The sequence below is a fragment of the Marinobacter koreensis genome (genome assembly GCF_023156285.1).
GTDB lineage: Bacteria > Pseudomonadota > Gammaproteobacteria > Pseudomonadales > Oleiphilaceae > Marinobacter > Marinobacter koreensis.
Genome location: NZ_JAKZAJ010000001.1, coordinates 230687 through 455627, shown reverse-complemented (window position 1 = coordinate 455627; position 224941 = coordinate 230687). Strand labels below are relative to the sequence as shown.

236 protein-coding genes (1 of these 236 only partly in view) are annotated in these 224941 nt (G+C 58.7%); 115 read left to right on the top strand and 121 right to left on the bottom strand.

Features of this window, described 5'->3' with window-relative positions; translation table 11 throughout:
• Nucleotides 1-17: 17 nt before the first annotated feature.
• The 6 genes from MLD04_RS02230 to MLD04_RS02205 all read left to right on the top strand — a co-directional run bounded on the left by MLD04_RS02230 (nucleotide 18) and on the right by MLD04_RS02205 (nucleotide 8970).
• Nucleotides 18-884, top strand: a complete 867-nt coding sequence (locus MLD04_RS02230; protein WP_248154364.1) for an SDR family oxidoreductase — start codon at nucleotides 18-20, stop codon at nucleotides 882-884.
• An 8-nt stretch (nucleotides 885-892) separates the two neighbouring features.
• Nucleotides 893-2509, top strand: a complete 1617-nt coding sequence (locus MLD04_RS02225) for an acyl-CoA carboxylase subunit beta (protein WP_248154362.1) — start codon at nucleotides 893-895, stop codon at nucleotides 2507-2509.
• A 361-nt stretch (nucleotides 2510-2870) separates the two neighbouring features.
• Entirely contained in the window at nucleotides 2871-4031 is a 1161-nt protein-coding gene (atuD, locus tag MLD04_RS02220; protein ID WP_248154360.1) for an acyl-CoA dehydrogenase family protein, read from the top strand.
• Nucleotides 4032-4187: 156 nt separating this feature from the next.
• Nucleotides 4188-5009, top strand: coding sequence for an enoyl-CoA hydratase/isomerase family protein (locus MLD04_RS02215; protein WP_248154358.1), 822 nt, complete (start codon nucleotides 4188-4190; stop codon nucleotides 5007-5009).
• Nucleotides 5010-5160: 151 nt separating this feature from the next.
• Nucleotides 5161-7128, top strand: coding sequence for an acetyl/propionyl/methylcrotonyl-CoA carboxylase subunit alpha (locus MLD04_RS02210; protein WP_248154356.1), 1968 nt, complete (start codon nucleotides 5161-5163; stop codon nucleotides 7126-7128).
• A gap of 12 nt (nucleotides 7129-7140) precedes the next feature.
• Nucleotides 7141-8970: a long-chain-acyl-CoA synthetase gene (locus tag MLD04_RS02205; protein WP_248154354.1), complete on the top strand. Its 1830-nt coding sequence runs from the start codon at nucleotides 7141-7143 to the stop codon at nucleotides 8968-8970.
• An 8-nt stretch (nucleotides 8971-8978) separates the two neighbouring features.
• On the opposite strand, the gene MLD04_RS02200 is transcribed toward MLD04_RS02205, so the two are convergent.
• A complete protein-coding gene (locus tag MLD04_RS02200; protein ID WP_248154352.1) occupies nucleotides 8979-9959 on the bottom strand; it encodes an NADPH:quinone oxidoreductase family protein in 981 nt (326 codons plus the stop codon).
• A gap of 152 nt (nucleotides 9960-10111) precedes the next feature.
• Nucleotides 10112-10681 (bottom strand): BLUF domain-containing protein, encoded by a 570-nt coding sequence (locus tag MLD04_RS02195; protein ID WP_248154350.1) that lies wholly within the window; start codon nucleotides 10679-10681, stop codon nucleotides 10112-10114.
• A 189-nt stretch (nucleotides 10682-10870) separates the two neighbouring features.
• Between MLD04_RS02195 and MLD04_RS02190 the strand changes: the two genes are divergently transcribed.
• The 5 genes from MLD04_RS02190 to MLD04_RS02170 all read left to right on the top strand — a co-directional run bounded on the left by MLD04_RS02190 (nucleotide 10871) and on the right by MLD04_RS02170 (nucleotide 15561).
• Entirely contained in the window at nucleotides 10871-11488 is a 618-nt protein-coding gene (locus MLD04_RS02190) for a trimeric intracellular cation channel family protein (RefSeq protein ID WP_248154348.1), read from the top strand.
• Between the two features lie 151 nt (nucleotides 11489-11639).
• Complete coding sequence (locus MLD04_RS02185) at nucleotides 11640-12938, top strand: NCS2 family permease (RefSeq protein ID WP_248154346.1); 1299 nt, start codon at nucleotides 11640-11642, stop codon at nucleotides 12936-12938.
• Between the two features lie 30 nt (nucleotides 12939-12968).
• The gene (locus MLD04_RS02180) at nucleotides 12969-13511 is read left to right on the top strand and encodes an adenine phosphoribosyltransferase (RefSeq protein ID WP_248154343.1); all 543 of its coding nucleotides are present in this window, start codon (nucleotides 12969-12971) and stop codon (nucleotides 13509-13511) included.
• Between the two features lie 22 nt (nucleotides 13512-13533).
• Nucleotides 13534-14196, top strand: coding sequence for a fumarylacetoacetate hydrolase family protein (locus tag MLD04_RS02175; RefSeq protein WP_248154341.1), 663 nt, complete (start codon nucleotides 13534-13536; stop codon nucleotides 14194-14196).
• Nucleotides 14197-14256: 60 nt separating this feature from the next.
• Nucleotides 14257-15561, top strand: a complete 1305-nt coding sequence (locus tag MLD04_RS02170; protein WP_248154339.1) for an ABC1 kinase family protein — start codon at nucleotides 14257-14259, stop codon at nucleotides 15559-15561.
• A 133-nt stretch (nucleotides 15562-15694) separates the two neighbouring features.
• Here the strand turns inward: MLD04_RS02170 and MLD04_RS02165 are convergent, their stop codons facing one another.
• Together MLD04_RS02165 and MLD04_RS02160 are read right to left on the bottom strand one after the other, a co-directional pair.
• Nucleotides 15695-16372, bottom strand: coding sequence for an SIR2 family NAD-dependent protein deacylase (locus tag MLD04_RS02165; RefSeq protein ID WP_248154337.1), 678 nt, complete (start codon nucleotides 16370-16372; stop codon nucleotides 15695-15697).
• Entirely contained in the window at nucleotides 16372-17775 is a 1404-nt protein-coding gene (locus MLD04_RS02160; RefSeq protein WP_248154335.1) for an FAD-binding oxidoreductase, read from the bottom strand. The genes MLD04_RS02165 and MLD04_RS02160 overlap by 1 nt, the downstream gene beginning before the upstream one ends.
• Before the next feature lie 189 nt (nucleotides 17776-17964).
• Between MLD04_RS02160 and serA the strand changes: the two genes are divergently transcribed.
• Together serA and MLD04_RS02150 are read left to right on the top strand one after the other, a co-directional pair.
• A complete protein-coding gene (gene serA / locus MLD04_RS02155) occupies nucleotides 17965-19194 on the top strand; it encodes a phosphoglycerate dehydrogenase (protein ID WP_248154333.1) in 1230 nt (409 codons plus the stop codon).
• Nucleotides 19195-19330: 136 nt separating this feature from the next.
• A complete protein-coding gene (locus MLD04_RS02150) occupies nucleotides 19331-20089 on the top strand; it encodes a phosphatase PAP2 family protein (protein ID WP_248154331.1) in 759 nt (252 codons plus the stop codon).
• An 85-nt stretch (nucleotides 20090-20174) separates the two neighbouring features.
• On the opposite strand, the gene MLD04_RS02145 is transcribed toward MLD04_RS02150, so the two are convergent.
• The gene (locus MLD04_RS02145) at nucleotides 20175-20831 is read right to left on the bottom strand and encodes a YiaD family glycine zipper/OmpA-like lipoprotein (protein WP_008939049.1); all 657 of its coding nucleotides are present in this window, start codon (nucleotides 20829-20831) and stop codon (nucleotides 20175-20177) included.
• A gap of 16 nt (nucleotides 20832-20847) precedes the next feature.
• Nucleotides 20848-21894: an alpha/beta hydrolase gene (locus tag MLD04_RS02140; protein ID WP_248154329.1), complete on the bottom strand. Its 1047-nt coding sequence runs from the start codon at nucleotides 21892-21894 to the stop codon at nucleotides 20848-20850.
• 79 nt (nucleotides 21895-21973) lie between these two features.
• Between MLD04_RS02140 and MLD04_RS02135 the strand changes: the two genes are divergently transcribed.
• Entirely contained in the window at nucleotides 21974-22867 is an 894-nt protein-coding gene (locus MLD04_RS02135) for an alpha/beta hydrolase (protein WP_248154327.1), read from the top strand.
• Here MLD04_RS02135 and MLD04_RS02130 read toward each other — a convergent pair.
• Both MLD04_RS02130 and MLD04_RS02125 read right to left on the bottom strand, forming a co-directional pair.
• Nucleotides 22845-23123, bottom strand: a complete 279-nt coding sequence (locus MLD04_RS02130) for a GIY-YIG nuclease family protein (protein ID WP_248154324.1) — start codon at nucleotides 23121-23123, stop codon at nucleotides 22845-22847. The two genes, MLD04_RS02135 and MLD04_RS02130, sit on opposite strands and share 23 nt — an antisense overlap.
• The gene (locus MLD04_RS02125) at nucleotides 23113-24021 is read right to left on the bottom strand and encodes a DMT family transporter (RefSeq protein ID WP_248154322.1); all 909 of its coding nucleotides are present in this window, start codon (nucleotides 24019-24021) and stop codon (nucleotides 23113-23115) included. The genes MLD04_RS02130 and MLD04_RS02125 overlap by 11 nt, the downstream gene beginning before the upstream one ends.
• 95 nt (nucleotides 24022-24116) lie before the next feature.
• On the opposite strand from MLD04_RS02125, the gene dctP reads away from it, so the two are divergent.
• Nucleotides 24117-25217: a TRAP transporter substrate-binding protein DctP gene (gene dctP, locus MLD04_RS02120; RefSeq protein ID WP_248154320.1), complete on the top strand. Its 1101-nt coding sequence runs from the start codon at nucleotides 24117-24119 to the stop codon at nucleotides 25215-25217.
• Here dctP and MLD04_RS02115 read toward each other — a convergent pair.
• The 3 genes from MLD04_RS02115 to MLD04_RS02105 are packed head-to-tail and all read right to left on the bottom strand — an operon-like array spanning nucleotide 25185 to nucleotide 28130.
• Nucleotides 25185-26000, bottom strand: coding sequence for a mechanosensitive ion channel family protein (locus tag MLD04_RS02115; protein WP_248154318.1), 816 nt, complete (start codon nucleotides 25998-26000; stop codon nucleotides 25185-25187). The genes dctP and MLD04_RS02115 overlap by 33 nt on opposite strands.
• 9 nt (nucleotides 26001-26009) lie before the next feature.
• Nucleotides 26010-27266: a hypothetical protein gene (locus tag MLD04_RS02110; protein WP_248154316.1), complete on the bottom strand. Its 1257-nt coding sequence runs from the start codon at nucleotides 27264-27266 to the stop codon at nucleotides 26010-26012.
• 27 nt (nucleotides 27267-27293) lie between these two features.
• The gene (locus MLD04_RS02105; protein WP_248154314.1) at nucleotides 27294-28130 is read right to left on the bottom strand and encodes a 23S rRNA (adenine(2030)-N(6))-methyltransferase RlmJ; all 837 of its coding nucleotides are present in this window, start codon (nucleotides 28128-28130) and stop codon (nucleotides 27294-27296) included.
• 141 nt (nucleotides 28131-28271) lie between these two features.
• On the opposite strand from MLD04_RS02105, the gene MLD04_RS02100 reads away from it, so the two are divergent.
• Together MLD04_RS02100 and MLD04_RS02095 are read left to right on the top strand one after the other, a co-directional pair.
• Complete coding sequence (locus MLD04_RS02100) at nucleotides 28272-29591, top strand: MFS transporter (RefSeq protein WP_248154312.1); 1320 nt, start codon at nucleotides 28272-28274, stop codon at nucleotides 29589-29591.
• A 200-nt stretch (nucleotides 29592-29791) separates the two neighbouring features.
• Nucleotides 29792-30085: a DUF6316 family protein gene (locus tag MLD04_RS02095; RefSeq protein ID WP_282451706.1), complete on the top strand. Its 294-nt coding sequence runs from the start codon at nucleotides 29792-29794 to the stop codon at nucleotides 30083-30085.
• A gap of 219 nt (nucleotides 30086-30304) precedes the next feature.
• Here MLD04_RS02095 and MLD04_RS17790 read toward each other — a convergent pair whose 3' ends face one another.
• From MLD04_RS17790 to MLD04_RS02050, 9 genes are all read right to left on the bottom strand, one after another.
• Nucleotides 30305-31771 (bottom strand): thrombospondin type 3 repeat-containing protein, encoded by a 1467-nt coding sequence (locus tag MLD04_RS17790; RefSeq protein WP_248154308.1) that lies wholly within the window; start codon nucleotides 31769-31771, stop codon nucleotides 30305-30307.
• Entirely contained in the window at nucleotides 31768-32853 is a 1086-nt protein-coding gene (locus MLD04_RS02085; protein ID WP_248154306.1) for an OmpA family protein, read from the bottom strand. The genes MLD04_RS17790 and MLD04_RS02085 overlap by 4 nt, the downstream gene beginning before the upstream one ends.
• Before the next feature lie 306 nt (nucleotides 32854-33159).
• Nucleotides 33160-33522 carry a DUF4870 family protein gene (locus MLD04_RS02080; RefSeq protein WP_248154304.1) on the bottom strand — a complete coding sequence of 121 codons (363 nt, stop codon included), beginning with the start codon at nucleotides 33520-33522 and terminating at the stop codon, nucleotides 33160-33162.
• A gap of 62 nt (nucleotides 33523-33584) precedes the next feature.
• Nucleotides 33585-35225: a methyl-accepting chemotaxis protein gene (locus tag MLD04_RS02075; protein ID WP_248154303.1), complete on the bottom strand. Its 1641-nt coding sequence runs from the start codon at nucleotides 35223-35225 to the stop codon at nucleotides 33585-33587.
• 297 nt (nucleotides 35226-35522) lie between these two features.
• The gene (locus MLD04_RS02070; RefSeq protein ID WP_248154301.1) at nucleotides 35523-36233 is read right to left on the bottom strand and encodes a hypothetical protein; all 711 of its coding nucleotides are present in this window, start codon (nucleotides 36231-36233) and stop codon (nucleotides 35523-35525) included.
• 63 nt (nucleotides 36234-36296) lie between these two features.
• A complete protein-coding gene (locus tag MLD04_RS02065) occupies nucleotides 36297-37859 on the bottom strand; it encodes an alkaline phosphatase (RefSeq protein ID WP_248154299.1) in 1563 nt (520 codons plus the stop codon).
• 26 nt (nucleotides 37860-37885) lie between these two features.
• On the bottom strand, nucleotides 37886-39412 hold the full coding sequence (locus tag MLD04_RS02060; RefSeq protein ID WP_248154298.1) for an alkaline phosphatase: 1527 nt from the start codon (nucleotides 39410-39412) through the stop codon (nucleotides 37886-37888).
• Nucleotides 39413-39774: 362 nt separating this feature from the next.
• Nucleotides 39775-40068: a hypothetical protein gene (locus tag MLD04_RS02055; RefSeq protein WP_248154296.1), complete on the bottom strand. Its 294-nt coding sequence runs from the start codon at nucleotides 40066-40068 to the stop codon at nucleotides 39775-39777.
• Nucleotides 40069-40146: 78 nt separating this feature from the next.
• Nucleotides 40147-40416 carry a hypothetical protein gene (locus MLD04_RS02050; RefSeq protein WP_248154294.1) on the bottom strand — a complete coding sequence of 90 codons (270 nt, stop codon included), beginning with the start codon at nucleotides 40414-40416 and terminating at the stop codon, nucleotides 40147-40149.
• A gap of 198 nt (nucleotides 40417-40614) precedes the next feature.
• On the opposite strand from MLD04_RS02050, the gene MLD04_RS02045 reads away from it, so the two are divergent.
• Nucleotides 40615-41895 carry an alkane 1-monooxygenase gene (locus tag MLD04_RS02045; RefSeq protein ID WP_248154292.1) on the top strand — a complete coding sequence of 427 codons (1281 nt, stop codon included), beginning with the start codon at nucleotides 40615-40617 and terminating at the stop codon, nucleotides 41893-41895.
• A 142-nt stretch (nucleotides 41896-42037) separates the two neighbouring features.
• Here MLD04_RS02045 and MLD04_RS02040 read toward each other — a convergent pair whose 3' ends face one another.
• Together MLD04_RS02040 and MLD04_RS02035 are read right to left on the bottom strand one after the other, a co-directional pair.
• Nucleotides 42038-42817, bottom strand: coding sequence for a crotonase/enoyl-CoA hydratase family protein (locus MLD04_RS02040; RefSeq protein WP_248154290.1), 780 nt, complete (start codon nucleotides 42815-42817; stop codon nucleotides 42038-42040).
• 17 nt (nucleotides 42818-42834) lie between these two features.
• Nucleotides 42835-44640 (bottom strand): acyl-CoA dehydrogenase, encoded by a 1806-nt coding sequence (locus tag MLD04_RS02035; RefSeq protein ID WP_248154288.1) that lies wholly within the window; start codon nucleotides 44638-44640, stop codon nucleotides 42835-42837.
• A gap of 234 nt (nucleotides 44641-44874) precedes the next feature.
• Between MLD04_RS02035 and MLD04_RS02030 the strand changes: the two genes are divergently transcribed.
• Both MLD04_RS02030 and MLD04_RS02025 read left to right on the top strand, forming a co-directional pair.
• Nucleotides 44875-45864: a GlxA family transcriptional regulator gene (locus MLD04_RS02030; protein WP_248154286.1), complete on the top strand. Its 990-nt coding sequence runs from the start codon at nucleotides 44875-44877 to the stop codon at nucleotides 45862-45864.
• A gap of 109 nt (nucleotides 45865-45973) precedes the next feature.
• Complete coding sequence (locus MLD04_RS02025) at nucleotides 45974-46138, top strand: hypothetical protein (RefSeq protein WP_248154284.1); 165 nt, start codon at nucleotides 45974-45976, stop codon at nucleotides 46136-46138.
• Between the two features lie 85 nt (nucleotides 46139-46223).
• On the opposite strand, the gene MLD04_RS02020 is transcribed toward MLD04_RS02025, so the two are convergent.
• On the bottom strand, nucleotides 46224-48278 hold the full coding sequence (locus tag MLD04_RS02020; protein WP_248154282.1) for an NADPH-dependent 2,4-dienoyl-CoA reductase: 2055 nt from the start codon (nucleotides 48276-48278) through the stop codon (nucleotides 46224-46226).
• 351 nt (nucleotides 48279-48629) lie between these two features.
• On the opposite strand from MLD04_RS02020, the gene MLD04_RS02015 reads away from it, so the two are divergent.
• The 8 genes from MLD04_RS02015 (at nucleotide 48630) to MLD04_RS01980 (ending at nucleotide 56581) form a co-directional block, all read left to right on the top strand.
• Nucleotides 48630-51431, top strand: a complete 2802-nt coding sequence (locus MLD04_RS02015; RefSeq protein WP_248154280.1) for a monovalent cation/H+ antiporter subunit A — start codon at nucleotides 48630-48632, stop codon at nucleotides 51429-51431.
• Nucleotides 51431-51805, top strand: coding sequence for a Na+/H+ antiporter subunit C (locus MLD04_RS02010; RefSeq protein WP_248154277.1), 375 nt, complete (start codon nucleotides 51431-51433; stop codon nucleotides 51803-51805). The genes MLD04_RS02015 and MLD04_RS02010 overlap by 1 nt, the downstream gene beginning before the upstream one ends.
• Nucleotides 51802-53319, top strand: coding sequence for a monovalent cation/H+ antiporter subunit D (locus tag MLD04_RS02005; RefSeq protein WP_248154276.1), 1518 nt, complete (start codon nucleotides 51802-51804; stop codon nucleotides 53317-53319). Before MLD04_RS02010 ends, MLD04_RS02005 begins: the two co-directional genes overlap by 4 nt.
• Entirely contained in the window at nucleotides 53319-53807 is a 489-nt protein-coding gene (locus tag MLD04_RS02000) for a Na+/H+ antiporter subunit E (protein WP_248154274.1), read from the top strand. Before MLD04_RS02005 ends, MLD04_RS02000 begins: the two co-directional genes overlap by 1 nt.
• On the top strand, nucleotides 53804-54073 hold the full coding sequence (locus MLD04_RS01995) for a K+/H+ antiporter subunit F (protein WP_248154272.1): 270 nt from the start codon (nucleotides 53804-53806) through the stop codon (nucleotides 54071-54073). Before MLD04_RS02000 ends, MLD04_RS01995 begins: the two co-directional genes overlap by 4 nt.
• 11 nt (nucleotides 54074-54084) lie before the next feature.
• On the top strand, nucleotides 54085-54417 hold the full coding sequence (locus tag MLD04_RS01990) for a Na+/H+ antiporter subunit G (protein ID WP_248155367.1): 333 nt from the start codon (nucleotides 54085-54087) through the stop codon (nucleotides 54415-54417).
• Nucleotides 54418-54499: 82 nt separating this feature from the next.
• Nucleotides 54500-54781, top strand: coding sequence for a pyrimidine/purine nucleoside phosphorylase (ppnP, locus tag MLD04_RS01985; protein ID WP_008939077.1), 282 nt, complete (start codon nucleotides 54500-54502; stop codon nucleotides 54779-54781).
• Between the two features lie 153 nt (nucleotides 54782-54934).
• On the top strand, nucleotides 54935-56581 hold the full coding sequence (locus MLD04_RS01980) for a fatty acid--CoA ligase (RefSeq protein WP_248154270.1): 1647 nt from the start codon (nucleotides 54935-54937) through the stop codon (nucleotides 56579-56581).
• Nucleotides 56582-56630: 49 nt separating this feature from the next.
• Here the strand turns inward: MLD04_RS01980 and MLD04_RS01975 are convergent, their stop codons facing one another.
• From MLD04_RS01975 to MLD04_RS01950, 6 genes are all read right to left on the bottom strand, one after another.
• Nucleotides 56631-57884, bottom strand: coding sequence for a D-amino acid dehydrogenase (locus MLD04_RS01975; RefSeq protein WP_248154268.1), 1254 nt, complete (start codon nucleotides 57882-57884; stop codon nucleotides 56631-56633).
• A gap of 137 nt (nucleotides 57885-58021) precedes the next feature.
• Nucleotides 58022-58375: a translation initiation factor Sui1 gene (locus MLD04_RS01970; protein ID WP_248154266.1), complete on the bottom strand. Its 354-nt coding sequence runs from the start codon at nucleotides 58373-58375 to the stop codon at nucleotides 58022-58024.
• A gap of 20 nt (nucleotides 58376-58395) precedes the next feature.
• Nucleotides 58396-58923 carry a DUF4136 domain-containing protein gene (locus tag MLD04_RS01965; protein WP_248154264.1) on the bottom strand — a complete coding sequence of 176 codons (528 nt, stop codon included), beginning with the start codon at nucleotides 58921-58923 and terminating at the stop codon, nucleotides 58396-58398.
• A gap of 87 nt (nucleotides 58924-59010) precedes the next feature.
• Nucleotides 59011-59616 carry a YigZ family protein gene (locus MLD04_RS01960; protein ID WP_248154262.1) on the bottom strand — a complete coding sequence of 202 codons (606 nt, stop codon included), beginning with the start codon at nucleotides 59614-59616 and terminating at the stop codon, nucleotides 59011-59013.
• Nucleotides 59617-59796: 180 nt separating this feature from the next.
• Nucleotides 59797-61116 carry a sensor histidine kinase gene (locus MLD04_RS01955; protein ID WP_248154260.1) on the bottom strand — a complete coding sequence of 440 codons (1320 nt, stop codon included), beginning with the start codon at nucleotides 61114-61116 and terminating at the stop codon, nucleotides 59797-59799.
• On the bottom strand, nucleotides 61113-61799 hold the full coding sequence (locus MLD04_RS01950) for a response regulator transcription factor (RefSeq protein ID WP_248154259.1): 687 nt from the start codon (nucleotides 61797-61799) through the stop codon (nucleotides 61113-61115). The genes MLD04_RS01955 and MLD04_RS01950 overlap by 4 nt, the downstream gene beginning before the upstream one ends.
• A 177-nt stretch (nucleotides 61800-61976) precedes the next feature.
• Between MLD04_RS01950 and MLD04_RS01945 the strand changes: the two genes are divergently transcribed.
• From MLD04_RS01945 to MLD04_RS01935, 3 genes are all read left to right on the top strand, one after another.
• Entirely contained in the window at nucleotides 61977-62345 is a 369-nt protein-coding gene (locus MLD04_RS01945) for a hypothetical protein (protein WP_248154257.1), read from the top strand.
• Nucleotides 62346-62412: 67 nt separating this feature from the next.
• Nucleotides 62413-63573: a GNAT family N-acetyltransferase gene (locus tag MLD04_RS01940; protein ID WP_248154255.1), complete on the top strand. Its 1161-nt coding sequence runs from the start codon at nucleotides 62413-62415 to the stop codon at nucleotides 63571-63573.
• 54 nt (nucleotides 63574-63627) lie between these two features.
• Nucleotides 63628-64284 (top strand): hypothetical protein, encoded by a 657-nt coding sequence (locus tag MLD04_RS01935; RefSeq protein ID WP_248154253.1) that lies wholly within the window; start codon nucleotides 63628-63630, stop codon nucleotides 64282-64284.
• Here MLD04_RS01935 and MLD04_RS01930 read toward each other — a convergent pair.
• Both MLD04_RS01930 and MLD04_RS01925 read right to left on the bottom strand, forming a co-directional pair.
• The gene (locus tag MLD04_RS01930; RefSeq protein ID WP_248154251.1) at nucleotides 64281-65627 is read right to left on the bottom strand and encodes a nicotinate phosphoribosyltransferase; all 1347 of its coding nucleotides are present in this window, start codon (nucleotides 65625-65627) and stop codon (nucleotides 64281-64283) included. The genes MLD04_RS01935 and MLD04_RS01930 overlap by 4 nt on opposite strands.
• A gap of 44 nt (nucleotides 65628-65671) precedes the next feature.
• Nucleotides 65672-65887: a dodecin gene (locus tag MLD04_RS01925; protein ID WP_008939089.1), complete on the bottom strand. Its 216-nt coding sequence runs from the start codon at nucleotides 65885-65887 to the stop codon at nucleotides 65672-65674.
• Nucleotides 65888-65970: 83 nt separating this feature from the next.
• On the opposite strand from MLD04_RS01925, the gene MLD04_RS01920 reads away from it, so the two are divergent.
• Nucleotides 65971-66744: a DUF3750 domain-containing protein gene (locus tag MLD04_RS01920; protein ID WP_248154249.1), complete on the top strand. Its 774-nt coding sequence runs from the start codon at nucleotides 65971-65973 to the stop codon at nucleotides 66742-66744.
• On the opposite strand, the gene MLD04_RS01915 is transcribed toward MLD04_RS01920, so the two are convergent.
• Together MLD04_RS01915 and MLD04_RS01910 are read right to left on the bottom strand one after the other, a co-directional pair.
• Entirely contained in the window at nucleotides 66745-67059 is a 315-nt protein-coding gene (locus tag MLD04_RS01915) for an AzlD family protein (RefSeq protein ID WP_248154247.1), read from the bottom strand. It abuts the gene before it with no gap.
• A complete protein-coding gene (locus MLD04_RS01910; protein ID WP_248155365.1) occupies nucleotides 67056-67790 on the bottom strand; it encodes an AzlC family ABC transporter permease in 735 nt (244 codons plus the stop codon). Before MLD04_RS01910 ends, MLD04_RS01915 begins: the two co-directional genes overlap by 4 nt.
• 525 nt (nucleotides 67791-68315) lie before the next feature.
• Between MLD04_RS01910 and MLD04_RS01905 the strand changes: the two genes are divergently transcribed.
• The 3 genes from MLD04_RS01905 to MLD04_RS01895 all read left to right on the top strand — a co-directional run bounded on the left by MLD04_RS01905 (nucleotide 68316) and on the right by MLD04_RS01895 (nucleotide 71898).
• Nucleotides 68316-69416, top strand: a complete 1101-nt coding sequence (locus MLD04_RS01905) for a Leu/Phe/Val dehydrogenase (protein WP_248154245.1) — start codon at nucleotides 68316-68318, stop codon at nucleotides 69414-69416.
• A gap of 86 nt (nucleotides 69417-69502) precedes the next feature.
• Complete coding sequence (locus MLD04_RS01900; protein ID WP_248154243.1) at nucleotides 69503-70915, top strand: sodium-dependent transporter; 1413 nt, start codon at nucleotides 69503-69505, stop codon at nucleotides 70913-70915.
• Between the two features lie 155 nt (nucleotides 70916-71070).
• A complete protein-coding gene (locus tag MLD04_RS01895) occupies nucleotides 71071-71898 on the top strand; it encodes a metal-dependent hydrolase (protein WP_248154241.1) in 828 nt (275 codons plus the stop codon).
• A 6-nt stretch (nucleotides 71899-71904) separates the two neighbouring features.
• Here MLD04_RS01895 and MLD04_RS01890 read toward each other — a convergent pair whose 3' ends face one another.
• The 4 genes from MLD04_RS01890 to MLD04_RS01875 form a co-directional block, all read right to left on the bottom strand.
• A complete protein-coding gene (locus tag MLD04_RS01890) occupies nucleotides 71905-72750 on the bottom strand; it encodes a Sir2 family NAD-dependent protein deacetylase (RefSeq protein ID WP_248154239.1) in 846 nt (281 codons plus the stop codon).
• A 16-nt stretch (nucleotides 72751-72766) separates the two neighbouring features.
• Nucleotides 72767-73498: a polyamine aminopropyltransferase gene (locus MLD04_RS01885; RefSeq protein WP_248154237.1), complete on the bottom strand. Its 732-nt coding sequence runs from the start codon at nucleotides 73496-73498 to the stop codon at nucleotides 72767-72769.
• Between the two features lie 278 nt (nucleotides 73499-73776).
• Entirely contained in the window at nucleotides 73777-74340 is a 564-nt protein-coding gene (locus MLD04_RS01880; RefSeq protein WP_248154235.1) for a DUF1415 domain-containing protein, read from the bottom strand.
• 183 nt (nucleotides 74341-74523) lie between these two features.
• Nucleotides 74524-76110: an ABC-F family ATPase gene (locus tag MLD04_RS01875; RefSeq protein WP_248154232.1), complete on the bottom strand. Its 1587-nt coding sequence runs from the start codon at nucleotides 76108-76110 to the stop codon at nucleotides 74524-74526.
• A 184-nt stretch (nucleotides 76111-76294) separates the two neighbouring features.
• On the opposite strand from MLD04_RS01875, the gene MLD04_RS01870 reads away from it, so the two are divergent.
• On the top strand, nucleotides 76295-76573 hold the full coding sequence (locus MLD04_RS01870) for a peptidylprolyl isomerase (protein WP_248154230.1): 279 nt from the start codon (nucleotides 76295-76297) through the stop codon (nucleotides 76571-76573).
• A gap of 12 nt (nucleotides 76574-76585) precedes the next feature.
• Here the strand turns inward: MLD04_RS01870 and MLD04_RS01865 are convergent, their stop codons facing one another.
• A complete protein-coding gene (locus tag MLD04_RS01865; protein WP_248154228.1) occupies nucleotides 76586-77770 on the bottom strand; it encodes a M24 family metallopeptidase in 1185 nt (394 codons plus the stop codon).
• A gap of 87 nt (nucleotides 77771-77857) precedes the next feature.
• Between MLD04_RS01865 and MLD04_RS01860 the strand changes: the two genes are divergently transcribed.
• A complete protein-coding gene (locus MLD04_RS01860; protein WP_248154226.1) occupies nucleotides 77858-78937 on the top strand; it encodes an MBL fold metallo-hydrolase in 1080 nt (359 codons plus the stop codon).
• Here MLD04_RS01860 and MLD04_RS01855 read toward each other — a convergent pair.
• Entirely contained in the window at nucleotides 78909-79742 is an 834-nt protein-coding gene (locus tag MLD04_RS01855; protein ID WP_248154223.1) for a DUF2059 domain-containing protein, read from the bottom strand. The genes MLD04_RS01860 and MLD04_RS01855 overlap by 29 nt on opposite strands.
• 101 nt (nucleotides 79743-79843) lie before the next feature.
• Between MLD04_RS01855 and MLD04_RS01850 the strand changes: the two genes are divergently transcribed.
• Nucleotides 79844-80560 (top strand): transglycosylase SLT domain-containing protein, encoded by a 717-nt coding sequence (locus MLD04_RS01850; RefSeq protein WP_248154221.1) that lies wholly within the window; start codon nucleotides 79844-79846, stop codon nucleotides 80558-80560.
• Here MLD04_RS01850 and MLD04_RS01845 read toward each other — a convergent pair whose 3' ends face one another.
• On the bottom strand, nucleotides 80561-81460 hold the full coding sequence (locus MLD04_RS01845; protein WP_248154219.1) for a LysR family transcriptional regulator: 900 nt from the start codon (nucleotides 81458-81460) through the stop codon (nucleotides 80561-80563).
• 131 nt (nucleotides 81461-81591) lie between these two features.
• Between MLD04_RS01845 and MLD04_RS01840 the strand changes: the two genes are divergently transcribed.
• A complete protein-coding gene (locus MLD04_RS01840; protein WP_248154217.1) occupies nucleotides 81592-81786 on the top strand; it encodes a hypothetical protein in 195 nt (64 codons plus the stop codon).
• 83 nt (nucleotides 81787-81869) lie between these two features.
• Here the strand turns inward: MLD04_RS01840 and MLD04_RS01835 are convergent, their stop codons facing one another.
• Both MLD04_RS01835 and MLD04_RS01830 read right to left on the bottom strand, forming a co-directional pair.
• Nucleotides 81870-83552 carry an AMP-binding protein gene (locus MLD04_RS01835; RefSeq protein ID WP_248154215.1) on the bottom strand — a complete coding sequence of 561 codons (1683 nt, stop codon included), beginning with the start codon at nucleotides 83550-83552 and terminating at the stop codon, nucleotides 81870-81872.
• Between the two features lie 346 nt (nucleotides 83553-83898).
• Nucleotides 83899-84327, bottom strand: coding sequence for an Lrp/AsnC family transcriptional regulator (locus MLD04_RS01830; RefSeq protein WP_248154213.1), 429 nt, complete (start codon nucleotides 84325-84327; stop codon nucleotides 83899-83901).
• Between the two features lie 117 nt (nucleotides 84328-84444).
• Between MLD04_RS01830 and MLD04_RS01825 the strand changes: the two genes are divergently transcribed.
• Both MLD04_RS01825 and MLD04_RS01820 read left to right on the top strand, forming a co-directional pair.
• Nucleotides 84445-85566: an arginine N-succinyltransferase gene (locus MLD04_RS01825; RefSeq protein WP_248154211.1), complete on the top strand. Its 1122-nt coding sequence runs from the start codon at nucleotides 84445-84447 to the stop codon at nucleotides 85564-85566.
• Nucleotides 85556-86365 carry a DUF1338 domain-containing protein gene (locus MLD04_RS01820; RefSeq protein ID WP_248154210.1) on the top strand — a complete coding sequence of 270 codons (810 nt, stop codon included), beginning with the start codon at nucleotides 85556-85558 and terminating at the stop codon, nucleotides 86363-86365. Before MLD04_RS01825 ends, MLD04_RS01820 begins: the two co-directional genes overlap by 11 nt.
• Before the next feature lies 1 nt (nucleotide 86366).
• On the opposite strand, the gene MLD04_RS01815 is transcribed toward MLD04_RS01820, so the two are convergent.
• The gene (locus MLD04_RS01815) at nucleotides 86367-87023 is read right to left on the bottom strand and encodes a protein-L-isoaspartate(D-aspartate) O-methyltransferase (protein ID WP_248154207.1); all 657 of its coding nucleotides are present in this window, start codon (nucleotides 87021-87023) and stop codon (nucleotides 86367-86369) included.
• Between the two features lie 179 nt (nucleotides 87024-87202).
• Between MLD04_RS01815 and MLD04_RS01810 the strand changes: the two genes are divergently transcribed.
• Nucleotides 87203-87868, top strand: a complete 666-nt coding sequence (locus MLD04_RS01810; RefSeq protein ID WP_248154205.1) for an AbiTii domain-containing protein — start codon at nucleotides 87203-87205, stop codon at nucleotides 87866-87868.
• Between the two features lie 18 nt (nucleotides 87869-87886).
• Here MLD04_RS01810 and MLD04_RS01805 read toward each other — a convergent pair whose 3' ends face one another.
• Nucleotides 87887-88666 (bottom strand): sulfite exporter TauE/SafE family protein, encoded by a 780-nt coding sequence (locus MLD04_RS01805; RefSeq protein WP_248154203.1) that lies wholly within the window; start codon nucleotides 88664-88666, stop codon nucleotides 87887-87889.
• 100 nt (nucleotides 88667-88766) lie between these two features.
• Here MLD04_RS01805 and MLD04_RS01800 point away from each other — a divergent pair, with 100 nt between their 5' ends.
• The 8 genes from MLD04_RS01800 to MLD04_RS01765 all read left to right on the top strand — a co-directional run bounded on the left by MLD04_RS01800 (nucleotide 88767) and on the right by MLD04_RS01765 (nucleotide 96965).
• A complete protein-coding gene (locus MLD04_RS01800; RefSeq protein WP_248154201.1) occupies nucleotides 88767-90650 on the top strand; it encodes a methyl-accepting chemotaxis protein in 1884 nt (627 codons plus the stop codon).
• Between the two features lie 75 nt (nucleotides 90651-90725).
• Nucleotides 90726-91787 carry a PA0069 family radical SAM protein gene (locus MLD04_RS01795; RefSeq protein ID WP_248154200.1) on the top strand — a complete coding sequence of 354 codons (1062 nt, stop codon included), beginning with the start codon at nucleotides 90726-90728 and terminating at the stop codon, nucleotides 91785-91787.
• Nucleotides 91788-91839: 52 nt separating this feature from the next.
• Complete coding sequence (locus MLD04_RS01790) at nucleotides 91840-93543, top strand: L,D-transpeptidase family protein (RefSeq protein WP_248154198.1); 1704 nt, start codon at nucleotides 91840-91842, stop codon at nucleotides 93541-93543.
• Between the two features lie 60 nt (nucleotides 93544-93603).
• On the top strand, nucleotides 93604-94263 hold the full coding sequence (locus MLD04_RS01785) for a c-type cytochrome (protein ID WP_248154196.1): 660 nt from the start codon (nucleotides 93604-93606) through the stop codon (nucleotides 94261-94263).
• Between the two features lie 14 nt (nucleotides 94264-94277).
• Nucleotides 94278-95261, top strand: a complete 984-nt coding sequence (locus tag MLD04_RS01780) for a c-type cytochrome (RefSeq protein WP_248154194.1) — start codon at nucleotides 94278-94280, stop codon at nucleotides 95259-95261.
• Nucleotides 95262-95297: 36 nt separating this feature from the next.
• A complete protein-coding gene (locus tag MLD04_RS01775) occupies nucleotides 95298-95753 on the top strand; it encodes a hypothetical protein (RefSeq protein WP_248154192.1) in 456 nt (151 codons plus the stop codon).
• Between the two features lie 4 nt (nucleotides 95754-95757).
• The gene (locus MLD04_RS01770) at nucleotides 95758-96690 is read left to right on the top strand and encodes an alpha/beta fold hydrolase (protein WP_248154190.1); all 933 of its coding nucleotides are present in this window, start codon (nucleotides 95758-95760) and stop codon (nucleotides 96688-96690) included.
• Nucleotides 96687-96965: an Rdx family protein gene (locus tag MLD04_RS01765; RefSeq protein ID WP_248154188.1), complete on the top strand. Its 279-nt coding sequence runs from the start codon at nucleotides 96687-96689 to the stop codon at nucleotides 96963-96965. Before MLD04_RS01770 ends, MLD04_RS01765 begins: the two co-directional genes overlap by 4 nt.
• Before the next feature lie 34 nt (nucleotides 96966-96999).
• Here the strand turns inward: MLD04_RS01765 and MLD04_RS01760 are convergent, their stop codons facing one another.
• Nucleotides 97000-97899 carry an alpha/beta fold hydrolase gene (locus MLD04_RS01760; protein ID WP_248154186.1) on the bottom strand — a complete coding sequence of 300 codons (900 nt, stop codon included), beginning with the start codon at nucleotides 97897-97899 and terminating at the stop codon, nucleotides 97000-97002.
• Nucleotides 97900-98025: 126 nt separating this feature from the next.
• Here MLD04_RS01760 and MLD04_RS01755 point away from each other — a divergent pair, with 126 nt between their 5' ends.
• A complete protein-coding gene (locus MLD04_RS01755; protein ID WP_248154184.1) occupies nucleotides 98026-98811 on the top strand; it encodes a ZIP family metal transporter in 786 nt (261 codons plus the stop codon).
• Nucleotides 98812-98819: 8 nt separating this feature from the next.
• Here the strand turns inward: MLD04_RS01755 and MLD04_RS01750 are convergent, their stop codons facing one another.
• The gene (locus MLD04_RS01750) at nucleotides 98820-99731 is read right to left on the bottom strand and encodes a LysR family transcriptional regulator (protein ID WP_248154182.1); all 912 of its coding nucleotides are present in this window, start codon (nucleotides 99729-99731) and stop codon (nucleotides 98820-98822) included.
• A 190-nt stretch (nucleotides 99732-99921) separates the two neighbouring features.
• Between MLD04_RS01750 and MLD04_RS01745 the strand changes: the two genes are divergently transcribed.
• The 3 genes from MLD04_RS01745 to MLD04_RS01735 all read left to right on the top strand — a co-directional run bounded on the left by MLD04_RS01745 (nucleotide 99922) and on the right by MLD04_RS01735 (nucleotide 103839).
• Nucleotides 99922-101433, top strand: a complete 1512-nt coding sequence (locus MLD04_RS01745; RefSeq protein ID WP_248154180.1) for a CoA-acylating methylmalonate-semialdehyde dehydrogenase — start codon at nucleotides 99922-99924, stop codon at nucleotides 101431-101433.
• 21 nt (nucleotides 101434-101454) lie between these two features.
• A complete protein-coding gene (locus MLD04_RS01740) occupies nucleotides 101455-103128 on the top strand; it encodes a GMC family oxidoreductase (protein WP_248154178.1) in 1674 nt (557 codons plus the stop codon).
• Between the two features lie 90 nt (nucleotides 103129-103218).
• The gene (locus tag MLD04_RS01735) at nucleotides 103219-103839 is read left to right on the top strand and encodes a LysE family translocator (protein ID WP_248154176.1); all 621 of its coding nucleotides are present in this window, start codon (nucleotides 103219-103221) and stop codon (nucleotides 103837-103839) included.
• Between the two features lie 3 nt (nucleotides 103840-103842).
• Here the strand turns inward: MLD04_RS01735 and MLD04_RS01730 are convergent, their stop codons facing one another.
• Nucleotides 103843-104511, bottom strand: coding sequence for an oxidoreductase (locus tag MLD04_RS01730; RefSeq protein WP_248154173.1), 669 nt, complete (start codon nucleotides 104509-104511; stop codon nucleotides 103843-103845).
• 213 nt (nucleotides 104512-104724) lie between these two features.
• Here MLD04_RS01730 and MLD04_RS01725 point away from each other — a divergent pair, with 213 nt between their 5' ends.
• A complete protein-coding gene (locus MLD04_RS01725; protein WP_248154171.1) occupies nucleotides 104725-105237 on the top strand; it encodes a DUF2244 domain-containing protein in 513 nt (170 codons plus the stop codon).
• A 22-nt stretch (nucleotides 105238-105259) separates the two neighbouring features.
• Here the strand turns inward: MLD04_RS01725 and MLD04_RS01720 are convergent, their stop codons facing one another.
• Entirely contained in the window at nucleotides 105260-106042 is a 783-nt protein-coding gene (locus MLD04_RS01720; RefSeq protein ID WP_248154169.1) for a substrate-binding periplasmic protein, read from the bottom strand.
• A 271-nt stretch (nucleotides 106043-106313) separates the two neighbouring features.
• On the opposite strand from MLD04_RS01720, the gene MLD04_RS01715 reads away from it, so the two are divergent.
• Nucleotides 106314-107210, top strand: coding sequence for a haloalkane dehalogenase (locus tag MLD04_RS01715; RefSeq protein ID WP_248154167.1), 897 nt, complete (start codon nucleotides 106314-106316; stop codon nucleotides 107208-107210).
• On the opposite strand, the gene MLD04_RS01710 is transcribed toward MLD04_RS01715, so the two are convergent.
• From MLD04_RS01710 to MLD04_RS01695, 4 genes are all read right to left on the bottom strand, one after another.
• Nucleotides 107207-108103, bottom strand: a complete 897-nt coding sequence (locus tag MLD04_RS01710; RefSeq protein WP_248154164.1) for a DMT family transporter — start codon at nucleotides 108101-108103, stop codon at nucleotides 107207-107209. The genes MLD04_RS01715 and MLD04_RS01710 overlap by 4 nt on opposite strands.
• A 105-nt stretch (nucleotides 108104-108208) precedes the next feature.
• A complete protein-coding gene (locus MLD04_RS01705) occupies nucleotides 108209-110398 on the bottom strand; it encodes a hypothetical protein (protein WP_248154161.1) in 2190 nt (729 codons plus the stop codon).
• On the bottom strand, nucleotides 110395-111153 hold the full coding sequence (locus MLD04_RS01700; protein WP_248154159.1) for a TVP38/TMEM64 family protein: 759 nt from the start codon (nucleotides 111151-111153) through the stop codon (nucleotides 110395-110397). The genes MLD04_RS01705 and MLD04_RS01700 overlap by 4 nt, the downstream gene beginning before the upstream one ends.
• A 123-nt stretch (nucleotides 111154-111276) precedes the next feature.
• Complete coding sequence (locus tag MLD04_RS01695) at nucleotides 111277-111516, bottom strand: TIGR02647 family protein (protein ID WP_008939135.1); 240 nt, start codon at nucleotides 111514-111516, stop codon at nucleotides 111277-111279.
• 77 nt (nucleotides 111517-111593) lie between these two features.
• On the opposite strand from MLD04_RS01695, the gene MLD04_RS01690 reads away from it, so the two are divergent.
• Entirely contained in the window at nucleotides 111594-112943 is a 1350-nt protein-coding gene (locus MLD04_RS01690; protein WP_248154156.1) for a dicarboxylate/amino acid:cation symporter, read from the top strand.
• Between the two features lie 113 nt (nucleotides 112944-113056).
• Nucleotides 113057-113761: a transglycosylase SLT domain-containing protein gene (locus MLD04_RS01685; protein WP_379883306.1), complete on the top strand. Its 705-nt coding sequence runs from the start codon at nucleotides 113057-113059 to the stop codon at nucleotides 113759-113761.
• Nucleotides 113762-113837: 76 nt separating this feature from the next.
• On the opposite strand, the gene putA is transcribed toward MLD04_RS01685, so the two are convergent.
• Nucleotides 113838-117467: a bifunctional proline dehydrogenase/L-glutamate gamma-semialdehyde dehydrogenase PutA gene (putA, locus tag MLD04_RS01680; RefSeq protein WP_248154153.1), complete on the bottom strand. Its 3630-nt coding sequence runs from the start codon at nucleotides 117465-117467 to the stop codon at nucleotides 113838-113840.
• Nucleotides 117468-117669: 202 nt separating this feature from the next.
• On the opposite strand from putA, the gene MLD04_RS01675 reads away from it, so the two are divergent.
• Nucleotides 117670-118122: a winged helix-turn-helix transcriptional regulator gene (locus tag MLD04_RS01675; RefSeq protein WP_248154151.1), complete on the top strand. Its 453-nt coding sequence runs from the start codon at nucleotides 117670-117672 to the stop codon at nucleotides 118120-118122.
• Between the two features lie 29 nt (nucleotides 118123-118151).
• Here MLD04_RS01675 and MLD04_RS01670 read toward each other — a convergent pair whose 3' ends face one another.
• Nucleotides 118152-118925, bottom strand: coding sequence for a hypothetical protein (locus tag MLD04_RS01670; protein ID WP_248154149.1), 774 nt, complete (start codon nucleotides 118923-118925; stop codon nucleotides 118152-118154).
• 74 nt (nucleotides 118926-118999) lie between these two features.
• On the opposite strand from MLD04_RS01670, the gene MLD04_RS01665 reads away from it, so the two are divergent.
• On the top strand, nucleotides 119000-119755 hold the full coding sequence (locus MLD04_RS01665) for a spermidine synthase (protein WP_248154147.1): 756 nt from the start codon (nucleotides 119000-119002) through the stop codon (nucleotides 119753-119755).
• A gap of 15 nt (nucleotides 119756-119770) precedes the next feature.
• Here the strand turns inward: MLD04_RS01665 and mtgA are convergent, their stop codons facing one another.
• The gene (gene mtgA, locus MLD04_RS01660; RefSeq protein ID WP_248154145.1) at nucleotides 119771-120448 is read right to left on the bottom strand and encodes a monofunctional biosynthetic peptidoglycan transglycosylase; all 678 of its coding nucleotides are present in this window, start codon (nucleotides 120446-120448) and stop codon (nucleotides 119771-119773) included.
• Nucleotides 120449-120618: 170 nt separating this feature from the next.
• On the opposite strand from mtgA, the gene MLD04_RS01655 reads away from it, so the two are divergent.
• Nucleotides 120619-121077: a hypothetical protein gene (locus tag MLD04_RS01655; RefSeq protein ID WP_248154142.1), complete on the top strand. Its 459-nt coding sequence runs from the start codon at nucleotides 120619-120621 to the stop codon at nucleotides 121075-121077.
• Here MLD04_RS01655 and eutC read toward each other — a convergent pair.
• Both eutC and MLD04_RS01645 read right to left on the bottom strand, forming a co-directional pair.
• Nucleotides 121074-121901: an ethanolamine ammonia-lyase subunit EutC gene (gene eutC, locus MLD04_RS01650; RefSeq protein WP_248154140.1), complete on the bottom strand. Its 828-nt coding sequence runs from the start codon at nucleotides 121899-121901 to the stop codon at nucleotides 121074-121076. The two genes, MLD04_RS01655 and eutC, sit on opposite strands and share 4 nt — an antisense overlap.
• Nucleotides 121894-123312 carry an ethanolamine ammonia-lyase subunit EutB gene (locus MLD04_RS01645; protein WP_248154137.1) on the bottom strand — a complete coding sequence of 473 codons (1419 nt, stop codon included), beginning with the start codon at nucleotides 123310-123312 and terminating at the stop codon, nucleotides 121894-121896. The genes eutC and MLD04_RS01645 overlap by 8 nt, the downstream gene beginning before the upstream one ends.
• Nucleotides 123313-123380: 68 nt before the next feature.
• On the opposite strand from MLD04_RS01645, the gene MLD04_RS01640 reads away from it, so the two are divergent.
• Nucleotides 123381-124076, top strand: coding sequence for a pseudouridine synthase (locus MLD04_RS01640; RefSeq protein ID WP_248154135.1), 696 nt, complete (start codon nucleotides 123381-123383; stop codon nucleotides 124074-124076).
• A gap of 9 nt (nucleotides 124077-124085) precedes the next feature.
• Here the strand turns inward: MLD04_RS01640 and efpL are convergent, their stop codons facing one another.
• The gene (gene efpL / locus MLD04_RS01635) at nucleotides 124086-124652 is read right to left on the bottom strand and encodes an elongation factor P-like protein EfpL (protein ID WP_248154133.1); all 567 of its coding nucleotides are present in this window, start codon (nucleotides 124650-124652) and stop codon (nucleotides 124086-124088) included.
• 78 nt (nucleotides 124653-124730) lie between these two features.
• Here efpL and MLD04_RS01630 point away from each other — a divergent pair, with 78 nt between their 5' ends.
• A complete protein-coding gene (locus MLD04_RS01630; RefSeq protein WP_248154130.1) occupies nucleotides 124731-125378 on the top strand; it encodes a DsbA family oxidoreductase in 648 nt (215 codons plus the stop codon).
• A gap of 40 nt (nucleotides 125379-125418) precedes the next feature.
• Here MLD04_RS01630 and MLD04_RS01625 read toward each other — a convergent pair whose 3' ends face one another.
• Nucleotides 125419-126249: a DUF2182 domain-containing protein gene (locus MLD04_RS01625; RefSeq protein WP_248154128.1), complete on the bottom strand. Its 831-nt coding sequence runs from the start codon at nucleotides 126247-126249 to the stop codon at nucleotides 125419-125421.
• Nucleotides 126191-126826, bottom strand: coding sequence for a DUF1326 domain-containing protein (locus MLD04_RS01620; protein ID WP_248154126.1), 636 nt, complete (start codon nucleotides 126824-126826; stop codon nucleotides 126191-126193). Before MLD04_RS01620 ends, MLD04_RS01625 begins: the two co-directional genes overlap by 59 nt.
• 226 nt (nucleotides 126827-127052) lie before the next feature.
• On the opposite strand from MLD04_RS01620, the gene MLD04_RS01615 reads away from it, so the two are divergent.
• From MLD04_RS01615 to MLD04_RS01605, 3 genes are read left to right on the top strand one after another with little or no spacing between them, the layout of a single operon-like run.
• The gene (locus MLD04_RS01615; RefSeq protein ID WP_248154124.1) at nucleotides 127053-127922 is read left to right on the top strand and encodes an NAD(P)-dependent oxidoreductase; all 870 of its coding nucleotides are present in this window, start codon (nucleotides 127053-127055) and stop codon (nucleotides 127920-127922) included.
• Nucleotides 127923-127959: 37 nt separating this feature from the next.
• The gene (locus MLD04_RS01610) at nucleotides 127960-128757 is read left to right on the top strand and encodes an alpha/beta fold hydrolase (RefSeq protein ID WP_248154122.1); all 798 of its coding nucleotides are present in this window, start codon (nucleotides 127960-127962) and stop codon (nucleotides 128755-128757) included.
• Nucleotides 128754-130985, top strand: coding sequence for a LemA family protein (locus MLD04_RS01605; protein WP_248154120.1), 2232 nt, complete (start codon nucleotides 128754-128756; stop codon nucleotides 130983-130985). Before MLD04_RS01610 ends, MLD04_RS01605 begins: the two co-directional genes overlap by 4 nt.
• 18 nt (nucleotides 130986-131003) lie before the next feature.
• On the opposite strand, the gene MLD04_RS01600 is transcribed toward MLD04_RS01605, so the two are convergent.
• From MLD04_RS01600 to MLD04_RS01535, 14 genes are all read right to left on the bottom strand, one after another.
• Nucleotides 131004-131702 carry a crotonase/enoyl-CoA hydratase family protein gene (locus MLD04_RS01600; protein ID WP_248154118.1) on the bottom strand — a complete coding sequence of 233 codons (699 nt, stop codon included), beginning with the start codon at nucleotides 131700-131702 and terminating at the stop codon, nucleotides 131004-131006.
• 175 nt (nucleotides 131703-131877) lie between these two features.
• On the bottom strand, nucleotides 131878-132510 hold the full coding sequence (locus MLD04_RS01595; RefSeq protein WP_248154116.1) for a PEP-CTERM sorting domain-containing protein: 633 nt from the start codon (nucleotides 132508-132510) through the stop codon (nucleotides 131878-131880).
• A gap of 286 nt (nucleotides 132511-132796) precedes the next feature.
• Nucleotides 132797-133849, bottom strand: coding sequence for a mechanosensitive ion channel family protein (locus MLD04_RS01590; RefSeq protein WP_248154114.1), 1053 nt, complete (start codon nucleotides 133847-133849; stop codon nucleotides 132797-132799).
• Between the two features lie 192 nt (nucleotides 133850-134041).
• Nucleotides 134042-135079 carry a hydrogenase expression/formation protein HypE gene (gene hypE, locus MLD04_RS01585; protein ID WP_248154112.1) on the bottom strand — a complete coding sequence of 346 codons (1038 nt, stop codon included), beginning with the start codon at nucleotides 135077-135079 and terminating at the stop codon, nucleotides 134042-134044.
• Nucleotides 135072-136178 (bottom strand): hydrogenase formation protein HypD, encoded by a 1107-nt coding sequence (hypD, locus tag MLD04_RS01580; protein WP_248154110.1) that lies wholly within the window; start codon nucleotides 136176-136178, stop codon nucleotides 135072-135074. Before hypD ends, hypE begins: the two co-directional genes overlap by 8 nt.
• Nucleotides 136175-136402, bottom strand: coding sequence for a HypC/HybG/HupF family hydrogenase formation chaperone (locus MLD04_RS01575; RefSeq protein WP_248154108.1), 228 nt, complete (start codon nucleotides 136400-136402; stop codon nucleotides 136175-136177). Before MLD04_RS01575 ends, hypD begins: the two co-directional genes overlap by 4 nt.
• On the bottom strand, nucleotides 136375-138711 hold the full coding sequence (gene hypF, locus MLD04_RS01570) for a carbamoyltransferase HypF (protein ID WP_248154106.1): 2337 nt from the start codon (nucleotides 138709-138711) through the stop codon (nucleotides 136375-136377). Before hypF ends, MLD04_RS01575 begins: the two co-directional genes overlap by 28 nt.
• Nucleotides 138708-138989: a hydrogenase/urease maturation nickel metallochaperone HypA gene (locus MLD04_RS01565; RefSeq protein WP_248154104.1), complete on the bottom strand. Its 282-nt coding sequence runs from the start codon at nucleotides 138987-138989 to the stop codon at nucleotides 138708-138710. The genes hypF and MLD04_RS01565 overlap by 4 nt, the downstream gene beginning before the upstream one ends.
• Entirely contained in the window at nucleotides 138982-139461 is a 480-nt protein-coding gene (locus MLD04_RS01560) for a hydrogenase maturation protease (protein ID WP_248154102.1), read from the bottom strand. Before MLD04_RS01560 ends, MLD04_RS01565 begins: the two co-directional genes overlap by 8 nt.
• Entirely contained in the window at nucleotides 139454-140743 is a 1290-nt protein-coding gene (locus tag MLD04_RS01555) for a Ni/Fe hydrogenase subunit alpha (RefSeq protein WP_248154100.1), read from the bottom strand. The genes MLD04_RS01560 and MLD04_RS01555 overlap by 8 nt, the downstream gene beginning before the upstream one ends.
• Nucleotides 140733-141515 (bottom strand): NADH-quinone oxidoreductase subunit B family protein, encoded by a 783-nt coding sequence (locus MLD04_RS01550; protein WP_248154097.1) that lies wholly within the window; start codon nucleotides 141513-141515, stop codon nucleotides 140733-140735. Before MLD04_RS01550 ends, MLD04_RS01555 begins: the two co-directional genes overlap by 11 nt.
• A gap of 1 nt (nucleotide 141516) precedes the next feature.
• Complete coding sequence (locus MLD04_RS01545) at nucleotides 141517-142347, bottom strand: FAD/NAD(P)-binding protein (protein WP_248154095.1); 831 nt, start codon at nucleotides 142345-142347, stop codon at nucleotides 141517-141519.
• Complete coding sequence (locus MLD04_RS01540; protein ID WP_248154093.1) at nucleotides 142344-142814, bottom strand: cyclic nucleotide-binding domain-containing protein; 471 nt, start codon at nucleotides 142812-142814, stop codon at nucleotides 142344-142346. The genes MLD04_RS01545 and MLD04_RS01540 overlap by 4 nt, the downstream gene beginning before the upstream one ends.
• Entirely contained in the window at nucleotides 142811-143950 is a 1140-nt protein-coding gene (locus tag MLD04_RS01535) for a 4Fe-4S dicluster domain-containing protein (protein WP_248154090.1), read from the bottom strand. Before MLD04_RS01535 ends, MLD04_RS01540 begins: the two co-directional genes overlap by 4 nt.
• Nucleotides 143951-144154: 204 nt before the next feature.
• Between MLD04_RS01535 and MLD04_RS01530 the strand changes: the two genes are divergently transcribed.
• Entirely contained in the window at nucleotides 144155-144355 is a 201-nt protein-coding gene (locus tag MLD04_RS01530) for a DUF3185 family protein (RefSeq protein WP_248154088.1), read from the top strand.
• 6 nt (nucleotides 144356-144361) lie between these two features.
• Here the strand turns inward: MLD04_RS01530 and MLD04_RS01525 are convergent, their stop codons facing one another.
• Nucleotides 144362-145222: a LysR substrate-binding domain-containing protein gene (locus MLD04_RS01525; RefSeq protein ID WP_248154085.1), complete on the bottom strand. Its 861-nt coding sequence runs from the start codon at nucleotides 145220-145222 to the stop codon at nucleotides 144362-144364.
• A gap of 195 nt (nucleotides 145223-145417) precedes the next feature.
• On the opposite strand from MLD04_RS01525, the gene MLD04_RS01520 reads away from it, so the two are divergent.
• Both MLD04_RS01520 and MLD04_RS01515 read left to right on the top strand, forming a co-directional pair.
• Nucleotides 145418-145648 carry a hypothetical protein gene (locus tag MLD04_RS01520; protein WP_051067780.1) on the top strand — a complete coding sequence of 77 codons (231 nt, stop codon included), beginning with the start codon at nucleotides 145418-145420 and terminating at the stop codon, nucleotides 145646-145648.
• 104 nt (nucleotides 145649-145752) lie between these two features.
• The gene (locus MLD04_RS01515; RefSeq protein ID WP_248154082.1) at nucleotides 145753-146691 is read left to right on the top strand and encodes a GGDEF domain-containing protein; all 939 of its coding nucleotides are present in this window, start codon (nucleotides 145753-145755) and stop codon (nucleotides 146689-146691) included.
• Nucleotides 146692-146698: 7 nt separating this feature from the next.
• Here the strand turns inward: MLD04_RS01515 and MLD04_RS01510 are convergent, their stop codons facing one another.
• Nucleotides 146699-147022, bottom strand: coding sequence for a hypothetical protein (locus MLD04_RS01510; RefSeq protein ID WP_248154080.1), 324 nt, complete (start codon nucleotides 147020-147022; stop codon nucleotides 146699-146701).
• A gap of 93 nt (nucleotides 147023-147115) precedes the next feature.
• Between MLD04_RS01510 and arfB the strand changes: the two genes are divergently transcribed.
• Nucleotides 147116-147529: an alternative ribosome rescue aminoacyl-tRNA hydrolase ArfB gene (gene arfB / locus MLD04_RS01505; protein WP_248154078.1), complete on the top strand. Its 414-nt coding sequence runs from the start codon at nucleotides 147116-147118 to the stop codon at nucleotides 147527-147529.
• A gap of 14 nt (nucleotides 147530-147543) precedes the next feature.
• On the opposite strand, the gene MLD04_RS01500 is transcribed toward arfB, so the two are convergent.
• Both MLD04_RS01500 and MLD04_RS01495 read right to left on the bottom strand, forming a co-directional pair.
• Nucleotides 147544-148653: a histone deacetylase family protein gene (locus tag MLD04_RS01500; protein ID WP_248154075.1), complete on the bottom strand. Its 1110-nt coding sequence runs from the start codon at nucleotides 148651-148653 to the stop codon at nucleotides 147544-147546.
• A 121-nt stretch (nucleotides 148654-148774) separates the two neighbouring features.
• Nucleotides 148775-149509, bottom strand: coding sequence for an SDR family oxidoreductase (locus MLD04_RS01495; protein ID WP_248154072.1), 735 nt, complete (start codon nucleotides 149507-149509; stop codon nucleotides 148775-148777).
• Between the two features lie 149 nt (nucleotides 149510-149658).
• Here MLD04_RS01495 and MLD04_RS01490 point away from each other — a divergent pair, with 149 nt between their 5' ends.
• Nucleotides 149659-150102 carry a YtoQ family protein gene (locus tag MLD04_RS01490; protein WP_248154070.1) on the top strand — a complete coding sequence of 148 codons (444 nt, stop codon included), beginning with the start codon at nucleotides 149659-149661 and terminating at the stop codon, nucleotides 150100-150102.
• A 57-nt stretch (nucleotides 150103-150159) separates the two neighbouring features.
• On the opposite strand, the gene MLD04_RS01485 is transcribed toward MLD04_RS01490, so the two are convergent.
• On the bottom strand, nucleotides 150160-151155 hold the full coding sequence (locus tag MLD04_RS01485) for an NADP-dependent oxidoreductase (RefSeq protein ID WP_248154068.1): 996 nt from the start codon (nucleotides 151153-151155) through the stop codon (nucleotides 150160-150162).
• A gap of 81 nt (nucleotides 151156-151236) precedes the next feature.
• Here MLD04_RS01485 and MLD04_RS01480 point away from each other — a divergent pair, with 81 nt between their 5' ends.
• The 7 genes from MLD04_RS01480 (at nucleotide 151237) to MLD04_RS01450 (ending at nucleotide 158204) form a co-directional block, all read left to right on the top strand.
• Nucleotides 151237-153126, top strand: a complete 1890-nt coding sequence (locus MLD04_RS01480) for a potassium transporter Kup (RefSeq protein WP_248154066.1) — start codon at nucleotides 151237-151239, stop codon at nucleotides 153124-153126.
• A gap of 44 nt (nucleotides 153127-153170) precedes the next feature.
• Nucleotides 153171-154178 carry a zinc-dependent alcohol dehydrogenase family protein gene (locus MLD04_RS01475; RefSeq protein ID WP_248154064.1) on the top strand — a complete coding sequence of 336 codons (1008 nt, stop codon included), beginning with the start codon at nucleotides 153171-153173 and terminating at the stop codon, nucleotides 154176-154178.
• A gap of 103 nt (nucleotides 154179-154281) precedes the next feature.
• Nucleotides 154282-154425, top strand: coding sequence for a DUF3096 domain-containing protein (locus MLD04_RS01470; RefSeq protein ID WP_008939195.1), 144 nt, complete (start codon nucleotides 154282-154284; stop codon nucleotides 154423-154425).
• A gap of 24 nt (nucleotides 154426-154449) precedes the next feature.
• Nucleotides 154450-155187: a maleate cis-trans isomerase family protein gene (locus tag MLD04_RS01465; protein WP_248154062.1), complete on the top strand. Its 738-nt coding sequence runs from the start codon at nucleotides 154450-154452 to the stop codon at nucleotides 155185-155187.
• A 220-nt stretch (nucleotides 155188-155407) separates the two neighbouring features.
• Nucleotides 155408-156691: a cation:proton antiporter gene (locus MLD04_RS01460; protein ID WP_008939197.1), complete on the top strand. Its 1284-nt coding sequence runs from the start codon at nucleotides 155408-155410 to the stop codon at nucleotides 156689-156691.
• A gap of 102 nt (nucleotides 156692-156793) precedes the next feature.
• On the top strand, nucleotides 156794-157555 hold the full coding sequence (locus MLD04_RS01455) for an SDR family NAD(P)-dependent oxidoreductase (protein WP_248154060.1): 762 nt from the start codon (nucleotides 156794-156796) through the stop codon (nucleotides 157553-157555).
• 7 nt (nucleotides 157556-157562) lie between these two features.
• Nucleotides 157563-158204 carry a TetR/AcrR family transcriptional regulator gene (locus tag MLD04_RS01450; RefSeq protein ID WP_248154059.1) on the top strand — a complete coding sequence of 214 codons (642 nt, stop codon included), beginning with the start codon at nucleotides 157563-157565 and terminating at the stop codon, nucleotides 158202-158204.
• Here the strand turns inward: MLD04_RS01450 and MLD04_RS01445 are convergent.
• Nucleotides 158201-159214, bottom strand: coding sequence for an AraC family transcriptional regulator (locus tag MLD04_RS01445; protein WP_248154058.1), 1014 nt, complete (start codon nucleotides 159212-159214; stop codon nucleotides 158201-158203). The genes MLD04_RS01450 and MLD04_RS01445 overlap by 4 nt on opposite strands.
• Nucleotides 159215-159337: 123 nt before the next feature.
• On the opposite strand from MLD04_RS01445, the gene MLD04_RS01440 reads away from it, so the two are divergent.
• Entirely contained in the window at nucleotides 159338-160840 is a 1503-nt protein-coding gene (locus MLD04_RS01440; protein ID WP_248154057.1) for a flavin-containing monooxygenase, read from the top strand.
• 23 nt (nucleotides 160841-160863) lie between these two features.
• A complete protein-coding gene (locus tag MLD04_RS01435; protein ID WP_248154056.1) occupies nucleotides 160864-161670 on the top strand; it encodes an alpha/beta hydrolase in 807 nt (268 codons plus the stop codon).
• Between the two features lie 73 nt (nucleotides 161671-161743).
• Here MLD04_RS01435 and MLD04_RS01430 read toward each other — a convergent pair whose 3' ends face one another.
• Nucleotides 161744-162544, bottom strand: a complete 801-nt coding sequence (locus MLD04_RS01430) for a hypothetical protein (RefSeq protein ID WP_248154054.1) — start codon at nucleotides 162542-162544, stop codon at nucleotides 161744-161746.
• Between the two features lie 271 nt (nucleotides 162545-162815).
• Between MLD04_RS01430 and MLD04_RS01425 the strand changes: the two genes are divergently transcribed.
• Nucleotides 162816-163778, top strand: a complete 963-nt coding sequence (locus tag MLD04_RS01425; RefSeq protein WP_248154052.1) for a DUF6635 family protein — start codon at nucleotides 162816-162818, stop codon at nucleotides 163776-163778.
• A 74-nt stretch (nucleotides 163779-163852) separates the two neighbouring features.
• Nucleotides 163853-164521, top strand: a complete 669-nt coding sequence (locus tag MLD04_RS01420; RefSeq protein WP_248154050.1) for a glutathione S-transferase — start codon at nucleotides 163853-163855, stop codon at nucleotides 164519-164521.
• Nucleotides 164522-164557: 36 nt separating this feature from the next.
• Here MLD04_RS01420 and MLD04_RS01415 read toward each other — a convergent pair whose 3' ends face one another.
• The 6 genes from MLD04_RS01415 to MLD04_RS01390 form a co-directional block, all read right to left on the bottom strand.
• Nucleotides 164558-165226 (bottom strand): DUF799 domain-containing protein, encoded by a 669-nt coding sequence (locus tag MLD04_RS01415; RefSeq protein WP_248154048.1) that lies wholly within the window; start codon nucleotides 165224-165226, stop codon nucleotides 164558-164560.
• Nucleotides 165223-165570: a DUF4810 domain-containing protein gene (locus MLD04_RS01410; RefSeq protein ID WP_248154046.1), complete on the bottom strand. Its 348-nt coding sequence runs from the start codon at nucleotides 165568-165570 to the stop codon at nucleotides 165223-165225. Before MLD04_RS01410 ends, MLD04_RS01415 begins: the two co-directional genes overlap by 4 nt.
• On the bottom strand, nucleotides 165563-165883 hold the full coding sequence (locus MLD04_RS01405; protein WP_248154044.1) for a hypothetical protein: 321 nt from the start codon (nucleotides 165881-165883) through the stop codon (nucleotides 165563-165565). The genes MLD04_RS01410 and MLD04_RS01405 overlap by 8 nt, the downstream gene beginning before the upstream one ends.
• Nucleotides 165880-166848: a CsgG/HfaB family protein gene (locus tag MLD04_RS01400; RefSeq protein ID WP_248154042.1), complete on the bottom strand. Its 969-nt coding sequence runs from the start codon at nucleotides 166846-166848 to the stop codon at nucleotides 165880-165882. The genes MLD04_RS01405 and MLD04_RS01400 overlap by 4 nt, the downstream gene beginning before the upstream one ends.
• Nucleotides 166849-166961: 113 nt before the next feature.
• Entirely contained in the window at nucleotides 166962-168374 is a 1413-nt protein-coding gene (locus MLD04_RS01395; RefSeq protein ID WP_248154040.1) for a cytochrome P450, read from the bottom strand.
• A gap of 37 nt (nucleotides 168375-168411) precedes the next feature.
• Nucleotides 168412-168732 carry a 2Fe-2S iron-sulfur cluster-binding protein gene (locus tag MLD04_RS01390; RefSeq protein WP_248154038.1) on the bottom strand — a complete coding sequence of 107 codons (321 nt, stop codon included), beginning with the start codon at nucleotides 168730-168732 and terminating at the stop codon, nucleotides 168412-168414.
• Nucleotides 168733-168886: 154 nt separating this feature from the next.
• On the opposite strand from MLD04_RS01390, the gene cypR reads away from it, so the two are divergent.
• Nucleotides 168887-169960 (top strand): transcriptional regulator CypR, encoded by a 1074-nt coding sequence (gene cypR / locus MLD04_RS01385; RefSeq protein ID WP_248154036.1) that lies wholly within the window; start codon nucleotides 168887-168889, stop codon nucleotides 169958-169960.
• Here cypR and MLD04_RS01380 read toward each other — a convergent pair.
• The 3 genes from MLD04_RS01380 to MLD04_RS01370 all read right to left on the bottom strand — a co-directional run bounded on the left by MLD04_RS01380 (nucleotide 169929) and on the right by MLD04_RS01370 (nucleotide 171925).
• A complete protein-coding gene (locus MLD04_RS01380) occupies nucleotides 169929-170648 on the bottom strand; it encodes a J domain-containing protein (protein ID WP_248154034.1) in 720 nt (239 codons plus the stop codon). The genes cypR and MLD04_RS01380 overlap by 32 nt on opposite strands.
• A 46-nt stretch (nucleotides 170649-170694) precedes the next feature.
• A complete protein-coding gene (locus MLD04_RS01375) occupies nucleotides 170695-171390 on the bottom strand; it encodes a VWA domain-containing protein (protein ID WP_248154032.1) in 696 nt (231 codons plus the stop codon).
• 79 nt (nucleotides 171391-171469) lie between these two features.
• Nucleotides 171470-171925 (bottom strand): GatB/YqeY domain-containing protein, encoded by a 456-nt coding sequence (locus MLD04_RS01370; protein WP_248154029.1) that lies wholly within the window; start codon nucleotides 171923-171925, stop codon nucleotides 171470-171472.
• 189 nt (nucleotides 171926-172114) lie between these two features.
• Between MLD04_RS01370 and MLD04_RS17700 the strand changes: the two genes are divergently transcribed.
• A complete protein-coding gene (locus MLD04_RS17700) occupies nucleotides 172115-173803 on the top strand; it encodes a methyl-accepting chemotaxis protein (protein ID WP_248154027.1) in 1689 nt (562 codons plus the stop codon).
• Here MLD04_RS17700 and MLD04_RS01360 read toward each other — a convergent pair.
• Nucleotides 173715-175454: an N-acyl-D-amino-acid deacylase family protein gene (locus tag MLD04_RS01360; RefSeq protein ID WP_248154024.1), complete on the bottom strand. Its 1740-nt coding sequence runs from the start codon at nucleotides 175452-175454 to the stop codon at nucleotides 173715-173717. The two genes, MLD04_RS17700 and MLD04_RS01360, sit on opposite strands and share 89 nt — an antisense overlap.
• Before the next feature lie 105 nt (nucleotides 175455-175559).
• Between MLD04_RS01360 and MLD04_RS01355 the strand changes: the two genes are divergently transcribed.
• Both MLD04_RS01355 and MLD04_RS01350 read left to right on the top strand, forming a co-directional pair.
• Complete coding sequence (locus MLD04_RS01355; RefSeq protein ID WP_008939221.1) at nucleotides 175560-176453, top strand: patatin-like phospholipase family protein; 894 nt, start codon at nucleotides 175560-175562, stop codon at nucleotides 176451-176453.
• A 153-nt stretch (nucleotides 176454-176606) separates the two neighbouring features.
• On the top strand, nucleotides 176607-177104 hold the full coding sequence (locus MLD04_RS01350; protein ID WP_248154022.1) for a DUF2780 domain-containing protein: 498 nt from the start codon (nucleotides 176607-176609) through the stop codon (nucleotides 177102-177104).
• Between the two features lie 140 nt (nucleotides 177105-177244).
• Here the strand turns inward: MLD04_RS01350 and MLD04_RS01345 are convergent, their stop codons facing one another.
• Nucleotides 177245-177658, bottom strand: a complete 414-nt coding sequence (locus MLD04_RS01345) for a hypothetical protein (RefSeq protein WP_248154019.1) — start codon at nucleotides 177656-177658, stop codon at nucleotides 177245-177247.
• On the bottom strand, nucleotides 177633-177923 hold the full coding sequence (locus tag MLD04_RS01340) for a type VI secretion system PAAR protein (RefSeq protein ID WP_248154017.1): 291 nt from the start codon (nucleotides 177921-177923) through the stop codon (nucleotides 177633-177635). Before MLD04_RS01340 ends, MLD04_RS01345 begins: the two co-directional genes overlap by 26 nt.
• A gap of 207 nt (nucleotides 177924-178130) precedes the next feature.
• Here MLD04_RS01340 and MLD04_RS01335 point away from each other — a divergent pair, with 207 nt between their 5' ends.
• The 3 genes from MLD04_RS01335 to MLD04_RS01325 all read left to right on the top strand — a co-directional run bounded on the left by MLD04_RS01335 (nucleotide 178131) and on the right by MLD04_RS01325 (nucleotide 179873).
• The gene (locus MLD04_RS01335; protein ID WP_248154014.1) at nucleotides 178131-178316 is read left to right on the top strand and encodes a hypothetical protein; all 186 of its coding nucleotides are present in this window, start codon (nucleotides 178131-178133) and stop codon (nucleotides 178314-178316) included.
• A 47-nt stretch (nucleotides 178317-178363) separates the two neighbouring features.
• On the top strand, nucleotides 178364-178816 hold the full coding sequence (locus MLD04_RS01330; RefSeq protein WP_248154011.1) for an MgtC/SapB family protein: 453 nt from the start codon (nucleotides 178364-178366) through the stop codon (nucleotides 178814-178816).
• Between the two features lie 109 nt (nucleotides 178817-178925).
• Complete coding sequence (locus MLD04_RS01325; RefSeq protein WP_248154008.1) at nucleotides 178926-179873, top strand: GGDEF domain-containing protein; 948 nt, start codon at nucleotides 178926-178928, stop codon at nucleotides 179871-179873.
• Between the two features lie 60 nt (nucleotides 179874-179933).
• Here the strand turns inward: MLD04_RS01325 and MLD04_RS01320 are convergent, their stop codons facing one another.
• On the bottom strand, nucleotides 179934-180995 hold the full coding sequence (locus MLD04_RS01320) for a GGDEF domain-containing protein (protein WP_248154005.1): 1062 nt from the start codon (nucleotides 180993-180995) through the stop codon (nucleotides 179934-179936).
• A 111-nt stretch (nucleotides 180996-181106) separates the two neighbouring features.
• Between MLD04_RS01320 and MLD04_RS01315 the strand changes: the two genes are divergently transcribed.
• Both MLD04_RS01315 and MLD04_RS01310 read left to right on the top strand, forming a co-directional pair.
• Nucleotides 181107-182099 carry an MBL fold metallo-hydrolase gene (locus tag MLD04_RS01315; RefSeq protein WP_248154003.1) on the top strand — a complete coding sequence of 331 codons (993 nt, stop codon included), beginning with the start codon at nucleotides 181107-181109 and terminating at the stop codon, nucleotides 182097-182099.
• Nucleotides 182100-182149: 50 nt separating this feature from the next.
• Complete coding sequence (locus MLD04_RS01310) at nucleotides 182150-182590, top strand: universal stress protein (RefSeq protein ID WP_248154001.1); 441 nt, start codon at nucleotides 182150-182152, stop codon at nucleotides 182588-182590.
• A 31-nt stretch (nucleotides 182591-182621) separates the two neighbouring features.
• Here MLD04_RS01310 and MLD04_RS01305 read toward each other — a convergent pair whose 3' ends face one another.
• Entirely contained in the window at nucleotides 182622-183101 is a 480-nt protein-coding gene (locus MLD04_RS01305; RefSeq protein ID WP_248153999.1) for an FKBP-type peptidyl-prolyl cis-trans isomerase, read from the bottom strand.
• A 250-nt stretch (nucleotides 183102-183351) separates the two neighbouring features.
• On the opposite strand from MLD04_RS01305, the gene MLD04_RS01300 reads away from it, so the two are divergent.
• From MLD04_RS01300 to MLD04_RS01290, 3 genes are all read left to right on the top strand, one after another.
• Nucleotides 183352-183903 carry a hypothetical protein gene (locus tag MLD04_RS01300; protein ID WP_248153997.1) on the top strand — a complete coding sequence of 184 codons (552 nt, stop codon included), beginning with the start codon at nucleotides 183352-183354 and terminating at the stop codon, nucleotides 183901-183903.
• 36 nt (nucleotides 183904-183939) lie between these two features.
• Nucleotides 183940-184554, top strand: coding sequence for a PEGA domain-containing protein (locus MLD04_RS01295; protein WP_248153995.1), 615 nt, complete (start codon nucleotides 183940-183942; stop codon nucleotides 184552-184554).
• 138 nt (nucleotides 184555-184692) lie between these two features.
• Nucleotides 184693-185295 (top strand): DUF938 domain-containing protein, encoded by a 603-nt coding sequence (locus MLD04_RS01290; RefSeq protein WP_248153993.1) that lies wholly within the window; start codon nucleotides 184693-184695, stop codon nucleotides 185293-185295.
• Nucleotides 185296-185329: 34 nt separating this feature from the next.
• Here MLD04_RS01290 and MLD04_RS01285 read toward each other — a convergent pair whose 3' ends face one another.
• Together MLD04_RS01285 and radD are read right to left on the bottom strand one after the other, a co-directional pair.
• Nucleotides 185330-185719, bottom strand: a complete 390-nt coding sequence (locus tag MLD04_RS01285; protein ID WP_248153991.1) for a hypothetical protein — start codon at nucleotides 185717-185719, stop codon at nucleotides 185330-185332.
• A 30-nt stretch (nucleotides 185720-185749) separates the two neighbouring features.
• On the bottom strand, nucleotides 185750-187513 hold the full coding sequence (gene radD, locus MLD04_RS01280) for a DNA repair helicase RadD (protein ID WP_248153989.1): 1764 nt from the start codon (nucleotides 187511-187513) through the stop codon (nucleotides 185750-185752).
• Nucleotides 187514-187695: 182 nt separating this feature from the next.
• Between radD and MLD04_RS01275 the strand changes: the two genes are divergently transcribed.
• The 5 genes from MLD04_RS01275 (at nucleotide 187696) to MLD04_RS01255 (ending at nucleotide 190425) form a co-directional block, all read left to right on the top strand.
• The gene (locus MLD04_RS01275) at nucleotides 187696-188445 is read left to right on the top strand and encodes an SDR family NAD(P)-dependent oxidoreductase (RefSeq protein ID WP_248153987.1); all 750 of its coding nucleotides are present in this window, start codon (nucleotides 187696-187698) and stop codon (nucleotides 188443-188445) included.
• Nucleotides 188446-188448: 3 nt separating this feature from the next.
• Nucleotides 188449-188994, top strand: a complete 546-nt coding sequence (locus MLD04_RS01270; protein WP_248153985.1) for a nucleoside 2-deoxyribosyltransferase — start codon at nucleotides 188449-188451, stop codon at nucleotides 188992-188994.
• Nucleotides 188987-189478 carry an MOSC domain-containing protein gene (locus tag MLD04_RS01265; RefSeq protein WP_248153983.1) on the top strand — a complete coding sequence of 164 codons (492 nt, stop codon included), beginning with the start codon at nucleotides 188987-188989 and terminating at the stop codon, nucleotides 189476-189478. Before MLD04_RS01270 ends, MLD04_RS01265 begins: the two co-directional genes overlap by 8 nt.
• 124 nt (nucleotides 189479-189602) lie before the next feature.
• Nucleotides 189603-189923 carry a hypothetical protein gene (locus tag MLD04_RS01260; RefSeq protein ID WP_248153981.1) on the top strand — a complete coding sequence of 107 codons (321 nt, stop codon included), beginning with the start codon at nucleotides 189603-189605 and terminating at the stop codon, nucleotides 189921-189923.
• Nucleotide 189924: 1 nt separating this feature from the next.
• On the top strand, nucleotides 189925-190425 hold the full coding sequence (locus tag MLD04_RS01255) for a hypothetical protein (RefSeq protein ID WP_248153979.1): 501 nt from the start codon (nucleotides 189925-189927) through the stop codon (nucleotides 190423-190425).
• A gap of 62 nt (nucleotides 190426-190487) precedes the next feature.
• On the opposite strand, the gene MLD04_RS01250 is transcribed toward MLD04_RS01255, so the two are convergent.
• The 3 genes from MLD04_RS01250 to MLD04_RS01240 all read right to left on the bottom strand — a co-directional run bounded on the left by MLD04_RS01250 (nucleotide 190488) and on the right by MLD04_RS01240 (nucleotide 191914).
• Nucleotides 190488-190799: a helix-turn-helix domain-containing protein gene (locus tag MLD04_RS01250; RefSeq protein ID WP_248153977.1), complete on the bottom strand. Its 312-nt coding sequence runs from the start codon at nucleotides 190797-190799 to the stop codon at nucleotides 190488-190490.
• Nucleotides 190800-190815: 16 nt separating this feature from the next.
• Complete coding sequence (locus tag MLD04_RS01245) at nucleotides 190816-191169, bottom strand: type II toxin-antitoxin system RelE/ParE family toxin (RefSeq protein WP_248153974.1); 354 nt, start codon at nucleotides 191167-191169, stop codon at nucleotides 190816-190818.
• A 103-nt stretch (nucleotides 191170-191272) separates the two neighbouring features.
• Complete coding sequence (locus tag MLD04_RS01240) at nucleotides 191273-191914, bottom strand: DUF1294 domain-containing protein (RefSeq protein WP_248153972.1); 642 nt, start codon at nucleotides 191912-191914, stop codon at nucleotides 191273-191275.
• Between the two features lie 124 nt (nucleotides 191915-192038).
• Here MLD04_RS01240 and MLD04_RS01235 point away from each other — a divergent pair, with 124 nt between their 5' ends.
• Nucleotides 192039-192383, top strand: a complete 345-nt coding sequence (locus MLD04_RS01235; protein ID WP_248153970.1) for a PBPRA1643 family SWIM/SEC-C metal-binding motif protein — start codon at nucleotides 192039-192041, stop codon at nucleotides 192381-192383.
• 29 nt (nucleotides 192384-192412) lie between these two features.
• Nucleotides 192413-192856 carry a DUF3010 family protein gene (locus tag MLD04_RS01230; RefSeq protein WP_248153967.1) on the top strand — a complete coding sequence of 148 codons (444 nt, stop codon included), beginning with the start codon at nucleotides 192413-192415 and terminating at the stop codon, nucleotides 192854-192856.
• Between the two features lie 42 nt (nucleotides 192857-192898).
• On the opposite strand, the gene MLD04_RS01225 is transcribed toward MLD04_RS01230, so the two are convergent.
• Both MLD04_RS01225 and gcvA read right to left on the bottom strand, forming a co-directional pair.
• Nucleotides 192899-193228, bottom strand: a complete 330-nt coding sequence (locus MLD04_RS01225; RefSeq protein WP_248153964.1) for a thioredoxin family protein — start codon at nucleotides 193226-193228, stop codon at nucleotides 192899-192901.
• A gap of 40 nt (nucleotides 193229-193268) precedes the next feature.
• The gene (gene gcvA / locus MLD04_RS01220; RefSeq protein ID WP_248153961.1) at nucleotides 193269-194138 is read right to left on the bottom strand and encodes a transcriptional regulator GcvA; all 870 of its coding nucleotides are present in this window, start codon (nucleotides 194136-194138) and stop codon (nucleotides 193269-193271) included.
• Between the two features lie 135 nt (nucleotides 194139-194273).
• Here gcvA and MLD04_RS01215 point away from each other — a divergent pair, with 135 nt between their 5' ends.
• Complete coding sequence (locus MLD04_RS01215; RefSeq protein ID WP_248153959.1) at nucleotides 194274-194447, top strand: RSP_7527 family protein; 174 nt, start codon at nucleotides 194274-194276, stop codon at nucleotides 194445-194447.
• 21 nt (nucleotides 194448-194468) lie between these two features.
• Here MLD04_RS01215 and MLD04_RS01210 read toward each other — a convergent pair whose 3' ends face one another.
• The gene (locus MLD04_RS01210; RefSeq protein WP_248153956.1) at nucleotides 194469-195446 is read right to left on the bottom strand and encodes a 5'-nucleotidase; all 978 of its coding nucleotides are present in this window, start codon (nucleotides 195444-195446) and stop codon (nucleotides 194469-194471) included.
• 75 nt (nucleotides 195447-195521) lie between these two features.
• The gene (locus MLD04_RS01205; protein WP_248153953.1) at nucleotides 195522-196091 is read right to left on the bottom strand and encodes an NnrU family protein; all 570 of its coding nucleotides are present in this window, start codon (nucleotides 196089-196091) and stop codon (nucleotides 195522-195524) included.
• A 212-nt stretch (nucleotides 196092-196303) separates the two neighbouring features.
• Between MLD04_RS01205 and MLD04_RS01200 the strand changes: the two genes are divergently transcribed.
• Together MLD04_RS01200 and MLD04_RS01195 are read left to right on the top strand one after the other, a co-directional pair.
• Complete coding sequence (locus tag MLD04_RS01200; RefSeq protein ID WP_248153950.1) at nucleotides 196304-197242, top strand: NAD-dependent epimerase/dehydratase family protein; 939 nt, start codon at nucleotides 196304-196306, stop codon at nucleotides 197240-197242.
• 87 nt (nucleotides 197243-197329) lie between these two features.
• Nucleotides 197330-197755, top strand: coding sequence for a YfdX family protein (locus MLD04_RS01195; RefSeq protein WP_248153947.1), 426 nt, complete (start codon nucleotides 197330-197332; stop codon nucleotides 197753-197755).
• A gap of 55 nt (nucleotides 197756-197810) precedes the next feature.
• On the opposite strand, the gene MLD04_RS01190 is transcribed toward MLD04_RS01195, so the two are convergent.
• Nucleotides 197811-198266 carry a metallophosphoesterase family protein gene (locus tag MLD04_RS01190; RefSeq protein WP_248153944.1) on the bottom strand — a complete coding sequence of 152 codons (456 nt, stop codon included), beginning with the start codon at nucleotides 198264-198266 and terminating at the stop codon, nucleotides 197811-197813.
• A gap of 147 nt (nucleotides 198267-198413) precedes the next feature.
• Here MLD04_RS01190 and MLD04_RS01185 point away from each other — a divergent pair, with 147 nt between their 5' ends.
• Nucleotides 198414-198845 carry a tautomerase family protein gene (locus MLD04_RS01185; RefSeq protein WP_248153940.1) on the top strand — a complete coding sequence of 144 codons (432 nt, stop codon included), beginning with the start codon at nucleotides 198414-198416 and terminating at the stop codon, nucleotides 198843-198845.
• A gap of 85 nt (nucleotides 198846-198930) precedes the next feature.
• Complete coding sequence (locus tag MLD04_RS01180) at nucleotides 198931-199677, top strand: NYN domain-containing protein (protein WP_248153937.1); 747 nt, start codon at nucleotides 198931-198933, stop codon at nucleotides 199675-199677.
• A 252-nt stretch (nucleotides 199678-199929) separates the two neighbouring features.
• On the opposite strand, the gene MLD04_RS01175 is transcribed toward MLD04_RS01180, so the two are convergent.
• The 14 genes from MLD04_RS01175 to MLD04_RS01110 all read right to left on the bottom strand — a co-directional run bounded on the left by MLD04_RS01175 (nucleotide 199930) and on the right by MLD04_RS01110 (nucleotide 213134).
• The gene (locus MLD04_RS01175) at nucleotides 199930-200778 is read right to left on the bottom strand and encodes a DUF4435 domain-containing protein (RefSeq protein WP_248153933.1); all 849 of its coding nucleotides are present in this window, start codon (nucleotides 200776-200778) and stop codon (nucleotides 199930-199932) included.
• An 11-nt stretch (nucleotides 200779-200789) separates the two neighbouring features.
• Nucleotides 200790-201968, bottom strand: a complete 1179-nt coding sequence (locus tag MLD04_RS01170; protein ID WP_248153931.1) for an AAA family ATPase — start codon at nucleotides 201966-201968, stop codon at nucleotides 200790-200792.
• A 12-nt stretch (nucleotides 201969-201980) separates the two neighbouring features.
• Nucleotides 201981-203486 carry an FtsK/SpoIIIE domain-containing protein gene (locus tag MLD04_RS01165; protein WP_248153928.1) on the bottom strand — a complete coding sequence of 502 codons (1506 nt, stop codon included), beginning with the start codon at nucleotides 203484-203486 and terminating at the stop codon, nucleotides 201981-201983.
• Nucleotides 203479-205506: a DNA sulfur modification protein DndD gene (gene dndD / locus MLD04_RS01160; protein ID WP_248153925.1), complete on the bottom strand. Its 2028-nt coding sequence runs from the start codon at nucleotides 205504-205506 to the stop codon at nucleotides 203479-203481. Before dndD ends, MLD04_RS01165 begins: the two co-directional genes overlap by 8 nt.
• A gap of 3 nt (nucleotides 205507-205509) precedes the next feature.
• The gene (locus tag MLD04_RS01155) at nucleotides 205510-205710 is read right to left on the bottom strand and encodes a hypothetical protein (RefSeq protein WP_248153922.1); all 201 of its coding nucleotides are present in this window, start codon (nucleotides 205708-205710) and stop codon (nucleotides 205510-205512) included.
• The gene (gene dndC, locus MLD04_RS01150) at nucleotides 205703-206833 is read right to left on the bottom strand and encodes a DNA phosphorothioation system sulfurtransferase DndC (protein WP_248153920.1); all 1131 of its coding nucleotides are present in this window, start codon (nucleotides 206831-206833) and stop codon (nucleotides 205703-205705) included. Before dndC ends, MLD04_RS01155 begins: the two co-directional genes overlap by 8 nt.
• A gap of 210 nt (nucleotides 206834-207043) precedes the next feature.
• Nucleotides 207044-207619 (bottom strand): HupE/UreJ family protein, encoded by a 576-nt coding sequence (locus tag MLD04_RS01145; RefSeq protein ID WP_248153918.1) that lies wholly within the window; start codon nucleotides 207617-207619, stop codon nucleotides 207044-207046.
• Nucleotides 207620-207662: 43 nt separating this feature from the next.
• The gene (ureG, locus tag MLD04_RS01140) at nucleotides 207663-208301 is read right to left on the bottom strand and encodes an urease accessory protein UreG (protein WP_248153915.1); all 639 of its coding nucleotides are present in this window, start codon (nucleotides 208299-208301) and stop codon (nucleotides 207663-207665) included.
• Nucleotides 208302-208478: 177 nt separating this feature from the next.
• A complete protein-coding gene (locus MLD04_RS01135; protein ID WP_248153913.1) occupies nucleotides 208479-209192 on the bottom strand; it encodes an urease accessory protein UreF in 714 nt (237 codons plus the stop codon).
• On the bottom strand, nucleotides 209164-209706 hold the full coding sequence (ureE, locus tag MLD04_RS01130) for an urease accessory protein UreE (protein WP_248155361.1): 543 nt from the start codon (nucleotides 209704-209706) through the stop codon (nucleotides 209164-209166). Before ureE ends, MLD04_RS01135 begins: the two co-directional genes overlap by 29 nt.
• A 20-nt stretch (nucleotides 209707-209726) precedes the next feature.
• Nucleotides 209727-211430: an urease subunit alpha gene (gene ureC, locus MLD04_RS01125; protein ID WP_248153911.1), complete on the bottom strand. Its 1704-nt coding sequence runs from the start codon at nucleotides 211428-211430 to the stop codon at nucleotides 209727-209729.
• A 153-nt stretch (nucleotides 211431-211583) separates the two neighbouring features.
• Entirely contained in the window at nucleotides 211584-211895 is a 312-nt protein-coding gene (locus MLD04_RS01120) for an urease subunit beta (protein ID WP_248153908.1), read from the bottom strand.
• Nucleotides 211896-211905: 10 nt separating this feature from the next.
• Nucleotides 211906-212208: an urease subunit gamma gene (gene ureA / locus MLD04_RS01115; RefSeq protein WP_248153906.1), complete on the bottom strand. Its 303-nt coding sequence runs from the start codon at nucleotides 212206-212208 to the stop codon at nucleotides 211906-211908.
• A gap of 14 nt (nucleotides 212209-212222) precedes the next feature.
• Nucleotides 212223-213134 carry an urease accessory protein UreD gene (locus tag MLD04_RS01110; RefSeq protein WP_248153904.1) on the bottom strand — a complete coding sequence of 304 codons (912 nt, stop codon included), beginning with the start codon at nucleotides 213132-213134 and terminating at the stop codon, nucleotides 212223-212225.
• A 573-nt stretch (nucleotides 213135-213707) separates the two neighbouring features.
• Here MLD04_RS01110 and MLD04_RS01105 point away from each other — a divergent pair.
• From MLD04_RS01105 to MLD04_RS01070, 8 genes are all read left to right on the top strand, one after another.
• Entirely contained in the window at nucleotides 213708-213977 is a 270-nt protein-coding gene (locus tag MLD04_RS01105) for a ComEA family DNA-binding protein (protein ID WP_248153902.1), read from the top strand.
• A gap of 115 nt (nucleotides 213978-214092) precedes the next feature.
• Complete coding sequence (locus MLD04_RS01100) at nucleotides 214093-214860, top strand: (Fe-S)-binding protein (protein ID WP_248153900.1); 768 nt, start codon at nucleotides 214093-214095, stop codon at nucleotides 214858-214860.
• A gap of 137 nt (nucleotides 214861-214997) precedes the next feature.
• The gene (locus MLD04_RS01095; protein WP_248153897.1) at nucleotides 214998-215942 is read left to right on the top strand and encodes an ABC transporter ATP-binding protein; all 945 of its coding nucleotides are present in this window, start codon (nucleotides 214998-215000) and stop codon (nucleotides 215940-215942) included.
• On the top strand, nucleotides 215935-218832 hold the full coding sequence (locus MLD04_RS01090) for a Gldg family protein (protein WP_248153895.1): 2898 nt from the start codon (nucleotides 215935-215937) through the stop codon (nucleotides 218830-218832). The genes MLD04_RS01095 and MLD04_RS01090 overlap by 8 nt, the downstream gene beginning before the upstream one ends.
• Nucleotides 218832-219506 carry a DUF4340 domain-containing protein gene (locus MLD04_RS01085; protein WP_248153893.1) on the top strand — a complete coding sequence of 225 codons (675 nt, stop codon included), beginning with the start codon at nucleotides 218832-218834 and terminating at the stop codon, nucleotides 219504-219506. The genes MLD04_RS01090 and MLD04_RS01085 overlap by 1 nt, the downstream gene beginning before the upstream one ends.
• A 129-nt stretch (nucleotides 219507-219635) precedes the next feature.
• Entirely contained in the window at nucleotides 219636-221063 is a 1428-nt protein-coding gene (locus MLD04_RS01080) for a LutB/LldF family L-lactate oxidation iron-sulfur protein (protein WP_248153891.1), read from the top strand.
• Nucleotides 221060-221713 carry a LutC/YkgG family protein gene (locus tag MLD04_RS01075; RefSeq protein ID WP_248153889.1) on the top strand — a complete coding sequence of 218 codons (654 nt, stop codon included), beginning with the start codon at nucleotides 221060-221062 and terminating at the stop codon, nucleotides 221711-221713. The genes MLD04_RS01080 and MLD04_RS01075 overlap by 4 nt, the downstream gene beginning before the upstream one ends.
• Entirely contained in the window at nucleotides 221710-222639 is a 930-nt protein-coding gene (locus tag MLD04_RS01070) for a DMT family transporter (protein WP_248153888.1), read from the top strand. Before MLD04_RS01075 ends, MLD04_RS01070 begins: the two co-directional genes overlap by 4 nt.
• Nucleotides 222640-222645: 6 nt before the next feature.
• On the opposite strand, the gene gloA is transcribed toward MLD04_RS01070, so the two are convergent.
• Together gloA and MLD04_RS01060 are read right to left on the bottom strand one after the other, a co-directional pair.
• On the bottom strand, nucleotides 222646-223194 hold the full coding sequence (gene gloA / locus MLD04_RS01065) for a lactoylglutathione lyase (RefSeq protein ID WP_008939274.1): 549 nt from the start codon (nucleotides 223192-223194) through the stop codon (nucleotides 222646-222648).
• 77 nt (nucleotides 223195-223271) lie between these two features.
• Nucleotides 223272-224411 carry an alkane 1-monooxygenase gene (locus MLD04_RS01060; protein ID WP_248153886.1) on the bottom strand — a complete coding sequence of 380 codons (1140 nt, stop codon included), beginning with the start codon at nucleotides 224409-224411 and terminating at the stop codon, nucleotides 223272-223274.
• Between the two features lie 189 nt (nucleotides 224412-224600).
• On the opposite strand from MLD04_RS01060, the gene MLD04_RS01055 reads away from it, so the two are divergent.
• On the top strand, nucleotides 224601-224941 hold the 5' portion of the coding sequence (locus MLD04_RS01055) for a GntR family transcriptional regulator (protein ID WP_248153884.1). It continues 349 nt past the right edge of the window; only the first 341 of its 690 coding nucleotides appear in the window; its start codon is at nucleotides 224601-224603; its stop codon lies off the right edge, out of view.

Sequence of the window (224941 nt, the reverse complement as noted above, 5' to 3'; positions counted from 1 at the left end):
ACAAGGAACTTTCGCGAATGAATTATCAATCCATCTTCAGACCGGACCTGTTCCGGGATCAGGTATTCATTGTCACCGGAGGCGGCTCTGGCATCGGTCGCTGCACCGCCCATGAGCTGGCTGCGCTGGGGGCCAAGGTCGCACTGGTAGGCCGCAAGGCCGAAAAGGTCGAGGCAGTCAAGGTAGAGATCATTGAAGACGGCGGCATGGCCAGCGCCCACGTCTGCGACATTCGAGAGGAAGACGCGGTCAAGGCGACGGTCAGGGACATCATCTCTGAACACGGCGGCCTGAATGGGCTGGTGAATAACGCGGGTGGCCAGTTTCAGGCGCCATTGACCGGCATCAGCCAGAAAGGCTGGGAGACCGTGGTGCGAACCAATCTCACCGGTGGCTTTCTGATGGCCCGTGAAGCCTACACCCAGGCACTCAGCAAAACCGGCGGTGCGATCGTCAATATCGTTGCCGACATGTGGGGCGGCATGCCCGGCATGGGCCATTCAGGGGCAGCCCGCGCCGGCATGGTGAACTTCACCCAGACTGCGGCCGTGGAATGGGGGGCCTCCGGCGTCCGAGTCAATGCCGTGGCCCCTGGCTGGATTGCCTCCTCCGGCATGGACAACTACCCGGCGCAGATGCGTGACTGGATCCGAGGCCTTGGCGACAACGTTCCCATCAAACGCATGGGCACCGAGTCCGAGGTCAGCGCCGCCATCTGTTTCCTGCTCAGTCCGGGCGCGGCCTTTGTCAGTGGTGATTGTCTCCGTATCGATGGAGCGGCGTCTCAGGGCGGCCGGGTATGGCCCCTGCCCAAGGCGAAGAACAACGAACCCTTCAACGGCTTCCACCGGGCCTACACGCCCAAAGTGCTGAGCGACGACTGAGGCACCCCATGCAGATACTGGAAACATCCGTCAATCCGCAATCCGCCGAGTTTCGAGCCAACACCGAGGCCATGGATGCTCACATCCAGACGTTTCGGGATGCGGAACAAAAGGTGCTGAACCTGGCCGAATCGGCCCGCGAAAAATTCACCAAACGGGGCAAACTTCTGCCCCGGGACCGGATCAACCGCTTACTGGACAGGGGCAGCGAGTTCCTCGAGCTCTGCTCACTGGCCGGCTACAAGATGCACGATGACAAAGACGGCTCCCAGGCGGGCGGTGGCATCATTGCCGGCATCGGCACCGTCGAGGGCGTCCGGTGCCTGGTGGTGGCAAGCAACAGCGCCATCAAGGGCGGCACCATCACCCCCGCTGGCCTCGACAAGACCTTGCGACTCCAGCAGATCGCCATGGAAAACAAGCTGCCAGTGGTGTCCCTGTCCGAATCCGGCGGCGCCAACCTGAACTACGCCACCGACATCTTCGTCCTCGGCGCCCGCGGTTTCGCCAACCAGGCCCGTATGTCCGCCGCAGGCATTCCTCAGATCACCGTCGTCCATGGCAATGCGACCGCCGGCGGCGCCTATCAGCCGGGCCTCTCGGATTATGTGATTACTGTGCGGGAACAGGCCAAGATGTTCCTGGCCGGCCCGCCCCTTTTGAAGGCGGCCACGGGGGAAGTCGCTACCGACGAGGAGCTTGGTGGCGCCGAGATGCACGCCACCGTTGCCGGCACCGCCGAGTACCTGGCCGAAGACGACGCCGATGGTATCCGTCAGGCCCGCGAAATTCTTGGCGCCCTGCCCTGGAACGAAAACCTGCCACCCCGGCGGGAACCGGACTGGGAAGCGCCGCTTCACCCGGCGGAAGAACTCCTCGGGATCATTCCAGCCGAGTCCAAGAAGCCCTATGACGTCCGGGAAATCCTCGCGCGAATCGCCGATGGGTCCCGGTTCCTGGACTTCAAGAACGGTTACGACGACCAGACCGTCTGCGGCACCATCCGGATCGAGGGCCACTCGGTCGGCATCATCGGCAACAACGGCCCGATCACACCCGCCGGCTCTACCAAGGCTGCCCAGTTCATTCAACTGTGCGACCAGGCCGGCACGCCGATCCTGTTCCTGCACAACACCACCGGTTTCATGGTGGGCACCCATTCGGAGCAGAACGGAATCATCAAGCACGGGTCAAAAATGATTCAGGCCGTGGCCAACTGCCGGGTGCCCAAGATCGCCATTGTCGTGGGCGGCTCCTACGGCGCCGGCAACTACGCCATGTGCGGCCGGGGGCTCGATCCCCGCTTCATCTTCGCCTGGCCGAACAGCCGCACAGCGGTGATGGGCCCGGCCCAGGCGGGCAAGGTGATGCGCATCGTGGCGGAGGACAAGCAGCGCCGGGGCGGCATGGAACCGGACGCCAAAACCCTGGACTTCCTGGAACAGGCCACGGCGAAGAAACTGGAGGAAGGTTCAACGGCACTGTACGGAACCGCTCGACTTTGGGATGACGGGCTGATCGACCCACGGGATACCCGGCGGGTACTGGCTCTGGTGCTATCAATCTGCCGGGAAGCCGAGCAGCGGCAGTTGCGGCCCAACAGTTTTGGGGTGGCGCGTTTTTAACCTTCGATTTGCTTGTTGGGCCTTGGCACAGGACTGCGAGCTTTGGAGCAGGCACTGTCTGGGAAGTGCCATCAGGCCACGAGTTAACTTTAGCCAGTAAAAACTGACCAGATTCCAGAATTCAGAATATAAAGAACGATTGGACAGAAAATAACCTGAAAGTAGCACTGAGCATGAAAATATAAAGCGGCTGTGGGGAGGGGCCTTCAGAAAATGTGGAGGGCCAAGGACGGCCCGAAACAAGCGCACACGGACGTGCTTGTAGCGGTTTTCTGAAGGCCCCTCCCCACAGCCGCGCCCCAAATTGTCGGACCTGCACCAACAGAGGCAGACACGGACTAACAAAACGGAGAACAAGAACGTGAAATTCACAGCCGAACACGAAGCCCTCAGAAAGACCGTCCGGGACTTTGTCGAAAAGGAAATTAACCCCTACTGCGACGAATGGGAAGAAGCCGGAGAGTTTCCTATTCATGACCTGTTCAAGAAGCTGGGCAACCTCGGCATCCTGGGCATCCAGAAACCTGAAGAGTACGGCGGCATGGGCCTGGATTACAGCTACAACCTGGTGGCTGCCGAGGAACTGGGCACCGCCCTGTGTGGTGGCGTACCCCTGGCCATCGGCGTGCAGACCGATATGTGTACGCCCGCCCTCGCCCGCTTTGGCTCTGACGAACTCAAACGGGACTTCCTGGCGCCGGCGATCGCGGGTGACATGGTCGGCTGTATCGGTGTCAGCGAAGTGGGTGCTGGTTCAGACGTAGCGGGCCTGAAGACTAACGCCAGGAAAGACGGCGACGACTACATCATTAACGGCTCGAAGATGTGGATCACCAACTCGCCCAAGGCGGACTTCATCTGCCTGCTCGCCAACACCAGCGACGACAAACCCCACAAGAACAAATCCCTGATCGTGGTGCCCATGAACTCACCGGGCATCACCTTCAGCCCGCACCTGAACAAGCTGGGCATGCGTTCCTCGGAAACCGCACAGATCTTCTTCGACGATGTTCGTGTGCCCCAACGTAACCGGATCGGGGCCGAGGGTACCGGCTTCATGATGCAGATGCTGCAGTTCCAGGAAGAACGGATGTGGGGCGCGGCCAACGTGATCAAGGCGCTGGAAGTCTGCGTCGACAAGACCATCGAGTACTGTCGGGAGCGCAAGACCTTCGGTCAGCCGCTGCTCGATAACCAGTACATCCATTTCCGCATGGCCGAACTGCAGACCGAGATCGAAGCCCTTCGGGCGTTGACCTACCAGGCCTGCGAGCTGCACATCGCCGGCAAGGATGTGACCAAACTGGCGTCCATGGCCAAGCTGAAGGCCGGCCGCCTCGGGCGTGAAGTCACCGACGGCTGCCTGCAGTTCTGGGGCGGCAATGGCTACATGTGGGACAACCCTCTGTCACGGGCCTACCGGGATGTGCGACTGGTATCGATCGGCGGCGGAGCCGACGAAATCATGCTCGGGATTATCTGCAAGCTGATGGGTATTTTGCCTGGAAAGCGTAAAGACTGAAGTCCGGATTCTGGTGGAAGGGTTGCCAGGCGGGGGAGGTTTGCGGGACACGCTGTGAATACGTCCTTGTAAGCTTGAGCGCAGCATCCCTGCTGCGCACATTCCCGCAAACCTCCCCCGCCCGGCAACGTCCGACAAAGTAATTGGAGTTAGCACATGGAACAGTTACCGCATTGCGAGACCCTGCTCCTCGAAAAACACGGCCCGGCCCTGCTTTTGACCATCAACCGGCCTGACGTCCGAAACGCCATGAGCCTTCAGATGGTCGCCGAGCTGTCGACGATTTTTAACCAGATCGAACAGGACAACACCATCCGGGCAGTCGTGATCCGGGGAAAGGACGGCCACTTCTGTGCCGGCGGTGATATCAAGGACATGGCCGGAGCGCGGGGACAAAAGGCAGAGGAAGGTCAGCACGACCCGTTCTACAAACTGAATCGGGCCTTTGGCCACATGATTCAGCAAGTCAACGAGTCTTCAAAGGTGGTGATAGCGGTGACCGAGGGTGCTGTCATGGGCGGCGGTTTCGGCCTCGCCTGCGTGTCCGATGTCGCCATTGCCGGGCCTACTGCAAAGTTTGGAATGCCGGAGACCTCCTTGGGCGTGATACCAGCTCAGATTGCACCCTTCGTCGTCGAACGAATCGGCCTCACTCAGGCCCGGCGACTGGCGTTGCTCGGTTTACGGATCGACGCCAGGGAAGCCTGCGCCCTCGGCATCGTGCATCAGACCGCGGAAAGCGAAAGTGAGCTGGAGGAGTTGCTCCAGCAGGCACTCGACAGAGTCCGCCTGTGCGCCCCCAACGCCACTGCCGAGACCAAGGCATTGCTGCACCGGGTCGGCCACGAGCCCATGAACAAACTGCTCGACAGCGCAGCCGAAAAGTTCGCCGAAGCCATACGTGGCCCGGAAGGCGCCGAGGGGACGATGGCGTTCGTGCAAAAAAGAAAACCCAACTGGGCAGACGGATCCGAATGATTGCGAAGCGACTGCTGGGGCGGGTATGGCCGGAAAATGTAGAGGGCCATGGATGGCCCGAAACAAGCGCACAGGGATGTGCTCGTAGCGGTTTTCCGGCCATACCCGGCACAGCAGGCGCGGCCTTACTCCCAAGCATGAGAAAAACGATATGCTCACCAAACTCCTGATAGCCAACCGAGGCGAAATCGCAGTCCGGGTGATCCGCACCGCCAAGTCCCTGGGCTATCGAACAGTCGCGGTTTACTCCGAGGCCGACGCCAGCGCCCTGCACGTGGAACTGGCGGACGAGGCCGTCTGCATCGGCCCGGCCCCGGCCTCCCAGTCTTATCTCAACATGGACGCCATTCTCGACGCCGCCGGCAAAACCGGCGCTGACTGCGTCCACCCCGGTTACGGCTTCCTCTCCGAAAACGCCGGTTTTGCCAAAGCCTGCAAAGACGCCGGACTGGTGTTTGTCGGCCCACCCGAAGCCGCCATTGACCTCATGGGCAGTAAACGACGATCCAAAATTGCCATGCAGGAAGCGGGTGTTCCGGTTGTTCCAGGATACGAAGGCAACAATGCCGGTGACGACGAACTCATCCAGGCAGCGGCCGATATCGGGTTTCCGCTGATGGTCAAAGCCTCTGCCGGAGGCGGAGGCCGGGGCATGCGCCGGGTTGATTCGGAGGCAGAGCTGGCAGACAGCCTCCGGCGGGCGCGGTCTGAAGCCAGGCAGTCCTTTGGCGACGACGAACTGATTCTTGAGAAAGCAGTCATCGAACCCCGGCACGTCGAGATCCAGGTCTTCGCAGACCGGCACGGCAACGCCGTCTATCTCGGTGAACGTGACTGCTCCGTCCAGCGCCGCCACCAGAAAGTCGTCGAGGAAGCGCCCTCTCCCTTCGTTACTCCCGAACTGCGGGAAGCCATGGGCAAAGCCGCCGTGAAAGCGGCCCTGGCCTGCCAGTACGAAGGCGCCGGCACCGTGGAATTCCTGGTGGACAAGGACCGCAATTTCTATTTTCTGGAGATGAACACCCGGCTTCAGGTCGAGCATCCGGTTACCGAACTCATCACTGGCCAGGATCTGGTGGCGTGGCAACTTGCGGTGGCCGAAGGCCGCCCCCTGCCACTCAGCCAGTCGGAGATACAGTTGAGCGGACACGCCATCGAAGTGCGGCTGTATGCCGAGGATCCGGCCGGCGAATTCACGCCGCAGACCGGGCAGCTGTACCAGTTCGAACCCGCAGCGGGCGAGGGGGTGCGATACGACGCCGGGGTTCGTTCCGGCGACATCATAAGCCCTCACTACGATCCCATGCTTGCCAAAATCATTGCCTGGGGCGATAACCGCGACGAGGCCCGCCGTCGTCTGGTTCGTGCGCTGGAAGACACCACGGTGTTCGGCGTCACCACCAACCGTTATTTCCTGAGCCGGATCGTCGCCAATGAGACGTTCGGCGCCGGACAGGCCACCACCGCCTTTCTGGATCAGGATTTCCGGGACGATCCCTCACTGTCCCCCCACGAACTGTCCATACGTGAGCTGGCACTGAGCGCCGCCATCCTGAGCCGCTCCGGAACCGGGGGAGAAGGCTGGAGCAATGCGCCCTCCACGGTAACGCCGATGACACTGGAAACCGGTCATCGCACCATCGAGCTTCTCGTGCGACACAGTGCCGAGGGTGTCTCGGTCAGCCACGGAGAGAGCCGATACGATCTTCGACTGGGGGACGATCGGGATGGCCGCTTGTGCATCATCGACAACGGCGTACGTCAGACTTGCCAATATCACCGGCACTCGGATTCCCTATATTTGCATGCGCTCGGTCGATCCTGGTGCGTCCGCGATGTGACGCACCAGCCCGCCGCCGGTAAGGACGGTGCGGGCAGCGGACGGCTGCTGGCAACAATGGATGGCGCCGTAACGGAAGTTCTCGTCCAGGAAGGGGATGCCGTTCAACAGGGACAACCGCTGGTCGTCCTGGAAGCCATGAAGCTGGAACACCCGGTCAAGGCCGACTGTGATGGTGTGGTGGCCGGCATTCACGCGGTGGCCGGCGACCAGGTCAGCCGCAATCAGTTGCTGGTAGAGATTGCCACGACCGGGGATGCCGAACCGACAAAACAATGAAGTGAACGTATCATGAGCCAAGACAATGTCTCCGCCCGCGACCTGGTCCGAAGCCTGCCGGGTGTTCTGCGCCGCCTGCCATCCATTGCCAAAGGGCTCTACTATTATTCCGTCAAGGACGATGACGCAGATCTCACACTGGGCAGGCTGGTGGAGCAGAACGCGGAGAAACACGGGCAACGCCCGGCCATCCTGTTCAACGATCTCAGTGTGACCTGGCGCGAGCTTAACGACTGGAGCAACCGGATTGCCCAGTACCTGAATGACCAGGGGCTCCAGAAAGGCGACGCCATTGCCGTCCTGCTCGAAAACCGGCCTGAATTATTGGCGGTGGTCGCCGGCGCAGCCAAAATCGGCGTGGCCTGCGCCATGCTCAACACCTCCCAGAAAGGCAAGGTGCTGGCCCACAGCATCAATCTGATTCAGCCAAGAATGATTGTGGCGGGAGAAGAATTGGTGGCACCTTTGAAGGCCATCCGGAAAGACATCCACCCCGACCATCCGCAACCGTTCCAGTTCCTCGCCAACACCAACACCCTGAACGTTTTCGGAGAGGCTCCGGCGGGTTTCACCAACATGGCCGAACACGTCAGTGCCCGGTCCAGTAGCCCCGTTCACCTGAATGATCCCCCCACCATGGGCGATACGGCGGTCTACCTGTACACCTCCGGAACAACCGGGTTGCCCAAGGCGGCGCCGGGATCCCACAAGAAATTCGTTCGGGCCTATGGCGGCTTTGGCCTGATGTCGCTGGCCATGGGGCCGGAGGACGTCCTGTATTGCACCTTGCCGCTTTACCACGGTACCGCCCTGCTGGTGTGCTGGGGCTCAGTCCTGGCCGGCGGATCCGCCATTGCCCTGCGCCGAAAGTTTTCGGCAAGCGCCTTCTGGGACGATGTCCGCCATTATCACGCAACCACCTTCGGATACGTCGGCGAGCTGTGTCGCTACCTGCTCAATCAGCCACCCAGCGACCAGGACCGCAACCACTCCCTCACCAAGATGATCGGCAACGGCCTTCGCCCCTCCATCTGGCGCGAATTCAAGGAACGGTTCGGGATCGAGACCGTGGCGGAACTCTATGCCTCGTCCGAGGGCAACATCGGTTTCAGCAACTTTTTCAACATGGACAATACCGTCGGCTTCTCCACCGCGCCCTACAAGCTGGTGAAGTACCACGAAGGCACACGGGATCCGATCCGTAACGAGAAAGGTCGCCTGGAAGAAGCGAAAAAAGGCGAACCCGGTTTGCTGATCGGAGAAATCAACAAGAAATGGGCCTTTGAAGGCTATACCCAGAAAGAGGCCACGGAAAAATCCATTCTCCGGAACGCGTTCAAGAAAGGCGATGCCTGGTTCAACACTGGCGATGTGTTACGGGAGATTGGCTGGCGACACCTGCAGTTTGTCGACCGGATGGGCGACACCTTCCGCTGGAAGGGGGAAAACGTATCAACCACAGAGGTGGAGAACATCATCGACGGATCCGGCCTGGTGCAGGAAGCCATCGTCTACGGGGTGGAAATCCCCGGCACCAACGGCAAGGCCGGAATGGTCACCCTGGTACCCCAGAACGGCGGGACCGACTTCGATCCCAACGCTCTGGCCCGGTATCTCCAGGATAACCTTCCGCCCTACGCGGTCCCGGTCTTCGTTCGGGTCACCCACGAAATCGAGAAAACCGGAACGTTCAAATACCGGAAAGTGGACATCCAGAAGGCCGGTTTTACCCTGGAACGTCCCCACGAGGAAGTGTACGCGTGGCTACCCGGCACGGCTGGCTACACGCGACTCACTCCCGACCTGGCTTCGCAGATCGAGAGCGGCGACCTCCGGTTCTGAGTGGCGCCTCAGGCGCCAACCTTCAGCACCACTTTCCCGGTCGCCTTGCGGCCGGTCAAAGCGCCCAGCGCATCCACGTAGTCTTTAAACTCGTAAACCGCGCTCACCTTCGGATCAATCTTGCCCTCGGAGAACAGCTTCATCAGATCCATCATATTCTGGGCGCTGACCTCCGGCTCGCGACGGGTAAAGTCGCCCCAGAATACGCCGACGACGGAGCAGCCCTTGAGCAACATCAGGTTGGCTGGAATCTTGGGAATGTCACCGGCGGCAAAACCGATGATCAGATGGCGACCATTCCATGCCATGGCCCGCAAGGCCTGCTCGGTGAACTCGCCGCCAACCGGGTCGTAGATCACATCGACGCCTTTGCCCTTGGTCAGCTTCTTGGCGGTCTCCTTGAGCGGCTCTTCGGTGTAGTTGATCAGCTCGTCAGCACCGGCTTCCCTGGCTATCGCCAGTTTTTCAGCAGAACTGGCCGCCGCAATAACCCGGGCACCCATGGCTTTTCCGAGCTCCACTGTCGCAAGCCCGACCCCCCCACTGGCCCCCAGTACCAGCAGCGTTTCTCCCGGCTGCAGATTCGCGCGCTGCTTCAGGGCATGGTAGGAAGTGCCGTAAACCATGGTGAAGGCAGCCGCCTTTTCATCCGACATCCCGTCAGGCACCGGCAACAGATTCTGCTCCGGCACGATGACCTCTTCCGCAAATGCACCGTAACCGGTCAAACCAGCGACGCGGTCGCCTGGTTTGAAACGGGTTACCTGGTCACCAATCTCAATCACCTCCCCGGCCATTTCACCACCCGGAGAGAACGGCAGAGGGGGCTTGATCTGGTATTTATTTTCGATAATCAGGGTATCCGGAAAGTTCAGACCGGCCGCCTTGACCCGCACCTTGACACCGCGGCTCTTGACCTCCGGGCTGGGGACGTCTTCGATAACAAGTTTCTCGGCGGGACCGTATTCCTTGCAGAGGATGGCTTTCATGGATTCTCCTGACACTGTTTGTTGTAGGGTCGGCCCAGACCGACCCATTTGATATGAATCAAACTAAACAGACTCAGGCCATGAAGCAAATCAGGTTCTTTTATCCTGAAAAATAAATGTTGCTTATAACGACCACCCTCACCATCCGCATCCTAGAGCAGTGATCCTGCGTAAATCAGCGCTCCCAACAGGGCAATCCCTGCAGCCATCAGGCCAAACCTGAGGCCGGGCGAAAATGCCTGAGGCCGGGAAGTCGCTGCGCCAGACTCCTCGTCGTGATTGACCAGCTTCTGATCGTGGCTGGACTGGCGGATCAGCTCGATCATCTCTTCGCATTGCGACTCGGTGAACTCGGACGGATTGAATATTTGCAGACCATTACGCTCCAGAAAACGACGCACGTCGCTGGACAGGGGCACGTATTTCATTGACCAGCTGGTGAAGGTTGGCGTTTCCAGAGGCCCCTGCATCAGGGTAAAGATGTTCCGATGCCGCTCATCCTGCTTGATCCGTTCAAACGTCTCGAGCACATCGGATTCCTCCCCCTCCAGATACTGGAAGAAACGCCCGTCACCGTAATAAAGCCCACCGACGAGATGGGACCGGGCGTTGTTTCGGCGCGACGTCAGCAGAATTCGCGCTACGTGGGGTTCGACACCCTGGTTAACCGGCTTATCTTCGAACGTGGCTTCACTGGCGTAGGCCAGACGCATCAGGGGCATGATTGACTCCGGACAGTAGGTAATAAAGTACGCGGTGTGCATGATACGTGGACACATGCTTTGCCGGATCACACTGCTGACGCGCCCAACAGCAGGCCTACAGATGAATCCGGCGTCGAATTACGCTATCCTTCGCGCACCCGGCTCGGGCACACCCCTGTCCATTTCCCATCCCCGCCAGGACGAATCATGTTCGACATCATCTATATCCTTGAAATGATTGGCATCGTCGCCTTCGCCATCTCGGGGATGATTGTCGCACGATCAAAGAACATGGATCCCGTCGGCGTGTTCACCATCGGATTCATCACCGCCCTCGGTGGCGGCACGTTGCGCGACCTGATGATGGACAATCACCCCCTGTACTGGATCAAGCATCAGGAGCAGCCCATCCTGATCCTGGTGATGGCGATCATCTTCAGCTACTGGCGCCGCGCGGAGAAACTGAAAGCGTCCCGGATCGTCTTTCCAGATGCAATCGGCCTGGGCATTTTCTCGATCCTGGGTGCGCAGCTGGCGCTGGATCTTGGCCACTCGTGGTTTATTGCCTCGCTTCTGGGAGTGATGACCGGAACCTTTGGAGGCGCGCTGCGGGATACGCTCTGCAACGAAGTTCCGTTCATTTTCCGCAAGGACCAGATCTACGCGTCGATCTCCTTCGCCGGATGCTGGCTGTATTTTGTGTGTCAGTGGCTACTGGCCAGCGAGACCCTGGCGCTCACCATTGGCCTGCTCTTCATCGTGATCGTACGCATGCTGGCCGTCCGTTTCGACATCCGCCTGCAACGGGACCCGTCGCAGCACTGAACACATTACAGTTGCTTTGAACCACCAATCATCTCTTGGCGAACGACTGCTCAGACGGTAACATTGCCGACTTTTCACGCAGTTCGACGATTTTCCGGCTCGACCAATCCCAAAATTCAACTTCCAGCATCCTGCGAGGCAGACATCCGTCATGCTTGAACGACTGTTTCAACTCCAGGCCCACGGCACCACGGTTCGTAAAGAGCTGCTGGCGGGCGTCACCACCTTCCTCACCATGGCCTACATCATTGTGGTCAATCCCAGTGTCCTCTCATCCACCGGGATGGATTTCGGCGCCATTTTCGTGGCGACCTGTCTGGCTGCCACCATCGGCACGCTGATCATGGGACTTTGGGCCAATTACCCGATCGCCCTCGCTCCGGGTATGGGGCTGAACGCGTTTTTCGCCTTCTCGGTCGTCGGCAGCATGGGCTACAGCTGGCAGGTCGCGCTGGGCGCGGTGTTCATGTCCGGCCTGATTTTCTTCCTGCTCAGCATCCTCAAGGTCCGGGAATGGATCATCAACAGCATCCCGATGTCCCTGCGTTTCGGCATATCCGCCGGCATCGGCTTCTTCCTGGCCCTGATTGCCCTGAAGAATGCGGGCATCGTGGTTGACCATCCGGCCACACTGGTTGGCCTCGGCGACATCAAGACGCCGGAAAGCCTCTTGTTCTTCGGCGGGTTCGTGCTGATCTGCGCCCTGTCCTACCGCCGGGTTACCGGCGCGGTGATGATCGGCATCCTGGCTGTTACCATCATTGCCATGATGATGGGCATGGTTGAGTACAACGGCTTCTTCTCGGCTCCGCCGAGCGTTGCGCCCACGTTCATGCAGCTGGACATTGCCGGCGCCCTGAACATCGGCATGATCAGCATCATTTTCGCGTTCCTGTTCGTGGACCTGTTCGATACCTCCGGCACACTGATTGGCGCAGCCCACCGCGGCGGCCTGCTCGACAAAGACGGCAAACTGCCGCGCCTTGGCCGGGCCCTCATGTCCGATTCCGTGGCCACCATGTCCGGTGCCGCCCTTGGTACGTCCACCACCACCAGCTACATCGAGTCCACCGCCGGTATTGCCGCCGGCGGTCGCACCGGGCTGACAGCTGTCGTGGTCGCTGCACTGTTCCTGGCCAGCCTGGTCCTTTCTCCGATCGCCAGCATCATTCCTCCCTACGCAACCGCACCGGCTCTGCTGTACGTGGCTGTGCTGATGGCCAGCGGACTGAAACAAATCGATTGGGATGACATCACGGATGCCGCACCCGCCATCGTGACGGCCCTCGCCATGCCGTTAACCTTTTCCATTGCCAACGGTATCGCACTCGGCTTTATCACCTACGCTGTGATCAAGGGGATTTCCGGACGCTGGTCGCACCTCAACGCAAGCGTGGTGACCATTGCCGTCGTATTCATCCTGAAATTCATGTTCCTGGACGCCGCCTGAGCGGCGTCCTGACCGGTTGGTGTCATTACCATGGATTACTTTTCCGAGAGCATCAAAAAGGCGATTCGAACCGTTCCGGACTGGCCCAAGCCCGGCGTATCCTTTCGCGACATTACCACCGTTCTGCAAGACAAGACGGCCTTCCGAAAGCTGATTGACGCCTTCGTGCACCGGTATCACGGAGAGGAAATCGATGCCGTCGCTGCGGTCGATGCCCGCGGTTTCATCATCGGCTCGGCTCTCGCCTACGAACTGAACGCCTCCCTCGTTCTGGTCCGTAAGAAAGGCAAACTGCCTTTCGATACGTTGGTTGAGGACTACGAACTCGAGTATGGAACAGCCTCGGTGGAGCTCCATAAAGATGCCTTCAAACCGGGTGACAAGGTGGTACTGGTGGATGATCTGATTGCCACCGGTGGCACCATGCTGGCGGCCTCCCGGCTGATCCGGCGCATCGGTGCCGAGATTGTCGAGGTCGCGGCCATGATTGACCTCCCCGATCTCGGTGGCTCCCGCAAGCTGCAGGAAGAAGGGCTTCCGGTCTATACTGTGTGCTCCTTCGAAGGTGACTGAACACAGGCAACAGGAGGCGGTCATGCCCGACTACCAGCACCACTGGAAAGACAGCACCCCGGTGCATCTACCCCTGGGCAAGATCGTCTGCGTTGGCCGGAATTACGCCGAGCACGCTCGCGAGCTCAACAACCCGGTTCCTGACGAACCACTGTTATTCATCAAACCGGCTACCGCAGCGGTTCACATCACCCGACCCATCGACCTTCCCCGGGGCCGGGGTGAAGTCCATTTCGAGACCGAGCTGGCGGTATTGATCGGCCGGCCACTGACCGCGGCGTCCGCCAGTGAGGTGGAATCCGCCATCCTCGGCTATGGTCTCGCTCTGGATCTGACCCTCCGGGACGTTCAGAGCCAGCTCAAGGAAAAAGGCCATCCCTGGGAACGCGCCAAAGCCTTCGACGGCGCCTGCCCCCTGTCGCCATTCGTCGCAGCGGACAAGCTCCCCAGGGACAACATTCACTTCTCCCTGGATATTGACGGCAAACGTCGCCAGACGGGCGATACCCGGGACATGCTCAATCCAATTGTCCCATTGATCGCTCACATGAGCAGCCAGTTCTCATTAATGCCGGGTGATGTGATACTGACAGGCACGCCCCGGGGCGTCGGCCCCCTTTCATCGGGCCAGACACTGACCCTGGAACTTGAGGACTTGCTGTTCCTGCAAACACAGGTAACCTGAGACACAGTCGTCGGCCACAACCGATGTTCCACTTGAACGGGTATTGGACGAAAACGTTGTATGGCCAAGAAACCGGTTACCTCCCGCACAGGACGTTTCTTCAAGCTTGCCGGCATGACCGCCTCCGTGGCAGGCCAGTATGCCGGCCAGCGCGCACGAAAGCTGCTCGGCGGTGAAAACGACGAAGGCGCCCAGAGCGAGAGCTACACCCGCATGGCCGGGCAGATTGCCGATACGCTGGGCGAACTCAAAGGTGCGGTCATGAAGGTCGGCCAGATCGCCTCACAGACACAGGACTTCCTGCCACGGGAATTTTCCGAAGCACTGGAGAAGCTCCAGAAAGAAGCGCCCCCGATGCCGTTTGACGTTATCGTCGAACAGATCGAATCGGAGCTCGGCAAGCCTCTGGGAGACCTTTTCGAATACCTGCAGGAAGCGCCCTACGCATCCGCCAGTATTGGCCAGGTTCACCGCGGCCGCCTGCATGACGGCACGGACGTCATCGTCAAGGTGCAGTATCCGGGCGTCGACGAGTCCTGCGATTCCGACCTCAAGCAGCTGCGGACGGCGCTTCGCCTCGGCGGGCTACTGAAGATGCCAAAGAAAAGCGTCGACCAGCTCTTCGCGGAAATCCGGGAACGGCTCCAGGAAGAACTCGACTACGAGAACGAAGCCCGAAATATCGGTTTGTTCCGGGAGTTTCACATGGATCAGCCCTGGGTGCTGATTCCCGAGGTGGTCGACAGTCATTCCACCCGCCGGGTGCTGACGATGGAACTGGTGGAAGGCGATCACATCAGTCAGGTCACCCCCGACCGGTATGACCAGGACACCATCAACCTCATCGGCCACCGCATCTTCACGCTCATGGCCGACCAGCTCTTCCGGTTCCAGTGTATTCACGGCGACCCGCACGCCGGTAATTTTGCCTACCGGCCCGATGGCACCATCATCCTGTACGACTTCGGATGCGTGAAAAAGCTGAAGCCGGAGATCGTGGAGGCTTACCGCAAGGCCCTCTCTGCTGCGCTGGCCGGCGACTATCAGGCCCTGGATGGCCATCTTATAGACCTCGGCGCCCGGGTGGAGAATCAGCCCGCGGTGGATGAAGCCTACTACGCCATGTGGCGGGACATTCTCATCGTCCCATTCCTTGACGACGAACCTTACGATTTCGCCGAAGCGGACATCCACAAGCGGGTCGCGGCAAAAACCAGCACGGTGTTCAAGTACCTGGATTACTTCAAGCCGCCGGTGGAAAGCATCTTCATCGACCGGATGATCGCCGGTCATTACTGGATGCTAAAGCGGCTGGGGGTTCAGGCAGCGTTCCGGGAAGAACTGGAGAAATACCTCAAGGGTTGAGGACCGAGTGCTGTCGGGGAGGGCCTTCCAAAACTGTGCGGAGCCATGGATGGCGGAGCTCAAGCGTCACATGGACGTGCCGCAAGGAGCGTGTTTTGGAAGGCCCTCCCCGACAGCGCTCCCTGCTCCGTGGTCAGGAGATACTGTCAATCCAGTCCCGTACTCCCTCCGAGGCACCCTTGCGTATCACCCGCGCACGGGAAACAGACGCCGGCTCTCCGGGATCGATCACGGTGATGGGCACATCGAAACCAACCTCGTGAACGAGACCAGCAGCCGGGTAGACCTGCAGTGACGTACCGACGATCAGCAGATGGTCTGCCGTGCGGACCACCTCCGCTGCCGCCTCCAGCATGGGGACTTCTTCACCGAACCACACAATATGAGGCCGTAGCTGGGTGCCGCGCTCGCAGCGATCGCCCGGTTTGATATCGCCGTAACCGATGTCGTAGACCAGTTCCGGGAAGCCGGTACTGCGTGCCTTGGTGAGTTCGCCGTGGAGGTGCAGGACCTGGCTTGAGCCGCCCCGTTCATGCAGGTCATCGACATTCTGGGTGACAATCGTTACCCGGTATCGGCGTTCCAGCTCTGCCAGCAGGCGATGGGCCTGGTTGGGGACCGCCGATTTCAGTTGGTGCCGCCGGTCATTGTAGAACCTTAGCACCAACTCCGGATTGCGTTCGAAGGCTTCTGGTGTAGCAACGTCATACACACTGTGCTGCTCCCACAGACCGCCATTGTCCCGGAATGTGGAGAGGCCGCTTTCGGCGCTGATGCCAGCGCCGGTGAGTACGACAATACGATCCTGCATCAGTCGAAGATTTTGCCCGGGTTCATGATGCCGTTGGGATCGAACACCTGCTTGATCCCTCTGAGATAGACGATTTCCGCTTCACTGCGAGTGTACTGCAGATAAGGCTTCTTGGTCATTCCGACACCGTGCTCGGCGGACACACTGCCCTCGTAGCGCTGAACGATCTCGAACACCCACTTGTTCACCTGCTGGCACTTTTCGAAGAAATCCTCCTTCGCCATGTCCTCCGGCTTGAGAATATTCAGGTGCAGGTTGCCATCGCCAATGTGGCCAAACCAGATGATCTCGAAGTCCGGGTAATGCTCGGTTACCACACTGTCGATTTCCTGCAGGAATCCCGGAACCCGTGAAACCACGACGGAAATGTCGTTCTTGTAGGGAATCCGGGGAGCGATGGATTCGGAGATCCGCTCCCGCAGCTGCCACAGGTTCTGCGCCTGGGTCTCGCTCTGACTGATCACGCCGTCAAGCACCCAACCGGCTTCGACGCACTCTTCGAACAGAGCCATCGCGTCATCCATCACCTGATCGGAGACGGCTTCAAATTCGAGCAGCGCGTAATACGGGGCTTCGGTTTCGAACGGTGCCTGCACCTGGCCGTGGGCCAGGACATGTTGCATGGCCTGGTGGGAGAAGAATTCGTAAGCGGTCAGATCCAGTTTCTTCTGGAAGGACTGCAGCACGTCCATGGTATTGGTCAGGTCATTCAGGCCGAGCACCAGAACCGTCAGGTCATCCGGCTTGCGGGTGAGTTTCATGGTGGCTTCGGTGATAAAGCCCAGGGTGCCTTCGGCGCCTATGAACAGGTGGCGCAGGTCATAACCGGTGTTGTTCTTGGCCAGGTCCTTGTTCAGGTCGATCACGTCCCCTTTTCCGGTCACGACCTTGAGCCCGGCAACCCAGTCACGGCTCATGCCATAACGGATAACCTTGATACCACCGGCATTGGTCGACAGGTTTCCGCCAAGTTGACTGGAACCGGCCGAGGCAAAATCCACCGGATAATACAGCCCGTTTTCTTCGGCAAACTGTTGCAGCTGCTCGGTCACCACGCCCGCCTGACACCTCACTGTTCGATCACTGGGATTGAACTCAAGAATGCGGTTCATATTGTCGAACGCCACAACCACTTCGCCGTTTGCAGCAACGGCGCCGGCACTCAGGCCGGTTCGGCCACCCGAAGGCACCAGAGCCACCTGATTGTCGTTGGCGAATGCCACCAGTGCCTGAACTTGCTCGGTGGTCTTCGGCAGCACAATCGCCAGGGGCTTGGGCGGATAGATCTTGGTCCAGTCCTTTCCATAGGTATCGAGATCAGCGGGATCAGTCAGGACCTTACCGGGAGCGTCGCCTGCAGCAACCAGGTCTTTGAGGGCGGCAATGATCTGTTCGGAATTCATGAATACGTCAGTCTCGTCAGGGTTGGGCCAGAGCCTGTTGATACGGGATTCACAGGGAATTGATAAAGGCAAACCGGCGCGCTGTGAAAGTCTGCGTTTATGGTATCATACCGCCCCTGTTCTGTGAGCCGGGCTGACGATCCCCGGCTTCAGGTCATTTAATACGACGAAAGGTTCGGAAGCTAGCCCATGTCAAATACGTCTCTCGAAAAGAGCAAAATCCGGATCCTGCTGCTGGAAGGCGTGCATCAATCTGCCATTGATACCCTGAATGCCGCGGGTTACACCAATATCGAGTATCTGACCCATTCACTGGGCGAGGAAGAGCTGATCGAGAAGATCGCCGATGTGCATTTCGTCGGTCTGCGCTCCCGCACCCAGCTGACAGAGAAAGTATTTGAGGCCGCCCAGAAGTTGGTCGCGGTCGGTTGCTTCTGTATCGGGACGAACCAGGTGGACCTCAAGGCGGCGACCCGTCGCGGTATTGCGGTGTTCAATGCGCCTTTCTCCAACACCCGTTCCGTGGCAGAGCTGGTGCTGGCCCAGGCCATCCTGCTGCTCCGCGGTGTGCCCGAGAAAAACGCCAAGGCACACCGGGGCGAGTGGCAGAAATCCGCCAAGAACAGTTTCGAAATCCGCGGCAAGAAGCTCGGTATTATCGGCTACGGCAACATCGGCACCCAGTTCAGTGTCCTGGCCGAGAGCCTGGGCATGGACGTCTACTTCTACGACGTGGTGTCCAAGCTGTCCATTGGTAACGCCACACAGGTCGGCACCATGCAGGAACTGCTGAACATCGCCGACGTGGTATCGCTGCACGTGCCAGAGACGCCGGCCACCAAATACATGTTCAAGGCCGAGCAGTTCGCTCAGATGAAGCCGGGCAGCATTTTCATGAATGCCTCCCGCGGGACCGTCGTGGACATTGATGCGCTGGCCGACGCCCTCGCCTCGGGCAAACTGTTGGGCGCTGCCGTTGACGTATTCCCGGTTGAACCCAAGTCCAACCAGGAAGAGTTTGTCTCGCCGCTGCGCGAATTCGACAACGTGATCCTGACTCCGCACGTGGGCGGCTCCACCATGGAAGCGCAGGAGAATATCGGTCGCGAAGTCGCTGAGAAGCTGGCCATGTACAGCGATAACGGCACCTCCGTGTCGTCCGTCAACTTCCCGGAAGTGGCCCTGCCGTCGCACCCCAACCAGCATCGCCTCCTGCACATTCACGAAAACGTGCCGGGCGTTATGTCCGAAATCAACCAGGTGTTCTCGGAGAACGAGATCAACGTCTGCGGACAGTATCTGCAGACCAAGGAAGAGATTGGTTACGTGGTCGTGGATGTGGACAAAGCCTACGGCGAGCTGGCCCTTGAAAAGCTTAGCCAGGTCAAGGGCACCATTCGCTGCCGCGTATTGTTCTGAGGGACGGGAACAGACCGGCCATCAAAAAAACCGGCGCCACGGCGTCGGTTTTTTTGCGTCTGGACTGGAAAAATTAAGCCTGTTTTAAGAATGGCCGGCTAAGCTGGCCAACTTTCTGGACCTGTGTGACACCTGTATGCCCGACCATTCTTCCAGCCAGACCTCTACGCTCTCCGGTTTGATCAGCCAGACATCTGCCTACCCATGGCAATGGAAGCTTCTTGTCGCCTGGGCCGCCTTCCTGACCGGGATCGCCATTTTTCAGGCGTTTGACCTGGACTTTCGCGTTGCCGATTTCCTGTACAGCCTGGAAGGCCATCAGTGGGCCTTCAAACATCAGTACCTGTTTGAAACTGTTCTGCACAATGACGCCCGCGGGCTCAGCAAGGCCATGGGTGGAATCGTGATCATTGCGCTGATTTTCGTGTCCGTGACCAAACGCGCCATCCGCTGGCGACGACCGTTACTGTACCTGTTTCTGGCAGTGGGACTGTCAACGCTGGCCGTGTCAGTCATCAAGCACCTGGTGCCCATGGACTGTCCCTGGAACCTGATGCGCTACGGGGGCGACCAGCCCTTCGTCGGTCTCCTGGCGACGCGACCGGACACCATGCCGGACACGGCCTGTTTCCCTGCCGGTCACGCCAGTGCCGGCTATGCCTGGATCGCCCTGTATTTTTTCCTGGCAGCCTGGCGCCCCCGCTGGCGTTTCCTGGGGCTTGCAACAGGGCTGCTAATGGGGCTTGTTTTCGGCATTGCGCAGCAATTCCGGGGCGCACACTTTCTGTCTCACGATCTGTGGACGCTGATGATCTGCTGGACCATAAGCTTCAGCCTCGCAAGCCTGTTACTGCCTGGAACCGAAACAACGGGAAGGGGAACGGAAAAGGAATAAACCCGGCAGTCAAACCAGGGACTGCGCGGATCCGACAGGCCAACCGGACGGAGTGCCGGCTGGCCTGTAAGCGGACATTCTGAATTTACTGCATCGGCACCAGCGTCAACTCGACGCGGCGATTCTGCTCTCGCCCGGCAGCGGTGTCGTTGGAAGCCACAGGATAGCGCTCACCGTAGCCTACCGCACGGGTCCGCCGCGGCTCGATACCCTGATTCAACAGGAAATCGCGAACAGACGCCGCACGCTTCTCGCTCAACAGCTGGTTGTAGCTGTCGGAGCCGGAGCTATCCGTGTGGCCCTCGATCTGGATGATGGTCTTGTCGTATTCCTTCAGCACCAGCGCCACGGATTCCAGCGTGTTCGAGAAGGAAGGCTTGATAGACGCCTGGTTCAGGTCGAAGGTGATATTCCCCGGCATGACCAGCTGAATCTGATCGCCATTCCGGACAACCCGAACGCCGGAGCCTTCCAGCTTGCGGCGAAGCTCGGCTTCCTGCTTGTCCATGTAGTAACCGATACCACCACCGATGGCAGCACCGCTGGCAGCACCGATCAACGCGCCCTTACCCCGGTCGCTCTTACTTGAAGTCGCAGCACCGACCACCGCGCCACCAATTGCACCGATCACACTGCCTTTGGTCGCGTTGGACGTCTTCTCCTCGCCGGTGTAGGGATCGTAGGTCATACAGCCAGTGACGCCATAGGCGGCGATGACGCATGCAAGAATGGTTTTTTTCACAGCTTTCTCCTGTGCGTTATTGAACAGGTTTGGTGAGCGGCGACCTGTCTTGGGCCTGAGCCGCATCCGCCCCGGTGTTGGTGAACGTATCAATGATGGTATTGAATACCTGTGCCTGCAAATCCTGGGCTTCATTCACTAGATGATGACGTCCGTCCGGGATTCTCAGTTCCTCAATCGAGGAGAATTTATTCCGGATGATCCGGAGGTTGTGCTGCCAGTCCACGGTCCTGTCCTTTTCCCCCTGCACAACGGTCACCGGGAAATCGACTGGACGCGCCGATTCAATATGCGGCACCCACTGTCGAAGAGCCGTGACCCAGTCCACATGGACTGCCCTTGCCTGGAGTGGATCGTGCTCACGCAGAAAACGCAGGAAACGCGTATTCCCGCTGTTTTCCGCGAACGCCCGACGCCAGCGAGTGATAAAGGGCTTCACCACCGTATGGAGGACTCTGGCGCCCAGCCATCCCATGGGGCGAACCAGCGGCGCAAGCAGAACCACCCGCTTGAAGTCGGATGAATGTTGATCATGATGATTGGACAGAAGGTAATCGATCAGAATCGCCCCGCCAGTACTCTGACCGACAGCGAACCATGGATCCCGTACCTTTCCCCGGACGTGACGAATCACTGCCGACAGGACCTCCTGGTACTCAAGGAAGCTGCCAATGGCCGCAGGCGTTCCGCTGGAAAGTCCATGACCGGGCTGATCGTAGGCAAGCACATCCAGGCCTGCGCCCAGACACCGGTCGATCAGTTGGCTGTAAAGGCCCACGTGATCAAAGTAACCGTGCAGAATAAACACGGTACCGCGACTGGCGGAAGACCCGGATAAGCGATAATAATGCACCATCACCTGATGTTCGCCCGCCTGAACATAGCCCTGGTGGTAGTGGACATCCGGATGTTCGACCCAGAGATCGAGCCCGTAAAACCGGCAATAAGCGACCATTTCGTTGCTCAGGGGACGCTCATCCCCGGGATTGAAGGGCTCCAGCCGCTCGAGTAACGAGTGCCTGTTCCAATCCGGGATTTCTATGGTATCTGTTTTCCAGTACACGTAGAGTTAAACGCCTGTCATGGTTCGAAAATAGGCTGATAAGGCTGACATCCTATCGCATAGCGGGAGTAGAGCACAGATGTTCCAACCTCTTCTTGAGGCCGGTTTACGGCAAACCATGAGCCGACTGGTTCGTCCGATCCTCAGCCCTCGGGTGCCGGTCGCGCTTCAGCGTCGCCTCATCCGGCAGGCCTACCGCAGTTCGACGCCACCCCGTGGCTGTCGGTTCGAACACGACACCCTCGCCGACATTCCAGTCCTTCGAACCCGTGCGTCGAACGCCGGGACGGGCATCGTACTTTACCTCCACGGCGGTGCGTTCATGATCGGCTCGCCCGATACCCACCGTGGCCTCACAGGCCATCTGGCAAAGGCCAGCGAGTGTGAAATCGTGACACCGGATTACCGGCTGGCGCCGGAACATCCGTTTCCCGCCGCTCTTGAAGATGCCCACGATGTCTATCTGGCCCTGATTGCCGAGGGCGTTGCACCCGAGCAGATTGCACTGGCGGGGGACTCCGCCGGTGCCGGCCTGTGTGTGGCGCTGGCCATGCACCTGAGAGATCGGGGCGAGCCGCTCCCCGCTTCGCTGACCCTGTTTTCACCCTGGGCCGATCTGACCCAGAAACAGCTCTACTCGCCTGAGAGGGAACCCGTCATTCAGCAGGCCTGGACTGACAAAGCCGCCAGACTCTATGCCGGTGCCGAAGCCCTTGATCACCCGTTGATCTCGATCGTGTACGGCGATTTCAGAAGTTTACCGCCAATGCTGATTCAGGTAGGCAGCGAGGAAATATTGCTCAACGATGCGGTGCGACTGAAGGATGCGGCTGAGCGGGACGGCGTGCTTGCTCGTCTGGAGATCTACAACAGTCTCTGGCACGTTTTCCAGGTGCACGCCGGTCAGCTTGATCGTGCCACCGACGCCATCCGGACCGCGGCTGATCACATCAGATCACATCTGAAAGGCTGACCTCCCCCCGGATCAGTGCCTCTTTTCGGGCTCTCGGCCAGCGCTTGATGTGCCATTCGAGGCGCGAGGCCCGCTGCCGGTCTCCAGCCGCTTCGGTGAATACCAGTTCCAGAGGACCTTTTCCACGGAGGCTCCGGGCGCCCCTCGGAGCGCCAGCGGAGTGCTCGGCAAATCGCCGCTGCACATCGGTGGAGATGCCGGTGTAAAGCGCACCGCCGGCGGTACGCACCATATAAAGAAACCAGTCACCGTTCATGGACCAGCCCGTCTTCCCGCACTTTCACTTTTCGTTGCTGCAGCCAGAGCCCGCCCATGATCAACGCCAGACCAATGTAGGTAGAGACCAGGATCATTTCCCCGAGGATGAAATAAATGAACACCAGGGACAGGAACGGGGAAATGAAAATCAGGTTGCTGACCCGGGACGTGTTTTCGGCCTTTTTCATGGCATAGGACCAGAGCACAAAAGCCACCCCCATCTCGAAAACCCCGACATAGATCGCGGCCAGGATTGACCCGCCACCCGGCAGACTGTAACCGGCGGTCAGACCACACACCACAGCGATCACGGGCAGGCCGAACAGGAAATTCAGGAACAGCCCGACCACCGGGTCGCGATCATCCCGGGTTGCAATGATCCAGTAGGACGCCCAGATCACGGTACTCCCCAGCGCCAGGATAACGCCGAGCGGATCCGAGAACGACAGCGAGGTGATATTGCCACGCGTGGCAATAACGACAACACCGGCATAGCAGACCAGCCCGGCAGCGATGTCGATCCGGCGCAAACGCTGCCCGAGAAAGGGAACGGACAGGTAAGCCAGCACAAGCGCCCAGGTATAGTTCAGGGGCTGGGCTTCCTGTGCCGGCAGGCGGTCAAAGGCACCAAACAGGACAAAATAATACAGGCACGGATTAATCAGCCCCATCCCGATCGACTGCAGGTATTGCCGTCGGGATAACGAGAAAACCAGCCCCCAACGCCCCTGCGCTTTCAGAATAAGCGCCATCACGACGACCGACGCTGCACAGGCAATCAACAGCATCTGAACCGGCGCCAGGTCCCGAAGCGCCAGTTTGAATGCCGTGGCAACGGTCGACCACAGCAGAACCGTTGCAAGACCGAACAGCATCGCCTGTTTCTGGTTTGCCATGAAGATGAACTCCGTCGCAGCGGGAAGCTCTCCGCCGAATATGTTAGCTTAGGGCTGGTTCACCACCTCAGTAACCCGGGTCTGGAGAGAAGGACATGCATACCCACCGCCTCTGGCTGCCGCTACTGGCGAGCCTTGTTATTGCCCTGGCCGGCTGCTCCGATTCGGAAACCGGCAAGACGCGAGACTCATCAGAGGCGTCATCCGAGGATTTTCCGGTGACCTGGCGTTTCGCCCTCGAAGAAATCGAGGGCAGTGTACAACACGCCTACGCCCAGGCGCTAAAAACCAGGATCGAAGCGAATTCCGACGGCCGGATCATCGTCGACGTATTCCCCTACGGCTCCCTCGGCACCTCCTCACAGCTGACCGAACTGGTCCGCAACGGGTCGGTCAACATGGCATTCGCCTCACCGGGCCACCTTTCGGACAGCGTCCCCGAAACCGGTGTATTCCTGCTTCACTTTCTGGTTCCGGACAACGACGACGTTGCCAGGCGCCTGTTTACCGACCCATCGCTGACCGAACTGTTTGCACCCGCCTACCAGGACGGCAATCTGACGCTGCTCGGTTTTGTGCCCGAGGGCTGGATGGCCTGGACCGCGAACAAGCCATTGCGCACACCAAGCGATTTCCAGGGAATGCGGTTCCGCACCATGACCTCCGACATGTCGGCAGAGGCGTTCCGGGCCTACGGTGCAGACACGGTCAAAACACCCTACTCCAAAGTCTACAGCGAGCTGCAGTTACGTCAGCTCGACGGCCAGACCAACCCGGTTTTTGCCATTGAGGAAATGAATTTCTACGAAGTACAGAGCACCATGACCCAGGCAAGAGCGACTCAGTTCGTCTCCTCCGTGGTGGCCAATCCGGACTGGTACGAGGGCCTTCCGGCACGGCAGCAAGAGTGGCTGGAGCAATCCATTCGCGAACTGGTCAAACAGGCCTGGGACATCCAGAAAGACCTGAATCAGACCCGGCTGGAAGCCATCACCACAGACGGACAGATCCGCGTCGTGACACTGACCGACGAGGAACGTGCTACCTTCCGGCAAGCCAGTCAGCCCACCTACCAGTACTACCTGGAACAGAACGGCGCTCGAGGGGAGCAAATTCTCTCAACCATCCGGGGGATGGTTGAGACTCTCACCGAAACTCCGGAATCAGACGGGGCTGGCAACACTGACGGGAACTGATGCCGGGCAGGCGCCATGTTGCGCCAGTATCTCCATCCCCCTGGCCGTCAGATCACTGATAAACCGGAACTGGTCCCGCGGCTCCAGCGGATAGGCCTTGACCCGATAGGTCATTCCCCACGGATGCTGGGCGACCACCACTGAAATCGGCTTCATCGTCTTGGTATAGGGGGAGGTAAACGCCACGTCCCTTAGCAGGGTCATGACACTGCGAACATCGTGGCCTGCCGTCAGGTGGAATTCCGCCACACACATCAGGTTGTCGGTGCCATCATTCCCGTTCGCGATCAGGGCATTCCAGAGGGTCGAGTGGGGAATGAGTACCACGGTGTCGTCCGGGGTCACGATCTCCGCTGCCCGGGTTCCGATGGAGCGCACCTCGCCGTACTTGCCATTCACCTCGATCCAGTCGCCCGGCCGATACGGCATCTCGTAGAGGGTAACGATGCCGGCGATCAGGCTGTTGGCGTAGTCCTTGAACGCGAATCCCAGCGCCAGACCCAGAGTCCCGAAAATGGCGACCATATTCTCGAAAGACGGTTCGATCAGGATCGGGACCACCACGACGATGGTCACGATGATGATGACCAACCTGAGCAGAGGCACGGAGGCCAGCAGATACAGCCGGGGCTTGCCACCCAACCGGCCGGCGACGCCAGGTACCAGTTTCTGGATCAGGAAAATCAACAGCGCTGCAGCAGCAACGACAACGGCCGCTTCCACCATCGCCTGGGATGTAACGGTCGAAAACAGACCTTTCAGACCCCCGAACGTTTCTTCCATGTTACCCCCCTAAAAGTCATCGACCGGATAACCCCAGCTCATCAGGTGGCGACGAACCGTCGGATACCCCAACGGCGTGACCCGCCAGTGTCCCGAAGCATCGCCCCTCTCAATAATGTCCGCCCGGACCAGACGCGACAGGGCCAGCTGCAAAGGCGCTCCCTTCACACCTGAGACCATTTCCAGACGCTCCTGATCCAGACCGTCGTGCAGTAACAGTGCGTGGAGAATAAACCCGATGGCGCGGTCGTAGCTCTGCAGCATCGTCGGAAGACTGAGCTGGTCCATGTGCACCACCCAACACTCCCGATACTTGCCCGATTCCTCCGTCGTCGGATCGTCCGCTTCGGCGCTTTCTTCCGGTCGGGCCCGAAGCGCGTGCTGCCAGACCGCCAGTGCCACACCGGGATTGCCCCTCGAAGCAATCGCCAGATCACGAAGAAAACCGGCGTGTTTGCGCCGGACACCATCATCGGGGTCATCAATGGGCAGGACATACAGGCCATCATCGGCCATTCGCGCCACCAATGGCCGATGCTCCCGCAGTGCCGCCAGATTGCCAAACCACCGCCCCAGACGCTCCGCATCCAGCGGCGCCGGTGTCAGAGGGCCCAGGTGCGCATCCGGCAGGTATCTGGACCAGAACTGCCAGCACCAGCTGGAGCAGCCAATGATGCCCTGCCCCGTCTCACCGGCAGCCATACGGCTCAGCAACTCCGGAATCAGCGCGAGCCCGGCCGGGTGCCGCAGCCAGAAATCGCCCAGTTCGGGTATGACCCAGTCACCGGAAAGATCCTGTTCATCCCACCACTGCCGGGCCTGCGCTTGAGTCATACACAGATCCTCGGGCGGAGCCACCAACCGCCACGGGGCCGGAGCAGCCTCCGAAGGCTCCAAAGTGGGTAATCGGACCAGCGATTCACGCAAACCGGAGAACGGCGGTGCAACAATCAGGGCAACGTCGCGATTGAACGCGCCGGTGGTTCTGAGGGTCTCAAGCGACGCGACAAGCGTTCGGGCCTGCGCAAAAAAATCGGGATAGGGCGCGATGCGCTCGCGCTGCCACTCAGACAGAACAGGCAGGTCGTCCAGACTCTGGAAGGGCTCTTCTTCCGGTGTGATCCCCTGCCGGAGCTGCGCCATCAGATGCCGTATCGCACCCTTGACCGTTCGCCTGACAGAGGTCTCGGGTACCCGCCAGCTTTCCATCGTGATGAGCTGGCCGAGTGGCGAGCCCTCGCTGTCTGCTCCGTTTTCGTCCTTCAAACAGAAGACTCCTGAAATGCCATGTTGTTATTCCGGAACCAGCCAGTCCAGTTCGTGGCGAATCCCCAGTCCGTCGGCGCCCGAAACCTCGTCGAGCATTGCGGCAAAGCGGTCGTCGAATCCCCATGGCGGATTGACGATCAACATGCCGGAACCGGTCATGCCCCGTTCCGGTGGATGGTTGAGGTGTATTTCGCTCACAAGGATTTTCCGGACCGGTCCTGCTGTAAGCGCTTCTTTCAACTGCTTTTCCAATCCAGACGTCAGAACCGGGTACCAGATAAGATAGACCCCATGACGACATTTCTGCCACGCTCTTTGCAGGGTTTCGGCAACGGCAATGTAGTCGGATTTGATCTCATAGGACGGATCAATCAGGGCCAGCAGCCGAGGCTGCTTCGGGGGCAATTGGCCAAGCAGGCCTTTCAGACCGTCTTCCCGCAACACCCGAACCTTCCGACCGGCCCAGTTGGCGAGCTGCTCACCCTCCGACGGGTGTAACTCAAACGCGGTCAACGCATCATCGGCGCGGAGAAACTGGCGGAACCACTCCGGCGAGCCGGGATAGGTGGCTAACCGGCCATCGTCGGCGTTCAGACGTCCAAGCAGGCCCAGCACCGGCTGCCAGTCCGGTGATCTGAGGTGCTCACGCCGTTGCCAGAGCCTCTGTACGCCCCCTTCCGCTTCACCGGTTTTCTTCGCACGTTCACTGCCAAGGTCATACATCGCGCTGCCCGCATGGGTGTCGAAATAGGCGATGGCGGACGCCTTGGTCTGCATCATCGACAGAGCCAGCGTCAGCGCCGCGTGCTTTTGGATATCGGCAAAATTGCCCGCGTGAAAGGCGTGAAGATAACTGAGCATGAAGAAAGCCCCTGAAAACTGACATTTAGCCCCAGTGAAACAGCACAGGCAAGTCCGATCCCCGAATCCATCCGTACACGGCGTTTATTCCTGAGAGTTCAGGCTGTTATGCTTTTGCCAAATCCACCAGGAGAGTACCCATTGCGATCCCGCACCAGCAACCAGGACACCATTGACCAGCTTTATGGCCTGATCGCCAACGAGGAGGACGCCCGTGTCTGCAAGGACATTCCGGATGAAGCCTGCCGGGAAGTCCCCCGCAATTTTTTCCTGATTCTGGCCAGCAACGTCCTGACCAAACTCGGCGATCTTCTGATCAGCCCGAAAACGGTACTCGCCTGGCTGATCAGCGCGGTCGGTGCGCCGGCGCTGGTGGCCTGGCTGGTTCCTATCCGGGAATCCGGATCCATGGTGCCACAGATGGTGATCGCAGCCTGGGTTCGCAAGAAAGCGATACGCAAGTGGTTCTGGACGCTGGGCAGCTTTGGCCAGGCCGCCAGCGTGGTGGCAATGGCAGCCAGCGTCTGGTTTCTCGACGGTTACAGTGCCGGCGGCGGTTTGATTGCCGCGCTGGTGGTGTTCTCACTGGCCCGGGGCTTCTGCTCGGTGTCCATGAAAGATGTCCAGGGCAAGTGCATCCCCAAAACCCGCCGGGGGCGGCTGTCCGGGCTGGCCACCACCGTCGGCGGCACAGCCACCGTGGTGATGACCGCATTGCTGTTCTGGAATCGGGGCGAGCCCTCCCTCACCTTCTACGCCACTCTGCTGCTCCTGGCGGCGGTGCTCTGGGTCATCGCCGGATTTCTGTTCGCCAACGTCGAAGAATACGCAGGGGAAACCGGTGGCGGTGCCAACGCCATGACAGAGGCCATCCGTAGCCTGTCCCTGCTCCGGGACGATGCCCCCTTCCGGCATTTCGTCATCACCCGGGCCCTGCTCCTGTGCTCGGCTCTGGCATCGCCATACTTCGTGGTGCTGGCACAGCGGGAATCCGATATCGGCTGGATGCTGGGCGTGTTTTTGCTGGCCAGTAGCCTCGCCAGTTCACTGAGCGCGAGCTTCTGGGGCTGGGCCGCTGATACCTCCAGCAGGCGGGTAATGATACGGGGCGCTGCCATGGCGAGCGCGGTCTGTCTGGGAGTCGGCTTTACCGCCCTGGTTGCCGGGCCAGACATGGGCAGCGTCTGGTTCTACCCCGCCGCCTTTTTCGTACTCAGTATTGCCCATGCAGGTGTTCGCCTCGGCCGGAAGACCTATCTCGTGGATATGGCGGGCGGCAACAAGCGGACCGATTACACGGCGGTCAGTAACACGGTCATTGGTGTTCTCTTGTTGGTAACCGGCGGCCTCACCGCCTGGATTTCCACACTGTCTGAGGTCGCCGTCATCCTTGTGCTCGGCTTTATGGGACTAGCGGGGCTTATCAGTGCCGTCAGGTTAAAAGAAGTCACTGATATGTGACTCAAACGCCCCTGATCCTCGGCAGACCTACCAATGCCCTGTCAAACAATTTGCGTGACACTCGTCACAACTGACAAGAATAAAGCAATCTTCTTGGGCCAAACACCTGCCAATCGCGGGTAAAAGGTATCCGGAATCGTCAGTTCGACACGGACATGTCCTTTCACGACGTTGGTTTTATATCCATGTGAGGATCGAACATGCGAACAGACACAATCACTCAGACGTTTCACGCCGACCGTTTGGTCCATACTGCGATTGGATGGTATGCGATGACGCGGGAAGCTTATGACCTCGGTCCGTTCCAGTCGCGCCAGGAGGCGAATGACGCCCTGGTTCGTCACATACGGATGCACAAGGGGCTCAACACCCGTGCCGCCAGCGACGAGTTCTGTGGCATTGGCCTGCACGACACCGATTTCTGTGCGAAGAGCAACTGCGCCCGCTGCGCGGAAGCCAATATTCTGCGTTCCAGCACACTCAGGGCATCGTGAGTCAGCAGAGCGAAAGGGAAGGACCCCGCACCTCGTTATTTCCCAGGGAACGACTTGGATGGCTCCTGGGCGTATCAACCTTCTTTATGACCAGCCTTTTTGCCGTTCTTTGGGTTAGCAACGCGGCAAGTTGAATCAAAAAATCCCGGCCTAATGAGCCGGGATTTTTTTGGTTCTGAAAAACGCGAAAAGGCCCTCCAGTCTGGAGGGCCTTTTTACTTAGGGCAGGGTTACATCCGTCTTGCTGGCGCAGACCGCCTGTACATTCACTTCGTTCAACAGAGACAGCAGTGACGGTGCGAAGGACACTTCAACGCTGTCGAACCGTCGATCGGTCTGGAACACCAGGAAGTTTTTATCGGCGCCGCCGAGCAGCCCCGAAGCGCCCAGCAAGTCCAGATCCAGAACGCCCGTACCGGTGCTTTCCTCCTGGATCACGCCATTTAGGAGCGTGCGGACAACCAGGTTGCCACCAAATAGATCCGCCTGGAGCAGCTGCGGGCTTTCGTTAAACGCAATACCAATGGCGTTGCTGCCCGGGTATGCAAAACCCGACGTCGCAGCGACCCGTAAATGGACCGTCGACAGGCCCAGAAGATCAACGCCATTCAGCATGGTTGCGGAGTTTTCCAGGTCGTCGTCCACCACATTCCCCGGCGCATCCACATCACACAGCAGGCCCAGCCCCAACAGACAGTCTGACCGGTCTTTCGAGGCAATCGCCTGAATATCCGTGTCGCTGGCCAGCATCGGGGAATACTGTTCTCCGGATACGGCACAGGCGTACTGGGCATCGTTTACCAGGTCACACGCGTCGCCGATGCCATCGCCGTCGGTATCGGCCTGATTCGAATTTGGGACAAGTGGACAGTTGTCACTTGGCATACCAACGTCAGCTATCCCATCGCCATCCGTGTCCGCGTCGCACACGTCGCCGACGCCGTCACTGTCGAGATCTTCCTGCCCCGGGTTGGCTGTAGAAGGGCAATTATCAGTACTGTTGGGAATGCCGTCGGAATCATCATCACTTTCACAGGCATCGCCAATACCGTCACCGTCTGAAACCCCGTTATTATCCTCTTGGCCCGGATTTGCGACCAACGGACAGTTATCCAGCTTGTCGCCGTTACCATCCACATTATTCACGCCGTCGCCATCAGTGTCGGTATCACAGGCATCTCCGATGTTATCGCCATCCAGATCCGACTGACCCTGGTTGGCGGTCAGAGGGCAGTTATCGCCGCCACTGCCTGCCACAATGGTCGAGAAGGTGCCGTCCCCATTGTCGGTTTTATCAGCAACACCGTCGCCGTCCGAATCCGTGTCGCAGGCATCACCATACAGGTCACGATCGACGTTGGACTGGTCGGCATTAGCGACGGTCGGACAGTTATCGGCACCGTTGAGAATGCCATCGCCATCCACGTCATCAGAATTGAGAATGTCCGTATCGCAGGCATCGTCGATGCCGTCTGCATCGGCGTCGACGCCCTGATTGACGGTTGCCGGACAGGAGTCCTGATTGTCCGGGATGCCATCACCATCGGAATCGAAGACCTGGGTGTCTCCGGCGACGGTGCCACCGTCGGTAGAGGACAGATCACCACTATTGGCGCGGCAACCGACCAATCCGAGGAACAAGGCCAGCATAAGCCCCAGCGGAAGACTCATTGTTGTTGTGTTCATGACTGATCACCTCCCTCAGAGATCACATTGAACTCGACACGCCGGTTGCGTTCCCGGCCGTCTTCGGTGTCGTTGCTGCGGATAGGTTTGGTTTCGCCGTAGCCCCGGGCGATCAACCGGGATGGAGCGACCCCCAGGTCGATGAGGTAATTCCGGACGGCCTCGGCGCGCTTCTGCGACAGTTTCTGGTTGTAGTCCGCGCCGCCCACGCTGTCGGTGTGGCCCGCCAACTCGACCTTCAGATCCTGCTGTCCTTTCAGGGCTTCCGACGCCCGTACAAGGATGTCCCGCGCATTAGCGGTTAACCGGTCGGAGTTGAATTCAAAGGTGACTCCCTGAAGGACAACACTCTGGGCCTTGTCGGTCTTGACGCAGCCAACGGCATCGACTTCCAGGCCTTCCAGGGTATTCGGGCACTGATCGACGCCATCGACGACACCGTCGTTATCGGAGTCAGCGAGCTCCTGAACCCGCTCCTTTTCAACTACCACCGGTTTCTCGATGTATTTGACCTTTTCCACAATCTGCCGCCGGGTGGCGCCTATGGGAACCGTGATGCCCGCTGCGAAATGGAGGTCGGACTGGCCGCCGTCGAAACTGTCGTAGACGTAACGCGCTTCCGCCCGGAGGCGTAGCCCTGAGTCGGACAATGGCGAGGACAGAAAGCCAAATCCGACGTTGCCATAGCCGCCGAATTCACTGGCGCTGTTGTTCGCCACATCGTTACGGGAAACCCCCAGGCCCGCGAGTGCAAACGGGGTGAATGGTGCGTTTCCGAAAAGGCGGTAGGCGATATCGGCACCCAGGCCCTGCTGGTAATAGTCGGTGACACCGGCCTTGCCGGTTTCGATGACACCGGTAAACAACGTCGGCTCCAGCCACCAGGATTCGTCGAGGCGCGCCCCGTAGGTGGCCCTCACGCCCATACCGTATTCGTCGGTACGGCTGTCATCCGGCACCATGTAGACACCGAGCAGAGACATCTCGCTCTCGTGCTGCACCGTTTCAGCCTTGCTCGCCGGAGCCACCCAGATCAGACAGCTTGCGACAGTTGCACAGCTCAGTTTCCAACTTCGCCTCATATTTATTGCCCCTTTTGTTTTGGTTTCCGTACAGGGTTCCAGCGATGGTTTTACCGCCACGTATCCCTCGGTGGCAGATTAGGCCATTAGGCACACTCAGGATTTGGCCGACATTTCCAGGAACTGCGTCACATTAACCAGTAAGAAAAAAGGAGAAGGTGGGAAAAGCGAACACGAAATATCAGGTTGTCAGACAGTTAGGCCGGGTGCCTATCGCCTAGATAGGCAGGTGGGATAAGGTGCTGCGGGCATCTACCCGCGACAATTTTCACATTGTTTGACAATCAGAAATGGTAAGGAGGGTCTTCAGACGACTTTCCCTTCGTTCAGGGCCAAAGCCCCCTTCACTATGCGGTAGATAACCCATATCGATATGCCCAGCAGGATAAACCAGCCGATGATGATGCCGGCGGTGACAACGCCGATGACGGTCCACAGCAAGCCGATCCAGAAGGTACGGATCTGCCACTGGAAGTGACGCTCGATCCAGGTATTGCGAACGTCGTCCAGCTTGACGTAATTGATGATGACACCCACAAGACCGGTAATGCCGCCAACAAAGAAGGAAAGGGCCTGCAGGATATACACCAGCACCGCGATGTTACGGGCCGGGTCCGACCGGCGCCGCACCGGATCGGAATCTGCGGGAATATACTCGGGATCGGACATGGGCTGCTTCCTGGCTGACTTACTCTACCAGCTTAACATAGCCAGCCCGGAACACCGGAACATCAGTGATGCTCCGGACGGTATCCCAGGCGGAATCCACCCCAGTGCCTGCCGTTGACATAGATCGGTACAGACAGGTCGTGCATGATCTCACCGGTGTCCCGCCGGTAGGTCTGGAGCAGCATGTTTTCCGTGTGACTGCCACAGCGGATACCGGTCCGATCATTGAACAACCGCTTGCTTCGGCTCTTGACCAGATCCACCTCCGGGTTGCCGGTGGGCGGATGGGAAAAATCCCGGTTATGGGTCGGCACATAACCGTCCGGCGCGCAGGCGATCGCAAAAACCAGGGCCTCGTGGGAGTCCTTCACGGGTTCCTGTATGGCCGGAAGCGCCTGGTCCGTGAACTGGTCAAACCGGCTGGCATACTTGGTCGGATGCGTATTGGGAATGGCATCGCGGGATTTGTCGAACAGTGCACTTTCGGTCAGGCGGCCATCAGCGATGGCGTGTTCGAACAACTCGCCAATCCGGCGGGCGCCGTCCCGGGCCTGATCGTAGAAGAACCGGTGGTAACTCGCCTCACTGTTCAGGGCAAAGGCCGCGTTGGCCTTTTCCGCCAGTTCCATCAGGGTAGCCGCCTGTTCCGCCAGCGATGCGACGCTGGTATCACTCTCGGAAATCTGGTCGCGAACCGTCTCGATGGCCGAAAAGACCTGTGCCAGGCTCTGCTCATTGGTCTGGTCGATCTCGGCAATTCTCTGGACCTGTTGCTGGACCCGATCCGACTGATCCCGGATCTGATCCAGACGCTCGCCGACGCTCTCCACCGATACCAGCCCTTCGTCGATGCTTTTGGCAAGATCTTCGATGCGGGAGACGATGAGCGTGGTGTCCGAGCGAATTTCTTCCAGTGTTTCGGCCACTTCGCTGGTTGCCTGGGCGGTTCTCCCGGCGAGCTGCCGAACCTCATCAGCGACCACGGCAAATCCCCGGCCCTGCTCACCAGCCCGGGCGGCCTCGATGGCGGCATTCAGCGCCAACAGGTTGGTCTGCTCGGCAATGCCCTGGATGGTGGTGGTTACACCCTGAATCTTGTTGGATTTTTCATTCAACTCCTGAATCAGCCGCAGGTTCTCACCCGACTGTTGATGAACCTGGCGAACACTCTCAATAGCGCTGACCAGGGCCTCCCGACCTTCGCTGCTGGTCACACTCGCCTGATGCGCCATGGTGGCGGCATCTGTGGCCTGAGTAGACGATTCCCGCACCGTTTCAGTGATGTGGCCGGCGTGACTCGCCATTTGCGCGGTTTCTTCCACCTGTCGGTCCAGTCGCAGCTTCACCTGATCGGCTGCAAAGGAGACCTGGGCCGCCGAGATCGCGTTACGGTCAGCACTGTCAGACAGGGTTTCGACCAGCGCCCGGCCAGAGGCCGCATCCGAGAGAAGTCCGGCACATTTCAGCCGCAGCGGATGATCATCCGGAAGGGAGCCATCGTTGAGGCCGTCGATGCCCCGCTCGGCAGGCTCCAGCACCCGGACCACCAGGTACACACTGGCGACCACCAATCCCAGGATCACGCCAACCAGCAGTGAAATGGGGTCCAGTCCTAACACAGGCGCCACGAACACCCCCGCCACTGCCAACACACTGGCAACCACCAGTCCCCAGACTGCCGTTGAGCGCTCAAGTAAACCCATAACAACCTCATAATTATTGTTCTGTCTGCTTTCATCTTGTTATTGAAGGCCATCAAGGAGAGTAATAAATTGATATGAGTTAATAACTCATACTTTAGTGCACGTACATCGCACACTGCCTTTCAGGGTATAGCGGCAGGAATTACAAATTCTGAAGGAAAGAGATGAGTTTCCCGCGAAACCGAATTATGACTACGGGCTCGCGGAAAACTGTAAATTTGAAACAACTATGCTACTCAGCGGGCTTTCTTTAATTACAACACTCCACAATTACAGACGGCGGTCTGAGCTTGATACCTAATCAATCGGCTGGCCGTTCGCGTAGTAAGCACTGTGTTCCGAATGCTCTACAAATCCCATATTAATCATTTGACTTACGAACGGGTCCGCCTCCATGTCGCCGATATCAGCAAAATCAGTCAACTCGTAGTGGCGCCATTCGTCGAAACGCTTCTGAACAGCAGAAACCTCAGCAACAATACGCGAAGCCTTCCAGTTCACGCCCGCTCCCTTGACTTTCAGAGAAGCGGGAACGGCGAGTTCTGGAATCCATTCCAACGCAATACCGCGGTCAGCACTGAGAAAGGTTTGAATCTTCAAGCACGGGCTCTGTTGCCACGCCCCGGTTCTATCAAGATCATCCTCTCCAAAGCCCAGCATCTTAGGACTCCCCAGGACCGCCAAGGTCCGCCAGTCCTGGTCCTTTCCAAGGATATGCAGATCCGCTGGCTCATAGGCGATGCCTCGCTTCGCCTTAGCAAATAATTTGTTCATCGCGACCCTACCGTTAGGCAGGCGATGCCACAACGCAACCTGTCCAGACGTCGGGTTTTCCCAAGCCACTTCGCCCTGATATCGCCAGAAAATTAGGCGCTGTTCAGCGTGCTGAGGATTTTCATACTCGACTTTCACGGCCTGCTGCGGTGTGGCAATGCACTCAGAGGCAACCACCGCTTGGCAAAAAGCCGAAACGACCATCAGACTGGTTATCCATAAAAACCGCTTCATAAAAAATCCCTATAAAACCCCTAAACTGCCCCCTCTGAACGAGGGGGCAAGACCTGCTAAACGCTACGGCAGCAAACCTGCACTGTGAGCCATGACATGGAACAGAACATTCTGTTCGATGGTGCCTGTGACCAAATCCGCACCAGGGCCGCGGGCAAAAACAGCGACGTCTTCAGCAGCGTGGGTTTCAGATCCAAGCGGCACCAGAGCCTCCTGATGAAAGCCGGCCTGAGTTGTGTCAATATTACTCAAGTCCTTACGACCCGCATCGGCTGGCATACCGTAGCGATCATCCGCGTCGGTCGCGGCACCAATATCGGCAAACCCGAGCCCATTCGCATAGCCCACCGTCGTATATGGCAAATCATCACCCGCCAGAGTGGGTTCAGACTCCGCTTGACCACTGCTGTCATTGCCAATCACTTTGCCTAGAATGGGATTACCTCGGGTCGGATAGCCGGCAATAGTGAAAACATGACTATGGTCGGCGGTCACCATGATCAACGTATTTTCAGGGTCTGTTTTTTCCATTGCCTCCTTCACCGCCTTCGACAGTTCCACCGCGTCAGTCAGGGCACTATAGGCGCTACCGGCATGGTGGCCATGGTCAATTCGACCCGCTTCGACCATCAGAAAGTAACCATTGGCGTTACTGGATAACAGATCTATCGCCTTGCCAGTCATCTCGTGCAACGATGGCTCACCCGCAATGTCATTCTGCCGATCTGCCTCATACTGCATATGCGAGCTATTGAAAAGACCAAGAACCTTGGATGTACCAGCTGAGAGCGCGTCGAATTCCGCCTGGGTTTGCACGTACAGGCCCTGCGGATACTTAGCTTTCCACTCATCAACCAGGTTTCGACCATCGGTGCGCTTGCCCGAACTGCCCTCAATGTCGGTCACATTGTTTGGGAGAAAATTGCGTCGCCCTCCGCCCATAGCAACGTCGATACCATCGCCAGCCGCAAACTCCACCAACTGCGCTGCAATGTCCTTGCAACCACTTGGAGCTGAATATTCCCAGTTACGCTCTGGAGTCTTGGCGTATACCGCACCTGGAGTTGCATGGGTTATCCGAGCCGTCGTCACAATACCCGTTGACTTGCCGCTGTTTTCCGCAAGCTCAGCCAACGTGGTCAACTCCTTTCCCTGGCTGGAGGCACAATCCGCTCGAACAACATCCTCGGAAACACTCAGCACGCCCGCTTTGGATTTCACCCCGGTCATCAGCGCTGTCATGGTGCCGGCGGAATCAGGTGTCTGCTGGTTGGTGTTATAGGTTTTCACAAGCCCTGAAAACGGTAGCTTCTCAAAGCTCAGGCGATGCTCTTCTCCACTGCCCCCTTGCATCTGACCTTCCAGAATCCGGGCGGCCGTGATCGTCGAAATCCCCATGCCATCGCCGACAAACAGGATCACATTCTTTGCCGCACCCGGTTGATGGTTGACTGTACGCTCCGAGGCCAGCTCCACATTCTGCTGGGCATCCTGATACCAGGCGCTCTGTGCCTGCGCCTCGGGCACAGTAAGCTCAGTGACATCCGATTCTTTGTCGCTGTTGCCGCAAGCACTGAGAAACGCTGTGGCGATGGTGACAAAGCTCAGTTTGGTAATCTGTTTCATGACGTTCATCCTTTTCTGCATCCGTCTTACTTCGCAGTGTCGAGACCCATCGCCCGGGTCATGACGTGATAAATCTGGTTTTGCTCCATATCACCCTGCACCAGATAGGCATCGGCGCCGATGGCATGAATCGAGACGTCTTCACCCGCGTGTGTTTCAGATCCCAGTGGCACGAGCGCTTCCTGATGGTAGCCTGGCTGCCTTGTATCGATACCTGTAAGATCTTTACGGCCCTCATCTACGGGACTTCCGTATCGGGCATCCGCATCCGTTGTGCTCCCGAGGTCAGCGTAGCCGAGACCATTTGTATAACTGACGGTTGTGTATGGAAGGTTGTCACTGGCCGGTTCCGGGCTGGTTTTAGGCTGGCCACTGCTGTCGTTAGAGATGACCTTGCCCAAAATCGGGTTACCACGGGTGGGGTAACCAGCAATTGTAAAAACATGGCTGTGATCGGCCGTTACCAGAATCAGGGTGTCTTCCAGGTCTACTTTGTCCACGGCGGCCTGAACAGCCTCGGAAAAGGCAATGGTGTCGGTCAATGCACTGTATGCACTGCCAGCATGGTGCCCGTGGTCAATGCGACCACCCTCCACCATCAGGAAAAAGCCATCATCATCTTTCTGAAGCACATCAATCGCTTTCGCGGTCATGGCCGCCAACGAAGGTTCTCCAGCGATATCGTTCATACGATCAGCGGCATACTGCATGTGCGAGCTATTAAACAGTCCAAACACCCGTCGGGCATCACTTGGAATGGCATCAAATCCTGCCTGATCTTCGACGTAGACACCGTCAGGGTGGTTCGTGCGCCATTCGGTCGTTAGATCCCGGCCATCCTTGCGTTTCCCGGAAGAGCCCTCTATATCTGTCACGGAGTTCGGCAGAAAATTCCGACGACCCCCGCCAAACGCCACGTCAATACCGTTGCCGATATCAAAGGAAACCAGCTGGTCCGCAATATCCTTGCACCCATCTGGTGCTTCATATTCCCAGTTTCGCTCTGCAACTTTGGCGTATGCACCTGCGGGCGTAGCGTGGGTCAGGCGTGCCGTGGTTACGATCCCTGTTGCGCGACCCGAGGCCTCGGCTCGCTCCAAGGCCGTCGTCAATTCATGACCTTGGCTGCCCGGGCAGTCCCCACGCAGAACGTCTTCACTGACATTAATAATGCCTGCTTTAGTTTTAACGCCGGACATCATCGCTGTGACCGTACCTGCAGAGTCCGGGGTCTGCTGGTTTGTGTTATAGGTTTTAGCCAAACCGCTGTAAGGGAACTTCTCAAAGCTGAGATAGTTTTCCTCACCAGTTCCGCCTTTCATCTGCCCGTCCAGAATTCGAGCGGCGGTAAGTGTGGAGACGCCCATTCCGTCACCAATGAATAAAATGACGTTTTTGGCAGGGCGAGCTGTACGGTCAGAGTTCAGTCTTTGCTGAAGCGTTGCCTGAGCGCTGGTATACCAGTTGCTACCACTCTGGTAAGTCGGCAGGTCCGCATAGGCGCTTGCGCTTACGACTGACGCCAACAGCAGGCTTATCGCACGCTTATCCATAAGTTGCTCCCGTCTCAATTATTTGTGTGCTGCTTTAATGAAATGAACTTGGCGCCAGTAAGCGTCAAAACCTGTCAAAGCGAGCGGAAATCGAATTGTTTGTCTCACGCTGTTCACTTTTGTCAGTGACATGATTACGACGCAGCCTCTGGCCATTAGAGAGTTGCACTTCAACGTGTCATTTCAGTGACTTATAGGTGACGAAAAAATGAAAGGAGGCAATTGTTAATAGCGTTGCGTCAGTTTGTGATTGAGCGGAGCGCGGCAAGCGACGGGACCGGAACGGTTGGTCTGACTCCGGCTAGAGCGCCGGAGTCCGGTGCGTGTTTAGGGGGGGGAATGGAGCAATCCTCAGGTCAGGACTACTGCGTCATGTTGTCGTAGCTATTCTTGGCGTCCTCGCCGGCTTCATCCATAGCATCGCCCATGTCGTCGGCCGCATCCTTGGCGCCCTCCTTCAGCTCACCGACCGCGCCTTCATCCTGCCCGGTTGCTTCTTCGACGGTTTCCTCGGTGCTATCGGCGGCATTTTCGGCCATGTCACTGGCATTTTCCGCAGCCTGATCCATATCAACGCCTTCGTTGTCTTCAGAACCACAGGCGACAAGACCAAGCGCCGTTGCGAAAACCAATCCAGTCATAAGTCGACGTTTCACAGGGTGTCCCTCCTTTGTGTGTCAATGTCGAGGTACACAGGGTGAGGCAACGCCAACTGGAGGGCAATTACGTGGCGATTACGGTTGAGTCAGGACATTTCCCGCCCGGGGCGACCATCCGTCGATGGTCATGATGTGATCAAGCTCGAGCATGGCACCACGGCCAAGCATCACGAAATCGCTTCCTGCCCGGCTGAACACATCCCGAATAACGTCGTGGGCGATGCATACCTGCCCGGCTCCGTCGCGGTAAATGATTTCTGCCATCCTTCCGGTTGTTCGATATTCCTGGAGCGTGTCCTGGATAAGCCTTTGCGGCTCCCGGTCCGGTTCAGCCTGGAAAGTCATGGTCTGGTCGTCCCTGCGGCGGCACTTTCTGCGTGTTGTTCTTGTTAACTCCACCAAGTCTGGCTCAGCTTCACTGAATCTTCCAGAAGACAGCCCTTTGTCATTTTGAGCCAAAGACTTTTACATCTTCGTCGCCTGTTGCATTGATAGATTGTCCGACATAAATTCAGATAACGATCAACACACGGAGAACAGGACATGAACGCCAAGGTCAACCCTGCGATCGATTCGCACAAGGCAACAGCCCCGGCCAATACCGACGAATCCGGCAAAGGGGGCGACTGGAAAGACCCGAAACGCTATCTCTGGTTGCTGGGCCCCGCCCTGCCGGGCATCGGCCTGGCGGCGCTGACCGGCTACGCGGTTGCCCCGAAAAAGCTCAAGGCACTGGCCTGGACAGGCCCGGCTCTGGTGCACGGCATTATTCCGGCACTGGACCGCGCCATCGGCGAAGATCAGAGCAACCCACCGGAATCCGCCGTCAAGTCACTGGAGCAGGACAAGTACTACGACCGGATCGTCAAGGCCTTCATTCCTACCCAGTACGCCATGACCTTCATGGGGGCCTGGCTTGCCAGCCGGAAAAAGACGCCCCTGGAGGACAAGATCGGCCTGACCCTCACCGTAGGGGCCATCAATGGTGTCGGTATTAATACAGCTCACGAACTCGGCCACAAGTCGAACAAATTCAACAAGCTGATGGCGATGGCAGCGTTAGCGCCGACCGCCTACACCCACTTTGTCGTGGAACACAATTTCGGACATCACAAACGTATGGCAACGCCGGAGGACCCCGCCAGCAGCCGGATGGGCGAGAGCTTCTGGAAGTTCCTCCCACGCACGGTGATGGGTGGCATCAAATCATCCATAAAAATCGAGAAGGCCCGTCTTGCCCGCAAGGGCAAGTCCTTCTGGAGCCTGGATAATGAGCTGCTCCAGGGCTGGGCCATGAGCGCCGGCTTCTTTGGCGCCACCACACTGGTATGCGGCCCTCGCGCGGTGCCGTTCCTGGCCGCCCAGGCAGTCTATGGAGCCAGCCTGCTGGAGAGCGTCAACTACATCGAGCATTACGGACTGCTGCGTCAGAAAGACAAGAACGGAAAATACGAGCGGACCAAACCCGAGCACAGCTGGAACAGCAACCACATTGTCACCAACCTGTTCCTGTACCAACTGCAGCGGCATTCCGATCACCATGCCCACCCAACACGGAGCTTCCAGGCCCTGCGACACTTTGAGAACGCGCCGCAATTGCCTGGCGGTTATGCTTCAATGCTGCTACCGGCCTACGTTCCCAAGTGGTGGTATGAGGAAATGGACAAGCGGGTGATCGATCATTACGAGGGAGATCTGAGCAAGATCAACTGGGATCCGGACCGGAAGGATGAGCTGATGGCGAAGTACGCCGATTATGCCGCCAAGGTGGCTGCCGAAGCGGAAAACCGCCGCCAAGGGCAGTCTGAGTCTGACGCGGCCTAACGCATCACCTTGTCTGCAGGCGGGCAATTGCCTCCTTCCTTCCGGGACACGCCGTGAATACATCCGTGTAGGCTTGAGCGCAGCATCCCTGCTGCGCACAGTCCCGGAAGGAAGGAGGCGGATGCCCGCTCAGGCTGCGGAGTTATTTTCCTCTAAAAACAGCTTCCCGCCTTTCGAGGAACGACTGAATCCCTTCTTTGACATCGTCACTGGCCATCACCGGCTGCAGATCCGGGAACAGGCGCTGTTTTGCCACTTCCTGCCCCTGACTCACCGCGATTTTTGACGACTTGAGGCTTCCCTGAACACCCAGTGGTGCCGCCTTCGCAATCTTCTCAGCGATTTCCAGGGCTCTGTCGAACTGCTCGCCGGGCTCGACCAGCTCCTGAATCAGTCCCCAGTGATAGGCCTGGTCGGCCGTCCACTCATCCCCGGTCAGCAGGTAACGCTGGGCATTGCCCCAGCCGATTTCACGCTGCAGGCGAATCGTAGCGCCGCCACAGGCAAAGATGCCCCGCTTAACTTCCAGTTGCGCGAAGCGCGTGCCTTTGGCGGCGACTCTGACATCGGTGTTGAGCATCATTTCGACACCGCAGGTGAAACAGATCCCCTGAGCCGCGAAGACGACCGGCTTGGACAGGCCATCTCCGGTGACATGAAACGGATCAAGCTCCCCTTCCCCCGGCTCAATACCTTTACCGTTAGCGAACACCCCGGCCCAGTCGTCCAGTTGCAGGCCGCTGGTGAAATGGTCACCCTCGGCGTACATCAAACCCACACGAAGCGCCGGATCGTGCTCGAGCTGGTAATAGGCCGCCGCGATTTCGTGGTACATCGCCCGGTTCATGGCGTTCATTTTTTCCGGACGGTTCAGCCCAATCAGCAGGATGTGGCCTTTCTTTTCGACATTTACCAGTGACATGGTTACTCCCTCGGATATCAGAACCAGTCGGCCTGCATGTTGAGACAGGTATCGTCCTGATTGCGGAGCAGAACCAGATCCTGGGCAACGGTGGGCAACTCCCAGTGGAAGAAATACTGGGCAGCCTGGAGTTTGCCGTTGTAGAAGTTCCGCTCCTCGTCACTGGACGCGTTCACCACAGCTTTGGCGGCGACGTTGGCCTGGCGCAGCCACATCCAGGCAACGGTAATGTGCCCAAACAGGTGCAGGTAACAGGAGGCATTGGCAAGCACGGCGTCCGGATTGCCGCCACCCATCAACGATTTGCCCAGGCTCTGGGTCACTTTGACGGCCTGCTGGAGGGTTTCACTCAACGACAGCGCCCATTGCTGGCAACGGTCCGTGGTGGCTGCTTCGAGGTCCACCTGCATTTCCTGCATCAACAATTGCATACCGTGGCTCTGATCCTGCCAGATTTTCCGGCCGAGCAGATCCAGGGCCTGGATACCGTTGGTACCTTCGTGGATCGGATTCAGACGATTATCCCGCCAGCATTGCTCCACCGGGTACTCGCGGGTGTATCCCGCACCACCGTATACCTGGATCGCCAGATCGTTGGCTTTGGGTCCGTACTCGGAGGGCCAGGCTTTCATCACCGGCGTAAGCAGATCGAGCAGCTTTCCTGCTTCGACGCGTTTCTGCTCATCGGGATGGGTATTCTGGTCATCCACCAGCCGGGCACCATAAAGACACAAGGCCAGGCCACCCTCACTGTAGGCCTTCTGGGCCAGAAGCATCCGGCGAACATCGGCGTGCTCGATGATCGGCACCTGCGGGCTTTCCGGATTTTTCTCGGAGGGCTTGCGGCCCTGCAGACGGTCCCTGGCGTACTCCAGGCTGTGCATATAGCCCCGATAACCAATGACCGCCGCGCCAAAACCCACACCCAGACGCGCTTCGTTCATCATCTGGAACATGTACTTCAGGCCCTGGTGAGGTTCACCCACCAGATAACCGTGACACGGGGCATCGTCGCCGAAGCTCAGGGCGGTGGAGGTGGTGCCCCGGTAACCCATCTTGTGGATGAGTCCGGCCAGGCTGACGCCGTTGCGTTCTCCGGGATTACCCTCTGCGTCCACCCGGAATTTAGGCACGATGAACAGGGAGATACCCTTGACGCCCGCGGGCGCGCCTTTGATCTTGGCGAGGACCATGTGAACGATGTTCTCGGTGAGGGACTGCTCGCCACCGGAAATGTAGATCTTCGCGCCCTTGATCAGGTAATGGCCTTCTTCCGTCGGGCTGGCTGAGGTGCGGATGTCCGCCAGGCTGGATCCGGCGTGGGGCTCGGTCAGCGCCATGGTGCCGGTAAAGCGGCCGGTCAGCATGTGCGGAAGGAAGGTTGCCTGCTGCTGGTCGTTGCCGAAAATCCGAATCAGGTTGGCGGCGGCAGTCGTCAGGAACGGGTAGCCTGCCGTCCCGGGATTGGCGGCGGTAAAGAAGCCGTTGCAGGCGGCCATGACGGATTCCGGCAACTGCATGCCGCCGAGTTCATAGTCATAACGGCCAGCGATGAAGCCGGCTTCGGAATAGGCATCGAAGGCCTTTTTGACCTGCGGGAGCATTTTTACCTGTCCGTCTTCGAAACGGGGCTCGTCCTTGTCCGCGGCACTGTTGTGGGTGGCAAATTCTTCGCGGGCCATTTTGTCGGCCGTTTCAATGACGGCGTCGAAGGTGTCTTTGTTGTGCTCGCTGAACCGGTCGCGCTGAATCAGGGATTCGGTGTCGAGGACTTCGTAGAGTTGGAACGCCAGGTCGCGGCGATCAATCAGCGTGTCTGTCATGCATGGTCTCCTGTTTATTGCCGCCTAGATTGGCACAACCGGCGCTTGTGTTAAAACCGGCATTTCTGACATATTCTTGGTCAATGCCGCCAACACAGCGCCAGACCGCTCGGGCCACGACGGAAGGGGCGCCAGAAACCCGCCGTGAACACATCCCTGTGGGCTTGTATGCAGCTTCCCTGCTGCACACAGTTTCTGGCGCCCCTCCCGCCGCGACCCTGATTCGGAGGACACATGTACACTGTTTCAATCATAGGTTTCGATGGCGCACTGGCGAGCGCCGTCACCGGCATCATCGATCTGTTCCGGCTGGCAGGGGTGACCTGGGCGCGGATTCACGGCGACGAGCCCCAGCCCTGGTTCCGCACACGCCTGCTGACCCGGGACGGCGAACCGTGCAAATGCATCAATGGGCTTACGCTGGTCAGCGATGGCGCGTGGAACGAGCCCGATCGCGACGACAGCGATCTGATCATCATTCCAACCATTGGTGCCCCGATCGAGAAAGTATTGGCCGGCAATTCTCAGCTGATCGAGTGGCTGGGGAACTTCCGGACCCGGGAGACGCCGAACGTTCACGTCGCCAGCAATTGCACCGGGGCCTTTTTTCTCGCCGAAGCTGGCCTGCTCAATGGCCGGGAGGCGACGACCCACTGGGGATTCAGCAACCAGTTTCGGGAGCGTTACCCGGCTGTGCAGCTTCATCCGGAAAAGCTGGTGACGGTGGATGGCCCCGTCGCCTGTGCCGGCGGCGGTATGGCCTGGTGGGATCTGGGGGTCTATCTGGTGGAACGTTTCGCCGGCCCCCAGGTTGCCCGGGAGCTGGCGAAAGCGTTTGTGATCGACGCGGGACGCAGCAGCCAGGCACCCTACAGTGTTCTTCAGGCCAAACGCTACCACTCCGACGCCGTCATTCTCGCACTCCAGGACTGGCTGGACGATCACTTTCGGGAATCCCTGTCCCTGCCTGCACTGGCCGCAAGAGCGGGGCTGTCCGAACGATCACTGCTCCGGCGGTTCCGGCAGGCCACCGGCGATACACCCAACACCTATTTACAGTTACTTCGGGTGGAAAGTGCCCGCCGACAACTCGAGTCTTCCGGGCGGAGTATCGACGCCATTACCCGGGATATCGGGTACGAGGACATCAGTTCATTTTCACGTCTGTTCCGGAAACACACCGGGTTGTCACCCGGCGCCTACCGGGCGCGATTCGGTCGTTAGGCGATACATTTCTGGCCCGGCTTATGCTTCATAAATGCTTGAAGGCCACACGGCCCGGGAAAACGTATATTTTCCTGACACCGGTGTAACAGTGGGGAGGTAGTTTTCCATGCAGGCACCAACCAGACAAACTCAGGCTGATGTTCTTAGCCGTCTGTACGACATGAAGCAGAAGCAGCTGGCGCAGGCCCTGCAGCAAGGCAACTCGCTACGCTGCCAGGTGTTGGAAGCCGAAGCACAAGCGATTTTCAAGGCACTGGAATCGATTCGCTGAGCTGAACCGCCAACAGAAACAGGTGCCCAAAAGTGACGCCAACATGCCCGCCAGCGTCACCATTGGAAGCCAGACGCCCAGCTCGTTAAAGCTGAGCTGCGATTTCCGTTCCCTGACGGATGGCCCGTTTTGCATCCAGTTCCTCGGCAACATCCGCGCCGCCAATCAGGTGTGTTTTCACTCCGGAGGCGGTCAAACTGTCAAACAGTTCCCGGTAAGGCTCCTGGCCCGCACAAATAACGACATTATCAACGGCCAGCACCCTGCTTTCGGTGACTTTGCCCTCCTTGTCGGTCAGGGAAATATGCAAGCCCTCGTCGTCAATTCGCTCGTATCGACAGCCCCGCAACATCTCCACGTCCCGATGTTTCAAGCTGCTCCGGTGAACCCAGCCCGAGGTTTTGCCCAGGCCGCCTCCGACCTTGCCGGTTTTCCGCTGCATCAGATAGATCTTGCGGGGTGACGGCGTCGGTTTTCGTTCGGCCAGGCCTCCGGGGCCCTCGAATTCAGGGTTTACGCCCCATTCTGCCTGCCAGTCGGCGACAGCGACCTGTTCGCCTTCGGGTTGATGGCTGGCGTCATGAGTCAGGAATTCGCTGACATCAAAGCCAATGCCTCCGGCACCAATGACCGCTACGGTTTCGCCCACCGGTTTGTTGTCACGAAGCACGTCGAGGTAACCAAGTACTTTAGGATGGTCGATACCCTCAATGCTGGGGGTTCGAGGCTTCACGCCGGTGGCAATCACCACATCATCGAACCCCTGCTCGACCAGGGCGCCTGCATCGACCCGGGTGCCGAGTTTCAGGTCTATCTCCAGCAACTCGATCTGGCGCTGGTAGTAGCGCAGGGTTTCGTAGAACTCCTCTTTGCCCGGGATGCGCTTGGCGTAATTGAACTGGCCGCCGATCCGGTCATCCGCTTCGAACAGGGTGACCTTATGACCACGTTTTGCCGCCGTGGTTGCCGCTGCCAGACCGGCCGGGCCTGCGCCGACGACGGCGACCCGACGAGCTACCGGCGCTACCGTCAACACCAGCTCGGTTTCATGGCAGGCCCGCGGATTCACCAGGCACGACGCCCGTTTGGCCTGGAACACGTGGTCCAGGCATGCCTGGTTGCAGGCAATACAGGTATTGATCTCATCACTGCGGCCCTGCTCTGCCTTGCGCACAAACTCGCTGTCCGCCAGCAGGGGCCGGGCCATGGAAACCATATCCGCCTTGCCGGCCGCGAGAATCTCCTCACCTTTTTCCGGCGTGTTGATCCGGTTGGTGGTGCACACGGGAATATCCACTTCACCGTAGAACTTGGCGGTGACATCCGCGAAGCCACCGCGTGGCACCGAGGTGACAATGGTGGGTACCCGCGCCTCATGCCAGCCGATACCGGTATTTATGATAGTGGCACCCGCCCGCTCAATGGCCTTGCCCAGCGTAACGATCTGGTCCCAGGTCTGTCCGCCTTCGACCAGGTCCAGCATGGAAAGCCGATAGATGATAATGAATTCCGGACCGACAGCGTCGCGGATGCGTCGGACAATTTCCACGGGCAGACGCATGCGATTCTCGTAGGGACCACCCCACTTGTCCGTTCGCTTATTCGTCCGCTCACACAGGAACTGGTTGATGAAATAACCCTCGGAGCCCATCACCTCGACGCCGTCGTAGCCTGCAAACTTTGCCAGTTTTGCGGCGTTGACGAAGTCGTCGATCTGCCGCTCGACGCCCTTCGTGGACAGGGCACGCGCCTTGAACGGACTGATCGGTGCCTTGGTTGCAGAAGCCGAGACGATCAGCGGCTGATAGCCATAACGCCCCGCATGCAGCAGTTGCAGGCAGATTTTTCCTCCGGCCTCGTGAACCGCGCCGGTGACATGCCGGTGCAGGAACGCCGTTACCCTGTTGTTCATTGTGGAAGACAGCGGTGCCAACTGGCCGACGAGGTTGGGCGAGAAACCGCCGGTTACCATGAGCCCGACACCCCCTTCCGCCCGCTCGGCGAAATACCGGGCAAATTTGTGGATGTTCCAGAAACGGTCTTCGAGGCCGGTATGCATCGACCCCATCAGAACCCGGTTCTTGAGCTCGGTAAATCCAAGATCGAGGGGTTTCAGCAGGTTGGGATACATTTCGCTCATGGAGGGCTCTCTCATGGAAAATTTATCGCGAGTATACACTTGATCAATGGCAAGTTGACTTGACCTTGCGGACGGTCCACGTATCATCAAATCCCAAGTTCGATTGACGGAGCAACCAATGACCGGAAGGTCCTTCGGCTGCAAACAGACCATTCGCCCGCCCATCACGGCTGATATCGCCCGCCACCGCGGTCGTCTACCCTATTTCCCGGACCCACCCTTCGCCTGATTCCAGGCTTTCGGTGTCATCCTGCGGGCCAAGCCCCATGCAGGCTCTCCATCCGGAAGCTAGACTTCTGCACACACGCCTGTATTTATACGTGAAAGAAAAAAACCGATAACGAGGTTGCGATGTCGCTACCGCTGGTTGTTATGCTGCCTTTTCTGGGGGCGATCGCTGCGCCCCTGTTTGCCCAGGGAGGACGAACGGCAATTGCCATCGCCTCGTCCGTACCCGCGCTGATCGCCCTGGCGGCGCTCTATCCTCAGTGGCAGGTTCTTGCCGACGGCGGTGTGGTCCTGTTCCACCAGCCCTGGCTGCCGGCGCTGGGCCTGTCCCTGAGTTTCCGGCTAGACGGTCTGTCACTGCTGTTCGCCCTGCTCATCCTGATCATCGGTCTGCTGATCATTCTCTACTCCCGGTATTACCTGAAGCCGAAGGAGAATATCGCCAAATTCTACGCCCTGCTTCTATGCTTCAAGGGCGCCATGCTGGGCATCGTGATGTCCAGCAACCTGCTGCTGATGCTGATTTTCTGGGAACTCACCAGCCTGGTGTCGTTCCTGCTGATCGGTTTCTGGACCCACAAGCAGGATGCCCGGCGAGGCGCACGCATGGCTCTGGCGGTCACCGGTGGTGGCGGACTGGCCTTGCTGGCGGGCATCCTGATCATCGGCAACATTGTGGGCAGTTTCGAGCTGGACGACGTTCTGGCAGCGGGCGATCAGATCAAGGCCCATGCCATGTACCCGGTTGTCCTGACCCTGGTATTGCTCGGCGCCTTCACCAAATCGGCCCAGTTCCCCTTTCATTTCTGGTTGCCACACGCCATGCAGGCGCCCACGCCGGTATCGGCTTACCTGCACTCGGCCACCATGGTCAAGGCAGGCATCTTCCTGATGGCAAGGCTGTATCCGGCACTGGCAGGCACGGAACAGTGGTTCTACATGGTCAGTTTCACCGGCATGGCCACCTTGCTGCTCGGGGCCTACACCGCGATGCTCAAGCATGATCTCAAAGGGCTCCTGGCCTACTCGACCGTCAGCCATCTGGGCCTCATCACCCTGCTGTTCGGAATGGGGACAAAGCTGGCCGCAGTGGCAGCGGTGTTTCACGTCATCAACCACGCCACCTTCAAGGCATCCCTGTTCATGGCCGCGGGTATTATTGACCACGAGACCGGTACCCGGGACATGCGTCGAATCAACGGCCTGTGGCGTTACATGCCGCACACGGCCACACTGGCAATGGTCGCCGCCTCCTCCATGGCGGGGGTACCCTTGCTGAACGGATTCCTGAGCAAGGAAATGTTCTTTGCCGAGTCCCTGGACCTGAACCTGCCAGGTCTCTGGGCCTGGTTGCCCCCGATCATCGCGACCCTGGCGGGCATCTTCTCGGTGGCGTACTCGGTACGCTTCGTCCACGACGTTTTCTTCAACGGCAAGCCGGTGGATCTGCCGGTATTCCCGCCGCACGAACCGCCCCGCTACATGAAGATACCGGTGGAGATACTGGTGTTCGCCTGTGTGATGGTGGGCATCTTCCCGGCCATATCCGTTGGCCCGCTTCTCTTCGCGGCGGCATCGGCCACGCTGGGCGGAGATGTGCCTGATTACCATCTCACGTTTGCCCACGGTCTGAACCTTCCATTGCTGATGAGCTTCGTGGCGTTTTTCGGTGGATTGCTGATGTACAGCCAGCGGCAGCGCTTCTTCGACTTCCACGCCCGGTTCAAGGAAATCGATGAGAAAGCCGTCTTCGAAGCGGCTGTGGCTCGCGTGACAGAAGCGGCCAATCGTCTGACGGCCCGGCTCGAAAATGGCTCGCTTCAGCGCTACGCGATGCTTCTTGTGCTCAGCGTCATCGTGATCGCGGCAGCCCCGCTGGCCAATCTCGGACTCTTTATCGGCGCAAATGGACTGACGCCCGTGGACGCGCCTACCGGCATTGCCGTGGCGGTATTGATCATTGCCGCCATCATGACTGCCGTCATGCATCGGGAGCGTTTCTACGCACTGGTGCTACTGAGCGTTGTCGGGCTGATTGTGGCCCTCGGGTTCGCCCGCTTCTCGGCACCGGACCTGGCCATGACTCAGCTGTCCGTTGAAGTCGTCACTATCGTGCTGCTGATGCTGGCGCTCTACTACATGCCGTCCTGGACACCCATCGAAAGCAGTTCCGGCAGGCGCCTCCGGGATCTTCTCATCGCACTGGTCGCCGGCGGTGGGATGACACTGATCACCCTGGCCATGCTGACGCGTCCGTTCAGTTCAATCTCGGACTTTTTCCTGGCCAACAGCAAACCGGAAGGTGGCGGTACCAATGTGGTCAACGTGATCCTGGTGGACTTCCGGGGCTTCGATACCCTGGGTGAAATCACGGTACTGGCCATCGCCGCGCTGGGCATCTACGCGATGTTGAAAAATACTGCCCTGACCCCGCCACCGGGCGATGGCCAGGGCCATCCATGGACCCGGGATACCCATCCGATGATGCTTCGTCAGATCGCCCGGCCAATGCTCCCGTTGGCCCTGATGGTCTCCGTGTACATCTTCCTGAGGGGCCACAACCTGCCTGGCGGCGGTTTCATTGCCGGCCTGGTCACCTCAGTGGCGCTGATCCTGCAATACGTCGCCAGCGGGATGGACTGGACCGAAGACCGGATCCCGTTCAAATACCACAACATGATCGGCCTGGGCCTGCTGTTTGCGGTCATCGCCGGAGCCGGCAGCCTGGCCTTCAGCTACCCGTTCCTGACCTCGACGTTCGGCCATATACACTGGCCCTTCGTGGGTGAATTTGAACTGGCATCGGCCATGATCTTTGATCTGGGGGTTTATCTGACCGTTATCGGCGCAACCCTGCTGGCACTGGTCAGCATCGGCCGCCTCTCCCCGCATTCCGCCATCAAACCCGGACCGGAGGCCAACTGATGGAACTCGTGTTTGCCCTGGCCATTGGAACCCTGACCGCCTCGGGCGTCTATCTGTTGCTCCGCGCGCGCACCTTCCCGGTCGTCGTCGGGCTGACGCTGCTGTCCTACGGCGTCAATCTGTTCCTGTTTTCCACCGGCCGCCTGGCGACCGGCGCCCAACCGATTATAGGCAGCACGGAGAGCTACACCGACCCGCTGCCTCAGGCCCTTGTCCTGACCGCGATCGTGATCGGCTTTGCCATGACGGCCTTTGTCGTCGTGCTTTCCCTCCGAAGCCTCGCGGACCATGACGACGATCACGTCAACGGAGACCAGTCCTCGTCGGAACCGGACTCGGCAGCGCCGGAAAAACGGGAGGGCCACGACCAATGAATCAATGGCTGATCGCACCGATCCTGATCCCGCTACTTGGCGGTATCCTGCAAGTCTTCATGGGCTATGCGCCCATCAGCCTGCGCCGGACTCTGGCCCTCGCGACCACGGTACTGCTTCTGGTCGCCACGATTGTGCTGCTCCTGCTTGCCAATGACGGGCAATACCGCCTCTACGCCTTCGGCAACTGGCAGCCGCCCTTCGGCATCGTCCTGGTGCTGGATCGCCTCGCGGCGCTGATGCTGGTACTGACTGCGGTTCTCGCTCTGTTCTGCCACCTGTTTTCCCTGGGTGGCTACGACGAGGGCAACCGGCAGTTCCACGGACTTTTCCTGTTCCAGCTCATGGGCCTGAACATCGCCTTCCTCACCGGCGACCTGTTCAATCTGTTCGTGGCCTTCGAGGTGCTCCTGATCGCATCCTACGGTCTGCTGATGCATGGTGGTGGAACCGCCCGCACCATCCCGGGGCTGCACTATGTCGTGCTCAACCTGGTGGGATCGGCACTGTTCCTGATCAGTGTCGGCATGATCTACAGCGTGACCGGCACCCTCAACATGGCCGACCTGGCGCTCCGGATTCCGGATCTTCAGGGCGCAGACCTCGAACTTGTGAAAGCTGGCGGCCTTATGCTGCTGGTGGTCTTCGGCCTGAAAGCAGCGGTCCTGCCTCTGAGTTTCTGGCTGCCAAAGGCCTACGCGAGGGCATCGGCTCCCGTCGCTGCCCTGTTTGCGGTGATGACTAAGGTGGGGATATACGCCATTCTCAGAGTCTACCTGCTGGTGTTCGGTAACCACGCCGGTCCGCTGGCCAACCTGGGCATGGACTGGCTGTTCCCGCTGGCACTCGTTACCCTCGCGATGGGGGTTATCGGCGCGCTCGGCGCCCAGAGCCTCAAGACCCTGGTCGCCTGGCAGGTGGTTATTTCCGTGGGTACTCTTCTGGCGCCCATCGCGCTGGGCTCCAACGCCGGTATATCGGCGGCGCTGTTCTATCTGTTGAGCACCACCTGGACCGTCGGAGGGCTTTTCCTGCTCTCCGAACTGGTGGCCAGCCAGCGCGGTAGCGCCGGTGACCGGATCGTGACCGCACCGCCGATGCAGAACCGGACACTGCTGAGCGTGTTCTTCCTGGTTGGTGCAGTTGCCGCCGCCGGACTGCCGCCCCTGAGTGGATTCTTTTCCAAGGTGCTCATTCTGCAATCGGTCACCTCTGGCTCCGAGATGGCCTGGCTCTGGGGCATTCTGCTGGTCGGCAGTTTCTTTACTGTGATTGCCTACAGCAGGGCCGGCAGCATCGTGTTCTGGCGCACCGTCGGTGGACACATTGAGGACCCGCCCCGCCTGGGCGGCGAAGTACGGGCGGCAACCGGCGCCCTGGTAGCCTTGAGCGTGATCATCGTCGCCTTTGCCGGGCCGATCAATGAGTACACGGACGCCACTGCCGCGCAGCTGCAGGATAGACAGGGGTATGTGCAGATCCTGCAAACGCCCATGGTTCAGGAGGACAACTGATGCTGGATCGACTGACATTCCCGCAGCCCTGGCTCAGTCTAAGCCTGTTCCTGATCTGGCAGTTCCTGAGCGAAGGCGTTAGTGGGGGCAGTGTCGTCCTCGGCCTGGTCCTGGCCTGGGCCATTCCCCAGTTGACCCAGGGATTCTGGCCCGAACGCCCGTCGTTGCTTAAATGGTGGCGAATGCCGGGTTACCTCGTGCATGTTCTCAGGGATATTGTGGTCGCCAGCTTCGAGGTCGCCGCCCTCATCCTGTCAGCACGGCGGCCCCGCTCCGCGTTCGTGGTCTATCCGCTGGAGCTGACCGATCCCCTGGCCATTACCGTGCTGGCCGGAACTATCTCCCTCACACCCGGCACCGTGACCGTGGACGTCAGCGATGACCACAAATCGCTGCTCATTCACGCCCTCGATGCCGAGAGTGACGAGGAAGTGATCCACAGCATCCGCAACCGCTACGAACGACGCCTGCTGGAGATGTTCGAATGATGATCGTCGCCCTCTACCTCACCATTGCCATGGTCACACTGGCGGCCCTGCTGAACGTTTACCGACTGATCAAGGGACCCAACGCCACCGACCGGGTGCTGGCGCTGGACACCCTCTACATCAATGCCATTGCGCTGATTATCCTGCTGAGCGTGACGCTGGGGACCCGCATGTACCTGGAGGCAGCCTTGCTGATCGCCGTGATGGGCTTCGTCGGGACCGTCGCCATGGCGAAATACCTCAAGCGCGGCAGCGTGATTGAATAGGAGGAACAATGATGCATCCAGTTGCGGAATATGCCATCAGCGCCCTGCTCCTGATCGGTGGCGCCTTCACCCTGGTCGGAGCCATTGGCCTTGCGCGCCTGCCCGATTTCTTCAGCCGGCTCCATGGCCCGACCAAGGCGACCACACTGGGCGTCGGGGCCATCATGCTCAGCTCGGTGATCTATTTCAGCGCGTCCGGCGAAGGAATAGGCGTGTCGGAAATTCTGGTGACAGTCTTCCTGTTCATCACTGCACCGGTCAGCGCCAACATTCTCGCCAAAGCCGCCATGCACATCGATGTTCCGCCTGCTGAGGGCACGCGCGGAAATCCCTGGGACCAGTAGGCGGGCGACGGGAAATTTGTCATTGGCCTGACAGGATTTTGCCGTATAGTAGGTCGCCCAAACGTCTTCAGGAGGCAAACTCATGCTGAAAGTGAACGAGTATTTCGACGGCAGAGCCAAGTCGATCGGTTTCCAGACTGCAACCCTGCCGGCAACGGTTGGCGTTATCAGCCCGGGCGAATTCGAGTTCGGCACGACCAAAAAAGAAACCATGACCATCATCAGTGGCGCACTGACGGTGCTGTTGCCGGGCATGAATGAATGGATGACCTACGGGGCCGGTGAAAGCTTCGATGTAGCCGGTCAGGCAAGCTTCAAGGCAAAAACCGATATCGACACCGCTTACCTCTGTACCTACGAATAACATCCAGATTCGCAGAGCGTACCCATCCTGTTAATTTGAAAGGGTATGTTCTGCGATTTTTTGCCTCTCACCGGTTCCCGTTTCTGCCAATCTGTGTCAGATTTAACACTCTCGACGCAATAACAACCAGAAGCAGAGAAAGAGGACCACAACATGGCACAGACCCGAATTCTGTCCCCGGCGAATAACGCTTACGAGTACCCGCTGCTTATCAAAAACCTCCTGCTCTCGGGCCCACGTTACAACCCCGACCAGGAAATTCATTACGCGAACCGCAGCAAATACACCTACACCACCCTCGTCGAGCGAATCCATCGCCTCGCCAATGCGCTCACAGACGCCGGTGTCAAACCGGGTGATACTGTCGCCGTTATGGACTGGGACACTCCACGTTACCTGGAATGCTTTTTCGCAATTCCGATGATCGGCGCGGTCCTGCACACAATCAACGTGCGACTGTCACCGGAGCAGATTGTCTACACCATGAACCACGCTGAAGACGATGTGGTGCTGGTGCACGATGACTTCCTGCCCATCCTCGAAGCCGTAAAAGGCGAGATCAAAACGGTCAAGAGCTACATCCAGCTCACCGATAACGACGCGCCGAAAGAGGCGGCCCTCGATACCGCCGGCGAATACGAAAGCCTGCTGGCCAAGGCTGACTCACACTTCGACTTCCCGGACTTTGACGAGAACAGTGTTGCCACGACGTTCTACACCACTGGCACGACCGGCAACCCCAAGGGCGTCTATTTCAGCCACAGGCAACTGGTCCTGCATACACTGGCGCAGGTTGGCTCCCTCGGCTTCTCCGATGAAATGCCCCTGATGCGCTCCAACTCTGTCTATATGCCGGTGACACCGATGTTCCATGTGCACGCATGGGGCGTTCCCTACGCCGCAACCATGATGGGCATCAAGCAGGTGTATCCTGGCCGCTACGAGCCTGAACTTCTGGTGGACCTGCTCAAGGAACACAAGGTCACCTTCTCCCACTGCGTACCGACCATCATGCAGATGATGATGGCCACGGAGTCCATCAAAACCGCGGACCTCAGCAACTGGCACGTCCTGATCGGCGGCAGCGCGCTGACCAAGGGACTCTGTGATGCGGGCGCCAAACTGGGCATTCGCATGTATACCGGTTACGGCATGTCGGAGACCTGCCCGCTGCTGAGCACCACCTATCTGAAGCCCGAAGATCTGGAACTTCCGCTGGAGCAGCAGACCGACCAGAGGGTAAAAACCGGTATTGCCGTGCCCCTGGTGGATCTGGAAATCGTTGATCCGTCGGGCAACCCAGTTGCGCACGATGGCGAAGCCAAGGGTGAGGTGGTTGCCCGCGCGCCCTGGCTCACCCAGAGCTACTTCAAGGAGCCCGAGAAAGGCGAAGAGCTGTGGCAAGGCGGCTGGCTGCACACCGGTGACGTGGCAAGTATGGAGCCCGACAACACCCTGACCATCAAGGATCGCATCAAGGATGTCATCAAGACCGGTGGTGAATGGTTGTCGTCACTGGATCTGGAGAACCTGATAAGCCAGCACCCGGCGGTCGCCGGCGCTGCGGTGGTGGGTGTGCCCGATGAAAAATGGGGTGAGCGGCCCTACGCCCTGGTGACCCTGAAACCGGGCGAGGACGCCTCGCTGGAAGACATCCAGAAGCACCTGCAACAGTTCGTCGAGAAGGGCGACATCAACAAGTGGGCGATTCCGGAACAGATGGATTTTGTAGACGACATCCCGAAAACCAGCGTCGGCAAGATCAACAAGAAACTGATCCGGGATCAGTTGAAAGACTGATCAACCAGCAGGACATCCCCGGGGCCGACGAGGTCCCGGGGCTTCCCATTCAGACTCCGGCGAACGTGAAATCCACCTCAGGCTTCCTGCCATCGACAATATCGGCCAGAGCCGCAGCCGACCCGCAGGAATGCGTCCAGCCGAGGGTGCCGTGCCCGGTGTTCAGGTACAGATTGGCAAAATGACTCTTGCCAATGTATGGCACGTTTGAGGGTGTGGTGGGCCGCAGACCGGTCCAGAATTCGGCTTTGTCCCAGTCGCCGGCTTCCGGCATCACTTCCGCGGTACGTCTCACAATGGCCCGGCAGCGGGTCAGATTCAGCTGCCGGCTGTAACCATTCAGCTCGGCCGTTCCGGCCACGCGTAGACGGTCTCCCAGCCGTGAGTAGACCAGTTTGTACTCGTCGTCCGTCAGGCTCACATTAAACGCGGCCTCTTCATTCTTGACCGGGACGGTAATCGAATAGCCCTTGGCCGGATAGATGTTCAGCGAGAGCCCGAGTTGCCGGGCCAGAATGGCACTGAAGCTGCCCAGGCAAAGGACATAGGAGTCCGCACGTAAGGTTTCGTGGTGGCCCGCATTGAGAATCTGGACGCCCAACAACCGTTCGCCCGCGTGGTCGAACCCGACGATATCGGTGTTGTAGAGGAAGTTGACCCCGGCTTGCTGACAGCGATCGGCCAGCGCCTGGGTGAATTTCCGGGCATCGCCTGATTCGTCCTCGCTAGTGTAGGTAGCGCCTGCAATACGGTGTTTGATCGGATTCAGCGCAGGCTCCAGTTCAACCGCCCGGTTGGCGTCGATGATCTGCCGGTCGCAGCCCAGATCCTGCATGATGCGGGTCGGCTCGATGGCGCCGTCGAATTCTTCCGGATTGGTGTAGAAGTGGAGAATGCCCTTTTCCAGATGATCGTATTCCAGTCCCAGTTCCTTCCTCAGAGCCTGGAGTTGTGCCCGGCTGTAGGTTCCGAGATTGACCATCTGGCGGATATTATGGGCCGCTTTCGACGAGGTGCATTCGCTGAGAAACGAGAGAGCCCAGCGCCATTGGGCCGGGTCCAGGCGCGGCTTGAACAACAGCGGCGCGTCTGCTTTCGTCAGCCATTTAAGCACTTTCAATGGCGCCGAGGGGTTGGCCCAGGGCTCGGCATGGGACACGGAAATCTGGCCGCCGTTGGCGTAACTGGTTTCGAGGCCGGCCCGGCTCTGACGATCCACCACCGTGACCTGATGTCCCTGCTTCTGCAAAAACCAGGCGGTGGTCGTACCGACAACACCCGCGCCCAACACCAGAATGTGCATGCTTGCCTCCGATCAAAGAACTCCCTGCGCCTCGTTCGACGAGACGCCCAGGGAGTTCGCATATTCATGAGAGTTCGGGGAACTGACTGCCCGTGTCCTATTGTAACGCGGGCAGTCGGGGTTTGCGCGTTAGACCATCAGCCACCGGCGCGCTTGACCGTCCAGCCTTTCTGTTCCAGCAGGGGCACCAGAAGATCACGCTGATCGCCCTGAATCTCCACCACGCCGTCCTTGACCGTCCCGCCTGTCCCGCACTTGCCCTTCAGGACCTTGGCGAAGGCCTTGAGCTCCTTGTCGTCCAGGGGAATGCCGGTGATGAGGGTGACACCCTTGCCTTTGCGGCCCTTGGTCTCCCGGCTGACACGAACGATGCCGTCGCCCGCCGGACGCGCGGGTGCACCGCAGGTGCACTGATCCATCGGGTTCCGGCATTCCGGGCACATCCGGCCCTGCTCGGTTGAATAGACCAGGCCGCCAGTCCGCTTCTTCATAATGCCTCCGGATTCACTGCTTATTCGACGCCCGGAGGGTACTTCGAAAACATTTCCGAAACCACTTCATCAATCAACTTGCTGCGGGTCTCCGGTGACTGGCTCTCGCGCAGATAGCGGCGACTGGCCGCCCGCCAGACCACCTGATCGGTCTTGTTGTCAACCAGCTCGATCACCAGCTTGCCTTCCGTGACCTGGCGAGCGGGCGGTGGGGCGGCCATTGCCCAGCCGAAGTGGCCCGTTCCGAAACCGAAGCCCAGCCCGACACCACTCTGATCGAGGCGCTCTTCCTCGACAATCTGCCAGTTCACCAGCAAATCCGCCTCCGATTCAGAAACCTGACGCATGGCCTTGCGAGCCAGCTCCCGATCGACTGCCTTCCGCACCCGATTGCCATCCAGTGACACGAACGAGGATTTGCCTGCATCCGGGGCGAACGCCCAGCTCGCGTAATTTCCGAAAACCACCGAGTCGTTGTAATCGGTGACCACGTTACTGGCACATCCGGTGAGTGCGATGGCAAATATTACCCAAATAAAACTGCGCATTGCGATTGCTCCTTGGGTCGATGAACAGGTCGAGCGTATTTCACAAGTATACGCCCGCTACACGAACCTTGATGGCACTCCGGTCCGTTACCTTTCCAGATCGTAATGCAGTTGGCCGGCCTCACAAAAGGACTTGAGGGCTTTCACTTTTTCATCAGGCACCAGGACATCTGCCGTCACCGACGTCCCATAGTCGATCGAGTCAACCTGGGCTCCATTCACCTCGCACCAGTGCCGCAGTGGCTGTTCGTCGGCGAAAGACATGGTCACCCGAACCCTTGTCATCGGCTGATGAACAACCCTGTCCACCGCCGACAGGACACTCTCCGCCGCTCCGGCGTAGGCCCGGACCAGACCTCCTGCACCCAGCTTGATCCCGCCAAAATAGCGAATGACCATCACCAGCACGTCCCCCATATCCTTGTGCTGAATGACATTGAGAATCGGCTTTCCGGCGGTGCCCGAAGGCTCTCCGTCGTCGTTCATCGCTGCCTCCGCAGCCGAGCCGGGACGGCCGATCTGGTAGGCCCAGCAGATGTGGCGGGCGTCCGGATGATCGCGATGCGCCTGTTCGAGCCACTGGTGAACCTCATCCCGCGAGGTAACCGGTGCCACTCGGGCAATAAAGCGACTTTTCTTCACCTCCGTCTCCCGCTCAAGGTATCCTGCAGGGACGGGATAATCTTTGCTCATAATGTGAGGTGCCCTATGTCAGCAGAAGAAAACGGCAGTCCGGGGACCGCGCCACCGGCAAAAGTCCGAAAAGCGGCCTGCGGCATCCGCTTTGACGAGGATGAACTGCAGGAGGGTATCGACTTCTCCGGCGCCGCGGATCTTAAACCATGCGATGAGGATCGTCAGGAGACCGTTGACTCACGCAGCCGTAAACACCGGCAACCGGATTGCGACTCTTAGGCCACCGGACTCATCGTTGCTGGCTCCGATTCGACCATCGTGCGCATTGACGATGTCCCTGGCAATGGCAAGGCCTAGCCCCCATCCGGAACCACCCCGCGACTTGTCAGCCCTGAAAAAGGGCTCGAACAGGTGGGGAAGCGTACTCTCTTCCGCACCCGGGCCCTGATCCCGGATATCGATACACACCCACTGCTGTTCGACGGCCACACGAATCTGCACGGATTTTCCGGGCGGCGTGTGATCCAGGGCATTCTGCAGGATGTTGTCGAAAGCCCTCTGGAGCAGCCCGGCGTCACCCAGCACGGTGACCCCGGACGCTTCGTCCGTGGCCGACAACTGACAGTCCACCCCCTGGTGTTCGGCGTAGTCGGCGGCGTCCCGTAGCACCTGATTGATCAACCGGACCGGTTTGACCGGTTCACGCGCGATGTCACCGCCCTTCTCTGCCACCCGATACAGCGACAGTATCTGGGAGGTCATGGCCTCAAGGCGCTCGTTCTGACGCAGGATGCTGGCGATCAGGGCCTCGTCCGCGCCACTGTCACTGGCCAGCTCAATTGCGATCCGCTGCCTCGTGAGAGGCGTCCTCAGGTCGTGGGAGATATCCCGTAACAGGCCTTTCTGACGCTCCAGCAGATCGCAGAGCTGATCCGTCATGACATTGAAGGCGGTTGCCAGCAGCCCCACCTCATCCCGGCGGCCTGCGATCTTCTGGCTGACACGAAGCTGGTTCTTGCCAGCGGCAATCTCCCGGGCAGTGGACTCCATGTGCTTGAGTGGACGCGACACCAGGCGCGCAATCCACCAGCAGGCCAGGGTAATCAGGATGAAGGCAAATCCGAGCTCCAGGGTGCGGAAGAATCGGGGATCCAGCCACCCGTCACCACTGGCCCGTGGCCAGGCAATCAACCGGTATTCATCCGAGATCCTGATCACGGCAGGCTTTTGGGGATACCAGGCGGAATTCATGCGTTCACGAATGGGTTTCGGGAGCGAGTCGTCGTGCTCATCCCGCTGGATCAACACCAGATGCAGATCCAGTCGTTCGCCCTGGGCCCGGAGGAAACGCCAGGCATCGCCCCGGCCTTTCTGTTCACGGATGGCGATGGCCTTCTGGGCAAGATCCTGCAGACCGACCTGGCGTTCAATGGCCTGGCGCTCACGATCGAGCAGATAGCGGGTCGCGAGATTGCTGGACACCACGGTCACTGCCATGGCCAGCCAGATGGACAGGAAAATCCGCCAGAACAGGGGGAAAGAGAGGCGGCGCTTCACATCGGCACCCGGTAACTGTAGCCCAGCCCACGCACCGTCTCGATCCGGGGAGGATCGTCGTTACCAAGTTTCTTTCGCAGATTACTGATGTGCATATCCAGGGTCCGGTCATAGGCCTCCAGGCGGCGGCCCAGGGCCCACTGCATCAAATCGGTCTTGCGTACGACACTGCCGGCGTGTGCCAGTAGCACCTGGAGGACCTCGTATTCAGTGGCGGTCAGTTCGAGGGGTTCACCGTTCTGGTAGATCCGGCGATTTGCCGTCTCCAGCCGGAGATCACCATATTCCCGGGTGCCATTGACCTCGGATTTCTGATCCCAGGCAATACGCCGTAACAGGGCCTGGAGGCGTGCTACCAGCTCCCTGGGGTTGCAGGGTTTGGGAATGTAATCGTCGGCACCCACTTCAAAACCGACAATCCGGTCGGTCTCATCTCCCCGGGCCGTCAACAGAACCACCGGCAAATGGGTCTCTGCCCTCAACGAGCGGAGCACTTCCAGCCCGTTCATGTCCGGCAGCATGATATCCAGCACCACAATGTCACAGTCCTGGCCCATGGCCAGCGCCAGACCATCCCGGCCATTGGCCGCTTCCCGAACATCAAATCCCTGGTTCGACAGGTAACGGGCCAGCAACTCCCTCAGCTCCTCGTCGTCCTCCACCAGTAACACGCGGTTCTGCATCGTCCAACCTCCCATTGCGATGGCAGCAGTCTAACACGGTGTCTTGCCGGTGCTGATTTTCCGGATTTGTGCTTTGCATAACCTTTACAGAGCCCTGACGTGGCTTGACGAAGGCCGGGGTTACCATGCTCCCGTGAACAAAACGCCGATTGAACGGTTCCACCATGAGGAAAACCCATGAACAGACGTAAACTCTCCACGATGGCAGCAGGCGCCCTGGCCTCTGCATTGTTAATTGCCAGCCCGCTGGCCCTGGCAGACCACCATGGCAAGGACGCCTATGGCAAACGCGATATGTCGCAAGTGTGCGAAGACTTCCGTGAAGGCACGGGCAAATTCAGTCCGGAGGCGCGACAGGAGCGGCGTGAAAAATACCGGGCGGAAGCGGACAAGCGACATGCCGAGATGGCTGACCGCCTGAAGCTTGACAAGGAACAGCGCAAGGTCTGGGACGAGATGCAGATGGAGCGTCGGCAGCAGCACGAGGCGCGCGCCGAGAAATGGCGGGAACGACTGGCCGAGCGCTGCGCAAACCAGGATCAGTAATCGCTAGTGATCAGACCGCGGCTTCTGACGTATGGTATCGGGAACACTCCGAGGAAGTTTCCGCACCATGTCAGAAGCCGTCCCCTTTGAACTCGAGACCTGCCAACGGATTTCGGATCTGCCGAAAGACGTCTGGGAGCAGTTTGCAGGCCGGGACAACCCCTTCCTTCGCTACGAATTCTTTCAGAGCCTGGAGGAATCCGGTTGCACAACCGCCGACACCGGATGGCAACCCAGCCACCTGATCTTCCGGGAAGGCGAAGACGTTGTCGGTGTGGCGCCGGCTTACCTGAAGTATCACTCCATGGGTGAATACGTGTTTGACTGGGCCTGGGCTGACGCCTACCAGCGTTATGGCCTGCCCTATTACCCCAAGCTCCTGATTGCCGTCCCCTTCACACCTTCCCGGGGACCGCGGCTGATGCTGGCCGATCATGTCCGGAATGCTCTGGCGCCACCGGCGCTGTCTTCAGGACTGGACACGCTTTGCGAAGAAATCGGAGCACATTCGTGGCACCTCCTGTTTCCGGACGAGGCCGATCAGGCCCTGCTGCATGAACCGGAAGAACTGCATCGGATCGGCTGTCAGTTCCACTGGCATAACCGCGACTACCGCCATTTCGATGACTTTCTTGCCACGCTGACTTCCCGCAAGCGCAAGTCCATCCGTCGGGAACGGAGACAGGTGGCTGAACAGGGCATCACGTTCAGACGATTCAGCGGACAAGGCCTCCCGGACACCATCCTTTCGGCTTTCTATGTGTTCTACCAGGCCACTTACCTGAAACGGGGCCAGCGCCCCTACCTCAACAAGCGGTTCTTCCAACTGTTACGGGATCGTTTACCAGAGCACCTGGAAATAGTCATGGCCGTGAAGGAGGACCGGATGATCGCCGGTGCCCTGTTCCTCACCGGGGGCGACACACTCTACGGGCGCTATTGGGGGTGCCTGGATGAATTCGATCACCTGCATTTCGAGACCTGTTATTACCAGGGTATCGAAATGGCCATCGAGCTGGGTCTCACCCGTTTCGATGCCGGCGCCCAGGGCGAGCACAAACTGGTGCGCGGCTTCGAACCGACGCTCACCCACTCCTGGCACGGCATCCTGCATGAGGGATTCCGGGAACCTATCCGGGAGTTCACGCTGGAGGAAGCCGCCCAGGTTCGCGCCTATCTGCGCGAAGCCGAAACCCTTCTGCCCTATCGCCAACAGGCGCCGGATTAACTTCTATACTGAGGGAACCGATCCGCGAACAGGGGTCAAAAAGGACGGCTCATCATGGATACCCAGTTCCTGCCCGCGATCATCACTACCGGACATGGCCTTCTGATCCTGGCAGGCGTGTCCCTGATCATTGCCCTGTCGGCGCTTGTATACGCTTCCCGTGTACGCCAGCAGCACGACGAGAGACTGGAGGTACTTCGAGAGAAGGCCGACACACTCTGGCGTGAAATCGACGACATTCGGGTCGCCCACTTCAACAGCCCGATGTCCTCTGCCGGCGGCACGACGGACGCCCTCATGGGCAATGCCTACCAGACGGAAAAGGCCGCCTACCAGACCATATGGCCACAACTCTGGCAACTGTATGACCGGACAGGACAGTTTCTCAGGACCGTCGAGGCCGGGGAACCGGTCGGAGACCTGCGTCTTGAAGCCCGCAATGCTGCGCTGGAGGCCCGGCAGGGACTGAATCGCCACCGGCCCTTCTGCAGCGAAAAAGTGGAACAGTTGATCAGCCGGCTCGTGGATACAGAAATCAAGGCTCACCTCGCTGCCAGTCAGTATCTTGATCTGCTGAAAGAGGTGTCGACCCATCCATCCGACCATGACCGGCAACTCATGCAGGAGAAGTGTGACTCGCTGCATGAACACGATGCCCGGGCGCTGATGAATTCGCTTGCCGAGGAAATCCGGAACCGGATGCTTCGCTAGCGACGCTGGCCTGCAACGACAGCGAGAGTGTCCCTCTGCAATTGGGTGAGATAGTCACTGATTTGGACCGGAACCGGTTCGGCAGGCTCCAGGCCCAACAGCGGATCAGGCAGTGACGCGATGGCCTGTTGCGCGCCGTCAACCTGTGAGGCCAGTGAGCCCACCACTTCAGGTAGTATCCGGCCATCTTCCATGATCGGTTCCAGCAGCGGCTGCCCCTCGGCCTTCTCCATTCGGCCAGCTACAGTGTCCCGGACAATTCGCCCGTCGTCACCCAGAACCCGGAAGACCTGTTTGCGCCCCGGAAATGAGACCTTTCCCGAGGAACTCTTCATCTTCGGCTCGCCGGCATACTCCGTCAGCTTGTAAGCCAGTTCCAGAGCCGGGGCGTCCACCGCCACACCAATAGCGGTGCCAACGCCGAAGCCATCGATCGGCGCTTCCTCTGCCAGCAGGCGGGCAATCCGGTATTCGTCCAGACCACCGCTGGCCATGATCCTGATCTCCGGAAAACCTCCATCGTCCAGAATCCTCCGGCAGTCCCTCGCCTCTGCGGCGAGATCGCCGGAGTCCAGACGAATGGCCCCGATTTTGGCGGCAGGATCCTCACGTAACCATGACACAACGCGCTGGACCGCACGTCGGCTGTCGTAGGTATCGACCAGCAAGGTGGTACCCGGATACAGGCGGGCATACACCTTGAAGGCTTCCAGCTCGTCCGGATAGGCCTGGACAAAGCTGTGGGCCATGGTGCCATTGACGTCCATGTCAAAGTCCAGCCCGGCCAGTACGTTGCTGGTGGCCGACAGACCGGCCAGGCGGAACGCCCGAACGCTCCGGTGACCGGCATCAATGCCATGCATGCGCCGTAGCCCGAAATCCACGACAGGACGTCCGTCGGCCGCCAGCGCCAAACGCACCGCTTTGGTGGCCAGCACCGATTCCAGGTGAACGTAATTCATGATCAGGCTTTCCAGGATCTGGGCCTCTGCAATCGGCGCTTCGATTTCCAGCAGCGGCTCCTGGGGAAACAGTGGGGTTCCCTCTGGAACCGCGTGCAGGCTGCCACTGAAGCGGAAAGAACGCAGCCACTCCAGGAAGCCGGGCTGAAACCGGTTGAGCTGTTTCAGGCGCTCGATGTGATCCTCAGAAAACCGCAGGCCCTCGAGCACTTCAGCGATGTTGCGCTGACCACAGGCCAGGACGAAGTTGCGGTTTTCAGGCAGATCGCGGAAGAACAGGCTGAACACGGCCCGGTCCTGCATCCCTTCATGCCAGTAGGCCTGCGCCATGGCGAGCTCGTACAGGTCGACAAGCAAGGGAAGATCCTGTTGGTGCATCATCAGGAGACCTCCCAACGGGTTACCCGCGACATACTGATCCAGGACTAGCTGTTGGTAATTCGGAACCCGATTTTCAGCACCACCTGATAATGGCCGACTTTGCCGTCGACGATGTGGCCTCGGGTTTCCATCACCTCGAACCACTCCATATGCTTCACGCTTTTGCCGCACTCGGCCACGGCGTTCTCGATGGCCTCCTCAATACTCGTTTTCGAGGAACCGACGATCTCTACTTTTTTGTAGACATGGTGATCTGACATAGGGTATCTCCCAGTAATTGGAGCATGTACCTTGAGACTAGAAGACGGGGGCGCCGCCATCAAATAGCGGCCGGGCAACAACCATGAAAAGAACCGTGAAGCGAAGTGCCGCCTGGTTTCTCGCCAGCCTTACGATCCTGATGACCGGCCCCCTGCTCATGGCGGTCAGCGGCGGCCTGCACGGTGCCGAAAGCTGGCAGACCGCCAGCCGCGAGAGTGCGGATATTGCGCCCAAACCTGAGGCATTCGACGATGCTGTCATCCAGGTATACGGGGCAAGAGCCTGGAGCTGGCGAGGATACTTTGCGGTCCATACCTGGATTGCCACCAAGAAAAAGGGGGCGACACAATACCGGGTCCACGAGGTAACCGGCTGGCGTCACTACGTGGTCAGTTCGCGCCCATCGATACCGGATCGCCGCTGGTACGGTGCCGAGCCCACCCTCTACGCTGACATCCGAGGCAAAGCAGCGGCAAAGCTGATTCCCGAAATCTACCAAGCCGTCCAACGATACCCATACCCCACGGAATACGAAGCCTGGCCGGGCCCCAACAGCAATACCTTTACCGCCTGGGTAATTCGGGACGTTCCGGGGCTAGAGGTCGCCCTGCCCAATCATGCCATCGGCAAGGATTACCTGGGTGACCGTCTGATTGCGGCCGTACCGGGTGGAAGCGGCTACCAGTTCAGCCTCGGAGGCTATTTTGGTTTGCTGGCAGGCGTTCGCGAGGGACTGGAAGTCAACATTCTGGGGTTATCACTGGGGATCAACCCGATGGCTCTGGGCATCAAACTACCGGGCCTTGGCGAGCTGGCGTTGAGAAACCCCAACACCATGGCGGAAGCCGCTGACTGATTACAGGAGAAAATAACGAACCAGGCCAGCGGCGGCGATACCCGCCGCAATGGCCGGCAGCGGCTTGCGCACCACAAGCATGGTTACCGCTGTCACTGAAAGGGCTGCGACCGCCCCTGCATCCCCGCTGAATGCCATAGGCACGATAATGGCAATCAGCACCGAACTGGCCATGGTGTTGATAAAGCTCTCTATTCGTGGACTGATCCGAACGAATGACATGGCGAACACCCCGCCAAAGCGGGTTGCGAGGGTCACCAGGGTCATGATTGCAATGACCAGAAGAACGCCGGAATCGGCCGTCGAGAGGCTCATGCTGTTGTTTCTCCACTGCTCGTGGTGGATTTCCGGTCGGTCCAGAAGAAGCCGACCATTCCCCCCGCAAGGGCCCCGGTGACTACATGGGTGTTGGGTGGCAGCCATTTCCACGCTGCGAGTGAGGCCGCCCCGGCAACGGTCCAGGCAACCAGAACACGGGGAGACTTGTTACCTCCCAGTGCCATCGCCAGCAGGAAACACCCGAGCACCATATCCAGCCCAAGGCTCTTGGGGTCGGACAGCAAACCTCCGAAATACGCCCCCAGCCAGGTCCCGAAAATCCAGGCCAGCCAGAGTGCGAGCCCACCACCAATAATCACCTCCAGATTGCGCCGGCCACTCTGGTATTCCTGGGCCGAAACCGCCCAGTTCGCATCGGTGAGCAGCAGCAGTAATCCGTATCGTTTACCGGGAGCAACATCCCTGAGCATGGGGTACAGGGACGCCCCCATCAGAAGGTGACGGGAATTGATGGCAAAAACCACCGCCACCAGCGGCAGCAGGGAAATTTCATTACCCCAGAGTTCGAGAGCGGCAAACTGCGACGCACCGGCGAACACGGCGGTGCTCATCAGGATGGTCTCCAGCGGCGTCAGTCCCTTCTGGGTAGCCGCCAGGCCGAACGCAGCGCCGAATGCCACCACGAATAACGAGATGGGCAACAGCCGGAAGAATTCGCTGCGGATCTTCCGGGGTTCGAGACAGTAGGGATAGGAGCGATCAGACATCATAGGAAGCTAAGCCGGAACCTCTCGCATGCGTATAAGCAGAAACCCGTACCCCGAAAAAATTTATCGCCTTTGATCAGAGGCTTGCTTGAGTTTCTCAGGTAATTGGCAAATTGTAACCCACCCAAACGTTGACGTTAACGTCAATCAACGCTAGGTTGTTTTTGTCCGGCCCCACAAGGGCACCCCGACGCAATCCATCGGGCAGGGACACCAGAAATCGAGCAGCCGGCCACAAGCCGGACGACAAGAACAAAACAGCCATCTACCGCCGCGATCCGGCAGGTGGAGGAGGATTTCGACATGCCTTATTCTGCATACCCCGGGTCCAAACGCCCTTCCCGTTTTGCTGACCGTTTCCACAGGCTCGCACGCGCTATCGACTTTGCCACGACACCTGGCACCGGAAGGGTCGCCGATCCTGGCTCCTGATCCCCTCGGCCAAGTCTGACCTGTAACTGATTCCGGCACCTGCTCAGGCGCCCTGGCGCCCGTGCCCTCATGTATATGGAAACGGTGAAAACCATGAACGTATTCAGTCACCCCGAATTCGACAATCACGAACACCTGTCTTTTTTCTGCGATCCGGAAACCGGCCTGAAAGCCATCGTTGCCATCCATAACACCTCCCGGGGCCCTGCCCTCGGTGGCTGCAGGATGTACCCCTACGCCACAGACGAAGAAGCCCTCAGGGATGTCCTTCGCCTGTCCCGAGGCATGACCTACAAATCCGCCCTCGCCAATCTCGATCTGGGCGGCGGTAAGTCCGTCATCATCGGGGATCCTCGCAAACACAAGACCGAGGCCCTGATGGAAGCCATGGGCAGACACCTGGAAAGCCTCGGCGGCCGCTACAGTGCGGCGGAAGACTCGGGCACGAGCGTCGCGGATCTGAGAGTAATGGGCCGGCACACGCGTTACGTGGCAGGCATCGCCAACCGGACCGGTTTTGACGGCAATCCCAGTAACGGCGATCCATCCCCGGCCACGGCCTACGGTACCTTCATTGGCCTGAAAGCGGCGGTACGGCACAAACTCGGCCAGGACGATCTGACCGGACTGAAGGTCGCTATCCAGGGCGTCGGCAATGTCGGTTTTCGCCTTGCCAGACATCTACGTGAAGCCGGTGCGGAGCTCTGGGTCCACGACATCCATCAGGACAATCTCCAGCGCGCCGTGGACGAACTGGACGCAAAACCCGCGTCCGCCGAAGACATCCTGTTCCTGCCGGTGGACGTGGTGGCACCGTGCGCCATGGGGGCAGTTCTCAACGACGCCAGCATTCCCGAACTGAAGGCAGGCATCATCGCCGGTGCCGCCAATAACCTGCTGGACCGTCCGGAGCACGATGCCATGCTCAAACAGCAGGGCATCCTGTACGCGCCGGACTTTGCCATCAACGCCGGAGGCATCATTGATGTGTTCTACGAACGCACCGGCGCGACACCGGATACGGTTCGCAAACACGTCGAAACCATCGGCGACACCCTGACCGAAATTTTCAATCGCTCTGACCGGACCGGGCTTCCCACCGGTGACATTGCCAACGAACTGGCAGAGGAGCGATTCCAGAAGCACACCGCGGGTGCTGGGCTGGCGCCCATGCGGTTGGCTGGCACCGGTTAACCTGACACTGGTGCTCTCCCTTGGGAGCCACAGGCTCTGTGGCTCCCTCTTTTCCCTGACAACAACAAGTACTGCAGGAGACTGTCATGTCTGTCACTTCATCCGGTTCCGCCACCTACAGCGGGGCACTTGAGGGTTCCAGCGCCAAGCGCGGACTCTGGTCATCACGACTCGCCTTCATACTCGCCGCCACGGGCTCGGCGGTGGGGCTCGGCAATATCTGGAAGTTTCCCTACATCACCGGTGAAAACGGCGGCGGCGCATTCGTCTTGATGTATCTGCTGTGTATCGCCGTGGTTGGCATTCCCATCATGATGGCGGAGGTCATGATCGGACGCCGGGGCGGTCACAACCCCGTCAAAAGCCTGCAACTGATCGCCGAGCGGGACCGCCTCAAGCCCGCGTGGAAGCTGGTGGGCGCCATCGGCATCCTGGCCGGTTTCCTGATTCTCTCGTTTTATTCGGTAATCGGCGGCTGGGCCGTTTCCTACGTCGGCACCGCCGCCAGCGGCCAGCTGACCGGTCAGTCGGCCGATGCCATCGGTGCGATCTTCTCCGGCCTGCTGTCGGATCCGCTCACCCTTCTACTCTGGCACAGTGTGTTCATGGCCCTGGTCATGGTCGTCGTGGCGAAAGGTGTTCACTCAGGCCTGGAAAGGGCGGTAACCCTGCTCATGCCGGCCCTGTTCGTTCTGTTGCTGATCATGGTCGGCTACGCGATGACCTCCGGCGGCTTCGCCAAAGGGGCGGCCTTCCTGTTTGAGCCGGACTTCTCGAAGCTGACAACCACAGGCCTCCTGGTCGCGCTTGGGCATGCCTTTTTCACCCTCAGCCTCGGCATGGCGGTAATGATCGCCTACGGCTCGTATCTGCCCAAGGGCATTTCCATCGCGAAAACCTCAATCACGGTTTCGATCATTGATACGGGTGTCGCTCTGCTTGCGGGGCTGGCCATCTTCCCGGTGGTATTCGCCAACGGTCTTGAACCTGGTGCCGGTCCCGGCCTGATCTTCCAGACCCTGCCGCTGGCCTTCGGTCAGATGCCGTTTGGCAGCTTTTTCGGCACCCTGTTCTTCGTCCTGCTGATCTTTGCCGCCTGGACATCCGGCATCTCCCTGCTGGAACCGATCGTGGAGTGGCTCGAAGAACGCAAGGGGATGAACCGGACCATCAGCACCCTGATGGCAGGGATCGTGTGCTGGGCCCTGGGCATTGCCTCGATTCTGTCCCTGAACCTGTGGTCCGATGTCACCCCCCTTGGCTTCATCCCGATGCTCGAAGGCAAGACCATCTTCGACCTACTGGACTTCTTCACCGCAAACATCCTGCTGCCGCTCGGTGGCCTCGCAGTCGCGGTGTTCGCCGGCTGGGCGATGTCACGCAAGGCCATGGAGAAGGAACTCGCCCTGTCCGCACCAGCGTTCAAGCTCTGGTACGTGACCGTGCGATTTGTCACGCCGATCGCCGTGGCAACGGTCTTTATCTACAACCTCCTCTGAGGCTGGGCGGGGAGCGGTTCGTCCGCTCCCCGCAACCTCGACTTTCGTCGCCGTTGCGCCGGTCCGACAAACATCTGTCCCCTTCTGACCGGACAAGAGCGTACAAAGCCTCGTACTGTGTCGGGCGATCCTGATCAATAAGTGAGGCTTTCACGATGTCTGCAGTCACCGCATCCTTCCCGGTCCGTCGCCAGGACTTCGGATTCGACGATGTACCCCGCCACTGGGTCGATAACGATCCGTTCATGACCCACCTGTTCAATGCCCTGTCGGCGTTGTTCCCGGATGGCGAGCGCTATTTCGTGGCCAGCGTCCGGGCCGTTCGGGAGAAGGTTCAGGATCCGCAACTGCAGAAGGACATCAGTGCGTTTATCGGACAGGAAGCCATGCACGCCAGGGAACACGGGCATTTCAACGAGGGCGCCATCCGCAACGGCTTTGATATCAAGAAGCTGGAAGGATGGACCCGGGGATTCCTGTCGGTCAAGGATCTCCCGCTATTGAAAAGCGAACGGGTACATCTGGCCGGCACGGTCGCCCTGGAACACTTTACCGGTATCCTCTCGGCCCAGCTCCTGCGCCGGGAAGACCTCGTAGAGGCGATCGATCCGACCATGCGAACCCTCTGGGCCTGGCACTGCGTCGAGGAAAACGAGCACAAGGCGGTGGCCTTTGACACCTACCAGCAGGTGTTCGGAAAGGGACCAGCGGACTATGCAATCCGGATGGGAACCATGGCACTGGCCACGGTTCTGGTGATGGTCGCCATTCACGCCTTTATCGTGGAGCTCATGCGGGAAGACGGGGAACTGGCCAACCTGAAGTCCTGGGCCCGAGGCCTGAATCGGCTTTGGGGGCGCCGGGGCATGTTTACTGCAATCGTGCCGGAGTACCTGGATTACTTCCGGCCGGATTTTCACCCCTGGCAGCACGACACCAATTTCCTGCTCCGCAAATGGCGCAAAACCCTGGGTTTTGCCTGATCCGGTTCAGAGACGCTCAAGCGCCGCGCGCAAGGTCTCCCCGATGCGCGCGTTGAGCTTCAGGTCCACCAGCTCCTCGGCCCGGGTGCGGCCGAGGTTCAGCGTGGCCATGGGTTTGTTCCACTCCTTCGCGTAACGGCAGAAACGGAATCCGGAATAGACCATCAGCGACGAGCCAACCACCAGCAGTCCATCACTGGCTTGCAACACGTCCAGGGCAGACATTACACGTTGCTTCGGGACATAGTCGCCAAAGAACACCACGTCCGGCTTGAGTATGCCGCTGCACTTCGGGCAATCCGCCACCCGGAAATCGGCAAAGTCCACGTCAAGATCCGCACAACGGTCATGGACCTCATCCCGTGAGCACCGATAGCCGCAACTCATACACAGTACTTCATCGGCACGACCGTGCAGATCCAGAACCCCGTGGGTACCCGCTTTCTGGTGCAGCCGGTCCACGTTCTGGGTGACCACCAGGTTGCTGTGATTGAGCAGTTCCAGATCGGCGATGTGGAAATGGGACGGATTGGGCGTGGCATTCCGCATCACCGGCCAGCCGATCAGGCTGCGCCCCCAGTACCGTTGCCGGGTGTGATCACTCGTCATGAAATCCTGGTGCTGGACCGGTTGCTTGCGTTTCCAGGCACCATCTCCGTCCCGGTAATCAGGAATGCCGGAATCGGTGCTGACGCCTGCCCCGGTCAGTATCAGGAGCCTGGGGTGGCGATGAATGAACTGCGCAAGCTGCTCACCCGCGTCGGCGGGATCAAGAGTCACCAGCGGCTCACCAGTGTCCGGCAGGCGCTGGCTGGCGCTGAAAGGGCGGGTTCGGTGCGTGGTTACAGGCATACGAACGTTATACGACTCAATCCGGTTTTCGGGCTACGTATACGGTATTGAACGATTCCCTGTTCTGGAACGGGTTAAAGAATGTCACGACGTGACACTCGACATCAATGAACACCTCCCGGAGCACAGCCATGAACCCGGGATCCTCACCCTCGTTGGACCACATGGCGAATATGCCCCGGGGTTTGAGCTGGCGAGCCATGCGGCGGATGTTGTCGGTGGTGTAGAAGCTGGCGTTGGAATCGTGCAGGAGCGCACGGGGCGAATGGTCAATGTCGAGCAGGATGGCGTCGAACTGCCTGCCGGGCTGATCCGGGTCGAATCCGCCGGTCTCCGGCTCGGCAACGGCGAGATCGAAGAAACTGCCATGGACGTAACGGCTTCGGGCATCCGCATTGATCTCGCCCCCCAGTGGAACGAGCTCCCGCTGATGCCAGCCGATTACCGGTTCGAGGTATTCGACGATCAGCAGTTCGCCCACGCGTTCGTGCTTGAGGGCGGCAACCGCCGTGTACCCAAGGCCCAGGCCACCCACCACCACGCTGAGATTCTCACCCTCGCAGACATTCAGGCCGAGGTCCGAGAGTGCCACTTCGGCGTCCACGAACATGCTGGACATGAGAAATTCATCGCCGAGCTTTACCTCGAAGATGTCGCGATCACCAATCGCCGGAATGCGACGGCGACGGAGGGTAATCTCCCCGATTTCCGACGGCTGGCTGTCAATTTGCTCGAAAAGCAGTCCCATTGATTCTGGCTCTTCTGGTTGGTCTGAGTTAAGGGAACCTCTGAACAGATGGAGTTTTCCGCCGCCCTAGACTGGTGCAATCGCCGATGGGCAGGGCTTTCCAAAACCCGCTCCTTCGGCCCCCCTCCGGGGTCCAGCCAGCAATCACAGATTGCTGTCGTTCGGCTGTCGCATGAAGCTTCGCTTCATAAACGCTCGGCCTCACCCATGGGGCGCTTGAGCTACGCCATCCATGGCTCCGCACAGTTTTGGAAAGCCCTGCCCACCGGCTCCTGATTCTACTCCCCTGAACCGGACGGGTTCTTCAGGCAGCTCTTAAGGATTTCTCGCATTTTTTCTGCGCCCAGTTTTTCCATCAGCTCGATGTTACGGTCGGGAATTCCTTCTACATCCGGATAACTGTCGATCGCCGCTTCCAGACTGGCTTCGCGCAGCAGGTGCAGCATCGGGAACGGAGACCGGTTGGTGTAATTTTCCGCCGCATCCGGCTCGGTGCCTTCAAACCGGTAATCCGGATGAAAACTGGCAATCTGGTAGATGCCTTCCATATCGAGATATGCCAACAGACCGTCAGCCGCATCCAGAAACTCATTGTAGGCCCCAAAGTCCTGCAAAACGCCCGGATGCACCAGAAGTGTGGTTTCGATCTCTTGCTCGTCGTCCAGACGTTGTAGCTCTGAGTGCAGTGCCTGCAGCAACTCGTCTTCGGTCTGAGCGTCCGTTACTACAAACCGCACCCGGCTCCGGACCAGTTCCCGTTTGGCGAACGGGCACAGGTTGTAGCCGACAACCACGTCTTCGACCCATTTGCGGGTGGCGTTAATAATATCGGTTTCGTTCACGTGTTCTCCCAATTTCCAGAGAGGCCTACTCACAGTTATGAGCGGACGGGTGGGTAGGCCTGTCCAAAACTGTGCGAAGCCATGGATGGCGGAGCTCAAGCGTCACATGGACGTGCCGAAGGAGCGGGTTTTGGACAGGCCTACCCACCTGTCCGCAAACTCCCAAGGGTCGCATCACCGAACTCAGAGATACCCCTGACTCCGAAGATAATCATCATAGCTCCCACTAAAATCGGTAACCCCATCCGCCTTCAGCTCAATGATCCGGGTCGCCAGCGAAGACACAAACTCCCGGTCGTGGCTGACGAAAATCAGCGTCCCCGGATAGTTCTCCAGCGCCAGGTTCAGCGCCTCGATGGATTCCATGTCCAGGTGGTTGGTCGGCTCATCCATCAGCATCACGTTGGGCTTCTGCAGGATCAGCTTGCCGAACAGCATGCGCCCCTGCTCACCCCCGGAAATCACCTTGACCGATTTGCCGATGTCGTCACCGGAGAACAGCATTCGCCCAAGCGTGCCGCGGACCAGTTGCTCGCCGCCCTTGGTCCACTGGGCCATCCAGTCTGTCAGTGTTTCATCATCGGCAAAATCCGCCGTGTGGTCCTGGGCAAAGTAGCCAACCTCGGCACTGTCGGTCCATTTCACCTCGCCGGCATCCGGCTCGTAGGCGCCGGCCATGCACTGGAGCAGCGTGGTCTTGCCGATGCCATTCGGGCCAATGATGGCTACCCGCTCGCCGGCCTCGATCTGAACGTTGAGTTTGTTGAACAGGGGTTCACCATCAAAGCCCTTGGTCAGGTCCTTGAGAGTAACGGCCTGACGGTGCAGCTTCTTGCCCTGTTCGAACCGGATAAACGGACTGACACGGCTGGACGGCTTGACCTCTTCCAGCTGGATCTTGTCGATCTGCCGGGCCCGGGAGGTGGCCTGCTTGGCCTTGGAGGCGTTGGCCGAGAAGCGGCTGACGAACTGTTGCAGTTCGGCAATCTGCGCCTTCTTCTTGGCGTTGTCCGCCAGCATACGCTCACGGGCCTGGGTGGCGGCCGTCATGTATTCATCGTAATTTCCCGGGAACAGGCGCAGCTCGCCGTAATCCAGATCCGCCATGTGGGTACAGACACTGTTCAGAAAGTGGCGGTCGTGGGAAATGATGATCATGGTGCTGTTGCGGGCCACCAGGATGTTTTCCAGCCAGCGGATGGTGTTGATGTCCAGGTGGTTGGTGGGCTCGTCCAGCAGCAATACGTCCGGGTCGGAGAACAGCGCCTGGGCCAGCAGCACCCGAAGCTTCCAGCCGGGTGCCAGGGCACTCATCGGGCCATTATGGTCCTCAAGCGGAATTTCCAGCCCGAGCAGCAGCTCGCCCGCCCGGGACTCTGCGGTATAACCGTCCATTTCGGCAAACCGGACCTCCAGGTCCGCCACGGCCATGCCATCTTCTTCGCTCATTTCAGCCAGTGAATAGATCCGGTCCCGCTCCTTTTTCACCTGCCAGAGTTCCTCATGGCCCATGATCACGGTGTCCATGACCGTGCAGTCCTCGTAGGCAAACTGGTCCTGCCGAAGTTTCCCCAGACGGGTATTGGGCTCGAGCATGACCTGGCCGGCGGAAGGCTCAAGATCCCCGCCGAGGATTTTCATCAGGGTGGACTTGCCACAACCGTTGGCGCCGATCAGGCCATAACGGTTGCCATTGCCAAACTTCGCGGACACATTTTCAAAAAGGGGCCTGGCCCCGAACTGCATGGTGATATTTGCGGTGGAGATCAAGAAACAAACCTATCAACGTGGGGCCGGTCAGGCGCCGGCGAGAGAAAGCCGGCATTGTACAGGTTTGGAGGGAACAGCGTGAGGCCGCAGAAACACGGATAAAAACCGCTTGCCTACGGCGGGCGGTCCGGGCAGCATTTCCCTCTCCGCAGTGTTCACTCAACGACCATAAAGGATACGAATCATGGCACAGGCAACCGCACGCCACATTCTGGTAGACAGCGAAGCGAAGTGTGAAGAACTGAAAAAGGCGATTGAAGGCGGTCAGGACTTCGCCGAAGTCGCCAAACAGCATTCATCCTGCCCATCCGGCCGCAATGGCGGTGATCTGGGCTCATTCGGGCCGGGCCAGATGGTGCCGGAATTCGACAAGGCGGTGTTCAACAGCGAATCGAACACCGTGATCGGGCCGATCAAGACCCAGTTTGGTTACCACCTGCTGGAAGTAACCTCCCGCAGCTGATCGATACCGGGATCAGGAGCCGAGCGTCCAGGGGTTCTGGGTGATCGGCTCAGCCCCCTTCTCGGTCACGATGACCGTCTCGCTACAGCCAATACCCCACTGCCCCGGCACCCGCAGGCAGATTGGCAGATGGAAGACCATTCCCGGCGCAAATTCGGTGTTTCCCCCCTTGGCAATGAAACCGGAACCCTCTACCCAGGACGGAGGAAACTGGGCCCCCACGGTGTAACCGTAAACCCCTGAAAAAAACACTTTCCCGGCCAGGGGCTGCAGAGCCAGCTCCGCCCTTTGCGCGGCCTCGTCAAAGGTCACGCCCGGACGGACGGTTTCCAGCAGAGCATCCACAATCCGGCGACAGCCATCGAATACCCGGCGCATCTCGGAGCTCGGAGTGCCGCCCGCCACAATGGTTTGCATCATGGGGGCCGTGTATCTTTGCCAGGCGGCACCGAACTCCAGGAAAACCGGATCGCCTTCCTGAACCACCGTTCGCTTGTGGTTGCAATGGATCACGCTGCTCCGACGGCCCGTGGTGACGATCGGCTGCATGCTCATGAATTCGCTGCCCGCCTCGATCAGCGCCTTGGCACCGGCTGCCGCGATCTCATTGTCGGTCACACCGGGCCGGACAGCCGCACAGGCGGCCTGCAACCCGACCCCCGTAATCCTTGCGCTTTCCCGCAGGTAGTCCAGTTCCGCAGGCGATTTGACGATGCGGATACGCTTCAGCAGTCCGCCATTGTTGACGAAGCGCACCCCGGGAAGCCGGGCCTTCAACCCCTCCAGGACGCCCTGCCGCAGGGATCCATGCCAAGCATCGATCGCGACGGTTTCGACACCATCGTTGAGGATCTGGACCAGGGGCTCAAGCACTTCCCCAATGCCTTCCCAACGGTAGCCGCTTACCCTCGCAACTCGCGTGGTCACCATCGCCGGCCCCATCTCAATCGATGGCACCTGCAGCAGCATATCGTCCTGGGTAACAGCCAGGGCCACGTGGACGGACACTTCAAACGTGCTATATCCGGTCAGATAAAAAATATCCGCCGGGTCGGTCAGCAGCAGCGCGCCGTAGTCCGCATCGGCCATACCATCCCGGACCCGTCTCAGGCGCTGATTGTATTCCGACTCCGGGAACGGGCACTCTATTCCTCTGAGTTGTGAGGACAGGGATTTCTGGTAGGCATTGAAGTCCATAGGAGCTCTCCTCACGGCATATACTAGGAAGATTGGACCCAAATCGGGTCCAGTACAAATTTCCGACCCGGAGAACAAGGGGATTCAATGGATGACCAGGCAAAGGGCAGCCGCCCCGTCGAGGTAAGTGTCCAGCTGGGCGCCCTCACAAGTGTCGCGACGGACCCCCAGGTGGCCGTGAGAGTAGGTCACGTGGTCGCGTCACTGGTCAATGGTGTTGGCGGGGAGCCCCTGATGCAGCTGCAACTGCTGCATCAGTCACGCAGCCTGTTATTCGATCTGGGGGATACCGGGCGCATGCCCCTCCGTTCGGCACACCAGGTCAGCGATGTCTTCATCACCCATTGTCATGCGGACCACATCGGCGGTTTCCTGTGGTTCCTGCGCAGCCGGATCGGCCACTTTCCACCCTGCCGCCTGTTCGGCCCTCCGGGATTGATGGAGCACGTTTCGGGCATGATCCGCGGCGTCCTGTGGGACAGAATCGAAGACCGGGGGCCGGTGTTCGAAGTCAATGAATGGCACGGCGACCGTCTCAAGCGTTGGCGTACACGGGTAGGCGACAGCACTCCAACACCACTGGAGGATCAGCCAACGCCGGGAGGGGTGCTGCACAGTGAGCCGGCTTTTCAGGTTCGGGCCGCGCTACTGGATCATGGTACGCCGGTACTGGCCTACACCTTCGAACCCTTCGGCAAACTCCAGGTTCGTACTGAACAACTCAGAGCCGGCAACTTCGAGCCCGGGCCCTGGCTTCACGATCTGAAGATGGCCGTCCTGCAGGAACGCCCCGATACCCTGATCTCGCCCGACCGGCATTCCACGTTCCGCGCCGGCGACCTTGCCCGAAAGCTGCTGATACAGGCTCCCGGTGAATCAATTGCCTACGCGACCGATTTTGCCGAGAGCCCCCGGAATCTGCGCAAAGTGGCCGATCTGGCAAAGGGAGCGCACACGCTGTTCTGCGAGGCTTCGTTTATGGTGAAAGATCGCGACCAGGCGCACCGGACCCATCACCTCACGACCGAAGCCTGCGCCCGGATCGCCAACGAAGCACAGGTCCGCCAACTGATCGCCTTTCACTTTTCCCATCGCTACCAGCGGCGACGGGAGGTCCTTTACCGCGAACTCGGACAATTTACTGACCGCCTGACAGTGCCGGGTTGAGGAACCGGGCGATCTGGGCACCAATGTTGTCCACCGGTTCGGTGATAGCCTGCTGGATGCTTCGGGTGACCACCCGGGTAAATGCCGAACCGGCATCGCTTTCCAGGAAATCCAGGTACAGCTTCAGCTCCTGGTTGCTGAAATTCTGGTAGGTGTACAGGTAGCTGTCATAAACCTGCTGACCGACAACGCCCTGAAGCACACCTCGCTGGCTCTCGATTCTCTGGCGGGTCTGCGCCGCAGAGGAATCATCCCCGTTCAGAGCGGACATGGCGGACGCCAGGCTCAGCTGCAGAGCGACCGCCGTGTCCACGGCACTTTCGGTTGCCCGGGAGGCCCGATCGAAGCGATCAAAGAGTTTGGCGCGGTCTGTGCCTTCGAAGCGTTTGTTCAGCGCCGGCGCCTGCTGCCGGATCTTCGGCCATACCGAGGGTGCAGAGGCGGCGATTTCGGCCCTGGAGAGCTTGCCGGCCAGCGGTGTTTCATACCAGTCCTGGACAGACTGAAGCTGTTCGGCAGAAAGCGACCGGCCCAGATCGTCCAGAATTCGCTGTTCAATATCCTCGGCCCGGATGCTGCTGCTCACGACCTGACCAATCGCATCCGCTACAACCGCAGGCACCTGGTCATTCTGCTGCAGGCCCTGACGGATACCCCGGCTCATCATCGCGGGGTATTGAGCGACTATGTCGTCGATCGGCGACGCCTCCAGAACCTGTCGGGGCGTGGTCGCTGCCTCAGCCACGCCGTCACCAACGAGCAAGGCAGCGAATAAAAGAGGTTTAACTAGGGTGGCAAATCGCATTTCACTATCATCCTGAATTGAGAACATGCCGTTTATGGCACGCAGGTCGGCGCTTCGGCAAGCGATAATGGACAGGGACAGATGACGGTTTGGTAGGAAAAATGGGCAAGTCCCGCTCCCGGCGTAATCGCCGGCTGACGAAACAGCTCGAGGTCTGGCGCCGCCGGGCCCGATGGTATGGATGGCCAGTGCTGGGCCTGCTGGTGGCGATCTGGGCATCGCTCCGTTTCAGCCTGCTGGAACCGGGCCCACCCAACGATCCCGAGAACCTGTGCGAGATTTTCCGGGAACACACCGTCTGGTACGACTATGCCCGCCAATCCCGGGACAAATGGGGCACGCCGATCGCGACGCAGATGGCGTTTGTTTACTACGAGTCGTCCTTCCGCAGTCACGCCAGGCCACCCAGATCGGTCCTTTGGGGATTCATTCCCTGGACCCGACCCACGACGGCTTTCGGCTACGCCCAGGCCCTCGATCCTGCATGGCGGGACTACCTGAAGGCCAATGGCGGAAGCTGGCTGACCGTTCGATCCGATATGGAGTACGCGCTGGATTTTGTCGGCTGGTACAACCGCCGGAGTCATGACCGGCTTGGCATTCCACTGACTGCCCCCAGACAGCTCTACCTTGCTTACCATGAAGGCCGGAGCGGCTACGCCAGTGGTTCCTATCGTTCGAAACCCGCTTTGCAGTCGCTGGCCAGCCGGGTGCGGGCCCGCGCCTTTCGATACGACAACCAGTTGCAGCAGTGCGAACAGGAATTCCAGTGCTGGCACTGGTACCAGTTCTGGCCCTTCTGCTCGGCCGAAAGCTGATCAGAGCGTCGGACTGACTTCGATCACCGATTCCAGGGCCCGCAACCGGTCCACCAGAAACTCCATGACAATCCGCACCCGCGCCATCTGCTGGGTGTCCTGATTGACGTGCAGCCAGAGATCCACACTTTCGCCCTCCAGGGGATCGGACAACCGGCGCAGTTCCCGTGCGCTCTCACCGATATAACAGGGTAAGACCGCCAGTCCCGCACCAGCCCGCGCCAGCGATACCATCGACTGAAGGCTGTTACATCGAATAAAGGAAGACACGTTTTTCAGATGCTTGCGATACCAGCGCCCGGTCGCCAGCTGGCTGAAGGTTTCGTCCGGAACGATCCAGAGGCAGGCCTCCGGCCGGTTCTCGATGTCCATATCACGGTTTCGCCGGCAGTAGCGGGCAGAGCCGTAGACCGCCGACTCGACTGCCGCGATTCGCTCACCCTCCAGGGTTGCCTGGGGTTTGTTTTCGGGACGCAAGGTCAGATCGGCTTCCCGATGGCTGAGGTTGGCCACGTCGTTGTCCGTGAGCACTTCCAGTTCGATGTCCGGATACTCACGAACCAGCTCCGCCAGAATCGGACTGAGGAGCTCATTCATCATCATATCCTCGGCCGCGATCCGGACCTTTCCGACCGGGGCAGAATCTCCCCCGACCAGCTTGCGCTGGAGGTTTTCCATATCGGTGGCCAGTCGTTCAGCCTCCCGAAAGGCCATTTCTCCAACGGGCGTCAGCTGCAATCCATCCCGGTTGCGCTCAAAAAATTGCACACCCAGCGCCTCTTCCATCTGGTCAAGTCGCCGTAAAACAGTGGTTTGGTGCACACCCAGTAATTCACCGGCCTTTGCAAGCGTTCCACCTATTGCAAGAGCCCTTATATATCGAAGATAATCCCAGTCCATAATTACTGCATATTTGCAACGCGGATACGGATTTTAACGTATTCAAGCTGCAAAAAAGAATCCTTAGAATAGTTTGTAAATTAAAGATAGATCGCTAATCAATCCACCAGATAGTAAAGGAGGAAGGCGCTATGACTCAGAACCATATCGCAACCGTTCAACCCCTGCCGTCCAGTATCCTCCACAACAGTGCTGAGGTCAGGCGCCAGTATACCCGTGCTGCTGCAAAGCAGGCGGTGCAGTTTATCAGTCGCAAGGTTCGAGTTTTCAACCGCAGGACCGCGGAGATGACTCAGGACATGACTCAGGTCCAGGGCGGCCACTGATTCGCACAGCGCAATCGGGCACCAGACCAAAGAAAACGCCGGCAGATTGCCGGCGTTTTTCGTTTGGATGCAGTTCCATTCGCTCAGATATCCCAGACGACCTTGGTGTTCCTCGCAAACCAGTCATCCATACGGGCATTGTAGAAGGCCTCGATCACGTTTCGCTTGATCTTCATCGTCGGTGTCAGCATGCCGTTTTCCATGGTCCACGGTTCCTTCACCACGGCCAGAAATGCGACTTTCTCGTGGGATTCACAGGCCATATTGACGGCATCCAGCTCTGCCGCCAGTTCCCGTTCCAGCTCCGCCCTGTCCGCGCCATTGGCGAGCGCCGACCTTAGCTCGTCGGACAGCAACACCATCATGCACGGCTGTGGCTGGTTGGCACCGGCAACGCAGACGACTTCCGCGCCCGGATGATTGAACCGGTTCTCGATGGGAACCGGCACCACATACTTCCCTTTCGCGGTCTTGAACAGATCCTTGACCCGTCCGGTTATCCGCAGGGAGCCGTCCGAATCGATCTCGCCCATGTCCCCGGTTTTCAGGAAGCCATCCTCGGTAATGTCTTCCCGGGTTTTCTCTTCGTTACGGAAATACCCCAGCATTTGACCGGGGCTCCGGACCTGGACCTCCCCGCCCTCGCCGATCCGGTGCTCCACTCCGGGATTGGGCACACCAACATACCCTGCCCGGGCGGCGCCGGGGCGATTGGCGTGAGAGTAGCCAAAATTCTCGGACATGCCGTACACCTCGAGCAGCTCAAGCCCCAGGTTGCGATACCAGGCAATGATATCCGCGGAGAGCGGCGCCGCTCCGGTAAGCGCCGCCCGGCAATGATCCAGCCCCAATTGACGAAGCACCTTTTTCTTGACGAGGGAACCCAGAATCGGAAGGTTGAACAGCAGTTTCTGTTTCCGGGGCGGCAGCTTCGCATTGATGCCCAGATAGAACTTCATCCACAGGCGAGGCACGGAGAAAAACAGGGTCGGCCGGGCACGCTGCAGGTCTTCCTGGAACGTATCAAGGGAATTGGCAAAGTAAAGGTGGAAGCCGTAGTAGAGCGACTGGGTCTCGACGGCAGCCCGCTCCGCCACGTGGGCGAGGGGCAGGTACGAGAGCATTCGTTCTTCGGTCCCGACGGGAAACAGTTGCTGCAACCCCTCCGCCACCGACACCATGTTGCGGAAACTGTGCATCACGCCTTTTGGCCGGCCGGTACTGCCGGAAGTGTAAACAATGGTGGCCAGATCATCCGGATCCGGCCAACGGGGCGTTTCAGGCTCCTGACGTTCAATGATCCCCTGCCATGTCGGCGTGTCGTTGCGCGGCGACAGTGGTAGCGAAACCACGGGCAGATCCTCGGGCAAATGCAGTTTTATATCGTTCCAGCCATCCGCTGTACCGTCCATCTTGCCAAGGAACAGCAACTTTGCCTGGCTGTGATCAAGAATGTAGGCGGCGGTTTCGCCATTGAGGGTCGGATAAAGGGGAACACTGACATGGCCCGCAGCCCAGATGGCAAGATCCGCGAGGATCCAGTGGGCTGAATTCTTACCCAGAATGGCAATGCTGCTGTGTGCCGGCAACCCCAGGCTGATCAGATAGCCGGCCATCCGGGACACCTGGTCTGCCGCCTGGGCCCAGGTGATATCTTCCACCCGTCCATCAGGATACGGCTGAGTCAGGTAAACACTGTCCGGCGTATGCTCAGCCCAGTGAAAGAAACAGTGCAACGAGGTCTGTCTGCTAGAATCTTCCGCCATGCGCAATTCCTTATAATTGTTGTCCAGCCAGTGCGGAGCGAAGGCTGTTTATTGTTATGAATCCCGATTCATAGTAGCCCAGTTCCTCGTTTGCTCAATAGCATTTACCACCGTTTGTGATAACCAATTCTCCGCAGGCGCCCGGAACAGGATCGTCCGACGTGACATACGTCAAAACTGGTCTAGAGTGAGGGAAGACGCGTATGCAATAGCATCACTGCAGGAGGTGGCTATGAAAACGTCGACTCGTTCATTTCTGATTTTTCCCGCCTGGGGCCTGATTCTTGTCGGTTCGGGCGCGTTCCTTTATTGCGCCTACGCCGGATTGCTCGGTTCCTGACAACCTCTATCGACGGAACCGCGTTTCCAGGACCACGGCGGAGTTCGTCCGTTCGACGCCCTCCAGATTTCCTATATCGTCCAGCACCTTGCTCAGAGCTTCGAGGGAGCTGGCCTGGACGATGGCAATGAGGTCGTACTCCCCACTGACTGAAAAAAGCTGCGAGACCTGGCGGATGCCTTCGAGTGCGGTATTCGTCCGGGCCGTCAGTTTCTGCACAACCTTGATGGAGACATGGGCCTCGACCTGACTGGCCAGATAATCTCCACCCAGGTCAACCGAATAGCCCCGGATCACACCGGTCCGTTCAAGACGGGCCAGACGGTTCTGAACGGTAGAGCGGGACACGTGAAGCGCCTTGGCCAGGTCCGTCACGCTGGCCCGGGCGTTTTGCCGGAGCAGTGCCAGCAGCTTCTCGTCTTGCGCATTGATCATTTTGCCACCCAAAATTTTCATTTTGACAAAATAATAGATCATTTCGATCGTTTTGAAACTGCAAACCGGCAGAAAGGCACCGCATACTGGCGCAAAACACTGCAGGAAGCTCTGGCCATGCTTATCAGACCGGTTGCCCCCAAAGATCTGGACGCCCTATACCGGATTGCCGACGAATCCGGCCCCGGCTTTACCTCCCTGATGCCCGATCGGGATGCGCTCTTGCGCAAGATCGAGCACTCGGTCGAGAGCTTTGCCCGAGAGGTCGAGACTCCCTCCGATGAGCACTATCTGTTTGTGCTCGAGGATCCGGCGACCGGTGCGATCATGGGAACCACCGGCATCGAAGCCTGCGCCGGCCAGACCCGCCCGCTTTATCACTTTCACCATAATACGGTGGTCCACCATTCCCGTGAGCTTGGCCTGAGAAAACAGGTCGATACGCTGACCCGATGCAATCACTACACGGGCTGCACCGAGATCTGTTCGCTGTATCTCCGTCCCGACTTCCGGCGGGCCAATGCCGGCAAGCTGCTGTCGCGGGTCCGCTTCCTGTTCATGGCCCAGCACCCGGAGCGGTTTTCCAGCACGGTGATCGCCGAAATGCGAGGGGTATCGGATGCCGCCGGACAGTCTCCATTCTGGAGTTGGTTGCGGGAACATTTTGTCGACATGGAGTTTGCTTCGGCGACCAGTCTGGTGGGCTCCGGCTATACCGATTTCATTGACGAACTCATGCCCGCCGCCCCGCTTTATACCCATCTCATGAGCCGCGACGCGCGGGCGGTCATTGGGCAGGTACATCCGCACACTCGGCCTGCACTTCGCATGCTGGAGCGGGAAGGCTTCCGTCCTCGCGGCTTCGTGGACCTGTTCGATGCGGGGCCAACCGTTGAGGCGGAATTGCGCCAGATCGGCAGTATTCGCCAGTCACGGCGTGCCTCGGTCATTCTGGATGCCAACGCCGTCGATGCTCCGCATGACCTGATGGCTCCGATGATCGTGGCAAACGGCCGGCTGTCGGATTTTCGGGCCACGCTCACGGAGCATGGCAACCTGCTTCCCACGGGCGAGTCCGTGAAGATCGCTTCCCATCTGGCCGAAAATCTTGGCCTTGAAGCCGACGGCGTTGTCTGGAGTCTGCCACTGCAACCCAATAGCGCATCGCGGCCCCACGAACAGCCCGTTGCACCAAACATGAACGCACACCGTTTTGGAGAAAGACAGCATGCACACTGACCGCCACGAGCTTTTCAGCCAACTCTGGGAGCAGTACCGGTCTGTCACGCCCTCTGCCGAACGGGTTCACCAGCTGCTCGCGGAACGGGAATCCCGGCCAATTGTGAACGATCACATCGCGCTGAGAACATTCAACCTTGACCCCGTGGGCCTCGACGCTCTGGCAGAGCCCTTTCTGGCGCTCGGGTACCAGCCCGGCGGCGAATACCATTTCGAGGCCAAAAAACTGTACGCCCGCCACTATGAGCACCCGGACCAGGACGCGCCGAAGGTGTTCATCTCAGAACTTCTGGTGGAGAAATTTCCAGATCCGATCCAGGCGATCATCCGGAACCTGGTGTCCGAAGTTGATCCCGAGCGGGTCCGGCGATCAGAGTTCCCGTATTCGGGCCGTCCGTGGCAGGTCAGTCACGAGACCTACCGGATGCTTTCGGAAGTCAGCGAATACGCCGCCTGGCTGGCTGCATGGGGCTATCGGGCGAACCACTTTACGGTCAGCATCAATCACCTGAACAGCATCCGGTCGGTCGTCGAGATGAATCAGCTTCTGAAAGACCATGGATTCACCGTGAACGATTCCGGAGGTGAAGTGAAAGGCTCTCCGGAAGAGTTGCTGGAACAATCATCAACCATGGCCGACCGGGTGCCCGTGACGTTTACCGACAGGGAGGCCGTGATCCCCAGCTGTTTCTATGAGTTTGCCCGCCGCTACCCCAAAGCGGATGGACAGCTTTATACCGGATTCGTGGCCGCATCGGCGGACAAGATTTTCGAAAGTACCCACGAGCGTCGAAGCTGAGTCAGGACCACCCCTGCTCACCGAGCAGGGGCACAAACCGCACGCCACCGAGGTCCTGCCTGGAATAGGTGTCCTCGGAAAGTCGGGTAATGCGCAACAGGGACTGGGACACCTGCCCCGATCCGACCGGGATCACGAGATGCCCCCCAATCGCCAGCTGGCATTTGAGCGCTTCCGGTACCACCGGCGCGCCTGCTGCTACGGCGATACCATCGAACGGCGCCTCTTCCGGCCACCCCAGCGTCCCGTCTCCACAGCGCACACGGACGTTATCGAACCCCTCATTCGCCAGGTTTTCCCGGGCCTGCTGCGCCAGCTCCGGAATCCGCTCGATGCTGAACACCTCGCCGGCAATGCAGGCCAGGACAGCGGCGGCATAACCGGATCCCGTGCCGATATCCAGTACCTTTTCGCCGCCAGTGAGGTCAAGGGCATCCACCATCAACGCCACGATGTAGGGCTGGGAAATGGTTTGACCGGATCCGATCGGAAGCGGCCCGTCGGCATAGGCTTCCGCCTTCAGATTCTCAGGCACAAACGCCTCGCGATGAACCCGACGCATCGCCTCGACCACCCGCGGTGCATCAATCCCCCGGCTTACGATCTGATAGTCCACCATCGATTGTCGCCATGACTGAAAATCCGTATCGGATGCCATATCGCCCTCCGGAACTTACTTTCCGTTACGAACCGAAAATGTTTTACAACAGTGAAACCGACGTCCCATGTCTACTTTTTAGGCAGTGCAATCGATCTTCACAACCGAAGATGCCCAAAAACAACAAGAATCCGCAACGGCAGCCATGAACGGAGGCCCCTGTTGCGCAGGAGGTAATCATGTCCGCATCCGTCAACCATCTGGAAAGCCGCCTGTTTGACGGCTCCGAATTGTTGGAAGACATCATGCCCTCGGCCATTACCCTGGCCATGATGCTGAGACACCGTAAGTTCGCCAGCTGGCTCCGAACCGAATTCGACGGCTACCAGGACCGGGAATCCGCCCCTCCCTACCGCCGGCAACAGCCAGGCCATATTGTGGCCAAATCACCCCAGTACGGATGGATACCGGCACCCATCGAGGAAGAACAAAAGGCCCAATTTGGTCGCCTTGATCTGGTGGAAGGGACCAAAGAGCTTGAGCAGATCTGCCTGAGCTGCAAGAAAGGCAGTGGGCACCGGGTGCCGCTTGAAGCGGACGACCTGGAACGACTGCAGAAGGGACTGAACCTGAACGCCGACCTGGCCATTTCGGTCAGCCGACAGACCTACAGCGATCTGCTCCGCACCGTGCGCGCTGCCATCTGCCTCTGGACCCGGGCCGTCATGGCCGAAGGTATTGAGGGCGAGCACAACCATTACGAGAAGGAAGAGCGGGCCCGCGTCGCCCACCTGGACACCCCGGAGGTCTTCTGGCGGCAGGCGATGGAGCAGCTGGAGGATCTCGGGATGCCGGACATCAAGGAAGTCGGCTTTTTCGGACGCGTATTTGGCCGGGCCAGCTAGTCCCGGCCCCGCCAATCCTCAAAAATCGAGGACACTGACTACCCCGACGCAACTGACAACCAACAGGACCACGCCGAGGACCCGGAAGAAGACGGGAGTTTCGGCCTTGAGCATCCTTTCATGGGCGTACAGGCCGATGAAATGCCCGACCGTGGCGCAGGGAAGCAGCCACAGGTGGTGGATGAGCTGCAGATCCACGCCCGCCCATATGAACGCGCCAAGCTTGATCAGAACGAGGATGAACCAGAGGGCAAACAGGGTGTCCCTCAGCTTCTCCTTCGGAAGATGCTGGGCTGCCACGGCAATAACCAGCGGCGCACCGATCAGCGACGTGCCGCTGATATAGCCGCCCACCATCAGGAAGACCGTATCAACCGTCCGGCTGCCACTCCGGAACGGTTTGTTGAGGATGTACGAGATGGAATAGACCGCCACAATCACAAAGATAATGGCGCTCAGGACATTCCCCGGCAACGTAATCAGACCGAAGACCCCGATGAGTTTGGGCACGATCATAATGCCCAGAATGCGCCAGAGGTACGCCCAGTCTACGGTGCCCGTATGCTCTGCCCCCTGTTGATCCGGGCGTTTGCGATTGTTCATCCAGATGGTCAGGGACGAAAAGATCAACAGATGTACCGCGATGATGGGCAGGAACACGAGTGGTTGATCGTAAATCAGCAGAAGGAACGGCAACGAAAGCACGGCGCCGCCAAAGCCCAGACCGGAGCGGACAAAGCCGCTCCAGATAAAGGCCAGGCCAATCAGCACATACTGGATGACACTCAGATCCGACATTGATGTTTTTTCCCGATTAACACTGCAGATATCGCTCCCCGCGCCGATACATTAAAAGGCACAACGCCGGACGGCTTGAAAGGGAACCCGGAGGATACGCATGGCCCTGTCCTGGAAGCAAAAATTCTACCTGTTGATCGCCGCCACCTTCGTGGGGCTGGCCGTCGTCCTGTTGACGTCGCTGAGTGGTCTCAGCAAGGTCTCGGACGCCTACGAAGCACGTGGAGAGGCACGGAACTACGAAGCCGCATCCCTGACACTCCTGACCGACTGGCTGACCGTCGAGCGCGTCAGCGAAGAGCTGAACACAGACATGGTGGACGATTACCTGAACCGTCTGGCGTCACTCAAACAGCAATCGGAGGAACTGGCCCGGAACGCAGGATCATTGCCGGACCCGGCCATCGGCGGGATGGCTGACAGCATTCGTAAAGCCATGGCCCAGTATACCGGACTCCGCAGGCAGTGGCTGGAAACGAGCCAGCAACTTGGCCTCACCCACACGGACGGCCTGAAAGCGAAGCTTGCCGGTTATGTGAATGATGATCTCCGGCAAATCAGCATTTCCCTGTTCGATAACGACATCAACACCATCTCATCGAGCTACCGGGACTACCTCGAAACCTACGACCCGGCCTACGCCAAAACCATCCGGGACACCCTCGAACACATGACCGGTGTGGTGCAGGAAATGGACTGGCAGGACAACGTGATTGGCCAGGCCGTACTGGGCTTCGAGAAAGCCTTCAACGAGGCTCAGGCGGTCATTGGCAAGCTGTCCGGCATGGAAACCGAACTCCAGGCCCTGGGGAAAACGATCCAGAGCCGGATTACCAGTCAGGATGAAGCGCTGCGCAACGGCCTGATCATCCGCACCGGGACCACCGCTGAGCAGGCCCGCAGCACCGCAACCTGGTTCGTAGTCACGATTGCCGCGGCTGTGCTGGCCGGGCTCGTACTGACACTGACGGCGGCGTCAAGGACACTGGTCCGGCGCCTCGATGAAGTGGTCGGCCTGCTGAGCCGCGTCGCCTCCGGCGATCTCAGCCAGCGGCTTAAAACGGGTCGCAACGCGAGGGACGAATTCAACCGTCTGGGCAGTGCCGCCAATCAGATGCTGGATGATATGTCCGCCGTTATTGGCCAGGTGATTACCGGCAACCAGACCCTGGCCGAGCTGCAGGCCGAACTGAATTCCCTGATCGCACAAATGGGCCGGAATGGCGAACAGGTGGAAGACGAAACCGAGCAGACCGCCACCGCCGTTCAGGAAATCTCCCACACGGCCGTCGAAATCGCCCAATATACCCAATCGGTCAACGATTCCGCCCAGAACGCCAACGCCGCTGCGCAGGAGGGCGCCCAAGTCATCAAGCGCAGCGCCGACAGCATGAGCGCACTGGCTGAACGGATTCAGCAAACCCACACCCAGATCGGTCAGCTTGGCAAGACCGGGGAAAAGGTGAATTCCATCGTCGATGTGATCAATGGTCTGGCGGAACAGACCAATCTCCTGGCCCTGAACGCCGCCATCGAGGCCGCACGGGCCGGAGAGGCCGGCCGAGGCTTCTCCGTGGTTGCGGATGAAGTGCGCTCACTGGCCGAGAAGACCGTGTCAGCGACCAATGGTATCGCCGAGATCGTGAGCTCACTGAACAAGGAAACCAGTGCCATTACCCGACTGATGGAGGAAGGCCTGGCGTCGGCCGATCAGGGCGAGAAGAGTGCGGAAGAAGCTGCCGGTGCCATTGACCGGATCGGCGGCGCGATCAATCAACTGGCCGGCGACATGAACCAGGTGGTGTCCTCCATCGAAGGCATCTCCACCACTACGGAAGAGATTGCCCAGAAAGTCGAGCAGATCCATGGCCATACCCGGGAAACCGGAGATATACGCCAGCAACTGAACGCCCACGTAGAACGGCTTTCCAGCCAGACCCGGGAACTGACGGCTTCCTCGCAGCGTTTCACGCTACAGGGCTGACGTACCGGCTTGCCCTCACGGGCAGCGCAGAGTAGGATCACCAATACTGTACAAATAAACAGTATTGGTGATCCCATGAAAACCCGAGGTACGGCCCGGAATCCGGCCAACCGATTCCAACCCATTGCGACCGATCGTACTTTCGACGACGGCTGGTACCAGGATCCGGACGACGAGCTTTGCCCGGATTCGGTGGCCACCGAGGTGATGCGGGAAACCGTGACGTCCATCATCAGCCGCAACCAGTCACCGGATGTACCGTTCGACCAGTCGATCAATCCCTACCGTGGTTGCGAACACGCCTGCATTTACTGCTTCGCCAGACCCACCCATGCCTATTGGGACCTGTCGCCGGGGCTGGATTTCGAAACCCGACTGATCGCCAAGCCCAATGCCGCTCGCAAGCTGAGGGAGACGTTCGACAAGCCGGGCTACAGGCCCTCGCCCATCGCCCTGGGAATGAACACCGATGCCTACCAGCCCATCGAACGGGAGCACCGAATCACCCGTTCACTGCTCGAAGTCATGCGGGACTATCACCATCCGGTTTCCATTATTACCAAGGGCGGGCTCATTCTCCGGGACCTTGACCTTCTGACCGAACTCGCCAGTGACAATCTGTGCTCTGTGCGGATCAGTCTCACCACCCTGGATAACGACCTGAAACGACGCATGGAGCCCCGGACCGCCGCGCCTGCCACCCGACTGGCGCTGATCCGGAAGCTGTCGGCCGCCGGTGTGCCCGTCGGCATCATTCTCGGCCCGGTCATCCCTTTTGTGAACGATCACGAAATCGAGGAAATACTGGAGGCAGCCTCAGAAGCCGGCGCCCGGCAAGCCAGCTGGATTATGCTACGTTTACCCTATGAGCTGGACGAACTGTTTCAGGGCTGGCTCCAGAGGCATTTTCCGGAACGGGCCAGCCACGTGATGAACCGGATCCGGGACCTGCGAGGCGGGCGCAGCTACGATTCAACGTTTGGTCGCCGGATGACAGGTACGGGCCCCTATGCAGAGCTTATCCGTCAGCGCTTCAGGCAGCGGGCAAGGAAGCTGGGACTGAACCTCCACCAGTCCGAACCGCTGCGGACCGACCTCTTCCGGCGACCAGGCGGCGAGCAGATGGTGCTCTGGTAAACCCCGCCTGAAGGGCAAGGCGCCCCCGACCAGGGGCAAGGGAGTTGACGCCATGGATATCGGGAAACGCAGATGGCGATGGGCGTTCACTTTACTCGCCATTTTGCTTGGCATTGCCAGCCGTGCCTCCGGAGCACCGGAACAATCCCTGGTGGAACGCATCGAAGCCCTGCAGGCGGGCTATCCCGTGCAGGTCCTCGGCGACCCGATCCTTGCCCGGCAAACCTTGCAGCGATTCTATGAGAACCGGGGCTACCGGTTGGCCTGGGTCCGGGAATCCCGCCGGCAAGCGCTGGCGGACGCGATCGAACGCCTGCCCCGGGATGGACTGAATCCGGCAGACTACCACGGCGAACTGCTTCAGGAGCTGGTCCGGCGGCCGGAAGCAACGCTTTCAGAGGAACTGATTGCCGATCGCGACCTTCTGTTTACGGACGCGTTTCTGCTCGCGGGCTCCCATCTCGCTGACGGTAAGGTCAATCCGGAATCCATTCATGCCGAATGGACGCTGACGGGACGCAAAACCGACATTGTTCCGCTTCTGTCCAGAGCGCTGGATACCGGAACCCTGGCACAAACCCTGGACGATCTCCGCCCCCGAAATGCCGACTACCTGAAGCTGGTCCAGGCCCGTGAACGTCTGTCGCGACTGCTCGGTCAGCCCTGGCTGCCCATTCCGGACGGCCCATCCATTCGTCCGGGAGACACAGACACCCGACTGCCCGTCATCCACCAACGCCTGATCGCTCTGGAAGATCTGTCCGCCAGTGCCTCTACCGCCTCCGATCTCTACGATGGGGAATTGGAAGCCGCCCTCCCTGACTTCCAGGCCCGTCACGGCCTGGAACCGGACGGCATCATCGGCCGCCAGACCCTCGACGCACTGAACCGGATGCCGGTTGAACGAATTCGACAGATTGATGCATCACTGGAGCGCTGGCGCTGGCTCCCCCGCTCACTGGGGGATACCTATGTACTCGTGAATATCGCAGGGTTCCGGCTTCAGATGGTGAAGAAAGGCAGAGAGGTACTGCACAGTCGTGTGATTGTGGGCCGCCCCTACCGGCAGACGCCGGTCTTCTCGGACCGGATACGCTACCTCGTGTTCAATCCGACCTGGACCGTACCGCGCAAACTGATGGTTGAGGATCAGCTGCCCGAAATACGCCGCGATCCGGGTTACCTGGACCGGCTGGGCATCGAGGTTTTTGAGGGCTGGGGAGCGGATCGGCGCAAAGTCGATCCCCGATCCGTGGACTGGGCTGCGCTCTCGAAGAATCATTTCCCTTATCAGCTGGTTCAGGGCCCGGGGCCACAGAACGCCCTCGGCCGCATCAAATTCATGTTCCCCAACCGCTACGACGTCTACCTTCATGACACGCCCGGACGATACCTGTTCGGTCGACAGGAACGTACGTTCAGTTCCGGCTGCATTCGCGTGGAGAAACCTTTCGAACTGGCTGACCAACTCCTGGCCAACGGCATGGACTGGAGCAGGCAGAGAATTGACGTGCTCGTGGCGACCGGCGAGACGACCACGGTTGTGCTGCCACTACCGATCCCCATCCATATCCAGTACTGGACCGCCTGGGTCGATGAACAGGGGCGTCTGCAGTTCCGGGACGACATCTATCACCGGGATGGTCGTCTGCTCAATGAGTTGCGGCACTCCGCGTTGGCAGACGGACAGCTTCCCACTCCTGTCGTCGTTTCCCATGCCTCCACAGCCGAAAGGAGGATACACAAAACCCATTGACTAAATTATTTTTAAGAATAAGGTAATATCAAAACAAAATATAAAGCGGAGGCGATCATCATGAACTCCTTTCTCCACGTGACATTGGCGGCCGTGCTTGCAATGGCCGCAACCAGTGCCTCAGCCGCCGAAAGCGGCAATCCGGACCGGGGCGCAACCCTGGCAACTCAGGGCGACGGCAGCGGGGCTCCCTGTACGGCCTGTCACGGGGCCGATGGCGCCGGCAACAACGCCGGTGGTTTTCCCCGTCTGGCGGGGCTGGACGCCGACTATCTGTTCAAACAGATGGTGGACATGAATGCAGGAAAACGGACCAGCCCTGTCATGCAGCCCAACATCGACAACTTTGACGAACAGCAACTCAGAGATCTGGCCGCGTACTACGCCGGCATGCCAGTTCCGAAAACATCGACAGCAACCTCGGTAGATGCGTCGGTGATGGCCATGGGCAGCAAACTCGTCAATGAAGGCGACTGGGACAACTACGTGCCGCCCTGCTCCACCTGCCACGGCCCGGGTAATCATGGCGTCGGCCACGTGTTCCCTGCCATCGCGGGCCAACACCCCAACTACATCCGCTCCCAGCTCCAGGCCTGGCAGAACAACCAGCGAAATAACGATCCGAATCAGCTGATGACGGCCATCGCCGAGCGGCTGAGCCAGGAGCAGATTGACGCTGTCGCCGCCTATCTGGGCAGCCAGAACGCCACGAACCCGTAAAAGGAGGCCGAGCCATGACACTGAAACAGACTCTTTCCCTGCTCGCCGGCCTGATCGTCGCAAGCCCGGTTGCACTGGCTGAACCGGAGGTGCCGGTCAACCTTCCCAAATTCAAGGAAGGACAGTACGTCCATCACGCGCCCACCGTGGAGGATCTGAAAAACGACGACTCCATCAATCCGGAACTGAAAAAGGTCATTCTCAAAGGCCGGGACATGTTCATGAACACCCAGCAGTTCCGGGGCAAGTACGTCTTCAACGACCTGAACTGCAAGTCCTGCCATCTTGGTGAAGGTCGAATGAACTGGTCCGCGCCAATCTGGCCTGCAGCCACGACCCTGCCCGACTACCGGGGCAAGAACCATCACGTCAATTCCCTGGAAGAGCGGATTGCCGGGTGCTTCTCCTTTTCCATGAACGGAAAGCCACCGGCCTACGGCAGCGACGATATGCTGGCCATGGTTGCTTATCATCAATGGCTGGCCAAAGGGGCGCCGGTATACGAGAAAAACATTGGCGGACGCGGCTTCAGCCACCTCGGCCGGGAAGCGCCGGAAAAGCTGGATTTCGAGCGCGGCAAAGCCGTCTACCAGGAGAACTGTGCCATCTGTCACGGTGAGAATGGCCAGGGACAGCGAAAGGACGGAGAGGTCGTGTTCCCTCCACTCTGGGGTGACGGCTCCTACAATTGGGGCGCCGGCATGACCCGGGTCTTCACGGCGGCGTCGTTCATCAAGAACAACATGCCACTGGGCAAACCCGGCTCGCTGTCCGATGAGGAAGCCTGGCAGGTAGCCAACTTCATCAATTCCCACGAGCGGCCGCAGGATCCGCGCTACACGGGTGACGTGAAGGAAACCCGCGAGAAGTACATGAACTTCCACAAATACACGAACTATGGAACAGTAGTAAACGGCACGTTGCTGGGCGACCACGACAACACAGGCACCAAGCCTTTCCTCAAACCGGATGTATTGAGGCCCAGAACGTTTGAATAGCGTCCGCGGGAGGTAAGGCACAGGCAAGGAGACACCATGCCACGCTTACTGCCTTTCCTCCCGGCCATACTGGCGTTAGCGGGCTGTCAGTCCCTGGTCCCGGGCGGGAACAGGGACATCCCGGAAGATACGGTCCTCCTGAGTGCCCGGCATTGCCTCAGCGAATACATCCAGGACCTCGAAAAAGTTCAGTTTGGCCCCTGTCTGAAAGTTGTCTCGGTGGATGGCAAGGCGCCAATCGTCAACGACGAGGGTTTCATCGCCCTTCCGGTCGCCACCGACATTCATCTAGAAACCAGCTGCGTCTACCGCCACGCGGACGGCTCCCCGATCCCGGCAACCACCGAAACCGCCTCTTTCCGGATAACGCCCGACACTTTCAAAAAGGGCGGAAGGCGCTGGTACCTTCATGCACAAACACAGGCGCGGGGTGTGGTAGGGTGTGAGCCAACACTGGCACCATCCGTCTATCCGACCTATAAGACGAACTGATTCCGTGACCCGCCAACCACTACTGTCAGGACATGACCGAACGCTGCGCCTGGACGACAGCCGCGTACTGGCGTTTTCGGATCTCGGAGAACCCACCGGTTACCCCATCGTTTTCGGTCACGGCATGCCGGGCTCCCGGCTGGAAGGCCAGTTTTTCCACGAGCGCGGCCGGCGCCACGGCTTCCGGATCATCACACCGGATCGCCCCGGCATCGGCGGCTCGGATTACCAGAAACATCGAAACCTGCTGGACTACCCGGATGATATCCGGCAATTAGTCGATGCACTGGGCATTGACCGTTTCATCCACGTCGGATGGTCCAGCGGAGGCTCCCGTACCATCGCCTGCGCTTATGCACTGGCCGACCGCATGGATCTGGGGGTTTGCCTGTCCGGTTACACCAATTTCAGCGAATTCCCGGGCCGCCACAGCTTTCTCGAGGGTACACGCTGGCCCGGTCCAAAGCTGGCTCGCCTGAGCCCCGCGCTGGTCCGGCTGGCAGTGAGAATCGTCGTGCGTCTGTCACGGCACCATCCGGGCCTCTACATGCGCGAGGCCGAAAGCCTCGTCAGCGAGGAAGATCGCCGCCTGCTGCACCATTTCCTGAAGGGGGAAACCTTTCGGAAAGACCAGCTGGTCTGCCTGGAGAGCGGAGGCACGGCGATCGCTACAGACCTGCTGACCGAACTGGAGGACTGGGGCTTTCGCCTGGCCAGCGTACAGGTCCCCATTCTGATCTATCAGGGCGAGAACGATCCCTTTGTGCCGGTGGATTATGCCCGCCACCTCGCGGAGAATCTGCCCTCGGGCGACCTGACCCTGATGCCGGATGCCGGCCACCTGTATCCCCTGTCCGGTGAATTTCAGGACCAGTTGTTCGAGCGACTGGCGGACTACCTGATCAATGACAAAGAACGACGGAACACCGCAACATGACCAACAAAGTGGCGATTCATTACTGCACCGGATGCCGGTGGCTTCTGCGCTCAGCCTGGATGGCCCAGGAACTGCTGACCACGTTCGAAGGTGACATCTCGGAGCTGAGCCTTCACCCGGGCAGCGGGGGCATTTTCGAAGTCTGGGTGAACGATCAACGCGTCTGGTCCCGCAAGGAGGACGGAGGCTTTCCTGAAATCACGCAACTCAAGCAGCGAGTCCGGGACCAGATCGATCCCGAGAAATCGCTGGGGCACTCGGACCGGAAAGCGTAGCGAGCCCCCGGAGCTCACTGGGAACCTCAGACCGTCACTCAGCCGGGGCGCCTTCTCCGAAAAACCGCTGCATCTCTGCGACAACCTCGTCCGGCGCCTCTTCCGGAAGGAAATGACCGCAATCGAGAGCCCGGCCTTGAACCGAGCGGGCGTACCCCCGCCATACCGACAGCACATCATAGGTTCTGTTCACGAACCCCTTGCTGCCCCAGAGTACCTGCAGTGGACAACGGATCAGCCGCCCGGCCTTTCGATCTTCCCGGTCGTGTACGAGATCAATCGTAGCGGCGGCCCGGTAATCCTCGCAGCTGGCGTGAATGGTTTCGAAGTGCGAGAAACAGCGGACGTAATCGGCCACTGTCTCGGGATCGAACTCGGCCCCTGGTGCGGACCAGCGCCGGAGCTTTTCACGCAGGTAATAGTCCGGATCCTGGCCGATCATGTGCTCCGGCAATCCATCCGGCTGAATCAGGAAAAACCAGTGGTAATATCCGGTCGCGAAAGCCTGATCCGTGTGCTCGAACATGTGCAGGGTGGGCGCAATATCCATCACACTGGCCCGCTCGACGAGATCCGGGAAGTCCAGGCAAAGGCGATGAGTCACGCGGGCCCCGCGATCGTGACCGGCCACGCCAAAACGCTCATAGCCAAACGTGCGCATGACCGCCACCATGTCCGCGGCCATCCGCCGCTTGCTGTAGGTGATATGCGCCGGATCGGAATCCGGTTTGCTGCTGTCACCGTATCCCCGCAGGTCCGGACAGATCACATGGAAGTCCCCGGCGAGCGCGGGGGCAACCCGATGCCACATCCGGTGATTTTCCGGGTAACCATGCAGCAGGAGCAGCGGCCGTCCCGTTCCGGCATGAGCCACATTGATACGGACATCGCCGCTTTCGATCTGTCGGTATTCGAATTGCCCCCAAACACCCATGGCCGCCTCCATTCTGTACGATTTTGATGTCAACGTTATCGCGCAGATCAATGCCAGAGCACCATACGACCAATCGGGAACGCCACTGAACTGCTATGCTCAGAACAGCCACCAACAGGAGCCGGAATGTCCGCTGACTTCAGTATTGTCTGGCTGGGATCCCTTGCCAGTCTGTTTGCCGGCCTCGCCACAGGCATCGGCGCACTTGCCGTGTTCGTGATACGGACGCTGACCCACAAACTGCAGGACGGCATGCTGGCGGCGGCCGCCGGCGTCATGCTGGCCGCCTCGTTTTTCTCACTGATACAACCTGGCCTGGACTACGGGGAGATGCTCACCGGCCACACCTGGATCGCGGCCATCATCGTTATTATCGGCCTTCTTTCCGGTGCCGGCGCGCTCTATTACATCCACCAGCGACTGCCGCACGAGCACTTTGAGCTTGGTCCGGAAGGGCCGGATGCGTCCCACATCCGCCGTATCTGGCTGTTTGTCATTGCCATCACCCTGCACAATTTCCCGGAAGGCATGGCCGTGGGCGTCGGCTTTGCCGGAGGTGACGTTCACAACGGCTATATGCTCGCCACGGGCATTGGCCTGCAAAACATTCCCGAGGGTCTGGCCGTTGCATTTTCCCTGCTGGCGATTGATTACTCCCGGATCCGGGCCTTCACCATCGCGCTGCTGTCGGGGCTGGCGGAGCCCATCGGTGGGGTGTTCGGCGCCACTCTGGTGTGGCTGGCCGAACCGGTCATGCCCTGGACCCTCGGTTTTGCGGCAGGCGCCATGCTGTTCATCATCAGCAACGAAATCATTCCCGAAACACACCACCGGGAATGGAAAACCATGTCGACGTTTTCCCTGATGGGTGGATTCGCAGTGATGATGTTCCTGGACGCCACCCTTGGCTGAGCAGAAACTCAGGCGACGGAAGCCAGGCTCCAGACACTGGACAACACCTCAATGGCTTCCGCGATCACCGGCTCGTCCTGCCGGTCGCGGTGCCATATAAAGCTCAGGGCACAGGGCAACTGAACGCCTTCGACCACCACCAATCCGCGCTCCTGCCGCTCTGCCATGGCCAGAGCGTCCCGAGCCAGGCTCAGCCCCACCCCGGCGCGCACCAGATCCAGCATGCAGGCCTCCTGATCCACCTGGGCAACGCCGTTGGGTGAGAGGCCCAGCGGGTCCAGCGTTCCCTTCAACAGGCGATGATGGACCGAGTTCTCCGGTGTCGTTATCCAGGGCATGGCCGCCAGCGACGGCCAGTCCGAGGACAGAATCCGACTCCCCCAACCCGGAGGCGCCACGACGTAATAGTGAAACGAAGCCAGCTCCCGATGCACCACTTCCGGTATCTGAGGGCCAGGGCCAATGCCCGGAGGCGCGAGGAAATAGCCCACGTCCAACCGCCCATCACGGACCTGCTCCAATACGCTGCCACTCATGCCCTGCCGCAACTCCGTTTCCAGTTGGGGCGCCCGCTCAACCAACCGGTGCAGGAACGCCCCGAGGCGGATGAACTCCGGGTCCACAATGGTACCGATCCGCAGCCGCCCCCGAACGGTGCTGTGCAGTGCCCGGGCATTCTGGTCAAACGCGGCCATGGCGGCCAGCGCCTTCTCCGCTGAGGGCAACAGTGCCTGACCATCCGGAGTCAGCACCAGCCCCTGGGGCTTGCGCTGGAACAGCTGAAGATCCAGCTCATCCTGTAGCTGCTTGAGTTTCAGGCTGACCGCCGGCTGGGTCAGATGGAGACGTTCAGCCGCCCGGGACACACTGCCTTCCCGGGCGACGGTGACAAAGGCTCGCAGGCTCTGAAGCGGATGCACAATCGGGACTCCTGGATTCGGACCAATATAAAAAAATCTTATATCCAGCTTTTGAAAATCTCAATTGATTCACGCCTCAATCCCGCCTAGCCTGAATGATCAAAGTTTCACCATCGACGAATGGAGACGGCCCGGAAGCGGACATAACCCACTCCTGGAACGATTCCCACGCAGAAAAACAGAGGCAAGCATGACCAACGCGACGATCCAGCATTATATTAATGGCGAAATATCATCCGGCGTTTCCAACCGGAGCCAGGACGTCTACAACCCGGCCACAGGCAAGGTCAGTGGCCAGGTCGCACTCGCGAATCACGCCGACGTTGACGCCGCTGTCGCTTCTGCCGAAGCGGCGTTTCCCGCATGGGCGGACACCCCTCCCATCCGGCGCGCACGGGTCATGTTCAAATTCCTCGAACTGCTCAACAAGCACAAGGATGACCTTGCCCGTGCCATCACCGCCGAGCATGGCAAGGTATTTACCGACGCCCAGGGCGAAGTGGCCCGGGGTATCGACATCGTGGAGTTTGCGTGCGGGATCCCCCAACTGCTCAAGGGAGACTACACCGAGCAGGTCAGCACCGGCATCGACAACTGGACCACTCGCCAGCCTCTGGGCGTCGTTGCTGGTGTTACACCATTCAACTTCCCGGCCATGGTACCCATGTGGATGTTCCCGGTTGCCATTGCCGCCGGTAACACCTTCATCCTGAAGCCCAGCCCACTGGACCCGAGCGCTTCCTTGATGATTGCGGACCTGCTGAAGCAGGCCGGTTTGCCCGATGGCGTGTTCAATGTGGTCCAGGGCGACAAGGACGCCGTCGAAGCACTGATCGAGCACCCTACCGTTCAGGCTCTGAGCTTTGTTGGCTCCACGCCGATTGCCAACCTGCTTTATGAGAAAGGTGCCAAACACGGCAAGCGCATCCAGGCCCTCGGCGGCGCCAAGAACCACATGGTGGTGATGCCCGATGCCGATCTGGACAAAGCGGTAGACGCACTGATCGGCGCCGCCTACGGCAGTGCCGGCGAGCGGTGTATGGCGATCAGTGTCGCCGTTTTGGTGGGTGACGTTGCTGACGAGATTGTGCCGAAACTGGCCGAGCGGGCGAAGGCCCTGAAGGTCAAGAATGGCGAAGAACTGGATGCGGAAATGGGGCCGATCGTTACCGCAGCAGCACACGACCGGATCACCGGCTACATTGAAAAAGGGGTCAGCGAAGGCGCCGATCTCGTCGTCGATGGCCGTGACTTCGACGCCTCCACCACCGGTGAAGGCTGCGAGAACGGTTTCTGGATGGGCGGCACGCTGTTCGACAACGTGACACCGGAAATGACCATCTATAAAGAAGAAATCTTCGGACCGGTTCTTGTTTGTGTACGGGTGCCGGACATCGGCACGGCCATTAAGCTGATCAATGACCACGAGTTCGGCAATGGTGTCAGCTGCTTCACGGAAAGCGGCAACGTCGCCCGCGAGTTCGGACGCCGTATCCAGGTGGGCATGGTCGGCATCAACGTGCCCATTCCGGTCCCGATGGCCTGGCACGGATTTGGTGGCTGGAAGCGTTCCCTGTTCGGGGACACCCATGCCTACGGTGAGGAAGGCGTGAAGTTCTACACGCGTCAGAAATCGATCATGCAGCGTTGGTCCGACTCCATCGATGCCGGCGCAGAGTTTGTGATGCCCACCGCCAAATAACCCTCACAGCGGGAGAACGCCATGTCCGACAACAAAAAGGCACAGGGACACGTGGAACAGTTCGATTACATCATCGTGGGCGCCGGCACCGCCGGCTGCCTGCTCGCCAACCGGCTGAGCGCCGATCCGAACAACCGGGTCCTGCTGATCGAAGCCGGTGGCCGGGACAACTATCACTGGATCCATATTCCGGTGGGTTACCTGTACTGCATCGACAACCCCAGAACGGACTGGCGCTTCCGCACCGAACCGGACCCCGGGCTGAACGGCCGCTCGCTGATTTACCCCCGGGGCAAAACCCTCGGCGGCTGCTCCAGCATCAACGGCATGCTTTACATCCGTGGACAGGCACGGGACTACGATCAATGGGCCCAGATCACGGGTGAAGATGCCTGGACCTGGGACAACTGCCTGCCGGATTTCATGCGCCACGAGGACCACTACCGGCTGGACGCCGGTGGCGATGCCGATCCGGATCACGACAAGTATCACGGCCACGGCGGGGAATGGCGGGTCGAACACCAGCGACTGAAATGGAAAGTACTGGAGGATTTCGCGGAGGCCTGTGTCGAGTCGGGCATCCCACGAACCCGGGATTTCAACCGGGGCGACAACGAGGGTGTCGACTATTTCGAGGTTAACCAGCGCTCCGGCTGGCGCTGGAACGCCTCCAAGGCGTTTCTCCGGGAGTCGGAAAAGCGCTCCAACCTCACGCTCTGGCACTCCACCCATGTGCTCGGCCTGGAAACCGACACCTCCGGGCAGGAACCACGCTGTACCGGGGTGCGCGTCGAGCGTGGCGGTGATGGCGAGCAAATTGCACGGGCAACCCGTGAAGTCATCCTGTCGGCAGGCGCCATCGGATCCCCTCAGCTGCTGCAACTGTCCGGAATCGGCCCGGCGGACCTCCTGAAGGCGCATGACATCCCGGTCGTGCTGGATTTGCCGGGTGTCGGCGAAAACCTCCAGGATCACCTGCAGATCCGTTCGGTCTACAAGATCCAGGGTGCCACCACCCTCAACACCATGGCGAACTCCCTGATTGGCAAGGCCCGCATTGGCCTGGAGTACCTGCTCACCCGGTCAGGACCGATGAGCATGGCGCCGTCTCAGCTGTGCCTGTTCACGCGCAGTTCCGAGGAGTATGAGCACGCCAACATCGAATACCACGTTCAGCCGCTCAGCCTGGATGCCTTCGGCCAGCCCCTGCATCCGTTCCCGGCGATCACCGCCAGCGTCTGCAACCTGAACCCGACCAGCCGGGGCACCGTTCGCATCCGTAGTGCTGATCCCAAGGAGGCGCCGGCGATTGCTCCCAATTACCTGAGTACCCCGGAAGACCGGAAGGTGGCGGCAGACTCCCTCCGGGTCACCCGCCGGATTGCGTCACAACCCGCGTTCTCGAAATACCAGCCGGAAGAATACAAACCCGGCGTCCAGTACCAGACGGACGAAGAGCTGACCAAGCTCGCCGGCGACATTGGCACGACCATTTTCCACCCGGTGGGCACCACAAGAATGGGCCGGGCCGACGACACCATGGCGGTGGTGGACCCACACCTGCGGGTACGGGGCATGGCAGGGCTGCGCGTCGTAGATGCGGGCATCATGCCCACGATCACCAGCGGTAACACCAACTCCCCCACCCTGATGATTGCGGAGAAAGCCGCCCGCTGGATACTGGCAAACGACTAGGTCTGTGAAGTAGTTGCCTTTTAAAGGTTTTTCGGGAACGACGGGCTGATAAACTTGGCAGCCCGTTGCGCGACAAAGGACCGACCCGACATGACACTCGCTACCTGGCTGACCGTTGTGACCATTTGCATTCTCGGTGCCATGTCACCCGGCCCGTCTCTGGCGCTGGTCCTCAAGCAGACCCTGAGCGGAGGACGTCGCAATGGCGTCACCACGGCTTTGTCCCACGGGCTCGGAGTGGGTATCTATGCCTTCCTGAGCATTCTCGGCCTGGCCGCCATCATCACCGCATCGCCCACCGCGTTCGGCATTCTGCAATGGGGCGGAGCCCTGTATCTGGCCTGGCTGGGTGTGAAGGGACTGACTGCCCGGTCACAGGCGGACAGTGAACTGCCTGACGCACCAACCACCAAGAGCGCGGCAAGGGACGGGTTCCTGATTGCCTTCTTCAACCCGAAAATCGCGGTGTTCTTCCTGGCCCTGTTCAGCCAGGTGGTGGGAACCGATACCAGTCTGCTCGCCAAGTTCGGCTATGCTGCCACAGCCCTGGTCATCGACACCAGCTGGTACCTGATTGTCGCCTGGCTGTTCTCCAATCCGAAATGGCTCGCCGCCCTCAAACGCCGCGCGGTCTGGTTCGAGAGAATCTTCGGAGCGGTCCTTCTTGGCCTTGCCGGTCGCCTTGTCCTCGGTATTCTGAACGGCAAATAGTCCTTAGCCGGCAAGGGCGACGATGTCCGGATATTCCCGGGTCCAGCTGCCCTGTGGCTCCTCTCCGTCAGACAGCGCACAGGCTTCATTCACCATAGCGGTCGCCACGGTTTCGGCCTTGATCGCGCGATATTTGTCCAATGGGCCAAGCAACACCCGGTTGATAAGCGGCATCGCCATCTGACCGAGCTCCTCACCCTTTCGGTGCTCCTGTCGGTCGCCGAGCAGCAGACTGGGATGATAGATCGACAGGTAGGGATAACCCAGTTCCCGAACAGCATCCTCCAGCTCCCCTTTCACCCGATTATAGAAAATCGTGGACGAGGATGACGCACCAATGGCCGACATCAGGATCAGTGCCCGGGCGCCCTGCTCCCGGGCGAGTCGGGCTGCGGCCAATGGATAACCGTAATCCACCTCCCGGAACCTGGCCTGGGATCCGGCGGTCCGGATGGTGGTGCCCAGACAGCAGATGAGGGCGTCCACCGCAAAAAGATCCGCGTGACTGTCCAGCGAATCGAAATCGACCTGATGCTGAATGAGCCTGGGATGCTCCAGTTCAAGAGGACGGCGAACCAGCACCGTCACCGACTCGATTTCTTCTCGGGCAAGCAGCCCCTGAACCACCAGGTGGCCGGTCAAACCGGTTGCTCCCAAAACCATCGCCTTCATGATTCAGAATCCTTTTGTCGCTTCAATGCAATGTCAGGGGCCGTCGAGCGTCCGGACGTACGCGCCCTGCTATCAGGCTAACATTCAGGCCCCGTTAAAGCTCATCCGACGCCACCAGGGTGATCAAAATTTATCCAGATCGAAGTTCTTTGACTATGATCAAGAAACACCGATCCAAACACCGCTCTCCCGGGAGCCAGGAGGTCGAGGATCATGGTCGAACGCTTACGTTACCCTGGAGGTCTTCGCCTCCTGCTCACCCCGAACCGTTCCCTGAGCTGGCGCGGAAATGTTCGGATCTGGCTTTTGCTGGCTCTGGTCTCCGGGATCATCGCCGGTGGTTGGGCTCTGGCTGGCGTCTGGTTCATACTGCCCTTTGCCGGACTGGAATTGATGGGCGTCGCCGCTGGCATCTACGTTACCTCCCGAAACTGCCAGCGCAAAGAGGTGGTGACTATTGAGGGAGACACGATTCACATAGAATCCGGCCTGAACCGCAAGGAACATGACTGGATCCTGCCGGTCCGCAATACACGCCTGGAATCCTTCCCCCCCAACACACCTTTCGACTGCCACAGAGTCCGTCTGGCCAACAGGCAACAACAGATCCCACTGGGCGATTTTCTCAACAACGCCGACACCGATGCCCTGGTGCATGCACTGAAAGCCAGGGGCATCAATATTCTCCAGACGGAACAACAACCAACCGTCGGCATCTGGTTCTGATCACATCACGAGCCCCGGCAGACTACTGATACTGGGCGACAATGCGGTCAAGTTCGCCAGCGCTTCGGGCCTCATCCAGCGCCCTCTGCAGGTCGGTGACAACCGCCGGATCCGTTTCCTTACTCATGGCCAGGTACATAGGGGTTTCCCGGAACACCAGAACCGGCCGCAGCCCCTCGATATCATATTCGTCTTTGGCAACCAGCGGCCCCACCAGTCCATCGGTTACCCAGAGATCCACTTCCCCGAGTACCAGGCGCCGGGGATTGACGTCGCCGGATACGCTCATCACCACGTTGTACCCGTGATCGGCCAGGTACTCCGACATGACATCGCCCTTGTACCCGCCAATGCGCAGGTCTTTCGCATCTTCCAGTGACGACAGTTTTATATTGGAATCCGGCGCCGCAAAGAGCGTCCATTTTATCGAGGCCAGCGGGCCGACCCACTGGAACAGGTCTTCCCGTTCATCCGTCCGTGCGGTACAGAACAGGCCGTGATTCTTACGACCCTGAACCCAGTCATAGGCGTAACTCCAGGCCCGCATTTTCATGACGTAGTCATAGTCCACCCGGGAGAGCATGGCTTTCACCATATCCGTACAGATACCGGAGATGTCGTCCTCGTTGTGGGCATAGGACTTGCCGTTGGTGGCGGTGTTGTAAGGCGGATAGTTTTCTGTGTAGATGTGCAGTTTGCCGCCGGCACTGGCCGATGAACTGCCCATGGCCAGGGCCACCAGCCCCATGACCGCCAACAAGGTGCGGCGTGACCGGCTACCAAAAATGAAGGTCGAAATGCGCATTCGATGTGTTCCTCCGCAGAGTGGATCAGGCCTGACCGGCACAAGGATTTGTCACCTTTTGCCAATCAATATGGTCGTTTATGCCAATCGAAACGGTATGATCCCGCGTTCAGATCACAAAGTCAGTGACAAAAAGTATCTCCGGCCCTCACTGGTCGAAATCCGGCACCATTGGTCCGCATCCACAATCACGACAATGTGTTGCATTCCGTCCAAAGGGGTGAAAAGGTAAAGCGCGTTACGCCACAAGAATAAATCACGAGGATGAACGATGGATTTCGTAAGGACACCGGAAAAGCGCTTCGAGCGTCTGCTCGACTATCCCTTCGCCCCGAACTACCTCAACATTGGCGAGATGCGCATGCACTACGTGGACGAGGGCCCTGAAACCGCCAGCCCCGTCCTCATGATGCACGGCGAGCCGTCCTGGTCGTACCTGTACCGACACATGATCCCGGTGTGTGCAGCTGCTGGCCACCGGGTGATTGCTCCGGACCTGATCGGCTTCGGCAAATCCGACAAGCCGACCCGAATCGAGGATTATTCCTACCAGGCGCACATGGACTGGATGCAGGCGTTCATTGACGGCCTCGAACTCGACAACATCACCCTCGTCTGCCAGGACTGGGGATCGCTGCTCGGGCTCCGCCTGGCGGCGGAAAACCCCGATCGTTTCCGGGCCATCGTGGTGGGCAACGGCATGCTTCCCACTGGTGACCAGAGGGTTCCGAAAGCCTTCCGGATCTGGCGTGCGTTTGCCCTGCACAGCCCCTGGTTCCCGATTGCCCGCATCATCAATACAGGATCGTTCCGGACCCTCGGACCCGATGAGCGACGGGCCTACGATGCGCCTTTCCCCAACAAATCGTTCAAGGCCGGCGCCAGGGCGTTCCCGGCGCTGGTTCCCATGTCACCGAATGACCCCGCCAGCGAACCTAATCGAAAGGCCTGGAAAGTGCTGGAGCAATGGCAAAAGCCATTCCTGACCACCTTCAGCAATGGCGATCCGATAACTCGTGGCGGCGATCACTATATGCAGCAGCGGATTCCGGGGGCCGCCAATCAGCCGCATATCACGCTGACGGGCGGACACTTCCTGCAGGAAGACTCCCCGGTCGACTTTGCCAATGCGATTAACGACTTGCTCAAGCGGATGGATACCGCTTAAGACGCACGGGCAGCCTTTGGCCTGGCCGTCACCAGACCGACCCCGGTGATGGCCACCAGCCCCCCAAGAATAGCAACCGGGCCAAGCCGCTCATCGAAAAGAAGGAAGGCCTCAAGCGCGGTCACCGGGGGCACCAGATAGAACAGGCTCGCCACCTGGGAGGCCGCTCCCCGGCGAATCAGCCACATCAGGATCAGAATGGCGCTGACCGACAGACCGAAGACCAGCCAGCCAAGGGCCAGCTGGAATTGGAGCGTCCACTGCACGTCGCGGGTTTCCAGCGTGAAGGCCCCGATACCGAACACCGTCGCCGCGGCGGCATACTGGATCATCGTTCCGGCCACCAGATCCACACCGGTTCCGAAGCGTTTCTGGTAGACAGTGCCCAGAGAAATACCGACCAGCGCCAGCAGTGCCCATACCAGAGTGAGCGGCGGGATACCGGCATCTGTGGAGGGAGTGCCAAGCTTTTCCACCAGCACCAGCGCCACCCCCAGCAGACCGAGCCCAAGCCCGGCCCACTGCCGGCCGGACACCGGTTCCCGGAGAAAGACCACAGCCGCTAGCGCCGTCACCAGAGGTTGCAGCCCCACGATGAGTGACACCACGCCCGCAGGCATGCCCTGGTCAATGGCGTAAAACACGCCCCCTAGATAAAAGCCGTGCACCAGAACACCGGTCACCGCCAGATGACCGGCACCACGCCAGCCCGGCCATCGGGATTTCATAGCCACCGCCAGGATCCCCAGGGGGATCAGCGTCAGCAACATGCGAATCAGCAGAAGCGTGAAGGGCTCTGCGTAGGGCAGCCCGAATTTCCCGCCAATAAATCCGGTGCTCCACAGCCAGACAAACAGCGCGGGCACGAAGAACGAATAGAAAACCGGTGGCATGGTGGCTGGTCCATCTCTCTGACAGGGGCAAGCCACCAGTGTACAGATTTAACAGGTAGCCAGACAGAAACAGAGCCATCGCCAATGAACGGTACAGTTGCCCCGTTACTGATCCGGCAAACGGACATCCACCGTCGGCGGCTGTCCAAACCAGTCGCCTTGCCAGGTTACCCGTGCCGGTTCACCCTGCCTTGGTTCGACGGTTACCGTGACCGGCCCGAACGCCGTCGGTGCCGGCCCGAAACGGATCGGCCGATCCTGCTCCAGCCAACGGCGGGGCAGCCCGGAACAGAGCACCAGGCGATCGCCCTCTTCCCGGACAAAACAGTGACGGATCATCAACACCCATTCGGCCGCGGCCCAGACATGATGACCATCGCCCATACAGCCGCCTCCCGTCCCGGGATGGATCGCTTCCGGCCACTGCCCCGTGGGCGAGGCAAGATCGGCCACCGCGTCCATCAACTGCTCGTGACGCCGGTCGCCCGCGCGCAACAGAACCTGGGCCACATGCAGAGTGAGGTAGGCATTGAGTCCGGAATGAATCATGTCCTGGTAAAAGGCACCATTCACAAAGCACCGATCCAGCAGGAATTCCACGCAGTCCAGCAGCCGGGGATCGTTCGGTTCAGCCTGCTGGGTGGGGTATCCGAAGGCCAGGGATCCAATGGCACCTGCGTCCAGCCGGCGGTAGGGCGAGGCGGGCATACCGGGGCGCCCCAACCTCTTTTCGCAAGTCGCGAGACTCCGGTCGACGGCGCTGGAGAACGCCCTGGCAGTCTCGGCAAACTCCCTACTGGCTCTGTCGTCCGAGCCCTTCAGGAGTTTCGAGGCGGCTTCAAGCCCGGCGATGCCCCAGAAGTCATCCCAGTAGTAATAATCATTGGGGCCCAGATGCTCGGCACTGAAACCGGCCGGGAGCAATCCCGCATGGGGCTGTTCGAGATTCTCGCGGAGTCGCTTGTTGCCAATCCATCGTCCGCCCTTGCGCACGGCCTCTTTCCAGTGCTCAGGCAACGGCTGGCCGGTCAGTGCGCAGAAACGCTCCATGATCCAGAGCACTTCACCGTTGGCATCCCATTCCCCTTCCTGGGAGCGGAAATAGCCATCCCGCATCTGACGGGTTTCAAAGCGATTCAACGCCCGCTCCGCACGTTCGGTCAGGCCAGCGCATAACAGCGCATGGACGATGAACGCCGCATCGCGAAACCAGAATCGCTTGTAGGTGTAGGGCCCTGGATAGACGTCGGCCGGCGAATGGAGGATCAGAGAATTGATTGCGGCCTGGTACAGCGCCTGGTACCGGTCATCCGGACAATCCAGCCGAGCCACTTTGTCCTGCTCCTGAAACCACGCGTCGGGACCGATGATCGCTGCGTCGGAATCAGTCAGCGGAACACTCACGGTCAACGAGCATGGCTCCCCGGCGCGGACGGGGAACAATGCAGCAGCGGTCACCATACCCACATCACACTGTCCCTGAGTCTCCTCGCTCCGGTCTTTCAGATGGATGTGCACATCGCCCTGGTGATAATCGGAAACGTGGTGAGACGCGACGGCCTGGCTGAATCGAACGGTATGTTTGTCGTCCACAAACCAGCCGTCGCGATCCGCCCGGAGCTGGACCCGGTGCACGAAGCTCACGCCCTCCGGATTGGCAGGCCGAAGCGATACCACCAGCGATCCGGAGACCTTTGAGTCTGCCTCCAGCGTCATCTTGCACACCGGCTGGCCATCCGCTACTTCAACCCGGCTGCGAGTGATGAGGCGCAGCCCGTCCTCCTCGGTTTCAGTCACGATCGTCGGAATGCCCCCGGGTTCCTGCCATTGACGACAGTACCGGGCCCTGGATGGCAGCAGGCAACGGCCGTCGTCGGCCAACAGCCAGCCATCAAGGGACCAGCCGTCGTAAAACGGCGTCAACAATCCCCGGGGATCGACAATGGGGAGCTCATCCACATCCGGCTGCCCTACGGCAGTCCAGTTGCGATTGGTCAGATTGATGTGTGTGATGGAAAAGGCACGGGGTACAAAGGCCTTGTCGAGTGGATCGAACTGACGTTCCACCCAATAAGGCCACACCCAGTCCAGATTGTGCTGGATGACCCGGCTGTTGATCAGTCCGCGGGCATGAAAGACCACCCCCGCCCTTAACAGTTCGATGGGTTCACCAACTTCCGACGGCTGGGCAAAGCCGTGCAGTTTGCTCAGTAACGCAATCGGGTCCAGAAAGCCGTGCCGACGGGCCACCCGCTTCACGATGAAACGCCAGGGGAACCATCTCAGCCAGCTCATTCGGAATCCTCCTTCGTCGTAGGCTCTGTTTCCATGCGATACCGCGCCAGGGCACGTCGGGCGAGACGATTGAGGAAGGCCACCGCCAGAACCGTGCCAATAAAGCCCGCGCCGTAGATTGCCCACTCCAGGGGCGTTCTTGCCGTCTCTCGCGCCCCCATTGTGGACAGATCCGCAGCAATGGAGCCGATGTAGACGTTATGAAGGGAAAACGGGATCACACCAAGAAACGTCCCGGCCACAAACCCCGGGAACGAGAAGCTGGTCAAACCGAACAGGTAATTCGACAACTTCCCGGGGAAAAAGGGCACCAGACGCGTCAGCAGGACAATCTTCCAGCCGTGGGGGGCCATCTCGTCGGTGACCATCGACAGCTTCGCCCGGTTTCGAATGTAGATATGCGCGCTTTCGCCAAACATGTGTCTTGCGATCAGGAATGCCAGGGCGGCGCCCAGCGTGGTTCCTATGACCACATAAGCGGTCCCCGGCAAGACACCGAAAACAAAGCCGGCTCCGGTTGTCAGCAAAATGCCCGGCAACAGCAGCAACATGGCCAGCGCCATCAGAACGATGAACAGAACCGCAGCCCAGGCGCCCTGGCGATCAATCCACTGGAGCAGTGCCACGATCTGGTGGTGGACACCAAATGCATAGAGTGCTGCCACAAGGAGCCCCACCCCCAGAGCACTGCCGACTATCCACAGGAGGGGAGAGGCAATCCAGCTGGCTCGTTGTTTCGGTTCGGACTCTGACACCAGATTCTCCACCCGTTGCCAATTGGGACGCGCGTTGAAAAGCGCTCCAGCCGATCACCAGACTAACGCGACCCGGCGGTCACCACCAAAGGGCACAACCTGTGGAAGTCACTTACACCGCTCTCACTGGCTGGCAAGAATGCCCTGTAGCTTTTCGGTCAGTTCAACCGCTTCGCTGCCCAGCGGAGTCAGGTAACCGCCGTCTTTCTGACTGATCAGGCCCTTCGAAAACAGGCTCTCGGCAGCACGTACGGTCTCGGGGGCGGCCGAATGACTGTGAACCTTGATACCTTCCTGGGTGGACGTAGAAGGGAACTGGAGCAAGAGATTGAGTTCGGAAAGGTGGTTCGGAGAGAATGGCATGCTATTTCCTTTTATGATTGGACTGCTTTCAGTCTAGGCTCAGGTGGACACATGGCAAGAACACGGATGCTCCAACGATGACAGATCACAAGGGAAATTTCACCGAGGCCCCTCTGCGGCCCTTTCGGCACCTGAGCGTGTACCTGTCAGGACTGGTCAAGGGCCGGCTATGGCTCAAGGTTCTGATTGGCATGGGACTGGGCCTGATCACCGGAACGCTCCTGGGGCCATCCGTCGGCCTGGTGTCCCCCGCCACTGGCACGCTCATCGGTAACTGGCTGGCATTTCCGGGACAACTGTTCCTTGCGACAATCCAGATGATCGTGATCCCACTGGTTGTTGCCTCTGTGATCCGGGGCCTGGCGGCCAGTGAAAACCTGGACCAGCTGCGCAAACTGGGCGTTCGGGTTTCGGCGTTCTTCGTCGTAACCACTGCGCTGGCCGCATCCATCGGCCTCTGGATCGGAGACTTGATCAGTCCGGGTGACATGATGACGGGCCTGATGGCGCCGCCCGCCCCGGCAGAAGGCCAGGAACTCGCTCAGACGGTACCCGCCCTCGGCGACCTGCCCGGTACCCTGATCGGTTTGCTGCCTGGCAACCCGCTGGACGCGATGGTCCAGGGACAGATGCTGCAGATCGTCATTTTCTCGATCATCGTCGGCATCGCACTGGTCACCATGGCACCGGAGAAATCCCGCCCGATGCTGGATCTGCTCGATTCTCTTCAGCAGATCTGCATGACGGTGGTGAAATGGGCGATGCGGCTCGCCCCGTTCGCGGTATTCGGGCTAATGGCCCAACTCACTACCACGATCGGTTTCAGGTCCATGATCGGCATGGCCGCCTATGTAATGACAGTCCTGATTGCCCTGCTAGTACTCATGGCCGTATACCTGGTATTTCTCAAGGTAGCCGTCGGCCAACCGCCCCTGAAATTCCTTAAAGATACCCGGGACGTTCTGCTGCTGGCCTTCTCCACATCCAGCTCCGCCGCGGTCATGCCCCTGTCTATCCGGACAGCCGAGGACAAACTGGGGGTACGCCCCTCGATTGCGGAATTTGTGATTCCACTGGGGGCCACCATCAACATGAACGGCACGGCCCTGTATCAGGCAGTGGCCACCGTATTCCTGGCCCAGGTCTATGGCATCGACCTGGGCATGGGCAGCCTGGCACTGGTGGTGGCCATGGCTGTGGGCGCATCGATCGGTTCGCCGGCCACCCCTGGCGTGGGAATTGTGATCCTGGCCATGGTCCTGGATACCGTGGGCGTGCCAGCTTCCGGCATTGCCCTGATCATGGGCGTGGACCGCATACTGGACATGTGCCGGACCAGCATCAACGTGACTGGCGACCTGGTGACCTGCCGGCTTATGGAAAACTGGTCTGGCACCAGGCTGTCACAGCAACCGGCCACAGAGTAACCTGCCGCTGCATTTCGTAACGAATATTGAGAGTCTGGCCCTTTGCGTCACTCGTTCATACTGAAATAATGATAGGCCATTGATATTCCGCGATTGACCGCCTGGTTCAAACCATGACACGACGATCAGACTTCACTCTCCCCACTGCCGTTGCTCTCTGTCTGATGCTAACGGCCCTGCCGGCGGCTGGAGGGGGAATCAAACGGATAGTCCACCCTGACGGCACCGTCGAGTTCACCAATAGCACAGACTCCGACGCACCTATCGCCTCGACCGCCAGTGCGACGGTCTATCGCTACAAGGACGAAAATGGCGTTGTGTCCTACAGCGGAGTGCGTCCCCGTTCGGCGAAGTTCGATGTCATCCGCTTTCACTGTTACGCCTGCGATCCCGATTCCACCATTGACTGGCGCAAGACACCGCTGTTCCTGAAACCCTATCGCCAGGAAATCCGTACGGCTGCGCGGGAATTCGACGTCGACCCGGCCCTCGTCCGTGCCGTGATCCATGCGGAGTCCGGCTTCAATGCCGATGCGGTATCGCCCAGAGGCGCGCAGGGACTGATGCAACTGATGCCCGGCACCGCACGGGAACTGGGTGTTTCTAACGCCCTGGCAGCGGCCGACAATATCCGGGGTGGGGTCAGCTATCTGGCCCAGATGCTTCGGAAGTTTGGTGGCAACGTCCGTCTGGCCACGGCTGCCTACAACGCTGGTCCGGGAGCGGTCACCCGCTACAAGGGCGTTCCTCCGTACGCCGAGACCAAGGCCTACGTCGAGCGCGTGGGTATCCTTCGGGACCGGTACGCCGCCAACTGACCGGAACCGGCAATGTGCACATAAAAAATCCCCCGGACAGGCCCTCTGTCCGGGGGATTTTCAGTTGGCGTTGCTGTTACTCGGCAGACGCAATCAGGCTGGCGTTACCGCCTGCAGCCGTCGTATCGACACACAGATGCCGTTCGATCACGAAGCGCTGGTCCAGCGTATGCTCGGTGATGATCGGCAGCAAGGCGCCATCACGCTTGGCCAGGGCCTGACGGTACTGTTTCAGCAAAGGCTTCTCGGCCACACTCACCGCCGCCTCGAAACCGGACAGCTCGGTCAGGGCATCCGGATCCAGAACACCATCGATCGCCGCAATTGGCAGACCGGCCTTGACCGCATCCGACACTTTTTTCTCGGCCTCGGGCGCAATCACGACAACCTGGTTTCCCTGGGAAAGCGCGGTTGCCGCCTGCTCCATGGCTGAATCCGCATCGGGGCCCAGGCAGAGCACGACACCGCGAGGGTGGAATGACAGATGGTTCTGCTCACCGGTGGGCCCTTGCATTTCCAGATAGCCCTTATCCATTGGCGCGGGAACGTCACCGAAGAACGGCTTCAGTGTCTCTTGGCGCGCCTCCGGCTTGGGTGCCTTGATCGCCGCCACCTGATCAATCAGCTTCTGGACCTTGCCCACACCGATGACCTTGTCGCTGGAGCTGGACGGTCTCTCGATGGTCTCGCCCTTGAGGAAACGGCGGACATACAGCGGACCACCGGCCTTCGGACCGGTGCCGGAGAGACCCTCACCACCGAATGGCTGGGACCCGACAATGGCGCCGATCTGGTTCCGATTCACGTAGGTATTACCCACGTGGATCCGGCTGGCAATATGCTCGATCCGGCGATCCACCCGGCTGTGAATACCGAAGGTCAGCCCGTAGCCCTTGGCATTGACCGCATCGACCACCTTGTCGATGTCCTTGGCCTCGAAGGTTGCCACATGTAGGACCGGACCGAAGATCTCTTCTTCCATCTCCTCAATGCCGCTGACTCGCAGCACGGCGGGCGACACAAAACGACCCTTGCCGGGTACGTCGATTTTCTTCAACAGTTTGCCGGCCTGCTCGAACTTGTTGCAGTGATCAACGATCTTCTTCTGCGAGGGCTCATCAATGACCGGTCCCACATCGGTGGACAGCTGCCATGGATCGCCGATGCCCAGCTCTTCCATTGCGCCGTAGAGCATCTCCAGAAGGTGATCGGCAATGTCTTTCTGGACATAGAGCACCCGCAATGCGGAGCAGCGCTGACCCGCGCTCTGGAACGACGACGCCAGCACGTCCCGGACAACCTGCTCGGGTAACGCCGTCGAATCGACGATCATGGCGTTCAGGCCACCGGTTTCCGCCACAAGGGGGGCGTCCGGCGCCATGTTCTCGGTCATGGCCTCGTTGATTCGCTGGGCGGTGGCAATGGAGCCGGTGAAACACACGCCCGCCACCCGGGTATCCGAAGTCAGCGCAGAGCCTACCGTCGAACCGGTGCCCGGTACCAGCTGGATCGCATCCCGCGGAATGCCCGCCTCATGCATCAGCTCAACCGCCCGCACAGCCAGCAGTGAGGTGCTCTCCGCCGGCTTGGCGACGACCGCATTGCCCGCTGCCAGGTTCGCCAGAATCTGGCCGGTAAAGATCGCCAGCGGGAAGTTCCAGGGCGAGATACAGCACATCACGCCGCGCGCCTCGCCATCCTGTTCATAGCGGATGCCTTCGTTGGCGTAGAACATGGCGAAGTCCACGGCTTCGCGAATTTCCGCAACCGCATCCAGCAGGGACTTGCCCGCCTCCCGGGTGGTCAATGCGAACAGCTCATGGGCATTGGCCTCATAGAGATCACCCACCTTGCGAACACAGGCAGCCCGTTCCTCCGCCGACCGGGCCGACCAGCTTTTGAAGCCCTCCTGTGCCGCATCCAGCGCTGCATTGATGTCGGCCTCGGAGGTGAAGGTAATGTGCCCCACCAGATCATCTGGATCCGCCGGATTGCGAACCTCATGGACGTCGTCGCTGGAAGACTCGACAGCGAGAATAGGACCACCCTTCCATTGATGCTCCCGGAACTTGCCACGCCCCTCTTCAATCTCGGCCACGGTGACCGGATCGGTGATATCCCAGCCCTTGGAGTTACGACGCTGGTCTCCGAAGATCCTGGCAGGCGGAGTGATGGCTTTGCTCGAGATGTCCTTGCCCAGGGCGACCACGGCGTCGATCGGATCCCTCGCAATCTCCTCCGGGGTAATGCTGGTATCGACAATCTGGTTCACGAAAGAGCTGTTGGCACCGTTCTCCAACAGGCGGCGGACAAGGTAGGCCAGCAGGTCCTTGTGGGCACCGACCGGCGCGTAGATCCGGCAGGGGACGCCACTGTCCTGGAGCACCTGGTCATGCAGGGACTCACCCATGCCGTGCAGGCGCTGGAATTCGAACTTCGAGCGGTCAAGATCCTTGGCCAGCTCCAGTACCGCCGACACCGAATGGGCATTGTGGGTAGCAAACTGCGGGTAGATCCGGTCGGTCATGCCCATCAGTTGTTTGGCGCAGGACAGGTAGGAAACGTCACTGCATGCCTTGCGGGTAAACACCGGGAAGTCACTCAGGCCCATGACCTGGGCACGCTTGATCTCAGCGTCCCAGTAGGCGCCTTTCACCAAGCGTACCATGATGCGGCGGTCCAGCTTCTCAGACAACGCGTACAGCCAGTCCAGAGTCTGGGCGGAGCGCTTTCCGAACGCCTGAACCACGACGCCGAAACCTTCCCAGTCCTTGAGCTCGGGATCGGACAGGATCGCTTCGATGACGTCGAGGGACAGATCGAGACGATCCTGCTCTTCGGCGTCGATGTTGAAGCCCATGTTCGCGGCAGCGGCTTTTTTAGCCAGTTTCAGTGCCCGGGGCATCAGTTCGTTCATCACCCGCTCTTTCTGGCCATACTCGTAGCGGGCCAGCAGCGCCGAGAGTTTTACGGAGATGCCCGGGTTGGTACGGACATCGCCTTTGCAATTCTTGCTGATGCTATCAATGGCATTGGAGTAGGACTGGTAATAGCGCTGGGCGTCTGCATCCGTGCGGGCGGCTTCGCCGAGCATGTCGTAGGAATAGGTGTAGCCACGCTCAACATAGGACTTCCCACGGTCCTGGGCTTCCTCGATGTCACGCCCCAGGACAAACTGGCGGCCCATTTCTTTCATTGCCTGGCCGGCCACTGTGCGAACCACCGGCTCGCCCATGCGCTTGACCAGCTTGCGCAAGGTCTCGCCAACACTCTGCCGCTCGGAATCTTTGAGCAGATTGCTGGTCATGAGCAGAGCCACGGTCGCGGAATTGATCATGCCGGACTTGGCCTTGCCAACATGCGCACCCCAGTTGCCGGAGGTGATCTTGTCTTCAATCAGGTCGTGAATGGTCAGATTATCCGGGACCCGAAGCAATGCCTCGGCCAGGCACATCAGCGCAACGCCTTCCTTGGTGGTCAGTCCATACTCCGCCAGGAATTTCTCCATGATGGTCGGGCTGGCATTGTTGCGGACGCTTCTCACCAGGTCTGCGGCACGGGCGGAAATGGCCTCGCGCTCTGCCTGGGACAACTGAGCGTCAGCAATCAGTTGATGAATGACCTCATACTCGTCCGCCAGGTAGTTCCTGCGGATGGCCTGACGGCTTTCCTCAAGCGTTGGAGTCGCTGATTGCTGCGGTCCCATGATCGTACCCTCCTCGTTGTTTGTCTCTTAACCGCATTTTAGCGAAGCTCGTGCAAGCCATTTTCCTATTAGGTCCGGGTTTTGGCAGACGTTGTTCTTTTTTTGAAACAGAAAAATGTATATTTTTACTGCCTATCCACTAAAATTGGTTATTTCGACTTTTGGCCAGGATTTGTACTGGTGTTCTGAAAGGATAGCAGCCATGACAGAACTCGACAGGATCGACCTATCGATCATTCGGGAATTACAGAGAAACGGCCGGATCACGGTAACCGATCTGGCCTCCAGGGTTGGCCTGTCCAAAACGCCCTGCCAGGTCCGGATGCGCCGTCTGGAAGAACAGGGGTACATCACCGGTTACACCGCACTGCTGAACCAGACCAAACTGGGACTCGCCCATATTGCCTTCGCCCAGGTCACGCTCAACGACACCAGCAGCAGAGCCCTGGCCGCCTTCAATGAAGCGGTGCGGCAGATCTCGGCGGTCGAACAATGCCACATGATGGCGGCGAATTTTGATTATCTGCTAAAAATCCGGACCCGTAACATGGCCGAGTATCGGCAAGTACTCGGTGAGCAGGTCTCCAGCCTGCCACATGTGCTGCAAACGAGTACTTTCGTGGTTATGGAAAGCGTGAAAGACGCCGGGCTCTAGGCCGGCTCAGGGATAAATCAGGGCTGACCTCAGCCGGCAAGTGCCAGACCGAGCTCTTTGCGGTAGAGGACGTTGCCGATACCCAATACGATTCGCTCAACCGATACGTCTTCCGACACAGGACTCTCCGGCCGATTCTCCATGATCAACACCGCACGGAGCAGGTCAAGCAGACGGATAACCAAATCGATCGTAGCGAAATCGTCTGGCGCTGCCGCCATTTCACGAACCACATACGCCCTTGCCGACTCCACTACATGCGCCTGATTCCTGTTTAACCGGGAGGTATTCAGTGACTTGAGCGATTCGAACCGCTCTTCCCGTTCCCGACGAATCGCCTCCATACACAACTCGCGGGAATGTGCGGGCGAGTCCGCCCGGCGGAGAAGACCGGCGAGTCGGAAGTCAACGGTACCTTCGTGACGCTGCTCCTCGAATTCCTGCTCCAGGGATTCCCGGGCTTGCGGCAGGTATTTGCGCACGGCCTGCTCCCTCGCTTCGACCAGATCATCCAGGGACGCGGCACTGACCATGCCGCTCATCACCTGCACGCAATAAGTGAGATGTTCCCACAGGTCCGGCGTGATGCGATCGGGATGGTCGGGCAGCAGGCGGGCAACCGCCGCGAAATGGAAGTACAGGCTGGTCACTTCCCGTTCGGCGAGACCGGAGGTACGGACCACCTCCGGTATACCGATCCGCCGAATGTCCTTCAGCAGCCGGGGAAAAAGAATCAGGACATAATGCCTGGCGCCCTCGGTGAGATTCCCGACAACGCGCTCATGACCTGCTTGATCGGTCACTTTCCGGTATCCTCCTTCAGCCGGGTCACAACGGCTCTTACTGTTACCATAGCCCAAAAGCCGGGGGAGTGACGATGCAAAAACCGGAAATCCGGGGCGACATAGTCCACGTCACCCGGGATGCGGTGGGCAATATCCTGGTGATTGACGATCGCAAACATCGGGTGCTCAGCTTCGACTCGGTGTTTGAACAGAGCAAGATCGCCCGCGCCGCGCCCCACGTGCCGGTACATGAATACAGCCGTGCCATGCTGTTACCCGCTGCGTTCGCGACGCCGGAGCACGTCACTGTGCTGGGCATGGGCGGCGGAGCCCTCGCCCACGGCCTGTACCACCTGTTCCCGGACTGTGCCGTGCATGTGGTCGAACTCCGTCCGAAAGTCGTCGAAGTGGCCCGTGAATGGTTCGGGTTGCCGCAGTCGGACCGCCTTGAGATCACCCTCGGCGATGCCCGCAAAGTTGTGGCGGATCTGCCCCCGGCCAGCACCCGGATGATATTTACCGATCTTTACGGCGCCGACCGGATGAGCCCGGCCCAGGCCCAGCGCCGGTTCATCAAGGATTGCAGTCATGCCCTGAGCGACGACGGCTGGCTGATCCTCAATTACCACCGCCCGCCGGACGAAACCAGCCCTCTGTACCGGGAACTGGTGAGGCAATTCCCCTGCCTGCTGTACTTCAGAAGCCGGACCAACAACACCGTGATCTACGGCTGCAAGGAGCCCTTCTACCCCTGGCCGCTGGATCTGCCTCATCTGGCGACACTGGAGTCCCAATTGCCGATTGCGTGGCGCAAGCTGATGAAGAAACTGATGATTGCGGAGGTCTGAGGTTCTGAACCGATTTCAAAGGCGCTTGAGATACCCCGCCCCCAACTGCGCCATCTGACGGCGAATCCAGCGGACCCGCTCCCATACATAAGACGTGGGCTGATCCACACGCAGTATCCGCGGATTGGGGAGCACGGCGGCCAGCATGGCCGCCTGGGTCTGCGACAACTGACTCGCCGGGATCCCGAAAAAGGCCTGACTGGCCGCACCAACGCCATAAATACCGGGGCCGAATTCGGCGACGTTCAGGTACACCTCCAGAATCCGCTGTTTGGACCAGAACGCTTCAAGCGTGAGCGCAAGCCCCGCTTCCAATGCTTTCCGGACGAAGCTCCGGCCGTTCCAGAGGAACAGATTCTTGGCCGTTTGCTGGGTGATGGTGCTCGCCCCCCGAAGTCCATCCCCGTCGATATACTCCGACACCGCATGCCGAATGGCGCGAAAATCCACGCCCCAATGGTCGGGAAACCGCTGATCCTCACTGGCGACCACCGCCAGCGGCATCCAGGCCGATATGCGCTCATAGGGGACCCATTCCTGGCGGACATCCTCAGACGGGTTGCTCACCTTGTAAGTCAGCATGAACGCCGAGGTTGGCGGGTTCACGAAACGGAACAAAAGCACCAGGCCCATCACGAGCAACAGCAGACCCAGAACGAACCAGGCCACCCAGCGAAGTATCTTGGCAGACATCAATCGGGATCTCTCCTTCGGAAAGCGCTCAATCTACCACCCAGGCCGGCAAAGGCCTTCAGCAATGACTCGGAGATTAATAAACCCTAAGACAGCGGCAAGCAAATCCGAACACAGAATCGGTAGCCTGTCGTGACAGATTCCCAATGTGATTTCGGAGCACAGAATCCATGATCCACCTGCTGACCTCCATCCCGATCCGTGCCCTGTTTGCGAGACTGTTTTCACTCCTCTTTTTCGGCCTGGCGTTCTGCCTGATCTCAGCGACGGCCATTGATCTGTTTGAACAGCTGGGCGCGGGGCTTGAGCTGATCCAGGTTCTGATCAAGGCCGTTAATGGCAGCATTATTGCCCTTGCCGTATACGAGCTGGCGATGGTGATACGATCGGAATACAGCGGGCATTCCGAATCCCACGACGTCATCACCATGCTCAGGCGCACACTTCCCCGTTTTATTGGAACCGCGTGCGTTGCGATGTCACTGGAAGGCCTGATCATGATCATCAAGTACAGTCAGCTGGAGCTGGCAGGCAACCTTTATTACCCGGTCGCGATTATTGTCAGCACAGCCCTGTTACTCGCGGCGCTGGGCGTCTTCCTGAGACTGGCCCCCAGAACCGAGGATTAACCGGTCAGGAAATTACCGGGACCGGTTTCGCACGCCAGGACAGGGGTTTCCGAACGGTCCTTCAGGGACACCCCAGAGATCTCCATTCGCCGGGCTTCCTGCAGCAGATACACGGCCCGGCGACTCGCCTCCCCGACATCCAGTCCGGCCGGCCGGATGTTGGAAATGCAGTTACGTTCCGCATCGGTCCGACCTATCTGCGGTGCCCAGGTCAGATAAAGCCCCAGACTGTCAGGGGAACTGAGCCCCGGGCGCTCACCGATGAGAACCAATACTGCCCGGGCATTCACAAGATCGCCAATTTCATCCCCAACCGCTACCCGGGCCTGTTCAACCACCGTGATTGGCGCCAGGGACCACACCTCTTCAGACGCATCCAGTTGTGAAAACAAGGCCGCCAGAAAGGGACCGGTATTGTTCTGGACAGCAAACGACGACAGACCATCGGCTACCACGATGGCCAGGTCCACCGGCGATGAGGCGGATGCTTCCGGAGCATGCAACCTGGACCGGGAGTCTTCATCAAGACGGCGCCCCAGATCAGGACGCTGCAGATAGGTCACCCGATCGACGGCCTGGCTGTGCAGACGCAGCGGCGCCTGCCCCGAGATCTGTTCGATTTGCTCGCACAAGGTCGTCATATCCAGGGCCAGATGCACAGCATCGCGGGCCTGGGCATGGGCAAGCTGGAAGGCCAGCAACTCACTCGTCGGGAGGCTGACTCCAGCGCGTCCCAGCCCGATCCGGGCATCGGTATAGGCTCTCAGTCTGCGCCAGGGATTGAGGGTGACCGCTGGGGGTAATGCTTTTTTATGCTCAGCCATGCCCGACTCCTGTCCCATCCGAAGGCAGGCGCTTCAATGCCGTCACAAATCGTTCCGGCAAACCCTCCATCAAGGAGCCTGTCCCGCTCTGGATGATCTGCATGTCCACCAGCCAGCGCTCAAATTCCGGTGCAGGCCTGAGACCGAGGACCTGTCGCACATACAGCGCATCGTGAAATGAGGTGGTCTGGTAGTTCAGCATGATGTCGTCCGATCCGGGGATGCCCATGATGAAGTTGCACCCGGCCACACCCAGCAGGGTCAGCAAGTTATCCATGTCGTTCTGGTCGGCTTCCGCATGGTTGGTGTAGCAGATGTCACAACCCATGGGCAGGCCCAGCAACTTGCCACAGAAATGATCCTCCAGGCCGGCCCGGATGATTTCCTTGCCATCAAACAGGTATTCGGGACCGATAAAACCGACGACGGTATTTACCAGCAGTGGCTCAAACTTGCGGGCAACGGCGTAGGCACGGGCCTCGCAGGTCTGCTGATCCAGCCCGTGATGGGCGCCTGCGGAGAGGGCACTGCCCTGCCCGGTCTCGAAATACATCACATTGTCCCCCACCGTTCCACGATTGAGTGCCAATGCCGCATCCTGCGCCTCGTTTAACAACGACAGATTCACGCCGAAGCTGCGGTTCGTCGCCTCGGTACCGCCAACGGACTGGAACACGAGATCCACTGGCGCGCCCTGTTCGATCGCCTCGAGCGTATTGGTCACGTGTGTCAGCACACAGGACTGGGTTGGAATGGCATATTCACGGATCACGTCATTAACCAGATTGAGCAACCGGATGCTCTGGGACACATTATCGGTAGCGGGATTGATGCCTATCACGGCGTCCCCGTTTCCGTAGAGCAGCCCATCCAGGATACTGGCCGCAATGCCGGTAACGTCATCGGTGGGGTGGTTGGGCTGCAGCCGGGTGGACAACCGCCCGGGCTGGCCAATGGAGCTGCGAAAGGCGGTGTGGACACGACATTTTTTTGCAACCAGGATCAGGTCCTGGTTGCGCATCAGCTTGCTCACCGCCGCGACCATTTCCGGTGTCAGTCCGGGGCGAAGGTCGGTCAGTACCTCCGGCGTGGCATCATCGCTGAGCAGCCAGTTCCGGAAGTCACCCACCGTCAGATGCGCAATGGGTTCGAAAGGGCTCAATTGATGATCGTCCAGAATCAGGCGGGTAATTTCGTCGGTTTCGTAGGGGATCAGTGCTTCGTTCAGAAACGCTTTCAGGGGCACCTCGGCGAGGGCCATCTGCGCAACGACCCGTTCCTCGGCAGACCGAGCCATCACACCGGCCAACCGGTCCCCAGACCGAGCCGGCGTCGCTCTCGCCATCAGCTCCGCCAGCCCGCCGAAACGATACACCCGCTGCCCCAGGGTATAGCGATAAGCCTTGCCCATCCGTGCCCGCCTCCTGTAAAACGTCAGCATCCGCAGCCGGATCCTGACGACCTGCCCTGACAAGCACTATGAAACTTTCCCGGATTCTCAGCAACCAGAACGGCATCAGCCGACGGGATGCCAACCGATTGCTGGCATCGGGTCGGATTTACGTCGATGGCGGCGTTTGCCGGGATGGGACAAGCGACATCAGCCGATTCCGGGAGGTTCGGATCGACAACGATATCCTCCAACGGGCAGAACCGGCCTATTACCTCATGCTTCACAAACCCGCCGGTTACCTCAGCGCCACCACTGACCCCGTCCATCCGACCGTGCTGGACCTGATCGATGAAAGGCTCCGCCCCCACCTCCACATTGGCGGTCGCCTCGACCGGGCCAGCACGGGGCTTCTGATCCTCAGCAGCGATGGACAATGGTCCCGTCGTTTGACCGAACCCCGGATCAAGATACCCAAGGTCTACCGGGTGACCACGGAATGGCCGGTTACGAAAGAGGCGGTTGAACGATTCGCCGAAGGCATCTGGTTTGCCTACGAGGGACTGACCACTTCACCGGCGAAGCTGGAGCAGCTGGGAGAGTTTGAAGCGCGGGTCACGATCTATGAGGGGCGTTACCACCAGGTGAAGCGTATGTTTCGTGCCGTTGGTAACCGGGTAACATCCCTGCACCGGGAAAGGATGGGCGATCTGGTTCTTGGAACGGATCTGGCCCCGGGACAGTATCGACCACTGACCCGGGACGAGATTGATTCAGTAACCTAGCCAGACGGCTCAGGCCCGGCTCAGGAACTTGCGCTCCTCGACATTGATCTTGATCCGATCGCCGGTGGAAATGTGCTCGGGCACCTGCACCACCAGACCGGTGGTGAGCCGTGCAGGCTTGGTACGCGCGGTCGCAGAGCCGCCTTTCACCGATGGATCGGTCTCCTCAATCTGAAGTTCCACCGTCGGCGGCAGATCCAGCGCCACGGGCGCATCGCTCACCAGAATGACCATCAGGCCCTGGGTGTCTTCGTTGATAAACAACAGCTCGTCTTCGATGGCTTCCCGATTCAGCATGTACTGGGTGAAATCTTCTGAGTCCATGAACACGTATTCATCGCCGTCGGCGTAGGAAAAGGTCGCCGGCCGCCGTACCAGATCTGCCAGATTGAGCATGTCGGAATCCTTGAAGGTTTCGTCCAGCTTCTGGTTAGTGACGACGTCGTACATACGCATCCGATACAGACTGCCACCGGCACGGCCCTGGGGGACGGAACGCTCGATATCCTTGACGAAATAGACGCGGCCCTCGTATTCGATGGCCTGATTTTTTTTGATCTCGCTGGCTTTTGGCATGTCTAATGATTCCGGAAAAGGTGAACAACAGGGCTGCTGATATACCACGACTCGGCCCGATAATCGATAGGAGCCACCATGAGCAAGATACAAATCGACATTGTTTCCGACATCGCCTGCCCCTGGTGTGCCATTGGCTATGCCAGGCTGGAGAAGGCGATGGAAGAGCTGGCCTCCGAGCATGAATTCGTCATTCAGTGGCATGCCTTCGAACTGAACCCGGACCCCGAGGGTGACGGCGAGCCGATCCTCCCGGCTCTGGCCCGGAAGTATGGTCGGACTGAAGACGAAATGCGCGCGAATCAGTCCCAGATGATGGCGATCGCAAAGGATCTGGGCCTCAACTTCGAGAAGATGCAGGAACGACACACCCGCAACACTTTCGATGCACATCGGCTGGTGAAGTGGGCGGCGGAACAGGGCCAGCAGACCGAGATGAAAAAAGCGTTGTTCTACGCCTATTTCGGCGAGGCCGAAAACGTCTCTGATCCCGAGATTCTTGTCCGGTGCGCCCGGAGTATCGGGCTCGACGAAGACGAGGCCAGAAAAATACTCGCATCCGATGCCTATACAGACATCGTCCGAGAGGATGAGGCGACCTATCAACAGGCCGGCATTTCCTCGGTCCCCGCTTTCATTATCAACCAGAAATACCTTATCTCGGGCGCACAGGAGCCCAAGACACTGGTTTCGGCCTTCCGCGAGATCGCTGAAGAGGCTGCCTGACCGACGACCGCTCGTCCGGCACCGTTGCTGGGCGAGCGGTTCAACCTGCAGCAATCACTCCCGTTCCAAGGGCCATTGCCGCAACCCCAAGTCCCCGAGCCAGCTTTTGGCCTCCGGGCATGATTTTCTCCAGCAGGACCACCAGGGCAATTGCTGCTATCACAGCCAGATCCATGACCCCACCCACGAACAACAGGGCCATCAGGGCACCGCAACATCCGACACAGTATCCCCCGTGAACGATGCCCATCCGGAAAGCACCCCGTAACCCGGGACGCCAATGCTGAGAGATAAAAAACAAAGGCCCTCGGCAATGTCGCAAACAGGCCTGTTTCAGGTGGGAAAACTGGTAAAGGCCGACACCAATCAACGTCATTCCGCTGAACATTGCGCTCTGACTCCGCATCATGGGACTGAGCAGGGCCTGTTCATCAAGCAGCCACTGCAGCGAGGTGGCCAACAGCGAAAAAACGGCCCAGATCACAAGATAGCCTGCCGTAAACAGCCAGGCTCCCAACGATGCGTGAGACAGCCGATTCTTTCTCGCCACCTGACGATACAGCAGGACCATGGGCACGGCGCTGGGCGTCATCATGGCAATCATCATAACCATCCACATAACCAACATCATGCCAAAATACGACGGTGCCCAGTGCCGAAAAGTCATCAGCCCTCCGGTCCCGCCTACAGACATATCTGCCGCCAGCCCGAACAGATACCACCAACTCAACGCTGTGAGCGCGATCAGGCCGACCATCGTGACAACGGATTCCCGGGACAGCCACCGCGCGCGCAAAGCGGTCATCTTCGCCTCACCGATGAACACCGGTGGGGCCGATATCCAGATGCGACAGGTGGCAATGCGATGCATCGAGTTTCATCGGAATTCCGGCATGAGCGTCGGTGTGTCCGCTGGCCACCTCTGCGATGGCATACTCGAACCCATTCGGCAAATCAATCCGTGCGCGATGAGCTTCCCCGGAAACCGGATTGATAATGGGCTCTCCGGCCGCCTCCACCAGATCCGCAACACGAACCTTGGCGTGACGCCCCTCCACGTCACAGGACACATCGATCGGACAGAATATCGGATCGTGCATATGGGTCATCGTGCTGGCAAACACATTGAAAAAGGTCGCCCCCGGTTCCGAGGTATCCCCGGAAAGGATGGCCATAATGGCATCCCGCTGCTCCGGCGTTGCCCGCTCATCCACAAAGGCCTGTGCCTGCCCATTGCCCTCATGAATGGCCCCGGGCCATTTCAGCGTCATGGCAAAAGATAGCCCGTCAAGGGACGTATCCCCCAAATACCCCTCCTCGATCTTGACCGCGGCAAACGCCTGGCAGTCACCGTGAGTCGGCCGCCCCATAAACTGACACGGACAACCCAGATCACAGTTACAGTTTACGAATTCAAGCCCTTTAATTCTCCAGTCTACTTTATTCATCTCCGTTACTCCCTCAGGTAACGCAGCCTCTAATTTTGAGCTTAGTACCGCCCGCTTCCGTCCACCATCCGCTTCAGCCATTGCATTAGACTGATTTCGCCCCAACGAAAACAGATTATGCCCTTGGGAAGTAAACGCTGATCGCTCCTGTCCCTGGGGCAAAACAGAACCGTTCTAAGGATTCGCTCGAATACCTGAATCCAAACCAACGACCAAGGAGAACCCTATGAAAGCCACGTTTATTGGTCTCGGTATCATGGGCAGTCGGATGGCCAACAACCTGCTCAAGCAAGACGGCATCACGCTAACGGTCTTCAACCGGTCGTCCGAGGCCATGGCGCCGCTCAAGGATGCCGGCGCCCTGACTGCAGACTCCGCCCGGGATGCCGTTGCTGACGCAGAGGTGGTATTCACCATGCTCAGCGCGCCTGAGGTAGTCGAACAAGTCGCTTTTGGCGACCTGGGCTTTGTCGAGGCGATGAGTGACGGCGCTCTCTGGGTTAATTGCTCTACGGTAAACCCATCGTTTACCCGCGAATGCGCGCAACGGGCCCAGGCCCGGGGATTGCGGTTTCTGGACGCCCCGGTGGCCGGGACCAAAATGCCCGCAGAGACTGGCGAGCTCACGTTCCTGCTCGGTGGCGAATCCGACGATGTCGAGCAGGTTCGTCCGCTGCTGGAACATATGGGCCAGAAGATCCTGCACGTCGGAGAGTCCGGCCAGGGCAGCGCTTTCAAGATGCTCGTCAACGCGCTGCTTGCCCAGAACATGCTGGTGTACTCCGAAACCGCACTACTCGGTGAGAAACTCGGTTTCAGCCGGGATTTCCTGATGGATACGCTTCCCAACCTGCCGGTTACGGCGCCCTTCCTGAAGGGCAAGGCCGGGCTGATCAAGGATGCCGATTATGACGCCCAGTTTCCGCTGGAACTGATGCTCAAGGATCTGCATCTGCTGGACCTGACCGCGTATGAAGAGAAGCAGCCCCTGTTCCTCGCCGGCCTTGCCAAATCCGTCTATGGCCAGGCGAACAGCGCAGGACACGGACGCGACGATTTTGCAGCGGTGTTTGATTACCTCCAGAAGCTTGGCTAGTCTCCAGAACTTACCTCAACAAAAATAAGGACATGCCATGGCTTTTGCAGACGTAAACGGTCAACGCCTCTACTACGAAGATACCGGCGGTAGCGGCCCGGCCCTTGTGTTTTCCCACGGGCTGATGATGGACCATGAAATGTTCGCGCCGCAGGTGGAGGCCTTCCGAGACCGTTATCGCTGCATCGTCTGGGATGAGCGGGGACACGGGCAGACTGCGGTCGAAGCCCCCTCTCCGTTCTCCTACTATGACTCGGCCGACGATCTGGCCGCGCTCCTTGATCATCTGGGTGTCGAAAAAGCCATACTCGCCGGCATGTCCCAGGGTGGCTTTCTCTCGCTGCGATGCGCCCTGACCCACCCGGACAAGGTCCAGGGCCTGATTCTTCTGGATACCCAGGCTGGCAAGGAACTGGAAGAGAAAATCCCCGCCTATCAGGCGCTGATTGGCACCTTCATGGAACACGGACTGACACCGGAAATCGGAACCACCATTGCCCAGATCATTCTGGGCAGCGATTTCGAGGATGCCGACTACTGGAAGTCCAAATGGAAAAGCATGTCCGCCGCGAACGTGGGCAATAACTTCCAGACACTGGCTGGCCGGGATGACGTCACGGAACGCCTGCCGGAGATCCGGTGCCCGGCCCTGGTCGTTCATGGCGAGGCCGACATCGCCATCCCGATGGAACGGGCGGAGATTCTGGCCAACGGATTGCCCGATGCGACACTCGTGACGGTCCCCGGAGCAGGCCACGCCGCCAACCTGTCCCATCCGCGGCCAGTCAATGCTGCCATTTCCGAGTTCCTGGACAGGGTGGCATCGGCGAGTTGAAAACCAGTTACTTCCGACGGCGTTTCAACATTGCCAGCAAACCCGGCCGGCTCATCATGGCCTTGCTGGCAGTGGCCGCACTGGGCGGTGCCTATTATCTGATGCATGAGGGCCTGAACCAGTTGTCTCAGGCCCGTCAGCTCGAGCGCCTGCCAGAAACGCCGATCGGGGCCCTGGCCGAAGGCCCCTATGCGATTGCCGGCAAGGTCAGTGACCGATCCAGCACGGTCACAACGCCCTACTCGACCCAAAAGGCCGTTTACGTCCGCTACAAGCTCGAAGAGGAATACCGGGATTCGGATGGGGATCGCCACGTTCGTACACTGGATTCCGGCGAATGGGGCGGGCCTTTTGTCCTCGAAGACGACAGCGGATCGGTTTCAATCGACACGGACTTTCCCGAATCCGGTATCGAGTGGCACCTGAAGCGATCATACTACCGGGAGGTTGGCGACCGGATGTACTCGGAGTGGGCACTGGTTCCGGGTGATCACGCTCGGGTTGTCGGACGTTATCAGCCGACAGACCGGGAGTTTGTGTTCCGCGACCTGTCCCGATTCAGCCTGCCACCCATGGTGTCCAGCCAATCGCTGGAGGTGGACGGGGGCGACCGACTGTTCAGTGCTGCCATCCGCATTTCCATTGCCACCGGTCTGCTCGCACTGGGACTGGCCCTGACACTGACCGCCCTGAATATCCACCGGTTCTGGATCTATGTCATCACCCTCTCAGTGGTCGTCACCGGTGGGCTCTCCACTCTGGGCATCGCCCGGCTCAACGCGGAATGGTCCGCCATAGCCTCGCTGTACGAAACACGCTTCGACGCACTGGAATCGTCCCGACAGAATCCCCTGCTATTGGCCGACGTCGCGGCTCTGGAGCAACTGATCCGGCGCAGCACCAGCGGCTGGCTCGATCAGTGGATGTTCCAGCGCGTTGTTGAAAACCGCCTGCCCGTTCCACCACTCGATGACAATACTGCAGCAATGGCACAGCAGATCGTCGAACGACAACCCCACGGGCACTACCAGCATAGCTGGATCAGCTGGGCCCTGACCCTGGCCAGCTTTATTCTTGCGATTGCCCTGCTCTACCTGGCAATCCGGGCCGTCCAGTTCAAACGCCTGATGGAAGCGGTCCCTACCAGCAGCACCCGGGGCCTGAGTTTCGGGCTTTCGGAACTCAAGGGCATGGTCGATACCGACGATGCGTTTCCACCGTTGAGGGACCCGCTGACCGACCAGAAATGCATTGCCTTCGACTACAAGGTGGAGGAACGACGTGGATCCGGTAAAGACGAAAAGTGGCACACCATTGAGCACACCTCAGAATGCGTGCCCTTCTGGCTGGAAGATTCCGAGGGCCAGGTTCTGATCCAGCCTGAAGGCGCTGACATCGAATACCCCCGTATCCATTCGGAAACCCGCGGTGACCGGCGATACACCGTGCGCTTCCTCGATACCCTGATCAACGTCTATTGCATCGGGTTTGCCGGTCTGGATCGGGACAGACCCGACCACCTGACGATCCAGCAGGACGATGGCACTCCCTTCCTGATCAGCGCCAACAAGGAAGACGACATTATCCTGGACCGGGGCGCCCGGGGATTCGTTGGCGTTGCCCTCAGCCTGGGACTCTTCCTCTTTGCCGCAACGGCCCTGATGGCATCGGATGGCAATTTCAGTCCGGATAACCTCATTCTGTCTGCCCTGACCGTACCGGTTGTACTGTGCCTGTACATTGGCATCCTCCACTACAACGACATTATCTTCCTGAAAAACCGTGTTGAGCGGGCCCGTGCCAACATCGATACCATCCTGCAGCAACGGCACGATCTGTGGCCCAACCTGGAAAAGGCGGTAAAAGGCTATCTTGCCCACGAGAAAAAATTGCTGGAGGCCATCGGCAGACTCCGCTCAGCAGATCCGTCAGCCCTTGGTGCCCAGGGCAAAACAGACCAACTGATCGGTTTCGAGCAGCAGGTAACCGCGGCACTTCAGGCCAGAATCGAGAACTATCCGGACTTGAAGGGCAACACGGTGGTTCAACAGTTCATGGCGATGATGGCGGAAACGGAGAACTACCTCGCACTGCTCAGAAACAGCTACACCGAGAGTGCGAAGATCTACAACACCCGGATACAGTCGCTGCCGGATATCATCCTTGCCAAACTGTTCCGGTTCAAAAGTGCGCCCCCGGGCCTGGGGGCGCGGATATCGAGAGATTGATCGACCAGGGAGGACGGATTAATCCGTGAGTCCCAGGTTCTTGGCGTCCTGCTCGATGCATTTCTCAAGCAGCGCCAGGTACTCTGCCTTGGCCTTCACCTTGGTTTGCTTGTGCGCCCGCAGATCCAGCGTGCGGAAATGCTGGGCAATCTGGTTTGCCCGTTCCACCAACTGTTCAGGAGCCACTGTTTCATCAAGGAATCCGGCCGTCACGGCATCCTTCGGGCTGAAGATCTCAGCGTTTACGACCGACCGATAGAAATGGGACGGGGTCAGGCGATGGCGGGCGATCTCGATGCCTGCGTGGTGCATGGTCATCCCGATGGCTACCTCATTCAGGCCCAGCTTGAAACTGCCTTCAACGCCCACACGGTAATCCACGGAGAGAAGAATGAATGCGCCTTTGGCGATCGCATGACCACTACAGGCACCGATGACCGGCAGCGGGAAACCAGCGAGGCGATGTGCCAGAGTGGATCCCACCTTGACCAGGGTTGCCGCCTCCTTTGGACCTTTCTGCATTTCCTTCAGATCGTACCCGCCCGAGAAGATGCCCGGCTGACCGGTCAGGATGACCACCGCCTTGTCCTGCTCCGCGCGGTCAAGAGCGCCGTTAAGAGCCTCAAACACCTCGTGGCTCAGTGCATTGGCCTTGCCATTGCTGAGGGTTATCGTGGCTACACCGTCATTCAGTTCGTACGTCACAAGTTCTGTCACCGGGCTCTCCTTTCGGCTTCCGCTCAATAAAGTGAGTGTTTGTTAACTTATTGAAGAGAGATTGTCGGCGACCTTCCGACGAGATTCAATCCCGAAGCCGGTTTGATGTGTGATTTTCAAACACCCACAAAAAAGGTCGTCCCGTGGGACGACCTTTTCATTCCTGAACGAAGTATCAGGCAGACTGGCGACGACGAGCCATGGCGAGACCCAGCACTCCAAGCCCCAGAAGGCCAAGGGTGCCCGGCTCAGGTACGGCAACATTTACATCATCGAGGAGATTACCGATGGTGCTGGTATTCGTGGTAGTGAACGTCAGCCTGGTCGACTCTGAGAAGGCTGCAAAGGTGGTGCTGAATACTTTCCACTCTCCTACGACGTGATCACTCATCAACCAGTTCAAGGCATCACCGCCTGTGCCCTGATCGGAAATCGAAACGTTAAAGCTCTCGTCGTTGCTCTGGCGGGCACGATAGGCAAAGCTCAAACCGTAGGTTTGCCCAACGGTGGTAGCAAAGTCCTGGTAAATACCAAAAAGGCTGTTCGAGGACGGGTGGGCGTTCAGCTCAGCCAGCTGTTCACCTTCATAGGCCGCTACGCCATTCAGATCGTTCCAGATTTCAATGTTCGTGTTATTTACGGTCTCCCAACCGTCAACATCCGCAGAGCTGAAGTAGTTCCAAGTGCCAGCTGCAACGTCCGGATTCTCGAACCCACCGTTCACAATCAGGTTGGCAGAGGCGGGAGCGGCGACCGCGAGCGAGAAGCCCAGGGCACCGAGTGCTGCGATACGAGTGATAAACGACATGGGATACTTCCTTTTCCAGCGACGAATTGCTAACTGTCGCTTACAACTGCAACCTCAGTACCACCGCTCCTTTTCGCTTTGATAATCAGAATGTTAAGTGAAAGCACCTCACCCTCACGTTTTGATGCTGTAAATTAACCTGACATGCCTGTTCATCGGACTTTACAGTTTTTACCCGCCCAGTTACTCACAGAATCTGTGGATAACTGTGTGGGTAGAGACAGGAAATCCCGACCCAGAGCGCTTGAAACGGGTCTTTCCGGGATATGACGGAAAAGTGACCGAACTACTCCCGTTCGATCAGCCGGGCCCGCAGTCTGGGTAGATGAGAGGGGTAATGTTTCTGGACATAGGTCACCAATCCCTCTCGCACAGCACAGCGCAGGTCCCAGTTCCTGCTGGAGTCGGGCGCACTCATCAGGAACCGGATCTGCATAGCCTGGTCGCTGGAATCCGTCACCTGGACCGTCGCAACCTTTCCGTCCCACTGATCGGATTCATCCAGTATGCGTTCGAACTCCTCTCTCAATGGTTGCACCGGCATCGTGTAATCCACCCAGATAAAGACGGTTCCGAGAAGGTCGGCACTCTTTCGGGACCAGTTCTGGAAGGGGTTCTCGATAAACCATTGCAGCGGCACCACAAGACGCCGCAGGTCCCAGACCCGCAGCACAACATACGTCGCCGTGACTTCTTCCACCCAACACCACTCCCCCTGGACGTAAAGTACATCGTCAATGCGGAATGGCTGGGTCAGCGCAATCTGCATACCTGCGAGCAGATTGCTCAGTACCGGTCGGGCCGCAAAGCCCAGAATGATACCGCCCACACCGGCCGAGGCGAGCACACTCGCCCCGACCTGGCGGACCGATTCGAACGTCATCAGGGCAGCGCCGAAACCGATAATCATAATCAGGATATTGAGACAGCGAACGAGGAACCGGGTCTGGGTTTCGACCTTCCTGGCGCGTTGCCACTGGCCCTCCAGCACCGGATTCAGGGTAACAATCACCTCTCCAATCGCCGAGGTGAGTCTGACAGCCGCCCAGGTCATCGCCAGAATCAGCAACAGTGTGTTGGTCTGGCGGATGCCGGAGAGCAGAGGAAGGTCGTCCGGCGCAGCACTGAGAGCGCCGCTGAGTGCCAGCAGACACAACACCGCTCCAAGCGCCCGCGCCGACGCATCCAGGAACAATCTTGGAACCGTGCGGGATTCGGTAAAGTGCCGGAACAACGCAAGGGTCAGTCGATAAACCACATAGGTAGCCACCACAGCCAACAAGGCTGACAGACCAGGCAGCCACCAGGCTTCAATAGCCTTCTCCAGTGATTCCATCATTGCGCCTCTCCGCTTCCTGAACCGGTCCCTTTCAAACTAGCGCATAGATGTTCCCGACGACAGGGCCAGGACACGGCTACAAAGCAGTTCAACAGACGGTTCGACGCTGAGAGAAGGACAGCGTTGGTACAACCCCGTCGCGAGTGTGCAGGTTGAGCGAGTGCAATAGGGTTGCGCCAACCGATAGCGAGACTAGCAAATGCGCGGCAGCTGTTCCCCGGAGAGTCGATCGACGATCCGGGTGCCGCCAATTAGGCTTTCTGCGGTTACCTGACCAGCCCGCCCCTCCTGAAAGCGGCCGATCTCGACCGCCGCTTTACTCACTCTATGGCACCGGAGTATAGCGAGCGCCCGATCGACGTCCTCCGGCGCGACAACCGCCATAAAGCGGCCTTCGTTGGCGACATGCAAAGGGTCCAGCCCCAAAAGCTCACAGACAGCGGAAACGTCCTCGCGCACCGGGATATCCGCTTCCTGTATCCGGGCAGCCAGGCCCGCGGTTTCAGCGACTTCCACCAGCCCACTGGCCAGACCGCCCCGGGTCAGGTCCCGAAGGCAACGGACGGCGATGCCTTCATGGAGCAGCGCCAGGACCGGAGAGGCAATGGACGCGCAGTCGCTCTCAATCGCCGATTCCAGGTCCAGTTTCTCCCGCGCAGCCATCACCGCAATGCCATGACGACCGATATCACCGCTGAGCAGCACTCGATCCCCTGACCGTACCTGACCGGGTTCAACTGGATCCGCCGCAACGATTCGCCCCACGCCGGCCGTGTTGATATAGAGCCCATCGGCCTTACCACGCTCCACGACTTTCAGGTCACCGGTAACGATCCGAACCCCCGCTTTCCGGGCAGCGCTGGCCATGGAATCGATAACCTGCCGGAGGGTGGTCAGCGGCAAGCCTTCCTCCAGGATAAACCCCGCACTCAGGTACTGCGGCTCGGCGCCACACATAGCCAGATCGTTGACCGTGCCGTGGACGGCCATGGCTCCGATATCGGAGCCCGGGAAAAACAACGGCCTGACCACATAGGAATCGGTGGTGAAGGCCATGGCTCCGGCCATATCCAACACGGCACCGTCGTGCTGGCGCTCCAGCCAGGGATTATCAAAGGCCGGGCGAAAGAGGCTATCCAGCAACCGCGCCGTCGCCCGCCCTCCGCCACCATGGGCCATGGTCACGACGTCCTGACCGTCGACGGTCACCGGACAGTGGATATCACTCATCGGACGGGCCTCCAGCGTGCCGGCGATAACGGTAATAGGCAGCGCAGGCCCCCTCCTCGGACACCATGGTCACCCCCAAAGGCTGCTCAGGGGTGCAGCGGGTGCCAAAGGCCGGGCACTGGTCGGGCCGGATTTCGCCCCGTAACACCGCACCACTGGCGCACTCACCGACAACCTCTTCCCGGTCGCTCACCTCACCGAAGCGGGCTTCGGCGTCAAAGGTCCGGTACTCCGGGGAAAGCCCAAGGCCGCTCTCGGGAATACCACCCATTCCTCGCCACTGTCGGGGAACCACCTGGAATACCGTCTCCATCACCTGCTGGGCCAGCTGATTGCCGGGGCGGCGCACCGCCCGGCTGTACTGATTCTCGACACGATGCTCCCCCTGCTCCAGCTGGCTGATGCAGCGATAGACCCCTTCCAGGATATCCAGTGGTTCGAAACCGGTCACCACGATCGGCACCCGGTATTGATCGGCAATCGGCTCGTATTCCCCGTAGCCGGTAACCGTGCAGACATGCCCGGCGGCCAGAAAACCCTGAATCCGGTTGCCCGGACGCTCAAGCAGAGCACGGATCGCCGGGGGAACCAGAACTTGCGAGACCAGTACCGAGAAATTCACAAGCCCTTCCCGCTCGGCCTGGTAGACGGCCATGGCGTTGGCCGGGGCGGTGGTCTCGAAGCCAACCGCGAAGAAAACCACCTCGCAATCCGGGTGTTCGCGAGCAACCGCGAGCGCCTCCAGCGGCGAATAGACCACCCGGACATCGGCGCCCCGGGCGCGGGCGGCGGCAAGGTCCGATTGTGTTCCGGGTACGCGCAACATATCTCCGAAGGTGCAGAGGACGACGCCCGGTGTGGCGGCAATTTCCAGAGCCTTGTCGATGTAATCAATCGGGGTCACACACACCGGACAACCAGGCCCATGGATCAGGGTGATTTCTTCCGGCAAGAGTTGGTCAATGCCGAAGCGAACAATGGCGTTGGTCTGTCCGCCGCACACTTCCATCAACGTCCAGGGGCGCGTGGTAATGCGGGTGATCGCCTCGGCATAGGCCCGGGCAGCTTCTGGCGTACGATACTCGTCTCGGTATTTCATGGCTCCAGCATGTCCAGATACTCGAAAACCCGTTCGGCCTCGCGGGCATCCACGATCGTGATCGCGAAACCGACGTGCACCAATACGTAGTCGTCGGGCCGGACCTCCGGAACGTAGGCCAGATTAACCGACTTGACCACACCGCCGAAATCCACCCGCCCCTGCCGGGTGAGTGGATCATCGCCTTCAATACTGATCACGCGTCCCGGTACGGCCAGGCACATGTCGCCTCTCCCTTCTGGTTCAATCGGGCAGCCCAGGCGAGCTGCCCCAGAGCCAGGCCACCATCGTTGATCGGCACCTGACATGACCAGAACACCCGAAAGCCCTCGTCTTGCAGGTTCCGTATGGCCGAGTCCAGCAGGTAACTGTTCTGAAAGCACCCGCCCCCAAGGACAATATGGGATAACTGGAACTGCTTCGCGACGCGGATAATGAGGTCCACCAGACCGGCATGGAAGGCCGTGGCAATGTCTGATACCGAAGCGCCACGGGCAATGTCCGCCAGCACCCCTTCTATCGCCGGCTCCCAGTCCACCTGCCAAGGGCAGTCGGTGTCCGGAGCTGACAGGCCGAATCGGTAGCGCTGCGGCGTTCCCTCACGATCGATACTGGCTTCCAGCTCTGCCGCCGCCTGGCCTTCGTAACTGGCCTTCTGACAGATTCCTGCAAGTGCCGCCACGGCGTCAAATAACCGGCCAACACTGGAGGTTTGAGGAGCGTTGACGCCCGCCTTGAGCGCCTGCACCAGCAATCTCCTCTCCGCCCGGGCAAAATCACTCACCGGAGGCAACGACTCCCACTCGATCAGGCCCTCGCCCTTCAACGCATGTAACAGCCCAATGGCTGAACGCCGTGGCTCCCGCATCGCCGCTTCGCCACCGGGCAGGCGAAACGGCCTCATGTGTGCCAGACGCTGGTAGCCCCGGGAGTCCAGCCGCAGGAATTCTCCGCCCCAGAGCGTGTCGTCGTCGCCAAAGCCACTGCCATCCCAGGCCACGCCCAGTACCGGCTCATTGAGCCCATGTTCGGCGATGACCGCCGCAACGTGAGCCACGTGGTGCTGAACCGCGCAATGTGTCGATCCGAACGCCAGGGCCCGGCCGGTGGTGAAGTAATCCGGATGACGGTCATGTGCCCAACACTGTGGCCGTGTAGCAAACAGTGTTTGCAGACTGTCCACCGTGCGATCAAATCCATCCCGCCCCAAAGCGCTGTCCATATCTCCCAGATGCGGGCTCAATACCACGCCACTGTCAGTGCTCAGCGCCACGGTGGTTTTCAGGTGGCCACCGGCCGCCCCCCAGCCTGGTGATGCCCGGAAAGGCAGGGCCAGATTCGGCGAGTAGCCACGCGCCCGGCGGAGCAACTGCAGATGCCCAGCCGTTACGCGGGCGACGGAATCATCCAGAGGCCGCACGATCGGCCGGTCGTGTATCAGAAAACCATCGGCGATATCGCCGAGGCGTGCCCGCGCATCCTCGTTGTCGTACGCGATCGGTTCTCCGTTCCGGTTGCCGCTCGTGGCGACAACCGGAAACCCGAGTTCGCCGAGCAACAGCTCATGCAGTGGGGTAGAAGGCAGCATCACGCCCAGCTCTGACAGGCGTGGGGCCAGATTGTCAGCCAGACCATGGCTGCGCATTCGCAACAACACAATCGGCCGCTCCTGGCCAGTGAGCAATTGACGCTCTGCCGACGAAACGCGCCGGATCCGTTGCAGCGCTTCCAGGGAGCCGAACATCACCGCCAGGGGCTTGTCGGGCCGCTGTTTTCTCACCCGTAAAGTCTGAACCGCCCTGGCATTGCGGGCGTCCACCAGAAGCTGATAACCACCCAGCCCCTTGAGCGCAAGAATTTTGCCCGCCGACAGAGCCTCAACCGCCTCCGCCAATGCAGCCTCATCCTGCGTAACGACGTCACCGTCAGGTCCGCAGAAGGAAAGACGCGGGCCGCAATCGGGACACGCCGTCGCCTCGGCATGAAAGCGACGGCTGGCAGGGTCCTGGTACTCAGCGAGACATCGACGGCACATCTGAAAGTGCCTCATCGCGGTATTCGCCCGATCGTAGGGCAATGCCTCCATCAGGCTGAACCGGGGACCGCAGTCCGTGCAATTGATGAAGGGATAGCGATAGCGCCGGTTATCAGGGTCCTTCAGTTCCTGCAAACAGTGCGGACACGGTGCCCAGTCTGCAGGTAACTGCACCGCAGTCTCGCCTCGAGTCTGGCTTTCCCGGATACTGAACGCCCGGAACGCCCCGCTTCGGACCACGGGGACCGCACGAATATCGTCAACACGGGCGTTGGCTGGCGCCTGATGCCTCAGCGCGGAGATCAGCCGCTCAAGTAACAGGGGAGCGCCTTCCGCCTCGATTTCCACCCCCTCCGGTGAGTTTCCAACCCATCCGGACAGCCCCAACTCCGTTGCCTGACGATAGACAAAGGGGCGGAAACCCACGCCCTGAACAACACCACGAACGCTGATCCGCCAGCGATTCAGGAACGGCTCGGCAGTATTTGCCTGAGTCACGGAAGCCCCTCGTCGTCCGTCTCCAGTTCCAGACTCTGCAACAGGACATCCTGGGCGTTGGGATCATGAATGTCGGCCGAAGCCTCGATCCGTAAACGGGCATGTTCGGCGCAGGTATCCGCCGCTTCCTGCACAAAGTGCTCGGTGAAGTGGTCCGGAGACATGTGGCAAAGCGCCCCCAACCAGACCGAAACCTCGACAACGCGCCCGGCTTTTTCTTCAGCGCAGATGTTCTGAAGCTTATGGATCAGGTTTTTGACCAGCGCAGTTTCATGCATGCCCACCCTCCTGCGTAATGGCATCAAGTAGAGCCTCGGCAACCCGGGGAATCGCCGCATCCACGGCTGCCGAGAGCCCTTCACCCGCTTCAAACGTGGCAGCCTCCACCGCGAACACACGGCAGACCGGAGGCAGCGTATCCAGCGCCCGAGCCAGCTCAACCGCTTCGGACAGTCCCAACGCGTGGGAGGAGTAGTTCCCACCCAGCGATGGCAGGGGTTTGGTGCGCGCATCGAAATCCCGGACACTGCCAGGCTCGAGCCCCATGACTGCAGCGTCGACCAGATACACCGCTTCGGCCCCTTCCAGACAGTCCATCAATCCCGACACTTCGCCGCTGTGTTCAACGGCACTGACGGACTCCGGCAAGCGATCCTGAAGCGCCTGAACCACCAGAGGCCCAAGTGCGTCATCCCCACGATCCCGGTTGCCAACACCGATTATCCTGACAGGCCTGAGCGGTTCATTCATGGCGAACATCCAGCTTCAGAAAATGAGTGGCACAGGAAATACAGGGGTCGTAATTCCGGATCGTCTGCTCACAGCGTTCGCGCAACGCATCGGCGGGCAAATCGAGCCAGTTGCCCACCATTTCCTTCAGATCGGCCTCGATGCTGGGCTGATTCTGCGATGTGGGAGGCACGATCTGGGCCTCCTGGATCTGGCCCTCTGCATTCAACCGATAGCGGTGGAACAACAGCCCCCTTGGTGCCTCGGTGCACCCGAACCCTTCCGAGGCCCTCGGCTGATGGGCGACGAAGGGCTGGACGGGTTCTTCATAGGCTTCGATCAGGCGCAGCGCTTCATCGCAGGCGTACAGCACTTCAATGCTGCGGACCACGATACTCTGGAAGGGGTTGGCGCAGGTGGGCCCCAGGCCCGCGTCGTTGGCGGCTTCCCGTGCCAGAGGGGAAAGCTGGTCAAAATTGAGGCTGTAGCGCGCCAGAGGGCCGACCAGGTAGCAGTCGTGCTCTCTCAAGTGCGAATGCAACGCCGTCGAACGCTGGACGTGGGACTCCACGAAGTGCTGATTGTAGTCCTCAACAGCGATATCCAGACCACGATTGGAGATGATTCGCCCAGCATTCATGGGGTACTCATCTGGATGGTGCAGCGCCACCAGGTGGTAGTCACGTTCGGCTTCCGGGATGTCCAGGCCAGCCGTCCAGCGTACCGTTGCCAATGCATCTTCACGAGCCTGTTTCAGGGTTTCCGCGAGGGGCGCCAGTTCCTTCCGGGTCGGGGTCCGATAGAACCCACCCACCCGGACATTGATGGGATGAATTTCCCGGCCACCTACCAGTGCCATGATGGCGTTCCCGGCTTTCTTCAGGGCCAGGCCCCGCTTGACGACATCGGGGTAATCCCTGGCCATATCCACCGCTCCGGCGTAGCCGAGAAAATCCGGTGCATGGAGCATGTAGATGTGTAGGGCATGGCTTTCAATCCATTCACCGCAATACAGCAGCCGACGCAATGCCCGGAGCGGTCCGTCCACCTCAATACCCAGTGCGTTTTCCATCGCGTTGACCGAGCTCATCTGGTAGGCGACCGGGCAGATACCGCAGATGCGGGCGGTGACATCCGGAGCCTCCGAATAATCCCGTCCGCGCAGCAGCCCCTCGAAAAAGCGCGGCGGTTCGAAAATCCGCAATTCGGCGTTACTGACCCGACCATCCCGAATCGTCACACTGAGGGCCCCCTCACCCTCCACTCTCGCCAGGTAATTCACCTTGATGGTCTTACGACTCATGACGCTTACTCTCCTCACGGAACGGCTCGGCCCAGGCATTAAAGGTCCGATAAAAGCGCAGGCGTTCCGACCGGTTCATACCCAGCTGATCCAGGCGTTCGCTCAGAGCCGCCGCATTGGGATTTTCCTTGGGGCCATAGCAACCATAGCAGCCGCGATTGTAGGATGGGCACAGGGCGTTGCAGCCGCTGTGGGTCACCGGCCCCAGGCAAGGTGTGCTATGAGCGACCGTCACGCAGACATTGCCCTTGAGCTTGCAATCAAGGCAAACGCTGTGTGCGGGTGTGACCGGGCGCCGGCCGCGCAAAAACGCGGAAACAACCTCCAGCAACTGTGTCTTGCTGATCGGACAGCCGCGCAGTTCAAAGTCTACCGCTACGTGATCGGAAATGGGCGTGGATGAGGACAGGGTTTCAATGTATTCAGGATGGGCATAGACGGCTGCGATGAACTCGTCGATGTCGGCGAAGTTACGCAACGCCTGGATTCCACCGGCCGTTGCACAGGCGCCGATCGTGACCAGGGTTCGTGAGCGCCGGCGCACCTCCTGGATACGTTCGGCATCGTGGGCGGTGGTGATCGAGCCCTCTACCAGTGACAAATCATAGGTACCCCGAATCTGGCTGCGGGTGGCTTCCGGGAAATAGGCAATTTCCAGGGCGTCAGCAACGCGCAGAAGCTCGTCCTCACAATCCAGCAGGCTCAGCTGGCAGCCATCGCACGAGGCAAATTTCCAGACCGCCAACCGGGGCTTGTGATCCGCAGCAGCCATATCAGAACTCCTTGAGACTCAGCAGCCCGCGAAGCCGATCGAACGACAGTACCGGGCCGTCCTTGCAGACAAACGTCGAACCGAACTGGCAGTGGCCGCAGTGTCCCAGTGCACATTTCATGTTCCGTTCCATGGACAGGTAAATTGATTGATCATCAACACCGGCATCGCGCAGCGCGCTCGCAGTAAACCGCATCATGATTTCCGGACCGCAGACCATGGCCACGGTATCTTCCGGGTCGAATGCGAGTGTTGGCACCAGCGCAGGAACGACGCCGACCTTGCCAATCCAATCGCTGCCCGCGTGATCCACCGTGATGTGAACATCAAAATCGGGCAGCCGGTTCCAGGCGTCCAACTGCTCACGAAAGAGAATGTCGTCCGGGCTACGCGTTCCATAGAGCAACACAACGCGACCGTATCGCTCCCGGTTATTCAGTACGTGGTATATCGCCGGCCTTAGCGGTGCCAGCCCCAACCCACCGGCGATGATCAGCAGATCCGAGCCTTCCGCGGCGGCCAGCGGCCATCCGGTTCCAAAAGGGCCTCGCAACCCCACGGTTGCCATCGGCCTCAACGTGGCCAGCTGTCTGGATGCCGGGCCCACGGCACGCACCGTATGCACCAGGCGATCGGTCTGGCCGGGATCGCCGCTGAGGCTGATGGGGATTTCACCGACGCCAAAGACATACAGCATATTGAACTGCCCCGGTGCAAAGGCCCCTTTACTTGCTTGCCCGGGCTCCAGCTCCAGCGTCCAGGTTGTCTCGAGTTCCTGCTTTCGCCTCAGAACCCGGACCGGCTCAGGCATCCACGCATCCGGTGAATTCACGGTTGCTGCTCCGGCGCGCCATACACATCCAGAATCTGCATCTGCGTTGCGTTGAGCCGGCTGGTGAGGATCGGAAGTAACCGCTTCAGTACGGCGTAACCCAGGGCCGGGTCATCGTCGCATTTTTTCCGCAAGCAGTGGGCATCCATCGCAATGGCCCTGGTCAGACTCATGGCACGAGCGTCGGAAGCCCAGTGGTAGGGCGGCAACACCCAGGAGATTCCCACTACATCACCATCATGGAGCGTCTGGAAGCTCACTGGCGATTTCCCGGGCACCGCCAGCTCAAGCGCCACTTGCCCATGGCGAATAAGATACAGGTAATCGGCGTTCTCGCCCTGGTGGAACAGGTATTCCCCCGGATCAAAGCGGACATTTCGCGCGCACCCGCACATCAGGTCGCAAAATTCGCTGTCCAGACCCTGAAAGAACGGATGTTCACATACGAGCTGGGCGATGCTTTTCATGTCTGTTCTCCTGGCGAGCTATCGCCCTGAATGGCACGCACTTCCTCGGTAAGATCGATGCCTACGGGGCACCAGGTGATGCATCGGCCACAGCCCACGCAGCCCGACGTGCCAAACTGATCCACCCAGGTGGCCAGCTTGTGAGTCATCCACTGACGGTAACGGGACCGGGTCGAGTTGCGCACACTCCCGCCATGGATGTAGGAAAAATCGGCATTGAAACAGGAATCCCAACGCCGGCTGCTTTCCGCGGTCACGCCCTCAAGATCGGAGGTGTCTTCCATAGTGGTGCAAAAACACGTTGGGCAAACCATGGTGCAGTTGGCGCAACTCAGACATCGCTCGGCAACGTCGTCCCACCGCGCATGTTCCAGGTTGTCCATCAACAGGGCCGGTATGTCGGTTTTCGGCATACTGCGGCCCATATTTCGGCGAGTTCGTTCAACCACGTCCCGGGCTGCTGAAAAATGGGCATCGGTGGCCAACTCTCCGGGCAATTCGGACAGGATCTCGGCGCCCTCTGCTGAGCCTGACTGAATCAGGAAATGGTGGGTGTCACTGTCCAGCAATTCGGTCAGTACCAGATCGTATCCGCTTTTAACATCCGGCCCCGTGTTCATCGAATCGCAAAAGCAGGTACCGCCCGCCTCGGAACAATTCAGCGCGACCAGAAAGGCCTGCTCGCGGCGCCGACGATAGTGCGGATCGGCATGGTTGTCTTCCATTAAAACCCGATCCTGAATGGTGATCGCCGCAAGTTCGCACGCCCGCACGCCAATAAATGCGTAACGGGGTGCTTCATCCCGGACCGGCTCAAAGTGTAGACGGTCCTCATTAACAACCGTTGCCTGCCACAGTCCAACCCGGGGCGGATGCAGAAATTGCTTCCAGCTATGCGGCCCCACCGCATAGCCAAACAGGGCCTGATCGTTGCGACGCTTGAGCCGGTAGTGGCCGCCGTCCTGCTCATCGGTCCACCCGGCGGGAAGCTCTTCAACCCGGGAGAGCTCGTCATACACGATGGCCTGGTCGCGAACTCTTGGCCCCACCACCTGATACCCTCGCCTGGCCAATGCATCCAGCAGACATTGCAGGCCATCCAGAGAGATGACTGAAGAAACTCCGTGATCGTCCATGCCCGAACCTGCTATTGATGGCGATAAAGCTATCGCGCGTCCAACCGTTGCCTGACACAAGCTTTAGCTCAGTGGGCATGTCTGTCAATGCCGGAACGCCCTGAGCAGACGCCGCAAAAAATCCGAAGCGCTCTTGCCCGGCAGCGCGGCCAGTGTCAAGATTCCCGGAATTATCAGCAATTTATGCCTTACAAGGAGACTGTCATGGGAAGCAAACTGATCGGGCTGGTATTGCTTGTGGTGGGTATCGGCCTGCTCTATTTCGGGTACCAGGCCAGTCAATCCGTTGGCAATCAGCTGACCGAAACGCTGACCGGTCGTTTTACCGACGAAACCATGTGGTACCTGATCGGCGGAGCGGCGGCGGCCGTAGCCGGCGCCTTCCTCACCTTCGTCAAGAAATAATGCGAGTCAGGCCAGGCTCTGGAAGGCTTCTTTCACATGGGTTGCCAGGGCGTCATTCAGGGGATTGGAACCGCGGCGGACCAACGCAAGGCGGTATGAACCAATCTCCGGAAGGTGTTCACTGACAACCTGTTTCAACGGTGCCCGTACAAGGCTCTCAGGGAAAGGCGCGACGGCCAGGTCCGCCATCATGGCGGCCTCCTGCCCTGAGCAATGTTCGCAGGTGTAGGCAATCCGGTAAGGCACGCCGGCCCGATCCAGGGCTCTCAGCGTCATCCGCCGCCAGGCACAGCCCTCGTGTGCCAGGGCAAGCGGAAGAGGTGAGCGCTGAAACGCAGACGATTCCTCACGCCCCGCCCACACCAGCGGCTCCTGGTGAACGATTTCGCCCCGCACCTCCCTGGCCTCATCGGCAACCGTCACCAGGACCATATCCAGCTTACCGGCATCGAGGCGGGCAATGTTCTGCTTACTGGAGCCAACGACAACGTTCACCAACACTGCCGGATACGACCGTGCGAACTGCGCCAGGACCTCGGGCAGAATCCGGGTGCCCACATCGTCGGAGGTACCGATACCCACACGGCCCTCAAGCTCCGGAGCGATGAAATGCTGCACGGCCTCTTCATTCAGACGCAATAGCCGACGGGCGTAGTCCAGCAGGATTTCGCCTTCGGTGGTGAGCGTGACCTGACGAGGCTCCCGGACAAACAAGGTCTTACCGAGATTTCGTTCCAGCTGCTTGATCTGCATGCTCAGCGCGGACGGCGTTCTGTGAACCACCCGGGCAGCTTCAGTAAAAGTCCCACACTCCGAAATCGCCACAAAGCTTCGGAGCACGTCATTGTCCAGTAACGGCAAGTTCACGCGATTCAGTTCCTATAAACAGCTATTGGCATGAACCAGTTTAAGCAAAACTGAAGGCATAGTTAAATTCTTTTCGTTTGCCTGAAGGCAATATCAAGCCCACCATATACGTGTGGCAAACCGCTGGAACCCGTTCGGCTTCCGGCGGTGCTGGTTGACATGTACCGGTAAACAGAGCAAAGACAGGTGACGACAATGCCAGGCATCCGAAGCAACCCCCAGAAACAGGCATCAGGGCTTCTTTCTTCCTGGGTGACAAGTTACTCGCGTCGTCAGCAGTTCCGGAGAATGGCGAAATCCCTGCTCGCCGAGAAAGATGACATCCTCGCCGACCTGGGATATGAGCGCCGCGATCTCCAGGGTGCGTTGAAACTGCCACTGCGCAGTGACGCCGTAGAATACCTCGAAACCCATCGCTTCAAGTAAGACGATGCCGGAGGGGCTTCCCTCCGGCATTCCCCCTCAAAAATCACAGTATTCCCGGACTGTAAAATCGTCTATCGTTAGCGAAACGTCCCCGGAATCCGCTCGTGACTGAACAACCTGCTGAATTGGCCGAAGACAGTTCGGTGTACAAGACACTCCTCGAATCAACCAGGGCGATACCCTGGAAAATTGACTGGAAAACCCTGCAATTTGCCTACATCGGGCCACAAATCGAACCTCTTTTGGGATGGACTCCGGAGAGCTGGATCAGCGTGGACGACTGGGCTACCCGGATGCACCCGGAGGATCGTGACTGGGTCGTCAACTTCTGCGTGTCACAGTCCGAATCCGGCATCGACCACGAGGCAGACTACCGGGCACTGCATAAAGACGGGCACTACGTGTGGATTCGCGACGTGGTCCACGTGGTCCGCAATGAGGAAGGCGAGGTCGAAGCGCTGGTCGGTTTCATGTTCGACATCAGCGAACGCAAAAAGACGGAACATGAACTGGCAACCCTGCAGAAAAAGCTGGAGGAATATTCATTCAAGGACGGTCTGACCGGAATCGCCAACCGGCGCATGTTCGACACCGTCATGGAGGAAACCTGGAACCACGCCCTCCGGCACCGACATCCGCTCTCAGTCATCCTTCTCGATATCGACAAATTCAAACAATACAACGATTTGCATGGCCACCTGCAGGGCGATGAGTGCCTGAAGCAGGTGGCCACCCTTCTGGAGTCCGCAGCCAAACGCGCCAGAGACTTCGTTGCGCGGTTCGGAGGTGAGGAGTTCGTGATCATCCTGCCGGAGTCCGACAACGAAGCCGCGCAAAAAGTTGCCGAACGCTGCCAGAAACTCCTGTTCCGGGAACAGATACCGCATGGTGGCTCCGAGGCCGGTCAGTGTGTGACAGTCAGCATGGGCATCGGCACGGTCATCCCGACCCGCGACCAGACCATCAATGAGTTTTTGTCAGTGGTCGACGAGCGCCTTTACCAGGCCAAACACGCCGGCCGAAACCGGATCGTGGCGGCGTAGTATTTGCCTAACCGAAGTAGTCCTGCATCCAATCGAAAAGGGTCTGGGTGCTTACCTCAGGCAGGGGCATCTGCTGGAATTCCTCACCCACCTCATCCTTGATGGTCACAAACTGGTAAAGCAGATATCCAGGTCGCTCATCGTGTAGGATGAGCGTTATGCGCCGGCGGGTTCGCAGGCAGTCAATGGTCATGACATCGGCGGGTATCCCGGCATCACGCATGCCGCGGCGCACTTCCACGACCGGATTGATGTGTTCATGGGTCGCCTGGATGCGGGCGTGGGCGTCACTTGCCATGTCGGAAAGTGCTTTCAGGGGATCTTCGGACATTGGAGGCTTCCCTGGCTGGACTGTCGTTGGCGCCCGATACTAGCAAAAATCCCGGGCTGATGAATCAGACCCTTCACAACCACGAACGGAACCATGTTGAAAATCTCCAACACCGTCGAACTGGCGGACTGGGAAATCCAGATCACCCAAACTCGCGCCCAGGGCGCCGGGGGCCAGAACGTCAACAAGGTGGCCTCGGCGGTCCACCTCCGTTTTGACATCCTGCATTCCACGCTGCCACCGTTTTACAAGGAACGACTGATGGCGTTGTCGGACCAACGCATCAGCAAAGACGGCATCGTGGTTATCAAGGCCCAGTCATTCCGGACGCTGGAGCTGAACCGGGACGATGCGCTTCAACGCCTCAAGGAGCTGATTCAGAGTGCCGTAAAGCAACAGAAGGCCCGCCGTGCCACGCGACCCACCCGCGCCTCGCAGCGGCGTCGGGTCGACCGGAAAACCCAGAAAGGGAAAACGAAGGCACTTCGAGGCAAAGTGCAGCTCTGACCGGAGTGCGCCGGTCACTCGTCCGGCGGATCCTCGGTAAACGCGCTTCGATGGAAGGCAATGGCCTCTTCCACCGCCTCCATCCCACAAATTCTGGGCTCCGGAACGTCGCCTCCGGCGAGAACATCCAGTACAGAGCGCACTCCCTGAGCCAGAGACTCGGTGTTATACCCACCTTCAAGTACAAAGGCCGTTCGCCCCTGGCACAGGCGATCAGCCAACGACTGAATAATGTTCGTAAGCGCGGCAAAGCCTTCGAAGGATACATTCAAAGCCAGGTCATACCAGTGGGCATCAAACCCTGCCGAGACAAGAATCAGATCCGGTTTGAAATACTCGGCGGCGGGCACCAGGATTTCGTTGAAAGCCCTCAGGTAGGCCACATCACCAGCACCTCCCGGCATCGGCACATTCACCGTTGTGCCCTCACCGAGCCCGGCGCCAACATCCTGCAGACTGCCACTGCCTGGGTAAAAGGGCGACGCACGATGAATATCGAAAAACAGGACATCGGGGTCCGCCCAGAAGATATCCTGGGTACCGTTGCCATGGTGGGCATCCCAATCAACAATCAGAACCCGATCACAACCAAGTTCCGCAAGGGCATGAGCCGCCGCAACGGCAACATTATTGAACAGACAGAACCCCCTGGCTCGCACCGGTTCTGCATGGTGGCCAGGAGGCCGAACCAGCGCAAAGGCGCTGTCGGTACTGCCGGAAATCACCGCTTCCACCGCGGCAATGGTCGTCCCGGCCGCAACCTCCGCCGCCTCCACACTGCCGGGAGAAACAGCCGTCGTATCTACATCAAGCCAGGCGTTCTTGTCGCGCAGTGCAAACACGTCATCCAGGTAAGAGGTTGTATGAACACGGGCAAGCTGCTCCCGGGTTGCAGCCTTGCCGGCGGAAAAACGAACCCCATCAACCGGCTCCCGGTTGAGTAAATCCAGGATGGCGTGGATTCGCCCCGGATGTTCCGGGTATTTCCATTGAACATTCAGGCCTGCCAGTATCCCCCGAACGCGCTTGTCGAGGCGTCCGGGGAGAAAAGCGGCATTCACATCGGGAGAATGGTTGAGTACCCGCTCATCGTAAAAGACGGTGACATCCCTGCGATTTGCCACAGCACACTCCACGGTTCGGAATACGGGACGCGTGACGTCTTGTGAATCCAGGCCACGACGCTACTGTTCAAAGGATAGTCAAAGAAGCCAATCCCCGACACCAGGCATCGAAAGGTGCCGTTCAGGGCGTTGTCTGTTTCGTCGGCATCACCAGCATTTCCTGGACATTGACATTGCGCGGCTGGGCAAACGCATAGACCAGTGCCCGGCCAATGTCCTCCGCTTCCAGCGCTTCAAGACTGTCACGGCGCTCCTTCATCTTGTCTTCCGGCACGTTGTAGCCCCAGTGGGTATACACGGCACCTGGCTCAATGAGGGACACCCGGATACCTTCCGGCCCCAACTCCTTGCGCAGGGCATCGTGGAAACCGACCACGGCGAACTTGGTGGCGTTATACACCGACCACCCTGCCAGACCATAGCGGCCTCCCACGCTCGACACACTGCTGATCATCGCTCCTTCACGGCCGCGAAGCAGAGGAATTGCCAGCTGGGTGCAATTGAGGACCCCATAGAGATTGGCATCAATGGTTTTCTGCCATTCTTCCTGGGTGCTATTCTCGAACGCATTGCTGTAGCCCACACCCGCGTTATTGAACAGCAGGTCCAGACCACCAAACCGGGACCTGACCGTTTCGAACAACCGAACCACGGCGTCGCGATCTCCGACATCGACCGCCTGCACCGTGGCACGGTCTCCAAGCTCTGCAGCCAGCGCCTCGAGTTTATCGGCACTGCGGGCCACCAGAACCACATTCACCCCTTCAGCAGCCAGCTGCCGGGCAGCGGCCATACCGATACCACTGGATGCGCCAGTGATGACGGCGACTTTGTCTTTCAAGGGATTGAGTTCCATAGGACCTCCTGACAATCAGAACATTTAGACCTTTGACACTAGCATACGGAAGAACGGCGCTGACTCACGGATTCCCCTAAAGTATTATGCACCCTATCTAATTCTGGTCGTATGACTGGCCAAATCCCACAACAACCGAGGAATCAACAATGATCTGGACCGTTTATCTTTCTGGCGAAATTCACACCGACTGGCGCGAACAGATTCAGGCCGGTGCCGAAGCCGCGGGCCTGCCCGTGGAATTTACCGCGCCGGTCACCGACCACGATGCCAGCGACGCCGCCGGTGATGTTCTGGGCAAACCGGACGTACCCTTCTGGCGGGACCACCAGTCCTCCAAGGTCAACGGCATCCGTACCAAGACCCTGCTGGAGCAGTGTGACCTGGCGGTGATTCGCTTCGGGGATAAATACAAGCAGTGGAATGCGGCCTTCGACGCAGGCTTCTGCGCCGCCATGGGCACGCCCTACATCACGCTGCACGGCGACGACATCGTTCACCCGCTCAAGGAAGTCGATGCTTCCGCCATGGCCTGGGCGCAAACGCCTGAGCAGGTGGTTGAGGTATTGAAGTACGTCACGACCGCCAAATAGGCGGCCTGACGCTGGAAAGAGGCCGGCGGTCTCGAAGCTCTCGCCGGCCCCGCTCTGTCAGAGTTTGACCATCAACTTACCCTTGTTCCCCCCGGTCAGGAACAGAGACAGGCCGCTCATGGCAGATTCCAGCCCCTCCAGAACGTGGGTGCGGTATTTGATCTGTCCCTTCTGGACATAGGGAGCAAGTTTGGCCTGCAACTCCTTGGTCTTGTGCCGGTGGTCCGGCATGGTGAAGCCCTGGATCGACAGGCGTTTCTTGATGATGCGCATCCAGTTGGGACCGGGACGCGGGTTGGAAGATGTGTAATCGGCGATCATGCCGCACACCACAATGCGGCCATGGGCATTCATGCGCTCGAACACGTAGTCCTGGATCGGACCACCGGTATTCTCGAAGTAAACGTCGATACCCTCCGGTGCCAGTTCATCGAGTTTCGCGCCCAGGTCGTCGGTCTTGTAATTCACGGCACCGTCGAAACCCAGTTCGTTGACGATCCAGTCGGCCTTCTCGTCACTGCCGACCACGCCGATCACCCGAAGACCATCGGCCTTGGCCAGCTGACCCACGATCGAACCGACCGAGCCGGCCGCACCGGAGACCACCAGGGTTTCACCCGCTTTCGGATGGCCATAGCCATAGAGCCCCTGCGTGGCAGTCAGGCCCGGGAGCGCAAACACCGACAGCGCCATTTCCGGCGGCAGGTCTTTGTCCACTTTATTCACACCCGTGCCATCCGTCAGCGCCATCTCCTGCCAGCCGAACATACCGATCACCTGATCGCCCACTGAAAAATCCGGGTGTCGTGAGGCCACAACCTCACCAATGCCGGACGAACGCATCACATCACCCAGTTCCACACGCGGAATGTAGCTGTCGGTGTCGGCGGACATCCAGCCCATCATGGCGGGGTCCAGAGACATGTAGGTCTGCTTTACCAGAAACTGCCCCTCTGCGGGTTCGGGAACGGTTTTCTCCACCACCTCGAACAGATCCGGACCGATATTGCCCTCAGGGCGTTTGACAAGATTGATCGCTTTGTAGGTACTCATGGTCAGAATCTCCTATGGTGATTGTTGAAACCCTTGTCTTTGATTGATGGGTCGCCATGCAAGTTCTTCAAGGGAGCGTATATGACCGAATCTGAAAATGCATCGGAACCCGGACGCGCGGCGATTGGGCTGGCGGTGCTTGGCATTGTCTACGGGGACATCGGCACCAGCCCGATCTATGCCCTGCGCGAATGCTTTCGGGGCGTCAGCCCTGTGCCCATCAACGAGGCCAATATCCTCGGCATACTGTCGCTCATCTTCTGGGCACTCGTGATTGTGATCTCTCTGAAATACATGGTTTTCATTCTCCGCGCCAATAACCACGGCGAGGGCGGAATATTTGCGTTGCTGGCGCTGTTACGGCCGGATCAGGCCCAGAACAGCTCTTCTCGCCGCACGTTGATCCTGCTTGGCCTGTTCGGTGCCGGCCTGCTCTACGGCGGAACCATGCTGACCCCGGCCATCTCGGTACTCAGCGCCGTGGAGGGGCTCGAGGTCGCGGCGCCCTCTCTCGAGAGCTATGTACTGCCGGTCACCATTGCCATTCTCGTGGTCCTGTTTGCCATGCAGAAACATGGCACCGCCAAGGTTGGCGCCATGTTCGGGCCGATCATGGTGGCCTGGTTTCTCACCCTGGCTGCCCTGGGCATCAACAGCATCCTGGACCACCCCGAAGTACTCAAGGCGGTTGTGCCCTGGTACGCCGTGCAGTTTCTCGCAAGCAATCACCTGGCGGGCTTTCTGGTGCTGATCGGGGTATTCCTGGTGGTCACCGGCGGGGAAGCCCTCTACGCAGACCTGGGGCATTTCGGCGCAACACCAATACGCGCGGTCTGGTTCTTTTTCGTTCTGCCAGCCCTGCTGCTGAACTATTTCGGCCAGGGTGCGCTGCTGCTGGACAAACCGGAAGGCACCCTGCAGCCGTTCTTCCATCTGGCACCGGACTGGGCGCTATTCCCGTTGATCGGTCTCGCCACGGCGGCCACGATCATTGCCTCACAGGCGGTCATTACCGGCGCCTTTTCACTGACCCGGCAAGCGGTTCAGCTGGGCTTCGTACCGCGCCTGAAAGTGCAGCAGACCTCGGAGCACTCCCACGGCCAGATTTACATGCCGGGCATCAACTGGTTTCTGATGATCGCCGCCATTGCCCTGGTGCTCACCTTCCGTTCATCGAACAACCTGGCGGCAGCCTATGGTGTCAGCGTGAATGCGACCATGCTGGTGACCACGATTCTGGCGTTCAACGTTGCCCGCGAACGAGGTGGCTGGAGCCTCGCCAAGGCAACTCTGTTCCTGCTGGTGTTCCTGACCGTGGACCTGGCCTTTCTCACCGCCAACGCCGAAACCATTCCCCGCGGCGGCTGGTTCCCGGTGGCTATGGGCGCGGTCATCTTCACTGTCATTGTCACCTGGCGCCGCGGCACCGAGTTGCTGATCCAGTCTTACGAAGCCAACACCATCACCATTGAAACCCTGCTAGGCCGCCTCGAGCACGATCCCCCCCATCGGGTGCCGGGAACCGGTGTGTTTTTCACCGCCCGGGCGGAGGAAGTACCGAATGCAATGATGCAGCTGCTGAAACACAACAAGCTGCTGCATGAAAACATCGTCATCGTGAACGTCAAGATGACCCGTGACCCAAGGGTCTCCAACGAGGATCGTATGAAGGTCACAGCGTTCGGTCAGGGGGTTTACGAGGTCAAGCTCAACTACGGATTCATGCAGGGGTTCAATATCCCCTCGGATCTGGCCTACTGTATTGAGCATCGAGAGCTGCCCATTGACCTGGACGACACCACGTATTTTGTGGGCAGGACGTCGGTCATCGCCGACCGCAAAAAAGACGGCATGATGGCCTGGCGCGACAAACTGTTCGCGTTCATGGTGCGTAACACCATGCACGCGACATCGCTTTACCAGATTCCGGCCAGCCGAGTGATTGAAATCGGTCTGCAACTCGGAATCTGACGATGTTTGGACCACCCAACGAATGAACGGACGGAGGTTATTACATGAAGCGAGCCACACTCGCCCAGCCCGGAGGATTGGACAGACTGCAGATCACCGAGGGCCCCGAGCCCGGTGAACCCGGATCGGGCGAAATACGGGTGAGGGTTCATGCCAGCTCCCTCAACTTCCACGACTATGGCGTGGTTGCAGGCGTCATCCCCACCGAGGACGGTCGAATCCCCATGGCCGACGGCGCCGGCGTGGTTGAAGCCGTCGGTCCCGACGTCGACGAATTCAGGATCGGTGACCACGTAGTGTCCACCTTCTTCCCGAAATGGCTGGACGGACCGGCCCCTATCGATAATTTCACCACAACACCCGGCGACGGAATCGACGGCTACGCCCGCGAACGGGTGGTGGGGCCTGCGCACGGATTCACCCATGCGCCCGAAAACCTCAGCCACGCCGAATCCGCGACCCTCACCACAGCGGGGCTGACCGCCTGGCGTGCGCTGGTGGTGGATGCCGGATTGAAAGCCGGCGACACCATACTGACGCTCGGAACGGGCGGCGTTTCCATCTTTGCCCTGCAATTCGCCAAGATGATGGGCGCACGGGTGATTTCGACGTCGTCTTCCGATGAAAAGCTTGAACGGCTCTCCGCCCTGGGTGCCGATCACACCATCAACTACAAGACGACGCCCGCCTGGGGCCAGCGTGTGCTTGAGCTGACGGACGGAAAAGGTGTAGATCACGTCATTGAAGTGGGCGGTCCGGGCACCCTGCCAGAATCCATCGACGCAGTCCGTATCGGCGGCCATATCTCACTGATCGGCGTACTCACCGGCCGGGCGGGCGAGGTGCCCACAGCGAAACTTATGGCCAAACAGGCCCGACTTCAGGGCCTGATCGTCGGCAGCCGGGCCCACCAGCGGGAGATGATTCGCGCAATAGAAGCGAACGACCTGCACCCTGTTATTGATCGTTCTTTCTCATTGGAAGAGATTGCGGACGCCTTTCGCTATGAGGAATCCGGCCAGCACTTCGGCAAGATCTGCCTGACGTTCTGAGGTTCCTGATCCGGCCACGGTGCTCGCAAGGGATTGCCGAGCACCGATACAAGTGTCAGGCTGATGGCCAGTACACCAACAATCCCGACGTGAGGCTCAGACAATGACCATACATCTGGAATTGGCGCCACTGATAAGCCTTGGCGCAGGCATCGGCATCCTGATATTTCCCCGGTTGCTCAACTACATTGTCGCCGGTTATCTGATCGCAATGGGCGTGCTGGGGCTGTTTGGCCACTCGTTCTGACGCCACTGCTGCGCAGGAGGTCCCATGTCCCGGACAGTCCCGTCACCCAGGCTTGGTTTCCTGTACCCCGGCCATGCCGCCGAGGATGACTACCCCTTGTTAGGCCGGATGATCGATCCGCCTGCGGAGGTTCACCTTGTCCATACCGGGTTCCTTGAAGATGCCCATACGGTTGAGGCGCTCAGTGAAATGGGCAGCCTTCCCCGGCTGCAGAGAGGGGCAGAAGGGCTGGACGGTTCCAGAATCGAATCGGTCCTGTGGACCTCCACCAGTGCGAGCTTCGTGCTGGGTCTGGATGGCATACGACAGCAGATTGATGCCCTGGAGAAAGCGCTGGGCGTTCCCGCCTCCACCACCGCCATGGCGTTTGCCCGCGCTATCACCGCCATCAACGCGAACAACGTTGCGATCGCAGCGACCTACCCGGAGGACGTTGCCCAACGCTTCTGCCAGTTCCTGGATCACTTCGACATCAACGTGGTTCACGTGTCGAGCCGGGGCATTATAACGGCCGCCGAGGTGGGCGAACTCGAAAAAGACGACGTGATCGAGTTCGCAGTGGCCAACAGCCGCAACGACGCGGACGCACTGCTCATACCGGACACCGCCCTTCACTCGGCGGCATGGCTGACGGACCTCGAGAGTGCTACGGGCAAACCGGTCCTGACCGCCAATCAGGTCAGCTTTTGGGAAGCCCTGCGCCTGTGCGGAAAACTGACGCCTCAACGCGGCCTCGGCCGGTTATTTGAAGAGATCCCATGAGATCAACGCCGCGCGAGTGCCAGTGACGCCCTGTTGACTTAGCGCATCTGCCGCCTTATCCACACCTTCGGTCAGTATCCGGTTCGGTGGTATCCTACCGGCTTGGCGCCACCCCGGGCACGCCCCTCTACCCTCGCCCAGTTCAAGTCGCGCTATCAATCATACTTAACCACCGGGTATTAACGCCCGGGAATGAACCGTTTCTTATCCGGGAGAATCAATGGATACCTGGTATCTGCTGTGTTTCCTTTCAGCTACCGCCATTCTGGTGGCGTTTGCCAATCAGTTTTTCCTCAACCTTCAGACCACCATAGCCATTACCAGCGGTGCGGTGGTCATCTCACTACTTCTCATACTCGCAGTGAAAGTGCTCGGCAACCAGACGGCCGTGGCCGTCTCCGACATGCTCTCCAATGTGGACTTCAAATCGCTGTTGCTTGAGGGCATGCTCGGACCGCTGCTGTTTGCCGGAGCACTGGAGATCGACCTCCGTGCCATGCGCAGGCGTCGATGGGAAATCACCATCCTGGTCCTGTTCGGCACGCTGGCCTCGACGTTCCTGGTGGGCCTGTTCGTCTACTGGATCATGGGACTGATGGGCTGGAACGTGCCCTTCATCTACTGCCTGCTGTTCGGCGCGCTGATCAGCCCGACGGATCCGATTGCGGTCCTGGCCATCATCAAACAGATGAAGGCACCGCCCTCCATCTCGATCCAGGTCGAAGGCGAATCCCTGTTCAACGATGGCGTGGGCCTGGTGGTGTTCACCACCATTCTGACCCTGGCGTTCAGCCACACCGAACCCACGTTTGCCAATGTCGCGGATCTGTTCCTGACGGATGCCCTCGGCGGCATTGCCTTCGGTATGCTGCTGGCCGTGATCGGCCACTTCCTGCTGGTCAAGAGCGAGGACGGCAACATCCGGTTGCTGCTGACGTTCTGTATTCCCACTGCCGGATTTGCCCTCGCGAATATCATCGACGTTTCTGGAGCCCTGGCCATGGTGGTCAGCGGGATCTTCCTCGGTAACGTAACCCGAGCGAAGGCTGCCTCCATGGCCCGGTTGAGCAGTATTCGCAACATTCGCAATTTCTGGCATGCGGTGGACGGGGTTTTGAATGCGTTCCTGTTCCTGCTGATAGGGCTGTTGGTGGTGACACTCCCGGTGACCGGAGAGCAGATTCTTCTTGGCCTGCTCGCCGTGCCCGCCGTATTGCTGGCGCGCTTTATCAGTGTGAGCCTGCCGTACCTGGCGTTCCGCCGTTTCCGCACCTACGACAAACACTCGGTGGCGATCCTCACCTGGGGTGGATTGCGGGGCGGTCTGGCGCTGGCCATGGCTGCATCGATCCCAAGCCACGCCGCCTACTTCAACGGTGTGGATCTGCATACCCTGCTGCTGGTGATCACCTACATCGTGGTGATCTTCTCCATCATCGTCCAGGGCTCCAGCATCAAGCCTCTGATCCGCAGCAGCATTGCAGCGCAGACCAATGATTCGTGACGACAGGCACTCAGCCGCACAATAATTAACCGTGAGTTATTTACACCCGGCGAGTCACGCCGTATATTAAGTGACCGGCGTTCACTTAATAAGGAAAACACGATGAACCATGTCCTGATCACCGGCGCCAGCGCCGGCATTGGCGAAGCCTTTGCCCGGGCCCTCGCCACCGAAAAACAGAATCTGATCCTCGTTGCCCGTCGTGAGGAACGTCTCGCAGCCCTGGCGAGCGAACTGCCCGATGCTTTCGGAATTTCCGTCGAGATCCTGGTGGCGGATCTGGCCACGGCTGACGGAGCCGAGAAAGTCGCCGCCGCAGTGACGAATGCCGGCTGGCAGCTATCCGGCCTGATCAACAACGCCGGCTTCGGCGACCGGGGCGATTTCGGGGAACTGTCGCTGGAGCGCCAGCTCAACATGATCCAGGTAAACATCACCTCTCTGGTTGCGCTCACCTGGAAGCTACTCCCCAATCTGAAAGCCCAGCACAACAGCTTCATCATCAATGTTGCCTCCAGTGCTGCCTTCCAGGCAGGACCAAACATGGCCATCTACTACGCGACCAAAGCGTTTGTGCTTTCCTTCTCGGAAGCACTGCACGAGGAACTCCGCGGTACTGGCCTTACTGTCAGTGCCCTGTGCCCCGGCGCTACGGACTCCGAGTTTGCGGCCGAAGCCAACATGACCGACACCAAGCTTTTCAAGGCCGGCGCGATGTCCGCCGAAGCGGTGGTCAACGAAGCCCTCGCCAAACGGCGCAAGGCGATTGTCATCCCGGGACTGCGTAACCGGTTGATGATATGGTCTGGCAAATTTTCTCCCCGGTTCATTACCCGGCGACTCGCTGGCTGGTTACAGGCTTGAAGACACGATGAAAGGCATGCTTTGCAGTGGAAGGCTGCGCGCCCGCACGGAAGCGGAAAAAATCGCGAGGGAACAACACATCCTGGATTCGGCGGCCGAGCTGTTCGTCAACCGCCGTTACGACCAGCTGACCCTTGCCGATGTAGCCGCTGCCAGCGGTCTTACCAAGGCCGCGCTGTACCGCTATTTCAGGAGCAAGGAACTGTTGTTCATCGCCGTCTACCGTCGCGCCTTCACGGCCCTGGTGGACGATGCGGAGAGCCGTCAATCGCTGTCGCTACCCGACGACCTGCCCGGGCTGCTGGTGGCACACCCGCTCTTCTGCGGCCTGACCGCTATCCTCCACATGGCCCTGGAAACGGGGCTTACCGAACAGGAAGCCCGGGACTTCAAACTTTTCCTGCTGGAACGGTCCCAACGGCTCGCCGCTCTGATCCAGGCGACGAGTGGACATGATGCCCAACGCTGTTTCGGGTTTATCCTTCAATGCCAGCAGGCTCTGATCGGATGCTGGCACATGACCCACCCGCCGGAGGCCGCCCGCAGGGCGATGGAACGTCCGCCTCTGACGGTGTTCAAACTGGAGTTTGAACCTGCGCTGCGCCGCCACATTCAGAGCCTCTATACCGCATTTCTGACCACAAACTAGCCCTGCAACTGTTTCCGGTAACCTTTCGGCGTCAGACCGAACCAGCTCCGACAGGCCCGATTGAAGGCAGACTGTTCGGAATACCCGAGTAATCCACTGATCTGGCCGAACCCCAGATTGGGTTCCATCAGGTACCGGCGGGCCAATCGTGTGCGCTCGTTATTCAGCAACCGCTCATAGGTGGTTCCCTCCAGAGCCAGCCTCCGCTGCAGCGTGCGCTTGTGCAGCGACAGGTGGGCGGCGATGGCATCACTGGTACACTGCCCCGTTGGCAGAAGGGTGTTGATCAGCCGGATCACGTCTTCCGAAAGCGTATTGGCATTGGGAGCCTGCTGGGCTTCCAGGTAACGCTGGGCCAGCTGCCAGGTCTGGTGATCCGCGCTGGGCAGGGGCATGGAGGCCAACGACGCCGGCAGGTAAAACCCGCACCAGTCCTGCTCGAAAAAAGCCTCGCAGCGAAAAACGTTCCGGTAGGTCGATTCATCGGCAAGCCGGGCGTGCATGAAGTGAACCGAAAGCGGTGCGAACCCGTCGCCACACAACAGGTTCATGACCTGCATGGCATTGGCCAGGCTCAGTTCGTGGGACTGCGCCCGGTAGCCACCGCCCTCCCCGTCAATCGTGAAGACAAAACGGATGACCGGTTGATCGTCGACGCTCACCCGGGACATGGTCAGCGACAGCGCCGGGCAATGCAGGTGCAGGTAGCGGGCGATACTGTTGATGGCGTCCCCCACCGTCAGGGAACTGCGGGCAATAACCGAGATGGGCCCGAGGATATCCATACCCTGGTACTTCGCCAGCATCATACCGAAGGCGGGATCATCGAGTTCTTCTGCTGTGTCGTCGAGCAACGCGGTCAGGTGCCTGAACACCAGAAACGACTGGTCGTCCCGCTGCTCTTCCGGCGGTGTACGGTATCTTGCCAGCAATGGCAGCGGGTCCCCGCCCCTGCTTCTGACAAGTTCGTCGTAACCCCACAGATTGGTGGCCCGGATCAGACTGGACACGTCACCTCCGATTCACTCCTTGTCGCGATTTGTCAAAAATATGTCCAGATCGGACAATATTGTCAAGATCCGGCCTTGGCATAGTATGGCTATAAGTGCGAGACCAATAACAAGGAGAACCGCATGGCAACACCCCACTACGACCTCATCATCATCGGTGCCGGCCTTTCCGGCATCGGCAGTGCATGCCACATTGCCCGGACCTATCCGCAGAAAACCCTCGCGATCCTGGAACGCCGGGAGAACATGGGCGGCACCTGGGACCTGTTCCGGTATCCAGGCATCCGTTCCGACTCGGACATGGCCAGCTTCGGCTACAATTTCAAGCCGTGGTACTCCGATCAGGTGCTGGCGAAAGGGGGTGACATCCGCAATTACGTCGAGGAGACGGCCCGGGAATTCAGCCTGCAGGACAAGGTCCATTACGGTCTGCACATTACCGGCGCCGACTGGTCCAGCAAGGATCAGTGCTGGACGGTAACCGCCACCCACGAGAAGACCGGTGAAACCCGCCGGTTCACCTGCAACTTCCTGCTCAACTGTGCCGGTTACTACAACTACGACCACGGCTACCGGCCCAGGTTCGAGGGCGAAGAGAACTTCAAGGGTACGATTGTTCACCCCCAGTTCTGGCCGGAGGACCTGGACTACACCGGCAAGAAAGTCGTCGTGATCGGCAGCGGCGCCACTGCCATCACCGTGGTACCCGCCATGGCCGAAAAGGCCGGGCATGTGACCATGCTCCAACGCTCGCCGAGCTACATCATGGCTATGCCGGATACTGACAAGATCTCCATCGCGCTGAACAAGATCCTGCCCAAGAAACTGGTCTTCAAACTGGCCCGCAAGCGCAACATCCTGTTCCAGCGTGGCCTCTATCTGGCGTGTATGCGTTGGCCCAATGCCATGCGCAAGTTCATGCTTCGCCACATGCGCCGTCAGGCCGGCCCTAATGTCGACATGCGCCACCTGACACCAGACTACAATCCCTGGGAGCAGCGCCTCTGTGCCGCTCCGGACGGCGACTTTTTCAAGACGTTGCGATCCGGCGCTGCGGACATGGTCACCGACCATATCGATCATTTTTCCGAACACGGCATCGTACTGAAATCCGGACAGACCCTGGACGCCGACATCATCGTCACAGCCACCGGCCTGGATGTTCAGCTGATGGGCGGCCTTGACCTGCAACTGGACGGCAAGTCCGTAGATCTGCCAAACAAGCTGACCTACAAGGGCATCATGCTCCAGGATGTCCCGAACTATGCCTGGATTTTCGGCTACACCAACGCCCCCTGGACACTCAAGTGCGACATCGGTGGCCGCTACATCTGCCGCCTGTTCGATGAGATGAATAAGCATGGGGCCAACGTGGTTCGGCCAGTGGACAGGGACGGTCTTGAGACCGGTACCGGCATGCTGGATGAATTTGCGCCGGGGTACATTGTCCGCGCCAAGGATCGCATGCCACGTCAGGGCCTGAGTGGCCCATGGAAAGTGACCATGCATTATGGCAAAGACAAGAAAATGCTGGTGGAAGATCCCGTTGACGATGGCATCCTGCAGTTTGAAAAGCCGGAAGCAACAACCACCCGTGACAGCCGGCCAATGACGGCCACGGCATGAGCGACTGGAGGCGGGAACCTACCATGAGTACGAACCAGAAACCGCCGGTGATGCTGATCCACGGTATGTGGAGTGATGCGGAGACCATGAGCGAAGTGCATGACGCTTTCCGGGAAATGGGCTATCCGGTGCAGGCGGTGACACTGCCCCACCATTGTCCCCGTGTCCAGCACACCGAAGCGAGCCGCAAAGCGCTGGCCCAGACCCGGCTGCAGGATTACGTAAGCTTTCTGGTCGAGCACGCCAGCAAGCTGGAGCGCGCTCCCATCCTGGTGGGACATTCCATGGGCGGATTGCTGGCGCAGCTCACTGCCGCCCGGGTGCCCTGCGAGCGTGTAATCCTGCTGTCTTCAGCAGCGCCAGCCGGCATAAACGGCCTGGGTCTGTCCGTGTTTCGCACCCTCGGACGCAACCTGCTGCGATTTCCGTTATGGAAGCAGGCCACCGAACTGGGCCTGGCCAACGTCCAATACGGTATCGCCAATGCGCAGACTGAGGCAGAACAACGGGACATCTTTGAACACTGCGGCTACGAATCCGGGATGGTGACCTTCCAGATGACACTGGCGGCATTCAGCCGGAAAGTCTTCGCTAACGTCGAGCCGGACAGCATACCCTGCCCGATCCTGATCATCGGCGGCACCGAGGATCGAATAACCCCGATCCGCATCCAGCGCCGGATTGCCCAGCGCTACGGCGATCGCTGCAAGCTCGTGGAACTGTCCGGCTGCGATCACTGGACCATCGGTGGCCGTTTCTTCGGGGATGTGCGGGATGCCATGTTCCAATGGCTGGAACAGACCGATTCCAGATCTTCAGCCGCGGCCTGACCCGACCGGCTCAAAAAAACAGCCCCCGACCGGGGGCTGTTCGGATTTCTGGCTATGAGTGAATTGGCAACCGTCAGGCAGGCAAGGGTTGCTCACCCGTCAACCGGGTTTCCGGCGAAGCCGCCCCCAGGAAGATATCCCGGAAAGACAGATAATACGCGCCTCCCAGCACTGCGCCCCAGACAATCGAGGTCATAAAGGCCAACACCCCCATCACAATCATCGACGTGCTGGCCGCACCAATTGCGAAAACGGGAATAAACAACAGCTGCATGAATACGATGGCGTTGATCCCGAAAAACAGCAGAACCAGAACGTTACGAAAACTGGCCCGCAAGCTGTTGGCCATCGCCTGCATCACTCCCTGCCGGGAAATCACGATCAGTGGAATGACAAACGAGAACAGCGCCGCGAACAGAGCAAGAAGAATCAGGCCAACAATAATGGAGAGGCCCAGGGCCATCCCTCCATTGCGGGCACCAGGACCGCCATCCATCCAGTGTTCGAAGCCTGCCGGCCCAAACGCCTGGCCAGAGACTGCCGAAAAATCAGTGACAAGATAAACAATACCGGCAACCGCCACGGCCATCAGTATCATCATGACCAGCATCAACACGATGTGAAGTAACGTATGGCCGTTAAAACCGGACACCACGTCCGAAAACCTCGGTCGACGTTCAGCCACACCATGAAACACCGCCAACACACCGGCATTCAGAAGACAGGACACGACAAATACCACGATGCCTGCCAGGGCCGTCACGGCAAACCCGGCACCGCTCATCAACGTTACCACGCCAACCTGAAGCAACAGGGTCACCACCAGAACCACAAGGTACGCCGAGAGGACAACGCCCCAATGAGCACGAAACAAACGGATAGATTCAAAAATCCAGCTCAGCGGAGGGCCGGCCTCAGCCTTACGCGGGGATGCAAGCGGTACAGAGACAGAAGGAGGGTGAGAATTCATATGCGGAATCTTCCTTGATTTACTTTCCATTAAGCCTGACCATCCAGATGGTCAAGCGCGAGCGGCGCATCTTAGCAAACCGGCTGACCATGGTCACGGCCACCATGGTGGCCCACCCGCGGCAATTGCGGTTAAATACCCCGGACACTCACCTGCTGCTGATACATCTGCCTCTATGCCCCCCATCACAAGCGACGAGCAGAAGGTTTCCCAAGCCGAGATCGAGCAGGCCGTCCGCTCTGGCATCGAGCGCTATTTTGACGACTGCCGTGCCCGCATACCGGCGTTCATTGACCGCCACTTCCATTACCCCGGCGCCATTGCCACCAATCGGGTCGCCCTGGGATGGGACATGCTGCGCGCACCGCTCAATCTGCTCTGGGCACCGGTGTACGCCCTGGCCTGCGTGATCAGGATCCTGACACGCCACCGAACTGGCCTGACGTGGCTTCATACTCTGACGAGTCACGTACCGGCCGGTTTTACCACCCGGGTACAGCAGCACATCTCGGACCTGATTCAGGTGGACCTTCTGAACGATGGGCGGGAAGGCCAACTGCTGGAAAGCTACCTGCTGGAGGCTCTGGAAGAGGTATACGCGCACCACAGTCGTGAGCCCATTGATCACCGGAACTTCACACGGCTGATTGAGCCACTGATCGCGGATGCTCTCAGTCAGTACCGGGTGACCCGAACCGCCTCGGCCGATATCACCAACAGCCTTTCATGCACCGTACTCGGTGCGTTTGCCTTCCAGAAATTCACCCCCGGCGGCATTGGCCTCGGCGTGGTATTGGCCTCCATGCTGGCGAAAGCCATGGCTGTCCGGGACTTTGTTCTCGGCGAAACCATCGGCGAATGGTACTACACATGGTTTCCGCCGGAGCCATCGCTGGCGACAACGGCCACTGTGATGGTCGCGGTCATGGCCGCACTGGCAGCGTTTGCCGCTTTGTCCGGTGTTATTTCCGATCCGGTCCAGGCGGCAATCGGTCTGCATCGCAGGCGTCTGCACAAGCTGCTGGATCATCTGGAACGGGATGTCACTGTCAGTACCCAGAGCAGCTTCCGGCCAAAAGATCAGTTTGTCGCGCGGATTCTGGACACCTTTGACATGATAAGAGCCGGTTTGCTGTAAAAAGTGAGCCAAAAGGCGATGTTCGGCCTACTCTTTCGAGCCCACCCATTTTTTAACGCAAACGGAGTTTGTGCATGATTACGGTTCACCACCTGAACAATTCCCGCTCGCAACGTGTCCTCTGGATGCTCGAAGAGCTGGAGGTGCCCTACGAGATCAAACACTACCAGCGCGATCCCGAAACCATGCAGGCACCCGAGAGCCTCAAGCAGGTACATCCACTGGGCAAATCACCGGTGATTACCGATGGCGACTTGGTGGTGGCCGAGTCCGGCGCTATTATCGAATACCTTGCACGCACCTATGGGAAAGACACCATGCTGCCGGAAGAAGGGGGACAGGCGTGGCTGGATTACACCTACTGGTTACACTACGCCGAAGGTTCGCTGATGCCGCCACTGGTGATGCGTCTGGTGTTTGAAAAGATCAAAACCAGTCCGATGCCGTTTTTCGTCAAGCCGGTCGCAAAAGGCATCTCTGACAAGACCAACCAGATGTTCATTGGCCCGATGATCAAGACGCACCTGGATTTTGTCGAATCCCACCTGGCGAAAAACACCTGGTTTGTCGGAGACAACCTCAGTGCCGCGGACATCCAGATGAGCTTTCCGCTGGAAGCCTCCGTGGCTCGAGGCATCGTCGGAAAAAGCCGGCCTCACATTACCGCCTGGGTGGAACGGGTGCATGCAAGACCGGCTTACCAGAGGGCCCTTGAAAAGGGCGGAGAGTATGACTACGCCTGACCTGGCAGCCGTTGTAACAACGGCCCAGGCCTGCGATTACTGTGAGGCTTTGATCCGCTTGTAATACTGCTCGTAGCTCGGGCTATAAGGCCCGGGCGGCACGCCGTTCGCCCCGTAGAATGCAGCCGCATTTGCCTGCCGAGTCAACGGGAGATAATTCGGTGCCGCCCGTTCGGCCGCCGCCGTGACCGCCATTGAGATAAGATCCACCAGCGGGTTGCCGGAGCTGTTGTTATCCGGGGTGTAGGTCAGTCTTTCACGGTCGCTCCAGAGCTCGGCACCATCGGCATTGACGATCCGGTACTCGAAGTCCACTTCCGTCGTGGTCGTCAGCAACATGTACCTGGACGTCCACTCGTGAATGGTCACGTAGAGTATCGCATCCGCCTTGAACAGATTGGCCAGCTGTTCTGGCGGTGCTGCCTGTATTTCGGCGGGCTCGTAATAGCCCTCATATTCCAGCAGCGTTTTCACGGTATTGACCGGGAAAACGTAATAGCCCTTCTCCGCTAGATAGTACGGGAGCGTGGCCAACAAGGATGTTGTTCCCTGTACATCGGTCGACATATTGACAGGTGGCACCACCAGAATCGATCTCGGTGCGGCGTTGTGGAAGGCATCAAGACGGTTGCTCTGGCCGGTAGTAGCACACCCGGTGGCCAATGCCACCAGAAGAAACACGAGACACAGTTTCAACATTTTCATTGCCGCGCCTCCAGGTTCTTGATCAGGGTACTGAGCATAGGCCGGCTTTCGGGCCACGCATCGTATTCCATGCGGTAAAACCTGAGCGCGGAGTCCACATCACCCTGTTCGAGCATAAAGGTCCCCGCCTCTGCATACAGCCCCGGGGCAATGGGATGCTCCGGAGTACCGCCGGCTTCGACAAATCCCACGTAATTTTTCAGTGCTTCCTCTTTCAGGGCGGGTTCCTGGTAAACCACGAACAGCGTTTCCTGGTACTGGCCCCAGTCGTACAGCCCCTGATTACTGGCGCACCCTGTCATCAGAACACACATCGACAGCGTGAAAAGCAGTTTGCTAGTCATGTGGCCCAACCTTCAGAACCCGGTTAACGCCGGCACCGAGATAGATCTCCTGGCGGAATACCACCTCTCCGTCAGAAAGGAGCTCAACCTGATGGGTGCCATCAATGATTTTCAGGAGATTCTCTCCGGCCTGATATTGGCCAACGTACCCATAGGAGACGCCATCAATCCGGAGCTCGTAATACTCCGAGGCCACCGACGGAAGTTCGAATGTGATTCCCGGGCGGTCATCCACAACCTGGGTGTTGCGGGTGGGTGACTGGACACAAGCGGTCAGGGTCAGACAGATCAGTAACGCAAGCAGCATCCTCATTGCTTCTTCTCCTTCACACGCAGTTCGCCCAGATCATACCCTTCGATAGACCCCTGGGAGATCTCCCCGATGGCGCCCTGATTCATAGGGTCATCGCCAAACAGCCCGACGATGGTCAGTTCCGCTACTTTCTTGCCCGGGAGGGAAATCACCGTTCCGGTCGTCCGGGATTTCACGTCCTTGCCCCGGGTTTCCACAGCGAAGACCATACCCTTGCGGACTCCCTGGCTCTCGCCACCGCTGATGTAGACGAGTCCGTCCTCGCGGGCGAGAAGATCCGCCGTCCAGGGCTTTTCCAGGAAGAGCCCGGTCATCTTGTCGACAGCCGCCGTGACCGCTGCGGCAATGGCCTGATCATTCAGACTGCCGTCGTAACCTGCTGCAGAGCCAAACCCCATCGTGCGAGCCTGTTCAGTCGAGGACGAACCGGTCCCGGTCACCGAGGCAAATACCCTACCGGTCTTTACGTCCACCAACCGAAGATCCACCGTTGCCGTGGCCTCCTGCTTTTTGGAGGAAGACAGGAAGCCACGCTCACCGGTCGTGGCGCGGCCAAACTGGGTCAGGGAGCCAATCACCAGGGTGTCGACACCGGTGATGGAGATTTCCTGGCCGGACAGTTCCGCTTCCTTGCTCAGCAGTTCGATATCCGGCCGCTCAAACACCAGATAGCTTTCGCTGTTGGCCAGCGCCTGCAGGAACATGTCCGTTACCTTGGAGCCCAGCTGATCTTCCGCATTGGAGCGCAGCAGGCTGCGACCATAATTCGTTTCATTGGAAATCCGGCCCACCGCGATCTTTCGTTTGAGGCTCAATCGCTCGGGCGCTTTGGCCTCTAACGCCGCCTGCTGGGCAGCCCGCTGCTGTTCGGGAGAAACGGCCGGTTCGACCTCTTTCATTTGAGGCGTTTGTGTCGCACAGCCTGTGAATACCCCTAACATCAGCCAGGGAAGGATTTTTTTCATTATGAGGCTCCTCTCTGAACCCGAAGTGATCCCTTACATGTTGCCAGGGTCGATACTTTACAACATGGGAGAAGGGGGTACATACGGGCACAGAAAAAAACCTTATGTTTTGATTAAACTTTTGATTTCGCTTTCAGTTTCACCGTCATGTGGGTGTAGCCGCGAACAAAATTGGATTGCACGTATGCCGGCTCTCCCACCACCTCAATATCATCGAAGCGTGTCAGAAGCTCTTCCCAAAGGATACGCAGCTGCATTTCCGCCAGCCGGTTGCCCATGCAACGGTGCACGCCAAAACCGAAGGACAGATGTTTGCGGGCGTTTTCCCGGTCGATCCTGAATTGGTCCGGGTTATCGATAGCCCGCTCGTCGCGATTGCCGGAGGCGTACCACATCACGACCTTGTCGCCTTTTCGGATGGTCTGGCCATTCAGCTCCACATCCTTTTTCGCCACCCGGCGCATATAGGCCAGGGGCGTTTGCCAGCGAATGATTTCCGAGACCATATTGGGGATCAGATCCGGATTCTGTTTCAGCCGGCGAAACTCCTCCGGGAACTGATTGAGTGCCAGCACCCCACCTGTCATCGAGTTGCGCGTGGTGTCATTGCCACCCACGATCAACAACACCATGTTTCCGATAAACTCCATGGGCCGGTTGATCATGTCCCGGGTGTTCTCGTTGGCCAGCAGCAGGCTGATCAGATCAAACCCCATCTCCTCACCCGCGGCCTTGCGAGCTTCCTTGTCACGCCACAATAAAGACATGTGCCTGGCCATGTCCGCAGCCGCTCTGAAGCCCTCGTCATGATCCGCGTTACCACCGGTCGATTCTGGTGCGGCGGCTGCCAGGTCCGACCAATAAGCGAGCTTATGACGTTGCTCGAACGGGAAGTCGAACAGGGTTGCCAGCATGCGTGACGTCAGTTCAATGGATACCCGTTGTACCCAGTCAAATGGTTCCCCGACAGGCAGATGGTCCAGTACGTCGGCGGTTCGTGTACGAATCAGATGTTCCATCTGCGCGAGATTCTTCGGTGCTACAGCCGTCTGGACCGCCTGGCGCTGGATATCATGCCTGGGCGGATCCATGGCAATGAAGGTCTCGATTTCCAGTCCTTCGGGTTGCGGCCCGATAGAAATAATAGGTTCCGCAGAAAAGAGATCATGGTGGCTGTCGACAAACAGGATGTCTTCGTACCGGGTAATGGACCAGAACGGGCCGAACGGGCTGTTCGCCTGGTAGTGCACCGGGCACTCGTCCCGAAGCCGTTTGAAATAGGAGTGCCAGAGCCCCTGCCGATACAGAAACGGATTACTGACATCAATCTCGTCCAGGGCAAGTGTCGACACGTCCGGCAGCGGAACCTCCCTGAAAACCGGCACGGGCCTGTTCTTGCCGATCCGTTTTTTGACCGCCTGGAATGCGTGAACACCCCGGATTTGCCAATGCAGGGGAATAACGGACGAAACCTTGTCCAGAGCCGGCTGAATCGCAGGCTCGAGTCGGGATCTGAGCATGTTCATGTAGTACCTCCGGTGCAGAATCTGTGGGACTCGGGATTTACATCTGGAATTCCGGAAAGTGCACCACCATCCCGTCCATGGCGTCTGTCACCGTGACCTGACAGGACAAGCGGGAGGTATCGGTTTTCTCCGGCGTCATGGACAACATGCCTTCTTCGTTGGCGAAGACTTCGCCCGTGGCCTGGATCCAGTTTTTATCGACGATCACGTGGCAGGTTCCACAGGCACAGGCGCCTCCGCAGTCAGCGTCGATTCCCGGAATACCGTTTTCGACGGCCGTCTCCATCAGGGATTTTCCCGCCTCGATTTCAACCACATGTTCCGTACCGTTGTGCTCAATAAAGGTGATCTGGCCCATAGCCATTGCTCCGCGGTTCTTTAGATAGGGACATTCAGGCCAGATTACGATCAGGGCCTGCCAGGGGGCAGGTCATTAATTGACAGGAGGGAGTCATTTCAAGACACTTCAGAAAGGTTCACCGACACCACCGCGTAAAGGCGATTGCGCGCCCATGAATGGAAATCTGGCCAGGACCATGACCGACATTGACCTTGACCAGGCCTGTATCCCCTCCAACTACAGCCGCTTGATTGCACGGGAGCTCGGCCTACAGGAAAGGGATGTGGCTGATTTGCTGAAGCTGACCCAGCTTTCAGTGGACCAGTTTCTTCAAGACGACACCCTGCTCACCCCCCGGCAACAACTCCAGATCCTGCAAAACAGCCTGTATCTGGCGGAGGATGAAACCCTAGGGCTGCGCCTGGGGCAACGTATGACCTCTCCCACCCACGGCGCCATGGGCTTTCTGGCGAACAGCAGCCCCGACTTGCTCACTGCACTCAAAGCGTTTCAGGCATTCCTGCCAACCCGAATGAATCTCGCCCGGCTTGCACTGGATACCCGGCAGGACTCGCTGGAGGTGACCTGCACCTTTGGCATGGAACTTCAGGAAGAATTGCTGCGGGTGTTGAGTGAAATATTTACGGTGATCTTTTTTGACTGCGCCGAATTTATCGTCGGACGCCCCCTGAAGGAGGCGGTCATCTGTTTTGCCCATCAGGAACCCGGTTACAGTGATCGTTATTCAAGCCACATACCGGGTGCCATGAAATTCGGCCAACCGGACATCTCCCTGAAGATTCCTCTGGAGGTGTGCAAAGTACCCAATGCCTCCGCCAACCATGAAAACTACATGATGGCGTTGCAACAGTGCGAAACCATGCTCGCGCAGCTGCAGTCCGGCAAGAGCACCTGCAAGTACCAGGTCCAGAAAATGATGCTCTCCCACCCTCCGGGGGTACTGAGCGAAGAAGAAGCGGCAGCAGCGATGTTTATCAGCAAGCGCACTCTGGCAAGACGGTTGAAACAGGAAGGCACCGGTTTCCGGCAGATACGGGACGACATCCTGTCGCAACAGGCCCTGGGCTATCTGCGCGACAGCCAGCTGTCCATTGAAGCCATGGCTGAATTGCTGAATTACCACGACAGCGCCAATTTCCGGCGCGCCTTCAAAAGATGGTTCAACGCGACACCGGAGGATTATCGCCGGCACATCAACTCAGCAGGCGCGCCTTGGCCTCATTGATCCGGGCCGCCAGATAATTGCTGCCGCCATGGTCGGGGTGAACTTTCTGCATCATCCGGCGGTGTGCCTGGATGATTTCTTCCCGGCTTGCACCGGCCTCCAGCCCGAGTATATCCAGTGCTTCTTTTTCGGTGAGTGTGCCGCTGGCATTGTTATGCTCGTGAGATTCCCCGCTCGTATTGCCAGCCTCGTCGTCGGCACGCCAGGAGTCGCCGAAACGGCGGTCAAGATAGCTTTCCAGCAGCCGGGCAGAGTCGTCGTCATGTGTCCGGCAATAGCGCAACAGGTCCAGGAATTCGCCCTCGCTCAGGTCTGCCAGCTCACGCCCGGCCATCGGGCCTTTGAGTATCCGGCCCTCCATGGTTCCGGAGTCATGGTCCAGGTTCATCTCGAGAATGTCGCTGGAAACGTGGGACTGGTTTCCTGACCTGGCTTTCGCCCCGCCTCCAGCGCCGGTCACGTGCTTCCGTAACAGCGATGGCAACACCCGGCGCAGCAGCGGGAAAAGCAACGCCACCAGTGCAACCAGAACGTTCAGCCGGCCGGTCATGGCCAGCAAACCCACCATTCCGATACCGGCGATCAACGCCAGTTTCATAATGGCCGGCTTGCGCTGGCTCGCCGGCTGACTGCGCAGCCAGAGCCAGGCGACAACCGACGCTGCGATGACCAAAAACGCTAATGGCACTCAGACACCCCGGGGCATTCGGCCCCATCAATAAACATAACAAGAACTACCTGATCTGCCGGGTCAGGCGCCTGACCTCCGGGGAGCTACCACGGGAGAAGTCCTGCAACGCCTTGGGTCCCCCGGAAGCATAGACCGCAACGGCAGCCATAAGATCCTTGAGCACCTGAGGGCTGTTGCGATCAAAGGGAGCGTAAGCCCCTCCGGACAGTTTGCTCACCTGCTGAAACACCGCCCTGGCATGGGCATCGTTCCCCTCGTGAAACATGAATACCGGAGTTCGTAACATACCCAGTTCGCCAGCGGTATGACACAACTCATCCACCGATTCCTCGCAACAATCGCCGATAAAAACCACTGCCTTCACGGGCTTTGCACGGGTCTCCTTCATCGCATGGGCCAGTACCCGGCCGATCTGGGTACGCCCACCCAGGCAGGAGACACCGTTCATCAGGTTCAGCAACTGCCCGGTATCAGTGACGAAACCGGTGGCCTTGAATTCGCCAAAGCCCCGGTAGTAACACAACTGAATGGCCAGGCCACCCAGATCCCGGGTCGCCATGAACAGCTCACTCTGCAGGTGGCACGCTTGATCCCAGGTCGCCTCCCGGCTCGCGGTGGCGTCCAGAGCAAAGATCAGACGGCCCTGCCCGCCGCCCTGCTTGGGCAGTTTGCGAACCTCGTTAATAAACTGGTCGATGGACTGCTTGTCGGATCTGTTACGGAGCGCTTTATCGGACATAGGCTTCTGGACACCACCCGGGCTGAGCAAAACCTGCCTGAAAGCTTAGGAGAACGCCCTTCCAAAGGCGAGCCCTATGTCAGCCCGCCAGCGCCGCCTTCACCTTCTTGCTCAGGTGCCCCATGTCGACCCGGCCCAGTACCTGGGGCTTCAGCTCGTTCATCACACGGCCCATGTCCGGCATGCCCTTGGCGTCGGTGGCGCTGATGGCCATACGAATCAGGCTGTCCAGGTCGTCCTCGTTCAGGGCGGCGGGCATGAACTCCTCGAGGATCACCATCTCGGCCCGTTCCTGGTCACCCAGTTCTTCCCGCCCCGCATCGTCGTATTGGGCGGCGGCGTCGCGACGTTGCTTGAGCATCTTGTCCAGCACCTTCAGAACGTCCTCGTCGCTCAGCTCCCGACGTTCATCGATCTCGATCTGCTTGATCGCAGACTGGGCCATCCGCAGGGTGGTCAGACGGAGTTTGTCCTTGCTCCGCATCGCATCTTTCACTGCACTGCCCAATTGTTCCTTGAGTGTTACTTCCGCCATGGTGACCTCCAGTTATGTTGGTTCCTTCAGGATTCATGGGGACAGTTCCTGAATAATGCAAAGAGGTTCAGCTTTTACTCTGAAAAGCCCCATCAGGACAAGCGCAAAGGCCCGGCCTGTCACAAACCTGCCACATGAAAGTCATATTGTAATCCCCGTTAAATACGGTTCCAGCCTGGGAGTTTTCGCGTGTCGATCCGCCTGAAAGTGATCCTTCTGTCCACCCTGTCCATTCTGCTGGCGATGCTCATCAGTGGCCTTGCACTGTTCGGATCAGACCGGGTCATGGAGCAATCCCTTCGCTTCAACGAGGCAACGCGGGTCACGCAGAATCTGGCGCAGGCTCTGGCCCGGGCGACCACCACGATCAAGGCCGATCCGATCATGCCGGAAACCGCCTCGTTGCTGAAAGAGGTCAACAGCGATCTTCAGCAGCGATTCGCGTCCGCCCGGGCAGCACTTGCCGACAACCGCACGCCTGAGCTGGCGGATGCCATCGAAGCCACGGCCACGGCATGGGCCGACTACTATCAGCAGAGCGTGGAGCTGAACAAAATGGCGGAGACCGATCCGGCATCCGCCCTGGGCATGGTCGACAGCGTCTATCAGTCCCTCTTCGTGCCATTGCAGAGCTCTTTCAAGAACACCATCAGTCTGGCGTCCGCTTACAGCGACACACTCGCGGATGGCATCGCGCAAAACCTGCGAGCTCAGCGCACTGAAATCCTGCTGGTGCTCGGTGGGTCCGCCATCTTGCTGGTCATCCTGGTAACCATCGTTCTGGTGCGGATGAAACGGTCGGTGGCCGAATTCCAGGGGCATTCAGCCCAGCTGATCGAGGGCGACCTGACCAGCCGCTTTCAGGATAGTGGCAAGGATGAGATCAGCGAGATAGGACGTGCCGTCAATCACTTTCTCGAGCTGTTCGTGGGCACACTGAAATCCGTTCGCACCTCCGCTGACCAGAGTGATTCCGTGGTAATGAACCTGCGACAGGTCACCGGAGAAGCCGACCGGAACATCGCCGCCCAGGCCGACGAAACCCGGCAAATGCGGGAAGCCGTGGAACAACTGAGCCTCAGTTTCCGTGAAGTTGCGGAAAAATCGGCCCAGGCCAGCGATACCGCCGCCGAAGGCGAACAGATCGTGGCCCGGGGCAATGCCATGGGCGAAACCAATCGCGACGCCCTGGAGTCCATCGACAGCACCGTTGCCGCAACCAGCACCATGGTGGAAGAGCTGTCGGCGGCCATCAACGAAGTCGCCTCGGTCACCCGGGCTATTCACGACATTTCGGAACAGACCACCCTGCTGGCGTTGAATGCCGCCATTGAGGCCGCCCGGGCGGGCAGCCACGGACGCGGATTCGCTGTCGTTGCCGACGAAGTCAAACAGCTCTCTGATCGCACCCGGTCCCTGACGTCAGACATCGCAGGCATTGTTGATACCGTCCAGAACAGTACCGGCAAAGTCCATGACAGCCTTGGTGAAGCCCGCCAAGCCATAGCAACCGGCGTCGAATCCGGGCATTCGATGAGCGTGCTGCTCGGGGAGATGAACCACTCCATTCAGGATGTTGCCGCCATGCTCCGGGAGGTAGCTGCATCAACCGAAGAACAGTCCACCGTGGCGATGGATATCAACCATCGGATCGAGCGAGTCGCGAGTGGCGGTGAACAGATGCAGTCCCAGATGGCCTCCGTACTCACAGTCATTGCCAGCCTTGAGCAGGCGAATACCGACCTCAATCATCATCTGGGTGCATTCCGGACGGACGCCCAAGCCGGCCTCACCAGGCCGGAAGAAACGCCCCGTACCCCATCTCGTGCCCCAATGCCGGCGACAACTGCTCATCGTCCACAGCTACTTTCCCGTTGATCAACACGGTTTTGACGATGCCGGGATTGCGGTTGACCAGACGTTTCAGGTCGAAGTTTTCCATGTCAGCCCAGGAAACCTCCTCCAGATTCTGATCAAAGCCGGCCGGGTCCAGAACCACCACATCAGCCCGGTCTCCCTCACGGATCTTACCCGCGTCCACCCCAAACCAGTCGGCCTGGTCGCCGGTCAGTCGGAAAACCGCCTGCTCCATGGTCATCACCGGATCACCTTCGTCGATGGATTCCTGGACCAGCTTGAGCATGCGCAGGGGCAGGTTGTAGAACGCCATGTTTCGGATGTGGGCGCCGGCATCACTGAACGTAATCAGTGCCCGCGGATCTTTCACCATTCGCTTGAGCACCGGTTTTCGGTGATTGCCAACGGTGGTGTACCAACGGATTTTCTTGCCGAACTCCACCACCAGGTCGAGGAACAGGTCCACCACGTGGACACCACGGGCCCGGGCCACTTCCTCGAAGTTCTTGCCGATCAGCGATGCATCCGGGCAATCGATGATCATCGCGTCGCCGAAGTCCCGCTGCCATACCCTCGGGCTCAGTTTTTCCCCATAGAACCGCCGGAATTCCCGACGGTATTTTTCATCCTTGAGCAACTCGTTGCGCTCCACCGCGTCCTTCAGGTCCAGCGCCATCTCGCCCGCTCCAAACTCCTCAAAGAACACCACGTCGATGCCATCGGCATACACGGTGAACGGCGTCGGCAACACCTGCCAGCGGAAATCGCCGCGCAGCGCATTGGTGATCCGGGACGTCATTTTGGTGAGGTTGGTCAGGTAGGCACTGCCCTTCAGGTCCATCTGGCTGATCAGGGTGGTCTTCAGAGGCCGACGCAGCCAGCCCAGGCATTCACGCACGTACTGCAGAATCTGGAGCGGCGTGGCGGCATTCGGTGCGCCCTGGTGTGCGCGGCCGTATCGACGCACCAGTTTGTTCAGACGGGCAATTTCCTTCCAGTGGGCATAGGTGCTCGGCAGGCTCTTGGACCACTCACGGTCACCATCTACCTTGTCCCATTTCAGGCACATGGTGGACAGCCCGAGGAATCCCTCGTCCAGCGCTTCCTTGAGTAGCGCCTCCATGGCCTGCATTTCTTCCTCACTTGGCTGAACGTCCCTATTGGTGGCCCGGCTCAGCCCCATCACGCCCACCCGGAGATCGCTGTGACCGAGGAAACTGATGACGTTGGGACCCAGCGGCACTCGCTTCACATAGTCGGCCCACTGTTTGGGGGTGGACCAGGTTTTGTGGGTTTTCAGGATGGGTAAAACCCGTTCCCGGGGCACCGTCTCCACTCGGGTAAAGATATCCGACGCATCCTCGTAGTCGCTGCATATCATGCTCAGGGAACAACTACCGACCAGCACTGTCGTCACCCCATGGCGAACGGACTCCGACAGACTGGGGCTCACCAGCAATTCCGCGTCGTAATGGGTGTGGGTGTCGAGAAAGCCCGGTGTGACCCATCGGCCGCTGGCATCAATCACGCGATCGGCCTCAGCATGAGAGATCGGCTCGGCGGTTACCCGGGCAATGCGGCCATCCTTGATGGCCAGGTTGCGAATGGACGACGGTGCCCCGGTACCGTCAAAATAACGCCCACCCTCGATGATCACGTCGTACTGGGCCATCGGCTTTTTCCTTTCCGTTTTGTTTTTGTTTGGATGCCGATCAGATTACGATGAAATACAGGAAATGCATACCCGATGCTCACGGATACCGACAGGCACTGACCCATGAAACTCAATCCCTTCAACACCCGTATCGGTCTGGCCCTGGGCGGCGGTGCGGCCAGGGGCATTGCTCATATCGGCGTCTTGAAGGCATTCGAGGAAGAAGGCATCCGCATTCATTGCATTTCGGGTACCAGTGCGGGGGCGCTCATTGCCAGCTATTACGCCTTCGGCCGCCCGGCAGAATCCATACTGTCCATCTGCTCCACACTGAACCTGTCCCGGATTATCAACTTTACCCTGGAGCGCGGAGGCCTGTTCAGCACCCACGTGATTCGGGAAATGATTCAGCGGGATCTGGGGGACTGTCGGATTGAGGACGCGGAGATTCCACTCGCCATTTGTGCAACGGATATTGAAACCGGAGAGCAGCTGATTTTCCGCGAAGGCAGTCTGGCAGACGCCGTTTGTGCGTCCATGGCAGTGCCCGGCCTGTTCGTACCGGTTGAGATCGACGGCCGGACCCTGGTCGATGGGGGGCTGGTCGAAAACGTCCCGATTTCACCCCTGGAAAAGATGGGCGCAGGCATTACCATTGCCGTGGATCTGAGCCATGTCGCCCGGTACCCGAAGCCGGAAAACACGCTCGACGTGATCAGCAACGCGATCAACATCAGTATCGATTTCAATACCCGCAAGCAGCTGAAGAACGCGGACATCGTGGTGCCGCTGGATCTGAGCCGTTACAGCCTCACCAACAACGCTGACCGTGTGAACGACCTTTACCTCGAAGGTTACCATCCGATGAAAAAGAAGATACATCGCGTGCTCTGGTACAAGCGAATGAATGTCCTTATCAGCCTGTTAAAAACCACCGCGACCCTGTTGCCGTTCAAGGTGCCGGAAATCATCAAAAGTCTCAAAAATCAGGCTCTTACCCTTCGGAACCGAAGTTAACGTTGCCCCAACCCCAGCACGAATCCTCCAGCCTGGCCGGCTCCGTGGATTGGCGCCATCACATCGCCTGTCTCGGATAACAACACTTTTTTATTCCGATACCGCCCCAAATAATCGATTACGATCATCAACGCACGCCTGAGGGACCTCAGAATGAACGCCATTCTCAAGCAATTCCTGCTGATTTCCAGCATTTACCTGCTTTCACCCACCGTTGACGCCTTTACTCTGAACGACACGATCTCGAAAGAAACCGGGGCAGTCTCCCCTACCACCGAAGTCAGCGGTGACGCACGATTTTTGGTCGGCCAGCTTCAGGATCAGCTTCACGTGACAAAAACACAGGCTGCCGGCGGTACCAGTGCCCTGCTGCAACTGGCGAAACACCAGCTCGGCGCCGACAGCATGAGTGCCCTGACCAGCAAAATCCCGGGACTGGCTGGCCTGTTGGGAGGCGACGGAAGCCAGGGTAAAAGCCTGATCCCCGGCATCTCGTCGATGAATGGCGTTCAATCAGCCTTCTCCGCGCTGGGCATGGACAGCGGGATGATCCAGCAGTTCGCCCCGATTCTCCTGAACTTCCTGAGCAGCCAGGGGGTGGGCTCTTCACTGGTCGGGCAGTTGCAAAGCCTCTGGATGCCAAGCAGTTGATCACCAATGCCCCAATAACTGCTGGCCCTGAGGGTCCTCGCTGTAATCGCCCCGAGCAGCGAAGGCGCGTTTCGCTGCGGCACTTCTCTGATCAATGAAGACGCATGGCCCGTGGAATTGTCCGCAGACCGCAGAGCCACTTACAAAAACAGGCTTACAATCAGAAGGACAACAAAACAACCGTACATCATCAAAGGCGGCAAAATCGCCCATAGAGTCAAGTTCACCGGTAACCGAGCAGATATGTCGCCAATTTGCTCGGCGGAACGTTTGAGCCGGCTGGATGGTAGGGATCGAAGCACAAGAAACGTAAAAACATAGCTGCTCCTCATCAATCTTCCCAGGGGATCATTACCCCAGACCTTACTGTGGTGAAGCGCAGCAGAATCACTGTGCGAGATCTTCTTCTCGATCATCGCCACTCTTGAAAAGGCGAAGGTAATCATCGCTGTCAGCGAAATTAGACCCAAACCAATCGCACCCGCTCCGACAAATGCTGCGCTGATTTGGAAGTGGCTTAGACCGATGCTAATCGCCAACAACAACGCTGCCACTCCCCATCATTACCCCACCGCAGGAAATAGCCCCTCCGGTTATCGTCGCCGGCTTGCCATTGATCATCACGGTGCGGGATCCACCAGCGATTGTGCGGGGGTGTGGTGGGTGTTTCGGTTTGGAATGGGGGGCCAGCGGATCCCCAACGCGGGCAGCGGGCCTGCCGTCAATCAGAACATCGGGGGAACCGGCAATGACCGGCGTGGGGGGAAAACCGTCGTGATCAGAGCCCAGGTCTCCGACCAGAACCATCGCTTTGCTCATATCGCATCCTTTGCGTTAGCAGCCATCCATGAAACGACATCACCGTTTTGAGGGCGATCCGCGCCCGGGTGATGGAACCGACGATGTTACCGTGAAGAGACGGCGCAACCAACCTTTGACCCAGGTGCTCTGCTTTTTCGATAAACATTGACGGATCGCCCCACAGAGTTCTGAATAGAGGACATAGCACCTTACGGAGGAACGAACATGAAGTGGATCTTTGTGATCATCATTGGCGCGGTTGTGGCCTTCTGGCTCTACAAGGGCCGTCGCAAGAACGCCATTGAAGACCCGGATGTGAAGACCTACGAGGACAAGGATTTCTACCTCACCTCCGATGACAACGCCTCCGAGGACGAATCCTCAAGGGACAACACCAATCCCAGGCACTGAGAAGGTCTACCGGCCTGACTCTACCCAGTTTCTGTCACAGGTGATGCATGTTCGAAAGCGAAATTCCTGCCATGGACATGATGGTCCGCCTGCTGATGGCGGCCGGCCTTGCCCTGGTGCTGGGGCTGGAGCGAGAACTTCGTGGCAAGCCAGCGGGACTGCGCTCTCATATGCTGGTCTCGGTGGGCGCCGCCACATTTACCCTGATCGGCCTGCACATCCTGATGGCAACCGCCCAGGGCGATCCCTCGGCCCGCATTGATCCCTCGCGCATCGTACAGGGCATCATTGGTGGCATCGGGTTCCTGGGTGCTGGTTGCATCATTCAAAGCAGGGGTAATGTCCAGGGCATCACCACGGGTGCTTCCATCTGGATCGCCGGCGCAATTGGCGTGGCCTGCGGTGTCGGGACGCTGGCCCTGGCAAGCATGGTGACCGTCCTTGCCCTCATTATCGTGGTGATTCTTGGCCGGTTTGAGCGGGAAGTGATTGAGGAGTGAGGCCTCAAATAGGGCCAATCCAGCCTGTTTTTCGCAGTTTAGTGGTATTTGAGCCCCTAACAGGTATATTGGGTGAATAAATGTTCAACATTTGATTTCCCCTACTCCTGTGACCGTCCTCACCCACAAGCCAGCCAATAAACTCATCACGACGTCCAGCGATCTGCTGCCGTTCATTGAGTCCCTTCCCGATGCGATCGTTATCGTTAATCAGGAACACAGAATCGTACTGGTGAATACGGTTGCCGCGGTCATGTTTGGCCACCCGGTGGAGGCCCTGAACGGCTCAGACTTGACGCTCCTCATCCCCGTGCCTAACCGGAATTCCCACAGTCAAAGTGTCGAGGGGTATTTTCGGGCACCCCACTCCCGGCCGATGGGAGTTGAAAAGCGGTTCTCCGGCTTGCGTGCAGACGGCACGGAAGTCCCGGTGGATATCATGATCAACACCATTGTGCTGGATGGGGCCGAAGCCGCCATGGCCGTTGTCAGGGATGTCAGTTACCAGAGAGCGCTGGAGGAAAGACTGACGCGGGAATCTCTGACGGACGGCATGACAGGCTTTTTCAACCGGCGATACTTCGTGGCCCAGTTAGAAGCGCATCATTCTGACGCCCTTCGTTCGGGCCTTCCCACATCCGTCATGATGTTCGATTTTGATCATTTCAAAACCATCAATGATCAGTACGGCCATGCCGGTGGTGACACCGTACTGATCGATACCGCAACGATGATTCAAAGGGAACTTCGCGCACTGGATGTCGCCTGCCGTATTGGCGGTGAAGAGTTTGCGATCATCTTACCCAACACCCAGCTGAACAATGCGGTCGCGTTCGCCGAACGCATCCGAAAGCGGATTGAAAACATGGAATTCAGTTCGGGAGACGTCACCTTTCACGCCACCATTACCGTGGGGGTAGCGTCCTTCACCTCAACCGACACATCGTATGACTCGCTCATGAAGCGAGCCGACAAGCTCCTTTATGCGGGCAAGGCGGCGGGACGCAATTGTGTGATTGCTCAGGATTCTGCTATCGACAGCCCCCTGATAGCCTGACGGGCCAAAATAGCTCAGGAGTATCCGGTTGGTACCAGAAGTCGCCGACTTCGAGCGACATCAGGCAGTCTCCAGCTCCACCCGATTCCGGCCGCTGCTCTTGCTCCGGTACAGTGCCGTATCGGCGCGGCTGACCGCGGAACTCAGATCATCATCGGCCCCAAGTTCACTGACGCCAATACTGATGGTGACGTCCAGCGGGATGCCGGTCATTTCCTTCCAGTCCTTTGCAAGAAATGCCGTGCGGATCCGCTCGGCGCTTGCCCGCGCCTTTTCGGCATCGGTTTCCGGGAGAATCGCCAGAAACTCCTCTCCGCCCCATCGCCCGACGAGATCCTGGGCTCTCAACGCGTCTCGTATGGCATCCGCAACGACAACCAGCACCCTGTCGCCAGCCTCGTGACCATATTGATCGTTGATCGACTTGAAATGGTCGATATCCAGCAGGAGAAAGCCAACCGGATGGCCATTGCGCTGGAACCGGGCCAGCTCGTTTTGCGCGAGGTAGGTCATGTGGCGACGGTTAAAGAGTCCCGTCAGAGGATCGGTCGTCGCCATGTCCCGAAGCTTTTGCTGTGCAGACACCACCATCCGCAGATAGTAGGAGGCCAGATAGCTGAACATGGCGAAAACCACACTCAGGTTAAAGAGGTGAACAATGTGCAGGGCGGATTCGGGAATGGGCTGCAGGGGTTCGATAAACCACATCAGAGCATCCAGCGCCACGTAATAGCCCCAGAGAGCCAAGAGCGCGTAGATCGCCCACCGGCGCCCTGCAGACACACAAATGGCCGGAATGAACATCAGCAGGTAATAGTGGAATCCACTCTCCCAGCCAATCAGGATAATCCCCAGCGCTGCATGGGTGAGAACCTCTGTCCAGATCAGGACGACGGCAACTTTGTTATTGTGGGATTTCAGCGCGTAGTAAGCGCCTGCATACATGGCCACACTGACCACGTTCACCCAAGCCAGAATGGGCGACCCGAGGGCGAGAAACAGGGCAAAGAATGCAACGTCGACCGTCCCGGCAATCTGGGCACATCGCATGGCCAGGCGCCAGAATTGAGGCCTGCGCTGTCGAGCGGGCTCATAAGCCACAGAAAGGTTCAGACTGTCCATAGACTGCAGGATTCCTTGGAAGACAAACAAGATTACTGTGAACTACGTCATGTTGCGAAAAAAAATCTGCAAACAACTGTCAATTCTCAGCGGGAAAGGTGCACAAGAGTCATGACTATCAACCGTGAACGCCTGGCAGTCCTGGCTGCCGAGCGCCATTTTCACCGGGGCAGATACCGAAACCTCGACCCCGTGCCGCGCCATGGCCTTGGGGATTTCCTGCGCTGGCAACTGGCCCCCGGCCGACGTTTTCCGGAGGGCAAACGGTACACGCTGCTGCGTCCGGATGGTCACTTGCTGATGGACCCGCCTGACAAACCGCAACTGACCTGGCTGGGACATGCCTCATTCCTGTTTCAGTATCGGGGCCTGAACGTGCTGACCGACCCCGTGCTGTCGGAGCGCGCCAGCCCCTTCCGGCTGGTCGGGCCGAAACGCTACACGCCGCCTGCACTGACGGTGGCGGACATGCCTCCGATCCATCTGGTACTGATTTCCCACAACCACTACGACCATCTCGACGAACCAACAGTGCGTCAGCTGCACCGGCGTTTCCGGGACAGTCTGTGCTTCTGCGTGCCCATGGGCCTGCGATCCTGGTTCGAAAAACGCGGCATCCACAACCTCGTGGAACTCGACTGGTGGCAATCGACGCCCCTTTCCACCGAGAACGAAGTGTTCTGCCTGCCCACCCAGCATTTCAGCGGACGCACCCCGACCGACACCAATACATCACTCTGGTGCAGCTGGCTGCTGGAGATGGACGGCTTCCGGTTCTATTTCGGCGGAGATACCGGCTATGGAAAGGTGTTTCGTGAGATCGGTGAGCTGTTCGCGCCCATCGATCTGGCACTACTACCGATCGGCGCCTACGACCCACGCTGGTTCATGGCTCCGGTGCACGTGGCACCGGAAGAGTCGGTCAGGATTCACCAGGACATTGGTGCCCGGCAGTCTGTCGCCATGCACTGGGGCACGTTCGTGCTCACCGATGAACCCATGGACGAGCCGCCCCGGCGACTGAAAATGGCGCTGGAGAGGCAAGGCATCAGCGAGTCGGAATTCCGGGTGATGCAGCACGGGGAAGTTTGGTCGCCATCGTGATCAGAGCGGTCTACATTGAGAGAACATTCCCAGAAGAAGAGGTATGTATCATGGCCAACGCTAATCCAGTCATCGTGGCCGCCTGCGACGGCTCAGAGCATTCTTCCCAGGCAGCGAAGATGGCCGCCGAACTTGCGCGTGCCACCGGCCGCCAGCTCAAACTACTCACCGTATTCCCGCACACCAAGCTGGAGAGGATGATTGTCCGCGGTACCTGGTCGTCCGATCTTGACCAGGAAGAACAGGAATACGCCCGCAAGGTGTTCGACACCGCCAAACAAGCCATCGGCGGTGATGCCAGTGTCGCGGAAGAGATTCTGCTGCAGGGTGAGCCTGCTCACAAAATCATTGAATACCTGGAAGCCAACCCGGACACCCATCTGGTGCTGGGCAGGCGCGGTCACTCAGTCGTGGAGCGACTGACCCTGGGCAGTATCAGTGAGAAAGTCGTCAGACATGCGACCGGACCGGTGACCGTCGTCAGCGATTAACCGCGTCCAGGGCTGGGCAAACAGTAACGTCTCAGTGGTGCCCACCGGGCCCATGGGCGTGGCCGTGCGCAATCTCCTCCGGATCCGCGGCGCGGACTTCGATGACCTCGATATCAAAGGTCAGGGTTCTGCCGGCCATGGGGTGGTTTGTGTCGACGTCGGCAAACTTGTGGCCAACCTTGGCCACCAGCACATGTCGAGGGCCCTGTTCGGTCTGCACCTGGGCGATCATCCCCGGCTTCCACCGTTTGGCCCCCATCAAGTGCTTGATCGGCACCCGCTGGATGGCATCGGGCTTGCGCGGGCCATAGCCTTTGTCCGGAGTGATGGTAACACTGAACGTATCGCCCGCATCGCGACCTTCCAGGGCTTCTTCCAGGCCCCGGATCACACCGCCGTGGCCATGCAGGTAGGCGTTCGGCTCGCCACCGCGGGAGGTTTCAACAACGTCGCCCTGTTCATCACGGACACTGTAGTGGAAAAGGACTACCTGATTCTTTTCGATTGGCATAAGGTTCTCTGCGACGATTCGAAGTAAGCCATTATAGCCAGCGGCAGCGTTAACTTCAGTGCCCTCCCCGGGATTTCACCCGATATCAGCTTCTTCCCCGGTTTTTAAGAATTTCACGAAATTTTACGCAGACGAACACTCTAGTTCATAGCACGCTCAACGATGCTCAGCTACCATACCGCGCCGACGTGAACTTTCGTTCATTTTCGGAAATACCCAAAATAATCACATAAGTAAGAAGGAATCTTCTGTGCGAAACGCAAGGATTTTGGCAGTACTGGCCGCTGTACTCTATCTCTCTGGCTGCGCGTCCGGCGCGAAAATGGGCAACATGGTATACGAGGGGCCAGTGAAGGCCTACGACACCGCCCTACAAAGCAACGTGAATGTGGCCAACGTCTCGGGAGGCGAGGACACTAATCCTGCATGGACCTCCGAGATCGACAATGACGCCTTCGCTGGCGCTCTTAAACAAAGCCTGAGGAAACAAGGACTCCTGTCCGGTAGTGGACGATATCAGCTTGAGGCGCTCCTGCTGGAAGTAGACCAACCGATGTTTGGGCTGGACTTTAAAGTTACCACACACGTGAAGTACATCCTGACCGACCGCAAAAATAATGGCGCGGTCGTCCTGAACGAAACCATTGTTGCCCCGTATACCGCCACTGTCGGCGATGCCTTTGTCGCCATCAAGCGCCTGCGACTGGCCAACGAGGGCTCTGGAAAAGCCAATATCCAAAACCTGCTTGAGAAACTCTCGGAATTAAAGATCCAGCCCGGCGACATCTCCCTGAATCAATAATTTCTCTGGAAGACCACTTCAAGACAAGGAAGCATCATGAACTATCCCCTATCTCTCGTTCTGGCCGCTATCGCGCTACTCTCAAGCGGTTGCGCATCAATCGTCTCCGGCACCGACCAGAAACTTACGTTCAACAGTGAGCCCGAAGAAGCAACGGTCACCGTTTCCGGCCGTGTGCTCGGTAAAACGCCACTCACCGTGCCGGTCGACCGCGGTTCCAATCAATCCATCACGTTTGAAAAGGAAGGCTACAAGACCTATACGGCTCAGTTGTCGACCACAACCAACCCATGGTTCTTCGGCAACATTGTATTAGGAGGCCTGCTGGGCTCCACCACAGATGGAGTTTCCGGTGCCATTCATGAATTTTCCCCGGACCAGTACTTTGTCACCCTGAAGCCGGACACCCCATCCGGAATCTCGACTTCCAAGCCACGACAGATCAAGGAAATCATTATCGCGTTCAGCGGAGAGTTTCGTCACCAGCTCGCAAGTGGCGGTGGTGAAAAGGTAGACTCTGTCATTCAGTTACTGGATATCAAAGCCTCGGAGAAAGACACTACGATCCGAGCTCTGAACCAGCTTGCGCTCGCGGAGGACAATGATCTTGAGTTGGCCAAGACCATTATTGAGGTCTACAACGTGCAATAAGGATCATTGCTCCGAAAGAAAAGGCAAAGTCATATGCGTAGGTGACGTCGTCACTCTGCCATATGGCTTTTCGCCACTCGGGAACTCCTCCGCTCTCCGCGACCGTCATTCTCGCTCCGCGTTGAAGGAACGAACCCGATGACCCACGACCTGCCCTACTCCCAGGCCTGCGAGAACAACAAGGCCCCGATCCTTGAGAAGCTACAGGCCATCTTCAATGCACCGGGTACGGTGCTGGAAATAGGAACGCTCACAGGGCAGCACGCCGTGCATTTCGCAAGGGCCATGCCCCACCTGCAGTGGCAACCGAGCGATCACCCGGAGTCTGCTCATTTATGCTGTGCACGGCTGGAACAGGCCGCACTGCCCAACATCCTGCCGGTGGTTGAGCTGGACGTCAGCGATGCCCAATGGCCGGTCGACACTTTCCGATGGGCATTCTCCGCCAATACCACCCATATCATGGCCTGGCACGAGGTCGAACAGATGTTCCATGGCATAGGTGAGCGCCTGCCAGAAGACGGCGCTTTCTGCCTGTACGGCCCGTTCAACAACCAGGGCGAATATTCGAGTGACAGCAACCAGCGTTTTGACCAGCATCTGAGATCCCAGGCAGCCCACATGGGCATCCGGGACCTGGTCGACCTCCAGGCACTGGCGGAATCGGTGGGGATGGCACTTGCGGAAAACCATCCCATGCCCGCCAACAACCAGCTGCTGGTGTTCCGGACAAGCCCCTGAAATTATTGAGGCATCGCGATATAGATCCCGAGCGTCAGTTGCGTTCCTTCAAGACCGAGTAGATGCTGCGGACAGCGGGGACTGATGCGCCCGATTCGATCACGTCCTCCAGTAATTCGAGAACCCGCTTTTCATCATTGCTTCGAAGGCTCGGCCAGAACACATAGGGAATGACATCCGGATTCCGGATATAGAACAGCGCGGCTTCCTCCGGCTTGGCGGTATCGCCCCGAAGGCCGACGGTAAATCGCTGCCCTTCCCTGTCCACCAGGGTAACTACAAGCGTTTTTTCAGACTTCACGTCCCGCACCTCACCCACGGTGACGGGAGCGTCAAGATCAGGAACGGACGTAATGTAATACTGAACACCGAGAAACCCCAGAAGGACGACCAACAGTGTCGCCAGCGCGATTGATTTCATCATGAAAAAGCCTGAATGGATGGTTGGGTATTATTACGCTTCATTCGCCTTCCGATAGTTGCCCCGATAATCAAACATCCGCTCCTGCACCTGCCAGTAATGCTTTTGCTTGCGGGCAATCACGAAATCCGGTGCCGGCAACAAGGCCTGCAACTCCAGCACCTCATCCGCCTTGTTGAAGGTTTTCGGGGCCTGGCCACTGGCGAAACGACGCCCGAACAATTTGCTGAATACGGTGCGCTGTGCCGGCTTGCTGAAATCAAACGACTCGCGGAGTTCTTCCCCGTCTTCACCGTGATAGGTGATCTTCAGTTTGCTGCCATCCACACCCAACGAGATCCCGGCGCAACGGATCACCATGGCATCCTTGAGCTTCAGCGCGTCCCGTAACTGATCGTCCGGATCGATGATGGCGTTGTGGCACTGGCCGCAGTTGCGAGCCGCTATATCGTTCTCGCCGCCGCAGTGCGGGCATTCCTTGAACCGGAAACGGTAATCGCACTGTTGGGCGCGCGCTGCCTCTCCTTCGACAGGCTCCAGCAACCCCTGGCACCGACGCCCGTAGTGCTCGATTACCCGGCCGTCGCTGTCCGTCTTGCCCCAGAAGATATTGGCAAAGCCACAGCCCGGGCAGAACACCTGCACCGGCTCACTGTCCGGATTCGGTTTCGGCTCGCCCACCTCCGGATGATGCAGGTTCACGTGATTGCCCGCGTAATCGATCACCAGGCAATCCTGCTTGCCCTCGTCCAACCGAAGCCCGCGGCCCACAATCTGCTGATACAGGCTGACCGACTGGGTGGGCCGGAGAATGGCGATAAAGTCTACATGGGGTGCATCAAAGCCGGTGGTGAGCACGGACACATTCACCAGATACTTCAATTGCCGCTGTTTGAAGCGCTGGATCAGCGACGCCCGCTCCCTCAGATCGGTCGCGCCGGTCACCAGGGCAGTCTCGTGTTCCGGCAGATAGCCGGTGATCTCCCGCGCATGATCCACCGTGGCCGCAAAGATCATTACGCCCTGGCGCTCGGCCGCCAGCTCCATCACCTGCTCAATGATGGCCCGGGTGACCCGCTTATGCTTGCCCAGCAGCTCGTTGACGTCCCTCTCGGCGTATTCGCCAAAACGATCCCTAGGCAACGCGGAGAAATCGTATTGCGCCACCGCCGCGTTCACCAGCTCGGGCTTGGTGAGGTAGCCCCGATTGATCATGTAGCTCAGGGGCAGTTCGTAGATGCAATGCTGAAAAGGCTTGTCCTGCTGTTCATCACCACCGCGAACAAAACCCCGGTAGTGATAGCGATAGATCCAGCCCATGGCCAGACGGTAGGGTGTGGCGGTGAGCCCGAGCACTTTCAGGGACTCGTTCTGTTGCCGCAGCAGTTCGATGATCCGTTGATACTGACTGGTTTCCTCACCGCTGACCCGATGGCACTCATCGATGATCACCAGCGAGTATTCATCCCGGAACTGATCCAGATTCGCGGCTACGGACTGCACGCTGGCGAAAGTCACCTGATGCCGGTTCTCCTTTCGCTTCAGTCCGGCGGAGAAAATACCGCCTTCCAGCCCATAGCTCTCGTACTTGGCGTGATTCTGCTCCACCAGCTCTTTCACGTGGGTCAGCACCAGAATCCTGCGGCGGGCAAGGCGGGCCAGCTCGGCAATCACCAGACTCTTGCCCGCGCCGGTTGGCAGCACGATGACGGCCGACTCGTCGGACTTCCTGAAGTGGTTCAGCGTGGCGTCCACCGCTTCCTGCTGGTAGGGCCGCAGCTTGAAAGGAGCATTCATGTTCCAGGGCTTGATCTCTTGCGGGATGAAGAGGCGGAGATACTAGCAAATGTGGCTGAAACCTTCTCAATGCTCGCGACATTCCATCAACCTATAGATCGTGCAGCTCCGCGTTTAGCGTTACAGTAGCTGCAGACTCGAGCCACTGGCCAGATTTAACCGAACAAAAAAAGGAGCATGCAATGTCGTTTGATTTCAACGGCCGGCGCGTCATCGTCGCTGGCGGCAGCAAGGGGATTGGCCGGGCCATCGCGTTGGGGTTTGCCCGGGCCGGGGCCATGGTTTCCGTATGCGCACGCGGGCAGGCGTCCCTGGACGCACTGGCACAAGAAGGTGCAGGCGAGGGGCTGACCCTGCATGTGGCCCCCTGTGATATCGGCGACAAGGCCTCGCTGGAAACCTACCTGCAGAACGCCATGAGCGAGCTGGGAGGCCTGGACGTGCTGGTCAACTGCGCCTCGGCGTTTGGGCGTGAGGACAACGAAGAAGGCTGGCTGAGCAGCGTTGAGGTGGACCTGATGGGCACGGTTCGCGCCGGCCACACCTGCCTGTCAGCGCTGAAGGAAAGCGGGGGCACGATCATCAACATTGCCTCCATCGCCGCCCTGCATGCCTCGACACGCACCGCTCCCTACGCGGCCATCAAGGCCGCCGTCGCCCACTATACCGGCAGTCTGGCGGCGTCCATGGCCCCGCATAAAGTCCGTGTTAACGGCATCGCCCCGGGCTCGATCGAGTTTCCGGGCGGCGTCTGGGACCAGGCCCGTCAGCACAACCCGGATCTTTACGAGACTATCCGTAGTGGGATTCCCTTCGGGCGCCTGGGCACGCCGGAGGAAGTCGCCGACGTGGCGTTGTTCCTGGCCTCCGATCTGGCCCGGTGGATCACCGGCCAGACGCTGGTGGTGGATGGCGGCCAGGTTCTGTCCTGAGCCATGGCACACCCCAAACGCGTCTACCTCGCCGGCCCGGAAGCCTTCTTCCCGGCCGGTGAACACCAGGCCATCGTGGCCGAGAAAAAACGCCTGCTCCGGGAAGCCGGGTTTGAAGGCGTCGACCCGCTGGATACGGCGCTTGAGTTTCCAGTGGACCTGCCCAGACCAGAACGTGGCCACCGGATCTACCAGGCCAACCGCGAACTGATGGACAGTTGCCACGCGATCATCGCCAACCTCACCCCCTTTCGCGGTATCAGCGCCGACCCCGGCACCGTCTTCGAAATCGGCTACATGATCGGCCAGGGCAAGACTGCCTTCGGGTTCACCCTGGACAGCCGGCCCTATCGGAAACGCGCCGGCGAAACCGATCTGGATGAACTGGGCCACGCCATCGAACACTTCGAGATGAGCGACAACCTGATGATCGAAGGCGGCATCCGCGAATCCGGTGGGCAGATATTCGTGGCCAAGGGACTCGGCGAACACCGGTTTTTCTCGGCGGAGCTGTTCCGCCTCTGTGTGCGAGCGCTTGCCAATGCCTGAATCAACTCCTCTTCAAACCCTGCTGGACAAACTTCCCCAATGCGGGCGCGTGGAATGGCTCGGAATCCGCCCGGCGCGGGGTGAACCGATGCAGACGCTCGAGAAGGTGACCGTCACCCCGGGCAAAGGCCTGGAAGGTGATCGGTTCAAGGGCCGCGACACCAGCAAACGACAGGTGACCCTGATCCAGCAAGAACACCTGCACGCCATTGCCTCCTGCCTGGGCCGGAACGCCAAAGAACCTGACGTTTTCCGGCGCAACATCGTCGTCTCCGGCCTGAACCTGCTGGCCCTGAAAGGCAAACGATTCCGGATTGGTGGTGTGGTACTGGAATACACGGGCCTGTGCCACCCCTGCAGCAAGATGGAGACCGCACTTGGGCCAGGTGGATACAACGCCATGCGGGGGCATGGCGGCATTACGACGCGAGTGGTTGAAGGGGGTGAGCTGGCTCTTGGTGATACGGTTCAGGCTTTGTTGTGAGCCAGGAGATCCGGCAAGCGCAGTAGGTTCGTCGTTTCGCCGACCACCCTTGTCGTGAACTACCCCTGCGCTGTATCTTCAGTTTCCTTGCCCAGGAAGGGCCATGTTTACAGGGAATGGAAAAATGGAATCTGATCAACGCGAACATATATCCGCAGTCATAAACTATTTCTGGGGCGATGGAACGACCTCACCTGAATCCGTCAACCAAGGTATGGCTACCATCGCCTACGAGGCACTGGAAGAGGCTCAAAGCTGCTCAGCAGCAATGGATTTAGTCCCTCGTCCCGTCTCAGGCCGTCCAGGCGGCAAATACATCATTAAACAAGTCGCAAAGATTGGAAAACGGATTGCCTCTGGCGACACGCAGATATACGAAACCTGCCGAAACCGTGTTGCGATCAATTTTCGAACCCAAATGGAAATGGCAAAACAAGGATTGTGATATGAAGAAACCCGCTCTTTTAATGGCTTTAGCCTTTATCTCTCTCTCCGCATGTGCTCAGACAGCTCAAAACATCACAGCCGCCTATGCTGGCATGAAGTTTCGGGTACCTGGCTCCCCCCTCATCGTCGGGTCGATTGGTGCAAACAACGACATTCTTTTAATTAAATATTCAGATGCCATCGGCAAGAGATACATCAGTTTCAGCACCGAAAACACACTCGAAACGGGTGGCTGCGGGCGGGCTGAGTTTTTCGAGGCTACGCTATCGGAGAAAGAAATCTACGGTTGTGATCAGGCCAGCATCGAGTCGTTCAGAAGCGTGTTTGTTCAAGGTGCCGACGCGGGCACCTGGAAAATCGCGAATAGAGTGTATTACTACTTTATGTCGGCGCAGGATTCTTCGTTCGTCTTCTTTCAGTCGAAGGACGGCAACCTGATTAAACTCGAATCTGACTTTCTTGATTCCGATGGTTTCCGACAAATGGTAGCTGGTAGTTAATACGACGCAGTAAACGGGACGGACAATAGGCCTGTCCCGTTTTCAGTAAATCACTCCCGCTTTCACGCCGCCCGCGGAGAGCCGCTATTCCCATCGGACTCCAGGGTCCATGTGATTCCCAATACCCGACCGGCTTTTACAAGCGTGGTAATTGTCACACCAGTATCCTTCTCATCAAGCAGACGGTTAACCACAGTCCGGCTGGTGTGCATTCGTTTCGCCAACTGCGTTTTGTTCACGCCGCTGTGTTTCATCGCCTGCTGAACTTGCCAGACGATCACACGCTTCAGGGCCTCCGCTTCTGCCTGCTCCAACGTGCCGTCAGATTCCAGCAGATCATCGAGAGAGCTGCCGATGTGTCTATGCTGTGTCATTGTCTTTGCTCCCCGATCAGACAAGATCTTTCTTTCGATCTCTTGCCTTCTTCAATTCTTGATCCGGTGTCTTTTGCGTCTTCTTGATAAAGCCATTCAGCAAGACCATGTCGCCGCAAAACATAGTAAAAATTACCCGTGCAATCCGACCGTCCGGGAGATCGCTTCGAACTTCCCATAGGTCTGAATTGGCTTTCCCAGAAAAGCCCCTGACCAGAGGCATGCCCAAAGGCCAACCGTATTCCACAGTTTTCAGATCTTTCCCAACCAGCGATCGATCATCCTTGCTGAGACTAAGAAGCCACTCCTTCACCGGCTCGCGGCCATTGGCCGTTCGATAAAATACGACTCGTACGATCTTCCTTGTCATGCAATCCCTTCCTTGAAGCCTGAAGTGTACCTAAATAGGTACATCACGACAATCTGTCTACGAGGATTGGAAAAACGGGCAGGGATCTAATTGGCGCCCTCATCTACCAGATAAGCGGCCGCAACGACTTCGACAAATCAAAGCCCAATTGTTGCCGCCAACTCATCGCCTCCGGAGCCACCAGCAGCCACCCCAGAGCGCCCAGGTTTGTTAGAACCGCCAGCCAGAAAACGAACCGATAGCTACCCTTCCGAGTCTTGTGCCGGAACGCCTGCTGAGCGAGAAGCGCGCCGGGCCAGCCACAGCAAACCTCAAACAGGTGCAGCGTGTTCTCAGCGATGCGTTGGGCACCCCGCTGCGCCGCCCGCTTATCAATCCAGTACATCACGAACAAGACCACACTCACCCCAACATAGGCCGCCGGGATCGAAACCGGCATATAGCCCTGCTGGAACAAGCCGGCCAGAATGGTGAAAAACACCAACACAACAACTGCGGTGGACCAGAAACCCGGAGCCACACTGGCACCAACCTTCGCCGCGCCCACATATTGGAACTGCCCTGCCCTCGGCCGACCCTGGCTGTCTTTCGTCAGGCTGTAGGTCACCTTGCGACTGGCAACCGGCCGGCCCCGGCCCGTATAACCGCTGATATGGGCAAACACCCGTTCACCACCGCCCTCCGGAGTAATGAAACCAAACCCTTTGGCGTCATTCCATGTGGCTAGAGTCCCTTTCTGATTCAATGCACTTCCCCTGTTCTGCGAGTTCAAGCAGAAAATTATATCTGCCTATATCGCCGTTTGCCCAAGCGTGCTAAAAGGTGTCTCCCAGCAGTTACCCGGGCATTCGCCCCATCAGGATGTCAGCATGTCAGATAAATTTTTCTACAAGGGCCGGCAGGATGCACGGCAGCATCACACCGCTTACGGCGGCTTCCAGACCAATGCCAGCAAAAAGAGTGGCAGCAGGAAGTATCCGCTGACTCTGGTGGTTACCAGTGAAGCACGCAAGCAGGAGGTTGAGGCTCAGGTGGCCCAGGCGAAACTGCACGCGAACATTTCGGTGGATACCCGCGAGGGCGCGGTTGAATCCATCAACGAGCTCACCGCTCTCCTGAACAAGGGAGGGACAGTCACCACGGCAAAATCGCCCTCCCGCAACGACGTCTGCCCTTGCGGCAGTGGCACCAAATTCAAGAAATGCTGCGGCTGAGGACAGCCGGGGTATAGAGGGAAATGGCTATGATGGTTTGCGGAGTTGAGCTCACTGGCAGCGATGCGGTGGTGTGTTTTCTGAATAGGGACATGGGGCAGTTCAACCTGCCGGAGTGCAAGGTGCGCAAACTGTCACTGCCGAAAAATCATAGCCGTGACGATCTGAAGCGGTTCCAGGCGGCCTTTGCGGACTTGATGGCCGAGTACGGGGTCACCCGTGTCGCGATCAAAGAGCGGATGCCAAAAGGCAAATTTGCCGGCGGCGCCATCAGCTTCAAAATGGAAGCGGCCATTCAACTGATCACCGGCACTGAATTGACGGTGACCCTGCTGCCCCCGGCGCTGATCAAGTCCACCCTGGCATCCAACCCGCTGCCCATTGCGTTTGCCGAGACGGGGTTGAAGGCGTTTCAGGAAACCGCCTTCATCGCCGCCTATGTCGGGCAGTTTCAGGGTGATGCTGCTCCTTAAAGGCCTTATACCGATCGCACGGGTTCCACCTCGTTACTGCGCTCACATCATGAGCTGGTAAGGCCGCTCCAGGGCCGAGCGTACCTCACCCATGGAAAACACCCTTACAAATTCCGCGAATCGCTGCCCATCAAACCACAACTGGACCACCGGCAGAGAAAAGATACCGCGAGCCGCACACACCGGCGTGGCAGCTTCCTGGCAATCAATGTAGGCCGTCACCAGTTTCGGGAACTCGTCGTTCGCGAGCTTTTCCAGTTGCGGCTTGATGGCCTGGCAAACGCCGCAGTGCGGCCCACCGAAGAGCACCAGAACCGACGGGTTTGCCTCAAGCAGTTCCGACAAGGCCTCTTCCGAGCAAATGTTGATCATCGTTACATCCTGATGGGTAGGATTGTTGACCGAGAGCTCCCTACATTTCGCTCATCAGCCACTCTTTGAAGGCTTTCATTCCGACGGTCAGCGGACGTTGCTTGCGGTAGACCAGATAGAAGGCCCGATTCGTATCCAACTGGATGTCGAAAGGCACCACCAACTTCCCCGATTTAATCTCACGGGACGTCAGGGTGCTATCAGCCAGCGCTACTCCCAGGCCCTCCTGGGCCGCCGCCGTGGCGAGTTGCCCGCTGGACATCTGCAGGCTGCCCCGGGCGGATATAAAATCCACGCCTGATTGTTGCAGCCAGTTCTCCCACTCCCACTTCCGTTTGCTGACATAGATCAGAGTGTGTTTGGCCAGGTCTTCAGGCTTTTCCAGCGGCAACTCACCGTCCAGTAACTGTGGGCTACACACCGGAACCAGCATAACTTTGCGCAGGAAATGCACTTCAATATCGTCCCATTCACCATTCCCGAAATAGACCGCCATATCGGTACTGGTGCGGTCGAAATCCAGCAGTCCCATGGACGCGTTAATTTCCAGCTCAATATCCGGGTACAGGGCCTGGAATCGAGCCATGCGTGGCATCAGCCAACGGGTCAGGAAATTGGGGGCAACACTGATCTTGACCACGTTGGATTCCTGGTTCGCGGTCAGTCGTTGGGTGGCCATTTCAATCTCATCGAACGCATGCCTGACAGATGAGAGGTATTGCTCGCCTTCAGCGGTCAACGTCACCGTTCGCCTGCTTCGATCAAACAGTGAAAGCCCTAAATATTCTTCAAGTGTCTTCACCTGATGACTGACCGCGGATGACGTCACGAAAAGTTCCTTGCCGGCTGCGGCAAAGCTGCGGTGTCTTGCGGCTGATTCAAATACCCGAAGCGCATTCAGGGGTGGCATGTGGCGCATGACCTGGCTCGACTGGTGAGATTAATTCATCAGTCTGATGAGAAAGGATCGCTTTTTCAAGAGGCTCGCACTCATTACCATAAGCCTTGTAAAAGATACTCACTTATCGAACCAGGACACAGCACCATGGATTATCAAGCACCGAAACTGAATGAACACGGCACTATCGACATTGCTTACTACAAAAAGCTAGCGGCGCAGGAACGAAGCGAGCACATCGCGCAGATGGCAGTGTCACTCAAAGCCAAAATCAAGTCCCTCTTCCACGTGAAGCTGCCGAAACTTTCCACGAGCCATTGATTTGAGGAGACCGGGACGGATCTATTTTTCCGTTTTCCAGCTCTTCTCAGAATCCTTCAAAGGCGACCCGGACCTATAAGGCACCTTCCCTGCGGGCGTATATCTGGCAGCGGGCTCCAGATGCACATCCTGATCATCGAAGAAGATGTGCGCTTTGAACGCCTTGATGATTTTCGATTTATCCAGCCCGCCCAGGAAAAAAATCTCATCCACATACACCCCCCAATGCCGCAGGGTTTTGATTACCCGCATCTCAGCCGGGCTGTTTCTTGCGGTGATGATGGCCACACGTACGGGTGAAAAGTCGACCTTGTGAGGAAGCCGATCCTGCAAACGCGACAACTTCCGAAGCAGCGTTGCATAAGGCCCGTCGTTCAGGGGATTGTCCTGCTCTCTATCCTCAGTCGAATGAAATCCTTTCAGGCCCTCGGCCTTGAACACAATTTCACTCTCATCGCTGAACAGCACCGCATCGCCATCGAAGGCGATTCGCACCTGGCCATCGGGAATGGTTTCCATATTGGCGGGCGGTTCCTTCACCAGCGCCACGGCGCAGCTATCGCTATCAATCACCCGCTGCGCATCTTTGGTGTTAGTGGTCAGGAACAGATCCACATCGTAAGCGTCCAGATAGTCCACCACGGACTCACCACCGGTGAACGCAGATCGTGTGATATCAAGGCCGTACTCGCGAATGTTATGAAACACTCGCACCCCGGTTTCGGGGCTGTTGCGGGACATCACCACCACTTCCACCAGAGGAGCCTTGTCGCCGGACTGAAACTGGTTCAGAGAGAGAAGGGCCTTCACCAGGTAGAACCCTGTGCCAGGCTTTAGCCCATCTGACTCACGGGCCGCCATGTATTCACGGTACTCTTCGATGGCCTCTTCACGATTGGATTCAAACTTGCTGCGAAATACCGAATCCGCCTCGCTCAAGTCGAACAATGCCGTTGCTGTGATGCCAACCACCAGGGTATCCGATAAATCGTAGGCCATGGGCAGTCCTTACAGGTGTTATCAGCTGTGCGCGATCTTTGGTGACAGTAAAGCTGTCACGGTTTCCTCACCCAATCAGATAGGGGCCACCCCAAAGAGCCACTGGTGCGCCCAGAGTACCATGACGACATACAAAGCCAGACCGCCCACAACAGCAATGGCATCGTTTGCCTTGCTGGCCGGCAGTGTCGGAATCTGGCGCTGGCTTCTGCGCTTCATGGAAATCCTGTCGACCACGGCCCATGCCAGGAACGCGCCGAACAACAGCAGGTCTTGCAGCATGCCGTTGACCAACAGGTGAGCAACCGCCCAGAGCTTGACCGCCACCAGCGTTGGATGCCCGAGCCTGGCCTTGATCCTGCCCGGAAAATAGGTAGCGAGCAGCAACGGAAAAACCGGCACCAGCAAAAGCATGGCCAGATGCCTGAGCCAACCCGGCGACGTATAGATCACGGTGGGATCCATACGGGCGGCTTCGTAGCCCCAGATAATCAACAAAAGTCCCGCCAGGGAGACCAGAGAATACAGCCCCTTGAAGACCCACTCCCCCATGGCTGCGTTCAGGCGATCACGCAGTGGCTCGTTAACAATAGAAAGCGAATGGACGCCGAGAAACAGAATCAGACCAGCGATCAGTGTGGTCATTTGCCAGAACTCCCTGTTACCTGATTGATCGGGCCGCGACCCGACGAAGAAAGACGGTTGTGCAAAAGCACACTGTGCCAAAGGAGTGCCCCCATCTGAATACCGGGACAGATTTATTTTCCGGACGGATCGACGAATACCGGTTGTCGTACGGTTGGGATAATCATCCCCCCCGTATACACTGCTCCTGAGCAACCCTGGGAGCCAAACCTATGCAAACCATCCTCGGTGCCAGCGGGCAGATCGGGCGGGAACTGGCGCGCAGCCTGAAACGCGACTTTACCAGTGACATACGGCTGGTCAGTCGACAGCCGCAGAAAGTGAACGACACCGACCAACTGATCAGCGCCGACCTGCTGAATGCCGATGACGCCTTGCGGGCGGTTGAAGGCTCGAGCATTGTCTACGTGACCGTGGGTTTGCCAATGGACACCCAGCTCTGGGTTGAGCAATGGCCGATCCTGATGCGCAACATCCTCAATGCCTGTGAGAGTTACAACGCCAAGCTCGTGTTTTTTGATAATACCTACATGTATCCGCAAACGGCTACGCCGCAGACCGAAGAGACGCCGTTTCACCCCAATGGGGATAAAGGCAAAGTGCGCGCGGCCATCGTCAGAGAACTGATCCAGGCAATGGACGAGGGTCGAGTCAATGCCGTGATCTGCCGCGCCCCGGAGTTCTACGGCCCCGGAAAAACCCAAAGCATCACCAACGCGACGATCCTCAACAAGCTGAAAGCCGGCAAGAAACCTACCGTCTTTCTTCGCGACGATACGCTACGAAGCCTGATCTACACGCCGGACGCCAGCCGGGCCATGGCGCTGTTGGGCAATACGCCCGACGCCTATGGACAAACCTGGCATCTGCCCTGCGATGACCAGCGCCTGACCTACCGACAGTTTATTCAGCTGGCGAGTGAGATCTTCCATACCGACAGCCAATACAAGATACTCAAGCGCTGGCAGCTGAAGTTGGCCGGTTTACTGAATCAGCAAGTCCGGGATGCGGCGGAACTGTTGCCTCGCTACCAGGTGGACAACATTTTCGTGTCTGACAAATTCAAAAAGCGCTTTCCGGAGTTTCGCGTAACAACCTTCCGTGAAGGTTTGACGGTGGTGGGAGAGGAGCCGGCCGCCCCACGGACCTAAAGGACGGAATTCAAACTGCAATCAGGTGACATTGGCAATGAGTGAGACAACCGAGGATAAAACAGCATCGGCGAATCCGGCCGCCGGTTGCAGCCGGTACCCTACAGTGAGGAAGGCGCCAGTCGGGAAGTACGCTTTAGCGAGCGGGAACTCAACGGTATGCTCGCCAATAACACTGATCTGGCTCAGAGACTCGCAGTCGACCTTTCGGACGACCTGCTGAGCGCCGCCCTTCTGGTGCCTCTTGACAAGGACTTCCCAGTACTCGGCGGCAGAACCCTGCGAGTCAATGCCGGTGTGGAACTCTCCTTTGCCAACGGTCGCCCCCTGGTTAAGTTAAGGAGCGTCAGCCTCATGGGCGTACCCATTCCGAATGCCTGGCTGGGTAACCTCAAGAATGTGGACCTGGTTAACGAGTTCGGCGCCAACCCGGGATTCTGGAAATCCTTTGCAGCGGGTGTGGATTATATCCGGGTTGAGGATGGCCGGTTGCTCGTCCGGCTTAAGGAATAGCGCTGGGCCATCAGAGAAGCCGAGAGAATAGATCTGTCCCGGTTTCGCTTTCGGATCAAACCGGCAGTTCAATAATCTCACCAACCACACCATCTTCACTCACCTCCAGCCGCCCCAGCGTGATCGGCAGTGTAAAGCGACGGGGCCCGGCACCACCTGGATTGAAATACAGCACGTCGCCAATCCACTCATTACGGGGTTTGTGGGAATGGCCGGCGATCACCACGCGGTAACGGCCTTGCGGATCGAAGTCGAGGGTTTTGACGTCGTGGAGCATGTAGAAGGCGTGACCGAGAAATTCCAGATCCTGAACATCAGGGAGCGTCGCTGCACGGCCTGCTGTATCGATATTGCCGCGGATAGCAACCAAGGGAGCGATGGCCTCCAGTGCTTCCAGAACCTCATCCCGTCCCACATCACCGACATGAAGGATCAGATCCGAGCCCTCCAGAGCGTCCAGGGCTTCGGGACGCACTTTGCTGTGGGTGTCTGCGATTACCCCGATTCGCATGTTTACGCCTCGTTCAGTCTCTCAGTCGAACTGCCTGGCCCGTGCGCGTGGCCAGGAAGATAAGCGTTGCTATAGTGAAACAAGCCCGCCTCACCCCCATAGTGGCGAGATCCAGTGCAAACGTACAGCCTATGGCAGGAGTTTCCCATGCCCACTTACACCGTCACGGTCGCGAATCTGTCTCTGTCGCCGCAGCAGAAATCACAGATCGCCGAGGCCATAACAGCGGCCCACAACGCCCAAACCGGCGCTCCCCGGTTCTTCGCCCAGGTTTTGTTTTCTGCGGCCGATCAGGGCGACCACTTTGTGGGTGGCAGAGTGAACACCGCGCCTCAGGTTTATGTGCACGGCCTGGTGCGGGAGGGCAGAAGCATCGGGATCAAACAGGCCCTGATGAGCCAGATGCTTGAAGAAATCTCCCGAATCGTGGACATCACAGCTGAAGATGTCTGGATCTATCTCCAGGACATTCCGGCCACCCAGATGATCGAGTTTGGGCGGTTTTTGCCGGCGCCGGGCGAGGAAGCTGAGTGGGAAAAGGGAATGACTCCGGGAAAGCGCGCCAGTTTGTCTAAATAACCTGAGACTGTCACTCTACGATAAGATGCAGACCGTTCTTTGAAGCCGAACAATAAGCACCAGAGACAAGGACAGCTCAACGAAGATGAACAGCAACTACAAGATCGCTCTACTCATCGACTGCGACAACGTCAGTCACCAGTCCATCGAAGGGGTGCTCCAAGAGCTCGCCAAATACGGGGCCGTGAACGTGCGCCATGCTCACGGAAACTGGAACGGTCCCCAACTGAGTGGCTGGATCGAAAAGCTCCACGCCAACGCCATCCGACCGGTTCAGCAGTTTGCCTATACAACCGGCAAGAACGCGACCGATGCATCAATGATCATTGACGCCATGGACCTGCTCTACAGCGGGAATGTCGATGCCTTCGCCCTCATGACCAGCGATTCCGACTTTACGCCCCTGGTGATGCGAATTCTCGAGGCTGGCCTACCCGTCTTTGGCTTCGGCGAGCGCAAAACTCCTATGCCCTTCGTGAACGCCTGCTCGCAGTTCATATACACAGAGAACCTGCGCGAAGAGACTGAGGAGCCCGATAACGTCAACAACGGCGACACGCCGAAACCGACGGTGGAGACCAAGTGGGGACGGAACAAACTGAGGGGCGACGCCGTGCTGGTGCGGACTCTACGAACCGCGGTTGAACAGACCGCTGATGATGATGGATGGGCGCATCTCGGCAAGGTTGGCCAGTACATTTCGAATAACAGTTCTTTCTCACCCGTAAACTACGGGTACAAGAAGCTGAGCGATCTTATCCGAGCCAGTGATCTCTTCGAGATGACAATACGAGATAAGAACGTTCTCTATATCAAAAGTCCGGAAAAATAGATCTGTCCCGGTTTTCCTGGATAGTGATTCAGGTCAGCTCTGATTTCTCAACGAAGCTCCGAAAATAAATCTGTCCCGGTTTCCAGAAATGCATGGGGCTGGCTGTGAAAAACCCTCCTGACTTCCTAACTGTCGGCGAACCTGCCCGACTCATTCAACCCCGAAGATAGATCTGTCCCGGCTTTCGATCTTACAAAGGGTTTACCCACTACTTACATTGGCGGGCCACTGGGTGCCGCAGATCCATAAAAATTAATGTAACCTTTGGATGAATTCTTTCAACTCACTGTCAATTAGACCTAAATTTTTTACTGCTGTGGCTAAAAAACCTCTTTCCTCGTTCTTCTTAAAACTGATATTGAGTAGGTCTTTCAATCGATTGAGGCACCGCTTACCATCCAAAACGCGATTTAAACTGTCCCACCGCTCATGTCCCAACTTGCTCTCAGCAAAAGACCTAATTTTCTCAATTTCGCCATCCAAGCTTTCGCTTTGCACACACAAATGCCGCTCTATTACCTCCTTTAAATCAACTCCCTCCTTACCGCTACCAAACTTATCACTAGGAGTAACTTTTTTATTAGCAACACAATGAAGGACCATCGCAGACAAAAACACAAGATCGTCTTCAATGCTTGCAATCTCAACGACCACCTCATCGCTGGATATCTCACGTAGTTGAAGATCTGAAACGATCTTGCTAATCGCTTCAGGTTTCAATAAATAGTTTTCAATTTCCCAGCGACGGAGAACATGCACTCTATCTCCGAACGGCTGAGCTTTCCTAAACTCTTCATCATCTTTCTCCCAAAAAACTTCCTTACTCGGAGATTGGTCACTAAAAAGTGAGTCTCTATCAACCACGCCAAATGCAGATATATCCTGTTGATTAGATTCGTCAACAGCCTTTACAACCTTGCTACACCCCCCGGAGGCACCATCTTCATCACTAACACTTTCGAATCGAACTTTGTCTAAAACATCACTAAACCAGATGTTCTGAAATATATAAAGGTCATCACTAGACTCTAGAAAGACCTTTATGCCTCCCGTGTAGTACGAGGTAATATTACCGGATTCAATTTCTTTAAAGCTCGGCATGAAAATGTCTCTTACTGCATATTAGTTATTATATGACCACCCTTAATTAATCCATCTTCCGATACCTTAAGGCTATTAGAGTAAACATCAAGAATTTCGGTGGAATGAGTTGTCATGATAACAACAAGGCCTGGATTTTTAGCAACGAGAGCCTTCAATTCATTGACAAGCTTATGCTGCCACCTAATATGCAAATGTATGTCCAGCTCATCTATCAATATAATTGAATTCTGGGTAATATGAGCGCCAATCCTCAAAAACAAATACGCCAAGCTCTTTTCCCCGCTGCTTAGCCTATCAAGTCGGTGCTCTTGCTCGTCATCACTGTTGCATCGTACAACAGCCTCCGGCGGGTCTCTTCTTACGTCTAATAATACTTTACTTGAGTCCGAAAACGCACGATCGTTGATAATCTCTCTAGCTTTCTCGAACCGACCATCATCCAACCATTTTAACCATACCAGCAAGTTATCTAACGAGTCCTCCCAATCGTCACTGTGAGGATTAAAACGCTGCAAAGAACTATATCCCCAATGATTAGGCTCAGCGATCCCCCGCTTAGATCCAGCAGAGCCCGGACTTGATTTAATCGGAGGAATATCTCGGTAAGCTGAGAAGAATAATGCAGTCGGCAAGGTCAAGGTATTGCCCTCAAACTGACCATCAGGACGACTACCAAAGCTATTACGTACCACACTCGTTATATCCAAAGCTAATTCATCCGCTTTGGATATAGCACTCAAACGCCCTGACGAAACTCGCCGATAACCAAACCTATGCCACGAATCAGCATTTATTGCGTTCAAATCGTCGTCGGCCCATACTTTAAGTGAAACCTCAGGGCCTAGTTCACCGGCAAGAAGAGAAAGAATGATTGTTAAATCCTCGCCATTCCAAGACAGTCTAACTCGTAGATCCAACTGAGCCCGACCGTTTCCTTCATCAAGATCTTCTTGCCCAAACCGAATCGCTTCGTGGGGATCGAGCTCCAGCATTCCGTATAGGCTCGCCAATACATCAAGAACTGTAGTCTTACCGGAACCATTTTTCGAAATTAACATGAAAACATTGCATGGCTCACCACTTTCATCGGTAAAATCAACACAATACGGCTTATCTCTAAAAGGCCCCACCCTATCCAACGTAAGGGAGATAGGTTTCATCTCATAAATCACTAGTCCATCCATCATCTCGCTCCCTTACTATCTGACTCGACCGACAATTCTAGTTCTGTCAGCCTCGGTGATCATTGCTCCATGAACCCTGTGAAGTTCTTGCTCCCCAGACATCTTTATTAACATATCACCCTTGCCAAGGAGCTTCTCAGAACCGGTCTCATCGATCACAATTTTAGATTCAGTACTCTTCTGAACAAGCAAACAGATCCGGCTAGGAATATTACTACGAAGCAACCCTGTAAGTATGGTGGAGTCTGGGCGCTGAGTTGCCAATACAAGGTGTATACCAACAGACCGTGCCTTTTGGGCTAATCTCACCAAGTAACCCTCCAACTCCTTAGACTGCATTAATAAATCAGCGAGTTCTTCTACAACCAAAACAATACGAGGTAGATCCAATGACCCATTAGCCAAGGCAACATCTAAATTGCTCTCGTTAACGTCCGCTAGCAACCGGTTCCTTTCCTCCATTTCGTCAACTAAATTTGATAACAAGGAATCTGCATCATCAATGAAAGATACAACTTTAGAATCATATAACTGAGGAATGCCGTTATAAGGAGCGAACTCGACTTGCTTAGGATCAATTAACGCTAATTTAAGTTTCTCCGGTGAATTTCCAGACAACAAAGAAAGTATAATGGAATGAATACAAACACTTTTTCCACTGCCTGTCGTACCAGCAACTAGTAAATGGGGCGCCTCAGCCAAATCAAAACCAAAGTCTTCTCCGGAAACAGTTTGACCCAACCAGATAGGAATTTTGAACTCACTGTTACCAACCCATTGTTCAAGTGGAGCTGGAGAAATAGTCCTTTGTTCATTTTTCGGAAGTGGGATATCCAGCGACACAACTTTTCTTTCAGAGGTATGACTCAGAACTGGAGCGGAGTTTTTTAGCCCCATCTGAAACGAGAGCTTATCGACGCCTCGCTTTAATACATCATATTGCGAAACATCATTAAGATATAAAAGAAACCTTTCCAATCGTGCTCCACGCAAAATCTCTTTTACCGATGCAGAAACACCAAGTTCATGTAATGCCTCTTTAAGCTGCTCTAGGCGGCTAGAAGAGGTTTCGCCTGCTATTTGTTTCTCATTAGCGACTGGCTCAACCAATTCCTGGTATAAATATCCGTAAAAATCGTGACTACGTGACCAACCTGATCGAAATTCACTTAGGCCTCGACAAATATGCCTGTTAAGAAAATTTTTGTACTTTTTATTATCGGAAAATAGGTCTTCCTCATGGTATGACGATAGAATAGCCCGAATCGCCAAATCAAAATCTTGTTCATTTCCGTTATCGTCAGGGGCAGCCCCATAGCCTGTCACCTGCCTCAGGTGGAATTGATTGCCACCAGTTCTATGAGAATCAAACGACTGATCTGGAGGGGTTTTGATCGATAGAGATTTTGTCAATGCGAGCCGAATTATCCAATACTGATGCGCCCCATCATACTTTAGGCCGAAACTAGTTAGTTCCTTAACGAGCCTAGAATCATCTGCGTTGAGAAAAATATCAGCCATAAAGAACCTCTTTGCGCTCGGCAATTTGAGCACTCGTCTGGTCGCCCGAAGGGTTGTTCAGCAAATAGGTTCGAGCAATAAAGGGGCTCAATATTCCATATTTCTGCTCGTCAAGCTCGGAATCAGTTGGCAACAGAACTACTTGCTCACCAGCAACAGGATAATATTTTTTCAGAAGGTTCAGTTGATGCAGCCTGTCGATCCTTCCTAACGGTGTATCGATGACAACTGGAACGCTTTTGCCAGAGATTTCACCCAAAGTCCAAATTAAGGCAGTTGCGGATAGTTGTTTCATGCCTGCAGATATACTCGACAACCCAATCACCTTCCCATCAGCGGCAAAATAGCGTGTATTGAATGCGTCATCAATCTCAATCTTTTCGATAAGGCCATGGGAATCCATTAACAATTTGAACTTTTCATTGTATTTCTCTTCCAAGTCTTGCCTTCGATGTGATTTCAAAACACTTTTATACTCACCTAGCGCTCTTTCAATGTTAGAGGCCAAATCTAGTCGCTGACGAACCGAAGTAGTTATTTCTACCCTATTTAAAGCTTGCTTAATACTTGAGTCTGCCTTGGTAATATATTGAAGCAAAACATTCAACTTTCCGCCCACCGATATCTTCCGACGCTCTTGCTCCAGCAGCTCTGCCTTTGTACTTTCAAGTTCTTGCTCATACTTTTTAAACCGTCGCTGTTCTTCGTCCGACAAGTGAGAAACATCTAATAGTCTCTTCTCAATTTCTGATATTTCGAAAGTAATTTTTTGCAACATGGCCATATCTCTAGCAACACTACTTATCGCACTACTTTTACGAGAGAATGGACGAAGACTTTCTAGGACACCATTAGCCGTTGCTGTGTCTAGCGAAAACACACTATCCTTTTCAGTATCTTGTTTAAAAAGGTCAATAACACCATTTAACTTGTCAAGATAAAACTTTGTTTGGTCAGATGTTAGCATTGGCCTAGAATGCGGGGGCTGAGTCAGCGCCCAGGTCATTTGCTCCCTAACACTGTTAATCAGTTCTTGATATCCGACTGCTTTACTGTCAAGGACGGATTCGCATTCGGATATCGACTTCTCGACGAGCGTTGGCAGTAAAAGCAAAAAAGGCTGGTGTCCGAGAACTTGAGATAGCTCGATGCGGAGATCAGCCTGTCGTGCACGGAGGCTATCAAGCTTTGCCTTAAACTCGATCTCTTTATTCTTTGAGCCATAAGAGTTGAGACTAGACATGCGGTTACTAATATCTTTAATATCATAATTTAGTCGCGCTATTTCAGCCTCTATATCCCCCAACTCCTGATCTAGACTCTGCTTTTCTTCATAGTATTCAGACAATCTATTCTTTTCTTTATTTAGATCAGCTTTCGCCTGCTGATCCATGGCCTCACTTTTCCAGCCCGACATTAACTGCTTCAGTGCCTCGCGGATGTTCTCAACAGATTTAATATTGAGAAGCTGCTCCATACGCTCGATTGTCGCATTTCGGTTAGCCTCAGCTAACTCCTCCAGCTCTTCTCCATCGAAAAAGAAAAAAGGAACGTAATCTTCGGGCAAACATACATTTAAGTATTTTTGAGCAGCTGAACCCTCTAACGATCCATACAACGGATGATTTACCTCTAGAAGCTCTTCTTCAAACTGGTCATTTTTGTTAAATTTCCAAGCTCTTTTTACAGAAACCTCTCCAAAATCTTCATCCCAAATCGCCTCTACACTGCATGACGCGCCTGAAGTTAAGCATTTTCTATTTCTTATACCTAACCACTCCGATCCATCACCTTCAATATATTGGCGATATGAAGGTAATCTGTGCCTCTCAACATCTGAACGAATTTCTTTATTTACGCCGGTAAAAAGCAATTTCAATGAATTGATGAAACTGGTTTTTCCAAAGCCGTTCCTTCCTAGAATTACCGTTATCGGACGACCGTCAACTGGCGCAAGATTGAAATCGACCACTCCGTAATAGGAGAACAAATTATTGATAATCAAATTTTTAATAATCATTTGTTACTCTACTTGGCGATCTTTAACGGCAGTCGATATTAACTTATTTAGCTCCCTCTGCAACTGTTGCATATCACCATGATTTAAACGTGGATACCGCTCCAGCAAGGAGAACAGTTCAGGCAATATTTGTTCGGGGACTCCATTATCAATGGCCAGCTCTTTCAACAAAACTTGAACGCCCTCGTTTTGTGAGTCAAGCATAATGCCCCCCAACCATTCTATTAGGAAACCGACCATTCTTTGCAGAAAGTTTCAATGCCGATTTCATTAAGTCGAACTCTTCATCCCAGATAGATTGGATACAACGTAGCTCCTCATCATCAATTAACCGGATTCCAACGCTCTTCTCAAGCTCCAATAATTTATCCAAGATATTTTTTCGAGCCTCACTAGTAAACGGACCGATACCGGGCCGGCCGTCTCTCCGAAAACGCTGGCGATTGTTCTCGTCTTCACGCATTTCTTTTAACCAGTTTCGAAAATCGTTCAGTGGGCGCATCCATTCATCCCCGGTTTCGATAAAGCCTTGCATCGATTTGTCAGCCTTGACAACCGTACATGTCCAACACCCGAATCGGCTACCACCGCAGGACGGGGTGTTCAGGTCAGTAACAACCGGACACTCTCCACCATTAGCCTGACGGTATAAGTCAAGCATAAAATCATGACTTCCTCCCCATGGTGGCGGGTTATTCATGAACAGATACTCCCACACCTGATCGGTATTCCAATGTGAAATGGGACTGAGCACCAATGCGTTCGGAATTTCGTGATGTGGATTTAAACCTCTGTCATTGCTTTTCCTCGCATCCATAGCTCGTCCGCGCGAAGCGCTCTCGGCATACCTTGTGCCAAGCAACAGTATTGCACTGCCGGACTTGCCACAGATCTCTTCTATCACCTTGGTTACCGGACGTATCTTCATCCGTGTCGTACACCACCTAAACCACCTTGTGGGAGGAGGGTACCCCTTGCCAATAAGGTTTACCCAAAAACCCTCTGCCGCCTCAGGACGAATTAGGTGTGTAACAAGATCTAACCCGGAAAACCTAGCGTGCTCGCCTATGCTCCTTAGACTATTTTCCACATAATCTTTAATGTTGGGAGCTTCAACTCTCGTGTCGGAGGATAAAACATGAACAGGTTTACGTTGCGACTCGGGAAGTGATTGAAGCAGCTCATACACAAGCTGGAGTACTAACGTCGAGTCTTTACCACCCGAGTAAGCGATTATCCATGGTCGGGAATCAGCGAGGAAATTCTCTCTCAGGCATTTTCTGGTTAACTCTAGGTGATCGTGTTGACTCTGTGTTGCAAGACTCATCTGGCGCCCGCCATGCATGGTTGTACGGCAAAAAATTTGCGTAATCGTAACATATCGACCGGTTTCTACCGAAAAGTTTGCCAAGGGCTAATCCACGCCAAACAGAAAAACAAACCTGGGACAGATTTATTTTTAGAGTGGATAACGAAAGAGCCGCCCTGTTTCCCGAGCGGCTTTCGTGTCTGCTTTCTGGTCGTTTTAACGCGCGTATCAAGCAGCCGCCAGGTACGCCCCTGCAACCGCCAGCACACCACCAACCCCACGGCTAAACCGGCTATCCACCTTCAGCATCAAGCTACCCAATCCACGGCCGGCGAAGGTGATGGCAAGCGTAGCGATAGAGAATCCAGCCACGTAAGTGGCGAGAGTCGCCACGGCAGGCATTTCAGCACCATGAGCAAAGCCGTGGAACAGCATAAACGCACCAACCAGAGTGCCACCCACAGCCGTCGGCAGTTTCGCCAGTGTGGCAATCAGGATGCCGGCGACCAGCACGGAGAAGGTAATCCCTGTTTCCACACCCGAAAGGCTCAGGCCGCCCCAGGCGAGGGTGGCGCCGAGAATCATGCCGCCGATCACGAAGGCCGGAGTGGCGTTTTTCATCTGCTTGCTCTGGCGCACACTCCAGAAACCGATGGCGGCCATGGCCAGCAGGTGATCCAGGCCCAGCATGGGGTGCAGCAGGCCGCTGGTGAAGCCGCCTTCGGCGTGGCCGGAGTGAGCCATAGCAGTGGCAGAAGCAGTCAGCAACGCGGCAGCAGTGAGGAGTTTGGCTGTGAGTTTCATGGTTTTCTCCTGATGGTTCTTAAGTCGTTTGTACTCGATTGGCTCATGCGGTTTCGGCAAGCTTCTCAGGCCGGCGCTCCGGCAACATGCCACGCTCCAGAATGAAGCTGATAATCGTATCCAGCCCTACCCCGTCGTAGAGATTGGTGAACACGAAGGGCCGTTCGCCACGCATTTTCTTGCTGTCCCGCTCCATCACGTCGAGGGAGGCGTGTACCTGGTCGGCGATGTCGATCTTGTTGATGATCAGCAGGTCGGATTTGGTGATACCGGGCCCGCCTTTGCGGGGGATCTTGTCGCCGGCGGAGACGTCGATCACGTACAGGGTGAGGTCGGACAGTTCCGGGCTGAAGGTGGCGGAGAGGTTGTCGCCGCCGGATTCCACGAGGACGAGCTCCAGATCCGGGTGCCGGCGCTGGAGGTCGTCGATGGCGGCGAGGTTCATGGAGGCATCCTCGCGTATTGCTGTATGCGGGCAGCCGCCGGTTTCGACGCCGAGGATGCGGTCCGCGGCCAGGGCTTCGTGGCGCAGGAGGAAGTCGGCGTCTTCCCTTGTGTAGATGTCGTTGGTGACGACGGCGATGTCGTAGTAATCCCGGAGGGCTGTGCACAGCTGACGCAGCAGGGCGGTTTTTCCGGAGCCGACGGGGCCGCCTACTCCTACTCTCAGGCAATGTGTCATGGTTATGTCCTCTATCCTCTCTGTTTTCTCACTCCGTGCAGGCGGCGATCAGCCAGTCCTTCCGGGACACGCTGTAAATACATCCCTGTACGCTTGACTGCAGCATCCCTGCTGCAGACAGTCCCGGAAGGACTGGCTGACCACCGCTCCGAACTTGGGAGCGGGCGTCATTTTTTTCTAGCTTCTGAAAAGCCGTGAGTATTGGGTTTCGTGTAACGCGCTTCCGAGTGCCAGGCCCGGCAGGATGGGGCCGAGTTCTTCGTCTTCCCGAGCCAGTGCCGTGTCCACCGCGCCCACCAGTTCTGGCCGTAACCGTTCGATGATGCGCTGGGCGGCGGTGTGGCCCAGGGGCAGTGCCTTGCAGGCGACCGCGAGCTGGTTTTCCTGCCAGGCCCAGGCGAAGCCGAGCAGGGTCTGGCGGACCGGGACGAAACGTTTGTGGGCGGCCCAGGCGAACATGGTGATGTAGCCGGGGTCGTCGGGAATCAGGTTTTGCTCTGGCAACAGGTCGAGGTTGCGCAGCAGGGTGACCATCGCGGTGCCGAGGCGGGTGTCTTCGTCGCTCAGTTCGGCGGTTTCCCGGGTGGCGTGGAGCCAGTGGTTCCATTCGCTGAGTGCGTCTGCATCCTCATTCGCCCAGGCCTGCTGGAAGCGCGCCAGCAGGGGCAGTTCGCAGCGGCTTAGGCCGTCTTCCAATACGCCTTCGATCCAGTCCGCCAGCTCCGCTTCGTTGTTCACCCATCCCAGTTCGAACGCGCTTTCCAAGCCCTGGGACCATGCGAAGGCGCCGATGGGCAGTGCGGGGCTGACCAGTTGCATCAGGCCCAGCAGGGCGAGGTCGCCGGTGTGGGCGGCGCCGGCCTCAATGGGTGTGTTTGTGGTGATGGCCATGGCTGTGCTCGTGGTGGTGGCTGTGTCCATCGCCGTGCGAATGCCCGTGGGAATGACCGGCCTGGGCGTAGGCGCCGGGTTCGGGGTCGAACGGGGCGGTGTGGTGCACCAGGGTGGCGCCGAGGCGTTCGGCCAGTTCTTCCAGGACGTGGTCCGGCGGGAAGCGCACGTAGCTGCCCTGCTCGTCCTGGCCGATGGCGAGGGTAACGTGGCGGTTGCCCAGGTGATAACACAGGCGCGCCAGGGGTTGGCCATTTTCGATGCGGGCGGTGACGACCGGTTCTTCGGCGGCGCGGATGCGGATGATTTCGCCGGTTCTGGCCTGCAGCAGGTCGCCGTCCCGCAGCACGGGGCCGCGGTCCAGGAACAGGCCGACGTCCACTTTGGTTTCGGTGGTGGCGCGCAGGCGGCCCCGGATGCGCAGTTCGTAGGGCAGGATCAGGTTGTCGTGGATTTCGCTGGTTTCGATGCCGGTGCTTTCGACATTGCCGATGCGTTCTGTCAGTTCCAACATAAGTCTCTCCATATCCCGGCTCAGAACAGATGGTAGCGCTGTGCCAGGGGCAGTTCGGTGGCGGGCTCGCAGGTGAGCAGTTCGCCATCGGCGTGTACTTCGTAGGTTTGCGGGTCCACGGTGAGGTGCGGGCAGGCGTCGTTGAGTTTCATGTCGCCCTTGCGCACGTCCCGCACGCCTGTGCAGGCGGACAGCGGGCTGTCGAGACCCAGTTCTTTTCCAATCCCGGCATCCAGCGCGGCCTGGCTGACGAAGGTCAGTCGGGTGGCACTGGCGGCTTTGCCGTAGGCGCCGAACATGGGGCGGTAGTGCACCGGCTGGGGCGTGGGGATGGAGGCGTTGGGGTCGCCCATTGGCGCCGCGGCAATCATGCCGCCTTTGATAATGCAGGCGGGTTTCACGCCGAAGAAAGCCGGACTCCAGAGCACCAGGTCCGCCAGTTTGCCCACTTCCACGGAGCCTATGTCGTGGGCGATGCCGTGGGTAATCGCCGAGTTGATGGTGTATTTGGCGATGTAGCGTTTGGCGCGGAAATTGTCGGCGCCCAGGTCTTCATCTTCCGGCAGCAGGCCGCGCTGGACTTTCATCTTGTGGGCGGTTTGCCAGGTGCGGCAGATCACTTCACCGACGCGGCCCATGGCCTGGGAGTCGGAGGAGATCATGGAGATCACGCCCATGTCGTGGAGGATGTCTTCGGCGGCGATGGTTTCCCGTCGGATGCGGGAGTCGGCGAAGGCGACGTCTTCGGGGATGTTCGGGTCCAGGTGGTGGCACACCATGAGCATATCGAGGTGTTCGTCGATGGTGTTGACGGTGTAGGGCCGCGTCGGGTTTGTGGAGGACGGCAGTACGTAATCCTTCGAGCAGGCGGTAATGATGTCCGGTGCGTGGCCGCCGCCGGCGCCTTCGGTGTGGAAGGTGTGGATGCAGCGGCCTTTGAAGGCGGCCAGGGTGTCTTCCACGAAGCCGGATTCGTTGAGGGTATCGGTGTGGATGGCCACCTGCACGTCGTACTGATCGGCCACGGTGAGGCAGTTGTCGATGCTGGCCGGGGTGGTGCCCCAGTCTTCGTGGAGTTTGAGGCCGATGGCGCCCGCTTTCACCTGCAGTTCGAGGGCTTCGGGGAGGCTGGCGTTGCCTTTGCCGAGGAAGCCGATGTTCATGGGCAGGCTGTCGACGGCCTGGAGCATTTTGCCGATGTGCCAGGCGCCCGGTGTGCAGGTGGTGGCGTTGGTGCCGGTAGCCGGGCCGGTGCCTCCGCCGAGCATTGTGGTGATGCCGCTCATGAGGGCTTCTTCGACCTGCTGGGGGCAGATAAAGTGGATGTGGGGGTCGATGCCGCCGGCGGTGAGGATTTTGCCTTCGCCGGCGATGACTTCGGTGCCGGGGCCGATGACGATCTGGACGTCGGGTTGGGTGTCGGGGTTGCCGGCTTTGCCGATGGCGGCAATCCTTCCTTTCTGGATGCCGACGTCGGCTTTGACGATGCCCCACCAGTCGAGGATCAATGCGTTGGTGATGACGGTGTCCATAACGGTGTCGTCGGCCCGCTGGCTCTGGCCCATGCCGTCGCGGATGACTTTGCCGCCGCCGAATTTCACTTCGTCGCCGTAGTGGGTGTGGTCCTGTTCGACCTGGATCCACAGTTCGGTGTCGCCGAGGCGGACCCGGTCGCCGACGGTGGGGCCGTACATGTCGGCGTAGGCTTGTCTGCTTATTTTCATGCTATCCCTCGATTATCAGCTTGGGGGCAAGAGCGAGAGGGAATGACTTTCCAAAACACGCTCCTTGCGGCACGTCCATGTGACGCTTGAGCTCCGCCATCCTTGGCTCCGCACAGTTTTGGAAAGTCATTCCCTCTCGCTCCCCTGGCTTCGTCATTTGTCCAGTTTTCCCATGACTTCCTGGCGGAAGCCGTAGATTTCGCGGTTGCCGGCAAACGGAATCAGCGTGACGTTTCGTGTCTGGCCGGGCTCGAACCGGATCGCGGTGCCGGCGGCCACGTCGAGGCGGTAGCCTTTGGCCTTTGCACGATCGAAATCCAGCGCGGGGTTGGCTTCCGCGAAGTGGTAGTGGGAGCCGATCTGGACAGGACGGTCGCCGGTGTTGGAGACGTCCAGGGTGATGCGTTCGCGGCCTGCGCAGAGTTCTATGTCGCCGTCCTGGATCTGGTATTCGCCGGGGATCATGGGTCGCTCCTCATACGATGGGGTTGTGGACGGTGACTAGCTTGGTGCCGTCCGGGAAGGTGGCTTCCACCTGGACTTCGTGGACCATGTCGGCCACGCCGTCCATGACGTCTTCCCGGGTGAGGATTTCGGTGCCGGCGCTCATGAGTTCAGCCACGGAGCGGCCTTCGCGGGCGCCTTCCATGATTTCGGCGCTGATCAGCGCCACCGCTTCGGGGTAGTTCAGTTTCAGGCCCTTGGCTTTGCGTCGTTCCGCCAGCAGGGCGGCGGTGAAGAGCATGAGCTTGTCTTTGTCTCTGGGGGTGAGTTCCATGGTGACTCCGTTGGTCAGGTAAGCCAGATTCGGGGCGTGTGGGCCGGTACGCCGGTGAGTCGCGGGCGCAATAGGTGCCAGGCCTGTTCGCACAGGGCCCAGGCTTCGTTGCGGCTGGTGCCCAGGTAGCGCATGAGCAATACGCTCCGGCGTCGGGTGACGGCCCAGCGGTGGTTGTCCTGGAGTTGTTCTCGCAGTGCGTCGATGGCGGCGGCTTCGTCGTCTAGGCCAACGGCCCACAAAGTCGCCTGTACGGTGGCACCGCCCTGCCCCCAGTGGCCGGTGAATCGGCGGTGTTTGGGGTCGAGCAGTTGGCGTTCCAGCCACAGCGGTTTGCCGTCGAGGCTGAGGTGAAAGCGCTGTTCAAGGGCGCCGGTGGCAAAAGGCAGGTCGCTGGCCGGGCGGCCGAGGGCGAGGACTTCCCAGCCGAGGGTTCGGCCGCCGCTTTCGAGTTCGATCGTGGTGGTCTGTCGGCCCCGGGAGCCGTCGAAGGCAATGGTTTCCTGGGGCAGGTATTCGAGGGTGGCGTTTCTGGCCACCTGCAACCGGGTGTGCTGGCCCCAGGCGACGCCGTGGCTGTCAGCCTTGTAGAGTTTGGCGGCGGCCGGGGTGGTCAGCAGGGCGTGGCCGCCTTCGGCGACGGAGGCGCTGATGTGCAGTTCGTCTCCGCTCACCAGGCCACCGGGGGGATGCAACAGGTAGACGTGGCAGCAGCCGGTCTTGCCTTCGGGATAGAAGGGGCGTTGAACCCGTAATGGTCCCTGGTGCCAGCGGCGAGCCAGCCGGGTGACAGGCTTATCGGCGCCTTCGTCCCTGGCTTCGAAGCCCAGTGACAACGCGGCCGCCCAGCGGCGTTCGCCGTCGAAGCGGTGGCCGGAGGCGTGAGCGCCGGACCGGAGCGGGGTGGTGTCTTCAAGTATGGGCATCAGGCCTCCTTCCCGAGTTACCCATCGTTTGCATCCGGCGTTCCAGATCCCGGATATTCCATTAAAAAACAGCGCGTTAATGGGAACAATCACCCTGAACCAGGCCGGATCTTCGGGCCGCCTTGCACGGTCATCGAGCATCTGGTGGTTTTTGTGGTGCGCCTGCACCGTTGGCAGGCACGGAAGGCCAAAAACACTGAACCTTGATTCACTGTTAATACATTTCGGGACACTTACAGGGGTGTAAGAAATGTCTCACGTTCCGCAGAGCGGATGTCCGATTTTGCCGGCGGGTGTCAGGACTAGAATGGAAAGTGTCAGGGATGACAGCCAGCAAGGATCGTTGGCTCAAGGATGAACACTCCAGGGATTTGGAGTTGCCCACTGGATCGGGCACAAGGATGACCACACGGACGACGCGCTCAGGATGATGCGCAGCCTGAAGGACCAGGCAGGGGTCAGCCACGGAGCCCGGGGCCACATGGAATGTGGTCCCGGTCCGTGCACTTGCTGCTGGATTGACGTCCCTGCTCCCAATCACAACGACGTTACTCAATCTCAGGAGCAAGCTTCATGAAACGTACACCGATCATCGCCACCCTCGTTCTGCTTTTCAGCCTGTTCAGCGGTTTCGCCCAGGCCGAAGGCGCAGCCGTGAACATCAACACCGCAGATGTTGCCACGCTGGCGAGCCTGAACGGCATTGGCGACAGCAAGGCGCAGGCCATCGTCAGCTACCGCGAGTCCCATGGTCCGTTTGCGTCCGCCGAGGATCTGGCGCTGGTCAAGGGCATCGGCGCGCGTACCGTTGAGAAGAACGCCGAGCGCCTGACGGTGAAATAAAGCACTCCCGGCAGCAGCGCCCTGCTGCTGCCTTCCCCGAAAGTCGTCTGGCAACCCCGCCTTTGCCACCCTATTATTGATAGGAACAAGAACCGACTTCCGAGCTGGCGGCACTATGGCGGATCCCATCAAGGTTTACCCTTCCAAACCCCGTAAGGTCTATTACTTCGGCACCTGTCTGGTGGACATGTTCTACCCGGATGCCGGGATTGCCGGCGTGGAACTGCTGGAGCGCGAGGGCATCGAGGTGATCTTCCCACAGGGTCAGACCTGTTGCGGCCAACCCGCCTATACCTCCGGCTATCATGATGAGGCCCGCGCGGTGGCGGATGCCCAGCTCGATCTGTTTCCGGAGGACTGGCCGATCGTGGTGCCGTCCGGTTCCTGTGGCGGCATGATGCGTCAGCATTATCCGGCGCTGTTCCGGGATACCCCCCGGGAAACGAAAGCCGCGGAGATCGCCGGGCGGGTGTGGGAGCTGACGGATTTCCTGCTGAACGTCTGCCACATCAAACTGGAGGATCTGGGCGAGCCGGTCACGGTGGCCATGCACACCTCCTGTTCCGCGCGCCGGGAAATGGGTGTGGCGGAAGTGGGCCCTGCCCTGCTGCGCCAGCTGAAGAATGTAAACCTGGTGGAACAGGTGCGCCCGGAGGAATGCTGTGGCTTTGGCGGCACCTTTGCGGTGCGTCACCCAGAGATTTCCTCGGCCATGGTCAGCGAGAAGGTGGAGACCCTTGTTGACGCTGGCGCCCGGGAGTTCGTGACCACCGACTGCGGCTGCCTGATGAACATTGCCGGCTACGCCGAGAAGAACGAACAGCCGCTGTCCGGGGAGCATATTATCTCTTTCCTGCACAAACGAACCTTTCAGAAGCCTTAATCCGCTGTAATGCTTTCCATTATTTAATGGAATTGAATCAGGCACTTACTGTCCCTACGTTCTGGCTCGGGCGCACTTCCTGCGCCTGAGATCCCGTTTTTCGAGAAAAACACCAACACCCAGAACGGAGTTTGCCCATGATTCAGGTGGAACACCTGACCCGTCGCTATGGCGAGGTCACCGCAGTGGATGACGTGTCGTTCTCCATTGGCTCCGGAGAAGTCGTGGGATTGCTCGGCCACAACGGCGCCGGCAAGACCACGATCATGAAAATGCTCACCGGTTATCTCGAGCCCACGTCCGGATCGATCCGTGTGGATCATCTGACGGTGGGGCCGGATACCCGCCAGATCCAGGCCCGTATCGGTTACCTGCCGGAGAACTGCCCGGTTTGGCCAGAGATGACGGTGATCGACTTCCTTCACTACCAGGCGTCCCTGCACGGTATCCCGGAGAATGAACGCACCAAGGCCATCGCCCGGGCCATCCAGCGGGCCGACCTGAAAGCCAAGGCGACCGACGAAATCCAGACCCTCTCCCGTGGCTACCGACAGCGGGTCGGCGTGGCCCAGGCCATCCTCCACCAGCCGGACATCGTGATCCTCGACGAGCCCACCAACGGCCTCGACCCCACCCAGATCCACCAGATGCGGGATCTCATCCGCGAACTCTCGAAAACCGCCACCGTGATTGTCTCCACCCACATCCTGCAGGAGGTGCAGGCGGTGTGTGAGCGGGTGCTGATCATGCGTGCCGGCAAGCTGGTGATCGACAAGCGACTGGACGAACTCCGGGAGAGCGATCGCATCCGCCTGGTGACCGGCGCAGACGCGCGGCCGGCCCTGGAGCGGGTGGCCAGGCTGTCGGTGGTGGAGCCCATTCGCACCGACTCCGGCCGGGACAGCCAGGGCCAGTCTTCCGGCCAGCGTTACGAATATCGCCTGCTGGCCGACGAGACCCTGCTGCCGGAAATTGCCAGCCAGCTGGTGGCCGCCAACGTGCCCATCCTGAACCTGTCACCGGACGAGCGGGACCTGGAGCGGGTGTTTGCCGAAGTCAACGGGGAGGTAGAGCATGGCTGATCTGATGCATGTTGCCCGGAAGGAGTTTCGTGGTTTCTTTGCGTCCCCGGCGGCGTACCTGTTCATGGCCCTGTTCGTGGCCGCTTGCCTGTTCGTGTTTTTCTGGGGTGAAGCCTTTTTCGCCCGGAACGTGGCCGATCTGCAGCCCCTGTTCAGCTGGCTGCCGTTGTTGCTGATTTTTCTGATTGCTGCCCTCACCATGCGCAGCTGGTCGGAGGAGCGTCGCTCGGGCACGCTGGAAAGCCTGCTCACATCGCCGGTCAGTCTCTGGCAACTGGTGCTCGGCAAGTTTGTCGCGGCGCTGGGCCTGTTGTGCATTGCCCTGATCCTGACCCTGCCACTGCCCATTACCGTATCGCTGCTCGGCCCCATGGATCCCGGCCCGGTGATCGGCGGCTATGTGGCCACCCTGTTCCTCGGCGCGGCCTACATCGCCATCGGGCTGTTCACCAGCAGCCGCACGGACAACCCCATCGTGGCACTGATGGTCACGGTGCTGATCTGCGGATTGTTCTACCTGATCGGCTCCACCTTCATCACCAACCTGACCGGCTACCAGACTGGCCAGTTCCTGCAGTTGCTGGGTACCGGCAGCCGCTTCAAGTCCATCACCCGGGGCGTGCTGGATCTCCGGGACATCTATTACTACGTGTCCCTGACCGGCCTGTTCCTGGTACTGAATGTGTACACCCTGGAAAAGCTGCGCTGGGCCGGCAACCCGCCGTCCGCGTCCCATCGCCGCTGGAAAACCGTAGCGGTGCTCGCTGCGGTCAACCTGATCGCCGGTAACCTGTGGCTGCAGCCGCTGCATTCCGTTCGGGCGGACCTGACCGAGAGCCATCTGTATACCCTGTCCGACGCAACCACCCAGGAACTGGCCAACCTGCAGGAGCCGCTGCAGATCCGTGCCTATTTCTCGGAGAAAACCCATCCGCTGCTGGCGCCACTGGTTCCCCGGCTGAAGAGCCTGCTGGAGGAATACGGCGTACGCGGTGGCCGCAACGTTCAGGTCAAGTTCATCGATCCGACCCGGAACAAGGAAGCGGAAGAACAGGCGGCGCGCCGTTACGGCATCAAGCCGGTGCCCTTCAAGACCGCCAGCCGCTACGAATCATCCATTGTCGATTCCTACTTCGACGTGGTGATTTCCTACGGCGACGATTACCAGAAGCTTGGCTTCCGGGACTTGATCGAGGTGAAAGCCCGGGGCGAGGGCAACCTGAACGTGGCCCTGAAAAATCCCGAATACGAACTCACCCGTGCCGTGAACCGGCTGGTGCGCGGCTACCGCTCCGGCGGCGATACCTTTGCCGCCATCAAGAAGCCGGTGGTGCTGGACGCCTGGGTATCGCCCAAGGACCAGTTGCCGCCGGACCTGCAGTCCTTCCGGGACGACCTGCAGGCGGTTATCGACAAGCTCCAGAAGCGTTCTGACGGTCAGCTGACCGTGAACGTCCAGGACCCGGATGCCGGCAATGGCGAACTGGCGAAGAAGCTGAACGACGAATACGGTTTCAGCCCGCTTCTGGCCAGTCTGGTGAACCCGCAACCCTTCTGGTTCCACCTGATGCTGCAGAGCGGTGACAACCAGGTTCAGGTGCCGCTACCGGCGATGCTGGATCAGGACAGCCTGCAGAAGGCCTTCGACGATGCCCTAAAACGGCTGGTCCCGGGTGCGCTGAAAACCATCGCCCTGGTGGCACCGCAGGGCAACCGCTATCGCGGCTCCGACTACAGCCAGTTGGTGAAGAGCCTGGAGGCCAACGCCCGGGTGGAACACACCGATCTGTCCGATGGCCACACACCGGCCGGCACCGATCTGCTGCTGGTGATGAACCCGCGGAAACTGAGTGACAAGGCACTGTTCGCCATCGACCAGTTCCTGATGCGTGGCGGGCGCGTGATCATGGCGGCGTCGCCGTTCGACATCAACCTGGCGCAGAACCTGACCGCCTCGAAAAAGGCCACCGGTCTGAAGGACTGGCTGGCCCACAACGGCATCGAGCTGAAGCCGTCGCTGGTACTCGACCCGATGAGTGCGGAACTGCCGGTACCACGGACCCGCAACGTCGGCGGCATGACCTTCCGGGATGTGCAGATGATGCCCTACCCGTTCTTTGCAGATCTCAGGAACGGCGAGCTCAACGGCAGCCATCCGGTTACCGCGAACCTGCAGCAGATGATTGTCAGCTGGCCGTCACCGATGACCGTGGACAAGGACAAGACCGGCAAGCTCAAGGTCACCCGTCTGATGACCACATCCAATCGCAGCTGGACCTCGGACAAGCCGACGGTGCTGCCGGACTTCCAGGCTTACCCGTCCCTGGGCTTCGACGACTCCGCCAAGCGCCATTCGCAACTGGTGGGCGTGGCCCTGACCGGGGAGTTCACCTCCTGGTTCGCCGATCGCAAATCGCCGCTGCTCGCCCAGGCCGACAAGAAGGGTGACGACAAGCAGGACCAGACTGCGAAGGCGATGCCCGTGAAGGCAGACAAGAAGGACGACAAGCCGGCCACGCCTGCAGCCTCCAGCGTGATCCGCAAGTCGCCGGAATCAGCGCGGCTGGTGGTGGTGAGCAGCGGCTCCTTCGCCTCTGACACCATGCTGAACCTGATCAGCCGGAGCCTGGGTACCGTGTACGACGAACCGGTGACCTTCATCCAGAACGCCGTGGACTGGTCGCTGGAAGATCCGTCGCTGCTGGCATTGCGCGGCCAGTCCCGCTATGCCCGGACGCTGGCACCGCTGACCCGTCAGGAGCGGATTGGCTGGGAGTACACCAACTATGGCCTGGCCCTGCTCGGCCTGATTCTGATCTGGCTCTGGCGCCGTCAGGTTCGTGCCAGTGACCAACGTCGTTACCGGAAGATCCTTGCGGAGGTGGCCTGATGAACCGGAGCATCAAACTACTGTCGATCGCGCTTGTGGCGCAGCTCATCCTGACCGGTGTGGTCTGGAGCATGCAGGCTTCCGGTCCGGTGGTCAGTAACGATCCCCTGCTGCCCCAAGCGGGCAAGGCGGACCAGATCGTATTGATCGATCCGGAAGACGGACAGCTCACGCTGACCCTGAAGGACGACAACTGGTTCCTGAAAGCCGAGTCGAAGAAGGCTGACAAGGCCAAGAACAGCAAGGACACCGCGACCGCCGACACGCCGGTGAAGGCGAACAAGTCCAAGGTGGAGGCGCTGGTGGCCCAGCTCTCCGGACTGAAGCGAAGCTTCCCGGTGGCCCGGACACCCGATGCCCGCGACCGGTTCAAGGTTGCCGACGACACCTACCGGCGCAAGGTGGTCCTGAAGCAGGGTGACGACACACTCGCCACCCTGTTCGTGGGCAACTCGCCGTCCATGGGAGAGAGCAACGTCCGTCTGGCGGACGACGATGCCATCTACCGGGCGGCGCTGGCCGAGTATCAACTCGGGGTGACAGCGGCGAACTGGAAAGCGCCGAAACCGAAGCCCAAGCCGAAGGCCGGGGCCGACACCAAAACCGACGCCAAGGCTGCGGATACCAAAGCCGCCGCGCCGGATGCATCCACCAAAGAACCCGCCAAGGGCTGACCCCTCAGGATGGCGGCTACGGCCGCCATCCTTCCCCCTCCCTCGCTTACGCTCCCCCTGAAAGTCGTGTGGACATCGCACGCTTCTCTCCCTATGTTTTAGGGATCACTCTGCTTTGGTAGTTGGGCTATGAACTCGCAGGCACATCACGTCGACGTCAAGGAATTCCACCCCCGGGCCCAGGCGGCCATCCACAACCCCAAGATCCGGCAGAACTTCCGGCGGGCGATGGATGGGCTCATGGCCAAGCGCACGGCCGCATTTGAAGGCTGGGACCTTGAGACTCTCCGGGACCTGGGGGCCAATATCCGCCTGAAAGCCCTCTCCAACCTACCGGACCTGCTGGAACAGCTCGAAGCCAAACTCACGGAAAACGGGATTCGTGTGCACTGGGCGGTCGACGGCGACGAGGCCTGCCGGATCGTCCGGGACATCTGCGTCGCCCGCGATGCCCGCACCGTGATCAAGGGCAAGTCCATGGTCTCCGAGGAGATGGAGCTGAACCATTACCTCGGCGAGCAGGGCATCGAGGCCCTGGAATCGGACCTGGGCGAGTACATCGTCCAGCTGGCCGACGAGACGCCATCCCACATCATCATGCCGGCGATCCACAAGAACACCGGCGAAATCTCCGAGCTGATGCATGAGAAGACCGGCACGGACCTGTCCAACGATGTGGAATACCTGACGGCAGCCGCCCGTCAGCAGTTGCGTGAAAAGTTCATGAACGCGGACGTCGGCGTTTCCGGCGTCAATTTCGCGGTGGCCGAAACCGGCACACTCTGCCTGGTGGAAAACGAGGGTAACGGGCGCATGACCACCACAGTCCCGCCCTGCCACATTGCCGTCACCGGCATCGAGAAAGTAGTGCCCAGCCTGGAAGACGTCTCGGCCTTGCTGGCGCTGCTCACCCGGTCCGCCACCGGGCAGCACATCACCACCTACTTCAACATGATTTCCGGTCCCCGCAAGTCCGAGGAAATGGACGGCCCGGAAGAGGTGCATCTGGTGCTGGTGGACAACGGCCGCTCCACCATCTACCAGGACGACGAGCTGCTGGACACCCTACGCTGCATCCGTTGTGGTGCCTGCATGAATCACTGCCCGGTCTACACGCGGGTGGGCGGACACACCTACGGCACCACCTATCCCGGCCCCATCGGCAAAATCCTCATGCCCCATCTGATCGGCCTGGACGAAGGCCGGCACCTGCCATCGGCATCGAGCCTGTGCGGTGCCTGCGGCGAGGTTTGCCCGGTCAAGATTCCCATCCCGGACCTGCTGGTTAGACTGCGCCAGGAATCGGTGGACGGCGACCGACTGCATCCGGCCAAGGTACGGGGCCATGGGGCCAAACGCACCACTGGCGAAGCGCTGGTCTGGAAGGGCTGGGCCTGGATGCACGCGCACCCGGGCATCTACCGCCTGGGCACTGGCACCGCCGCACGATTCAGGGCGCTTCAGCCCAGCAAGGTAGGCGCCTGGACCCGATACCGGACCGCGCCCAGGCTGGCCGGAAAAACCCTGCACCAGCGGATGAAGGAGCGTGGCCAGTGAGTTCCCGGGAGATCATTCTGCAACGCCTGCGCAACCGGTCCGGCGGCGATCTTGCCACACCGGAGTGCGATTTCTCCGTGCTGAAGCGGCCGGACTGGAGTACCGCCGAGCGTATCGAGCGGTTCGAGAAGGCCATCGAGTCAGTTCACGGCGAGGTCCATCACTGCACCGACGACACCTGGCAGGAACGGCTGGCCGAAGTCCTGGCCACCCGGGGGGCGCGCAATCTGCTGGTCCCCCGGGAACATGCCATCGGAAAGGCCATCCGCGACTCCGCACGGACGGATCTGCCGGAACTGCTCGCCTACGAGACACCCATCGAAAACTGGCAAACCGACCTGTTCAATGACGTGGATGCCGCCATCACCTCCACCCGCGGCGGCATTGCCGAGACCGGCTCCCTGATCCTGTGGCCCACGCCCGACGAACCCCGGTTGATGAGCCTGGTGCCGCCGGTGCACATCGCCGTGCTCAAGGCTTCGGAGCTCTACACGACATTCCACGAGGCCATGCAGGCACAGGACTGGTCCGCTGGCATGCCCACCAATGCGCTGTTAATCTCGGGCCCCTCAAAGACGGCGGACATCGAGCAGACCCTGGCCTACGGTGTCCACGGCCCCAAAGAGTTGATTGTACTGGTTATTGAATGATCCAAGGCGCTCTCTTAATTGCCCTGGCATCGCTGCTGTGGGCAACCACGGGCATTGTTGCCAAATTTCTGTTCACCGGCACCGAACTGCACCCCATCACCCTGGGCTTCCTGCGCCTGGCGGTGGCCATGCCGTTTTTCTGGCTGCTGATGCGTCGCGAACAGAGGCAGCTCCGGCGGGCCCGCAGTTCCCCTCTGACCCTCAAAGCCCTGCTGCCACTGGCCGCCCTGGGCCTGTTCCAGGCGTTCTACCAGGGCAGTTACCTGCTGGCCGTGGATCTGACCGGCGCCGGCATCGCCACACTGATCGCCCTGTGCCTGCCCCCGGTGCTCGTTGCCCTGCTGGCCGCCCCGCTGCTCGGGGAAAAGCCGGGGCTGTTGACCCTGCTGTCGCTGGTGGCGGCCATCGGTGGCACCGCCATGCTGGTCCTCAGCGACATGGACACCAGCGGCACTCTCCGGCTGGCCGGCATCCTCATGGCATTGCTGGCCGCCGCGGTGTACACGGGGTTCACGCTGACCAGCCGGTACAGCTCCACCGGCACCCCGGTATTCACCACCGCGTTCATCTGCTTTCTGACGGCGGCAATGATCCTGCTGCCCGTGGTGTGGCTGAGTGGCGGTTTCGAGGGACTGGAGACCCTGGGCATCCGGCAGTGGCTGATGATCGGTTACATCGGCATCGTGCCGACGTGCATCGGCTATGTGAGTTTCTTCAAGGGCATGCAATCCACGCCGGCGACGCTGTCGAGCATCATTGTCACGCTGGAGCCGCTGTTCGTGGCACTGATGGCCTGGGTCTTCCTGGGGGAGGTTCTGGGGCCGACCGGGATTGCCGGTGCCCTGATCCTGACGGTGGCGGTGATTGTCGCGTCCAGATTCGGAGGAAAACCGCGCGCCGGCCAAGCGACCGACGGCGGTAGCTGAACCGGCTCAGTCTTTCTTGCGGTTCTTTTCCAGCATGTCCGGCTGCAGGATCTCAATCCAGTAGCCGTCGGGATCCTTGATGAAGGACAGGCCTTTCATCTTGCCGTCGTCCGGTTTTTTCACGAACTCGACACCGAGTTTTTCAAAACGATCCGACGCCGAGTACACGTCCGGTACCGCAATCCCGATGTGGCCGAAGCCCTGGGGCTCGTCGTTGCCGTTATGGTAGGCAAAGTCCTCGTCGTTTTCGGTGCCCCAGTTGTGGGTCAGCTCCAGCATAGCCTCGCGGCCAAAGGTATACGTGGTCCGGTGGGCATCGTCGCCGGGCACGGACTGTAACTGACGATCATCCAGGTACCCCAGGAAATACAGCGTGAACTTCATTTCCGGGAAGTCCAGCTTCCGGATCAGGTGCATGCCGAGGACCCGGGTGTAGAAGTCCAGGGAACGCTCCGGGTCCTTGATGCGCATCATCGTCTGGTTGAACACGTAACCTTCGGTTTCCGGCACCGGGTCGTGATAGAGCCCCGGGGCTTCCTCGAAATGCTTGGGCATGTCGGTATCCCTTTTTTGCTTGCGGATTTAAAGGATATACCTGTGTGCCTTTCAAAAGGATTTCAAGGGGCCTCGATTCAGGAAGCCAGTTGATGTTCCTCGCCGGCGTAATAAGCCTCCACCCGGGGATTCATCACTTTCTTCCAGAGTGCCGGAAACAGGGCCAGTACGATCATGGTGGAGTAACCGGCCGGTAACTGGGGGGCCACATCGTGGTGACGCAGAACCGGATACCGGCGTTTGGCGTAGGCATGGTGGTCGCTGTGGCGCTGGAGTTGAAACAGGAACACATTGGTCAGGAAGTAGTTGCTGTTCCAGCTATGCTCCGGCGTGGTTCGCTCATACCGGCCATTCTCCAGCTTGCGACGATGCAGGCCGTAATGCTCCAGGTAGTTCACGATTTCCAGCAGGGTAAAGGCGATGAAGCTCTGCCCCAGGAAAAAGACCGCGCCAAGCCAGCCAAACGTCAGCGTGAAACCGGCAAAGACAGCAGCACTGATTCCGTACCACCAGATCAATTCATTGCGCCAGCTCAACGCAGAATATCCCTTGCGCTGAAGCCGCTGGGCTTCCAGTTTCCAGGCGTTGAGGAAGTTGCGGACATAAGCCTGGGGCAGGAACTCGTACAGGGACTGGTTATAGCGTGAAGACGAAGCATCCTCCGGTGTGGACACGTGGACATGATGGCCGCGCAGGTGTTCCACCTTGAAGCCGGCGTAACACACCAGCGAGAGCAGGAAACCACCCGCCCGGGTCTCCAGCTTGCCGTCCTTGTGGATCAGCTCGTGAGCCACATTGATGCCCAGACCGCCGACGATGCCGACCGACACGATCCAGCCAATGCCACCGACGACACTGAATGTTCCGGACGCCAGTTCCAGCATGCTCCAAACCTGCAGCGCAGCAAAGGCCACAACCCAACCGAGGGTGATGAACCGGTAGAAGGCCTCCCCGTTCATGCGGGGCACATCCACTTCCTCATCCGGATTCAGAGAGTCTTTACCCAACAGCAGATCAAGGACCGGGATGATGCCGAACACGACAACCGGGACACCCCAGGAGAACAGGTTGACCAGATCGGTCGCCTGGCCGGCCGCCAGCAGCAGGGGCGGAAGCACCAGGGGCACCATCGCGATCAGGTAACTGTATTTTTTCAGCGTCAGCAGGACGCGGCGGCGAACCGCATCCCGGTTGGCGGCGATCTGTCGGGTATTCATTGTGTTCTCTCCGTATTGGGCGCTTTTCAGCTTTTTGTTTATGCATTATTGTCCTACAATATATCAGTCGTCAACCCCGAAACCGAATAGCAAACCCGAGGCTGTGATAAACTCATGCCCACACACGCATCCCCCGGGCTGCTCCAGACAGCGAGCAGCCGGTTCTTGAACGCTGTCCAGAGGCCGTTTATGGATTTTCAGGCGCCCAATACCCTGGCCGAACAGATCGCCAACTACCTGGCGGAACGCATCATGACCGGGCAGATACGCCCCGGAGAACGGATCCAGGAAGCCACCCTGGCCGGCGAACTCAATGTCAGCCGGGCGTCGGTGAAAGAGGCGCTCTATACCCTGGAACGCTGGCATCTGGTAGACATCACCCCCCGCAAGGGCGCTTCGGCGAGCCGACTGGACGCGAATCACGCCTCGGAACTCTATGATGTGTACATGCACCTGCTGATGATGCTGGCGCTCAGGCTCTGCGAACGCTGGCAGGAGAAAGACAAGCCTCTGCTGCTGGACGCTGTTGC

Coding starts and splice junctions, on each gene's coding strand:
- MLD04_RS02230 (WP_248154364.1), top strand. CDS start 18: ATGAATTATCAATCCATCTTCAGACCGGACCTGTTCCGGGATCAGGTA.
- MLD04_RS02225 (WP_248154362.1), top strand. CDS start 893: ATGCAGATACTGGAAACATCCGTCAATCCGCAATCCGCCGAGTTTCGA.
- MLD04_RS02215 (WP_248154358.1), top strand. CDS start 4,188: ATGGAACAGTTACCGCATTGCGAGACCCTGCTCCTCGAAAAACACGGC.
- MLD04_RS02210 (WP_248154356.1), top strand. CDS start 5,161: ATGCTCACCAAACTCCTGATAGCCAACCGAGGCGAAATCGCAGTCCGG.
- MLD04_RS02205 (WP_248154354.1), top strand. CDS start 7,141: ATGAGCCAAGACAATGTCTCCGCCCGCGACCTGGTCCGAAGCCTGCCG.
- MLD04_RS02200 (WP_248154352.1), bottom strand. CDS start 9,959: ATGAAAGCCATCCTCTGCAAGGAATACGGTCCCGCCGAGAAACTTGTT.
- MLD04_RS02195 (WP_248154350.1), bottom strand. CDS start 10,681: ATGCCCCTGATGCGTCTGGCCTACGCCAGTGAAGCCACGTTCGAAGAT.
- MLD04_RS02190 (WP_248154348.1), top strand. CDS start 10,871: ATGTTCGACATCATCTATATCCTTGAAATGATTGGCATCGTCGCCTTC.
- MLD04_RS02185 (WP_248154346.1), top strand. CDS start 11,640: ATGCTTGAACGACTGTTTCAACTCCAGGCCCACGGCACCACGGTTCGT.
- MLD04_RS02180 (WP_248154343.1), top strand. CDS start 12,969: ATGGATTACTTTTCCGAGAGCATCAAAAAGGCGATTCGAACCGTTCCG.
- MLD04_RS02175 (WP_248154341.1), top strand. CDS start 13,534: ATGCCCGACTACCAGCACCACTGGAAAGACAGCACCCCGGTGCATCTA.
- MLD04_RS02170 (WP_248154339.1), top strand. CDS start 14,257: ATGGCCAAGAAACCGGTTACCTCCCGCACAGGACGTTTCTTCAAGCTT.
- MLD04_RS02165 (WP_248154337.1), bottom strand. CDS start 16,372: ATGCAGGATCGTATTGTCGTACTCACCGGCGCTGGCATCAGCGCCGAA.
- MLD04_RS02160 (WP_248154335.1), bottom strand. CDS start 17,775: ATGAATTCCGAACAGATCATTGCCGCCCTCAAAGACCTGGTTGCTGCA.
- serA (WP_248154333.1), top strand. CDS start 17,965: ATGTCAAATACGTCTCTCGAAAAGAGCAAAATCCGGATCCTGCTGCTG.
- MLD04_RS02150 (WP_248154331.1), top strand. CDS start 19,331: ATGCCCGACCATTCTTCCAGCCAGACCTCTACGCTCTCCGGTTTGATC.
- MLD04_RS02135 (WP_248154327.1), top strand. CDS start 21,974: ATGTTCCAACCTCTTCTTGAGGCCGGTTTACGGCAAACCATGAGCCGA.
- MLD04_RS02130 (WP_248154324.1), bottom strand. CDS start 23,123: ATGAACGGTGACTGGTTTCTTTATATGGTGCGTACCGCCGGCGGTGCG.
- MLD04_RS02125 (WP_248154322.1), bottom strand. CDS start 24,021: ATGGCAAACCAGAAACAGGCGATGCTGTTCGGTCTTGCAACGGTTCTG.
- dctP (WP_248154320.1), top strand. CDS start 24,117: ATGCATACCCACCGCCTCTGGCTGCCGCTACTGGCGAGCCTTGTTATT.
- MLD04_RS02115 (WP_248154318.1), bottom strand. CDS start 26,000: ATGGAAGAAACGTTCGGGGGTCTGAAAGGTCTGTTTTCGACCGTTACA.
- MLD04_RS02105 (WP_248154314.1), bottom strand. CDS start 28,130: ATGCTCAGTTATCTTCACGCCTTTCACGCGGGCAATTTTGCCGATATC.
- MLD04_RS02095 (WP_282451706.1), top strand. CDS start 29,792: ATGCGAACAGACACAATCACTCAGACGTTTCACGCCGACCGTTTGGTC.
- MLD04_RS17790 (WP_248154308.1), bottom strand. CDS start 31,771: ATGAACACAACAACAATGAGTCTTCCGCTGGGGCTTATGCTGGCCTTG.
- MLD04_RS02085 (WP_248154306.1), bottom strand. CDS start 32,853: ATGAGGCGAAGTTGGAAACTGAGCTGTGCAACTGTCGCAAGCTGTCTG.
- MLD04_RS02080 (WP_248154304.1), bottom strand. CDS start 33,522: ATGTCCGATCCCGAGTATATTCCCGCAGATTCCGATCCGGTGCGGCGC.
- MLD04_RS02075 (WP_248154303.1), bottom strand. CDS start 35,225: ATGGGTTTACTTGAGCGCTCAACGGCAGTCTGGGGACTGGTGGTTGCC.
- MLD04_RS02070 (WP_248154301.1), bottom strand. CDS start 36,233: ATGAAGCGGTTTTTATGGATAACCAGTCTGATGGTCGTTTCGGCTTTT.
- MLD04_RS02065 (WP_248154299.1), bottom strand. CDS start 37,859: ATGAAACAGATTACCAAACTGAGCTTTGTCACCATCGCCACAGCGTTT.
- MLD04_RS02060 (WP_248154298.1), bottom strand. CDS start 39,412: ATGGATAAGCGTGCGATAAGCCTGCTGTTGGCGTCAGTCGTAAGCGCA.
- MLD04_RS02050 (WP_248154294.1), bottom strand. CDS start 40,416: ATGACTTTCCAGGCTGAACCGGACCGGGAGCCGCAAAGGCTTATCCAG.
- MLD04_RS02045 (WP_248154292.1), top strand. CDS start 40,615: ATGAACGCCAAGGTCAACCCTGCGATCGATTCGCACAAGGCAACAGCC.
- MLD04_RS02040 (WP_248154290.1), bottom strand. CDS start 42,817: ATGTCACTGGTAAATGTCGAAAAGAAAGGCCACATCCTGCTGATTGGG.
- MLD04_RS02035 (WP_248154288.1), bottom strand. CDS start 44,640: ATGACAGACACGCTGATTGATCGCCGCGACCTGGCGTTCCAACTCTAC.
- MLD04_RS02030 (WP_248154286.1), top strand. CDS start 44,875: ATGTACACTGTTTCAATCATAGGTTTCGATGGCGCACTGGCGAGCGCC.
- MLD04_RS02025 (WP_248154284.1), top strand. CDS start 45,974: ATGCAGGCACCAACCAGACAAACTCAGGCTGATGTTCTTAGCCGTCTG.
- MLD04_RS02020 (WP_248154282.1), bottom strand. CDS start 48,278: ATGAGCGAAATGTATCCCAACCTGCTGAAACCCCTCGATCTTGGATTT.
- MLD04_RS02015 (WP_248154280.1), top strand. CDS start 48,630: ATGTCGCTACCGCTGGTTGTTATGCTGCCTTTTCTGGGGGCGATCGCT.
- MLD04_RS02010 (WP_248154277.1), top strand. CDS start 51,431: ATGGAACTCGTGTTTGCCCTGGCCATTGGAACCCTGACCGCCTCGGGC.
- MLD04_RS02005 (WP_248154276.1), top strand. CDS start 51,802: ATGAATCAATGGCTGATCGCACCGATCCTGATCCCGCTACTTGGCGGT.
- MLD04_RS02000 (WP_248154274.1), top strand. CDS start 53,319: ATGCTGGATCGACTGACATTCCCGCAGCCCTGGCTCAGTCTAAGCCTG.
- MLD04_RS01995 (WP_248154272.1), top strand. CDS start 53,804: ATGATGATCGTCGCCCTCTACCTCACCATTGCCATGGTCACACTGGCG.
- MLD04_RS01990 (WP_248155367.1), top strand. CDS start 54,085: ATGCATCCAGTTGCGGAATATGCCATCAGCGCCCTGCTCCTGATCGGT.
- ppnP (WP_008939077.1), top strand. CDS start 54,500: ATGCTGAAAGTGAACGAGTATTTCGACGGCAGAGCCAAGTCGATCGGT.
- MLD04_RS01980 (WP_248154270.1), top strand. CDS start 54,935: ATGGCACAGACCCGAATTCTGTCCCCGGCGAATAACGCTTACGAGTAC.
- MLD04_RS01975 (WP_248154268.1), bottom strand. CDS start 57,884: ATGCACATTCTGGTGTTGGGCGCGGGTGTTGTCGGTACGACCACCGCC.
- MLD04_RS01970 (WP_248154266.1), bottom strand. CDS start 58,375: ATGAAGAAGCGGACTGGCGGCCTGGTCTATTCAACCGAGCAGGGCCGG.
- MLD04_RS01965 (WP_248154264.1), bottom strand. CDS start 58,923: ATGCGCAGTTTTATTTGGGTAATATTTGCCATCGCACTCACCGGATGT.
- MLD04_RS01960 (WP_248154262.1), bottom strand. CDS start 59,616: ATGAGCAAAGATTATCCCGTCCCTGCAGGATACCTTGAGCGGGAGACG.
- MLD04_RS01950 (WP_248154259.1), bottom strand. CDS start 61,799: ATGCAGAACCGCGTGTTACTGGTGGAGGACGACGAGGAGCTGAGGGAG.
- MLD04_RS01945 (WP_248154257.1), top strand. CDS start 61,977: ATGAACAGACGTAAACTCTCCACGATGGCAGCAGGCGCCCTGGCCTCT.
- MLD04_RS01940 (WP_248154255.1), top strand. CDS start 62,413: ATGTCAGAAGCCGTCCCCTTTGAACTCGAGACCTGCCAACGGATTTCG.
- MLD04_RS01935 (WP_248154253.1), top strand. CDS start 63,628: ATGGATACCCAGTTCCTGCCCGCGATCATCACTACCGGACATGGCCTT.
- MLD04_RS01930 (WP_248154251.1), bottom strand. CDS start 65,627: ATGATGCACCAACAGGATCTTCCCTTGCTTGTCGACCTGTACGAGCTC.
- MLD04_RS01925 (WP_008939089.1), bottom strand. CDS start 65,887: ATGTCAGATCACCATGTCTACAAAAAAGTAGAGATCGTCGGTTCCTCG.
- MLD04_RS01920 (WP_248154249.1), top strand. CDS start 65,971: ATGAAAAGAACCGTGAAGCGAAGTGCCGCCTGGTTTCTCGCCAGCCTT.
- MLD04_RS01915 (WP_248154247.1), bottom strand. CDS start 67,059: ATGAGCCTCTCGACGGCCGATTCCGGCGTTCTTCTGGTCATTGCAATC.
- MLD04_RS01910 (WP_248155365.1), bottom strand. CDS start 67,790: ATGTCTGATCGCTCCTATCCCTACTGTCTCGAACCCCGGAAGATCCGC.
- MLD04_RS01905 (WP_248154245.1), top strand. CDS start 68,316: ATGAACGTATTCAGTCACCCCGAATTCGACAATCACGAACACCTGTCT.
- MLD04_RS01900 (WP_248154243.1), top strand. CDS start 69,503: ATGTCTGTCACTTCATCCGGTTCCGCCACCTACAGCGGGGCACTTGAG.
- MLD04_RS01895 (WP_248154241.1), top strand. CDS start 71,071: ATGTCTGCAGTCACCGCATCCTTCCCGGTCCGTCGCCAGGACTTCGGA.
- MLD04_RS01890 (WP_248154239.1), bottom strand. CDS start 72,750: ATGCCTGTAACCACGCACCGAACCCGCCCTTTCAGCGCCAGCCAGCGC.
- MLD04_RS01885 (WP_248154237.1), bottom strand. CDS start 73,498: ATGGGACTGCTTTTCGAGCAAATTGACAGCCAGCCGTCGGAAATCGGG.
- MLD04_RS01870 (WP_248154230.1), top strand. CDS start 76,295: ATGGCACAGGCAACCGCACGCCACATTCTGGTAGACAGCGAAGCGAAG.
- MLD04_RS01865 (WP_248154228.1), bottom strand. CDS start 77,770: ATGGACTTCAATGCCTACCAGAAATCCCTGTCCTCACAACTCAGAGGA.
- MLD04_RS01860 (WP_248154226.1), top strand. CDS start 77,858: ATGGATGACCAGGCAAAGGGCAGCCGCCCCGTCGAGGTAAGTGTCCAG.
- MLD04_RS01855 (WP_248154223.1), bottom strand. CDS start 79,742: ATGCGATTTGCCACCCTAGTTAAACCTCTTTTATTCGCTGCCTTGCTC.
- MLD04_RS01850 (WP_248154221.1), top strand. CDS start 79,844: ATGGGCAAGTCCCGCTCCCGGCGTAATCGCCGGCTGACGAAACAGCTC.
- MLD04_RS01845 (WP_248154219.1), bottom strand. CDS start 81,460: ATGGACTGGGATTATCTTCGATATATAAGGGCTCTTGCAATAGGTGGA.
- MLD04_RS01840 (WP_248154217.1), top strand. CDS start 81,592: ATGACTCAGAACCATATCGCAACCGTTCAACCCCTGCCGTCCAGTATC.
- MLD04_RS01835 (WP_248154215.1), bottom strand. CDS start 83,552: ATGGCGGAAGATTCTAGCAGACAGACCTCGTTGCACTGTTTCTTTCAC.
- MLD04_RS01830 (WP_248154213.1), bottom strand. CDS start 84,327: ATGATCAATGCGCAAGACGAGAAGCTGCTGGCACTGCTCCGGCAAAAC.
- MLD04_RS01825 (WP_248154211.1), top strand. CDS start 84,445: ATGCTTATCAGACCGGTTGCCCCCAAAGATCTGGACGCCCTATACCGG.
- MLD04_RS01820 (WP_248154210.1), top strand. CDS start 85,556: ATGCACACTGACCGCCACGAGCTTTTCAGCCAACTCTGGGAGCAGTAC.
- MLD04_RS01815 (WP_248154207.1), bottom strand. CDS start 87,023: ATGGCATCCGATACGGATTTTCAGTCATGGCGACAATCGATGGTGGAC.
- MLD04_RS01810 (WP_248154205.1), top strand. CDS start 87,203: ATGTCCGCATCCGTCAACCATCTGGAAAGCCGCCTGTTTGACGGCTCC.
- MLD04_RS01805 (WP_248154203.1), bottom strand. CDS start 88,666: ATGTCGGATCTGAGTGTCATCCAGTATGTGCTGATTGGCCTGGCCTTT.
- MLD04_RS01800 (WP_248154201.1), top strand. CDS start 88,767: ATGGCCCTGTCCTGGAAGCAAAAATTCTACCTGTTGATCGCCGCCACC.
- MLD04_RS01795 (WP_248154200.1), top strand. CDS start 90,726: ATGAAAACCCGAGGTACGGCCCGGAATCCGGCCAACCGATTCCAACCC.
- MLD04_RS01790 (WP_248154198.1), top strand. CDS start 91,840: ATGGATATCGGGAAACGCAGATGGCGATGGGCGTTCACTTTACTCGCC.
- MLD04_RS01785 (WP_248154196.1), top strand. CDS start 93,604: ATGAACTCCTTTCTCCACGTGACATTGGCGGCCGTGCTTGCAATGGCC.
- MLD04_RS01780 (WP_248154194.1), top strand. CDS start 94,278: ATGACACTGAAACAGACTCTTTCCCTGCTCGCCGGCCTGATCGTCGCA.
- MLD04_RS01775 (WP_248154192.1), top strand. CDS start 95,298: ATGCCACGCTTACTGCCTTTCCTCCCGGCCATACTGGCGTTAGCGGGC.
- MLD04_RS01765 (WP_248154188.1), top strand. CDS start 96,687: ATGACCAACAAAGTGGCGATTCATTACTGCACCGGATGCCGGTGGCTT.
- MLD04_RS01760 (WP_248154186.1), bottom strand. CDS start 97,899: ATGGGTGTTTGGGGGCAATTCGAATACCGACAGATCGAAAGCGGCGAT.
- MLD04_RS01755 (WP_248154184.1), top strand. CDS start 98,026: ATGTCCGCTGACTTCAGTATTGTCTGGCTGGGATCCCTTGCCAGTCTG.
- MLD04_RS01745 (WP_248154180.1), top strand. CDS start 99,922: ATGACCAACGCGACGATCCAGCATTATATTAATGGCGAAATATCATCC.
- MLD04_RS01740 (WP_248154178.1), top strand. CDS start 101,455: ATGTCCGACAACAAAAAGGCACAGGGACACGTGGAACAGTTCGATTAC.
- MLD04_RS01735 (WP_248154176.1), top strand. CDS start 103,219: ATGACACTCGCTACCTGGCTGACCGTTGTGACCATTTGCATTCTCGGT.
- MLD04_RS01730 (WP_248154173.1), bottom strand. CDS start 104,511: ATGAAGGCGATGGTTTTGGGAGCAACCGGTTTGACCGGCCACCTGGTG.
- MLD04_RS01725 (WP_248154171.1), top strand. CDS start 104,725: ATGGTCGAACGCTTACGTTACCCTGGAGGTCTTCGCCTCCTGCTCACC.
- MLD04_RS01720 (WP_248154169.1), bottom strand. CDS start 106,042: ATGCGCATTTCGACCTTCATTTTTGGTAGCCGGTCACGCCGCACCTTG.
- MLD04_RS01715 (WP_248154167.1), top strand. CDS start 106,314: ATGGATTTCGTAAGGACACCGGAAAAGCGCTTCGAGCGTCTGCTCGAC.
- MLD04_RS01710 (WP_248154164.1), bottom strand. CDS start 108,103: ATGCCACCGGTTTTCTATTCGTTCTTCGTGCCCGCGCTGTTTGTCTGG.
- MLD04_RS01705 (WP_248154161.1), bottom strand. CDS start 110,398: ATGAGCTGGCTGAGATGGTTCCCCTGGCGTTTCATCGTGAAGCGGGTG.
- MLD04_RS01695 (WP_008939135.1), bottom strand. CDS start 111,516: ATGCCATTCTCTCCGAACCACCTTTCCGAACTCAATCTCTTGCTCCAG.
- MLD04_RS01690 (WP_248154156.1), top strand. CDS start 111,594: ATGACAGATCACAAGGGAAATTTCACCGAGGCCCCTCTGCGGCCCTTT.
- MLD04_RS01685 (WP_379883306.1), top strand. CDS start 113,057: ATGACACGACGATCAGACTTCACTCTCCCCACTGCCGTTGCTCTCTGT.
- putA (WP_248154153.1), bottom strand. CDS start 117,467: ATGGGACCGCAGCAATCAGCGACTCCAACGCTTGAGGAAAGCCGTCAG.
- MLD04_RS01675 (WP_248154151.1), top strand. CDS start 117,670: ATGACAGAACTCGACAGGATCGACCTATCGATCATTCGGGAATTACAG.
- MLD04_RS01665 (WP_248154147.1), top strand. CDS start 119,000: ATGCAAAAACCGGAAATCCGGGGCGACATAGTCCACGTCACCCGGGAT.
- mtgA (WP_248154145.1), bottom strand. CDS start 120,448: ATGTCTGCCAAGATACTTCGCTGGGTGGCCTGGTTCGTTCTGGGTCTG.
- MLD04_RS01655 (WP_248154142.1), top strand. CDS start 120,619: ATGATCCACCTGCTGACCTCCATCCCGATCCGTGCCCTGTTTGCGAGA.
- eutC (WP_248154140.1), bottom strand. CDS start 121,901: ATGGCTGAGCATAAAAAAGCATTACCCCCAGCGGTCACCCTCAATCCC.
- MLD04_RS01645 (WP_248154137.1), bottom strand. CDS start 123,312: ATGGGCAAGGCTTATCGCTATACCCTGGGGCAGCGGGTGTATCGTTTC.
- MLD04_RS01640 (WP_248154135.1), top strand. CDS start 123,381: ATGAAACTTTCCCGGATTCTCAGCAACCAGAACGGCATCAGCCGACGG.
- efpL (WP_248154133.1), bottom strand. CDS start 124,652: ATGCCAAAAGCCAGCGAGATCAAAAAAAATCAGGCCATCGAATACGAG.
- MLD04_RS01630 (WP_248154130.1), top strand. CDS start 124,731: ATGAGCAAGATACAAATCGACATTGTTTCCGACATCGCCTGCCCCTGG.
- MLD04_RS01625 (WP_248154128.1), bottom strand. CDS start 126,249: ATGCATCGCATTGCCACCTGTCGCATCTGGATATCGGCCCCACCGGTG.
- MLD04_RS01620 (WP_248154126.1), bottom strand. CDS start 126,826: ATGAATAAAGTAGACTGGAGAATTAAAGGGCTTGAATTCGTAAACTGT.
- MLD04_RS01615 (WP_248154124.1), top strand. CDS start 127,053: ATGAAAGCCACGTTTATTGGTCTCGGTATCATGGGCAGTCGGATGGCC.
- MLD04_RS01610 (WP_248154122.1), top strand. CDS start 127,960: ATGGCTTTTGCAGACGTAAACGGTCAACGCCTCTACTACGAAGATACC.
- MLD04_RS01595 (WP_248154116.1), bottom strand. CDS start 132,510: ATGTCGTTTATCACTCGTATCGCAGCACTCGGTGCCCTGGGCTTCTCG.
- MLD04_RS01590 (WP_248154114.1), bottom strand. CDS start 133,849: ATGATGGAATCACTGGAGAAGGCTATTGAAGCCTGGTGGCTGCCTGGT.
- hypE (WP_248154112.1), bottom strand. CDS start 135,079: ATGAGTGATATCCACTGTCCGGTGACCGTCGACGGTCAGGACGTCGTG.
- hypD (WP_248154110.1), bottom strand. CDS start 136,178: ATGAAATACCGAGACGAGTATCGTACGCCAGAAGCTGCCCGGGCCTAT.
- MLD04_RS01575 (WP_248154108.1), bottom strand. CDS start 136,402: ATGTGCCTGGCCGTACCGGGACGCGTGATCAGTATTGAAGGCGATGAT.
- MLD04_RS01565 (WP_248154104.1), bottom strand. CDS start 138,989: ATGCATGAAACTGCGCTGGTCAAAAACCTGATCCATAAGCTTCAGAAC.
- MLD04_RS01560 (WP_248154102.1), bottom strand. CDS start 139,461: ATGAATGAACCGCTCAGGCCTGTCAGGATAATCGGTGTTGGCAACCGG.
- MLD04_RS01555 (WP_248154100.1), bottom strand. CDS start 140,743: ATGAGTCGTAAGACCATCAAGGTGAATTACCTGGCGAGAGTGGAGGGT.
- MLD04_RS01550 (WP_248154097.1), bottom strand. CDS start 141,515: ATGGCTGCTGCGGATCACAAGCCCCGGTTGGCGGTCTGGAAATTTGCC.
- MLD04_RS01540 (WP_248154093.1), bottom strand. CDS start 142,814: ATGAAAAGCATCGCCCAGCTCGTATGTGAACATCCGTTCTTTCAGGGT.
- MLD04_RS01535 (WP_248154090.1), bottom strand. CDS start 143,950: ATGGACGATCACGGAGTTTCTTCAGTCATCTCTCTGGATGGCCTGCAA.
- MLD04_RS01530 (WP_248154088.1), top strand. CDS start 144,155: ATGGGAAGCAAACTGATCGGGCTGGTATTGCTTGTGGTGGGTATCGGC.
- MLD04_RS01520 (WP_051067780.1), top strand. CDS start 145,418: ATGCCAGGCATCCGAAGCAACCCCCAGAAACAGGCATCAGGGCTTCTT.
- MLD04_RS01510 (WP_248154080.1), bottom strand. CDS start 147,022: ATGTCCGAAGATCCCCTGAAAGCACTTTCCGACATGGCAAGTGACGCC.
- arfB (WP_248154078.1), top strand. CDS start 147,116: ATGTTGAAAATCTCCAACACCGTCGAACTGGCGGACTGGGAAATCCAG.
- MLD04_RS01495 (WP_248154072.1), bottom strand. CDS start 149,509: ATGGAACTCAATCCCTTGAAAGACAAAGTCGCCGTCATCACTGGCGCA.
- MLD04_RS01490 (WP_248154070.1), top strand. CDS start 149,659: ATGATCTGGACCGTTTATCTTTCTGGCGAAATTCACACCGACTGGCGC.
- MLD04_RS01485 (WP_248154068.1), bottom strand. CDS start 151,155: ATGAGTACCTACAAAGCGATCAATCTTGTCAAACGCCCTGAGGGCAAT.
- MLD04_RS01480 (WP_248154066.1), top strand. CDS start 151,237: ATGACCGAATCTGAAAATGCATCGGAACCCGGACGCGCGGCGATTGGG.
- MLD04_RS01475 (WP_248154064.1), top strand. CDS start 153,171: ATGAAGCGAGCCACACTCGCCCAGCCCGGAGGATTGGACAGACTGCAG.
- MLD04_RS01470 (WP_008939195.1), top strand. CDS start 154,282: ATGACCATACATCTGGAATTGGCGCCACTGATAAGCCTTGGCGCAGGC.
- MLD04_RS01465 (WP_248154062.1), top strand. CDS start 154,450: ATGTCCCGGACAGTCCCGTCACCCAGGCTTGGTTTCCTGTACCCCGGC.
- MLD04_RS01460 (WP_008939197.1), top strand. CDS start 155,408: ATGGATACCTGGTATCTGCTGTGTTTCCTTTCAGCTACCGCCATTCTG.
- MLD04_RS01455 (WP_248154060.1), top strand. CDS start 156,794: ATGAACCATGTCCTGATCACCGGCGCCAGCGCCGGCATTGGCGAAGCC.
- MLD04_RS01450 (WP_248154059.1), top strand. CDS start 157,563: ATGAAAGGCATGCTTTGCAGTGGAAGGCTGCGCGCCCGCACGGAAGCG.
- MLD04_RS01440 (WP_248154057.1), top strand. CDS start 159,338: ATGGCAACACCCCACTACGACCTCATCATCATCGGTGCCGGCCTTTCC.
- MLD04_RS01435 (WP_248154056.1), top strand. CDS start 160,864: ATGAGTACGAACCAGAAACCGCCGGTGATGCTGATCCACGGTATGTGG.
- MLD04_RS01425 (WP_248154052.1), top strand. CDS start 162,816: ATGCCCCCCATCACAAGCGACGAGCAGAAGGTTTCCCAAGCCGAGATC.
- MLD04_RS01420 (WP_248154050.1), top strand. CDS start 163,853: ATGATTACGGTTCACCACCTGAACAATTCCCGCTCGCAACGTGTCCTC.
- MLD04_RS01415 (WP_248154048.1), bottom strand. CDS start 165,226: ATGAAAATGTTGAAACTGTGTCTCGTGTTTCTTCTGGTGGCATTGGCC.
- MLD04_RS01410 (WP_248154046.1), bottom strand. CDS start 165,570: ATGACTAGCAAACTGCTTTTCACGCTGTCGATGTGTGTTCTGATGACA.
- MLD04_RS01405 (WP_248154044.1), bottom strand. CDS start 165,883: ATGAGGATGCTGCTTGCGTTACTGATCTGTCTGACCCTGACCGCTTGT.
- MLD04_RS01400 (WP_248154042.1), bottom strand. CDS start 166,848: ATGAAAAAAATCCTTCCCTGGCTGATGTTAGGGGTATTCACAGGCTGT.
- MLD04_RS01395 (WP_248154040.1), bottom strand. CDS start 168,374: ATGAACATGCTCAGATCCCGACTCGAGCCTGCGATTCAGCCGGCTCTG.
- MLD04_RS01390 (WP_248154038.1), bottom strand. CDS start 168,732: ATGGGCCAGATCACCTTTATTGAGCACAACGGTACGGAACATGTGGTT.
- cypR (WP_248154036.1), top strand. CDS start 168,887: ATGAATGGAAATCTGGCCAGGACCATGACCGACATTGACCTTGACCAG.
- MLD04_RS01375 (WP_248154032.1), bottom strand. CDS start 171,390: ATGTCCGATAAAGCGCTCCGTAACAGATCCGACAAGCAGTCCATCGAC.
- MLD04_RS01370 (WP_248154029.1), bottom strand. CDS start 171,925: ATGGCGGAAGTAACACTCAAGGAACAATTGGGCAGTGCAGTGAAAGAT.
- MLD04_RS01360 (WP_248154024.1), bottom strand. CDS start 175,454: ATGGCCCAGTACGACGTGATCATCGAGGGTGGGCGTTATTTTGACGGT.
- MLD04_RS01355 (WP_008939221.1), top strand. CDS start 175,560: ATGAAACTCAATCCCTTCAACACCCGTATCGGTCTGGCCCTGGGCGGC.
- MLD04_RS01350 (WP_248154022.1), top strand. CDS start 176,607: ATGAACGCCATTCTCAAGCAATTCCTGCTGATTTCCAGCATTTACCTG.
- MLD04_RS01340 (WP_248154017.1), bottom strand. CDS start 177,923: ATGAGCAAAGCGATGGTTCTGGTCGGAGACCTGGGCTCTGATCACGAC.
- MLD04_RS01335 (WP_248154014.1), top strand. CDS start 178,131: ATGAAGTGGATCTTTGTGATCATCATTGGCGCGGTTGTGGCCTTCTGG.
- MLD04_RS01330 (WP_248154011.1), top strand. CDS start 178,364: ATGTTCGAAAGCGAAATTCCTGCCATGGACATGATGGTCCGCCTGCTG.
- MLD04_RS01320 (WP_248154005.1), bottom strand. CDS start 180,995: ATGGACAGTCTGAACCTTTCTGTGGCTTATGAGCCCGCTCGACAGCGC.
- MLD04_RS01315 (WP_248154003.1), top strand. CDS start 181,107: ATGACTATCAACCGTGAACGCCTGGCAGTCCTGGCTGCCGAGCGCCAT.
- MLD04_RS01310 (WP_248154001.1), top strand. CDS start 182,150: ATGGCCAACGCTAATCCAGTCATCGTGGCCGCCTGCGACGGCTCAGAG.
- MLD04_RS01305 (WP_248153999.1), bottom strand. CDS start 183,101: ATGCCAATCGAAAAGAATCAGGTAGTCCTTTTCCACTACAGTGTCCGT.
- MLD04_RS01295 (WP_248153995.1), top strand. CDS start 183,940: ATGAACTATCCCCTATCTCTCGTTCTGGCCGCTATCGCGCTACTCTCA.
- MLD04_RS01290 (WP_248153993.1), top strand. CDS start 184,693: ATGACCCACGACCTGCCCTACTCCCAGGCCTGCGAGAACAACAAGGCC.
- MLD04_RS01285 (WP_248153991.1), bottom strand. CDS start 185,719: ATGATGAAATCAATCGCGCTGGCGACACTGTTGGTCGTCCTTCTGGGG.
- radD (WP_248153989.1), bottom strand. CDS start 187,513: ATGAATGCTCCTTTCAAGCTGCGGCCCTACCAGCAGGAAGCGGTGGAC.
- MLD04_RS01275 (WP_248153987.1), top strand. CDS start 187,696: ATGTCGTTTGATTTCAACGGCCGGCGCGTCATCGTCGCTGGCGGCAGC.
- MLD04_RS01270 (WP_248153985.1), top strand. CDS start 188,449: ATGGCACACCCCAAACGCGTCTACCTCGCCGGCCCGGAAGCCTTCTTC.
- MLD04_RS01265 (WP_248153983.1), top strand. CDS start 188,987: ATGCCTGAATCAACTCCTCTTCAAACCCTGCTGGACAAACTTCCCCAA.
- MLD04_RS01260 (WP_248153981.1), top strand. CDS start 189,603: ATGGAATCTGATCAACGCGAACATATATCCGCAGTCATAAACTATTTC.
- MLD04_RS01255 (WP_248153979.1), top strand. CDS start 189,925: ATGAAGAAACCCGCTCTTTTAATGGCTTTAGCCTTTATCTCTCTCTCC.
- MLD04_RS01250 (WP_248153977.1), bottom strand. CDS start 190,799: ATGACACAGCATAGACACATCGGCAGCTCTCTCGATGATCTGCTGGAA.
- MLD04_RS01245 (WP_248153974.1), bottom strand. CDS start 191,169: ATGACAAGGAAGATCGTACGAGTCGTATTTTATCGAACGGCCAATGGC.
- MLD04_RS01235 (WP_248153970.1), top strand. CDS start 192,039: ATGTCAGATAAATTTTTCTACAAGGGCCGGCAGGATGCACGGCAGCAT.
- MLD04_RS01230 (WP_248153967.1), top strand. CDS start 192,413: ATGATGGTTTGCGGAGTTGAGCTCACTGGCAGCGATGCGGTGGTGTGT.
- MLD04_RS01225 (WP_248153964.1), bottom strand. CDS start 193,228: ATGATCAACATTTGCTCGGAAGAGGCCTTGTCGGAACTGCTTGAGGCA.
- gcvA (WP_248153961.1), bottom strand. CDS start 194,138: ATGCCACCCCTGAATGCGCTTCGGGTATTTGAATCAGCCGCAAGACAC.
- MLD04_RS01215 (WP_248153959.1), top strand. CDS start 194,274: ATGGATTATCAAGCACCGAAACTGAATGAACACGGCACTATCGACATT.
- MLD04_RS01210 (WP_248153956.1), bottom strand. CDS start 195,446: ATGGCCTACGATTTATCGGATACCCTGGTGGTTGGCATCACAGCAACG.
- MLD04_RS01205 (WP_248153953.1), bottom strand. CDS start 196,091: ATGACCACACTGATCGCTGGTCTGATTCTGTTTCTCGGCGTCCATTCG.
- MLD04_RS01200 (WP_248153950.1), top strand. CDS start 196,304: ATGCAAACCATCCTCGGTGCCAGCGGGCAGATCGGGCGGGAACTGGCG.
- MLD04_RS01190 (WP_248153944.1), bottom strand. CDS start 198,266: ATGCGAATCGGGGTAATCGCAGACACCCACAGCAAAGTGCGTCCCGAA.
- MLD04_RS01185 (WP_248153940.1), top strand. CDS start 198,414: ATGCCCACTTACACCGTCACGGTCGCGAATCTGTCTCTGTCGCCGCAG.
- MLD04_RS01180 (WP_248153937.1), top strand. CDS start 198,931: ATGAACAGCAACTACAAGATCGCTCTACTCATCGACTGCGACAACGTC.
- MLD04_RS01175 (WP_248153933.1), bottom strand. CDS start 200,778: ATGCCGAGCTTTAAAGAAATTGAATCCGGTAATATTACCTCGTACTAC.
- MLD04_RS01170 (WP_248153931.1), bottom strand. CDS start 201,968: ATGATGGATGGACTAGTGATTTATGAGATGAAACCTATCTCCCTTACG.
- MLD04_RS01165 (WP_248153928.1), bottom strand. CDS start 203,486: ATGGCTGATATTTTTCTCAACGCAGATGATTCTAGGCTCGTTAAGGAA.
- dndD (WP_248153925.1), bottom strand. CDS start 205,506: ATGATTATTAAAAATTTGATTATCAATAATTTGTTCTCCTATTACGGA.
- MLD04_RS01155 (WP_248153922.1), bottom strand. CDS start 205,710: ATGCTTGACTCACAAAACGAGGGCGTTCAAGTTTTGTTGAAAGAGCTG.
- dndC (WP_248153920.1), bottom strand. CDS start 206,833: ATGAGTCTTGCAACACAGAGTCAACACGATCACCTAGAGTTAACCAGA.
- MLD04_RS01145 (WP_248153918.1), bottom strand. CDS start 207,619: ATGAAACTCACAGCCAAACTCCTCACTGCTGCCGCGTTGCTGACTGCT.
- ureG (WP_248153915.1), bottom strand. CDS start 208,301: ATGACACATTGCCTGAGAGTAGGAGTAGGCGGCCCCGTCGGCTCCGGA.
- MLD04_RS01135 (WP_248153913.1), bottom strand. CDS start 209,192: ATGGCCATCACCACAAACACACCCATTGAGGCCGGCGCCGCCCACACC.
- ureE (WP_248155361.1), bottom strand. CDS start 209,706: ATGTTGGAACTGACAGAACGCATCGGCAATGTCGAAAGCACCGGCATC.
- ureC (WP_248153911.1), bottom strand. CDS start 211,430: ATGAAAATAAGCAGACAAGCCTACGCCGACATGTACGGCCCCACCGTC.
- MLD04_RS01120 (WP_248153908.1), bottom strand. CDS start 211,895: ATGATCCCCGGCGAATACCAGATCCAGGACGGCGACATAGAACTCTGC.
- ureA (WP_248153906.1), bottom strand. CDS start 212,208: ATGGAACTCACCCCCAGAGACAAAGACAAGCTCATGCTCTTCACCGCC.
- MLD04_RS01110 (WP_248153904.1), bottom strand. CDS start 213,134: ATGCCCATACTTGAAGACACCACCCCGCTCCGGTCCGGCGCTCACGCC.
- MLD04_RS01105 (WP_248153902.1), top strand. CDS start 213,708: ATGAAACGTACACCGATCATCGCCACCCTCGTTCTGCTTTTCAGCCTG.
- MLD04_RS01100 (WP_248153900.1), top strand. CDS start 214,093: ATGGCGGATCCCATCAAGGTTTACCCTTCCAAACCCCGTAAGGTCTAT.
- MLD04_RS01095 (WP_248153897.1), top strand. CDS start 214,998: ATGATTCAGGTGGAACACCTGACCCGTCGCTATGGCGAGGTCACCGCA.
- MLD04_RS01090 (WP_248153895.1), top strand. CDS start 215,935: ATGGCTGATCTGATGCATGTTGCCCGGAAGGAGTTTCGTGGTTTCTTT.
- MLD04_RS01085 (WP_248153893.1), top strand. CDS start 218,832: ATGAACCGGAGCATCAAACTACTGTCGATCGCGCTTGTGGCGCAGCTC.
- MLD04_RS01080 (WP_248153891.1), top strand. CDS start 219,636: ATGAACTCGCAGGCACATCACGTCGACGTCAAGGAATTCCACCCCCGG.
- MLD04_RS01070 (WP_248153888.1), top strand. CDS start 221,710: ATGATCCAAGGCGCTCTCTTAATTGCCCTGGCATCGCTGCTGTGGGCA.
- gloA (WP_008939274.1), bottom strand. CDS start 223,194: ATGCCCAAGCATTTCGAGGAAGCCCCGGGGCTCTATCACGACCCGGTG.
- MLD04_RS01060 (WP_248153886.1), bottom strand. CDS start 224,411: ATGAATACCCGACAGATCGCCGCCAACCGGGATGCGGTTCGCCGCCGC.